General features: G+C 66.4%; 213 protein-coding genes, 1 tRNA gene and 2 pseudogenes (2 of these 216 cut by a window edge). 129 read left to right on the forward strand and 87 right to left on the reverse strand.

The window, feature by feature from the left end:
* Positions 1-200 carry the 5' end (the start) of an efflux RND transporter periplasmic adaptor subunit gene (locus tag MC375_RS01200; protein ID WP_242101455.1) on the reverse strand. It extends 919 nt beyond the left edge of the window, so the window shows 200 of its 1,119 coding nt (coding positions 1-200); the start codon lies at positions 198-200; its stop codon lies beyond the left edge, outside the window.
* 87 nt (positions 201-287) lie between these two features.
* On the opposite strand from MC375_RS01200, the gene MC375_RS01205 reads away from it, so the two are divergent.
* The 3 genes from MC375_RS01205 (at position 288) to MC375_RS01215 (ending at position 3,201) form a co-directional block, all read left to right on the forward strand.
* Complete coding sequence (locus MC375_RS01205; RefSeq protein ID WP_242101456.1) at positions 288-950, forward strand: TetR/AcrR family transcriptional regulator; 663 nt, start codon at positions 288-290, stop codon at positions 948-950.
* A gap of 178 nt (positions 951-1,128) precedes the next feature.
* Positions 1,129-1,788, forward strand: coding sequence for a protein-L-isoaspartate O-methyltransferase (locus MC375_RS01210; protein WP_242101457.1), 660 nt, complete (start codon positions 1,129-1,131; stop codon positions 1,786-1,788).
* Positions 1,789-1,797: 9 nt separating this feature from the next.
* On the forward strand, positions 1,798-3,201 hold the full coding sequence (locus tag MC375_RS01215; RefSeq protein WP_242101458.1) for a TolC family outer membrane protein: 1,404 nt from the start codon (positions 1,798-1,800) through the stop codon (positions 3,199-3,201).
* An 18-nt stretch (positions 3,202-3,219) separates the two neighbouring features.
* Here MC375_RS01215 and waaA read toward each other — a convergent pair whose 3' ends face one another.
* Positions 3,220-4,545: a lipid IV(A) 3-deoxy-D-manno-octulosonic acid transferase gene (gene waaA / locus MC375_RS01220; protein WP_242101459.1), complete on the reverse strand. Its 1,326-nt coding sequence runs from the start codon at positions 4,543-4,545 to the stop codon at positions 3,220-3,222.
* 129 nt (positions 4,546-4,674) lie between these two features.
* On the opposite strand from waaA, the gene lpxL reads away from it, so the two are divergent.
* On the forward strand, positions 4,675-5,595 hold the full coding sequence (gene lpxL, locus MC375_RS01225) for an LpxL/LpxP family Kdo(2)-lipid IV(A) lauroyl/palmitoleoyl acyltransferase (protein WP_242101460.1): 921 nt from the start codon (positions 4,675-4,677) through the stop codon (positions 5,593-5,595).
* A gap of 604 nt (positions 5,596-6,199) precedes the next feature.
* On the opposite strand, the gene MC375_RS01230 is transcribed toward lpxL, so the two are convergent.
* From MC375_RS01230 to MC375_RS01255, 6 genes are all read right to left on the reverse strand, one after another.
* Positions 6,200-7,510, reverse strand: coding sequence for an O-antigen ligase (locus MC375_RS01230; protein WP_242101461.1), 1,311 nt, complete (start codon positions 7,508-7,510; stop codon positions 6,200-6,202).
* Positions 7,485-8,615, reverse strand: coding sequence for a glycosyltransferase (locus tag MC375_RS01235; protein WP_242101462.1), 1,131 nt, complete (start codon positions 8,613-8,615; stop codon positions 7,485-7,487). Before MC375_RS01235 ends, MC375_RS01230 begins: the two co-directional genes overlap by 26 nt.
* Before the next feature lie 15 nt (positions 8,616-8,630).
* On the reverse strand, positions 8,631-8,828 hold the full coding sequence (locus MC375_RS01240) for a zinc-finger domain-containing protein (RefSeq protein ID WP_242101463.1): 198 nt from the start codon (positions 8,826-8,828) through the stop codon (positions 8,631-8,633).
* 91 nt (positions 8,829-8,919) lie between these two features.
* Positions 8,920-9,630, reverse strand: coding sequence for a pirin family protein (locus MC375_RS01245; protein ID WP_242101464.1), 711 nt, complete (start codon positions 9,628-9,630; stop codon positions 8,920-8,922).
* Between the two features lie 97 nt (positions 9,631-9,727).
* Positions 9,728-10,297, reverse strand: coding sequence for a YceI family protein (locus tag MC375_RS01250; RefSeq protein ID WP_242102920.1), 570 nt, complete (start codon positions 10,295-10,297; stop codon positions 9,728-9,730).
* Positions 10,298-10,335: 38 nt separating this feature from the next.
* Positions 10,336-10,950, reverse strand: coding sequence for a malonic semialdehyde reductase (locus MC375_RS01255; protein ID WP_242101465.1), 615 nt, complete (start codon positions 10,948-10,950; stop codon positions 10,336-10,338).
* Between the two features lie 100 nt (positions 10,951-11,050).
* Between MC375_RS01255 and MC375_RS01260 the strand changes: the two genes are divergently transcribed.
* A complete protein-coding gene (locus MC375_RS01260; RefSeq protein WP_242101466.1) occupies positions 11,051-12,028 on the forward strand; it encodes a mitochondrial fission ELM1 family protein in 978 nt (325 codons plus the stop codon).
* Between the two features lie 49 nt (positions 12,029-12,077).
* Here the strand turns inward: MC375_RS01260 and glnE are convergent, their stop codons facing one another.
* The 8 genes from glnE to groES form a co-directional block, all read right to left on the reverse strand.
* Positions 12,078-14,864 (reverse strand): bifunctional [glutamate--ammonia ligase]-adenylyl-L-tyrosine phosphorylase/[glutamate--ammonia-ligase] adenylyltransferase, encoded by a 2,787-nt coding sequence (gene glnE, locus MC375_RS01265; RefSeq protein WP_242101467.1) that lies wholly within the window; start codon positions 14,862-14,864, stop codon positions 12,078-12,080.
* 83 nt (positions 14,865-14,947) lie between these two features.
* Positions 14,948-16,402: a S8 family serine peptidase gene (locus MC375_RS01270; RefSeq protein WP_277929264.1), complete on the reverse strand. Its 1,455-nt coding sequence runs from the start codon at positions 16,400-16,402 to the stop codon at positions 14,948-14,950.
* A 254-nt stretch (positions 16,403-16,656) separates the two neighbouring features.
* Positions 16,657-18,237 (reverse strand): NAD(P)/FAD-dependent oxidoreductase, encoded by a 1,581-nt coding sequence (locus tag MC375_RS01275; protein WP_242101468.1) that lies wholly within the window; start codon positions 18,235-18,237, stop codon positions 16,657-16,659.
* Positions 18,238-18,299: 62 nt separating this feature from the next.
* Entirely contained in the window at positions 18,300-19,934 is a 1,635-nt protein-coding gene (locus MC375_RS01280) for an NAD(P)/FAD-dependent oxidoreductase (protein WP_242101469.1), read from the reverse strand.
* Entirely contained in the window at positions 19,931-21,061 is a 1,131-nt protein-coding gene (locus MC375_RS01285; RefSeq protein ID WP_242101470.1) for a UDP-N-acetylglucosamine--N-acetylmuramyl-(pentapeptide) pyrophosphoryl-undecaprenol N-acetylglucosamine transferase, read from the reverse strand. Before MC375_RS01285 ends, MC375_RS01280 begins: the two co-directional genes overlap by 4 nt.
* A 20-nt stretch (positions 21,062-21,081) precedes the next feature.
* Positions 21,082-22,116, reverse strand: coding sequence for a DUF4349 domain-containing protein (locus tag MC375_RS01290; RefSeq protein ID WP_242101471.1), 1,035 nt, complete (start codon positions 22,114-22,116; stop codon positions 21,082-21,084).
* 141 nt (positions 22,117-22,257) lie between these two features.
* On the reverse strand, positions 22,258-23,898 hold the full coding sequence (gene groL / locus MC375_RS01295; protein ID WP_242101472.1) for a chaperonin GroEL: 1,641 nt from the start codon (positions 23,896-23,898) through the stop codon (positions 22,258-22,260).
* A gap of 96 nt (positions 23,899-23,994) precedes the next feature.
* Positions 23,995-24,282 (reverse strand): co-chaperone GroES, encoded by a 288-nt coding sequence (gene groES / locus MC375_RS01300; RefSeq protein ID WP_242101473.1) that lies wholly within the window; start codon positions 24,280-24,282, stop codon positions 23,995-23,997.
* 524 nt (positions 24,283-24,806) lie between these two features.
* Here groES and MC375_RS01305 point away from each other — a divergent pair.
* The 37 genes from MC375_RS01305 (at position 24,807) to MC375_RS01485 (ending at position 60,016) form a co-directional block, all read left to right on the forward strand.
* A complete protein-coding gene (locus MC375_RS01305; protein ID WP_242101474.1) occupies positions 24,807-25,214 on the forward strand; it encodes a helix-turn-helix transcriptional regulator in 408 nt (135 codons plus the stop codon).
* 58 nt (positions 25,215-25,272) lie between these two features.
* The gene (gene cutA, locus MC375_RS01310) at positions 25,273-25,617 is read left to right on the forward strand and encodes a divalent-cation tolerance protein CutA (protein ID WP_242102922.1); all 345 of its coding nucleotides are present in this window, start codon (positions 25,273-25,275) and stop codon (positions 25,615-25,617) included.
* Positions 25,618-25,622: 5 nt separating this feature from the next.
* Positions 25,623-27,974, forward strand: a complete 2,352-nt coding sequence (dsbD, locus tag MC375_RS01315; protein ID WP_242101475.1) for a protein-disulfide reductase DsbD — start codon at positions 25,623-25,625, stop codon at positions 27,972-27,974.
* A gap of 49 nt (positions 27,975-28,023) precedes the next feature.
* Positions 28,024-28,623, forward strand: a complete 600-nt coding sequence (locus tag MC375_RS01320; RefSeq protein WP_242101476.1) for a TlpA disulfide reductase family protein — start codon at positions 28,024-28,026, stop codon at positions 28,621-28,623.
* A gap of 152 nt (positions 28,624-28,775) precedes the next feature.
* The gene (gene aroQ, locus MC375_RS01325) at positions 28,776-29,258 is read left to right on the forward strand and encodes a type II 3-dehydroquinate dehydratase (RefSeq protein ID WP_242102923.1); all 483 of its coding nucleotides are present in this window, start codon (positions 28,776-28,778) and stop codon (positions 29,256-29,258) included.
* A 20-nt stretch (positions 29,259-29,278) separates the two neighbouring features.
* Entirely contained in the window at positions 29,279-29,761 is a 483-nt protein-coding gene (gene accB / locus MC375_RS01330) for an acetyl-CoA carboxylase biotin carboxyl carrier protein (RefSeq protein WP_242101477.1), read from the forward strand.
* A gap of 45 nt (positions 29,762-29,806) precedes the next feature.
* Positions 29,807-31,174, forward strand: coding sequence for an acetyl-CoA carboxylase biotin carboxylase subunit (accC, locus tag MC375_RS01335; protein WP_242101478.1), 1,368 nt, complete (start codon positions 29,807-29,809; stop codon positions 31,172-31,174).
* Between the two features lie 95 nt (positions 31,175-31,269).
* Positions 31,270-32,220, forward strand: coding sequence for a 50S ribosomal protein L11 methyltransferase (gene prmA, locus MC375_RS01340; protein ID WP_242101479.1), 951 nt, complete (start codon positions 31,270-31,272; stop codon positions 32,218-32,220).
* A gap of 5 nt (positions 32,221-32,225) precedes the next feature.
* On the forward strand, positions 32,226-33,806 hold the full coding sequence (locus MC375_RS01345; RefSeq protein ID WP_242101480.1) for a DUF3426 domain-containing protein: 1,581 nt from the start codon (positions 32,226-32,228) through the stop codon (positions 33,804-33,806).
* Between the two features lie 107 nt (positions 33,807-33,913).
* Positions 33,914-34,177 (forward strand): DNA-binding transcriptional regulator Fis, encoded by a 264-nt coding sequence (fis, locus tag MC375_RS01350; protein ID WP_242101481.1) that lies wholly within the window; start codon positions 33,914-33,916, stop codon positions 34,175-34,177.
* Between the two features lie 87 nt (positions 34,178-34,264).
* Positions 34,265-35,851: a bifunctional phosphoribosylaminoimidazolecarboxamide formyltransferase/IMP cyclohydrolase gene (gene purH / locus MC375_RS01355; protein ID WP_242101482.1), complete on the forward strand. Its 1,587-nt coding sequence runs from the start codon at positions 34,265-34,267 to the stop codon at positions 35,849-35,851.
* Positions 35,852-35,870: 19 nt separating this feature from the next.
* Entirely contained in the window at positions 35,871-36,371 is a 501-nt protein-coding gene (locus tag MC375_RS01360; RefSeq protein WP_242101483.1) for an N-acetyltransferase, read from the forward strand.
* Positions 36,364-36,888 carry a GNAT family N-acetyltransferase gene (locus tag MC375_RS01365; protein ID WP_242101484.1) on the forward strand — a complete coding sequence of 175 codons (525 nt, stop codon included), beginning with the start codon at positions 36,364-36,366 and terminating at the stop codon, positions 36,886-36,888. Before MC375_RS01360 ends, MC375_RS01365 begins: the two co-directional genes overlap by 8 nt.
* Positions 36,885-38,180, forward strand: a complete 1,296-nt coding sequence (gene purD / locus MC375_RS01370) for a phosphoribosylamine--glycine ligase (RefSeq protein ID WP_242101485.1) — start codon at positions 36,885-36,887, stop codon at positions 38,178-38,180. Before MC375_RS01365 ends, purD begins: the two co-directional genes overlap by 4 nt.
* A 300-nt stretch (positions 38,181-38,480) precedes the next feature.
* A complete protein-coding gene (locus MC375_RS01375) occupies positions 38,481-39,311 on the forward strand; it encodes an alpha/beta hydrolase (protein ID WP_242101486.1) in 831 nt (276 codons plus the stop codon).
* 299 nt (positions 39,312-39,610) lie between these two features.
* Entirely contained in the window at positions 39,611-40,447 is an 837-nt protein-coding gene (locus MC375_RS01380; RefSeq protein ID WP_242101487.1) for a universal stress protein, read from the forward strand.
* Positions 40,448-40,991: 544 nt separating this feature from the next.
* The gene (locus MC375_RS01385) at positions 40,992-41,612 is read left to right on the forward strand and encodes a sigma-70 family RNA polymerase sigma factor (RefSeq protein WP_242101488.1); all 621 of its coding nucleotides are present in this window, start codon (positions 40,992-40,994) and stop codon (positions 41,610-41,612) included.
* The gene (locus tag MC375_RS01390) at positions 41,605-42,267 is read left to right on the forward strand and encodes an NrsF family protein (RefSeq protein WP_242101489.1); all 663 of its coding nucleotides are present in this window, start codon (positions 41,605-41,607) and stop codon (positions 42,265-42,267) included. Before MC375_RS01385 ends, MC375_RS01390 begins: the two co-directional genes overlap by 8 nt.
* 157 nt (positions 42,268-42,424) lie before the next feature.
* Positions 42,425-44,566, forward strand: a complete 2,142-nt coding sequence (locus MC375_RS01395) for a bifunctional TVP38/TMEM64 family protein/FAD-dependent oxidoreductase (protein WP_242101490.1) — start codon at positions 42,425-42,427, stop codon at positions 44,564-44,566.
* A 4-nt stretch (positions 44,567-44,570) separates the two neighbouring features.
* The gene (locus MC375_RS01400) at positions 44,571-45,665 is read left to right on the forward strand and encodes an inorganic phosphate transporter (RefSeq protein WP_242101491.1); all 1,095 of its coding nucleotides are present in this window, start codon (positions 44,571-44,573) and stop codon (positions 45,663-45,665) included.
* A 15-nt stretch (positions 45,666-45,680) separates the two neighbouring features.
* Positions 45,681-46,724, forward strand: a complete 1,044-nt coding sequence (locus MC375_RS01405) for a methyltransferase domain-containing protein (protein WP_242101492.1) — start codon at positions 45,681-45,683, stop codon at positions 46,722-46,724.
* Between the two features lie 5 nt (positions 46,725-46,729).
* Positions 46,730-47,401 (forward strand): glycosyltransferase, encoded by a 672-nt coding sequence (locus tag MC375_RS01410; protein ID WP_242101493.1) that lies wholly within the window; start codon positions 46,730-46,732, stop codon positions 47,399-47,401.
* Positions 47,398-48,087 carry a DUF2064 domain-containing protein gene (locus MC375_RS01415; protein WP_242101494.1) on the forward strand — a complete coding sequence of 230 codons (690 nt, stop codon included), beginning with the start codon at positions 47,398-47,400 and terminating at the stop codon, positions 48,085-48,087. Before MC375_RS01410 ends, MC375_RS01415 begins: the two co-directional genes overlap by 4 nt.
* Complete coding sequence (locus tag MC375_RS01420) at positions 48,084-48,908, forward strand: sterol desaturase family protein (protein WP_242101495.1); 825 nt, start codon at positions 48,084-48,086, stop codon at positions 48,906-48,908. The genes MC375_RS01415 and MC375_RS01420 overlap by 4 nt, the downstream gene beginning before the upstream one ends.
* Positions 48,909-48,914: 6 nt before the next feature.
* The gene (gene arsS, locus MC375_RS01425; RefSeq protein ID WP_242101496.1) at positions 48,915-49,871 is read left to right on the forward strand and encodes an arsenosugar biosynthesis radical SAM (seleno)protein ArsS; all 957 of its coding nucleotides are present in this window, start codon (positions 48,915-48,917) and stop codon (positions 49,869-49,871) included.
* Positions 49,872-49,879: 8 nt separating this feature from the next.
* Positions 49,880-50,410 (forward strand): arsenate reductase ArsC, encoded by a 531-nt coding sequence (locus MC375_RS01430; RefSeq protein WP_242101497.1) that lies wholly within the window; start codon positions 49,880-49,882, stop codon positions 50,408-50,410.
* Between the two features lie 14 nt (positions 50,411-50,424).
* Positions 50,425-50,838, forward strand: coding sequence for a MauE/DoxX family redox-associated membrane protein (locus MC375_RS01435; protein ID WP_242101498.1), 414 nt, complete (start codon positions 50,425-50,427; stop codon positions 50,836-50,838).
* A gap of 172 nt (positions 50,839-51,010) precedes the next feature.
* Complete coding sequence (msrB, locus tag MC375_RS01440; protein ID WP_242101499.1) at positions 51,011-51,556, forward strand: peptide-methionine (R)-S-oxide reductase MsrB; 546 nt, start codon at positions 51,011-51,013, stop codon at positions 51,554-51,556.
* Positions 51,557-51,558: 2 nt separating this feature from the next.
* Positions 51,559-52,224, forward strand: coding sequence for a peptide-methionine (S)-S-oxide reductase MsrA (gene msrA, locus MC375_RS01445; RefSeq protein WP_242101500.1), 666 nt, complete (start codon positions 51,559-51,561; stop codon positions 52,222-52,224).
* Between the two features lie 96 nt (positions 52,225-52,320).
* Complete coding sequence (locus tag MC375_RS01450; protein WP_242101501.1) at positions 52,321-53,034, forward strand: DUF1499 domain-containing protein; 714 nt, start codon at positions 52,321-52,323, stop codon at positions 53,032-53,034.
* A gap of 81 nt (positions 53,035-53,115) precedes the next feature.
* Complete coding sequence (locus MC375_RS01455; RefSeq protein WP_242101502.1) at positions 53,116-53,940, forward strand: AraC family transcriptional regulator; 825 nt, start codon at positions 53,116-53,118, stop codon at positions 53,938-53,940.
* Between the two features lie 98 nt (positions 53,941-54,038).
* Positions 54,039-54,176 (forward strand): hypothetical protein, encoded by a 138-nt coding sequence (locus MC375_RS01460; protein WP_242101503.1) that lies wholly within the window; start codon positions 54,039-54,041, stop codon positions 54,174-54,176.
* A complete protein-coding gene (locus MC375_RS01465) occupies positions 54,173-55,228 on the forward strand; it encodes a saccharopine dehydrogenase NADP-binding domain-containing protein (RefSeq protein ID WP_242101504.1) in 1,056 nt (351 codons plus the stop codon). The genes MC375_RS01460 and MC375_RS01465 overlap by 4 nt, the downstream gene beginning before the upstream one ends.
* A 103-nt stretch (positions 55,229-55,331) precedes the next feature.
* A complete protein-coding gene (locus MC375_RS01470; protein ID WP_242101505.1) occupies positions 55,332-56,051 on the forward strand; it encodes a class I SAM-dependent methyltransferase in 720 nt (239 codons plus the stop codon).
* Positions 56,052-56,336: 285 nt separating this feature from the next.
* On the forward strand, positions 56,337-57,389 hold the full coding sequence (locus MC375_RS01475) for a sensor domain-containing diguanylate cyclase (RefSeq protein WP_242101506.1): 1,053 nt from the start codon (positions 56,337-56,339) through the stop codon (positions 57,387-57,389).
* A 191-nt stretch (positions 57,390-57,580) separates the two neighbouring features.
* Positions 57,581-58,570, forward strand: a complete 990-nt coding sequence (locus tag MC375_RS01480) for a CorA family divalent cation transporter (protein ID WP_242101507.1) — start codon at positions 57,581-57,583, stop codon at positions 58,568-58,570.
* A gap of 171 nt (positions 58,571-58,741) precedes the next feature.
* The gene (locus tag MC375_RS01485) at positions 58,742-60,016 is read left to right on the forward strand and encodes a low temperature requirement protein A (RefSeq protein ID WP_242101508.1); all 1,275 of its coding nucleotides are present in this window, start codon (positions 58,742-58,744) and stop codon (positions 60,014-60,016) included.
* 115 nt (positions 60,017-60,131) lie between these two features.
* On the opposite strand, the gene MC375_RS01490 is transcribed toward MC375_RS01485, so the two are convergent.
* The gene (locus tag MC375_RS01490) at positions 60,132-60,554 is read right to left on the reverse strand and encodes a DoxX family protein (RefSeq protein WP_242101509.1); all 423 of its coding nucleotides are present in this window, start codon (positions 60,552-60,554) and stop codon (positions 60,132-60,134) included.
* 29 nt (positions 60,555-60,583) lie between these two features.
* Positions 60,584-61,189: an isochorismatase family protein gene (locus MC375_RS01495; RefSeq protein WP_242101510.1), complete on the reverse strand. Its 606-nt coding sequence runs from the start codon at positions 61,187-61,189 to the stop codon at positions 60,584-60,586.
* A gap of 125 nt (positions 61,190-61,314) precedes the next feature.
* Here MC375_RS01495 and MC375_RS01500 point away from each other — a divergent pair, with 125 nt between their 5' ends.
* The gene (locus MC375_RS01500; RefSeq protein ID WP_242101511.1) at positions 61,315-62,178 is read left to right on the forward strand and encodes a LysR family transcriptional regulator; all 864 of its coding nucleotides are present in this window, start codon (positions 61,315-61,317) and stop codon (positions 62,176-62,178) included.
* A gap of 93 nt (positions 62,179-62,271) precedes the next feature.
* Here the strand turns inward: MC375_RS01500 and MC375_RS01505 are convergent, their stop codons facing one another.
* Together MC375_RS01505 and MC375_RS01510 are read right to left on the reverse strand one after the other, a co-directional pair.
* Positions 62,272-63,321 carry an ATP-binding protein gene (locus MC375_RS01505; protein WP_242101512.1) on the reverse strand — a complete coding sequence of 350 codons (1,050 nt, stop codon included), beginning with the start codon at positions 63,319-63,321 and terminating at the stop codon, positions 62,272-62,274.
* Between the two features lies 1 nt (position 63,322).
* Positions 63,323-64,018 (reverse strand): response regulator transcription factor, encoded by a 696-nt coding sequence (locus tag MC375_RS01510; protein WP_242101513.1) that lies wholly within the window; start codon positions 64,016-64,018, stop codon positions 63,323-63,325.
* Between the two features lie 132 nt (positions 64,019-64,150).
* On the opposite strand from MC375_RS01510, the gene MC375_RS01515 reads away from it, so the two are divergent.
* The 6 genes from MC375_RS01515 (at position 64,151) to bamA (ending at position 74,451) form a co-directional block, all read left to right on the forward strand.
* Complete coding sequence (locus tag MC375_RS01515; RefSeq protein WP_242101514.1) at positions 64,151-65,596, forward strand: efflux transporter outer membrane subunit; 1,446 nt, start codon at positions 64,151-64,153, stop codon at positions 65,594-65,596.
* Positions 65,597-65,599: 3 nt separating this feature from the next.
* Entirely contained in the window at positions 65,600-66,709 is a 1,110-nt protein-coding gene (locus MC375_RS01520; RefSeq protein WP_242101515.1) for an efflux RND transporter periplasmic adaptor subunit, read from the forward strand.
* A complete protein-coding gene (locus MC375_RS01525) occupies positions 66,706-69,795 on the forward strand; it encodes an efflux RND transporter permease subunit (protein WP_242101516.1) in 3,090 nt (1,029 codons plus the stop codon). Before MC375_RS01520 ends, MC375_RS01525 begins: the two co-directional genes overlap by 4 nt.
* Positions 69,796-70,530: 735 nt before the next feature.
* The gene (locus MC375_RS01530; RefSeq protein ID WP_242101517.1) at positions 70,531-70,923 is read left to right on the forward strand and encodes a hypothetical protein; all 393 of its coding nucleotides are present in this window, start codon (positions 70,531-70,533) and stop codon (positions 70,921-70,923) included.
* A gap of 124 nt (positions 70,924-71,047) precedes the next feature.
* Entirely contained in the window at positions 71,048-72,124 is a 1,077-nt protein-coding gene (locus MC375_RS01535) for a hypothetical protein (RefSeq protein ID WP_242101518.1), read from the forward strand.
* The gene (gene bamA, locus MC375_RS01540; protein WP_242102924.1) at positions 72,124-74,451 is read left to right on the forward strand and encodes an outer membrane protein assembly factor BamA; all 2,328 of its coding nucleotides are present in this window, start codon (positions 72,124-72,126) and stop codon (positions 74,449-74,451) included. The genes MC375_RS01535 and bamA overlap by 1 nt, the downstream gene beginning before the upstream one ends.
* 267 nt (positions 74,452-74,718) lie before the next feature.
* Here the strand turns inward: bamA and chrA are convergent, their stop codons facing one another.
* The gene (gene chrA, locus MC375_RS01545) at positions 74,719-76,113 is read right to left on the reverse strand and encodes a chromate efflux transporter (RefSeq protein WP_242101519.1); all 1,395 of its coding nucleotides are present in this window, start codon (positions 76,111-76,113) and stop codon (positions 74,719-74,721) included.
* 190 nt (positions 76,114-76,303) lie between these two features.
* Between chrA and MC375_RS01550 the strand changes: the two genes are divergently transcribed.
* Entirely contained in the window at positions 76,304-76,513 is a 210-nt protein-coding gene (locus MC375_RS01550) for a hypothetical protein (protein WP_242101520.1), read from the forward strand.
* A gap of 518 nt (positions 76,514-77,031) precedes the next feature.
* Here MC375_RS01550 and MC375_RS01555 read toward each other — a convergent pair.
* The 3 genes from MC375_RS01555 to MC375_RS01565 all read right to left on the reverse strand — a co-directional run bounded on the left by MC375_RS01555 (position 77,032) and on the right by MC375_RS01565 (position 85,290).
* Positions 77,032-77,499, reverse strand: a complete 468-nt coding sequence (locus MC375_RS01555) for a DUF4019 domain-containing protein (RefSeq protein ID WP_242101521.1) — start codon at positions 77,497-77,499, stop codon at positions 77,032-77,034.
* A gap of 57 nt (positions 77,500-77,556) precedes the next feature.
* On the reverse strand, positions 77,557-78,372 hold the full coding sequence (locus tag MC375_RS01560) for an OmpA family protein (RefSeq protein ID WP_242101522.1): 816 nt from the start codon (positions 78,370-78,372) through the stop codon (positions 77,557-77,559).
* 165 nt (positions 78,373-78,537) lie between these two features.
* A complete protein-coding gene (locus tag MC375_RS01565; protein ID WP_242101523.1) occupies positions 78,538-85,290 on the reverse strand; it encodes a YadA-like family protein in 6,753 nt (2,250 codons plus the stop codon).
* Between the two features lie 223 nt (positions 85,291-85,513).
* On the opposite strand from MC375_RS01565, the gene MC375_RS01570 reads away from it, so the two are divergent.
* Positions 85,514-85,684 (forward strand): hypothetical protein, encoded by a 171-nt coding sequence (locus tag MC375_RS01570; protein ID WP_242101524.1) that lies wholly within the window; start codon positions 85,514-85,516, stop codon positions 85,682-85,684.
* 751 nt (positions 85,685-86,435) lie between these two features.
* Here MC375_RS01570 and MC375_RS01575 read toward each other — a convergent pair.
* From MC375_RS01575 to MC375_RS01585, 3 genes are all read right to left on the reverse strand, one after another.
* Positions 86,436-86,819, reverse strand: a complete 384-nt coding sequence (locus MC375_RS01575; protein ID WP_242101525.1) for a hypothetical protein — start codon at positions 86,817-86,819, stop codon at positions 86,436-86,438.
* Positions 86,820-87,101: 282 nt separating this feature from the next.
* Complete coding sequence (locus tag MC375_RS01580) at positions 87,102-87,821, reverse strand: response regulator (RefSeq protein WP_242102925.1); 720 nt, start codon at positions 87,819-87,821, stop codon at positions 87,102-87,104.
* Between the two features lie 8 nt (positions 87,822-87,829).
* On the reverse strand, positions 87,830-89,329 hold the full coding sequence (locus MC375_RS01585) for an ATP-binding protein (protein WP_242101526.1): 1,500 nt from the start codon (positions 89,327-89,329) through the stop codon (positions 87,830-87,832).
* 241 nt (positions 89,330-89,570) lie between these two features.
* On the opposite strand from MC375_RS01585, the gene MC375_RS01590 reads away from it, so the two are divergent.
* The 3 genes from MC375_RS01590 (at position 89,571) to MC375_RS01600 (ending at position 92,186) form a co-directional block, all read left to right on the forward strand.
* A complete protein-coding gene (locus MC375_RS01590; RefSeq protein ID WP_345779240.1) occupies positions 89,571-91,481 on the forward strand; it encodes a potassium transporter Kup in 1,911 nt (636 codons plus the stop codon).
* A gap of 217 nt (positions 91,482-91,698) precedes the next feature.
* A complete protein-coding gene (locus MC375_RS01595; protein ID WP_242101527.1) occupies positions 91,699-91,881 on the forward strand; it encodes a hypothetical protein in 183 nt (60 codons plus the stop codon).
* Positions 91,878-92,186, forward strand: coding sequence for a hypothetical protein (locus MC375_RS01600; RefSeq protein WP_242101528.1), 309 nt, complete (start codon positions 91,878-91,880; stop codon positions 92,184-92,186). The genes MC375_RS01595 and MC375_RS01600 overlap by 4 nt, the downstream gene beginning before the upstream one ends.
* A 128-nt stretch (positions 92,187-92,314) precedes the next feature.
* Here MC375_RS01600 and MC375_RS01605 read toward each other — a convergent pair whose 3' ends face one another.
* Both MC375_RS01605 and MC375_RS01610 read right to left on the reverse strand, forming a co-directional pair.
* Entirely contained in the window at positions 92,315-93,175 is an 861-nt protein-coding gene (locus MC375_RS01605) for an MBL fold metallo-hydrolase (RefSeq protein ID WP_242101529.1), read from the reverse strand.
* Positions 93,172-93,996 carry an MBL fold metallo-hydrolase gene (locus MC375_RS01610; protein ID WP_242101530.1) on the reverse strand — a complete coding sequence of 275 codons (825 nt, stop codon included), beginning with the start codon at positions 93,994-93,996 and terminating at the stop codon, positions 93,172-93,174. Before MC375_RS01610 ends, MC375_RS01605 begins: the two co-directional genes overlap by 4 nt.
* Before the next feature lie 134 nt (positions 93,997-94,130).
* Between MC375_RS01610 and gcvA the strand changes: the two genes are divergently transcribed.
* On the forward strand, positions 94,131-95,075 hold the full coding sequence (gene gcvA, locus MC375_RS01615) for a transcriptional regulator GcvA (RefSeq protein WP_242101531.1): 945 nt from the start codon (positions 94,131-94,133) through the stop codon (positions 95,073-95,075).
* A 27-nt stretch (positions 95,076-95,102) separates the two neighbouring features.
* Here gcvA and MC375_RS01620 read toward each other — a convergent pair whose 3' ends face one another.
* Positions 95,103-96,398: an MFS transporter gene (locus tag MC375_RS01620; RefSeq protein WP_242101532.1), complete on the reverse strand. Its 1,296-nt coding sequence runs from the start codon at positions 96,396-96,398 to the stop codon at positions 95,103-95,105.
* A gap of 6 nt (positions 96,399-96,404) precedes the next feature.
* Between MC375_RS01620 and MC375_RS01625 the strand changes: the two genes are divergently transcribed.
* Positions 96,405-97,475 carry a DMT family transporter gene (locus tag MC375_RS01625; protein WP_242101533.1) on the forward strand — a complete coding sequence of 357 codons (1,071 nt, stop codon included), beginning with the start codon at positions 96,405-96,407 and terminating at the stop codon, positions 97,473-97,475.
* A 34-nt stretch (positions 97,476-97,509) separates the two neighbouring features.
* Here MC375_RS01625 and MC375_RS01630 read toward each other — a convergent pair whose 3' ends face one another.
* The 6 genes from MC375_RS01630 to MC375_RS01655 form a co-directional block, all read right to left on the reverse strand.
* Positions 97,510-98,511 (reverse strand): alpha/beta hydrolase-fold protein, encoded by a 1,002-nt coding sequence (locus MC375_RS01630; RefSeq protein WP_242101534.1) that lies wholly within the window; start codon positions 98,509-98,511, stop codon positions 97,510-97,512.
* 4 nt (positions 98,512-98,515) lie between these two features.
* Entirely contained in the window at positions 98,516-100,585 is a 2,070-nt protein-coding gene (locus MC375_RS01635; protein WP_242101535.1) for a beta-galactosidase, read from the reverse strand.
* Positions 100,582-102,519 carry a glycoside hydrolase family 97 protein gene (locus MC375_RS01640; protein ID WP_242101536.1) on the reverse strand — a complete coding sequence of 646 codons (1,938 nt, stop codon included), beginning with the start codon at positions 102,517-102,519 and terminating at the stop codon, positions 100,582-100,584. The genes MC375_RS01635 and MC375_RS01640 overlap by 4 nt, the downstream gene beginning before the upstream one ends.
* 20 nt (positions 102,520-102,539) lie before the next feature.
* Positions 102,540-105,509 carry a TIM-barrel domain-containing protein gene (locus MC375_RS01645; protein ID WP_242101537.1) on the reverse strand — a complete coding sequence of 990 codons (2,970 nt, stop codon included), beginning with the start codon at positions 105,507-105,509 and terminating at the stop codon, positions 102,540-102,542.
* A 124-nt stretch (positions 105,510-105,633) separates the two neighbouring features.
* The gene (locus MC375_RS01650) at positions 105,634-107,676 is read right to left on the reverse strand and encodes a glycoside hydrolase family 9 protein (protein ID WP_242101538.1); all 2,043 of its coding nucleotides are present in this window, start codon (positions 107,674-107,676) and stop codon (positions 105,634-105,636) included.
* A gap of 307 nt (positions 107,677-107,983) precedes the next feature.
* The gene (locus MC375_RS01655) at positions 107,984-108,202 is read right to left on the reverse strand and encodes a hypothetical protein (RefSeq protein ID WP_242101539.1); all 219 of its coding nucleotides are present in this window, start codon (positions 108,200-108,202) and stop codon (positions 107,984-107,986) included.
* Between the two features lie 32 nt (positions 108,203-108,234).
* Between MC375_RS01655 and MC375_RS01660 the strand changes: the two genes are divergently transcribed.
* Positions 108,235-110,679 (forward strand): glycoside hydrolase family 2 TIM barrel-domain containing protein, encoded by a 2,445-nt coding sequence (locus MC375_RS01660; RefSeq protein ID WP_242101540.1) that lies wholly within the window; start codon positions 108,235-108,237, stop codon positions 110,677-110,679.
* A gap of 221 nt (positions 110,680-110,900) precedes the next feature.
* Here the strand turns inward: MC375_RS01660 and MC375_RS01665 are convergent, their stop codons facing one another.
* The 4 genes from MC375_RS01665 to MC375_RS01680 form a co-directional block, all read right to left on the reverse strand.
* Positions 110,901-112,058, reverse strand: coding sequence for a Gfo/Idh/MocA family oxidoreductase (locus MC375_RS01665; RefSeq protein WP_242101541.1), 1,158 nt, complete (start codon positions 112,056-112,058; stop codon positions 110,901-110,903).
* Positions 112,055-113,107 carry a sugar phosphate isomerase/epimerase gene (locus MC375_RS01670; protein ID WP_242101542.1) on the reverse strand — a complete coding sequence of 351 codons (1,053 nt, stop codon included), beginning with the start codon at positions 113,105-113,107 and terminating at the stop codon, positions 112,055-112,057. The genes MC375_RS01665 and MC375_RS01670 overlap by 4 nt, the downstream gene beginning before the upstream one ends.
* A 133-nt stretch (positions 113,108-113,240) precedes the next feature.
* Positions 113,241-114,425 carry an MFS transporter gene (locus MC375_RS01675; RefSeq protein WP_242101543.1) on the reverse strand — a complete coding sequence of 395 codons (1,185 nt, stop codon included), beginning with the start codon at positions 114,423-114,425 and terminating at the stop codon, positions 113,241-113,243.
* A gap of 79 nt (positions 114,426-114,504) precedes the next feature.
* The gene (locus MC375_RS01680) at positions 114,505-115,239 is read right to left on the reverse strand and encodes a DUF1080 domain-containing protein (protein ID WP_242101544.1); all 735 of its coding nucleotides are present in this window, start codon (positions 115,237-115,239) and stop codon (positions 114,505-114,507) included.
* A 326-nt stretch (positions 115,240-115,565) separates the two neighbouring features.
* Between MC375_RS01680 and MC375_RS01685 the strand changes: the two genes are divergently transcribed.
* The gene (locus tag MC375_RS01685) at positions 115,566-117,254 is read left to right on the forward strand and encodes a GMC family oxidoreductase (RefSeq protein ID WP_242102927.1); all 1,689 of its coding nucleotides are present in this window, start codon (positions 115,566-115,568) and stop codon (positions 117,252-117,254) included.
* Complete coding sequence (locus tag MC375_RS01690) at positions 117,251-117,886, forward strand: gluconate 2-dehydrogenase subunit 3 family protein (RefSeq protein ID WP_242101545.1); 636 nt, start codon at positions 117,251-117,253, stop codon at positions 117,884-117,886. Before MC375_RS01685 ends, MC375_RS01690 begins: the two co-directional genes overlap by 4 nt.
* 352 nt (positions 117,887-118,238) lie before the next feature.
* Here the strand turns inward: MC375_RS01690 and MC375_RS01695 are convergent, their stop codons facing one another.
* The 4 genes from MC375_RS01695 to MC375_RS01710 all read right to left on the reverse strand — a co-directional run bounded on the left by MC375_RS01695 (position 118,239) and on the right by MC375_RS01710 (position 121,103).
* Positions 118,239-118,715, reverse strand: a complete 477-nt coding sequence (locus MC375_RS01695) for a heme-binding protein (protein ID WP_242101546.1) — start codon at positions 118,713-118,715, stop codon at positions 118,239-118,241.
* Between the two features lie 320 nt (positions 118,716-119,035).
* The gene (locus MC375_RS01700; protein ID WP_242101547.1) at positions 119,036-119,440 is read right to left on the reverse strand and encodes a hypothetical protein; all 405 of its coding nucleotides are present in this window, start codon (positions 119,438-119,440) and stop codon (positions 119,036-119,038) included.
* A 331-nt stretch (positions 119,441-119,771) separates the two neighbouring features.
* Complete coding sequence (locus MC375_RS01705; RefSeq protein WP_242101548.1) at positions 119,772-120,311, reverse strand: dihydrofolate reductase family protein; 540 nt, start codon at positions 120,309-120,311, stop codon at positions 119,772-119,774.
* A 513-nt stretch (positions 120,312-120,824) separates the two neighbouring features.
* A complete protein-coding gene (locus tag MC375_RS01710) occupies positions 120,825-121,103 on the reverse strand; it encodes a hypothetical protein (RefSeq protein ID WP_242101549.1) in 279 nt (92 codons plus the stop codon).
* Between the two features lie 207 nt (positions 121,104-121,310).
* On the opposite strand from MC375_RS01710, the gene MC375_RS01715 reads away from it, so the two are divergent.
* A complete protein-coding gene (locus MC375_RS01715) occupies positions 121,311-121,574 on the forward strand; it encodes a DUF6522 family protein (RefSeq protein ID WP_242101550.1) in 264 nt (87 codons plus the stop codon).
* Positions 121,575-121,731: 157 nt separating this feature from the next.
* Here MC375_RS01715 and MC375_RS01720 read toward each other — a convergent pair whose 3' ends face one another.
* Both MC375_RS01720 and MC375_RS01725 read right to left on the reverse strand, forming a co-directional pair.
* Positions 121,732-122,175 (reverse strand): hypothetical protein, encoded by a 444-nt coding sequence (locus MC375_RS01720; RefSeq protein WP_242101551.1) that lies wholly within the window; start codon positions 122,173-122,175, stop codon positions 121,732-121,734.
* A 165-nt stretch (positions 122,176-122,340) separates the two neighbouring features.
* A complete protein-coding gene (locus tag MC375_RS01725) occupies positions 122,341-122,841 on the reverse strand; it encodes a hypothetical protein (RefSeq protein WP_242101552.1) in 501 nt (166 codons plus the stop codon).
* Between the two features lie 101 nt (positions 122,842-122,942).
* Here MC375_RS01725 and MC375_RS01730 point away from each other — a divergent pair, with 101 nt between their 5' ends.
* Complete coding sequence (locus tag MC375_RS01730; protein ID WP_242101553.1) at positions 122,943-124,532, forward strand: PLP-dependent aminotransferase family protein; 1,590 nt, start codon at positions 122,943-122,945, stop codon at positions 124,530-124,532.
* 181 nt (positions 124,533-124,713) lie between these two features.
* Here the strand turns inward: MC375_RS01730 and MC375_RS01735 are convergent, their stop codons facing one another.
* From MC375_RS01735 to MC375_RS01755, 5 genes are all read right to left on the reverse strand, one after another.
* Positions 124,714-125,157, reverse strand: coding sequence for a hypothetical protein (locus MC375_RS01735; protein ID WP_242101554.1), 444 nt, complete (start codon positions 125,155-125,157; stop codon positions 124,714-124,716).
* A gap of 35 nt (positions 125,158-125,192) precedes the next feature.
* A complete protein-coding gene (locus MC375_RS01740; protein ID WP_242101555.1) occupies positions 125,193-125,702 on the reverse strand; it encodes an HIT family protein in 510 nt (169 codons plus the stop codon).
* A 620-nt stretch (positions 125,703-126,322) separates the two neighbouring features.
* On the reverse strand, positions 126,323-126,637 hold the full coding sequence (locus MC375_RS01745) for a hypothetical protein (protein ID WP_242101556.1): 315 nt from the start codon (positions 126,635-126,637) through the stop codon (positions 126,323-126,325).
* A gap of 304 nt (positions 126,638-126,941) precedes the next feature.
* Positions 126,942-127,337, reverse strand: a complete 396-nt coding sequence (locus MC375_RS01750; RefSeq protein WP_242101557.1) for an SseB family protein — start codon at positions 127,335-127,337, stop codon at positions 126,942-126,944.
* Between the two features lie 66 nt (positions 127,338-127,403).
* Complete coding sequence (locus tag MC375_RS01755) at positions 127,404-127,676, reverse strand: hypothetical protein (RefSeq protein ID WP_242101558.1); 273 nt, start codon at positions 127,674-127,676, stop codon at positions 127,404-127,406.
* Between the two features lie 567 nt (positions 127,677-128,243).
* Between MC375_RS01755 and MC375_RS01760 the strand changes: the two genes are divergently transcribed.
* Entirely contained in the window at positions 128,244-129,038 is a 795-nt protein-coding gene (locus tag MC375_RS01760) for an alpha/beta hydrolase (RefSeq protein WP_242101559.1), read from the forward strand.
* A gap of 193 nt (positions 129,039-129,231) precedes the next feature.
* Here MC375_RS01760 and MC375_RS01765 read toward each other — a convergent pair whose 3' ends face one another.
* The 6 genes from MC375_RS01765 to MC375_RS01790 all read right to left on the reverse strand — a co-directional run bounded on the left by MC375_RS01765 (position 129,232) and on the right by MC375_RS01790 (position 134,103).
* Positions 129,232-129,777 (reverse strand): hypothetical protein, encoded by a 546-nt coding sequence (locus tag MC375_RS01765; protein ID WP_242101560.1) that lies wholly within the window; start codon positions 129,775-129,777, stop codon positions 129,232-129,234.
* 28 nt (positions 129,778-129,805) lie between these two features.
* Positions 129,806-130,963 carry a peptidoglycan-binding protein gene (locus MC375_RS01770; RefSeq protein ID WP_242101561.1) on the reverse strand — a complete coding sequence of 386 codons (1,158 nt, stop codon included), beginning with the start codon at positions 130,961-130,963 and terminating at the stop codon, positions 129,806-129,808.
* 183 nt (positions 130,964-131,146) lie between these two features.
* Positions 131,147-131,662, reverse strand: coding sequence for a hypothetical protein (locus MC375_RS01775; protein ID WP_242101562.1), 516 nt, complete (start codon positions 131,660-131,662; stop codon positions 131,147-131,149).
* Positions 131,663-131,689: 27 nt separating this feature from the next.
* Entirely contained in the window at positions 131,690-132,052 is a 363-nt protein-coding gene (locus MC375_RS01780) for a DUF4189 domain-containing protein (protein WP_242101563.1), read from the reverse strand.
* Between the two features lie 144 nt (positions 132,053-132,196).
* On the reverse strand, positions 132,197-133,267 hold the full coding sequence (locus MC375_RS01785; RefSeq protein ID WP_242101564.1) for a type IV secretion system protein: 1,071 nt from the start codon (positions 133,265-133,267) through the stop codon (positions 132,197-132,199).
* Between the two features lie 83 nt (positions 133,268-133,350).
* Positions 133,351-134,103, reverse strand: a complete 753-nt coding sequence (locus MC375_RS01790; protein WP_242101565.1) for a hypothetical protein — start codon at positions 134,101-134,103, stop codon at positions 133,351-133,353.
* A gap of 151 nt (positions 134,104-134,254) precedes the next feature.
* On the opposite strand from MC375_RS01790, the gene MC375_RS01795 reads away from it, so the two are divergent.
* Both MC375_RS01795 and MC375_RS01800 read left to right on the forward strand, forming a co-directional pair.
* Positions 134,255-134,671, forward strand: coding sequence for a helix-turn-helix transcriptional regulator (locus MC375_RS01795; RefSeq protein ID WP_242101566.1), 417 nt, complete (start codon positions 134,255-134,257; stop codon positions 134,669-134,671).
* 374 nt (positions 134,672-135,045) lie between these two features.
* Positions 135,046-136,227, forward strand: coding sequence for a DNA methyltransferase (locus MC375_RS01800; RefSeq protein WP_242101567.1), 1,182 nt, complete (start codon positions 135,046-135,048; stop codon positions 136,225-136,227).
* Between the two features lie 2 nt (positions 136,228-136,229).
* Here the strand turns inward: MC375_RS01800 and MC375_RS01805 are convergent, their stop codons facing one another.
* Genes MC375_RS01805 through MC375_RS01815 form a run of 3 tightly spaced genes read right to left on the reverse strand, consistent with a single transcriptional unit; the run spans position 136,230 to position 139,537 of the window.
* Positions 136,230-138,062, reverse strand: a complete 1,833-nt coding sequence (locus tag MC375_RS01805) for a hypothetical protein (RefSeq protein ID WP_242101568.1) — start codon at positions 138,060-138,062, stop codon at positions 136,230-136,232.
* 8 nt (positions 138,063-138,070) lie between these two features.
* Positions 138,071-139,168 carry a hypothetical protein gene (locus tag MC375_RS01810; RefSeq protein ID WP_242101569.1) on the reverse strand — a complete coding sequence of 366 codons (1,098 nt, stop codon included), beginning with the start codon at positions 139,166-139,168 and terminating at the stop codon, positions 138,071-138,073.
* 9 nt (positions 139,169-139,177) lie between these two features.
* A complete protein-coding gene (locus tag MC375_RS01815) occupies positions 139,178-139,537 on the reverse strand; it encodes a hypothetical protein (protein ID WP_242101570.1) in 360 nt (119 codons plus the stop codon).
* A 532-nt stretch (positions 139,538-140,069) separates the two neighbouring features.
* Here MC375_RS01815 and MC375_RS01820 point away from each other — a divergent pair.
* From MC375_RS01820 to MC375_RS01885, 14 genes are all read left to right on the forward strand, one after another.
* Positions 140,070-140,597: a hypothetical protein gene (locus MC375_RS01820; RefSeq protein WP_242101571.1), complete on the forward strand. Its 528-nt coding sequence runs from the start codon at positions 140,070-140,072 to the stop codon at positions 140,595-140,597.
* A gap of 47 nt (positions 140,598-140,644) precedes the next feature.
* Positions 140,645-141,145 (forward strand): hypothetical protein, encoded by a 501-nt coding sequence (locus MC375_RS01825; protein WP_242101572.1) that lies wholly within the window; start codon positions 140,645-140,647, stop codon positions 141,143-141,145.
* A 71-nt stretch (positions 141,146-141,216) separates the two neighbouring features.
* Positions 141,217-141,543, forward strand: a complete 327-nt coding sequence (locus MC375_RS01830; protein ID WP_242101573.1) for a hypothetical protein — start codon at positions 141,217-141,219, stop codon at positions 141,541-141,543.
* Between the two features lie 200 nt (positions 141,544-141,743).
* Positions 141,744-142,847: a serine hydrolase domain-containing protein gene (locus tag MC375_RS01835; RefSeq protein WP_277929323.1), complete on the forward strand. Its 1,104-nt coding sequence runs from the start codon at positions 141,744-141,746 to the stop codon at positions 142,845-142,847.
* Positions 142,848-143,181: 334 nt separating this feature from the next.
* Entirely contained in the window at positions 143,182-143,523 is a 342-nt protein-coding gene (locus MC375_RS01840) for a VOC family protein (RefSeq protein ID WP_242101575.1), read from the forward strand.
* Between the two features lie 68 nt (positions 143,524-143,591).
* A complete protein-coding gene (locus MC375_RS01845) occupies positions 143,592-143,894 on the forward strand; it encodes a hypothetical protein (RefSeq protein WP_242101576.1) in 303 nt (100 codons plus the stop codon).
* Between the two features lie 64 nt (positions 143,895-143,958).
* Positions 143,959-144,309, forward strand: a complete 351-nt coding sequence (locus tag MC375_RS01850; RefSeq protein WP_242101577.1) for a hypothetical protein — start codon at positions 143,959-143,961, stop codon at positions 144,307-144,309.
* 65 nt (positions 144,310-144,374) lie between these two features.
* On the forward strand, positions 144,375-144,782 hold the full coding sequence (locus MC375_RS01855; protein ID WP_242101578.1) for a hypothetical protein: 408 nt from the start codon (positions 144,375-144,377) through the stop codon (positions 144,780-144,782).
* A gap of 77 nt (positions 144,783-144,859) precedes the next feature.
* Positions 144,860-145,081 carry a PF20097 family protein gene (locus tag MC375_RS01860; protein ID WP_242101579.1) on the forward strand — a complete coding sequence of 74 codons (222 nt, stop codon included), beginning with the start codon at positions 144,860-144,862 and terminating at the stop codon, positions 145,079-145,081.
* A 136-nt stretch (positions 145,082-145,217) separates the two neighbouring features.
* Complete coding sequence (locus MC375_RS01865; RefSeq protein WP_242101580.1) at positions 145,218-145,499, forward strand: hypothetical protein; 282 nt, start codon at positions 145,218-145,220, stop codon at positions 145,497-145,499.
* A 69-nt stretch (positions 145,500-145,568) separates the two neighbouring features.
* Positions 145,569-145,946, forward strand: a complete 378-nt coding sequence (locus MC375_RS01870; RefSeq protein ID WP_242101581.1) for a DoxX family protein — start codon at positions 145,569-145,571, stop codon at positions 145,944-145,946.
* Positions 145,947-146,041: 95 nt separating this feature from the next.
* The gene (locus MC375_RS01875; protein WP_242101582.1) at positions 146,042-146,590 is read left to right on the forward strand and encodes an AAA family ATPase; all 549 of its coding nucleotides are present in this window, start codon (positions 146,042-146,044) and stop codon (positions 146,588-146,590) included.
* Between the two features lie 93 nt (positions 146,591-146,683).
* On the forward strand, positions 146,684-147,019 hold the full coding sequence (locus MC375_RS01880) for an antibiotic biosynthesis monooxygenase family protein (protein WP_242101583.1): 336 nt from the start codon (positions 146,684-146,686) through the stop codon (positions 147,017-147,019).
* Complete coding sequence (locus tag MC375_RS01885; RefSeq protein WP_242101584.1) at positions 147,012-147,542, forward strand: GNAT family N-acetyltransferase; 531 nt, start codon at positions 147,012-147,014, stop codon at positions 147,540-147,542. The genes MC375_RS01880 and MC375_RS01885 overlap by 8 nt, the downstream gene beginning before the upstream one ends.
* Positions 147,543-147,953: 411 nt before the next feature.
* On the opposite strand, the gene MC375_RS01890 is transcribed toward MC375_RS01885, so the two are convergent.
* Positions 147,954-148,889, reverse strand: a complete 936-nt coding sequence (locus MC375_RS01890) for a DMT family transporter (protein ID WP_242101585.1) — start codon at positions 148,887-148,889, stop codon at positions 147,954-147,956.
* A gap of 107 nt (positions 148,890-148,996) precedes the next feature.
* Here MC375_RS01890 and MC375_RS01895 point away from each other — a divergent pair, with 107 nt between their 5' ends.
* The 6 genes from MC375_RS01895 to MC375_RS01920 all read left to right on the forward strand — a co-directional run bounded on the left by MC375_RS01895 (position 148,997) and on the right by MC375_RS01920 (position 153,717).
* Complete coding sequence (locus MC375_RS01895; protein WP_242101586.1) at positions 148,997-150,421, forward strand: PLP-dependent aminotransferase family protein; 1,425 nt, start codon at positions 148,997-148,999, stop codon at positions 150,419-150,421.
* A gap of 252 nt (positions 150,422-150,673) precedes the next feature.
* A complete protein-coding gene (locus MC375_RS01900; protein ID WP_242101587.1) occupies positions 150,674-150,922 on the forward strand; it encodes a hypothetical protein in 249 nt (82 codons plus the stop codon).
* 33 nt (positions 150,923-150,955) lie between these two features.
* Positions 150,956-151,339: a VOC family protein gene (locus tag MC375_RS01905; protein ID WP_242101588.1), complete on the forward strand. Its 384-nt coding sequence runs from the start codon at positions 150,956-150,958 to the stop codon at positions 151,337-151,339.
* A 95-nt stretch (positions 151,340-151,434) separates the two neighbouring features.
* Positions 151,435-152,151, forward strand: coding sequence for a DUF4386 domain-containing protein (locus MC375_RS01910; RefSeq protein ID WP_242101589.1), 717 nt, complete (start codon positions 151,435-151,437; stop codon positions 152,149-152,151).
* Positions 152,152-152,236: 85 nt separating this feature from the next.
* A complete protein-coding gene (locus MC375_RS01915) occupies positions 152,237-152,737 on the forward strand; it encodes a nuclear transport factor 2 family protein (RefSeq protein ID WP_242101590.1) in 501 nt (166 codons plus the stop codon).
* Positions 152,738-153,261: 524 nt separating this feature from the next.
* Positions 153,262-153,717, forward strand: a complete 456-nt coding sequence (locus tag MC375_RS01920) for an SgcJ/EcaC family oxidoreductase (RefSeq protein WP_242101591.1) — start codon at positions 153,262-153,264, stop codon at positions 153,715-153,717.
* A 105-nt stretch (positions 153,718-153,822) separates the two neighbouring features.
* On the opposite strand, the gene MC375_RS01925 is transcribed toward MC375_RS01920, so the two are convergent.
* Positions 153,823-155,445, reverse strand: a complete 1,623-nt coding sequence (locus MC375_RS01925; RefSeq protein ID WP_242101592.1) for a hypothetical protein — start codon at positions 155,443-155,445, stop codon at positions 153,823-153,825.
* Positions 155,446-155,748: 303 nt separating this feature from the next.
* Here MC375_RS01925 and MC375_RS01930 point away from each other — a divergent pair, with 303 nt between their 5' ends.
* The 5 genes from MC375_RS01930 (at position 155,749) to MC375_RS01950 (ending at position 158,469) form a co-directional block, all read left to right on the forward strand.
* On the forward strand, positions 155,749-156,450 hold the full coding sequence (locus MC375_RS01930) for an aspartate/glutamate racemase family protein (RefSeq protein ID WP_242101593.1): 702 nt from the start codon (positions 155,749-155,751) through the stop codon (positions 156,448-156,450).
* A 56-nt stretch (positions 156,451-156,506) separates the two neighbouring features.
* On the forward strand, positions 156,507-156,857 hold the full coding sequence (locus MC375_RS01935) for a DUF2185 domain-containing protein (protein ID WP_242101594.1): 351 nt from the start codon (positions 156,507-156,509) through the stop codon (positions 156,855-156,857).
* 63 nt (positions 156,858-156,920) lie between these two features.
* The gene (locus MC375_RS01940; RefSeq protein WP_242101595.1) at positions 156,921-157,334 is read left to right on the forward strand and encodes a DUF5329 domain-containing protein; all 414 of its coding nucleotides are present in this window, start codon (positions 156,921-156,923) and stop codon (positions 157,332-157,334) included.
* A 40-nt stretch (positions 157,335-157,374) separates the two neighbouring features.
* Positions 157,375-157,833: a hypothetical protein gene (locus tag MC375_RS01945; RefSeq protein WP_242101596.1), complete on the forward strand. Its 459-nt coding sequence runs from the start codon at positions 157,375-157,377 to the stop codon at positions 157,831-157,833.
* Between the two features lie 240 nt (positions 157,834-158,073).
* A complete protein-coding gene (locus tag MC375_RS01950; RefSeq protein ID WP_242101597.1) occupies positions 158,074-158,469 on the forward strand; it encodes a hypothetical protein in 396 nt (131 codons plus the stop codon).
* Positions 158,470-158,691: 222 nt separating this feature from the next.
* Here MC375_RS01950 and MC375_RS01955 read toward each other — a convergent pair whose 3' ends face one another.
* The gene (locus MC375_RS01955) at positions 158,692-159,477 is read right to left on the reverse strand and encodes a TetR/AcrR family transcriptional regulator (RefSeq protein ID WP_242101598.1); all 786 of its coding nucleotides are present in this window, start codon (positions 159,475-159,477) and stop codon (positions 158,692-158,694) included.
* Here MC375_RS01955 and MC375_RS01960 point away from each other — a divergent pair.
* The 11 genes and pseudogenes from MC375_RS01960 (at position 159,476) to MC375_RS02010 (ending at position 169,647) form a co-directional block, all read left to right on the forward strand.
* Positions 159,476-159,853: a hypothetical protein gene (locus MC375_RS01960; RefSeq protein WP_242101599.1), complete on the forward strand. Its 378-nt coding sequence runs from the start codon at positions 159,476-159,478 to the stop codon at positions 159,851-159,853. The two genes, MC375_RS01955 and MC375_RS01960, sit on opposite strands and share 2 nt — an antisense overlap.
* A gap of 57 nt (positions 159,854-159,910) precedes the next feature.
* A complete protein-coding gene (locus MC375_RS01965) occupies positions 159,911-160,825 on the forward strand; it encodes an alpha/beta fold hydrolase (RefSeq protein WP_242101600.1) in 915 nt (304 codons plus the stop codon).
* A 144-nt stretch (positions 160,826-160,969) separates the two neighbouring features.
* A pseudogene (cysK, locus tag MC375_RS01970) lies at positions 160,970-161,953 on the forward strand (cysteine synthase A); the annotation flags it as partial.
* 192 nt (positions 161,954-162,145) lie between these two features.
* Positions 162,146-162,481, forward strand: coding sequence for a glutaredoxin domain-containing protein (locus MC375_RS01975; RefSeq protein ID WP_242102928.1), 336 nt, complete (start codon positions 162,146-162,148; stop codon positions 162,479-162,481).
* A 209-nt stretch (positions 162,482-162,690) separates the two neighbouring features.
* Positions 162,691-165,510, forward strand: a complete 2,820-nt coding sequence (locus MC375_RS01980; RefSeq protein ID WP_242101601.1) for a reprolysin-like metallopeptidase — start codon at positions 162,691-162,693, stop codon at positions 165,508-165,510.
* A 206-nt stretch (positions 165,511-165,716) separates the two neighbouring features.
* Complete coding sequence (locus MC375_RS01985) at positions 165,717-166,025, forward strand: EthD family reductase (protein WP_242101602.1); 309 nt, start codon at positions 165,717-165,719, stop codon at positions 166,023-166,025.
* Positions 166,026-166,143: 118 nt separating this feature from the next.
* Complete coding sequence (locus tag MC375_RS01990; RefSeq protein WP_242101603.1) at positions 166,144-166,554, forward strand: RidA family protein; 411 nt, start codon at positions 166,144-166,146, stop codon at positions 166,552-166,554.
* 65 nt (positions 166,555-166,619) lie between these two features.
* A complete protein-coding gene (locus MC375_RS01995; RefSeq protein ID WP_242101604.1) occupies positions 166,620-167,066 on the forward strand; it encodes a hypothetical protein in 447 nt (148 codons plus the stop codon).
* A gap of 87 nt (positions 167,067-167,153) precedes the next feature.
* Positions 167,154-167,594: a tetratricopeptide repeat protein gene (locus MC375_RS02000; RefSeq protein ID WP_242101605.1), complete on the forward strand. Its 441-nt coding sequence runs from the start codon at positions 167,154-167,156 to the stop codon at positions 167,592-167,594.
* Positions 167,595-167,672: 78 nt separating this feature from the next.
* Entirely contained in the window at positions 167,673-168,101 is a 429-nt protein-coding gene (locus MC375_RS02005) for a GNAT family N-acetyltransferase (RefSeq protein ID WP_242101606.1), read from the forward strand.
* Between the two features lie 10 nt (positions 168,102-168,111).
* On the forward strand, positions 168,112-169,647 hold the full coding sequence (locus MC375_RS02010) for a beta-lactamase family protein (protein WP_242101607.1): 1,536 nt from the start codon (positions 168,112-168,114) through the stop codon (positions 169,645-169,647).
* A 50-nt stretch (positions 169,648-169,697) separates the two neighbouring features.
* On the opposite strand, the gene MC375_RS02015 is transcribed toward MC375_RS02010, so the two are convergent.
* The 14 genes from MC375_RS02015 to MC375_RS02080 all read right to left on the reverse strand — a co-directional run bounded on the left by MC375_RS02015 (position 169,698) and on the right by MC375_RS02080 (position 188,402).
* Positions 169,698-170,864, reverse strand: a complete 1,167-nt coding sequence (locus MC375_RS02015) for a redoxin domain-containing protein (protein WP_242101608.1) — start codon at positions 170,862-170,864, stop codon at positions 169,698-169,700.
* A gap of 5 nt (positions 170,865-170,869) precedes the next feature.
* Complete coding sequence (locus tag MC375_RS02020) at positions 170,870-173,386, reverse strand: TonB-dependent receptor (RefSeq protein WP_242101609.1); 2,517 nt, start codon at positions 173,384-173,386, stop codon at positions 170,870-170,872.
* Between the two features lie 350 nt (positions 173,387-173,736).
* Complete coding sequence (locus MC375_RS02025) at positions 173,737-174,852, reverse strand: FecR domain-containing protein (protein ID WP_242101610.1); 1,116 nt, start codon at positions 174,850-174,852, stop codon at positions 173,737-173,739.
* The gene (locus MC375_RS02030; protein WP_242101611.1) at positions 174,849-175,433 is read right to left on the reverse strand and encodes a sigma-70 family RNA polymerase sigma factor; all 585 of its coding nucleotides are present in this window, start codon (positions 175,431-175,433) and stop codon (positions 174,849-174,851) included. The genes MC375_RS02025 and MC375_RS02030 overlap by 4 nt, the downstream gene beginning before the upstream one ends.
* A gap of 220 nt (positions 175,434-175,653) precedes the next feature.
* The gene (locus tag MC375_RS02035; protein ID WP_242101612.1) at positions 175,654-176,856 is read right to left on the reverse strand and encodes an MFS transporter; all 1,203 of its coding nucleotides are present in this window, start codon (positions 176,854-176,856) and stop codon (positions 175,654-175,656) included.
* Complete coding sequence (locus MC375_RS02040) at positions 176,853-178,334, reverse strand: FAD-dependent oxidoreductase (RefSeq protein ID WP_242101613.1); 1,482 nt, start codon at positions 178,332-178,334, stop codon at positions 176,853-176,855. Before MC375_RS02040 ends, MC375_RS02035 begins: the two co-directional genes overlap by 4 nt.
* A 10-nt stretch (positions 178,335-178,344) precedes the next feature.
* Positions 178,345-178,938: an arsinothricin resistance N-acetyltransferase ArsN1 family A gene (locus tag MC375_RS02045; RefSeq protein ID WP_242101614.1), complete on the reverse strand. Its 594-nt coding sequence runs from the start codon at positions 178,936-178,938 to the stop codon at positions 178,345-178,347.
* Positions 178,929-179,465, reverse strand: coding sequence for a MarR family transcriptional regulator (locus tag MC375_RS02050; RefSeq protein ID WP_242101615.1), 537 nt, complete (start codon positions 179,463-179,465; stop codon positions 178,929-178,931). The genes MC375_RS02045 and MC375_RS02050 overlap by 10 nt, the downstream gene beginning before the upstream one ends.
* A gap of 112 nt (positions 179,466-179,577) precedes the next feature.
* Positions 179,578-180,693 carry a DUF2891 domain-containing protein gene (locus MC375_RS02055; RefSeq protein WP_242101616.1) on the reverse strand — a complete coding sequence of 372 codons (1,116 nt, stop codon included), beginning with the start codon at positions 180,691-180,693 and terminating at the stop codon, positions 179,578-179,580.
* 198 nt (positions 180,694-180,891) lie between these two features.
* Positions 180,892-182,184, reverse strand: coding sequence for a vanadium-dependent haloperoxidase (locus tag MC375_RS02060; protein WP_242101617.1), 1,293 nt, complete (start codon positions 182,182-182,184; stop codon positions 180,892-180,894).
* Between the two features lie 351 nt (positions 182,185-182,535).
* On the reverse strand, positions 182,536-183,699 hold the full coding sequence (locus tag MC375_RS17660; protein ID WP_277929270.1) for a M23 family metallopeptidase: 1,164 nt from the start codon (positions 183,697-183,699) through the stop codon (positions 182,536-182,538).
* A 174-nt stretch (positions 183,700-183,873) separates the two neighbouring features.
* Complete coding sequence (locus MC375_RS02070) at positions 183,874-185,823, reverse strand: EAL domain-containing protein (protein ID WP_242101618.1); 1,950 nt, start codon at positions 185,821-185,823, stop codon at positions 183,874-183,876.
* Positions 185,820-186,275 carry a YfiR family protein gene (locus MC375_RS02075; protein WP_242101619.1) on the reverse strand — a complete coding sequence of 152 codons (456 nt, stop codon included), beginning with the start codon at positions 186,273-186,275 and terminating at the stop codon, positions 185,820-185,822. Before MC375_RS02075 ends, MC375_RS02070 begins: the two co-directional genes overlap by 4 nt.
* Before the next feature lie 45 nt (positions 186,276-186,320).
* Positions 186,321-188,402, reverse strand: a complete 2,082-nt coding sequence (locus MC375_RS02080; protein ID WP_242101620.1) for a TonB-dependent receptor — start codon at positions 188,400-188,402, stop codon at positions 186,321-186,323.
* A 454-nt stretch (positions 188,403-188,856) separates the two neighbouring features.
* Here MC375_RS02080 and MC375_RS02085 point away from each other — a divergent pair, with 454 nt between their 5' ends.
* Positions 188,857-190,773: an MFS transporter gene (locus MC375_RS02085; protein WP_242101621.1), complete on the forward strand. Its 1,917-nt coding sequence runs from the start codon at positions 188,857-188,859 to the stop codon at positions 190,771-190,773.
* A gap of 125 nt (positions 190,774-190,898) precedes the next feature.
* Here MC375_RS02085 and nudC read toward each other — a convergent pair whose 3' ends face one another.
* The 3 genes from nudC to MC375_RS02100 form a co-directional block, all read right to left on the reverse strand.
* Entirely contained in the window at positions 190,899-191,792 is an 894-nt protein-coding gene (gene nudC / locus MC375_RS02090) for an NAD(+) diphosphatase (protein ID WP_242101622.1), read from the reverse strand.
* Between the two features lie 25 nt (positions 191,793-191,817).
* Entirely contained in the window at positions 191,818-192,204 is a 387-nt protein-coding gene (gene erpA / locus MC375_RS02095; protein WP_242101623.1) for an iron-sulfur cluster insertion protein ErpA, read from the reverse strand.
* 92 nt (positions 192,205-192,296) lie between these two features.
* On the reverse strand, positions 192,297-193,025 hold the full coding sequence (locus MC375_RS02100; RefSeq protein WP_242101624.1) for a DUF6776 family protein: 729 nt from the start codon (positions 193,023-193,025) through the stop codon (positions 192,297-192,299).
* A gap of 99 nt (positions 193,026-193,124) precedes the next feature.
* Between MC375_RS02100 and MC375_RS02105 the strand changes: the two genes are divergently transcribed.
* The 3 genes from MC375_RS02105 to MC375_RS02115 all read left to right on the forward strand — a co-directional run bounded on the left by MC375_RS02105 (position 193,125) and on the right by MC375_RS02115 (position 197,991).
* Complete coding sequence (locus MC375_RS02105; RefSeq protein ID WP_242101625.1) at positions 193,125-193,712, forward strand: DUF4126 domain-containing protein; 588 nt, start codon at positions 193,125-193,127, stop codon at positions 193,710-193,712.
* A gap of 95 nt (positions 193,713-193,807) precedes the next feature.
* A complete protein-coding gene (locus MC375_RS02110; protein ID WP_242101626.1) occupies positions 193,808-195,466 on the forward strand; it encodes an EAL domain-containing protein in 1,659 nt (552 codons plus the stop codon).
* A gap of 116 nt (positions 195,467-195,582) precedes the next feature.
* Positions 195,583-197,991: a hybrid sensor histidine kinase/response regulator gene (locus MC375_RS02115; RefSeq protein WP_242101627.1), complete on the forward strand. Its 2,409-nt coding sequence runs from the start codon at positions 195,583-195,585 to the stop codon at positions 197,989-197,991.
* A gap of 11 nt (positions 197,992-198,002) precedes the next feature.
* Here the strand turns inward: MC375_RS02115 and bfr are convergent, their stop codons facing one another.
* From bfr to MC375_RS02130, 3 genes and pseudogenes are all read right to left on the reverse strand, one after another.
* Positions 198,003-198,473: a bacterioferritin gene (bfr, locus tag MC375_RS02120; RefSeq protein ID WP_242101628.1), complete on the reverse strand. Its 471-nt coding sequence runs from the start codon at positions 198,471-198,473 to the stop codon at positions 198,003-198,005.
* A gap of 120 nt (positions 198,474-198,593) precedes the next feature.
* Positions 198,594-198,803, reverse strand: a complete 210-nt coding sequence (locus MC375_RS02125; RefSeq protein WP_242102930.1) for a bacterioferritin-associated ferredoxin — start codon at positions 198,801-198,803, stop codon at positions 198,594-198,596.
* A gap of 210 nt (positions 198,804-199,013) precedes the next feature.
* A pseudogene (locus MC375_RS02130) lies at positions 199,014-199,526 on the reverse strand (RNA pyrophosphohydrolase); the annotation flags it as partial.
* Positions 199,527-199,667: 141 nt separating this feature from the next.
* Here MC375_RS02130 and MC375_RS02135 point away from each other — a divergent pair.
* The 13 genes from MC375_RS02135 to MC375_RS02195 all read left to right on the forward strand — a co-directional run bounded on the left by MC375_RS02135 (position 199,668) and on the right by MC375_RS02195 (position 213,277).
* Positions 199,668-199,744 (forward strand) — tRNA-Met (locus tag MC375_RS02135).
* Positions 199,745-199,957: 213 nt separating this feature from the next.
* On the forward strand, positions 199,958-201,361 hold the full coding sequence (hemN, locus tag MC375_RS02140) for an oxygen-independent coproporphyrinogen III oxidase (protein ID WP_242101629.1): 1,404 nt from the start codon (positions 199,958-199,960) through the stop codon (positions 201,359-201,361).
* 19 nt (positions 201,362-201,380) lie between these two features.
* Positions 201,381-202,133, forward strand: coding sequence for a helix-turn-helix domain-containing protein (locus tag MC375_RS02145; RefSeq protein ID WP_242101630.1), 753 nt, complete (start codon positions 201,381-201,383; stop codon positions 202,131-202,133).
* A 194-nt stretch (positions 202,134-202,327) separates the two neighbouring features.
* Complete coding sequence (locus MC375_RS02150; RefSeq protein ID WP_242101631.1) at positions 202,328-204,655, forward strand: nitric-oxide reductase large subunit; 2,328 nt, start codon at positions 202,328-202,330, stop codon at positions 204,653-204,655.
* A gap of 57 nt (positions 204,656-204,712) precedes the next feature.
* Positions 204,713-204,952 (forward strand): hypothetical protein, encoded by a 240-nt coding sequence (locus MC375_RS02155; RefSeq protein WP_242101632.1) that lies wholly within the window; start codon positions 204,713-204,715, stop codon positions 204,950-204,952.
* 3 nt (positions 204,953-204,955) lie between these two features.
* Positions 204,956-206,167: an NnrS family protein gene (locus tag MC375_RS02160; RefSeq protein WP_242101633.1), complete on the forward strand. Its 1,212-nt coding sequence runs from the start codon at positions 204,956-204,958 to the stop codon at positions 206,165-206,167.
* A complete protein-coding gene (locus MC375_RS02165; protein ID WP_242101634.1) occupies positions 206,164-206,565 on the forward strand; it encodes a SirB2 family protein in 402 nt (133 codons plus the stop codon). The genes MC375_RS02160 and MC375_RS02165 overlap by 4 nt, the downstream gene beginning before the upstream one ends.
* A gap of 387 nt (positions 206,566-206,952) precedes the next feature.
* Positions 206,953-208,887 (forward strand): pyridoxal-dependent decarboxylase, encoded by a 1,935-nt coding sequence (locus tag MC375_RS02170; protein WP_242101635.1) that lies wholly within the window; start codon positions 206,953-206,955, stop codon positions 208,885-208,887.
* Between the two features lie 56 nt (positions 208,888-208,943).
* On the forward strand, positions 208,944-209,993 hold the full coding sequence (locus MC375_RS02175) for a PLP-dependent cysteine synthase family protein (RefSeq protein WP_242102931.1): 1,050 nt from the start codon (positions 208,944-208,946) through the stop codon (positions 209,991-209,993).
* Positions 209,994-210,214: 221 nt separating this feature from the next.
* Positions 210,215-210,367 carry a hypothetical protein gene (locus MC375_RS02180; RefSeq protein WP_242101636.1) on the forward strand — a complete coding sequence of 51 codons (153 nt, stop codon included), beginning with the start codon at positions 210,215-210,217 and terminating at the stop codon, positions 210,365-210,367.
* A 17-nt stretch (positions 210,368-210,384) separates the two neighbouring features.
* Complete coding sequence (gene nirK, locus MC375_RS02185; protein WP_242101637.1) at positions 210,385-211,914, forward strand: copper-containing nitrite reductase; 1,530 nt, start codon at positions 210,385-210,387, stop codon at positions 211,912-211,914.
* Positions 211,915-211,916: 2 nt separating this feature from the next.
* The gene (locus MC375_RS02190; RefSeq protein ID WP_242101638.1) at positions 211,917-212,693 is read left to right on the forward strand and encodes a formylglycine-generating enzyme family protein; all 777 of its coding nucleotides are present in this window, start codon (positions 211,917-211,919) and stop codon (positions 212,691-212,693) included.
* Entirely contained in the window at positions 212,690-213,277 is a 588-nt protein-coding gene (locus tag MC375_RS02195; protein WP_242101639.1) for an SCO family protein, read from the forward strand. The genes MC375_RS02190 and MC375_RS02195 overlap by 4 nt, the downstream gene beginning before the upstream one ends.
* A 17-nt stretch (positions 213,278-213,294) precedes the next feature.
* On the opposite strand, the gene MC375_RS02200 is transcribed toward MC375_RS02195, so the two are convergent.
* Positions 213,295-214,530 (reverse strand): DUF4010 domain-containing protein, encoded by a 1,236-nt coding sequence (locus MC375_RS02200; RefSeq protein WP_242101640.1) that lies wholly within the window; start codon positions 214,528-214,530, stop codon positions 213,295-213,297.
* Positions 214,531-214,676: 146 nt separating this feature from the next.
* On the opposite strand from MC375_RS02200, the gene ccoN reads away from it, so the two are divergent.
* Genes ccoN through MC375_RS02250 form a run of 10 tightly spaced genes read left to right on the forward strand, consistent with a single transcriptional unit; the run spans position 214,677 to position 223,759 of the window.
* Positions 214,677-216,176 carry a cytochrome-c oxidase, cbb3-type subunit I gene (ccoN, locus tag MC375_RS02205; protein WP_277929272.1) on the forward strand — a complete coding sequence of 500 codons (1,500 nt, stop codon included), beginning with the start codon at positions 214,677-214,679 and terminating at the stop codon, positions 216,174-216,176.
* Positions 216,177-216,185: 9 nt separating this feature from the next.
* Complete coding sequence (gene ccoO, locus MC375_RS02210; protein ID WP_242101641.1) at positions 216,186-216,818, forward strand: cytochrome-c oxidase, cbb3-type subunit II; 633 nt, start codon at positions 216,186-216,188, stop codon at positions 216,816-216,818.
* A gap of 3 nt (positions 216,819-216,821) precedes the next feature.
* A complete protein-coding gene (locus MC375_RS02215) occupies positions 216,822-216,962 on the forward strand; it encodes a cbb3-type cytochrome c oxidase subunit 3 (RefSeq protein WP_242101642.1) in 141 nt (46 codons plus the stop codon).
* A complete protein-coding gene (gene ccoP / locus MC375_RS02220) occupies positions 216,962-217,909 on the forward strand; it encodes a cytochrome-c oxidase, cbb3-type subunit III (RefSeq protein ID WP_242101643.1) in 948 nt (315 codons plus the stop codon). The genes MC375_RS02215 and ccoP overlap by 1 nt, the downstream gene beginning before the upstream one ends.
* Before the next feature lie 16 nt (positions 217,910-217,925).
* Positions 217,926-218,249: a hypothetical protein gene (locus MC375_RS02225; protein ID WP_242101644.1), complete on the forward strand. Its 324-nt coding sequence runs from the start codon at positions 217,926-217,928 to the stop codon at positions 218,247-218,249.
* Positions 218,250-218,280: 31 nt separating this feature from the next.
* On the forward strand, positions 218,281-219,834 hold the full coding sequence (locus tag MC375_RS02230; RefSeq protein WP_242101645.1) for a 4Fe-4S dicluster domain-containing protein: 1,554 nt from the start codon (positions 218,281-218,283) through the stop codon (positions 219,832-219,834).
* Entirely contained in the window at positions 219,831-220,388 is a 558-nt protein-coding gene (locus tag MC375_RS02235) for a FixH family protein (RefSeq protein ID WP_242101646.1), read from the forward strand. Before MC375_RS02230 ends, MC375_RS02235 begins: the two co-directional genes overlap by 4 nt.
* A 2-nt stretch (positions 220,389-220,390) precedes the next feature.
* Positions 220,391-222,871: a heavy metal translocating P-type ATPase gene (locus tag MC375_RS02240; RefSeq protein ID WP_242101647.1), complete on the forward strand. Its 2,481-nt coding sequence runs from the start codon at positions 220,391-220,393 to the stop codon at positions 222,869-222,871.
* Complete coding sequence (ccoS, locus tag MC375_RS02245; protein WP_242101648.1) at positions 222,868-223,047, forward strand: cbb3-type cytochrome oxidase assembly protein CcoS; 180 nt, start codon at positions 222,868-222,870, stop codon at positions 223,045-223,047. Before MC375_RS02240 ends, ccoS begins: the two co-directional genes overlap by 4 nt.
* Positions 223,037-223,759 carry a sulfite exporter TauE/SafE family protein gene (locus MC375_RS02250; RefSeq protein ID WP_242101649.1) on the forward strand — a complete coding sequence of 241 codons (723 nt, stop codon included), beginning with the start codon at positions 223,037-223,039 and terminating at the stop codon, positions 223,757-223,759. Before ccoS ends, MC375_RS02250 begins: the two co-directional genes overlap by 11 nt.
* Positions 223,760-223,808: 49 nt before the next feature.
* Here the strand turns inward: MC375_RS02250 and fnr are convergent, their stop codons facing one another.
* Complete coding sequence (fnr, locus tag MC375_RS02255) at positions 223,809-224,570, reverse strand: fumarate/nitrate reduction transcriptional regulator Fnr (protein ID WP_242101650.1); 762 nt, start codon at positions 224,568-224,570, stop codon at positions 223,809-223,811.
* Between the two features lie 181 nt (positions 224,571-224,751).
* Between fnr and queD the strand changes: the two genes are divergently transcribed.
* Together queD and MC375_RS02265 are read left to right on the forward strand one after the other, a co-directional pair.
* On the forward strand, positions 224,752-225,117 hold the full coding sequence (queD, locus tag MC375_RS02260) for a 6-carboxytetrahydropterin synthase QueD (protein ID WP_242101651.1): 366 nt from the start codon (positions 224,752-224,754) through the stop codon (positions 225,115-225,117).
* Between the two features lie 131 nt (positions 225,118-225,248).
* Positions 225,249-225,674 (forward strand): phasin family protein, encoded by a 426-nt coding sequence (locus MC375_RS02265; protein ID WP_242101652.1) that lies wholly within the window; start codon positions 225,249-225,251, stop codon positions 225,672-225,674.
* A gap of 119 nt (positions 225,675-225,793) precedes the next feature.
* On the opposite strand, the gene MC375_RS02270 is transcribed toward MC375_RS02265, so the two are convergent.
* The gene (locus MC375_RS02270) at positions 225,794-226,231 is read right to left on the reverse strand and encodes a nuclear transport factor 2 family protein (protein WP_242101653.1); all 438 of its coding nucleotides are present in this window, start codon (positions 226,229-226,231) and stop codon (positions 225,794-225,796) included.
* Positions 226,228-228,327, reverse strand: partial view of a multidrug efflux RND transporter permease subunit gene (locus MC375_RS02275; RefSeq protein WP_242101654.1) — the 3' portion only. 1,038 nt of this gene lie beyond the right edge of the window; the window shows 2,100 of its 3,138 coding nt (coding positions 1,039-3,138); its start codon lies off the right edge, out of view; it ends in the stop codon at positions 226,228-226,230. Before MC375_RS02275 ends, MC375_RS02270 begins: the two co-directional genes overlap by 4 nt.

Genomic DNA, 228,327 nt, shown 5'->3' on the forward strand with positions numbered 1-228,327 from the left:
ACCAGGTTGCCGCCGACGCGAAAGGACAGCGCGCTCTCCTCGCGTGCCCGCACTTCGCCCGCGTAGGCGATGGTGGCCGCATCGGTCCCGCCTTGCGGGCGCGCGACCAGCACCGGCCGGGGGCCAGGATCGGCCGCATCATCATTGCCGCATCCTGCCAGCACACCGAGCAGCAGCGTCGCGGCGGCTAGCGTTCCCATTCGAATGTGCGTGCGCATGCTGCCAGCTCATTAATAAACTGACGGGTATACTATAAATATCAAACCGATTGGTCTAGTATTTGTCGCATGACCCTGCCTGCCGCCATCGCCAAGACCGCCAAGGGCAAGCCCGGCGCCCCCGGCCGCCCCAAGGATCTGAGCAAGGGCGCGGCGATCCTGGAGGCTGCGAAGCGACTGTTCCTGGAACAGGGCTATGAGGGGGTGAGCATGGATCAGATCGCGGCCGATGCCGGGGTATCCAAGCTCACGGTCTACAGCCACTTCGGCGACAAGGAGGCGTTGTTCGGCGAAGCCGTCAAGGCCTACTGCGAACAGCAGCTGCCGAGCGCGCTGTTCACCGACTGCGCCGGGCTGCCGGTGCGCGACTGCCTGCTCGAGATCGGCCATGCCTTCGTGGCCATGGTGATGTCGCCCGGGGCCGTAGCCGGTCACCGGATCATGTGCACTCCGCAGATGGCCGCTTCCCCCGTGCCGCAGATGTTCTGGGACGCGGGGCCTAGACGCGTGCAGAAGAATTTCGCCGAATTGCTGGCCCACAAGGTCGAAGCCGGAGAGCTGGCGATCGACGACGTGGCCCGGGCGGCTTCGCAGTTCTTCGTCCTGCTCAAGGGCGATCTGCATGCGCAGCAGGTATTCGGCTGCGGCGCCGCCGCGGGCGATGCGCGGACGCTGCAGCGCCATGTCGCCGAAACGGTCGACATGTTCCTGCGCGCCTATGCGGTGCGTTGAGCAGCGGCGCCCCGGGCGGTGACTTCCGGCAGGCTGACTTTTGGCACTCAGTGCTGGTGTGCTAGTACAGCCATGCTGTCGCCGCGGATCGTGCCCGTACCCGGCGAAGACCGCACCCGTTCGAACGCAAGGGCCGGCCGCTAGAATTGCCCCCCTTGCGATCCCTGAAGAGCCCCGAATGAACGCCGCCCTGGACTTCGCCAAAGCCCGCGAACTGATGGTCGAACAGCAAGTGCGTCCCTGGGACGTGCTGGACGTACGCGTGCTCGACGTGCTGGCCGCGCTCCCGCGCGAAGCCTTCGTGCCACCGGCCTACCGCGACCTGGCGTACTCCGACATGGAATTGCCGCTGGCCCACGGCGAACGCAGCCACAAGCCGGTATTCGAAGGTCGCGCGCTGCAGGCCCTGGCGCTGGAACCGGGCGATTCGGTGCTCGAGATCGGCACCGGCTGCGGCTACCTGACCGCCTGCCTGGCGCGGCTGTCGCGCGAGGTGACCAGCCTGGAACGCCATGCCGACCTCGCCGACGCGGCGCGCGCCGCACTCGATGCGCAGCGCATCGCCAATGTCCGGGTCGAAACCGCCGATGCATTCGCCTGGGACAGCGAGCGCCGCTTCGACGCGATCTGTGTCGGCGGCGCCGTCGACAGCATCCCGGGCCGCTTCGTGCAATGGCTCAAGCCCGACGGCCGGATGTTCGTCGTGCGCGGACGCCGCCCGGCGATGGAAGCGGTGCTGCTGCGCAACCAGGTCAACGCTCCGCGCATCGATTCGTTGTTCGAAACCGATCTGCCCTACCTGGCCGGCGCCGCGCCGGCGCCCGAATTCAAGCTCTAAGGACTCCCCATGATCCGTCGCCCGCTCGTGTTCGCCCTCGCCCTGGCCATGCTGCCTGCCAGCGCCTTCGCCGAAGACCTGCTGCAGACCTACGAGCTGGCGCGCACCGGCGACCCGCAGCTTTCCGCCGCGGAATCCGATCGCCTGGCCACCAAGGAAGGCGCGGTGCAGGCGCGCGCGGCGATGCTGCCGCAGATCAACGGCAGCGCGACGCTGAGCCGTTCGTTTCCGGTCGATCAGTCGGTCTCCGTCGACCACGACAACAATCCGGTTACTCCGGACCAGGTCATCGACATCGAGGGCTCGACCTCGCGCACCTTCGGCGTGAACGCCGACCAGATGGTGTTCGACTTCGGGCGCATCAACACCCTGCGCAGCGAGCGCGCGGTCAGCCGCTCGGCCGACTTCCAGCTCGAATCCGCCGGCGACGACCTGGTGACCCGCACCTCGCAGGCCTATTTCAACGTGCTCGTGGCCATCGAAACCCTGGCGGCGGCCGAGGCGCAGGAGACCGCGCTGAAGAAGCAGTTCGACTTCGCCGACAAGCGCCTGGAAGTGGGCCTGGCGCCGATCACCGACGTGCACGAGGCGCGCGCCCAGTACGACGCCGCGCGGGCGAGCACGATCGTCACCCGCAATGCACTCGAGGACGCGTACCAGGCGCTGACCGAGATCACCGGCCAGCCGATCGCCAACCTCAAGGCGCTGCCCCAGGACTTCCAGCCCAGCCTGCCCAGCAGCCAGGGCGTGGACGAGTGGATCGCCGCGGCGATCGAGAACAATCCCGATCTCAAGGCGCAGGAGTACCTGCTGCAATCGTCCGAGGCCAACATCCAGACCGCGCGCGCCGGCCACCTGCCGACGCTCTATCTCGGTGCCGACTACTCCGACTCCAAGACCATCAGCGGCAACGAGTTCAGCACCGATGGTTCGGACGGCACCCGCGGCGGCACCCTGGGCCTGACCCTGAGCGTGCCGATCTTCTCCGGTGGGGCCACCTCGTCGCGCGTCCGCCAGGCGATCGCCCAGCGCGACGTCACCCAGGACCAGCTCGAGCAGACCCGGCGCGCGCTGGTGCGCAATACGCGAAATTCCTACCAGACCCTGGTCGCCGGCATCAGCGAAGTCGAGGCGCGCCGCTCCGCGGTGACCTCGGCCCGCGCCGCCTACGAGGCCTCGCAGGTGGGACTGGAAGTGGGCACGCGCACCGTGCTCGACGTGCTGGTCAACCAGCAGACCCTGTTCAACGCCGAGCGCGAATACGCGCTGGCGCGCTACAACTTCCTGCAGAACCGGCTGTTGCTGGAACAGGCTGCCGGTTCGCTGGATGTCGAGGACGTGCAGGACGTCAACCGGTTGCTGACCGTGGATGCAAGCACGCGCGATCTCAACGGCGCAGCCACCACGCAGTAGTAACCGGGACGGAGCCCATCAAGCGCGCTTGATTGGCTCCGTCCCTTCCCCCGGCAGGTCCTGCGCGATCGCCGCCAGCGTGCGCTGCAGCGCGCCGCGACCCTGTTCCACCAGCGCCCTGCCCGCGGCTGTCATCGCTACGCGCGCTGAATCGTCTTCCAGCAGGGCTTCGATGCACGCGGCCACTGCTTCGCCATCCTCGCCGACGCACAGCGCGTTGACGGCAGTCATCTGCCGCGCGATCTCGCTGAAATTATGGAGGTGCGGTCCGGTGACCACGGCGCAGCCGGCAGCGGCAGGCTCGAGCAGGTTGTGCCCGCCGATCGGCTGCAGGCTGCCACCGACGAAGGCCACCTGTGCGCAGTGGTAAAAGACGCTCAGCTCGCCGAGCGTGTCGATCACGAACACATCGTCATCCGCACCGGGCGTATGGGTGAGGGTGCGCGTGGCGACCTGCCAGCCCGAGTCGATCGCCTGCTGGATGACCGGGCGGAAGCGTTCGGGATGGCGCGGGGCCCACAGCAGCAACAGGTCAGGCCAGTGCCGGCGCAGCCGGCGATGGATCGCCATCACCGAAGCCTCTTCCTCGGCATGGGTGCTGGCCGCGATCCACACCTTGCGGCCGCCGATGCGGCGGCAGATCTCGCGCGCGGTGTCGCCGACATTCGCGGCGTCCAGGATGTCGTACTTGAGGTTGCCGGTGACTAGCGGAGGCAGCGCGCCCAGGCGCTGGAAACGTTCGGCATCGCCCTGCGACTGAGCCAGGACCGCGCGCAGCGTGCGCAGTGCGCGACCCAGCAGTGCACGCAGGAAGCGGTAGCCGCGCAGCGAGCGTTCGGAAAGGCGGCCATTGACGATGTAGGCCGGAATGCCCTGGTCGCGCAGGCCGAACAACAGGTTCGGCCACAGTTCGGTTTCCATGATCAGCGCGATCCGCGGCCGGTAGTGCGCCAGGAAACGCTGCACCATGCCCGGCAGGTCGTAGGGCAGGTAGACGTGCTCGACCCGATCGCCCCAGAGCGCGCGCACCCGCGCCGATCCGGTGGGGGTGATGGTAGTGACCAGCAGCCGGCGTCGCGTCCGGCTGTTTGGAAGGACGCTGTCGAGCAGCGCGTTGACCAGCGGCGCAGCGGCGTTGACTTCGCCCACCGACACCGCGTGCACCCAGACCGTCTCCGGATGTGGCGCATCGCGATAGGCCGCGTAGCGTTCGTTCCAGCGCTGGAAATAATCCGTCTGGCGGAAGCCACGCCAGATCAGGTGATACACCGTCACCGGCACCAGCACGTACAGCGCGGCCGAATACAGGCCGCGCAGCGTCCGCTCGGTCAGCGTGGCCTGCATACGGACAAGGATAGCGGAGCGTCCTGCACAGGGTTGCGGCGCCGGTCCGGACCTGGCCGACGCATCAGGCTCGATCGGAGCGCGACTGCGCTGCACGGGCGCAGACCGCCCGGCGGCTAGAATTCCGCAATGCCGCCTGAGCCGTCATCCTCCCGTCCGCCCGTATCCCCGCGCGACTGGCCCACCTGGATCGGAATTGGCGCCATGGCGCTGCTCGCACGCGTGCCCTGGCCACTGCAGCGCGCGATGGGGCGCGCCCTGGGCGATGCGTTGCGGCTCGTTCTGGCGCAGCGGCGGCGCATCGCCGCGCGCAATCTCGAGCTGTGCTTTCCCGAAGAGGATGCAACTGAACGCGCCCGGTTGCTGCGCGCGCACTTCGCAGCGTTGGGCATCGGTGTGTTCGAGTTCGCGCGCGCGTGGTGGGGCTCGGTAGGCCCGCTGCGACGCGGGATCGAAGTCGAAGGCCTGGAGCATATCCAGGCCGCACGCGAAGGCGGGCGCGGCGTCATCGTGGTCTCCGGCCACTTCACCACCCTGGAGGTCTGCGGCCGGCTGATGTGCGACTACGTGCCGCTGGCCGGGATGTACCGTCCGCATGCGCAACCGGCCATGGAATGGGCGGTGCGCCGTGGCCGGGCGCGCTACGCAGCCGTCATGTTCCCCAAGCAGGACGTGCGCGGCGCGGTCCGGCATCTCAAGCGTGGCGGCCTGCTGTGGTACGCGCCGGACCAGGATCCGAGCCGCGGCGACGCGGTCTTCGTCCCGTTCTTCGGCCAGCCCGCGCACAGCCTGACATCGACCCATGCCCTGGCGCGGATGTCCGGCGCGGCGGTGCTGCTGTTCCAGCATGCGCGTCGTGCGGACGGAAGCTATGCGCTCAGGCTGTCGCCGATGCTTGCGGATTTCCCCTCCACCGATGCCACTGCCGACACCGCGCGGGTCATGGCGGGTATCGAAACCATGGCGCGGGCCGCACCCGAGCAGTACCTGTGGATCCACCGGCGCTTCAAGCGCACGCCGGACGGGCAGTCGCCATACGGGCGCAGCTAGGCCCTATCCAGGTTCTCGAATCCGCCTTTCGAGCCTAGAGCTTTCGCCTGAAGGCGACCTACTTTCTTTGCTGGTGCACTGCGCCGAAGGCGCGAACGGCGAAGCCGGCCCGAAGGGCGAGCACCGCAGGTGCGAGTAAAGAAAGTAGGCAAAGAAAGCACCTTCCTCGACAGATCGCTCAAGGCGTATGGGTGGCGAAGCAATTTTCGGACTCGGCATCCCTGCCTCGATCCGAAAACGGCGGCCATCCATGGCCGCCGCCCCTCCGGGGTTTCCGGGGCTGGTGGCTTCTGCAGGTCTGCGAAAGTCAAAGGCGTGGGTAAGCCGAATTGCCAGATGATCTGCTGCCGACAGGTCGACCTCCGTCTTTGACCTTCTCGACACTGCACATGCAATCCGCATCCGGACACCCGGAGGGCGGCCGGCATGGATGCCGGCCGTTTTCGGACCGAGCCATGGATGGCGAGTCCGAAAATGGCGACGGCACCGCATCTCCCCTGAGCGGGGTTGATTTCACGAGCAGGTGCTTTCTTTGGTTACTTTCTTTGCACCAGCAAAGAAAGTAACTCGCCGCTAGGCGAAAGCTCTGCTACTAAGAGTGAAACTATCGCTCTCGCGCCAGCAGGCTGCCCGCATACAACGCAGCCAGCATCAGAGTCAGCCCGCCCCAGAACGTGGAATAGAACGCCAGATGGGTGTTGAACGGAAACACCGTCACCACCAGTGCCAGCATCGCCGGTCGCGCCCGTTCGCGGGCCGCGGCGCTCGCATAGCGCCAGGCGCGCCAGGCCATGGCGGCGCCGGCCAGCCACAGCAACAGCCCGATCGCCCCGGTTTCGCTCAGGATCTCCAGCAGGATCTGGTGGGCGTGCAGCGCCGGACCCGAGCCCCAGGCCGCCGGCATTTCAGGCTCCGGGTCGCAGGCGCCGAACTGCTCGCGAAAGCCGCGCGCACCTACACCGTTGAGCGGGTGCTGGCGCGCCATGCACGTGGCCGCGCCCCAGATGCGCGCCCGCCCGGAGAGCGCCACGTCGACGCCTTCCTGATCGGCGGTCACCGCCTGGGTGGTGCGTTCGATGCGGTCGCGGACCTGCGGCGAGAACACCACCAATGCCGCCATCACGACCGCGCCGAAAGCGAACACCCCCAGCAGCTTCTTCCATCCCAGCAGGCGCCAGCCGGAAAGCAGCAGAACCAGGCCGTAGGTGATCCATGACGCGCGCGAACCGGCCATCAGCACGACCAAGCCCACCGCCGCTGACGCGACGATCCAGCCGATGGCGCCGAAGCGACGCGCCGCCGCGTACAGCGCGAACGGCGCCAGGCTGGCCAGCACCAAGCCGAGCTTGAGGTTGCACGGCCCGAGCACGCCGCTGAGGCGGTCCTGGGCCAGGTTCTGCACCGGACACATGCCATGCCCGCTAATCGCGTGCTTGATGCGGTCGATGCCGGAGAACAGCGGGCTGGCGCCGAACCCGGCCTGCAGCAGCGCATCGATCGTCCATATGCCCACGATCACGCCCAGGCCCACGAATGTGATCCGGCGCGCCCGGTCGCCTGCAACCGCGGCAGCCACCAGCCACAGGAACGGCAGGTAGCGCAGGTCCACCAGCGATTCCTTGAGCGCGCGCGCTTGATCCGCTGCATCCACCGCCGAGAACAGTTCCGGCAGCCAGTAGGCGAAGAACAGCACACTGGTCAAGGCCCACGCCGGTCCGCTGAGCAGCTGCATTCCGCCACGAAAACGCGCGAGCAGCAGCTTCACGATTGCCGCCAGCGCACCGAGCACCATCACGCCTTCGGCATAGCCGGGGGCAGGCCACAACGCAACGAAGGCGAGTACCCACCACGGCGCCCAGCGCCAGCCGTGCGCTTGCGCGTGCGTGGGATCAGGATTGGCTGTGAGCGTCGACAAGTTCGCGATACACCGCAAGCGTGGCCTGCTGCATCGCCTGCAGCGTGTAAGGCATGGTAGCCGGAGGCGCCGGCGGTTGCGCGAGCAGATGCCGCGCGCGGTCCGCCAGCGCTGTGGCGTCGAACGCAGCGACGGCGCCCTGCGGCTGCAGCTCGCGCAACAGCTCGCCCACCCCGCCATGGTCCCAGCCCAGTACCGGTCGGCCCACCGACAGCGCTTCGATCACCGTGCGCCCGAAGGCTTCGGGTTTGCGCGAGAGCTGCAGCACCAGGTCGCTGGCGGCATAGGCCTGGGCCATCTCCGCACTCGGCGCGGTGATCGCAACCATACCGGAAACACCCCTCCTCAACGCCTCCCTTTCGAGTTCGGCCACGTACGCTGCGCGGTCCGGATCGCGCGCGCCGGGCATCCACAGGCGGGCATCGAGTCCGCCTTCTCGCAGCGCCTGCAGCAGCGCCAGCGCATCGGCATGACCCTTGAGCCGGGTGCCGCGTCCGGCCAGCAACAGCAGCGGACCGTCACCGCCAAGCTGGGGAATCTGTGCCGCCAGCTGCGCGCGTGCGCCAGGATCCCGCGGCGCCGCGCGCGGAAACGCTGCAGGATCGATTCCGCGCGCGATTACCCGCAAGCGGCGCGGATCGGTCGCCGGATAATGGCGCCCGACATAGTCGCGGACCGTGTTCGAAACGCAGATCACGCGCTCGCCGCGGGTCATGATGGCGCTGTAGCGCGAGGGCGAATTGAGCCCGTGCACCGTGGTGACGAAGTGCGGGCGATGCCCGGACGGTATGCCCTGCAGCGCGCGCCAGCCGATCCAGGCCGGCAGGCGCGAGCGCGCGTGGACGACATCGGCGGCCGAGTCGCGCAGGAGCCGACGCAGCATGGGGACGCGGCGCAAGGTCAGCAGCGATTTGCGTCCGATATCGAGTTCCACGTGTTCCGCGCCAAGCTCATGCAGCTGCGGCACGAGCCGGCCACCGGCCGACACGACCACGGCGCGATGCCCGGCGCCCACCAGCGCCGCGGCGATTTCGAGGGCGGAACGCTCGACCCCGCCGGTCTCCAGCGCGGGCAGCAGCTGCACGACGGTCAGCGGACGCGTCATGCCGCGGGCCGGGCTTCAGTCGACCAGGACGAAGTGCGCGCCGCAGTAGGGGCAGTCGGACTGGCCGCCCTCGTTCTCGATCGCCAGGTACACCCGCGGATGCGAATTCCACAGCGCCATCGACGGCAGCGGGCAGCTCAGCGGCAGATCGCTGCGATGCACCTCGTACTGCTTCTGCGCATTGGCCTGGGTCGGGGTCTGGCTGGCGGTCATGGGCGGCGCCTGGATCGGATGCGCGCAGTTTAGCGCGCGCCGTAAACCACACAGCAGTGCTGCCGGACCAGATCGCGCCGAAGCGGCGCTGCTACAAGGGCAGGTCGAACAACAGGATGTCGGCGTCCGGTCCGGCCACGCCCTGCAGCGTGAGCCCCGCCGCTTCGTTCACGAAGCCCAGCGCATCGCCCGCCTGCAGCCGCCGGCCGTCGACGTCGACCTCACCCTGCGCGACGTGCAGCCAGTAGCGCCGTTCGGGATCGATCACCGCGGCGACCCGGTCGCCGGCACCCAGCTGCACGCCGCGCAGCCAGGCCTGCTGCCGGATCGCGATGCTGCCATCGCCGCCGTCGGGCGAGGCCAGGGTCACCCAGCGTCCGCGCCTGTCCCTCGCATCGAATGCGCGTTGGTCGTAGTCCGGCGCAGCGTTGACCCGATCGGGCTGGATCCAGATCTGCAGGAAGTGGACCGGCTCGGATTGCGAGGCGTTGAACTCGCTGTGCTCGATGCCATGGCCCGCACTCATCCATTGCAGCTCGCCCGGGTGCAGCACCCCCTTGCCGCCGTGGCTGTCCTCGTGCGCGAGCGCACCGGACAGCACATAGCTGAGGATCTCCATATTGGCGTGGCTGTGCGGCGGAAAACCCGCCCCCGGCGCGACCCGGTCCTCATTGATGACGCGCAGCGGACCGAAACCCATCCATTGCGGGTCGTGATAGTGGCCGAACGAGAATGTGTGCCGGCTGTCGAGCCAGCCGGCACTCACCTGTCCGCGCTGCGCAGATCTGCGTTCGATGATCATGGACTTCATCTTGGGAGCGGCCCTGGCCGCGATGCGCCTGATCTTCTACCCGGCGCGGGCGGCATTCACGGCCAGGGCCGCTCCCTCATAAATGGTCTTATTCGGCCTTCGGCACCATCGCCTCGGTGGTGATGCGCAGCGCCACTTCGTCGCTGACGTTGGGTGCGTACTTGCCCAGACCGAAATCGCTGCGCTTGACCGTGGCGGTGGCATCGAAACCGATCGCCGCGCGCTTGCCCATCGGGTGCTCGGCCGCATTGTTCAGGGTGACATCCAGCACCACCGGCTTGGTGATGCCCTTGACGGTGAGATCGCCGGTCACCTTCAGCTTGCCCTCGCCGGCGGCTTCGACCGCAGTGCTCTTGAACGTGGCGTCCGGGTACTGCGCCGCGTCGAACCAGTCCGCGCTGGTCAGGTGATCGTAGAAGTCCTCGGCCAGTGCGCTGAGGCCCTTCAGCGGCAGAGTGACCTGCACGCTCGAGGCGCCCACATTCTCCGCGTCGTAGACGATCGTGCCATCGGCCTGGCCGAAGTTGACGGTGGGACGCGAGAAGCCGAAATGGGTCCAGGAAGCGAGGACATTGGTGTGGTTGGGATCGATCTTGTAGCTGACCGGAGCCGCGAACGCGACGCCCGTGAAGGCGAACAGGGCGGTGACGAGCAACAACTTGCGCACGGAAACTCTCCTTGTGGACAGGGAATGGGTCACTCGATGCGGCAGGCTTCGTCGAAGCCCAGCCGCGGCGAGCGCGGGAAGATGCTGGCCGGGTCGCCCTTGCCGAGGTTGACCAGGAAATTGGAGCGGATCGACGTGCCCTGGAAAAAGGCCGCGTCCACTTTGGCATTGTCGAACCCGGACATCGGGCCGCAGTCCAGGCCCAGCGCACGCGCCGCCAGGATCAGGTAGGCCCCCTGCAGACTGCCGTTGCGCAGGGCGATGGTGGTCAGCGCATCCTCCGGCTTGGTGTCGAACCAGCTCTTGGCGTCGGTATGCGGGAACAGCAGCGGCAGCTTGTCGTAGAAGCGGAGGTCGTAGGCGACGATCGCGGTGACCGGCGCGGCCATGGTCTTGGCGTAATTGCCTTCATCCAGCGCGGGGCCGAGCCGCTGCTTGGCCTCCTGCGAGCGCACGAACACGAAGCGCGCGGGCGTGGAATTGGCCGTGCTCGGGCCGAACTTCAGCAAATCGTAAAGCCGGTGCAGAGTGGCGTCGTCGATCTCGCCCGAGAACGCGTTGTAGGTACGCGCCTGCAGGAAGAGTTGATCGAGAGCCGGCTGATCGAGGGTGGGTTTGTCGGGCACGGTGGAGGCCTGGGTCATCCGGTTCTCGAAGGACGGCCGCGATTGCGGCGAAGTGGCGCAGTGTAAAGTTCCGCCGGTGAAGCGAACGCTGCGGCTTCGCAACGGATTGGCTACATAAGTGGAACGACCTCCGACAGGCCTGGCGCATTCCCCACGCGCATGGACGGTAAGCGACGGCCATGCCGGCAATGTGCGGCAGGCGCAGGCTCTGGTGCATGCGCTCGGGATCGCAGCCGAACGCGACATCGTGCTGCAGCCCGGATGGCTGGCGCAGCGGCTGGCGCCGCGCCGCTGGCCCGGGGCCACGCGGGCCTTCGGCCCTGCATTCGCGTCTGCATTGCAAGCGGCGCCGCAGCTGGCCGTCGGCTGTGGACGCCAGGCCGCGTTGGCCACACGCCTGCTGCGGCAGCGTGGCACGCGCGCAGTGCAGATCCTCGACCCGCGCATCCGGCCCACACACTGGGACCTAGTGGTCGTACCGGAGCACGACGGGCTGCGGGGCGACAACGTCGTCACCCTGCTCGGCAGCCTGCACCCGGTGGACGATGCCTGGCTGGCGCAGGCGCGCGCACGCTTTGCAGCAGCGTTCGCCCAGCTGCCGGCTCCACGCACCGCGGTGCTGGTCGGCGGCGCCAGCCGGCACGCACGACTCGATGCTGCGGCGCTTCCGATCCTGCTCTCGCAGCTGGATCGCGCCCTGGCGCGCGACGGCGGCAGCCTCTTGCTCACCGCATCGCGGCGCACGAATCCGGCGCTGTTCGACGCACTGCGGGAGTTCGCCTCCCGCTGGCCCGGGACTTGTTGGCTCGGTGCGGCGGACGGCGAGAATCCCTATCCCGGCCTGCTGGCATATGCGGACCGAATCGTCTGTACCGCCGATTCGGTGAACATGATCAGCGAAGCCTGCGCCACCCGCGCGCCGGTCTTCGTCTTCGATCCCGGCTCGGTCGGCGGCAGGCCGCGCCGATTCCTGGATGCGCTGCTCGCGCGCGGACGCATCCAGCCGGTCGACGCCGCGCTCAAATCATTTCCGGCCGAACCGCTCCGCGAAACCGCGCGTGTGGCCGCCGAAGTACGCCGCAGGCTAAGCCTGTAAGCGCATCGCCCGCTGCGCCGGCGGCGACATCGACCCGGCCATGCCCTCTCTAGCGTGTGCGACTGAAATCCAGCCCTGCACGCCGGACCGCAGCCGCCACCGCCTCGCGCGCGGCCGCGATGGCATCGGTCGGCGCGGTCAACCGCGGGCGGCGATCGAGCGTGCAGCGCAGGCCGGCGTCGGTGAGCACCGCATGCGCCTGGCGCAAGGAATTGGCGGTTTCGACATCCAGCAGCCGCGCCTGGCCCGCGGCGGCCAGCAAGCCAGGCGTCGCGCGCGGTTCGAGCAGAGCCGGTGCGCGCGAGGACTCGGCCAGTACCAGCGCCTGCAGCATGAATTCCAGATCCACCAACCCACCCTCGCCCTGCTTGAGATCGAAGCGCGCGGCATCGGAGCGATCGAGTTCCGCGCGCATCCTCCGGCGCATGTCGCCGACGTCGCGCAAGAGCGCGGCATGGTCGCGCACGCGCCCCAGCACCTGGCCGCGCAGGCGGCTGAAGTCGGCGCTTAGCGACCCATCGCCCGCCACGCAGCGCGCGCGCACCAGGGCCTGGTGTTCCCAGGTCCATGCGCGCTCGCGCTGATACTCGCAATAGCTTGCGAACGTGGACACCAGCAGCCCGTGCGTGCCATCCGGCCGCAGGCGCACGTCGACTTCGTAGAGCTTGCCCGCGCCGGTTTCGCTGCCCAGCAGCGCCACGATCTTCTGCGCCAGCCGCGCGAACCAGCGCGGCGCGTCCAGGGAACGTGCGCCATCCGAATGCGCCGTCGCAGCAGCGTCGTACAGGAAGACCAGGTCGAGATCGGAACCGAAGGCGAGTTCCTCGCCGCCCAGGCTGCCGTAACCGAGCACGGCGAAGCGCGCGCCCTCGATGCGGCCGTGGCTGCGTTCCACTTCCGCGGTCGCCAGCTTGAGCACGATCGCGACCACCGCATCGGCCAGCCATGCCAGCTGCCGCGCGCTGTCGGTGGCCGGCTGGCGGCCGTCGAGCGTAGCCAAGCCGATGCGGAAGCCGAGCGCCTGACGGCGCTCGTTGAGCGCCTGCAGCACGGACTCGACGTCGCCGTGCAGGCCAGCCACGGCTGCCTCGCACTCTTCGCGCAGCCCGTCGCGCCCTGGCAACTCGCCGGACACGCGCGCATCGAGCAGCTCGTCGAGCAGCAGCGGATAGGCGGCGATGCGTTCGGCCAGCAGCGCGCTGCGCGACACCGCATCGACCAGCCGCGTCAAGGCCGCCGGCTGTTCGTCCAGCAGCGCCAGGTAACTGCCACGGCGCAGGATGTTGTGCAGCAGCGCCAGCACCCGGAGCAGCGCCGCATCGGGCTGCGACGCGTCCGCTGCAGCCTGCAGCAGCGCCGGCATGACCCGATCCAGGCGCGCGCGCGCAGCGTCGGAAAGATCGCGCACGCCGGGCGCACGCGCGAAATCGCGCAGCCTGGCGTCCAGGCCGCCGGCGTCGGCGAACCCAGCCGTGGCCAGCGCGTCGCCATCGCCGCCGTTTGGCAGCGCGAACCAGTAGGCGCCGAGCGCGGCCGGTGCGCGGCTGCGGCCGCGCGGCGCCAGCAGGGCCGCAAATTCACCGGCAACGCGCGCCCGATGCAGCTCCAGTTCGCCCTGCAAGGCCTCCCAGTGGACGAAGCCCAGGCCGCGCGCCAGCCGCAGGCGGGTGAGCGCATCGGCAGGCAGCACGTGGGTCTGCTCGTCGCGCAGCACCTGCAGCCGGTTTTCGAGCCGGCGCAAAAAGCGATACGCCGCGGACAGGCTTTCAGCAACGTCGGCGTCGATCTGACGGGCGACGACCAACCCGTGCATTGCCGGCAGCAACCGGCGTTCCTGCAGCGCCGGTTCCCGTCCGCCGCGGATCAGCTGCAGCGCCTGCACCAGGAATTCGATCTCGCGGATCCCGCCCGGTCCGCGCTTGATGTCGTCGGCCAGCTCCCTGCGTGCCACTTCGGCCGCGATCGCCGCCTTCATCGCGCGCAGCCCGTCGAGCGCGCCGAAATCCAGATAGCGCCGGTAGACGAATGGCCGCAGCGTGGCCAGAAAACGTTCGCCGGCGTCGAGATCGCCCGCGACCGGACGCGCCTTCTGCCACGCGTAGCGCTCCCAGTCACGACCTTCGCGCTGGAAGTACTGCTCCATCGCGGCGAAGCTGAGCGCGATCCTGCCGGCATTGCCGAACGGCCGCAGCCGCAGGTCGACGCGATGGCTGAAGCCGTCCGCGGTCACCTCATCGAGCAACCTGGCCAGCTGCTGGCCGATGCGGGCGAAATAGTCTGGTGCCGCCAGGCTTCTGGCACCGTCGGACTCACCATCGCTCTCGTAGGCGTAGACCAGGTCGACGTCTGAGGAAAAATTCAGCTCGCCACCGCCCAGCTTGCCCAGCCCGAACACGACCAGCCGCTGGACTTCGCCTTGCGCGTTGCGGATCACGCCATGGCGCTGGGCGAAGTCGCGATCCAGCGCGTCGAGCGCGAGCTGCAGGCAGGTTTCCGCCAGCTGCGTGCTGCCGGCGAGCGTTGCGTCCACATCGTCGAGTCCGCGCACGTCGCGCCAGACCAGGCGCGCAGATGCGGCCGCCCGGTAACGGCGCAGCAGCCGCGGCCAGTCCGCACGATTGTCCGGCTCCAGCTGCGGTGCGTCCGGCCATGCGGTGTCGCCGCCTGCCAGTCGCGTCCCCAGCGTGGGTTGGCTGACGAACGTTTCGACTGCGAAATCGCTTGCAAGCGCGACCTGCTCGAATGCCTGCCGATCGACATCGACCGCCACACCCGCGGCTTGCAGCCGCTCCAGCGCCCGCTCGATCACCAGCGCCAATGCGGGCTCGACGTCCATCGCCCGATTCTGGCATGGCCTCCGGAACCGCAAACGAACACGGGCGGCCAGCGCCGCCCGTGCCGTACAACGAAACGCGACGCTTACCGGGTCGCGGCGTCCGCGTCGACCAGGCCCGCACCGAAGCCCTGGCGGCTGCCGACGTTCTGCGCGGTTTCCTTCAGCCAGGAACGCACCTCGCCCGGCGTCCAGTCCGGATGCAGGGCGCGGACCTGGGCGGCCACCGCACTCACGTGCGGCGTGGCCATCGAGGTGCCCGCCATGAAGTAGTACACCGGGACGCCCATGGGTGCGGTCTCGCGGATGCCGGCGTTCAGGATGAAGTACGCCGGATCGCTGCAGTTGCCGGGGCCGCAGTCGCCGCCAGGCGCGGCTACGTCGACAGAAGAGCCGTAGTTGGAATACGACGCAAGGGTGTCCGAACCCGGCGCGGCGACGCTTTCGCCACCCACTGCGATCAGCTGGCTGGTGCCAGTGGCCGACGTGCTCAGCACCGTGGATAGGTCCGAGGGCACGTGCGCCAGCGATCCGTTGAGGTTGTAGGCCGAGTTACCCGCCGATGCCACCAGCAGCGCGCCATTGCGGTTGGCCCACTGCGCGACCCGGTTCCAGGCCAGCCACGAGGCATTGCTGCCCTTGTCGTTGCGCAGTACGTGGCTGCCCAGGCTCATGCTGATCACCGGATAGCCGGCCTGCGTGGCCTGCATGATGGCGCTGAACAGCGGGCCGTCGAACGCGCCGACTCCCTCCACCAGGCCATCGACCGGATCGGTGTAGCGATAGCGGTCGAACACCTTGTACGCGCCGATCTTGGCATCGGGGGAAACGCCCACCACCCGGCCGCCACCGAATTTGGAGGCGATGGTGCCGGCCACGTGGGTGCCGTGGGTTTCATACGAGGCCGCGACGGGCGTGCAGCCGTCGTCCGGCGACCAGTCCGGATGCGCGTCGAAATCGATCAGGGTGGCGTAGACCGGATAGGCCGCCGAACCATCCGGTCCGACGGTGTTGCAGTAGGTGGTAGACACCGACGCATCCACCTGGCCGACGAGATCCGGGTGCGTGCCCATCACGCCGGTGTCCAGGACCGCGACGCGCGGGGTGCTGGCGGTCAGCGGCAGACGATTCCACAGGGCCGGAGCGCCCATGCGGCGCATGTCCCACTGATAGGTGGCGTAGAGATTGTCGGCGGCAGTGGGGGCGCCGTCGATCTGCGCGAGTTCCTGCTTCGCGGTTGCGGGCAACTTGAACACGTGCTCGCTGCCCACCGACAGCACCTTGCCGTCCTTCGCCATGCGCGCGGCGAATGCCGCATCGCCCTGCACGGTGGCGACGCCGACCTGCTGGAACGAACGCGTGACCTTGCCGCCATTCGCGCGGACGCGCAGCGCGGCGTCGGCAGGCAGGGTGCCGGACTTGAAGACCACCACATAGCGATTGGTGGCGGGAGCGGATGGCGTTGCAGCGTCGACCGACGCGGCAGAGAGCAACACGAGCGAACCGATTGCCGCCGCGATGGCGGTTGCGAGTTTGTGCATGCAAGACCCCTGTTGAAGTGCAGCGCGTGACGGGCGTCACGCTGACACGGAGCGTATCGCAATCCACAGATCGCGTTGCGCCACGTACTGCGGCCTTCGGTCCGGCCACGCAAAGAAAAAGCCCGCAACGACCAAGGTCGCTGCGGGCCTGCTCCCTCCCCCACGTCGGGATGCGGGGAGGATTGTGAAAGTATCGTTAGACCTCGTGCACGCTGCAGTGCAAAAAGAAACCAACGAGTACAGAAATCCAGGGTTTACGCAGCTTTGTTGAAAACGATTCCAAGACTCTTCAGCGCCGCTTCGGCGGCGAGTTCGCCCGATTCGCAGCCACCTTCCATGAAACCCTGGGTTTCCAGCGCACAGTGTTCGCCGGCGAAATGCAGGCCGCCGACCGATTCGCCCATGATTCCGCGCAGGCTGCTCCAGTCGCCGGGCCGCAGGCAGGCGTAGCTGCCACGCGCCCAGGGATGGCTGGGCCAGTGCATCCGTACTTCGCGCCCGTTGCCGCGTGCGGCGGCGATGCCGGCAAAGATCGCGTCCAGGCTTCGGGTGGCCGCGTTGGCCTGCTCCCTGGCGCTGCCCTGTCCCAGTTCGACGCCGTGCCGGCCGCCGGTGAAGTTGGTCAGCGCGCCGGCGGTGCCGGCCTGCTTGCGACTGGTGTCCCAGGTGGTCTGGAACGGAAGATCGCTCATCACCGCACCGTTGGCGCCGTGCTCGCGCCAGACGCGGCGTTCGTAGCCGATCATCAGCTTGGCGTTGGTGCCGTAACCGAGCGTGTCGATGGCGCGGCGCTTGGCCGCTGGCAGTTCGGCCGAAATGCGGACATCGCGCAGCAGCGTGAACGGCAGGGCGAGGATCACCTGACGCGCGATCACGTCGCGCGATGCGCCCGCAGTACGGAACGTGAGGCGATAACCCTCGCTCTGCGATGCGACGGCCTCGAGGACATGCCCGGTCTCGATCGCGTCATCGAGCCGCATCGCCAGGCGCTGCGGGACCAGGTCATTGCCGCCGCGCACGTGGAAGCGCTCATCGCTGGCGCCGAAAATCCTGAACGCGTCCTTCTCTTCGGTGCCGATGAAGGTGAGGAAGTTGAGCGCAGACTGCTGGTCGATCTCCAGCCCCATCTCGGTGGTATAGGCCACGTCGAGCAGCTTGCGCAGCCAGCCGGAAACGCCGTTGCGGTCGAACCATTGCGCGATGCTGAGCGCATCCAGCGCGCGGAACGCCGGATTCGCATCGCGATGGTCGTAGCTGCCGTCGCCCGCGGCGGCGAGATCGCGTTCGATCGCCGCGGCGACCGGCACGAAGGCCTCGACGATCTCGCGCTCGCCGATCGCGCGGCCGTCGAAGAACCAGGTGTCGTGGCCGGTATCGCCTTCGAGCAGGTCGTCCAGCGCCAGACCCAGTTCCTGCGCCAATGCGCGGATGCGCACGTGGTCGGTGTCGATCAGCTCGCCGCCGAGCTCGATCACCTGGCCCTCCGGAAAATGGTTGCGCAGGCTGAGCATCCGGCCGCCGACCCGGGTCTGCGCCTCGAACACGCGTACCCGCACGCCCTGCTGGCGCAGGCGCCAGGCCGCGGTCAGCCCGGCAATCCCGGCGCCGACGATGACCACTTCCTCGCCCCGCGCCATCACCGGATTCGGAACCGCGCTGCAGCCCGCGAGCACCAGCGCCGCCCCGCCGCCCTGCAGCAGGCGTCGGCGTTGTGCGTCGAAGCGCACTTCCCTGCCCCGTGCGTAAAACTCGTCGAGCGGTGCATCGTCGTGCAAGGAAGCACGCGCGATGCGCGCCGCGCGCTGCAGCAGGTGGAACAACGGGGTTCGACCCATGGCTGGTTCCCGGCGGAGGTGTTGCTGGAAACGAACGCGGTGCGCGGCCGCGGCGGGACAGCTCAGTCCGGACGCGGCCCCTTGTGCAGGTCCTTGAGGATCTCGCGTGCGGCATTGCGCCCGGGCAGGCCGGTCACCCCGCCGCCCGGATGGGTGCCTGAACCGCACAGATACAGTCCGTCGAGCGCGCCGCGGTAATTGCCCTGGCCCAGCAGCGGCCGCGCGCTGAACATCTGATCCAGGCCGAGTGAACCGTGGAAGATGTCGCCACCAACCAGGCCGAAGCGCCGCTCCAGGTCCAGCGGCGAGAGCGCCTCGTAGCCGAGCACGCTGGCGCGGAAGTTCGGCGCATAGGCATCGACCGTGTCGATCATCAGCTTCGCGACCGTGTCGCGATGCGCATCCCAGCCGCCGTCGACCTCGGGATGTACCTGCTGGCAGAACAGGCTGGCGACGTGCTGTCCGGCCTGGGCGAGGCGCGCATCGACCAGCGTGTCGTCCAGGGTCGAGGAAATCACCACTTCCACGATCGGATTGCGCGCCCATCCAGCGTTGTGCGCCTTCGACTTGGCGTCGAAATAGGCCTGCTCGAAGTACTGCAGCGAGTGACCGATCAGGATCCCGCTCTGGTGGTGCGGCTGCAGCTGCGTGCCAGGCGCGGCGCTGAAGTCCGGCAGCTCCGACAGCGCCACGTTCATGCGGAACGTGCCCGAGCCGCAGCGGTAGCGTTCGAAGCGCTGGGCGATGTCGTCGTCCAGGTGTTCGCGCGCGATGAGCCTGGTGTAGAGCAGCTTGGGGTTGAGGTTGGAGACCACGGTGTTCGCGCGCAGCTCACGGCCGTCCGCCAGCGCGATGCCCACCGCCTTATCGCCTTCTACGATCACGCGCGCGACCTCGGCATCGGTGTCGATGAGCACGCCGCGCACCTCGCACTCCTTGCGCATCGCCGCGGTGATCGCACCCATGCCGCCGATGGCATGGCCCCAGACACCGGCCTTGCCGTTGACTTCACCAAATACGTGGTGCAGCAGCACATAGGCGCTTCCCGGCGTGTACGGGCTGGCGAAGTTGCCCACCACCGAATCCCAGCCGAGCACCGCCTTGAGCGGTTCGGATTCGAACCAGCTGTCGAGCAGTTCGCCGGCCGACTTGGTGAACAGATCGAGCAGATCGCGGCGGCCGCGCATGTCCAGGTGCTTGAGCTGCTTCGCCGCGGACAGCGACGCCATCCAGTCGGCCAGCACGAAGCGGTCGGACACGTTCGGCGGCGTGCGCTGCATCAGCTCGCGCAATACCACCACGACACGGTCGAGCATCGCGTTGTATTCCGGCAGGCGCTGCGCATCTCGCTGCGACCACTTGGCCACTTCCGCCTGGGTGTGCCCGCCACCCAGCCGGAACGCGCGACCGTCCGGCAACGGCAGGAAGTTCGCATAGGGTCGCTCGACCACGCGCAGCCCGTGCTCGGCCAGGCGCAGCTCGCGGATCACCTTGGGGTTGAGCAGGCTCACCGTGTAGCTGGCGACCGAGTTGCGAAAGCCCGGGTGAAACTCCTCGGTCACCGCGGCGCCACCGACGATGCCGCGCCGTTCCAGCACGCGCACCTTCAACCCGGCGCCTGCCAGGTAGGCCGCGCAGACCAGGCCGTTGTGGCCACCGCCGATGATCAGCACGTCGCTGCTGCGCGTATCGCTCATGGTTCGGGGTTTCCGTTGGGTTCGAGCATGCGTTCCACCAGATCGGCCAGGTTTGCAGCTGCGTTGGGCTTTGCCATCGCCACGGCGGCGGCGGCGGCCTGGGGCAGCGTGTCAGGTGCTGCAAACAGCGACTCGAGCCGGCCACGCAACCATGCATCGGTGAAGTCGCTCTCCGGCGTCCACCAGCCCACGCCGGCCTGCGCCAAGGTCTCGGCGTTGCGGCGCTGTTCCTCGCGCGACCCGCCATGCGGGATCGGCACGAAGATCGCCGGGCGACCGGCGGTGAGCAGGTCGGCCGCGGTACTGGCGCCGGCACGGGTAATGATCAGGTGCGCCTGCGCCAGCTGTGCGCCCATGTCGTCGAAGAACGGACGGATGTCGGCGGCGATACCGCCATCGCGCAGGCGCGCGGCGAGGACATCGGCATCCTCGCCCTTGTACTGGAGCGACAGCTGTAGGCGACGGCGCAGCGCCTTGGGCAAGGCAAGCAGCGCAGGCGGCACGATCTCTCCGAAGATGCGCGCGCTCTGGCTGCCGCCGACCACGAGCAGCCGCAGCGGCGCATCCGCGTCGAAGCGGGGATACGCGGCGCGCGCCTCCAGGATCGACGCCCGCACCGGGTTGCCGGTCACCGTCACGCGAGTCGAATCGAACCCTTCCGTGCCGGCGATGGAGGGAAACGAGGAAGCCACGGCGCCTGCGAAACGCAGCAGCTGCCGGTTGGCCATGCTCAAGCGCGTGGCCTGTTCGTGCAGAAGCAGCGGCAGGCCCAAGCTCCTGCCGGCCAGCGCCGGCGCGAAGCTGGGATAGCCGCCGAATCCGGCTACCAAGGCCACCTCGCGGCGCTTCATGTCGGCGCGCGCCTGCAACAGCGCGCGCAGGATCGTCGCACCGGCGGCTGCCTTGCCCGCCAGTCCGCCGGCCAGGCTGCGTGCCGGCAGGACCACGTGTTCGATGCCCTGCAGTGCCTGCACGTACTGCGCGCCGCGTTGCTCGGTATACAGCACCACGGCGTGGCCACGCGCCATCAGCTCGCGCGCCAGCGCCTCGGCCGGGAACAGATGGCCTCCGGTGCCGCCGGCGGCGAGGGCGATGGTCGGAGCAGGAAGCGGTTTGTCGGTCGGCATCGGCGGATTGTCGCCGATCATCATCCGCCCGGGTCGGCGGTGCGCCTGCTCACTGCCTCGTTGTACCCCGAGCGACGCGCGCGGCGCAGGCGCCCGATGACCCAGGCGATGACCGCCAGCCCGATCCCGAGCGGCCACAGCCGGGTCGCGAACACCATCGCCGCGAGCAGCGCACGCCAACCCGTGCCGAGCGCTTCGCCCATTTCGGCAAAGAAGCCTGGGCCGCGGTCTCGGAGCAGCGCGGCAGTATCAGGCACCGTGTTTTCGCGTACCTGCGAGGGCTCATGCAGCTCCAGCCGCAGCGTGCTGAAGGCGATCCGGTCTTCCAGCTCGCGCTGCGCGACCGTGGCCTCATCGCGGATCGCAAGCATCTGCTCACGCGCAGCGAGCGCGTCGATCTTTTCTCCGGTCCTGGCCGGCTGCGCGGCCGCGCTGCGGATCGCCTGCTGCAGCTCCTGCGCGCGCGCGAAAGCCAGCTGACGGCGCAGCAGCTCGAACTGCACATCATTGGCTTCGAAGTTGCGCGTATCCAGGAACTGCATCTGCCTGGCGATCACGCGCAGGAACGACTGGGTGCGCTCGCCTGGCACCCGAACCACCAGCGATCCCTGGGTGACGACCTCCGACAACTGCAGGCGCTTGAAATCGCCCAACGGACGTTCAAGCTGGCGGATCGTCTGCGTGCTGATGCTGTTGCGCACCACGAAACCGCCTTCGGCGGCCACGGCATCCTCGATCGCCAGGGTCGAGGCATACACGTCCTGGACCTGGAAGCTGGCATCGGCCGTGCGCACGAAGCGCCGCTGCGGACCGGTCGCGGTATTGGCGCTGGATGCGAGCTGGTCGGCGGCCACTCCCGGCTGCTGCACCTGGGCCACGGCCTTGGCTTCCTCCGCGGCGGCGGTGGCATGCGCAGAGCCCGCCTGGGCACGGCCGGCCGCGGGCATCGCCGCATCGGCGGCAACGGAAGACTCGGTTTGAGGCTGGTCGCTGCAGGCTAACAACGCGGCCAGCAAAGCTGCGGCCAGGAATACACGGGGATCGAGCCGGGCCATGCCACGTTCTCCTTGTGAAGGTGCTCCATCAACGCATCGCCGCAGCCGGCGGGGTTAGGGGGCGCCGTGGGCCGGCCCCAAAAAGGAAGGCCCGCTTGCGCGGGCCTTCCGGTGTTGCGATTGCGGCGTCGACGATCCGGATCAGAAATCCATGCCGCCCATGCCACCCATGCCGCCGCCCTGTGGCATCGCCGGCTCTTCCTTCTTCGGCGCATCGGCCACCATGGCCTCGGTGGTGATCATCAGCCCGGCGATCGAGGCTGCGTTCTGCAGCGCCGAACGCGTGACCTTGGTCGGATCCAGGATGCCGAACGCGATCATGTCGCCGTATTCCCCGGTCTGGGCGTTGTAGCCGAAGTTGTCCTTGCCGTCCTTGACCTTGTTGAGGACGACCGAAGGCTCCTCACCGGCGTTGGTGACGATCTCGCGCAGCGGCGCTTCCATCGCGCGCAGGGCGATGGCGATGCCGTGGTTCTGGTCTTCGTTGGCGCCCTTGAGCTCGCCGATGGCCTGCAGCGCGCGCACCAGCGCAACGCCGCCGCCCGGCACCACGCCTTCTTCCACCGCCGCACGCGTGGCGTGCAGGGCGTCTTCGACGCGCGCCTTCTTTTCCTTCATCTCGATCTCGGTCGAGGCACCGACCTTGATCACCGCCACGCCGCCGGCCAGCTTGGCCACGCGTTCCTGCAGCTTCTCGCGGTCGTAATCGGAAGAGGTCTCCTCGATCTGCGCCTTGATCTGCTTGATCCGGCCTTCGATGCCCGAGCTCTCGCCGGCGCCGTCGATGATGGTGGTGTTTTCCTTGCTGATCTGCACCTTCTTGGCGCGGCCCAGATCCTTGATCGTGGCCTTCTCCAGGGTCAGGCCCACTTCCTCGGAGATCACGGTGCCGCCGGTCAGGATCGCCATGTCCTCGAGCATCGCCTTGCGACGATCGCCGAAGCCCGGCGCCTTGACCGCGCATACCTTGACGATGCCGCGGATGGTGTTGACCACCAGGGTCGCCAGCGCCTCGCCTTCCACTTCCTCGGCGACGATCAGCAGCGGCTTGCCCGACTTGGCCACGCCTTCCAGCACCGGCAGCAGGTCGCGCACGTTCGAGATCTTCTTGTCGTGCAGCAGGATGAAGGGATCATCCAGCTCGGCCGACATCGACTGCTGGTTGTTGATGAAGTACGGCGACAGGTAGCCGCGGTCGAACTGCATGCCCTCGACCACATCCAGCTCGTTCTCCAGGCCCGAACCTTCCTCGACCGTGATCACGCCTTCCTTGCCGACCTTCTTCATCGCGTCGGCGATGATCGTGCCGATCGACTCGTCGCTGTTGGCCGAGATGGTGCCGACCTGGGCGATCGCCTTGTCGTCGGCGGTTGGCTTGCTGATCTTCTTGAGCTGCTCGACGGCGGCGATCACCGCCTTGTCGATGCCGCGCTTGAGGTCCATCGGGTTCATGCCCGCGGCCACGCCCTTCATGCCTTCGCGGATCAGTGCGGCGGCCAGCACGGTGGCGGTGGTGGTGCCGTCACCGGCGTTGTCGGAAGTCTTGGACGCGACTTCCTTCACCATCTGCGCGCCCATGTTCTCGAACTTGTCGGCCAGCTCGATTTCCTTGGCGACGGAGACGCCGTCCTTGGTGATCGTCGGCGCGCCATAGCTCTTCTCGAGCACGACGTTGCGGCCCTTCGGGCCGAGGGTGGCCTTGACGGCATTGGCGAGGATGTTGACGCCGCGCAGCATGCGCGCGCGGGAGTCTTCGCCGAAACGGATTTCTTTGGCAGCCATTGTTGCTAACTCCGAAGTTGTGATTCGTAGGGCGGGTCTTGACCCGCCGTCAGGAAAAGGAGATTGCGAAACGGCGGGCTTGGGCCCGCCCTACGCTCAGCCGACGATGGCGAGGATGTCGTCCTCGCGCACGATCTTGTATTCGACGCCGTCGAGCTTGTAAGCGCTGCCCGAGTACTGGCCGTAGATCACCTTGTCGCCGACCTTGACCTTCGGCGCGCGCACGCTGCCGTTGTCCAGGGCCTTGCCCTCGCCCACCGCGAGCACTTCGCCCTTGGTCGGCTTTTCCTTGGCGTTGTCGGGGATGACGATGCCGCCGGCGGTGACTTCGTCGGCTTCGATGGGCTTGACGACCACGCGGTCGTAGAGCGGCTTGAGATTCATGGCACCCTCTGCAAGTGATTGATTGGACAAAAGAAGAAGCGGAATTTTAGCAGCCGCACAGGGCGACTGCCAGAATTGCCGACACAAAGAACCCGCTAGGCGGGACGCGACTGCATATGGGGCTGCGGTCCTGGCCTTCAAGGGTCGAAATGAAAAAAGCGCGCATGGGGTCCATGCGCGCTTGGGAGATAACGCCTGTTCCTGGCCCGGCTGTCCTGGCCGTGTCCCCCCGAGACCCGACTCCTGTCGAAACCGGTCTCCAACCGGTGTGAATGCAGCATCGCCCGTGCCAATACCAAAGCGAAAGCTGGGGCAGACCCTAGGCAGCGCCTGCTAATGGTGGCCGGGGACCCCGATCGGCCCAATTGCATACCCGCATCGGATCAATACGTCCCCTGGTGACCGAAAGTAGACAATTTGTGCCTACTGTTGCTCACATAGTGACCACCGCTATCATTTGCGGCTAACCGGTCGCGCACGCGTTGTTTACTGTGGCCGCCATGACATTTGGCCAGGGAGTTGGCATGAGCTTGCAAGCCCGGATCCGGATGGCCCGCCGCCATGCGGGCCTGACCCAGACCGCTTTGGCCCTGGCCGTGGGGGTCCAGCGCAGTGCGGTCAGTCACTGGGAGTCACCACAGGGCAAGAATCCACGGATGGCGCACCTGCGTGAAATCGCCACCACCACCGGGACCCAGTTCGAATGGCTGGCCACAGGGCGCGGCCCGATGACCCTGGGCCTCGAAGTCGCGCAGTACTCGGTCGCGGCCGCGGATGCCCTGCTGGTCGACGACCCACTGGAAATGCGCCTGCTGCTGGCGTTTCGCGACGCGCCCAGCCGCGGCCGCATGGCGCTGGTGGAACTGGTGGAAGAGCTGGCGCACCAGCGCCTGGGCCGGAGTCGCGCCGCCAGGACCTCCAAGCCGTCCTAGTGCCGCCGCCGGCCGCGCCCGGTGCTCGGCTACCCTAGCGGGCCCTCGATGCCCGGATCTGCCCGTGCCGGCCCTGCTCTGCCTCAGCACCTGCCCCGACGAAGCTACCGCCCGGCATATCGCCGACACGCTGGTAGGCGAGCAGCTGGCCGCCTGCGTGAACCTGCTGCCTGGCGTGCAATCGGTGTACCGGTGGCAGGGAAAGATCGAGCGTGCCGGCGAAGTGCTCATCCTGGTCAAGACGACCCAACAGCGGTTCGCTAAGCTGCGCGAACGTCTCGTCGCGCTGCATCCGTACGAACTGCCGGAACTGATCGCGGTCGAAATCGCCGACGGATTGCCTGCCTATCTGGACTGGATCGCCGCGGAATCCGCAGCCGGATCCGGATCCCTCTCGAACTGAACACCATGTCCCTGTCGTTGCGCGTCCTGACTTCGTTGCTGTTGCTGCTGTTCGCCGTTCCGGCGCTGGCGATCGACGAGGACGATCTGCTGCCGGTGGACGAGGCCTTTGCGCTGAGTGCGCGCGCCATCGGCCCGGACCGGATCGCCCTGGACTGGACCATCGCCGAGGGGTACTACCTGTACCGGCACCGGATCTCGGCGGGCCCCGCCGACACCACCGGCGAGGCCGCGGCAATTGCCCTCCCGCGCGGCGAGGCGCACACCGATGAATTCTTCGGTCGCGTCGAAACCTTTCGCGGTGCGGTGCGCGGCACGCTCGAGCAGGTCGTGGCACCAGCGGGCAGCATCGCCCTCAAGGTCAAGTACCAGGGCTGCGCCGACCTGGGCATCTGTTATCCGCCGCAGACACGCACCGTGACCGTGGCGCTGCCCGGGCCTTCGCAGCCGTCGAACGCGGGACTGGCCTCATTGGGCCGTGCGCTCACCGGCCAGGGCACGGCGCCTGCTCCCGGGGTGGCCGCAACAGGCACAGACGCCATGCCGCTACCGCCCGAGCAGGCGTTTGGCTTCGAGGCGATCGCCGGCGATGGCAACACCCTGCTGCTGCGCTTCACGCCGGCGAAGGGTTACTACCTGTATCGCGATCGCAGCAGCTTCCGGCTGGAGGGCGCCGACGGCATCGCCACCGTCCGGCCGGGCTGGCCGCGGGGGGTGAGCTACCACGACGAGTATTTCGGCAACGTCATCGTCTACTTCGACCAGATCGACGTGCCGTTGCCGCTGCTGCGCGAACGCACCGATGCGGCCAAGGCGGTGCTGGTCGCAACGTTCCAGGGCTGTCAGACCGGTGGAATCTGCTATCCGCCGATGACGCGGCGGGTGGAGGTGTCGATTCCCGCCGGCAGGCTCCGATCCGATGCCCCGGCAGGAGCGACGTCAGTCGCGAGTTCTTCGCACACAGCGTCCAACGACGCAGGTGCAGAAGTCCCCGCTGTGGGAGATCAACAGTTCGCGACTGACGTCGCTCCTACGAAAGGCGTCGCCGCTACGCCAGGCGAGGCGTCACAGGCCGAGGACCAGCGTCTCGCAGGCGAGCTGTCCGGATCCAATCGCTGGTTCGCATTGCTCGGATTCCTCGGCGCCGGCCTGCTCCTCGCGTTCACCCCATGCGTACTGCCGATGATCCCGATCCTGTCGGGGTTGATCGCCGGGCGTGGCGAGCGCATCGGCGCCCTGCGCGCGTTCTGGCTGTCGTTGATCTACGTGCTCGCGAGCGCGGTGGTGTTCACCATTGCCGGGGTGATCGCCGGGCTGGCCGGCGCCAACCTGCAGGCAGCGTTCCAGACCCCCTGGGTACTGGTGCTGTTCGCGGCGCTGTTCGTGGCGCTGTCGCTGTCGATGTTCGGCCTGTACGAATTGCAGCTGCCCGCCAGCTGGCGCTCGAAGCTGGGTGCGCTGAGCGACCACCAGCGTGGCGGCTCCTGGATGGGCGTGGCCGCGATGGGCGCACTGTCGGCGCTGATCGTCGGGCCCTGCGTGGCCCCGCCGCTGGCCGCGGCCGTGCTGTATATCGGCCAGACCCGCGACCCGGTGTTCGGCGGCGCGGCGTTGTTCATGCTCGCGCTGGGCATGGGCGCCCCGCTGCTGGCTTTCGGCATGGCGGCCGGCCGCGGCCTGCCCACGTCCGGTCCGTGGATGGTGGCGATCCAGCGCGTGTTCGGGTTCGTCTTCGTCGGACTGGCGATCTGGATGCTCTCGCGCATCCTGCCTGCGGCCGCCACCCTGGCGCTGTACGGGCTGCTGGCGCTCGCCTTCGCCGTGTGGGTCCTTTCGCTGGCCACTCCGGCACTGGGCGAGGGCCGGCGCTGGGCCTTGCGATTCGCCGGTGTCGTGTTCGGGCTGGTGGGCGCGGCCGAGCTGTTCGGTGCGATGGCGGGCGGCCACGATCCGCTGCAGCCGCTGGCCGGTGTCGTCGGCGCGCGGGACGAGCGCCAGGCGTTGCCATTCCGCAGCATCAAGTCCCTGTCCGACCTGGACCGGGAAGTGGCCGCGGCGAAAGCCGCAGGCAAGCCACTGCTGTTCGATTTCTATGCGGACTGGTGCGTGGCCTGCAAGGAAATGGAGAAGTACACCTTCCCCACGCCCGAGGTCCATGCGGCGCTCGAGGGCTTCGTCCTGCTCAAGGCCGACGTGACCGCCAACGACGCCACCGACCAGGCGCTGATGCAGCGGCTGGGGATCATCGGCCCGCCGGCGACCCTGTTCTATGTCGATGGCGCGGAACGCCGGGAGCTGCGTCTGTTCGGGTTCGAGGACGCGCAAGCTTTCGCCCGGCGCGTGGAGCGGGCACGATGACCGGACGGTCCGCCGCCGGGCGCGGGCGAAGCGGATGAAATCCGGCACCGTGCGGATCCTGCTGGTGGCCGTGGGCGCAGGCCTGCTCGGGGTCGCCGCCAGCCTGCTCACCACTGGCCCGGGGCCACTGCTCCGGTCCGAAGTCGGGCAACGCGCGCTCCAGGGTGCGCTTTCAGTCACCGCACCGAAGCCGCCGGCGGGTGTCGCGGTCGCCAGACCCGGCACGACGATCCCCACGCTCACGCTGCAGGCGCTCAAGGGCGGGGTCGTTACCCTCCCCGGCGCTTATGCGGGGCGCCCGCTGCTGATCAACTTCTGGGCGAGCTGGTGCGGGCCATGCATCGAGGAGATGCCGGAGCTGCAGCGTTATTTCGCCGAACAGGGAAGCAACGGAGCGCAAGTGGTTGGCATCGCGCTCGACGACAAGGCCGCGGTGGACGCCTTCCTGGAACGGGTCCCGGTGCGCTATCCGATCTTGCTCGACACGGCCGGCCCCACCGACAGCAGCGTGCGCCTGGGCAATCCCAAGGGGGTGCTGCCCTACTCGGTCCTGCTTTCGGCGGACGGAAAGCTGCTGAAGCAGCGGATCGGCCCGTTTGCGCCCGGCGAAATCGACGGCTGGGCTCGGGCCATGGCGCAAACCGAATGAGCGCGATGCGGGCGGGTTCCCGGCGGACTAGAGCACACACTCAAACAAGCGCTTAAAATTCGGAAATGCGGCTGAATTTCGGCGAACTGGACACCATCCCCGCCTTCGTCCAGACTCGCGCCCTTCCGATCCATGGCGGCGGCGCCGGCGAGATGGCACAGATCCTGGTCCTGCATGGCCCCAACCTCAACCTGCTCGGCACCCGCGAGCCGGAGGTCTATGGTCGCCAGACCCTGGCCGAGATCGACGCAATGCTGGCCGCGCGCGCGACGCGCGCCGGCCACGCGCTCAGCAGCGTCCAGGCCAACGCCGAGCACGCCCTGGTCGAGCGGATCCAGAGCGCCCGTGACGACGGCACCGCCTTCATCCTGATCAACCCGGCCGCCTTCACCCACACCTCGGTGGCGATCCGCGATGCCCTGGCGGCGGTCGCGATCCCCTTCATCGAGGTCCACCTGTCCAACCCGCACGCCCGCGAACCCTTCCGCCATACCAGCTACTTCAGCGACCTGGCCGTGGGCGTGGTCTGCGGCTTCGGCGCCAACAGCTATGTGTATGCGCTGGAAGCCGCGCTTGCGCGTCTGGACCAGCACGCCGATGCCGCGCCCGCCGGGCAGGCGCGAACCTCACCCTGACACATCCCAAGAGAGCCCCCATGGATCTGCGCAAGATCAAAAAGCTCATCGACCTGCTCGAGGAATCCAACCTCGCCGAAATCGAGATCAAGGAAGGCGAGGAATCCGTGCGCCTGGCCCGTATCCCGCAGGGCGCCGCCGCCCCCGCGCCGGTGGTGCACCATCTGGCCGCGGCGCCGGCGCCCGCCCCCGCAATGCCGATGCATTCGCCTACCGATGCGGCGACCGGCGGCCTGGGCAAGCCGGCGGCCGAGGCGGGCCTGCCCGAAGGCCATATCGTCCGCGCGCCGATGGTCGGCACCTTCTATGCCTCGCCAGCGCCGGACAAGCCGGCCTTCGTCAGCGTCGGCCAGGCGGTCAAGGCCGGCGAGACGCTGGGGATCATCGAGGCCATGAAAATGTTCAACCCGATCGAGACCGACATCTCCGGCACGGTGCTCGCGATCCAGTGCGAGAGCGGACAGCCGGTCGAATTCGACCAGCCGCTGTTCGTGATCGGATGAGTCCTTCGACTTCGCTTCGCCACGCTCAGGACGAACGGAACTCATATGCTCGATAAAGTCGTCATCGCCAACCGCGGCGAGATCGCGCTGCGCATCCTGCGCGCCTGCCACGCGCTGGGCATCCGCACGGTCGCGGTGCATTCCACCGTGGACCGCAACCTCAAGCATGTCGCGATGGCCGACGAATCGGTCTGCATCGGGCCGGCGCCATCGAGCGAGAGCTACCTCAACATGCCGGCGATCATCGCCGCGGCGGAGGTGACCGACGCGCAGGCGATCCATCCGGGCTATGGGTTCCTGAGCGAGAACGCCGACTTCGCCGAACGCGTGGAGCAGTCGGGCTTCATCTTCATCGGGCCCAAGGCCGAAACCATCCGGCTGATGGGCGACAAGGTCGAAGCGATCCGAGCGATGAAGGAGGCCGGCGTGCCCTGCGTGCCCGGCAGCGGCGGACCGTTGGGCGACGATGCCGCCGCCAACGTCAAGATCGCGCGCGAGATCGGCTATCCGGTGATCGTCAAGGCCGCCGGCGGCGGCGGCGGACGCGGCATGCGCGTGGTCCATACCGAAGCGCACCTGGCCACGGCCATCCAGACCACCAAGACCGAAGCCAAGGCCGCGTTCGGCAATGACATGGTCTACATGGAGAAGTTCCTGGAAAATCCGCGCCACGTGGAGATCCAGGTGCTCGCCGACGGCCAGGGCGGCGCGATCCACCTGGGCGAACGCGACTGCTCGATGCAGCGCCGCCACCAGAAGGTGGTGGAAGAAGCGCCCGCGCCCGGCATCACCGCCGCACAGCGCGCGGAGATCGGCAAGGTCTGCGTGGAGGCGTGCAAGCGCATCGGCTACCGCGGCGCCGGCACGTTCGAATTCCTGTACGAGAACGGCCGCTTCTACTTCATCGAAATGAATACCCGCATCCAGGTGGAGCATCCGGTGACCGAACTGGTGACCGGGATCGACCTGGTGCGCGAGCAGCTGATGATCGCCGCAGGCGAAAAGCTCTCGATCAAGCAGAGCGAGGTAGTGCTGGAAGGCCATGCGATCGAATGCCGCATCAATGCCGAAGACCCGGAGACCTTCCTGCCCTCGCCCGGCCTGATCGCCCACTTCCACGCGCCCGGCGGCCCGGGCGTGCGCGTGGATTCGCATATCTACGAGGGTTACCGGGTCCCGCCCAACTACGATTCTATGATCGGCAAGCTGATCGTGCACGGGCCCGACCGCGACACCGCGATCGCGCGCATGCGGGTGGCGTTGAGCGAGATGGTGGTGGACGGTATCCGCACCAACATCCCCCTGCAGCAGCGGATCATGGCCGACGGCGGCTTCCAGCAGGGCGGGCAGAACATCCACTACCTCGAGAAGCGGCTGGCCGAGCGCAAGGAAAAATCGCTCTCGATCGTCTGACGACGCCCGTCGCCACGGGGCGCGCAGCGCCTGCCAGAGCGTTGCGCGTCAGACTTTGGGTACGTTGCAGCCCCCCGCCTTCCCGCCACGCCGCCATGCCCTTCCTCGAACTCAGCCTCCCGTGCACCGAAGCCGAGCAACCGCGCTACGAGCGCGCGCTGGAGGATGTAGGCGCGCTGTCGGTGACCCTGCAGGATGCGCACCTGGACGCAGCCGACGAACAGGCGATCTTCGAGCCCGGCGTGGGCGAGATCCCGCTGTGGCATGACATGCGCCTGGCGGCGTTGTTCGCCGCCGACACCGATCCGCTGATGCTGCTCGCGGCGCTAGAGAGCTTCGATCCAGAGCTCGACTGGTCGCAGGCGCGCTTCGACACCGTGGCCGACCAGGACTGGGAACGCGCCTGGCTGGACCAGTTCCAGCCGATGCGGTTCGGCGCGCGCACCTGGATCGTGCCCTGGAATCACGACCTGCCGGCCGAGGCCAGTTCGCCCGACACGGCGGTGGTACGGCTCGACCCGGGACTGGCGTTCGGCTCGGGCACCCACCCCACGACCGCGCTCTGCCTGCGCTGGCTCGACGGCCTGGCGCAGTCCGGCGAGCTGCAGGGGCGCGAGGTGCTCGACTTCGGCTGCGGCAGCGGCATCCTCGCGCTGGCGGCGCTCAAGTTGGGTGCGGCGCAGGCCACCGGCGTGGACAACGATCCGCAGGCGCTCATCGCCACGCGCGACAACGCGCAGCGCAATGGCGTCGCGCCCATGCTCCAGGCGCTTCTTCCGGACGACGCGCCACGCGCGCGCTATCCCATCGTCGTCGCCAACATCCTGGCATCTGCGCTCGATGCGCTCGCCGGCACGCTGGCCGAGCGGGTGCAGCTAGGCGGCCGGATCGCGCTGTCGGGCATTCTGCAGGGTCAGGAAGACGAACTGCTCGCGCGCTATGCGCGCTGGTTCGATGCGCTGCAGGTCGAATCCTGCGAGGACTGGGTGCGAATCGACGGAGTCCGCAATGACGTCGGGAGCGCAGCCAGCGGCGTGGTTGAATAGCCGGCATGTTCTCCAATTGTCCCTATTGCGGATTCCTGGTCGCGCTGGATGAGGCCGGCCAACCGCTGTCGCGCTGTCCCAACTGCGCACAGCGGCTGCGCGAAGACGATGCATCGACTGATGCCGCCACCACGCCGACCGCGCACGACGCCGGAACGACGACGTCCGCCCCGGCCGGTCACGTATCCGAACCCACACCGTCCGCATCGGCACCGTCTCCGGTGCTCGAACCTCCGCGCGGCAAAGCAGACGCCGCGGCTGCGGACACGCGCCGTCAACCCGGCGCGGCGGTTGACCTGCAGCCCATCGCCGTAGCGGACGAGACTGCATCGGCACGGCCCGATGCGACGCCCCCTGCCGTCGTGCCGGACGCAGCGGCGTTGGCACGACAGGATGCGGCTCCGGAAGCGATGACCCCGCAGGCGAATGCGGGCGACGATGCAGGCACGATGCAGGCGGCCGGCCCGGCCACATCCGTATCGAAGGTCCGGACGCCCGAGGGCGAAGAGGCAGCCACGCCGCTCGGTGCGAGCGCGGCCGCTGCCGACGACACATCGCCGCAACCGGCACTGCGGGCCGCACGTCCCGAGCCCCCTGCCGTGGCCGCGGCGGCGGACGTTGTACCAGCCGCAGCGGACGTGCAACCCGCGGAACCAGCGCAGGCCGGGGAAACAGGCGGCGCAGCGCCACCGCTTCCGGCACCAGAATCCGGCGCGGAACCGCCATCCGCCACCGCCCCGGAGCCGAATGCGCCGTCTGCGGCGACGATGACCGACGATTCCACCGCAGGGATTGCCGACGAGTCGCCGTCAGCGAGGGCAACGGACACCTCCTCGAACGCGGCCAAAAAGACCTCGACGCCATTACTGGCTGCCGATTCCCTGGCCGCCAAACCCATTGAAGGCGCGCCTCCCGCACCGCCGGACGGCGACGGGCCGGCGGTCTCTAGGAAGGGGGAAGGCGTGGCGATGTCGGCCGCAACGCCCGCGGCGGCGTTTCCCCAACCCGCCGACGCGACCACGACAGCCGCACCGGCCATGCCACCGAAACCAGTCCGGCGCAAACCCGGCACGACCGCTGTACCGAGCTTCGCGCGTGCCAGAGCGGGCGCGGTTGCGGTCGATCGCCGGCGGCTCGCGCTGCGTTGGTCCGCGATCGTCGCGCTGTCGTTGCTGCTGATCCTGCAGCTGGTGCTTTCCGATCGCGCGCGACTGGCCGGCGATGCGCGCTGGCGTGTAGTGCTGACGCAACTATGCGGCGTGTTGCAGTGCACGCTACCGGCCTGGCACGAACCGCGGGCGTTCCGCGTGATCGAACGCGACATCACCCTGCGCAGGCCAGGCGTGCTGCGCGTGAGCGCACGCATCCGCAACGATGCGCGCTGGCCCCAGCCTTGGCCGGCGCTGCAGTTGACGCTGTCCGACGCAAACGGACGCGATGTCGCCACCCGGGTCTTTACCCCGAGCGAATACCTGGGCGGCGCGCCAACGCAATCCGAGCTCGGCAGCGGACAGAGTGCGGCACTCTCGATGGAGATCGTCGAGCCCGGTCCACAGGCGGTCGCATTCACCTTCGATTTTCACTAACCACCGCACGCATCGCGGCGTGCGCGGCGATGGCAAGCGCGCAGGCGGCGCGCTAGACTGTGCCCCCGCCGGCAACCCGGCGGTGTTCGTTCCTCCGGGGGGCCGCGTTGAACGCCGACCGCATCGACAGCAAGATTTCGCGCACGCCGCTGCGCGAGCACGTCGCGAATTCGGTGCGTCGCTACATCGGCGACCTCAACGGCAGCGGTACCGACAACCTCTATGAGATCGCCCTGCGCGAACTCGAGATCCCGCTGTTTGCAGAAGTGCTCGAACACTGCGACGGCAACCAGAGCCGCGCTGCGGCCATGCTCGGCATCCACCGCGCCACGCTGCGCAAGAAGCTCAAGGAATACGGTCTGTCTTCGTAGACGCCGACCTCCATATCGGCTTGTGCGGGGATCGCTCGCGGCGCCGCGTCACCTATAATTCCGCGACCTCTCGCTGCCCCGCTCCTCATGCCGCAAATCCCCGCCTCCGGCGACCCGGTGAAGATCCGCCGCGCCCTGCTGTCCGTGTCCGACAAGAACGGGCTGATCGAATTCGCCAGGGCGCTGGCCGCGCGCGGCGTGGAACTGCTGTCCACCGGCGGTACGGCGAAGGCGCTACGCGAGGCCGGCCTGGCGGTTCGGGATGTCAGCGAAGCCACCGGTTTCCCGGAAATGATGGATGGCCGGGTCAAGACGCTGCACCCGGTAGTGCACGGCGGTCTGCTGGGCCGCGCCGGCATCGACGAAGACGTGATGGCGCAGCACGGGATCGAGAACATCGACCTGCTCGTGCTCAATCTGTATCCCTTTGTCGCGGTATCGATGGACCCGGCGAGCAGCTTCGACCAGGTCATCGAGAACATCGACATCGGCGGTCCGGCGATGCTGCGCTCGGCGGCGAAGAATTTCGCACGTGTCGCGGTGGCGACCGATCCATCGCAGTACGCCGGCATCGTCGCCGAGTTGCAGGCCAACGACGGCGCGCTGTCGGCGCGCACCCGTTTCGACCTGTCGGTGGCCGCGTTCAACAACGTCGCCTACTACGACGCCTGCATCAGCAACTATCTGTCCTCGTTGCAGGAGGACGGCAAGCAGACGCTGTTCCCGGCGCAGAACAACAGCAACTTCGTCAAGGTGATGGATCTGCGCTACGGCGAGAACCCCCACCAGCAGGGTGCGTTCTACCGCGACCTGTGGCCGGTGCCGGGCACGCTGGCCACCTTCACCCAGCTGCAGGGCAAGGAGCTGAGCTTCAACAACCTGGCCGACGCCGACGCGGCCTGGGAGTGCGTGCGCCAGTTCCAGCGCGCGGCCTGCGTGATCGTCAAGCACGCCAATCCCTGCGGCGTGGCCGAAGGCGCGGCCTGCGGCGACGCGTACGAACTAGCCTATGCCACCGATCCGACCAGCGCCTTCGGCGGCATCATCGCCTTCAATACGAAACTGGACGCGGCCACCGCGAAGACGATCCTGGACCGCCAGTTCGTGGAGGTCCTGATCGCGCCCGAGTACGACGACGGCGCGCTGGAGATCGCCAGGAAGAAGGCCAATGTGCGGGTGCTGCGCATCCCCCACGGCGAGGGCCGCAACAACATCGACGTCAGGCGCGTGGGGTCCGGGCTGCTGATGCAGACCAGCGATATCCGCGAAGTCGCCCGCGAAGAACTGAAGGTGGTCACGCGGCTTGCGCCCACCCCCGCGCAGCTCGACGACCTGCTGTTCGCCTGGCGGGTGGCCAAATACGTCAAGTCCAATGCGATCGTCTACGCGAAGGATCATCGCACCATCGGCATCGGCGCCGGCCAGATGAGCCGCGTCATCTCTGCGAAGATCGCGGCACTCAAGGCCGAAGAAGCGGGCCTGGTCGTTCCCGGCTCGGTCATGGCCAGCGACGCATTCTTTCCGTTCCGCGACGGCATCGATGCCGCCGCTGCTGCGGGAATCAAGGCGGTGATCCAGCCGGGCGGATCGATGCGCGACAACGAGGTGATCGCCGCCGCCGACGAACATGGCCTGGCCATGGTCTTCACCGGCGTGCGCCACTTCCGGCATTAGGCAAGGGCCAGGCGACACCATGTGGATCCGCAGCGAAACCGGAGCCGACCACGCCGCGATCCGCGCCGTCGTGGACGCCGCGTTCGCGCAAGCGCCCTATGCGTCCGGTACCGAATCGCGCATCGTCGAAGCGCTGCGGCGCGAAGACGCGTTGAGCATTTCGCTGGTGGCCGACATCGACGGCCGCGTCGCAGGCCATGTGGCCATCTCGCCCGTCTCCATCGCAGGCACAACCGGCTGGCACGGCCTTGGCCCGGTCGCGGTCGCCCCGGCCGAGCAGGGACATGGCATCGGTTCCGCATTGGTGCAGGCAGCGCTCTCCGAATTGCGCACTGCCGGCAGTCTGGGCTGCGTAGTGCTCGGCGAACCCGGCTATTACGCCCGCTTCGGCTTCGATGCGGTCGAAGGGCTGTCGTACCCCGATGCGCCGCCGGGATACTTCATGGCGCTTGTGTTTGGCGAAACCGTGCCGCGCGGCGTCGTGTCCTATCACCCCGCATTCTCCCTTGCCAATGGCTGACCTCGTCCTTCGCGCAGCCCTGCCCGGCGACTTCGCGCGCATCGTCGCGCTCAACGACGCCGAAGTGACCGCCACCAGCGCGATGGACGTGGCGCGCCTGGGCCTGCTCGATGCGCTCGCCGCGTACCACAGGGTCGTCGAGCTGGAAGGCCTGGTCGTCGCGTTCCTGCTCGCGATGGACGATGGCGCGGCCTACGACAACGACAATTTCCGCTGGTTCGCCGCCCGCTATCCGCGCTTTCTCTATGTCGACCGGATCGTGGTCGACGCCGGCCACGCCGGCCTCGGCCTCGGCAGCCGGCTGTATCGCGACCTGTTCGAGCACGCGCGCCGTGCCGGCATCGGCACGGTCGTGTGCGAATACAATCTCGAGCCGCCCAATCCCGCGTCGGCGGCCTTCCACGCACGCTTCGGCTTCAATGAGGTCGGCACACGCCGGCTCGCCGATGGCAGCAAGCGCGTCTCGATGCAGGCCGCAAGCGTCCCGCCCCACGGATCGACAGGAACACTGCCATGAAACTGCTGGTCATCGGCTCGGGCGGTCGTGAACATGCGCTGGCCTGGAAGCTGGCGCAGTCGCCGCGGGTGACCGAAGTGCTGGTCGCGCCCGGCAACGCCGGGACCGCGCGCGAGGACAAGTGCCGCAACATCGACATCAAGGCCACCGACATCGATGGCTTGCTGGACCTGGCCCGGCGCGAAGAGGTGGCCCTGACCGTGGTCGGGCCCGAGCAACCCCTGGTGGTCGGCGTGGTCGACATGTTCCGCGCCGCTGGGCACCGCATTTTCGGCCCGACCGCGGCGGCCGCGCAGCTGGAAGGCAGCAAGGCGTTCGCGAAGGATTTCCTGGCGCGGCACGGGATCCCCACCGCGTTCTATGCCGTGCACACGGATGTCGACCAGGCGCTCGCCTACGTTCGCGACAAGGGCGCGCCGATCGTAATCAAGGCCGACGGCCTGGCCGCGGGCAAGGGCGTGATCGTGGCGACCACACTGGCCGAGGCCGAAGCGGCGGTGCGCGACATGCTCGAGGGCAATGCCTTCGGCGAGGCCGGCGCGCGGGTGGTGATCGAGGAGTTTCTCGAAGGCGAGGAAGCCAGCTTCATCTCCATGGTCGACGGCCGTACTGCGCTGCCGATGGCGACCAGCCAGGACCACAAGCGCGTCGGCGACGGCGACACCGGACCCAACACCGGCGGCATGGGCGCGTATTCGCCCGCACCGGTGGTCACGCCCGAGGTACATGCACGGGTACTGCGCGAAGTGGTGGAACCCACCGTGCGCGGCATGGCCGCCGACGGCGTGCCGTTCACCGGGTTCCTGTATGCGGGGCTGATGATTGACGCCAGCGGCGCGCCCAAGGTGATCGAATTCAACGTGCGCTTCGGCGATCCGGAAACGCAGCCGGTCATGCTGCGCCTGCGCAGCGACCTGGTGGAACTGGTGGAAGCTGCGATCGACGGCGCGCTGGCGGGGACCGAAGCGCACTGGGATCCGCGCCCTTCGCTGGGTGTGGTGATGGCGGCCGAAGGTTATCCCGGCACTCCGCGCATCGGCGATGCGATCAACAGCCTCGACGTGCCCGACGTGGACGACACCAAGGTGTTCCACGCGGGCACCCGGCTCGAAGACGGCGGTGCGGTCACCGCCGGCGGTCGCGTACTGTGCGTGTGCGCGCTCGGCAACAGCGTCGAGGACGCCCAACGCAAGGCCTATGCCGAAGTTTCGGGCATTTCCTGGCACGGCGAATTCCACCGCCATGACATCGGCTGGCGGGCGATCGAACGCGAGCGCAGATCGGCTACATAAGCCGTCGCCCACGGACGACCGGGCCTTGGACATTCGCTTTCGCCGATCGTGGGCGACAAGCGGATCGAGCACCGGAACCACGGGACAGGACTGGGGCGCGAACCAATGCGCTGGTGATTGGCGTCGGCGCATCCGGCCAGATGCCCTCGGGCGTCAGGATTCGAGGTCGTTGTCGAACGGACGCCGTTCCGCTGCACGTGTCCGACAGGGCGCACTAATATGAAGCGCCGACCCGGGCGCAGGATCTTCGATCGTTCGCGCGCGCCCGGTGTTGCCCCTGCCCCCCACGGAGAACTGGCTATGAGCACGATCACCACCCAAGACGGCGTCGATATCTTCTACAAGGACTGGGGCCCCAGGACCGCCCAGCCGATCGTCTTCCACCACGGCTGGCCGCTCTCGAGCGACGACTGGGATACCCAGATGCTGTTTTTCCTCGAGCAGGGCTACCGGGTCATCGCCCACGACCGGCGCGGGCATGGGCGCTCCAGCCAGGTCAGCGATGGTCACGACGTGGATCACTACGCTGCCGACGCCGCGGCCGTCATGGAACATCTCGACCTGCGCAACGCAGTGCATATCGGCCATTCCACGGGCGGTGGCGAGGTCGCGCGGTACGTCGCGCGCCATGGCAAGGGTCGTGTTGCCAAGGCGGTCCTGATCAGTGCCGTGCCGCCGATCATGGTCAAGACCGATGCCAACCCCGGTGGTCTGCCGATCGAGGTGTTCGATGGCCTGCGGGCCGCGCTCGCCGCCAATCGCGCGCAGTTCTTCCGCGATCTTCCCAGCGGCCCCTTCTACGGCTTCAACCGTCCTGGTGCCAAGGTCGACGAGGGCGTCATCGCCAACTGGTGGCGGCAAGGCATGAACGGAAGCGCGAAGGCGCATTACGAGGGCATCAAGGCCTTCTCCGAAACCGACTTCACCGAGGACCTCAAGGCGATCGACGTGCCCACCCTGGTCATGCACGGCGATGACGACCAGATCGTGCCCATCGCCGATTCCAGCCTGCTTTCGGTCAAGCTGCTGAAGAACGGCACGCTCAAGGTCTACGAAGGCTATTCCCACGGCATGTGCACCACCAATGCCGACGTGATCAACCCGGACCTGCTCGCCTTCATCAAGAGCTGAGTCTGCCCGCGCATGCCCGGCGCGAAGCCCTGGGAGGGTGCTTCGCAAGCAGTACGCGGGGCAAGGCGTGCGGCGCCCGCAGCGGCGGCGGTCCTGGAGTGATATCTGGAGACGGTCGCCGGAGCCAGGGCGGTCGCCGCTCGCCTGCCCGACTCGCTGCGCGGCCCGCACGCCGGTGCAATGGCGCGACGCGCAGGAAGCAAAGGGGCGGTCACCAACGACCCGAAGGATTGATCTGGGTCAATCCCCCGCACGCTCGATCTGGCGACAGTGGCGCATCTGTCCGTGAGGAAGATCGCATGCCTCCCAAAGACCTCGTGGTGTTCATCGAGCCGCACCGCGGTGACAGCCAACGCCTCGCATACGCCGTGGCGCTGGCCAAGCGCTGGCAGGCGCACCTGATCGCAACGTTCGTCACCCAGCCGCTGGCGCTCAACCCGCACGCGGCGTTTGCGGTCGGAGCCGCACTGTCCACCATGCTGGCCGACTATCGGGACGACGCGGCGGCCGCACAGGCCAGAGCGCGTTCCGAGTTCGATCATCTGGTGGGGCAGCGCAGCTTTACCGGCGAATGGCGCGTGTCCGATGACGAGACCGGTGAGGCCTTGATGCTGCACGCGCGGCACGCAAGCCTCGCCATCCTAGGTCCGCCCGCCCGCCGGAACACGCAGACGACGGCGCTTGGCCTCGCTGAGCGCATGATTTTTGCTTCGGGACGTCCCTGCCTGCTGGTGCCCGATTCATGGTCGCCCGAGCGGATCGCCAGCCGCATCGTCGTGGGCTGGAACGGGGGTCGCGAAGCCACCCGCGCCATCGCCGATGCGATGCCGCTGCTGATCGCGGCCGAAGCGGTACACCTGGTCGTCGTGCCCGACACCCGGATCCAGGCGCTGTACGGAGAGGACCCGGGCGCGGACATGGCCGCGCACCTGGCACGGCAGGGCGCGTCCGTGGTGCTCGAACAACGCCGGGGCGAAGACGCCGGCGCGGTGCTGCTGGAGCGCTGCGAGGCGATCGACGCCGACATGCTGGTGGTTGGCGCGATGGGCCGATCGCGGATCAGCGAATTCATCCTCGGCGGCGCGACACGCACCATCCTGGAGCGGGCCGGCCTGCCGGTGCTGCTCTCGCGCTAAGCACCCCGGTCCCGGATCTTTGCCGCAGGCACGGGACGAGGCTGCACACCCAGCCTGGCCAGCTGTCTCCGTGGGTAGTTGCGGCCTGAAAAGACAACGGGCTATTGATCTGCCGGCCTGCTACGGGCCGTTCGCAAAGCCATGCGCCCCAGGCATCTTCTCAATCAACCAGTCAGTACTCCGAGGCGCTGTCGTCCCGCGGTCGGCAGCTGCGTCCGTTTTTCTTTCGGCTTGATGTAACCATTCGTCCCCTCGCGCGAAGTCTCCTGATGCGAGCGGCGCCCGGACTGCCATACGCGGTTCGTCGGCCTCGCTACTACCCATTCCCAGGAGAACTTCCATGACGACCCGTTTCCGGTCCGCGGTTCCCGCCTTGGCCCTCGTTGCTGCGCCGGGTTTGGCCCGGCGTCCGGTCGGGGTGTCGCTGGACCATCTGGTTGCGCGTCGTGTGCGTGCCTAGGCACGCGCGCGCTTGGTGATCGCATCGGACCGTCGCATCATGGCCGAGATCCTTCCCTTCCCGAAACCGGAGCAGGCGACTCCCATGCCCCTGCGCAGCGTATCGGCTACCCCCGCGGGCCCGTCCGGGCAGACGCGGGACAGCGGGGAAGCCTGGGGCGCGTGGATGGTCAGCGCCCAGGACGGCGATCGCGACGCGTACCACGCGCTGCTGGTCGGGATCACGCCCTACCTGCGCGCCATCGCCCAGCGCTACCTCGGTCGCGGCGACGATGCGGAAGATGCGGTGCAGGAAATCCTGCTGGTCGTGCATGACATCCGCCACACCTACGAGCGCGGGCGTCCGTTCAAGCCGTGGCTGAGCACGATCGCGACGCGCCGCTGCATCGACCTGCTGCGGCGCCGCGCGCGCCGGTTCCAACACGAATTCACCACGGACGAGGATCTGGATCATCTGCAGGAAGCCGCGTCGACGCCGGACGAAACCACCGCGCGCCTGCACGACGCGCGCAGCGTGCGCGATGCGGTCGCCGGCCTGTCGCCGAAACAGCAGGAAGCGATCCGCCTCGTGCACCTGGGCGAGATGTCGCTGGGCGAGGCTTCGGCGCAGAGCCGGCAGAGCGTCGGATCCTTGAAAGTGGCTTGCCATCGGGCGCTGAAGACGTTGCAGCGGACCCTCGGCAGCAAGGGGCAGGACCATGACTGATACCAACATCCTGATCGAACAGCTGGCAGCGCGCGCCAAACCCGTGCGGCCGCTCGCGTCGCCGATGCGGCGCACGGCGTTGTGGATCGCGATGGCGAGTGCCATCGTCGCGCTGATCGCCGCCGCCATCGGCCTGCGTCCGGGGCTGGCCGCCGAGCTCGCCGCCGCGCCGGCGCTGATCGAATGGGTCGCCAGCGTGCTGACCGGGATTCTCGCCGCCTATGCCGTGTTCCAGATCAGCGTGCCTGGCCGTTCGCCGGCCTGGGCCTGGCTGCCGGTACCGACCCTGCTGTTGTGGCTCAGCGGGCTGGGCTGGGGCTGCCTGCGGGATCTCGCCCGCATCGGCAGCGACGCCTTCCTCTTCCAGCTCAGCAGCTGGCATTGCGCCCTGGCGATCACCATGACCGGCGTGCCGCTGGGCCTGGTGCTGCTGCTGATGGTGCGCCATGCCGGCGTGGTCCGGCCCAGGGCGACCGCGATGCTGGCGGCGCTGAGCGCCGCGGCGCTGTCGGCCGCGGGCGTCACCCTCATTCACGGCCACGAGAGCGCACTGATGGTGCTGGTCTGGCATCTGGGCGCAGTGGCGCTGCTGTCGCTGCTGTGCCTGCTGTTCGGCCGCCCGCTGTTCTCGTGGATCGGGCACGCGCGGCGCTGAGCTTTTTTTCCGGTGCCCGAGAGAAGGGCCGAGTAGGTCGTCTCTCCAGCGAACGCTGGAGTCCACACCGACCTTGTTCATGAAATCGCCACATCGGAACGGATTCCAGCGCTTGCTGGAATAACGAGATTCCGTCCACTTCCTACGAAGGAAACGCATGTCCCGCTCCAGAACCCGCCTGATCCTCGCCGTCGTGCTGGTCCTTGCCGCCCTGACCCTGTGGCGCAGCGGGCTGCTGGGCGAACTCAGCCTGGAAGCCTTCAAAGCGCGGCAGGACGCGTTGCAGGCATGGACGGCGGCGCATCCGTCGCTGGCGGCCGGCGGGTTCCTCGCGCTGTACGTCGTGGTCACCGGCCTGTCGCTCCCGGGCGCGGCCGTGCTCACGCTCGCCGCGGGCGCGCTGTTCGGCCTGCTCGAAGGCACGCTGCTGGCCTCGTTCGCCAGCTCGATCGGCGCGACGCTGGCCTTCCTCGCCTCGCGCTTCGTGTTCCGCGACGCGCTGCGCGACAAGTACGGCGAGCGCCTGCGCACCTTCGACGAGGGCATCGCGCGCAACGGCGCGTACTACCTGTTCACCCTGCGCCTGGTGCCGGTGTTCCCGTTCTTCGTGATCAACCTGCTGGCGGGGTTGACGGCGCTGAAGACGCGCACCTTCTACTGGGTCAGCCAGGTCGGCATGCTGCCCGGCACCATCGCCTACGTGTACGCCGGCACCCAGCTCGCGCGCATCCGCGAGCCGGCCGACATTCTGTCGCCGGGACTGATCGGCGCGTTCGCGCTGCTGGGCTTCCTGCCGCTGATCATGCGCGGGCTCACGCGCTGGCTGGCGGCGCGGCGCGTATACCGCGGGCACACGCGCCCGCGCCGCTTCGACTACAACCTGATCGTCATCGGCGCCGGCTCGGCCGGGCTGGTGTCGGCCTACATCGCCGCGACCGCGCGCGCCAAGGTGGCGTTGATCGAGCGCGACCGCATGGGCGGCGATTGCCTCAACACCGGCTGCGTGCCGTCGAAGGCGCTGTTGCGCAGCGCGCGGCTGATGGCCGATGCGCGCAACGCCGGGCGCTACGGCATCGCCAGGGTCGATGTCCAGATGGACTTCGCCCAGGTCATGGCGCGCGTGCACGAGGTCATCCGCAAGATCGAGCCGCACGACTCGGTGGAGCGCTATACGAAGCTCGGCGTCGAGGTCATCACCGGCGAGGCGCGGATCGTGTCGCCGTGGGAAGTCGAAGTCGGCGGCAAGCGCCTGAGCGCGCGCAGCCTGGTCATCGCCACGGGCGCGCGGCCGTTGGTGCCCGCCATCCCCGGCCTCGACGGTGTTGCGTACCTGACTTCGGAAAACCTGTGGGAGCTGCGTTCGTTGCCCAAGCGCCTGCTCGTGCTCGGCGGCGGCCCGATCGGCTGTGAGCTGAGCCAGGCCTTCGCGCGCCTGGGCAGCGAGGTGACCCAGGTGGAAATGGCGCCGCGCCTGCTGCCGCGCGAGGACGCCGACGCCGCGGCCGAGGTCGCGTCGCGCTTCCGCGCCGAAGGCGTACGGGTGATGACCGGCTGCAAGGCGCTGCGGGTCGAGCGCGACCGCGAGGGCGATTGCCTGGTCTGCGCGAAAGACGGCGAGGAAGTCGCCCTGCCCTTCGACCGCCTGCTGCTCGCGCTGGGCCGCAAGGCGAACGTGGAAGGCTTCGGCCTGCAGGAGCTCGGCGTCGAGATCCGGAAGAACGGCACGGTGGAAGCCGATCCGTTCCTGCAGACCAGCTTCCCCAACATCCTGGTGGCCGGCGATGTCACCGGCCCCTACCAGTTCACCCACGTCTGCGCACACCAGGCGTGGTACGCCTCGATCAACGCGCTGCTGTCACCGCTGTGGCGCTTCAAGGCCGACTACCGCGTGATCCCGTGGGCGACGTTCACCGATCCGGAAGTGGCGCGCGTGGGCCTGTCGGAAGACGAGGCCAGGGCGCAGGGCATCGCAGTGGAAGTGACCAGATACGGACTGGACGATCTCGACCGCGCGATCGCCGATTCGGCGGACCACGGCTTCGTCAAGGTGCTCACGCCGCCGGGCAAGGATCGCATCCTCGGCGCGACCATCGTCGGCGAACACGCCGGCGACCTGCTCGCCGAGTTCGTGCTGGCGATGAAGCACGGCCTGGGCCTCAACAAGCTGCTCGGCACGATCCACATCTATCCCACCCTCAGCGAGGCCAACAAGTACGCCGCCGGCGCGTGGAAGCGCGTGAACGCGCCGCAGGGCCTGCTGCAGTTCGCCGCGCGTTACTTCGCGTGGCGACGGGGCTGATCGCATGGCACTGATCCTGCTCGTGCTGGTCACCCTGGTGCTCGCCGCCGCCAACGGCGCGAACGACAACATCAAGGGCGCGGCGACCCTCGTCGGCTCAGGGATCGTGGGTCATCGCGGCGCCATCGCGTTCGCCACGCTCGCCACCGCGGTGGGCGGCGTGGCGTCGATCTACCTGGCCAATGGCCTGCTGATGGCGTTCAGCGGCAAGGACATCGTGCCGGATGAGATCACCGCCTCGCTCCCGTTCCTGCTGGCGGTCGCGAGCGGTGCGGCGATGACCGTGTGGCTGGCGACGTGGACCGGCATGCCCGTCTCCACCACCCACGCCCTGCTCGGCGGCTTGCTGGGCGCCGGTGTCGCCGTGGTGCCACAACAGGTCGGCTGGGTAGTCGCCACGAAGGCGATGCTGCTACCGCTGCTGATTTCGCCGCTGCTGGCCTTGCTGCTGGCGCTGGTGCTGGTGCCGGCGGTGCGACACCTGCGGGCGCGGCCGGCGCAAAACGATCCCTGCGTGTGCGCCGACATCCAGATGGTGACCGACAGCCCGGCGCTGGCCGCCGCGCGCACCACGATCACCTTCGCCACCGCGGGCGCTAGGGCATGCGCGCCAGCGCCCGGCCGGGCGATCGCCTCGCTTCCGGTTCGTGTGTGGCTGGACCGCGCGCACCTGGGCAGCGCGGCTACGGTCAGTTTCGCGCGCGGTTTGAACGACACGCCGAAGATCGCGGCGCTGATGGTCGCTGGCGGCGGCGGACTGGGGATCGGGACGGCCTCGCTCACCGTGGTGACGGCCATGGCGCTGGGCGGCCTGCTGGCGTCGCGCCGGGTGTCAGACACGCTCGCGCATAAGGTGACCCGGATGGATGCCGGCGAAGGCCTCGGCGGCAACCTGGTCACGACCGCCCTGGTCATGGGCGCATCGCGCTTCGGCCTGCCCGTATCGACCACGCACGTGAGCACCGGCGCGCTGTTCGGCATCGCCGCGGGCAACGGCAGCGGCCACGCCGAGGTGATCCGCCGGATCCTGCTGGCCTGGTGCGTCACATTGCCGCTTGCGAGCGTGCTCGCCTTCGGCTTCGGACTCCTTCTGCGTTGATTTCCTGGTGACCCAATGAACCTGCACACCACTCACGACGATGTCCGCCATTACTACGGCGACGTGCTCCAGTCCACGCGCGACCTGCGCACCGGCGCCTGCTGTCCGGCGGAGTCCATGCCGGCGGCCCTGCGTGCACTGCTCGAGGATGTGCATTCGGAAGTGAAGGACCGTTTCTACGGCTGCGGCTCGCCGCTGCCGCCGGCGCTGGAAGGCCGGACCGTGCTCGACCTGGGCTGCGGCACCGGGCGCGACGTCTACCTGCTGTCGCGCCTGGTCGGCGAATCGGGCCGGGTCATCGGCGTCGACATGACGCCGGAACAACTGCAGGTCGCCACCCGCCACCAGGCGTGGCACGCGCAGCGCTACGGCCATGCGCAATCCAACGTGCGCTTCGTCGAGGGCTACATCGAGCGGCTCGCGGACTGCGGCATCGCCGACGCCAGCGTCGACGTGGTCGTGTCCAACTGCGTGCTCAACCTGTCGCCCGAGAAGGAACATGTATTCGCGGAGATCTTCCGCGTGCTCAAGCCCGGCGGCGAACTGTATTTCTCCGATGTGTTCGCCGACCGCCGCATCCCCGACGCGTTGCGCAGCGATCCGGTCCTGCTGGGCGAATGCCTGGCCGGAGCGCTGTACGTCGAGGACTTCCGCCGCATGCTCGATCGACTGGGTTGCGCCGACGCGCGCTGCGTCAGCCAGTCGCCGATCCCGCTGCTCGACCCGCAGATCGAGGCCCGGATCGGCATGGTCGGATTCCGCTCGATGACGATGCGCGCGTTCCGCCTGCCGCTGGAGGATCGCTGCGAGGATTACGGCCAGCTCGCCACCTATCGCGGCAGCATCGCGGGCCTGCCGCACGCCTTCGTGCTCGACGATCACCATCGCTTCGAGACTGGCAGGCCGATGCTTGTGTGCGGCAACACCTTCGACATGCTGGCGCTGTCGCGCTACGGCGCGCACTTCGACCTGCAGGGCGACCAGCGCGTCCATTTCGGCCTGTTCGACTGCGGCACCCCACCCACGACCGCGACGGCACCTGCCGGCGCCTGCTGCTGAAGTCCATGCGCCCGAGTCTCGCCATCGTTATCCCCGCCGGTCCCGGCGATCGCACCTGGGAGGGCTTGCTGCCGCAGCTGGCCGCTGCGCGGGCGCGCGAGGTCATGCTCGTGCTGGCGCAAGGCGATGACGAGGTCATGGACGCGTTGCCGGCGAACGTCACCCTGCTCCGCTCCGCCGCCGGTCGCGCGCGCCAGCTCAACGCCGGCGCAACCCGGACCGACGCCGACTGGTTGTGGTTCCTGCATGCAGATTCACGGATCGTTGCTTCGACCCTAGACGCCTTGCATCGCTTTGTCGACGCCGATGAAACCGCTATCGGCTACTTCGACCTGCGCTTCCTGCACGATGGTCCGCGCCTGATGTTCCTCAACGCGTTGGGAGCGCATATGCGCAGCCGCCTGCTCGGGCTGCCGTTCGGCGACCAAGGCCTGCTGATGCCGCGGCGCGTGTACGACGCCATCGGCGGCTTCGACGAGCATGTCGGCGCAGGCGAGGACCACGCTGCGATCTGGGCGGCACGCGCGCTCGACATTCCGCTGCGCGCGTTGCGCGCGCCGGTCTACACCAGTGCGCGCAAGTACGCGCAACGCGGCTGGTGGGCCACCACGCGCGACCACGTGCGCGCGACTGCGCAGCAGGCGCGGCGTTTCTCCCGTCCGGAGCAGGTGTCATGAGCTGCGGCATTGCCATCTTCGTCAAGACGCCGTCGCTGTCGCCGGTGAAGACGCGGCTGTGGCCGGGGATCGGGCGTCGTCGCGCGGAGGCGCTGTACCTGTCGTCGGCACAAGCCGTGGCCTCGGTGGCGATGCAGACGCGCGACCAGGGCGGTATCGAGCCGTACTGGGCGGTGGCGGAAGACGCCGCGCTTCCTGTCGAGGCATGGACCGACCTGCCGCAGCTGCCGCAAGGCATCGGTTCCCTGGGCGAGCGCATGGCGCAGGTCTACGCGCGGCTGCGTCAAGCCCATCACGCGGCGATCCTGATCGGCGCCGATGCGCCGCAGCTGACCGCGCACGCACTGCAGCGGGCGGCAGTTTGGTTGTCCGGCGTCGAGTCGCGCCTGGCGATCGGCCGCGCCGCCGACGGCGGCTTCTGGCTGTTCGGCGGCAACGCGTCGCTGCACGACGACGCGTGGACCGGCGTGCGCTACAGCGCGCCGGATACCGCGGCGCAGTTCATGCACGCCATGCACGGAACCGGCGCCTGGCTCGAACTGGAAACGCTGCACGACCTCGACACCGTGGACGACCTCCCCCACGTGCGCACCGGCCTGGCGGCACTCGCCGCGCCGACCCCGGCGCAACTGCGGCTGATAGGCGAACTCGAGGCGCTGTCCGACATCGCGGAGGCCAGCACATGAACGCCTGGTGGCTCGCGCATGCCGGCCCCACCAGGTTGCTGGTCGTCGCCGCCCTGCTGCTGGCGCTGCTGTTGTGTCAGCGCGCGTGGCCCACGCGCGGCGAAGCGCCGGTACGCGGGCGGCGCTGGCGCAACCTCGGCCTGGCGGCGGTGTCGACGCTGCTTGTCTACCTGATCCTGCCGCTCACCGCGGTGACGTTCGCCTGGCAGATGACGAGTCGCGGCATCGGCCTGCTGGCCATGGTCGATATGCCCGCGGCGCTGGAATTCGCGGTCGCGATCGTGGCCCTGGATCTGGCGATCTACTGGCAGCACCGCTGGTTCCACGTGGTGCCGCCGCTGTGGCGCATCCATCGCGTCCATCACAGCGACCTGCAGTTCGAGGTGACGCTGGGCCTGCGCTTCCACCCGGCGGAGATACTGCTGTCGATGCTCTACAAGTTTGCCGTCATCGCCGCGCTCGGGCCGTCCGTGGCTGCGGTGGCGGTGTACGAAATCCTGCTCGCCGGGTTCGCGCTGCTGACCCACGCCGACATCGCCATCCCGCATGCCTGGGACCGGCAGCTGCGGCGCGTGCTGGTGACGCCGGACTGGCACCGCGTGCACCACTCGGTGCACCGGGACGAGACCGACAGCAACTACGGCAACATCCTCTCGCTGTGGGACCGACTGTTCTGCTCGCGCGTCGAACAGCCGCGCGACGGCCACCGCGGCATGACGATCGGCCTCGACCAGTTCCGCGACTCGCAGGAGCAGACGCTGATCGCGCTGCTGCGGCAGCCGCTGGCCCGCGACACCCGCCTTCCCGCCCACCGGCAATAGACCCCCATGCACGACACCTGGCCCCTGCTGAAAGACAGCGACTTCCCCGAGATCGAGCGCGGCGCGGTCACCACGCTGCAGCTCAACCTCGGCTACCGCTGCAACCTGAGCTGCATCCACTGCCACGTCAACGCGGGCCCGCGCCGGACCGAGGCCATGGACCAGGCCACGATGCAGCTGGCGCTCACCGTGGCCGAACGCCTGCAGGTCCAGAACCTCGACCTCACCGGCGGCTCGCCGGAAATGAACCCGCGGTTCCGCTGGCTGGTCGAGCAGGCGAAATCCGCGGGCCTGCACGTGATGGACCGGCTCAACCCGACCATCATGGAAGAGCCCGGCTACGACTGGGTCGGCGGCTTCCTCGCACGCCATAAAGTCGAAGTCGTCGCATCGCTGCCCTGCTACAGCCAGGACAACGTCGATGAGCAACGCGGCGACGGCGTATTCGAAAGTTCGATCCGCGCGCTGCGGACACTCAACGCGCTCGGCTACGGCCAGCCCGGCAGCCCGCTGCAGCTCAACCTGGTCTACAACCCCAACGGCGCATTCCTGCCGCCGGCCCAGGACGCGCTGGAGCGCGACTACCACCGCCTGCTCGGCGAGAATTTCGGCATCGTCTTCCACCGCCTGTACGCGCTGGCGAACATGCCGATCCAGCGCTTCGGTTCCTGGCTGCTGTCCAAGGGCCAGTTCCAGGGCTACATGGACACGCTGCGCAACGCGCATCGCGAGGAAAACCTGGCGTCGGTCATGTGTCGCTCGACCCTGAGCGTGGGCTACGACGGCCAGCTCTACGACTGCGACTTCAACCAGATGTTCAAGCTGCCGCTGGCCGGGCGCGAGCAACCGACCCACCTGCGCGACCTGCTCGACCACGACATGCCGCGCCGGATTGCTGTCGCAGGGCACTGCTACGGCTGCACCGCCGGCCAGGGCTCCAGCTGCGGAGGCGCACTCACATGAATGCCGCAATGCCGACGTCGAACCGCACGTGGCGCGTACTGTTCCTGTGCACGCACAACTCGGCGCGCAGCATCCTGGCCGAAGCGCTGGCCACACACCTCGGACAAGGGCGGCTGCAGGGCTACAGCGCCGGCAGCCAGCCCTCGGGCACGGTCAATCCGCACGCGCTGGCCACCCTGCAACGCCTCGGCTACCGCGTCGACGGTCTGCGCAGCAAGTCCTGGGAGGAGTTCATCGGACCCGATGCGGTGCCCATGGACCTGGTCATCACCGTCTGCGACAACGCGGCGCACGAGATCTGTCCGGTCTGGCCGGGAAATCCGGTGCCGACGCACTGGGCCTGCCCGGATCCTTCTTCCACCCGTGGCGGCGCGCATGCAACCGCGCGCGCCTTCCAGCAAACCGCACAGCTGATCGCCGATCGCATCCAGCGCCTGCTCGTGCTGCCGCTGGATGCGATGGACGCCGCAGCGATCGGCATCGCGCTGGCCGCAATCGCCCAGGACACCCGGCCGGCCGCGCTCGAACCCGTCACCTGACCTGGAGAAACCCGATGTCTTCGCCAACCCGAAAGCTCGAAATTTCGCTGCTCGCGCTGCGCGTGAGCGTGGCCGCGGTGATGCTGGTCTGGGCCGTGGACAAGCTGGTGCGGCCGGAACATTCCAGCAGCGTGTTCGACGGCTTCTACGGCATGCCCGGCGTCGGCGAGGGCATCGTCGTCGGCCTGGGTGTCGTGCAGTTGTTGCTGGTGCTGGCGTTCCTGGCGGGTGTCGCCCGCACCTGGACCTATGGTGCGATCCTGCTGCTGCACGCCGCGTCCACCTTCGTGTCCTGGCGCCAGTACCTGGCGCCGTACGAGGGCCCCAACATCCTGTTCTTCGCCGCCTGGCCGATGCTCGCGGCGTGCCTGACCTTGTTCCTGTTGCGCGACCAGGATCGCCTGTGGGTGGCCGGCAAGCCGGCATGACGCCGTCATCGCCAGATCGCGCAAACCGTCGCCCGGCACGCACGCGCCATTCGCACCCCGGGGCTTCTGTAGGAGCGCCTCTTAGGCGCGACCGGACCCTGATGCACGCACAAGGCGTCGCGCCTAAGAGGCGCTCCTACAAAGTTCCTCTTCTTGTAGTCGGAGTCTTCCCATGAACCGTCGTAATGCATTGCACACCCTCACCGCGCTGGCCGCGCTCCCGTGGCTACCGGCCTGCTCGCGCGCTCCCGACACCGGCGCAGCGGCAGCCGCGCCCGACGCGAAGACTGCATCGTCGAAGATCGCGCGCCTGAACAAGCCCGCCGCAGCCTGGCGCGACCAGGTCAGCCCGGCCGCCTACCGCGTGCTGTTCGAAGAGGACACCGAGCCATCCTTCAGCAGTCCGCTGGACAAGGAGAAGCGCGACGGCACCTTCGTCTGCGCTGCCTGCCACCTGCCCCTGTTCGACAGCGCGCACAAGTTCGACAGCGGAACCGGCTGGCCCAGCTTCACCCAGCCGATCGCCGGCCATATCGGCACCAAGAAGGATTTCAAGCTCATCCTGCCGCGCACCGAATACCACTGCGCACGCTGCGGCGGGCACCAGGGCCATGTCTTCGACGACGGCCCACCGCCGCGCGGTGAGCGCTGGTGCAACAACGGCGTGGCACTCGTGTTCGTGCCCAGGGGCCAGCCGCTTCCCGCCTTGAGGAGCTGAGCATGACCATCTTCCGACATCGCATGTCTGGCGTGATCGCCGCGATCGGTGGCTTGCTGATGCTGGCCATCATGCTCGGCGCCGGCGCGCAGACGACTGCACGTCCATCCACGAGCGGGTCGTCTGCGAAGACCGCCGTGGCGATCTTCGCCGGCGGCTGCTTCTGGTGCATGGAGCCGCCGTTCGACAAGCTGCCCGGGGTGAAGTCGACCACCTCCGGCTACATCGGTGGCCACGTCGCCAATCCCACTTATGAGCAGGTGTCGGCTGGCCGCACCGGCCACGCCGAGGCGGTGCTGGTGCGCTACGACCCGACCCGCGTCAGCTACCAGAAGCTGCTGGACGTGTTCTGGCGCAACATCGATCCACTCGCTGTCGACCGCCAGTTCTGCGACGTCGGCGACCAGTACCGCAGCGCGATCTTCACCACGGCCGCCGAACAGCAGCGCCTGGCCGATGCAAGCAAGCGCAAGCTGGAGGCCTCCGGCCGCTTCAAGCTGCCGATCGCGACGCAGGTCGTTCCAGCGTCGAAGTTCTATCAGGCCGAGGCCTATCACCAGGACTACTACCGTCGCAATCCCGTCCGTTACAAGTTCTACCGCTACAACTGCGGCCGCGACCAGCGGCTTGAACAGCTCTGGGGGCCCACTGCGAATGCTTCGTCATAGGCATCGTCGTTCCACCTGCGAAGCAAAGCATCATCGACACAGTGCGACACCCGACCGAGCCCGCACTGCCCGCCATCCCATCCAAGAGGCATCGCCATGAAACCTGCACACATCGCTTTCCTGCTCAGTCTGATTGCGGCCGTGCTGCTGCTGGCCGCCGGCCCGGGCACGCGCCTGGAACTGTGGGAATTCCGTACCGGTTTCGCCCTGATGCGGTGGGCCGCGTTCGCCGGACTGGCCGCGGCCGCGCTGGCGATCGTAATGCTGCTGGTGCCGCGCACGCGTCGTACAGGGTCGGCGTCGTTGCTGGCAGCGCTGGTGCTGGGCCTGGGTGTCGCCTTCGTGCCGTGGAACGGCATGCGCCAGGCACGCGCGGTGCCGCCGATCCACGACATCAGCACCGACACGGAGCGTCCACCGGAATTCGTTGCCGTGCTGCCGCTGCGCGCCGATGCGCCCAATCCGGCCGCATACGGCGGTGCGGAGGTGGCGCAGGCCCAGCGCGAGGGCTATCCCGATCTGGGTCCGCTGCGCATGGACCTGCCACCACCGGAAGCGTTCGCAAAAGCGGAGCAGGTGGCGCGCGACATGGGCTGGGAGATCGTGGCCGCGGATCCGGCCACCGGGCGCATCGAAGCCACCGACACCACCCTGTGGTTCGGCTTCAAGGACGACATCGTGATCCGTGTGGAAGCCGACGGCGAGGGCAGCCGCGTCGACATGCGCTCGGTCTCGCGCGTGGGCAAGAGCGACGTGGGCACCAACGCCAAGCGCATCCGCGCCTACCTGCAGGCGCTCGGCTCCCGTTAGGCGAGCCTGCGGGGGCGACGGCGCATCTGGCCGTCGCCGTATGCGCTACCCTTCCCGCTCGCTTCAGCGCGCGACCCGTTCATGTCGGATCTCGAAGTCGAAATGCTGCTCGACACCGCCGCCGTCGCGGTGCGACATGTGCGCTGCGCGGGCACCTGCCGGCATCGCAGCGCCGAGGAATGCGTTTCGGCGACGCACCTGGTGTTCCCCTACCGCGGCACCTACCTGCGCCATGTCGGCAGCGACCAGGCGGTGGCCGATGCCAACCACGTGCTGCTGTTCAACGCGGGCGAGGGTTACCAGGTCAGCCATCCGGTAAGCGGCGGCGACACCAGCCTGGTGCTGGTCCTGTCCGAGTCGCTGCTGCGCGAACTGGCGCCGGCAGCGCTGCTGCACAAGCGCGATGCGCTCGGCTTCCGCATGCAGAGCCTGCGCATCGATCCGCGCGCGCAGGCGCTGGTGGCGCTGCTGCGGCACGGCCTGCAGAGCGGCAACATCGAGCCGCTGGAAGCCGAGAGCCTGCTGCTGATCCTCGCCAGCCGCAGCCTGGGCCCGCGTACCGCACGCGCCTCCGGCGCCACCCCGGCCAAGCGCCGGCTGGTGGACCGGGTCAAGCTGCTGATGGCGAGCGACCTGGGTCGGCGCTGGACGCTAGCGGAGATCGCCGCCGACATCGGCGGTTCGCCGGTGTACCTCACCCAGGCTTTCCAGCAGGTCGAGGGCATGCCGCTGTATCGCTACCAGCTGCAGCTGCGCCTGGCCCGCGCGCTCGACCTGCTCGCCGGCGCCGAGGACCTGTCCGCGCTCGCCCTGGATCTGGGCTTCTCCAGCCACAGCCACTTCAGCGCGGCGTTCAAGCGCAGCTACGGGCGCTCGCCCGACGCCTTCAGGCAGTCGTTGTCCTAGGGCGCGCGCCCGAGATCGCTAAAGAATTCGACAGCGACGCCGGCCGCCGGCTGGTCTCATGTGCGTGCCCGGATGGCGGGCGTCCACAGGAGAGTGTCATGGCCAAACAGACCTGCGCGGTATGCGATTACGAGCTGGACGAGAATGCGATCAAGGTGACGATCGGCGGGCGCACCGTCGAGGTGTGCTGCGAGGAATGCGCACAGAAGCTGCGCGAGGCGGAAGCGCAATCGTGACGGCCGCCGCCCACGGAGCGGGTGCACCGGTGACGGCGAACCGCGCCGTCACCGTCTTCGGTGCCTACGGGCACACCGGCCGCTTCGTTGTGGCCGAACTGCTCCGGCGCGGCTGGACGCCGATCCTGTCCGGTCGGGATCCGGACAAGTTGGCGGCGCTCGGCGCCGAACATCCGACGCTGGAACTGCGCATTGCGTCGATCGACGATGCGGCCTCGCTCGATCGCGCCCTGGACGGCGCGGTCGCGGTGATCAACTGCGCCGGACCGTTCCTGGACACGGCCACGCCGGTGATCGAAGCGGCGTTGCGCGCGCGCGTCCATTACCTGGATCCGGCCGCCGAGCAGCGCGCGGTGCTGGACGTATTCGAGCAGCAGACACCAGCCGCGCGCAACGCGGGCGTCGCGGTGCTGCCGGGCATGGCGTTCTACGGCGGCCTGGCCGACCTGCTGGCCACGGCTGCCATGGACGGATGGCCGCAGGCCGATGCGATCGACATCGGCGTGGCGCTCGACAGCTGGCATCCCACCGCGGGCACACGCCTGACCGGGCAGCGCAACCATTACCGGCGCCTGGTGGTGTCGGATGGAAAGCTCGAGCCCCTGGCCGATCCCGCGCCCACGCGCGACTGGAACTTCCCTGCCCCGTTCGACACGCAGCCGATGGTGGCGCTGCCGCTGTCGGAGACGATTACGATCTCGCGCCATCTGCGCGTGCGCGAGCTGCACTCGTACATGAACCTGGCGCCGCTGCAGGAATTGCGCAATCCGGATACGCCCGCGCCCGTGGCCAGCGATGCGCAGGGGCGATCGGCCCAGCGCTTCATGATGGAAGCGGTGGTCCGCAACGGCACGGAACTGCGCAGCGCGGTCGCCAGCGGACGCGACATCTACGCGGTCACCGCGCCGCTGATCGTGGAAGCGATGGAACGCATCGTCGCAGGACGCGCCCACCTGTCCGGCGTCATCACCGCAGGCGCGGCCTTCGATGCGCGCGACTTCCTCGCAACGCTGGCGCCCGAGCATCTGCAGCTCGACTGCGTCGATGTTTGATGCTGCGGAGGGGCATCGACCGACGTGCCCAACCCCACGAGGCGCTTCGGACAGGTAACCTGACGCCCGTTCGCCCCACGATGAAGGCATCACGGTCCCGCCCATGCATGCCGAGCACGACCTGCTGCAGCGCAACCGAAGTTTCTACGATGGATTGTGGAGCGGCGCGCGCCTGAGCGAGCCGCAGCGTTTCAACACCTGGCCGCTGGTCAGCCGGCTGACCGCGGGTGCCATGCAGCGGCTCGAAGTGGCGCCTGGCCTGCGACCACGGTTTCCGCTGCAGGGCACCCAGTTCGTGGAGATCAGCGCGCCGGCGTTGCGGCGCCTGCAGGCCGGCGGGGCGAATGCCGTGCAGGGCCAGGTGACCGCGCTGCCGTTCTCGGATGCGGCGTTCGATGCCGTTTGCGCCATGGACATCATCGAGCACGTCGTCGACGACGATGGCGTGCTTGCCGAGCTTGCGCGGGTGGCAAAGCCCGGCGCGGCCGTGCTGCTGTCGGCGCCGCTGCATCCGGCCAGCTGGACCGCGTTCGACGACTTCGTCGGCCACTACCGCCGTTACGAGCCGGAGCCGCTGCTGGCGAAGATCCGCGCGCACGGGCTCACTCTCGAGCAGAGCGCGATCTACGGCATGCAACCGAAGGCCTCGTGGATGCTCGATCTGGGCATGTGGTTCCTCACCCATCGGCGCCAGCAGGCGATGTGGTGGTACAACTGGACGCTGCCCCTGTTCGCGCGCTTCCAGAAACCACTGGCACTGGTTCCGGGCATGGTCGGTACCGCACAGGTGGACGAGGTGCTGCTGGTCTGCCGCAGGGATTGACTGCCGGCCCGACTGAGGACATCTGGGCCTTGTGGATGCCAGGCCCCCGGATGAGCGGGTCAACCCGGAGAATCGCCCACGGCGGTGCGAAAGCGCCACGGCCCTGGCAGTGATCGGGTTCGACTAATGTCGCCTTGGATACCGCAAGGCTTGCTGGTGCAATGGCCGGGTGTCGACGCGAATGCTGTCGCTTGGCGAAAACCGGACTCGGGATCTTCTCCGTCTCGGTCCCGGGCAAACCCGGAACAATCGCTAGAATTGGCTTCTGCTTCGATGGACTGACGCATGCCCCACTACTCCACCGCAGAGGAGTTCCGCACTCGGGGTTTGCGTTTCGTGCGGCGCATCCATCGCATGCGCATGGTCGGAACGGTCCTGTGCGCGCTGCCCATCGCCTCGGTGCTCCAGGAGCGGGCCGCGGGCGAACCGTTCTGGGTCTTGCTGGTCCTGAACGCCTTTGTCTGGCCGCAGGTCGCCGACTGGCTGTGCCGCAGATCGCGGGATCCGGTAGCAACCGAATTCCGCTGTCTGATGCTCGACTCCGCCTTCGGCGGCGCCTGGATCGCAGCGATGGCCGTCAGCGCAGCGCCGGCCGCCGTGTTCGTCACCATGCTGATCGCCGACAAGATCGCCGCAGGGGGCTGGGGGCTGTTGTGGCGCTCCAGCATCGCGTTGGGGCTGGGCTTCGCCATCGCATGGGCTGCGCTGGGGTTTCCCTTCGAGCCTGAAGTCTCGCAACGGACCCTGCTGGCGTGCGTGCCTTTCCTGTTCGTCTACGCCGTGGCGCTGAGCGTGCTGACCCACCGCCTTGGCCGCAGGATCGCAAAGCAGAACCGGGAACTCGAGCACCTCACCCGTACCGATCCGATCATGCAACTGCCCAATCGGCCCTACTTCGAGACCAGGGCGTTCAACGAACTCTCCCGCTTCAAGCGCAGTGGCCACCTCGCAACCCTGCTGCTCATCGATATCGATCATTTCAAGGCGATCAACGACTGCTACGGCCACGGCATGGGCGATGTGGTGCTCAAACGCGTGGCCGAGCTGCTCCGCTCCAGCGTCCGCGACATCGATCTTCCCGCGCGCTACGGCGGCGACGAGTTCGCCATGCTGCTGGTGGACACCGACGCCAACCAGGCCATGCAGGCGGCAGAGCGTCTGCGCATCCGGATCAGCGAGCTCGTATTCGAAGCCGAGCCTGGCTTGCACTGTTCATCGAGTATCGGGCTGGCCGAGCTGAGCAAGGATCACGACAAGCTGGACCAGTGGATCCAGGCCGCCGACGCTGCGCTCTATCGCGCCAAGGCGGCGGGGCGCAACCGTGTCGCCACCGCTTGACCCCGGGCTTGCGGGTGCTCGCGAGCGCGCTTTGACAGCAATCGCCCGCTGTGCCGGACATGATCAGTACCGAGTAGGTGGACGAGGTCCTGCCGGACCACCGAGAGACGTCCACCCGCATGCCGGCCTTTGCTCCGCGTTCACGACCCGGCGACCAGATTGGCGCCCTGCCCTGGTTTGGCGGGATCGCGATGACAACAGCAACGAATCCAAACGGCGTGCGTGCCCGGCTCTATCGCAGCGACGACCGGGACGAGGACGTGGATCTGTCAGCCCTGGCGAAGCTGTCGCCGGCCAAGGATGAACTGCTCTGGGTGGACCTGCAGGACCCTGCCGAAGACTGCCTGCGCGAGGTGTGCGCAAGCCTGGGCATGCACCCCGATGCGGTCGAGGATTTCAGCGGCCCGAGCACGATGCCGGGCCTGGGCAAGTCGGCCGATCAGTTCTGGCTGCGGGTAGTCCCGGTGACCGACGACGATGGCCTCAACTCGCAGGGCCCGCTGCTGCTGATCGCGGCGGGCACCAACTGGGTGGTGAGCGTGCACCGCGAGCCGATCGGCTTCATCGATGAGCTGCGCAAGCGCGAACGGATGGATTCCGATCTGGGCGGCCTGAGCGCGGAGAGCTTCGTGGCCGCGCTGCTGGACTGGCATCTGTCGACCTACTTCGCCGCGTTTGCCGAGTTCGAGATCGCGGTGGAACGCATGGAGGTCGGGATCCTGTCCGATCACCCGCGCGACTGCCTGCCCGAACTGCGGCGCCTGCGCAAGGCTGCATCGCGCCTGCGCCGCATGCTGGCGCCGCACCGGGCGGTGTTCGGTGCGCTATCGCGTCCCGACTTCAGGCCCGTGGACGACGGCGTCGCTGCGCGCCATTTCGCATCGCTGGATACGCGTTACGAGCGCGCGATGGACATGGTCGAGAACGCCCGCGAACTGGTCATCGGCAGCTTCGAGCTGCTGACCAGCCGGACCGGAATCGACACCAACCAGTCCATGCGCACGCTGACCTTCGTCACCGTGGTCACCGGCGTGCTGGCGGTGATCGCCGGCGTGCTGGGGATGAACTTCGATGCCAGCTTCTTCGACACCAGGGATGTCGGCTTTGCCGTCGCCGCCGGGGTGATGCTGGTCCTGGCCGGCATCGCCCTGTGGTTCGGGCGTCGCCGCGCCTGGTTCTGAGCGAACGGAAGCGGGCGAACGCAACTTCGACGCGAGCGGTCGCATGCAAGCGGCGCTCCTGCATGGCGCCGCGACCAGTCTGCCTCGCAAAGCTCCGATCGCTTCGATCCGTGGCCGCACGATGCGTATCATGCCGCGGAGCTTTCCGCCTGCGCAGCGATGAGGGGCCAAATGAGCACATCCACACCGGATGCCGACGATCTGCACCATCACGCACGGCGAATGGGCGGTCGCGACCCCCACGAAGCGCACCGCAGCGCGACGCCGCTGGAACTGCTGTTCGACCTGACCTTCGTCATCAGCTTCGGCTTCGCTGCGTCGCGCTTCGCGCATGCCCTGGCCGAGGGCCACTACGCCGTGGCCCTGCTGGGATTCGCCTTCGCCAGCTTCGCCATCTGCTGGGCATGGATCAATTTTTCCTGGTTCTCGTCGGCCTACGACACCGACGACTGGCTGTTCCGGCTGCTGACGATGGCGCAGATGGCCGGCGTGCTGGTGCTGGCCATCGGCCTGCCGCGCATGTTCGCCTCGCTCGAGGACAACGATGGACGGGTCGACAACACAGTGATGGTGCTGGGTTACGTGATCATGCGCATCGCACTGGTGCTGCAGTGGCTGCGCGCGGCGAAGCAGGATCCGGCGCGCAGGCGCGTGTGCCTGACCTACGCCGTGGCCATCGTGCTGGCGCAGATCGGCTGGACGGCCACGCTGTTCGTCGACCTGCCCGCCGCAGCGATGTTCGTGTTCATCTGCACCCTGGTGCTGACCGAACTGGCCGGGCCAGTGCTGGCCGAGCGCAAGGACGGCGGCACGCCCTGGCATGCGCACCACATCGTGGAGCGTCATGGCCTGTTCGCGATCATCGCCCTGGGCGAAGGCGTGGTGGGCACGGTCGCTACGCTGTCTGCGGTGGTGGACACGCAAGGCTGGACACTGGACACGGCCTTGGTGTGCGCGGCCGGCGTGGGGCTCACGTTCGGAATGTGGTGGATCTACTACATCCTGCCTTCGGCGCATGTGCTGCGCGAACACCGCGAACGTTCGTTCGTGTGGGGGTATTCGCAAATGGCGATCGTCACCGCCATCGTCGCCACCGGCGCCGGCCTGCACGTGGCGGCGTATTACCTGGAGCACAAGGCGCATATCAGCGCCTTCGCGGTACTGCTCACCACTGCCATTCCGGTGAGCGTTTTCATCGGCTCGATCTATGCGCTGTATTACTACCTGGTGCGTCGCTTCGACCCGTTCCACCTGTGGCTGCTGCTGCTCACCGCAGCAGTGGTGGCCGCCGCCGTCGTGGCCGCGCTGGCCGGCGTGCGCATGTCCGTGTGCCTGTGCATCCTGACCCTGGCGCCGGTGGTGACCGTGGTGGGTTACGAGGTGCGCGGCCATCGGCACGAGGCGGAATCGCTGGCGCGCGGCGAAGCCGGCCACCCAGCTCTCTGAATCTGTCTACGCGCGCCATAAGCGCCGGTGCCCGTGAGGACCGAATGATCGAGAGCCCGGACCGGCGACCGATCCGATTGAGGGAACGGGGGCAATCGGTCGAAAAGGAGCCTTCCTAACGGCCGTCGAGTCGGGTCGCACGCAAACGGCGCAGTGTCGCGACCATGCGGGCGCGGTGCAGCCAGGCAACCGTCGCCGTGATCAGGAACAACACGACGGCAGGGACGGCACTGCCCCCGGTGACGAAGAGGTGCGTCATGACCGCAAAGACCATGGTGACGGCAAGCAGCAAGCCACCGAACGCGGCAGTCGCCGGAACCAGCAGAGCAATGGCGCCGACGACTTCGACCAGGCCGGTGACCAGACGGAACCATTGGCCGATGCCGATCTGGTCGAAGACCGCCACCATCATCGGCACGCCTGCAAGCTTCGCGCCGCCAGCGGCAAGAAATGCGGCTGCGGCGAGAATTCGCAGCCCCCAGGAAACGTACGTGAGCACTCGGCTGTGCTCGACCGTCAGGGGAACATTCGTGTTCATTTCAGGACCTTCGTATGGGAGCTCGCCGCTCAGGCGGACAGCTTTTGTGCTTCGGGCAGGTACCACTTGACGATCTCCCGCGCCTTGTCGGCGACCGGAGATTTCCAGTCGCGGAAAAGTTCGGTGACCAGGGCGAGGGACGTGTTCGGGATCGCGCCGGCGGCGGTCAGGCGTTCGATCGCCGTGCGATGCGCGAGCTGGGACATACCCCCCACGGCATCCACGACGAACATGGCCTCATAGCCATCGCGCATGGCGTCGACCACCGGAAAGGCCAGGCAAATCTCCGTGTACAGGGCCCCGAAGATCAGCCGCTTGCGCCCGGTCTTCTCGACGGCGGCGCGGAATGGCGCGTCTTCCCAGGCGTCCATCGAGCTGCGGTCGATCACCGTGACGCCCGGCAACTCATCCTGGATCGACTTCCGCGTCGGGCCGTTCACGCCCATTTCGACCCCGACGGTACTCAGCACCACGGGAATGTCGAACGCCTTCGCTGCCTTGATCAGCAGACGGACGTTCAACTCGACCTGGTCCGGGGTGGTTTCGGACCGGATGTTCTCGAACATCTCCTTCTGGTAGTCGATCAGGACCAGGGCGACCTGTTCGTAAGTCCAGACACCGGCGGCATGGCTCATGGCAAATCTCCTGCAAGTTCGGTGGGCGCCCGGGACGACGCCGCTCGCAGGAGACTTTGGAGTCCCGGCTTTTAGTACGCTAGCCCCAAGTTGCGTCTTGGTGTGTCGCGGAAACAGGAACGCCCATGGAAATCGAGGACCTGCAAACCTTCGTCGAGGTCGCCGATGCGGGCGGCGTATCCCCCGCCGCCCGCCGGCTTGGCGTGTCGAAGTCGATCGTCAGCCGGCGGCTGGTGCGGCTGGAAGCCGACCTCGGCATCCAGCTGCTCGCCCGGACCACCCGCGGCGCCGCCCTGACCGAGGCAGGCACCGTCTTCCGCGAGCACGCCGCACGGATCTGCACGGAGATGGACATTGCGCGCGAAACGATCCTGCCTGCCGGCGACCTGCGCGGGCTGCTGCGGATCGCAGCGCCACTGACATTCGGCCCGACCCACCTGGCGCCCGTGCTCGCCGAGCTGGCGCTGAGGCACCCGCTCCTGCACGTGCATACGCGCTACACCGATCGCTTCGTCGACATCGTGGCGGAGGGATTCGACTGCGCAATCCGTGTCGGCTACCTCAGCGACTCGAACCTGATCGCGCGTCGCGTGGCGCCGCTCCACGGTAAGCTCGTCGCGAGCCCGGACTATGTCCGGGTACATGGCGCACCCGAGACGCCGGAACAACTCCTTGCGCACCAAGCACTCATGCAGGGCACGGAAAGCTGGCGTTTTACCGATGGCGACAGGACGATCACGGTTCATCCACAGGGCCGGTTCAAGGCGGACAACGGCGTCGCCCTTGCTGCTGCGGCCGTCGCCGGGCTCGGCATCGCCGTGCTTCCGGACTTCCTCGTCGAGGAGCATCTGGCATCCGGCGCGCTGGTCGCGGTGATGACGAACTATCCGGCACCCGCAGGCGGCATCCATGTCGTGCGTCCTCCCGGCCAGCACCCAGCGCGCAAGATCCGCGTGCTTACCGAGCTGCTGATCGCACATTTCAGATGAAGCGAACAGGCAGATATCAAGCGGCAGCTATGGGCGCAGCCACTCTTGTGTGGCATCCGCATCTACCTCACTTGTGGCACCACCAACCGGGCCTCAGGACTCAAGGTGCAACGGGAGCGTGAGCAGCACTTCGAGCCCACCTCCCGCCCGGCGACAGGCCCTGACGTGACCTCCATGCATCTCGATGGCTCGCAGTGCAATAGCAAGTCCCAGACCTGCTCCATGCACGGGCTCGCTGCCTTCCACGCGGATGAATGGCTGGAATATTGCCTCCAGCATGTGCTCCGGAACCCCAGGACCGCGGTCACGCACCGTCGTCTTCAACATGCGGCCGTTATCCGTCACCTGGCACTGAATCTCTACGACGGCATCCTCAGGACTGAACTTGACGGCATTCCTGATCACGTTCTCGAACGCCCGATAGATCAGATCGCCATTGACGTTCGCGACGAACTGACCAGGAGCTTCGATCGTCACCGAGCGCGAGGAGGCGCGCGCTTCGAAATCGGCGTCTTCTGCTATCGCGTGCAGGAGCTCGATGATGTCCACGCGCTCGCGGACCGCTTCGCCCGCTTCCATGCGGTGCAGAGTCAGCAGTTCCTCGATCAGTGCATCGAGCCGTTCGCTCTCGCGCCCGATGCGGCTGATCATCGCGTCGCTCTGGGATGGGTCCTGTCGCAATAGACCGATCGCCGCCTGGATGCGGGTCAGCGGGGAGCGCAGCTCGTGAGAAATGTCGTGGAGCAGTATCCTTCTTGACTCGGTGAGCTGCTGCAGCTGCACCGCCATACGATCGAAATCGTGCGCAAGATCGACGATCTCGTCGCTGCGACGACCCATCAGCGGCCGCACGCGCGTATCGAGACGGCCCTCGGCCATCCGACGCAGCGCCCAACGCAAGTGCTGCAGTGGACGCGACAGATACCAGGCCAGCGCCAGCCCCGTAATAAGAATCGCGATGCCAGCCGACACCAGAGGTGCCAGCGGCAACACGCCGATTCGCTCGATTCCGTCGCGCGGTGGTGGCGGCGCTTGACCTGTCAGATAGAAATAGGTCGCTGCGACCGCGATCGACAGGATCATGCTGATCCACAGCGCAACCACCAGCTTCCAGAACAGCCGTCCGGGTGTCCACCTGAACATGTCAGTCCTCCAGGAGCTGGTAACCCAGCCCCCGCACGCTCTGGATCCAGGGCTGGCCATCCGGCCGGGTGCCCAGCTTCTGACGGATGCTGCTGATATGCACGTCGATGCGACGGTCGAACCGGGCCAAGGGACGGTCAAACGCCTGCAGCGAAATGTCCTGCTTGCTGACCAGTTGCCCGGAATGTCGCGCAAGGACCTCCAGCAGACGGAACTCCGTTCCGGTGAGTTCCAGAGACGCGCCGCGCCAGGTCGCGCGCCGGCTTCCCGGCCATAGCGAGAGATCACCAACCTGCAGCAGACGCTGGGCACTGGCGGCGCCTGCCGGTCCGCGCCCCTCCGCACGCCGCAGGATCGCGCGTATACGCGCCACGAGCTCCCCGGGCGTGCAGGGCTTCGGCACGTAATCGTCGGCGCCCATGTCGAGTCCGACGATACGATCGATGTTGTCGCCCCGGGCGGTGAGCATCAGGATGGGGACCGCACTGACGGCCCGGATGCGGCGCAACGCCTCGATACCCGAAACGCGCGGCATCATGATGTCCAGCACAACGATCGCGTAATCGTTGGAGATCGCCTCCGTGACCCCGGCCTCACCGTCACGGACCGTGGTCACGTCGAATCCCTCCCGCACCAGATACTGCGAGAGCAGAGCGGTGAGGTCGACGTCATCGTCGACAAGCAAGACCTTGACCATGCTGGCAGTATCTACGCACGCTCGACGAAAAACATCCATTTTCGAGAGACTTTACCCAACTTAACCTCACCGAACGGCAGCGAACGGTTTGGGTATCTACGATGCCCCGACACTTCGCTCGGTGTGGTGCGCATGCAGGCATTCGTCCTTCGCAGTGCCGCGGGGATGGCGAGCCTGATTCTGGTGCTCGCCTCTTGCGCGGCCGGTCCCGACTACCGTGAACCGGTTCCTGAGGCGCCGCTTTCCTGGAGCGCAGCTTTACCGCATAACGGCAGCGTTGCCGCCATCAACGAATGGTGGCGCCAGTTCGATGACCCGCTACTGGGCCAGTTGGTGGCGACCGCCGAGGCCGATAGTCCCTCCCTTGCAAAGGCATGGGCGAATATTGAAAAGGCCCGCGCCACACTTACTTCCGCTGAGGCCAGCGGCCTTCCTGCCGTGACTGCGGCAGGTTCCGCCAGCCGTAGCAGGCAGTCCGCGCAAAGCGGTACATCTGCGGCCTCCAACGCTCGCAGTGCTGGAATGGATGCGTCCTGGGAACTCGATCTCTTCGGCAAAGTCCGACGCAGCGCGGAGGCCGCGCAGGCGCGTGTGGATGCCCGCGTGGGCGACTGGCACGAAGCCCGTGTCTCACTGGCCGCAGAAGTCGCCGATACGTACGTTAAGTATCGGGCCTGCGCTCTACTCGCCGAAACATACCAGAGCGAGTTGACATCCATACTGCGGACAGAAAAGGCGATCGCTTCGCTGGTAGAGGCCGGCCTGCGGTCTCCCTCGGAGGGCGCACTCGCCCTCGCAGGTTCCGCCAGCACCCGATCCAGCCTGGTCCTGCAGCGCGCCCAATGCGATCTGCTGGTGAAATCCCTGGTGAGCCTCACCGGCATTGACGAATCCGGTCTGCGCGAACTGATGGCCGCCCCTGGCACGGAACTCCCGCAACCAGGGGCATTGGAAGTCGAAAGCGTTCCGGCGCAGGTCCTGCGACAGCGCCCCGACCTTGCCTCTCTGGAACGGGAACTTGCAGCGACCAGCGCGGAGATCGGTGTGGCGCAGGCCGATCTGTACCCCAGCCTGTCGTTGTCGGGCTCCATCACCGTATCGGCAAGCGATCTGGCTTCTTCCGCGAACTCCTGGTCGTTCGGGCCATCGCTGTCGCTTCCGATCCTCGATGGCGGCAAACGCCGCGCCGCCGTCGACAGCGCCCGCGCCAGCTACACGGCGGCACTGGCCGACTATCGGCAGGGTGTCCGCAATGTGGTTAAGGAAGTCGAACAGGCGTTGGTGAACCTCGATAGCGCTGGCCGCCGGGCTGACGACGCGACCACCGCGGCGCGGGAATACCGTCGCAATTTCGAAGCCACCGAGGCGAGCTGGCGCGCCGGACGCGACAGCCTCCTTACGCTCGAAGAAGCACGACGGACGGCGCTCTCCGCCGAGATCCAGCAGATCACGTTGCGAGGCGACCGCGTCGCCTATTGGATCGCGCTCTACAAGGCATTGGGCGGCGGCTGGCTACCCGGCACGCCGGCCCTCCCGCCGGAGACGATGGCCAGGCAACGAGCCCCCATTGAGGACTGAATCTTGAATCGGAAGCTTCGTATCGGCGCGCTTGTCTCGGTTGTGGCACTCCTGGGCCTGAGCCTCTGGCTGCTGGTGCCCGACAGCCAGCCTGAAGTGGAACCCAGCGCCTCAAGCGCCCTGACCGTCAATGTCGTCGGGCTCGACAAGCAGGCGTGGCCGCAGACAGTGGAAGCCACCGGCCCGATCACCGCATGGCAGGAGGTGATCGTCAGTCCGGAAACCGGCGGACTGCGCATAGCCGACCTTCTGGTCGACGTCGGTGCCAGCGTGAAGCGGGGCCAGGTGCTCGCGCGCCTGGCCGATGACAGCGTCCGCATGGAGCTACGCAAGCAGGAAGCCACGCTCGCACAGGCACGGGTTGCGCTTGAACAGGCAGCATCAAACCTAAAGCGCGCCAAAGTCGTGGGAGACAGCGGCGCCCTGTCCGAGCAACAGCTGGAGGAATACCGGATCAACGAAGCCACGGCACGTGCGTCATTGTCGTCGGCGCAGGCCGACGTGGGCAGCACCCGGCTGAAGCTCGCACAGACCCGCATCCTCGCTCCCGACGACGGCTTCGTCTCGTCCAAGTCGGCGGTGCTTGGCAATGTCGTCAATGCCGGCTCCGAGTTATTCAGGCTCGTGCGCAAGAGCCGGATCGAGTGGCGACCGGAGCTGGACGCGCGCCAGCTGGGTCTGGTGCGCATCGGGCAGTCGGCAGATGTGGTGCTGCCCGGCGGCACGCAGGTGCAGGGCGAGGTTCGGCAAGTGGGGCCGACGCTCAGCGAGAAGACCGGACGCGCCATCGTCTATGTCAGCCTGCCCACGGATAGCGCTGCACGATCGGGCATGTTTGCCAGCGGCACCATAACGCTCGGAACGAAGTCCGCTGCGACGCTGCCGCAGTCGGCCATCGTGCCGCGTGACGGCCGCTCCTACGTCTTTGCAGTCGATGCTCGAGGCAAGGTCAGTAGTCAGGCGGTAGACACCGGGCGCACCCAGGGCGATCGCGTCGAGATCCTTACCCCCATCGAGGAGAAGACACGGATCGTGGCCAGCGGTGGCGCCTTCCTCTCCGAGAATGCGCAGGTCACCGTGGCCGGACAGCGCCAAGCGAAGGCCACGCCGTGAACTTCTCCGCCTGGTCCATCCGCAAACCCGTCCCATCGGTTCTGCTGTTCATCCTGCTGACGGTGCTGGGCCTCATCGGCTTCCAGCGACTGGACATCCAGGATTTCCCGGACATGGACCTGCCCACCATCCAGGTGTCGGCGGCCCTGGAAGGCGCCGCGCCGTCGCAGCTGGAAACCGAGGTGGCACGCAAGATCGAGGACAAGCTGGCGTCGCTCACGCGACTCGACCACATAACGACGACGATCACGGACGGCGCGGTCAGCATCAGCGTCAGCTTCGAGCTCGACAAGGACAGCGAGGAAGCGCTCAGCGAAGTCCGGAACGCGGTGGATAGCGCCCGCGCCGAGCTGCCGAGCAGCATGGCGGCACCCACCGTGTCGAAACTGACCGCGGCCGGCGGATCGCTGCTCACGTACACGGTGGCGTCGAGCCGCCTGGACGAACAGGATCTGTCCTGGTTCGTCGACAACAAGGTGTCCAAGGCCCTGCTCGCAGTCAAGGGCGTCGCTTCGGTAGCGCGTGTGGGAGGCGTCGATCGCGAGGTGCATGTGGATCTCGATCCGACATTGATGGCCGGGCTCGGCGTGACTCCCTCCGACGTTTCGCGTCAGCTCAAGGCGGTGCAGAGGGACAGCTCCGGTGGCCAGGGCACGGTAGGTGGGCAGCGGCAGTCGACACGCACGATAGGCACGGTAGGCACCGCCGCCGAAGTTTCGGCCATCGCCATACCGCTCAGCGACGGACGCTATGTGCGCCTGGACCAGGTCGCCCGTATTACCGACGATCACGCCGAACGCAGCACTCTGGCTTTCCGCGACGGAAAGCCCGTTATCGGCTTCCAGGTTACCCGCTCGCGCGGTTATTCCGACGTCGGCGTAAGCCGCGATGTGCGGATGGCCATGAAGACCTTCGCCAAGGATCATCCGGAAGTAAGCATCGCCGAAGCCAGCAACACTGTCGAACCGATCGAGGAAAGCTACCAGGACTCGATGATGCTCCTGATCGAGGGCGCCATCCTTGCCATCGTCGTGGTCTGGTGGTTCCTGCGGGATTGGCGCACCACCCTCATCTCCGCAACCGCGCTTCCGCTGTCGATCATTCCCACCTTCCTTTTCATGGCGCTTGCGGGCTACTCGCTCAACACGATCACGTTGCTGTCGCTGTCGCTGGTAATCGGCATCCTCGTGGATGATGCGATCGTCGAAGTCGAGAACATCGAGCGACATCTTCGGATGGGCAAGACGCCCTACCAGGCCGCAATGGAGGCGGCCGACGAGATCGGACTTGCCGTCATCGCCACGACGTTCACCCTGGTTGCAGTGTTCCTTCCTACGGCCTTCATGGGTGGCATCCCGGGGCTGATATTCCGCCAATTCGGGGTGACCGCATCCGTCGCTGTACTGGCGTCGCTGCTGGTCGCGCGTCTGTTGACGCCCATGATGGCAGCGTACTTGCTCAAGCCGGCGAAGCCCGGTGACGATGCCGCGATCGATGGTTCGATCATGACGCGGTATCTCCAATGGGTACGCACGGCCCTGGCGAGGCGTCGGACTGCGGTGATCGGCGCGGCCGCGTTCTTCGTTCTTGGGTTGGCCGTATTACCGATGTTGCCCACGGGCTTCATTCCGAACAAGGATCAGGCCCAGTCCCAGGTGACACTGACGCTGCCGCCGGGGAGCACGCTCGAGAGCACTGCGGCGACGAGCCAGCGGGCCGCTAGGTTGTTGCGGTCGTTGCCGGAAGTGCGCAGCGTCTTCGTCGCCGCGGGTACGGCCACGAGTGGCGGCGGCTTGTCCGCCAGCGCCACAAGCGACGTCACCAGCGCAACGCTGACGGTCGACCTCGTACCTCGTGATGAACGAGATCTCAAGCAGTCGGAGATCGAGGCGAGAATGCGCGATCTGTTGCGCGCCCTGCCTGGAACCCGCATTGCGGTAGGCAGCGGCGCGAGCGGCGAGACGCTGGGCATCACGCTAGCCAGCGATGACCCATTGGTGTTGGCCACGACGGCGATGAAGGTCGAAGCCGAACTGCGCACGCTCAAGGGAATCGGAAACGTGACCTCCAGTGCTGCCCTGCAGCGCCCGGAGATCCAGATCTCTCCGGATGATGCCCGAGCCGCTTCGCTGGGGGTTACTTCCGAAGCTCTGGGCGATGCGGTGCGCCTGGCGACCTACGGCGACTATTCGACCACCCTGCCGAAGCTCAACCTGCCCGAGCGCCAGATTCCGATTCGTGTTCGCATGGATCCAGCCATCCGGGACGACCTCGGTTCGGTGTCGCAGCTTCGTGTGCAGGGCAGCCAAGGCACTGTCAGCCTGGGATCCGTCGCCAACGTCTCGATGGGGAGCGGTCCGTCGCAGATCGCGCGCTTGGATCGCTCGCGCAATGTCGTGCTCAGCGTCGAACTGAACGGTCGCTCGGTGGGTGAGGTGGAAAGGGAGGCCATGCGGCTGCCGACTCTCAATGCCCTGCCCAGCGGCGTCCATCTGGTCGAGCAGGGGGAGCTGCAGCGAATGAGCGAACTCTTCGAGAGTTTCGGGGTCGCGATGGCGATCGGTATCTTCTGCATCTATGCCGTATTGGTGCTGTTGTTCCACGACTTCCTGCAGCCGGCCACGATCCTCTGCGCGCTACCTCTGGCGCTGGCGGGCGCGCTGTTTTCGCTTTGGCTCACAAGCCAGTCGTTCTCGATGCCCGCCGTAATCGGAGTACTGATGTTGATGGGTATCGTGACCAAGAACTCCATTCTGCTGGTCGAGTACGCAATCATGGCCAGACGCGAGCGCGGGATGGGTCGCATGGAGGCGCTCATCGACGCCTGTCACAAGCGCGCCCGCCCCATTGTCATGACGACGATCGCAATGGGGGCCGGCATGCTGCCGAACGCGCTGGGCTTGGGTGCCGAGCCAAGCTTCCGGCAGCCCATGGCGATCGTAGTCATTGGCGGACTGATCACTTCGACCATGCTCAGTCTGCTCGTGATCCCAGTGGTGTTCACATACGTCGACGACGCATTGGAGTGGGCCCGCTTGAAGCTCGGCCGTCGACGCACTCCACAGCCCAGCCCGGTCGGGTCGTAATCGGTTCGATCCGGTTCGAGGGCCACACCCGCAGTCCACGCCGAATTCATCCGGGAGAGATCGCATCTGCGCGCAGGTATTGCGCCGTCGCCACCGACACCACGGGACCAGAAGCGCAGACCGCTCGATTGCCGTGCAGACACTTCCGCTCGCCGACAGGTCAGTTTCCTGTACCGCAGCTGTCGGCTGATAGATCTTTACCTACGCTTACCCAACTGGACCGAAGCACACCGCACTTGACGCTGCTTTCGGCGACGCTTTGGCCCCTCCTCCCAGATGCATCGTTTGATGATCACGGCCTCCAAGTCACGGATCGCGGCGCCAGCCATCGACAGCCCGGCCGCCAGGGCGGGCGGGCATCCTCGAGCCAACAGGACGATCTGGCATCCACGCACCTACCCGAGGAATGAGGCCCGCACCGTACCCGCGACCCTGCTCTTGTTATGTCTTGTCGTCGCGCTGCTTCCGGCACCAGGGCTCGCAGACACGGAGCCGAGCGACCTACCCGCGGTAGTTGTGCACGCGGCGGGTTACAGCGGCCGATGGACTCCGGATAACGCCGCTAACGCAAAAATAGCAAAGACACTGCGCAAGCAGATGCGTGCGCGCATGGCGAAGCTGGGGCCGCCAGCTAGCCCGCCTGGCGGCGGCCCGAGCGCAGGCGGAGGCATGCCTGGTGGCGGCATGCCCGGTGGCGGCATGCCCGGTGGTGGTCCGAAAGGACCGCCGCCCGACATGCCCGAGATGCCGGCGCCAAACGCGGTGGGCCTGCTACGTCCGGAAATGGATTTCGCCGCGCCCCTCGAGGGAGATCTCTTCATCCTCCGGGACGAAGGAATGATCGCGATGGGCAAGGACCTGGACCATGCCGTGATCCTGCCTTACAACCGCGGCGCGGTGGATCTCGGCGATGACGGCCTCACGGCACTCGCGATGCTGTCATCGGGTGGTCTCGTCGTCGAGTTCCATACGAATGATGGCGTCGCTGTCACTCACACCTACTCGCTGGAGTCCGACGGCACGCAGCTGCGCATACGCACGCACATAGCTGGAGGCCGGATACCCATACCCGGCGGCCTGGATATGGAACGTGTCTACAACCGCGTGCAGACCACGATACCGCCTTAGCACCGCGCCGCAGATTCTGCTCCGCCAACAACTCCTGCAGCGCCACCGCATGCCGACACGCATCCGGTCGCGCGTTCGCCGGCTACTACCCAGCAGCCGGCGCCATTCTTGCCAGAGCCTTACCATGAGCAACCCCACTCCGCTTCATCGCGGCACCTTTGCCACCGGGTTTCCCGGGCGACCAGGATCCGACTCTCGCCCCATCCAGCCCAGCAGGCTGTTTTACAACGCAACCCGACACGATGCGGACGAGGCAGCGCTGCAGGCGTGGTGGCAGACATTCGACGATGCGGTGCTGGATCGCTTCGTCGAGGCGTGCCTCAAACAGAATGCCGAGCTGTCCCTGGCGGCATTGCGCGTTGCCCAGGCATGCGCCGGACTCACCGGGACGTTGGAGGAGATGGCGACGCATCCGGAGTGCCTCCAGGCCTGGACGCTGTTCCATACCCTGCGTGTCCGCCTCGTGGCGGCCACCGTGCGCACGTATTTCGACATTCTGGCATCGCAAGAACGACTGCTTTGCGTCGACATCGCCATTCACCATCAGAGCGCATTGCTGCAATGGGGACGCGTTCCCGTGGTAGATCGCGCTTGCGATGGGGTGCATTCGGCACAGGCCGCCAGTCTGCCCGAACTGCATCTGCATCGGGTGCGCTTACAGGGCGACCGCGATGCAGCGGCGGCCGGGCTCGCCTGGCTGGTCGGCGAGCCTTTGGACCTCGTTCTGGCTCGGGTTGATGGGCGGTTGTTGCCGTCGGCGACATCGACCATGCCGGCATCCGGCGGACCCGACGCACTGCAATTACGTCGCCCAGATCTGCTGGCAATCGCACTACAACCCCCGCGGCCGGAAAACCAGGATGAGCATCGGGTCCGGGCCAACGCGATTCGCCGAGAGCAGGCATTCGATTGGGCGGTTTGTGAAGTCGAACGCGCGCTAGCCGCACTGACATCGGCGATCGGGGAATCGAGCCCGGCACGCGCCGCGGCGCTTTCCGCGAGCAGCCGGGCGAACGCCCTAGTGCAGAAGATGCGTGCGGGACAAATAGATCATGAAGCGCTGCTCGAGGCCAACTGCATTCATCACGGCCATTGCGATCGCGAGATCGAAGTGCGCGCGCGCGGCTATCGCGCGTTGGTCAACTTGTACGAAGCATTGGGCGCCGGCTGGCCCGCCCCCATCGAGAGCAGTGAGGCATGATGCGGCCGGCATCGTCTCGGCCGCCCCGCAGGCTTCTCCTCGCCGCCGTGATGTACTCGTTCCTCAGCGTCGCGCATGCGCAGGAAGCGCCGCACGTCGTCTCCGATATCCGCGTCGATGGCCTGCGTCGCATCGCGATGGGCACCGTCCTGACCTATCTCCCCATCGAACGCGGCGACACTCTCGATTCGACCAAGGCCGCCGCAGCGATCCGGGCGCTCTACAAGACCGGATTCTTCGAGGACATCCGCCTGGATCGCCAGGGCGACATCCTCGTGATTACAGTGCAGGAACGCCCGGCGATCAACACGCTGAAGGTAACCGGCAACAAGGACATCAAGACCGAGGACCTGATGAAGGGTCTGAAGGAAGTCGGCATGGCCGAGGGCGATACCTTCGACCGCTTCGTCCTCGACAAGATGCACCAGGAACTCTTGCGACAGTATCAGGACCGCGGCAAGTACAACGTGGAGATCACGCCGGCCGTGGCGCTGGTGGATCGCAATCGCGTTGACGTCGCGATCGGCATCAAGGAAGGCAAGGCCGCCCGTATCCAGCACATCAATCTCGTAGGCAACGACAAGTTTGCCGACGAAGACATCATCGGCACCTGGGAGTCCAGCGAGCACAACTGGCTGAGTTGGTACCGCCGCGACGATCAGTACTCGCGAGAGAAACTTTCCGGCGATCTCGAAAAGCTTAACAACTACTACCTCGACCGCGGCTACGTCGACTTCAGTATCGACTCGACCCAGGTCTCAATCAGCCCAGGTCGCAGCGATATGTTCATCACTGCCGGCGTCAGCGAGGGCGATCAATATGAGGTCTCCTCGGTGCGGCTGACGGGCGATACCGTGCTCGCCAAGGAGAACTTGCAGAAGCTGGTGCTGGTCAGGGAAGGTCAGATCTTCTCCCGTCGCCTGCTTGAACTGACCTCCGACTCCATCACTGCCACCCTGGGCAACATTGGCTACGCGTTTGCGCAGGTCAATCCGCGTCCAGACGTCAAACGCGATAAGAAGACCGTGTCCATCGATCTTCAGGTCGTCCCAGGCCCGCGGGTCAACGTTCGCCGGATCTCCTTCGAGGGAAACAACCGCACCAACGAAGAGGTTCTCAGGCGGGAGCTTCGCCAGTTCGAAGCGAGCTGGTACTCGCAGGCCGCGATCGACCGCTCGAAGGTCAGGCTGCAGCGCCTTGGGCTTTTTGAATCCGTCGATGTCGAGACCAAACGGCTGCCCGATCGCAACGATCAGGTGGACGTGGTGTACACGGTCAAGGAAACTTCCTCCGGCGAGTTCCAGACTGGCCTGGGATACTCGCAGGACGATGGCCTCACGGCGTCGCTGAGTGTGACCCAACGGAATTTCCTCGGAACCGGCCGCACCTTTGGCCTGAACCTGACACGGAGCGCCTCTTCCGAACGGTATGGCTTCAACGTCGCAGAGCCCTATCTCAACGATCTCGGCGTGGGATTCGGCTATGGGGTCAGCTGGTCGAGGACGCAGTACGACAGCGATGATGAAAGCAGCTACAACTCGCGGCAGGGTTCGATCAGCACGACTGCGACATTCCCGCTATCGGAAGACAACGCTTTCACGCTAGGCCTCGGGTGGGATACCCGAACGTTCTATCTCACCGAAGGCTATTACCCGCCTTCCTATTTCGAATTCCTGGATAACCTGGGGAGCAACCGCGTCGACAGCTGGGCCCTGCGAGCGGGCTGGTCCAGCGACACGCGCAACGACGTGCTCACGCCAACGGGAGGCGTCTATTACGGCGTGTCCAGCGAGATTGCCCTGCCTGGCTCGGACGTTACCTATTACAAGGTCGACCTGGACATTCGCCGATACTGGCGCATGGGCCCTACTCTTCTGCTGACCCGCACGGAGCTGGGGTACGGCGATACATACGGCGACGGCGATCGGATCGGCTATCCCTTCTATCGCGGTTATTACGCCGGCGGTTCCGGCTCGCTGCGTGGCTTCCGCGACAACACCCTGGGGCCTTGCGAGTACGTGACGTACTACGACGAGTGCCGTCCTACTGGCGGGCAGATAAAGATACTGGGAGGATTCGAGTTTTCGGTCCCAACCTTGTTCGGAAAGGCCGCGCACGGAACACAGCTGGCCTGGTTCCTGGACGCTGGCAATGTCTTCGCTGGCACGGACACCATTGATAGCGACGAGATTCGGGCGTCGACGGGTCTTTCCCTGCGCTGGCGCTCGCCCATGGGCCCGATCTCGATCAGCTACGGGTTGCCGATCCGGCAAAAGGAAGATGATGAAATTGAACGGCTGCAGTTCACTTTCGGCAGTCAGTTCTAGGCCTCGCGGCTATTGCTGCGGATCGAATTGACCGTTTAACCCGATGTCGGAACCACGCTCGGTCTTGCACCGACAGTGTCGCGAATGAAGCCGCCGTCAGTGAACCCATCGCTCGAACCGCTCGCCAGCCCCATACATCGCCTGACGAGCTCTGGCAAGTGATTTGACGCACTGCCACTTTCTGGCGGAGTTTTCCTACAGACAGACTGGCGGTCAGCTGATACCACAGCGCTCAACTAATACAGCCAGAAAGCAGATCTTCGTGTGTCATTGCCCGTTTTGAAACCACCAATAGGCGCCGCCAAGCAGCGCACTGGCGAGCAGCGTCCAGCCAAGACCCAGCTTGAATCGCAACATTGCGACCATCGCTGCGATGGACAACAAGGCCGCTCCGGGTTCGATCGAACTTAAAACCGGCACTTCGAGCGAAAGCGGCCCCAGCTGCCGTGTGGCCATGGCACCGAACACCGTATGCAGGGTGAACCAGACCGCGAGGTTGAGCACTACGCCCACCACGGCTGCGGTGATGGCCGACAACGCCGCATGCAATTCGCGGCGTCGGCGCAGCGCTTCGATGTAGGGTGCACCGACGAAGATGAAAAGGAAGCTGGGGACGAACGTGACCCACGTGGTCATTGCCGCACCCAACACGGCGGCCGTCAGAGGATCCAGCACGCCGGGATGGCGGTAGGCGGCCACGAAACCGACGAACTGCAGGACCATGATCAACGGCCCCGGCGTGGTCTCCGCCAGGGCCAGGCCGTCGAGCATCTCGCCCGGGCGCAACCAGCCGAAGTCCTCGACAGCGCGCTGCGCGACATAAGCCAGCACGGCGTATGCGCCGCCGAAGGTCACGACCGCGGCCTGACTGAAGAACATCCCCTCCCGTGCGATGACGTGATCGCGCCCCAGCCACCAGGCCGCGAGCAGGACTGGCGCGAACCAGAGCACCGCCAACACCAGGGTGGTGCGCACGGACCGCGTCCAGGACGGTCGGAGGTGCCTGATGTCACCGCGCGCCAACTGCCGATCGACGATGTAGTGCAGGTCGCCTTCCTCGGTCTTGATCTGTACCACGGGCAACCACGTCGGCAGCCAGCGGTAAACGACCAGCCCCACGATCGCCGCACCGAGCACAATCCATGGGAACGGCACCTGCAGCGCGTAGATCGCCACGAACGCCCCGGCCGCAACGGCCACCAGGAAGCGCGTCTTCAAGGCCCGGCGACCGATGCGCAGGACCGCTTCGACCACCACCGCCAGCACCGCCGCCTTCAGTCCGAAGAACAATGCCGAGACCAGCGGCACCGTGCCGTAGCTGACGTAAAGCCAGCTGAGCAAGCCGAGCACGACGGCGCCCGGAAGCACGAACAGGACACCGGCGATGACACCGCCCCAGGTGCGATGCATCAACCAGCCTATGTACACCGCGAGCTGCTGCGCTTCCGGACCGGGCAGCAACATGCAGTAGTTCAGGGCATGCAGGAAACGCGACTCGCTGATCCAGCGCCGCTCCTCGACCAGCTCGCGATGCATCAGTGCGATCTGCCCGGCGGGACCGCCGAAGCCCAGCAGACCGATCTTCGCCCAGACGCGCAGCGCCAAGGCGAAGCCGACGGTGCGTTCGACCGGGTATTCGACGCCTGTTTCAGGTTCGCTCACAGAGTTGTCCGCACAGGTTGTGTCGTCCAGGCTCAGACGAAAGGCATACGATCAACCACCGTCGGCCCATATCGAAGGCGACACGCCCAACGACCGCCCGCGCGTGATCGTGTCGAGTTGAAGCCATGTGACGCCCCATGCGACACGGAACGTGCAAGCTAGCGCCTCACTTCCTCCCTGGAGTACGCCAATGTTCGTCTCTCTCGGCAATGATACCTACGTCAATGCCGCCCACATCAGCCTCCTGTCCGGTGTGCAAAGAAGCCAACGCGATGCCGGGCACCATCAAATCCGGATACTACTGATGGGCAAGCACGAGCACACCCAGGTGGGCCCGGAAGACGAGATCAAGGCGCTCCACACCCGGATAAAGAACGCCCTCGATCAGCTCGGACCGTAGCGCCGAGCCAGCGCACCGCCTCGCGTCGTATACGAAATCACGCAGAAGGCACCCGGGCTCGGGCCGGTGCTGGGAGCGCTCACGGGTCGGTGGAAGGAATATGGAAGCAGCGTGTTGATGCCGACGGGCTCGCGTGGCCGCAAGAAGGACACCAGATTCTGGAAGGCCGGTACGGGTAGATCCGGCTACCGGGGTCCCGTCCGAGCTACAACCAGATATGCCGCAAGCGCTGCGACGAGCGTTAGGACCGGTTTGCAGTCAAACACCCTTGGATTTGCGCGAGCCCGCGGTCGCGCTGAAGCGGTGCGCCTACACCCGCTTCCGACGAGAAAGAAGGCCCCGCACTGCGGGGCCTTCGCTGCGTGGATTGGAATGGGAGAGGTCGCAATCACACGGCAGAAGCTGGCGCCGGAGCGGGTGCGCCCCGGCGCGGAATACGCGCAAGCGCGCGGCCGCTGACACCGGTATGGAAGTCCGGCCGCAAAAGGCGCTCTCGCTCCGTCGGCTTCGCCTGACAGCTACGGCTGTACCACATATCCGGAGAAACGCCAGGTACCGTCTTCGTCCAGGCGGAACGACACCAGTTCGCGCATCGTGCGCTTACCGGAGAATTCGACCAGGAACTCGACCGATGCGTACAGGCCCGATGGCAACACCTTGCCGTCGCCTGCCTGGCGGCGCACCGAAACCCAGTTGCGGCCGGTCGCTTTGCCCAGCGGCTGGCGCGCTTTGCTTATCCCGGCGATGAACGCGTCGCGGGTCACCGATTTCCTGGTGACGACGGAGGCCTCATCCCATAGCTTCGCCGCCTGTCCGGCATCCATCGCCATGGCGACACGCTGGGCCGCATCGCGAACCGCATTGGGTTCGATCGCTCCGGCGGCTGACTGCGCCGCCGCCTGAGGCGTGGCCGGTGGCTGTTGCGCGGCCGCAAAGCCCGTTGCCAGCAGCAGCAGAATTCCGATTGCAGATACAAACTTTTTCATTCGACTACTCCGATCAAAGTTCTATACCGCGCGTGCACTGAAGCGAGCATCGCGGTGCTATTGGAATCCCATGACGAGCACTTCGACGCGACGGTTGGGCTGGAGGCAGGCCACCAGCTCGCTGTGCGACAGCGAATCGGGGCATTGCTTCACCGGTTCCGATTCCCCTACCCCGTGCGCGCTGAGGCCATCTGCCGCCACGCCATTCTGGATCAGGAACTCGCGCACGGTCTGTGCGCGGCGTTGCGATAACGCCTGGTTGTCCGCATCGCTCCCGATGCGGTCGGTATGCCCCACCACCTGGATGATCGTCGCCCTGGCCTCCTTCAGCTGGCTGGCGATGGCGACGAGCGCCTCGCGGCCCTGCGGCTGGATATCCTCCAGATCGGATCGGCCGAAGGCGAACAGCGCATCTGTAGAGAGCTCGAAGCGCTCCGGTTCGCCGGCCGTCGGAGCATCCGTCTTCAGCATGTCGGCGCATCCGGCCGGCGACCAATGGAAGGCCTGCCCGCGGTAGTCCTTGTCGAAGATCACCTTGTACTGGCAGGTGACGATCTGGGCGCCCTGGCGGAAGTGGAACAGGTAGTCCCACTCACGGGCGGCGTAGCCTTCGCGGAAATGCGGACGTCCGATCAGGTCGTACAACTGGTCCTTGGTGACGCCCGGACCAATCTGGCGCAGGTTGGCCACGTTGGGAAAGGTGCCTTCCTTCAGCACGATCCTGTCGGTGGACGGAAAGACCACCTCATCCGCCTGTGCGTCCGGGGCGATGCCGCGGCTGACATGCCTGGTGCACGCCGTCAGCGCAGTGGCGGCGATGAGGGCGCATAGCGCGAATCGGCCGATCCGTGCGGGGTTGTTTCTGGTGTCCATGTGCTTGTTGTCCCTTGCATGTCGTCTCAGAATTTCGGTGGCTCGCCGGGTGTCTTGGTGACGGCGGTGAATAGAGCATTCCACCGCTCGCCAGTCTGTTCTTCCGTAAAGGTGGAGTAGCAGGCCTCGCCGGGGAGGCTTTGCGTTGGCCTGCACTCCGGAGAACTACCACTGGATCCCGGCGCCCACCGAGAAGCCCCAATCGCGGGTGGTATTGCCGCTGGCCGAAGCCTTGTAGACCCATTGGCCGTTGTCGGTGATGCCCGACAGACCGAAGGCCATGCCGTATTCGCCCTGGTATCCGCCGAAGCCCACCGCCAGCATGCTCTTGCCCGGCAGGTACGCCTGCGGCAGGCCCGCCATGGCCATCGCCGACGATGTCGCACCACGGTAGCCGCGATCCATCGTCCAAATATCGTTGCCCAGCTCGGCGAGGCGGCTGTCGGTGTACTGGTTGGCCTGGTTGATGGCGTGGTTCACGCCCGAGCTCAACTGGTTGACGTTGACCGCATCGGTGCCAGCGATGCCCGGCGCGACGCCGGTGATCGTGCGTCCGCCCATGTTCACTTCGCCGGTCGAGTTGCTGCTGCCCACGTAAGCGGCGTTGTAGCCGGTCTGCGCGCCGACGGTGGTGGACGAGCCGTTGCCGATGGCGACGCTGTTGGCGTGCGTGGCCTGCGAACCGGAACCCAACGCGGCCGAGTTGGCCGCCGAGGCGTTGCTGTTCGCGCCCAACGCGACGCTGTTGCTGCCGCTGGCGGTGGAGTTCACGCCACCGGCCATGGCATTCACGCCGGTGGCGCCATCGTTGTTGTAGTTGCCGCCCTGCACGCCGCCATCGTTGACGCTGTAGTAGTGGGTCGCGGACGCGTTGACCTGGTTCTGCACCGCCTGAAGCTGCGCGACGTTGACCGCATCGCTGGCCTCGGTGCCTGCGGCCACACCCGTGATCTGACGGTACAGGCCGCTGTCGGCATCGCCGACACTGACCGCACCGGAGGTACTGGTGGTAGCTGCAATGGCGGCCGTCTGCGCGTCGGTCGCACCCGCAGGCACATAGCCGGCGACGCCAGCCGTCGTGTCGGAGACAGAATCAGCGCCGAGTGCGACGCCACCCTCCACGGTGGACTGCGAACCCGTACCCATGGCCACCGATCCCGCGCCGGTGGCGGTGCTGTCGGCGCCCATCGCGACGCTGCCCTGGCCGCTGGCCGACGCATTGACGCCGGATGCCACCGCGTTGATCCCGCTGGCGCCATCGTTGTTGTAGTTGCCGCCCTGCACGCCGCCGTCGTTGACGCTGTAGTAGTGCGCCGTGGAGGCATTGACCGTATTGCTCAGGTTCGCGATCGCCTGGTTGGTCGCATACAGCTGCGAACCATTGACGGCATCCGTGCTGTCGGACGAGATGCGACCGGCCGCCACGTTGGTGATGGTGCGCTCGGCGCCGGTGCTGCCCACACTCACGGTTCCCACCGGCGCGGCGCCGGCGAAGGTGTAGGTCGTGCCGCCGATGACGATGCTGGCTGTTCCCACCGCAGCCGCGGTCGAGGCGTTCGAGCCCAGCGCCACGCTGTTCGCATCTCCGGCGGTGGCGCCGAAGCCGATGGCCACGGAAGCATCCCCCGCCGCGGCCGAGTCCACGCCTGTCGCCAGCGAGTTGAGGCCGGTCGCGCCGTCGTTGTTGTAGTTGCCGCCCACCACGCCGTTGTCGTTGACGCTGTAGTAGTGGGTCGCGCTGGCGTCGACCTGGTTGCTGAGGTTCTCGATCGACTGGTGGGCCGCGAACAGCTGCGAGCCGTTGATCGCATCCGTGCTGTCGGCCGAGACGCGACCGGCCGCCAGATTGGTGATGGTGCGTTCGGCGCCTGCCGCGCCCACGCTGACCGTGCTGGTCGGCGCGATGCCGGCATAGTTGTAGGTCACGCCGTCGATCGTGGTGCTGGGGGTCGCCACGGCGGCGGCCGTCACCGAACCCGCACCCAGCGCGACGCTGCCCGGTTCGGTGGCGGTGGAACCGGCGCCCAGGGCCAGCGATTGGATGCCGTTGGACAATGCGTTGGTGCCCAGCGCGATGCCGTCGGCGAAGCTGACTTCCGAATCCTGGCCGATCGCGATACCGCCCGGCGCCGTCTGCTGCACCAGCGCGCCATTGCCCATGCCGATGCCGTTGTCGCCATTCACCGTGGTGTTCGGGCCGATGGCCACCGACTCGGCGCCGATCGCCAGCGAATCGGGCGCGATCGAGTTGGCATGGAAATACATGGTGGGCGTTACCGCAAACGAACTCAGTCCGTTCCTCAACTGGCGCAGCGTCACCGCGTCCTGGTCTTCCGTGCCGTCGGCGACGTTGGTGATCTGGCGATAGGAAGTGTCGGTACCCACCGACACGGCGCCCAACAACGTCTTGTCGGTCGTGTTGTACGGAATCAGGCCGGTGCCGGCAATGATGCCGCCGGACTGCGGCGCGACCACGCGGTCGGATAGGGAACCCGAGCCCAGCGCCACCCCGCCATCCGTGATCACGCTGGCGTTGTTGCCCAATGCCACGCCCTGCGCGCCGGCGGAACTTGCGCCCACGCCGGCCGCCATCGCATTGATGCCGGTTGCGCCGTCATTGTTGTAGTTGCCGCCGATCACGCCGTTATCGTTGACGCTGTAGTAGCGCGTCGTTGCACCGTCCACCAGGTTGGTCACCTGATCCAGATTGACCGCGTCGTCGCCGTCGATCGCAGGGCCTACGTTGGTGATGGTGGTATTGCCAGCATCGATGCCGATGTTGGTGATGCTGGGACCGCCGCTGGTGAAGCTGATGCTGCCGTCATTGATGACGGTGTCGCCAACTGTGATGCTGTTGAAGCTGGGATCGGCGACCACGCCGACGGTCATCGTGCCGCTGGTGTCGTCATAGACCACGGTGGCGTTGCTGCCCGCCGCCACCGTCAACGTCTCATTCGGCGCGATATTGCCGCTGTTGGTACCGTCGGTGATGTTCCAGCCGGCGTTGGCGATGTTGCCTACCGCGGTCAACTGATCCACGTTGACCGCATCGGTCCCCGCCACGCCGGGCGCGACGTTACTGATGACCAGGCCGCCAGCGTTGATGCCGGTGGTAGTGACGCTGGGCCCTCCGGCGATGGTCAGGCCATTGGTGTTCAGCACCGTGCCGCCTGCGGTCACGCTGTCGACGGTGATGTCGTCGGCCAGGTCGAAGGTGACGTCGTCGTCGGTCGCGGTCTTGCTGACCACGAGGTTGCCGTCGCTGTTGTTCAGGTCGACGGCTTCGCCTGGCGCCACATTGGTGGCATTGGCGCCCTGCGCGCTGATGTTCCAACCAGCGTTGGCGATGTCGCCCACCGCCGTCAGCTGATCCACGTTGACGGCATCGGTGCCGCTGACCCCGGCGGCGACGTTGGTGATGGTCGTACCGCCAGCGTCGATGCCGGTGTTGGTGATGCTGGGACCGCCACTGGTGAAGCTGATGCTGCCGTCATTGATGACGGTGTCGCCGACCGTGACGGAGTTGAAGCTCGGGTCGGCCACCACGCCAACGGTCAGCGTGCTGGTGGCGTCGTCGTAGACCACCGTGGCGTTGTCGCCTGCGGCCACGGCCAGCGTTTCATCCGGGGCGATGTTGCCGGTGGTGGTGCCGTCGGTGATGTTCCAGCCCGCATTGGCGATGTCGCCAATCGCGTTCAACTGGCTGACATTGACGGCATCGGTATCGGCCACACCGGCCGTCACGCCGCTGATGATGCCGGTACCGCCAGCGTTGATGGTGGTACCGCCGAACACCGGCGAGTCGGCCATCTGCAGGTTGATGGTGCCGGTGACCGGGTCGGTGACCGTCCGCAGGTTGCCGTCGCTGTAGGTGCCGACTGTGCTGGCGCCGCCCTGGATGGCCAAGGTCTGGCCCAGGTCGCGGTGCACGTCGCCGGCGGTGTTGTCGTTGCCGGTGAAGTTCATACCGGCGGTGCTGACGGACGTCAGCTGGTCGACGTTGACCGCATCGGTGCCGGCCACGCCGGGGGCGACATTGCTGATGACCAGGCCGCCGGCGTCGATGCCGGTGGTGGTCACGCTGGGACCGCCGGCGATGGTCAGGCCATTGGTGTTCAGCACCGTGCCGCCTGCGGTCACGCTGTCGACGGTGATGTCGTCGGCCAGGTCGAAGGTAACGTCGTCGTCGGTCGCGGTCTTCGACACGACAATGTTGCCGTCGCTGTTGTTCAGGTCGACCGTTTCATCCGGCGCCACATTGGTCGCGTTGGCACCCTGCGCGCTGAGGTTCCAGCCGGCGTTGGCGGTCGTGGCTACCGTCTCGATCGCCTGGTTGGTCGCATACAGCTGCGAACCGTTGATCGCATCGGTCGAAGTATCGGAAATCCGACCTGCCGCCACGTTGGTGATGGTCCGCTCGGCCCCCACTGCACCGACGCTGACCGTCGAGCTCGGCGCGGTGCCGGCAAAGTTGTAGACCGTGCCGTCGATGGTCGTGCTGGTGGTCGCTACCGCGGTATCGGTCACCGAACCCGAACCCAACGCCACGTCGCCGGCATTGTTGGCCACCGCGGTATCGCCGAAAGCCACTGCGCCCGCGGCCAACGCGCTGCTGGTACTGCCGATCGCCACGCTGCCCTGTCCGATCACCGTGTTCTGGTAGCCGATGCCGACCGCGCCCTGCGCCGCAATGCCCGGCGTGCTCACCGCCTGCCCGCCGCCGCCGACCATATTGGTGTTGCCCATCGCCACCGAACCATTGCCGGTGGCGGTGTTGTCCAGGCCCGACGCAATCGCGCCGTTGCCAGTGGCGGTGTTGGGATCGCCGATGGCCACGGCGCCGTCGCCGTTGGCAACGTTGCCCGAGCCGATGGAGACTGCACGACCACCGGTGGCGACGGAGCCACGGCCGATGGCGACTGCCTCGTCGGCGTCGGCGACGGCATCCGTGCCTATCGCGATGCTGCTCTCACCCGTGGCATTGGCGTGCAGGCCCACAGCTGTGGACGCTATCCCGCCTGCGGTGGCCTGGTAACCCGCTCCGAATGCGAACGTGGCGCTAGCGTTGGTGCCCCCGCCAATGGCGGTGGCCGTGGTGGTGCTTGCATTCGCGCCGTTGCCGTACGCCGTCGCCCAATCACCGATGGCTGTCGCACCCTCGCCGACCGCGGTCCCATAAGAACCTGTCGCGCTGGAATTGCGCCCGATCGCAATGCCGTAGATCCCCGCGGCTCCGGAGTCCGTGCCTATCGCGATGCTGCTCTCACCCGTGGCATTGGCGTGCAGGCCCACGGCCGTGGACGAAACCCCGCCGGCAGTGGCCTGAAAACCCGCTCCCAATGCGAACGTGGCTGTGGCGTTTGTGCCTGCGCCAATGGCGGTGGCCGTGGTGGTACCCGCATTGGCGTTGTTGCCATAAGCCGTCGCCCAATCGCCGATAGCTGTGGCGCCCTCACCAACCGCAGTCCCATAAGACCCTGTGGCGGTGGCATTGCTCCCAATCGCAATGGCGAAAGGCGCCGTCGCGCCGTCGTTGAGATAGTTGGCCTGCTGCGCGCCACCATCGTTCACGCTGAAGTAGTGAACGGGCGTGCTGGCCGCGATGGCCGCGATGGCCTGGTTGGTGGCGAACAACTGCGAACCGTTGATCGCATCGGTCGAGCTGCCGGAAATCCGACCGGCCGCCACGTTGGTGATGGTCCGTTCGGCGCCTACGCTGCCGACGCTGATGGTGCTGGTCGGGTTGATGCCGGCGAAGTTGTAGGTGGTGCCGCCAATGATCGTGCTGGGCGTCGCTACCGCGGTATCGGTCACCGAACCCGAACCCAACGCCACGTCGCCGGCATTGTTGGCCACCGCGGTATCGCCGAAGGCCACGGCGCCTGCCGCCAGCGCACTGCTGGTGCTGCCGATGGCCACGCTGCCCTGTCCGATCACCGTGTTCTGGTAGCCGATGCCGACCGCGCCCTGCGCCGCAATGCCCGGCGTGCTCACCGCCTGCCCGCCGCCGCCGACCATATTGGTGTTGCCCATCGCCACCGAACCATTGCCGGTGGCGGTGTTGTCCAGGCCCGACGCGATAGCGCCGTTGCCGGTGGCGGTATTGGGGTCGCCGATGGCGACCGCGCCGTCGCCGTTGGCGACGTTGCCTGAACCGATGGAGACCGCCCGACCACCGGTGGCGGTGGCATTGGTGCCGATCGCCACCGCTTCGGCCGAGTCTGCGACAGCATTGGCGCCCACTGCGATTGCGTTATCAGCCGCCGCATTGGACTGGATTCCCAATGCAAGTGCATTGATGCCGGTCGCCCGGCTCGCCGTTCCTGCCGCAATGGCGTTGGCTTGCGATGAGGTCACATCCGTGCCGATGGCGATGGCACCCGCCGCAGTGGCGCCCGCCCCTGCAAGCGTGCGCGCGCCAAGATTGATGGAGTTGATCTCCGACGCGATCGATTGGAAGCCGATGGCGATGGCGTTGCGGCCGCCTGCGTTGGCGCTACTGCCCTGCGCAACAGCATCCAGTGCGGAAGCTCTCGCCAGGGTACCGATGGCGATCGCGTTGCCCACGCTGGCATTCGCGTTCACGCCGATCGAAGTGGTTGCGTCGGCCGCGACGCCGATGCCTGCGTTGGTGCCGATGGCGATATTGTCGTCGCCGCTGACCAGGCTGCCGGCCGCAGCGTCCAGGGTGCCATCGTAGGTTACCGTGCCATCGCCTGTGCCGAAGGCGACGTTGCGCGTGCCGGTGACGCCCGAACCCGCGCCGCGCATCACACTGGCAATGCCGCCGCCGATGGCGGTGTTCTGCGCGCCGGTGACCAGCGCCCCGGAGGCAATACCCAATGCGATCGAACCCGCATTGCCGGCCGTCGAGCCCGCACCGGCACCCTGGCCGACCGCAACGGTGCTTGTACCCATGGCGAGCGCTTGCGCGCCGAGCGCAAGTGAACTGTTTCCTACCGCCCGGGCGGCGTTTCCGACGGCGGTGGCTGCGTCGCTGGTTGCCTCCGCCTCATTGCCTATCGCGACGGTGCGCACCGCGGTTGCCTGGGCTAAAAAGCCTCCGGCGAACGCGAAGTTTCCCCCTGCTACGGAGTTGACACCGACTGCGGTGGAGTTTCCTCCCGCAGCATTGGCGGCGGTGCCCAAGGCGCTGGCGCCAGCTCCGGTAGCCCGGGCATTAACTCCCAGCGCGACCGTATTGATGTTGTTTGAAACCGCGCTGCCGCCTATCGCGACCGCACCGCCCGTGCCTGAGGCTGCCGCATTCAAGCCGATCGCCACCGAATATTGCGTCGACGAGACGGATTGACCGCCAATGGCGATGGCATCGGCGCCCGATGCAAGAGCGCCACTGGTGGCATTGCCACCGAGTGCCACCGAACCGACGCCAGTGGCCCGCGTGGCTGTTGCTGGGCCGACACCGCCTCCACCGATTGCTGTCGCGTAGTTGACAGCGGCATTAGCTTGCGAGCCCACCGCAACGCCTCTAAGTCCACCTGCTGTCGACTGCACGCCGACAGCGACAGCTCCCGCGCCGCCGGAGTTGACATCCGTACCGATAGCAATCGACGACTCTCCGGACGCTCCGGTTCCACTGGTGCGTGCACCCACATAAATGGAATTGACGCCAGAGCCAAGGGCTTGGTAGCCGAGAGTCGTGGCATTCAGCCCCGAACTGACGGCCCTAAAACCTATAGCAGTGGCTCCGCCGGCAGTCGCCTGGGACTGAAAACCCACGCACGTCGCGCTGCCGCTGTAGTAGTTGTACGGCGCGGCAGTACAGTCCACCGACTGCGCCTGCGCCGACCCGGCCCATCCCATCCCGCCCATCGCCAGCAGCGAGGCCATGATGGCGACGGACAACGTTCCCGGCGCGCACGATGCCTTCTGCCCGCCTCTGGATACCTTGCCGCGAGGCGCTGCCAACTCGGAGGCGACCACCAACTGGTTGAGCGACCGGCTCCATACCACACTGTAGATCCTGTTCATTACTGCTCCCTGGTTGCAAGCGAGTGCGGTGGTCCGCAGGCCAAGACGACGCTGCGTTGCTTAAGAATTCTTTAGAGAGAAACTTCGTTGACGACCATGACGATGTGCGTGCACATCTGCGGTCGACCGGTGTCATGGTTGTGCATGGCAACGCGTAGCTTCGCGCTGGCATTCGGCACCGCGCATCGGCCATCCGCCCGCGAACCCACGCTCTGGAGCAGTCGTCGATGGCTTGCGCTGGTGCCGCGCGCTTCGGACGCCCTCGTAGGCCATGTCAATCCACTTCCAAGCCGCTGCACCGGCCGTGCCCGGCGCGCTTCAAGCTCGTGATCCATGGCAACGGGTTTCGGCCGCGCGATGCGCTCGACGGCACAATCGCGACCATTGACAGTGACCGCATCCGCTTCGGGCGCCGGCAAATCTCCGGCACCGAAGAAATTCTTTATCTCCATCATTCCCCTTGCCGGCTTCCGTATCCGTTATCGGGCTTGAAGCCTTCCGTGCATTTCTATCCGTTAGGAAATGGAATTACTGTGATTCGAATTGCAATTCGTGCTTTGGAAATTTTTAGAACTTTCTACTTGCAACTGTTGCAACAGTTGGATGCAAACCAGAAAACCACCAGGGCGCACTTCACTGTCTGGATGACGAGAGAATGCGTGAGTTTTGGTGAGTATTGTTGGCAGGAAGCTTCAATGGGCACTGCGACGGCCAGGCTCATTGATGGGTGGCTTTCGTCACAAGCCCTGGCCCGATGAGAGGAACCTCAAGCCGACGCCAGGCTCGGTGGCGATCCAGCGCGGTGCGGCCGCATCGTCGCCCAGCTTCTGACGCAACTTGCCGACCAGGATGCGCAGATAGTGGGTGTCCTCCTGGTGGGTCGGTCCCCAGAGTTCGCGCAGCAGCTGCGGCTGGGTTACCACGCGGCCGGCGTGCTGGACCAGGAACGCGAGCAGTGCGTACTCCTTGCGCGACAGCGCCAGCGGCTCGCCGGCAAGACGAACCTCGCGCCGCGCCAGGTCGACATGGAGCCGGCCGTCGTCGAAGACCGGCGATGCTTCGCCCGCCGCCGCGTGCCAGCGCAGCAGGACGCGAATGCGTGCCATGAGCTCCTGTACGCCGAACGGCTTGGTGACGTAGTCGTTGGCGCCGGCATCGAGCGCTCCGACCTTGTCGGACTCGTTCGAGCGCACGGTCAGCACCAGCACCGGCACCTGCGACCACGCCCGGATGTCGCGCAGCACGGTCAGTCCGTCGCGATCCGGCAGCCCCATGTCCAGGACAACCAGATCCGCGCCGCGCACGGCGAGTGCATCCAGGCCCGCCTGCGCGGTGTCCGCGAGCTCGACTGCGAAGCCCTGCGCGCGCAGGCTGATCTCGAGGAACTTGCGGATCTGCGGCTCGTCGTCGATCACCAGCACACGGGCAGGTGGCGCGGAGGCGAAGCTGGGCTGCATGACTTCGCTCATGACGATGCCGGCGGCACGTTGAGCGGCAAAGTGATGCGCAGGGTGGTACCGCGGCCGTCCATGCCTGGTAATGCTTCGACTTCGCCGCCGTGCGCGCCAACCATGCCGCGACAGATCGCAAGGCCCAGGCCGGTGCCCTGCTGGCCACGATCGCCCCGCTCCACGCTATAGAACATGTCGAAGATGCGCTTGCGTTCCTCCTCGGGAATGCCGGGTCCGCGGTCGCTCACCTCGATCTGCAGATGATCACCGACACGCCGTGCGTCGATGGCAACCGGCTCGTCTGCCGGCGAGAACTTCGCCGCGTTCTCGATCACGTTGAACAGCGCCTGTTCCATCAGCGCGGGGTGGACCCAGACCGGACCAAGCGCCGGGTCGACCCGGACCATGAACTGCGTGGTGGGCTGGTAACGATGCATGCGCCCGACGGCCGAACCGATCAGCTCATCGACACCGATCCAGTCGCGGTGCAGCGTCAACGTGCCATGCCCCAGCCGGGTCATGTCGAGCAGGTTCTGGATGTAGCGATCCAGACGTTCGCCCTCGCTGCGGACGGTTTCGAGCAAATCATGGCGGTCCTCCGCGCCCATCGAATCGCCGTAGCTGTCCAGGCTGCCGGCTGCGCCGATGATCGCCGCCAGGGGCGTGCGCAGGTCGTGGGACACCGACGACAGCAGCGCGCTGCGCAGGCGTTCGGTCTCCGTGGTGAGCCGTGCCGACTGCAGATCGGCCACCAGCCGCGTACGCAGCAGCGCCTGGGCAATGTCATCGGCCATTTCCCGCGCGAGTTGCCGCTGGTTCTCGCTGGGTTGCTGGATGTACGCAGGCAGTTTCAGGCCGATCACACCCAGCGGCCCATCAGGCGCCGGCAAGGGCAGAAACCACCAGCCGTGCTCCACCACCGATTCGATGCTGCGTGACCGTGCGAGTGCGTCGATACGATGCACCACCGGCTGTGCAGGCGGCTCGACGTCATCGGCGTGCAGACCGCGTTCGCCCAGGCGGATCCAGACATATGCGTCCAGATGCTTGCGGAAGACCGCATTGGCGACAGCGACGACCTCTTCCTCGTCCGCGGCCACGGTCAGGCGTTGGCCAAGCTCTTGCCGCGCCAGGGCATCCCGATGCGCCTCGCGCAACGCCTGCACCTGCATCGCCAGGCGCGACGCCAGGCGGCCGGCCAGTAACGCGGCCGCAAGAAAGGCCGCCACGGTCGCAACACCCTGCCGTGCGCCGATGTACAGCGTGTAACGCGGCTCGATGAAAAAGAAGTTGTAGGCGAAGAAGCACAGCAGCGCCGTCAACACCGCAGGTCCGGTGCGGGTCCGCGCGGCGACCAGCAGCACGGCCAGCATGAAGACCAGGGACAGGTCCTCCAGCCCCAGCCAACGCTCGGCAGCAGCGGCCACCAACACCGCAAGCAGTCCCGCCACGGCCGCCAGCAGGTAGCCGGCGGCGGGATTGTCGATGCTTCTGGATGCGTCGTTGACCGGCATGTCGCCTTCCGGGAACCGATTGGCGCCATTGTGCCGGGCTATGCGGATGGCTGTCCCCGTACACGCCGGGCAGGACAAGAATTTACGGGGAATTTACGCCAACCGGGCCTGTCGCGGCTTTTGCGTTTACGCCTGCGTCGCAAACACTGGCGTCCCGAAAACTGCTGTTGGGCGGTCTTTGCGGCCCGACGCCATCGAAGCCTGCCTGCAAGCGTTCGTTCCGCGAGCGCAAGGAACCTTCATGAACACTGCAACCGCACCCTCCGTCGCCCCTGCGAACAGCCACGCCAAGGCCAGCTTCGGCGCCCTGATGCTCGGCGCGATCGGCGTGGTCTTCGGCGACATCGGCACCAGCCCGCTGTACACCATCAAGGAGGCGTTCTCGCCGCACTACGGCCTGACGCCGGATCACGCCACCGTGCTCGGGATCCTGTCGCTGGTGTTCTGGTCGCTGGTGCTGGTGATCACGGTGAAGTACGTGCTGGTGATCATGCGCGCCGACAACGACGGCGAGGGCGGCATCATGGCGCTGACCGCACTGGCACAGCGCACGCTGCCGGGTGGGTCGAAGGGCGCCTACATCATCGGCCTGCTCGGTGTGTTCGGCGTGGCGCTGTTCTTCGGCGACGGCGTGCTGACACCGGCCATCTCGGTGCTGTCCGCGGTCGAAGGGCTGGAGGTCGCGACCCCGGCGCTGCATCGCTGGGTCATGCCCGTCACGATCACGGTGCTGGTCGTGTTGTTCGCCACCCAGCGCTTCGGCACCGGCGTGGTCGGCCGTGCGTTCGGTCCGATCATCGTGGCGTGGTTCCTGGCGCTTGCGGCGATCGGCCTGCACAACATCAGCGGCAATCCGGAAGTGCTGCAGGCGCTCAATCCCTGGTGGGGCGTGCGCTTCTTCCTGGACCATCATTGGGGCGGCATCTTCATCCTCGGCGCGGTGGTGCTGGCGGTGACCGGCGGCGAGACCCTGTATGCCGACATGGGTCACTTCGGCCGTCGCCCGATCACCGCGGCGTGGAATTTTCTGGTGCTGCCGGCGTTGACGATCAACTACCTCGGCCAGGGCGCGTTGCTGCTGGCCAATCCGCAGGCGGTGTCGAACCCGTTCTACATCGGCGTGCCGCAGTGGGCGTTGTATCCCATGGTGGGCCTGGCCACCGCCGCGACCGTGATCGCCTCGCAGGCGGTCATCAGCGGCGCCTACTCGGCCACGCGCCAGGCCATCCAGCTCGGCTACCTGCCGCGCATGGCCATCCGCCATACCTCCCGGGAAACCATGGGCCAGATCTACATCCCGTCGATCAACTGGGTGTTGATGCTGGCGGTGATCGCCACGGTGGTCGGCTTTGGCAATTCCACCGCGCTGGCGACGGCTTACGGCGTCTCGGTGACCGGCACCATGCTGATCACCAGCGTCATGCTGATCGTGGCCATGCGCGCGCGCTCCTCCATGCCCGGCTACGTCTTCTGGCCGTTGGCGACCGCGTTCGTGCTGATCGACGTGGCCTTCCTGTTCGCCAACCTGGTGAAGTTCAAGGACGGCGCCTGGTTCCCGATCGCCCTGGGCATCGTCATCTTCACGCTGCTGCGCACCTGGGGCCGTGGGCGCAAACTGCTCCAGGCGGAGATCCTCAAGGACGGCATCCCGCTCGACACCTTCCTGCCTGGCCTGCTGCTGTCGCCGCCCGCTCGGGTACCGGGCACGGCGGTGTTCCTGACTGCGCAGAAGGGCATCGTGCCCAAAGCGCTGCTGCACAACCTCAAGCACAACAAGGTGCTGCACGAACGCAATGTGCTGCTGACCGTGGAAACCCAATCGATCCCGTTCGTGGCGGCGGGGTCGCACCTGGTCATCGAGACCATCGGCGACGAGTTCTACAAGGCGACCGTGCGCTACGGCTTCATGGAGACGCCCGACGTACCGCTGGCGCTGATGCGATCGGTCGACTGCAGCACGCTGTGCTTCGACCCGATGGAGACCACGTACTTCGCCAGCCGCGAAACCATCGTCGCAAGCCGCCATAGGGGCATGCCGATCTGGCGCGACAAGCTGTTCGGATTCATGCACCGCAACGCAGCACCGGCGACGGACTTCTTCCGGATTCCGACGACGCGGCTGGTGGAGCTGGGTTCGCCCGTGGAGATCTAGGGCTGCAATCGCCTGCCGGCATTCCGGCACGACTGTCCGCCCGTGACTTCGGCGCATTCGACGCCCCTACCGTTGGTCGGAACTAGCGCTGGCCGGTCGGTGTGGGCAGGTGCGTTGCCTGGGATTGAAGTCGCCCTTCCGCCGTTCGCTTGGCGGCGCTCATTCGATCAAGGGTGATGCACAGCGGCGATCCGTGTTCCGCAGCGGAGGGCATGCCATGGGCTCTGGGATCCGCGAGCTGGTGTTCACCGGCCTGCAGCGCGCGTGGCAGGAATGGTTCGTCGAACGCTACCGCCTGTGGGAGGTGCGGGTCGTCGGCGTCGAAGTCGCCCAAGGTCTGCAGCTGCGCCTGATCGCGCACGACCGGTTTCACTCCACGGCCTCCGATCGTTGCCGATGACGCTGCCGGAAGAGCCGCCGTTGCTGACCCTGATCAGCCCGACCGAAGGCATGACGGTGCGCGCCGGCACGCCGTTCCTGCTGCAGGGCAGCCTCACCGACAGCGCGGGTGAACCGCTGGCGGACGCACAGCTGACCTGGTCACTCGGCGACGTACCGGTCGGCCGCGGCTGGACCTGTTGGACCGCCAGCGAACCCGGCATCACCCTGGTGCAACTGTTCGCCTATCTGGGCGATGAACTGGTCGCACGCAAGTACGTGCGCATCACAGTCGAAGGGCACGACAGGGTGGGCGATTGCGACTAGCGCTGGGTTCGCGGCGGCAAGGTCCATCCACATCGACACCGAACGAGCGATTCGAGTTGGAGGCCAGTCGATCACCTGGATCGACGGAGCCATTGCGTGCCAGCAGGAGGCGTCCCGACATCGCCCCTTCATCGCCAGTCCACCCATGCTCCAGGCGCGATCGCCTGGATCTCGATGGATGTTTCGCGCGCAGCCGTGCGCAACCGGCCGATCGCATCCTCGACCTCCACGTACTCCGTCATACCGGATACGCCGTAGTGGATGGGGACCAGTCGGCGTGCGCCCAGGATGGTCGCGGCGGCCACCGCCTGCTCGGGGGTCAGCACACCCGGCTGGCCGCTGATCGGCTTGCGCCAGCCGAAACGCGCGCCGTTGACCGGCAGGAACGCAGCGTCGAATGGGCCGAACTGGCGGCCGATGCGCCACCAGTGCCCGTGCCAGAGCGTGTCCCCGCCATGGAAGATGCGCCGGCCGCCGGCCGACACCACCCAGGACGCCTGCGGGTCGCCGTAGCCATCCGAGGCGGGCACGGGAGTCGCGGTGAAGTCGCCGAGCAGCTGCGGCTCCCATAGCGCACTCGACCGGACCCGGGCACCTGGTGGAACCGGCAGCGGATTCGTCCCCGCCGGGTGCGCCAGGGTGCCGCCCTTGTCCAGCGCGTCCGCCGCGGCCTTCGCGTCGAAGTGGTCCGGGTGCGCATGGGTGATGAGCACATAGGCATCGCCAACGGCGTCGCCGACGGGAATCAGCGGGTCCTTGAGTGCGGCTCCCCACGCGTCCGGATCGACCAGCGGGTCGATGAACAATGTCGCGTTCGGAACCTGCAGACGAATGCCCGCCCACGCCAGTCGCTGGATGCGCAAGCCTTCGCCGGCAGCTGCGAAGACGCGGCGCCCCGGAAGCAACGCCGCGGCCGAGATGCCGGCGCACGCAGTCAGAAATCCCCTGCGCGCCATGCCGCGGCTGGCCATGCTGTCGTTGCCGCTCATGCGTGGCGCTCCCGCGAGGCGACCGCGGCGTCGAGCGAGAAGACCGATTGCGCGACGATGACCTCCAGGTTGTGCTGGTGCCATTCGCGTTCGAAGTCGACCGGTTCCACCTGCGGCGCCAGGCAGGATTCGATGGCAATCGAGGCGATGCGATCGTCGGCCTCACGCGGCGTCGCGTCCGCACGGATCTGGACAACGGCATCCTGCAGCCGGTCCAGGTAATGGCGCGCGTTGTCGAGCGCGGCGGCGGGAAACCGGCCCATGTGTCCGCCGACGATCGTGCGCCTGCCGAATTGCCGCAGCCGGCCGATTGCGCTGCGGATCAGTGCGGGGTCCGCCTTGGAGAGGTAGACGATGTTGCCAACGATGTTGTCGCCGGCGCAGACCAGGTCGGCAGTGGGCACGTCCGCGCTGACGTGGTCCATGGTCTTGCCGGGGTTGTGCACGAAGCGCAGCTCGTGTTGCCCCCAGCGGATCGTCATCGCACTGTCGAACACCACCTGCGGTTCGCGATAGAGCGCATCCACCCGCTGGTTCTGCGAAAGGAAGGTGTGGCGATAATGCCGGTGCGCGAGCGTCAGCGCGTCCGGAAATAGCGACATTCCGGCGATGTGATCGCTCATGAAATGGGTCGCTGCGACGACACGCACCGTCTTGCCCATCTCCTCGCACAGGACGCGGCGCAGCCAATGCGCGTCGTCCACGCTGGCGAGCGCATCGACCAGCAGCGCGTCGCCGCCGTCGAGGAATGCGGTGGCGACCGACTCGTGGTCGTCGCCGACGAACATCAGCACGTTGGAACCCAGCTCTTCGAATCTCACGATGGTCGCCTGTCGTTTGCGTGGTGCCATCGTTGCCAACAGCGCAGAGCGCGACAAACGAGATGTTTTGCGGCCCGCATTAGAAAAACTAACTTGATAGGATGCGGCCCCGGCACCCGCGAGCCCGAGCCATCGTGAAGCCCCGCCATCCCGCCCCGCTCAATGCCCTGCGAGCCTTCGAAGCGGCCGCGCGGTGCTCCAGTTTCCAGGCCGCCGCGGCGCAGTTGTTCGTCACCCCGGCGGCGGTGAGCCACCAGGTGAAACGCCTGGAGGCGTACCTGGGAGTGGAGCTGTTCCAGCGCGGCCATCGCTCGGTCGAGCTGACCACAGAGGGGGAAGCGCTGGCCACGTCCTTGAGCGAACTGTTCGGACAGCTCGACCTGGCCCTGGACCGCGTCACCGCGCCCACGGCTGCGCACCTGCGTGTCAGCACCATGGAGTCCTTTGCCGCGAAATGGCTCGCGCCCAGACTGCACCGCTTCCATCGCGACTGCCCCGAACTCAAGGTCCGCATCGAGACGGGCAACGAACCTGTCGATTTCGTCCGCGGTGGCATCGATGTCGCCATCCGCTATGGGCCCGGCGACTACCCGGGCCTGTGCGTCGAGCGGCTCATGGACGCACCGGTGTTTCCGGTCTGCGCGCCTTCGCTGATGGGCGACGGACTCCCGCCGCTAACGTCACCCAGCGACCTGCAGCACCACACGCTGCTCCATGACGAAAGCGCCGCCGGCCGTTCCGGTGTCCCGGACTGGGGTGCATGGCTGGAAGCCGCTGGCGCAAGCGGGGTGGACGCGACCCGGGGCCCGGTTTTCGCGAGCATCTATCTGGCGCAGGAGGCGGCTGTCGCTGGCCATGGCATCGCGCTGGGCGTCGCCCCGCTGGTCGAAGAGGATCTGCAGCGCGGTCGCCTGGTCAAGCCGTTCGACCATTCGCTCGCCAACGCTTACGCCTTCTGGATCGTTCGCCGGGATGGCACCGACAACCACCAGGCGATCGATGCCTTCCGACGGTGGTTGCGGGAGGAGGCATCCGGGATACGTTCAGGCCAGAGTGTTGCCGCGGCAGCGACGCGATGATCGCCGATGTCCGCAATCGACCACTGGTCACTGATCCAGCTTGACGCGCTGAAACACCGCCAATAGCGTCAAGTCATAGGCAATTTTGAGGACCCCGCATAACAGCAAGGGTGCAGCCAGGTGCCCTGCGGCAAGCATTGCGCCACTCAAAGTGGGGCTCACCGCCGCGGCGAGGCTCCGCGGCACCAGGGTATAGCCGGCAGCGGCCGTTCGTTCTGGTGCAGATACCACGGACATGACGTACGCCGACCGTGTCGGGACGTCCATCTGCGACAGGAGTGCACGCAATAGCAGGAAGCCCAGCGCGAGTTCGAGATCTGGCGCAAGCGCCGCCGCGATGAGCGCCAGACTGGATGGGATGTGAGTGAACACCATCGTATTGAGCAACCCGATCCGCCTGGCGATCCATGGCGCGGCCAGCTGTGAGAGAGCCGCCATCAGGCCGGCCCAGAAGAAAAAGCTTCCCGCCGCAGTCAGTGAAAGATCGAAACGCTTGAAGAGCCACAACGCGAGCAAGGACTGGACAAGCAGCCCGCCCGCAAATGCATCGACCGAGAACAGCATCGCGAGCCTTACAACGACAGGACGCGACTTGCCTAGCCCAACGGCAGGAGGATTCGGTGCCTGACCGGGGCCGGGCAATTTGCGATAGAGCAACCAGATGACGAAGCCTGCGAAGGCATAGATCCCGAACATGATGCGCATCGCAGGCAGCGCTGCCACCCCCACATTCGCCAGCTGCTCCGGCGCCGCCGCGGCGAGTGCCCCGAAGGCCGCGCAAACAGCACCGGTCAGGCTATAGCGGGCAAACAGTCGGGTTCGATCATGTCCTTCCGCGGCATGGGCCAGCCGCGCATGCTCCAGTGGCAAGAACACGCTCACATCGCCAGAACTCGGGTTCAACGTGCCGACGAAGGCCACCACGACCAATGGCCAGAAGTCCGAGAACACGGTAAACGACAACCCTGTCAGCGCCATCAGGATGGCCGCCATGCGCAGCAAGTGGGCGCCATGCAGTCGATGGCCCCATTTGCTTACCAGCAACGTCATCAGCGCGGAGCCGAGCAACGTCGCCGTGCTCAGCAAGCCCACCTCTACCGTGCCCAGTCCGAGAGTCAGCAGATAGGCCGGGAGCAACACCGCTACAAAGCCATCGACGAACGCGCGAATGCCGCGCCCCAGCAGCAGGAGCTTCGCCTCACGATGGGCGACGGATGCGTCCAGAAGAAGACGGCCAGCGAACAGGTTTCGCCATCTTAACGGTCGACCCGAGCGCGCGTGGGCAGGCTCGGCCATAGCACCGGCTGCCTGATCCGGCATCATGACGCCATGCGCTTCCACACCAAATGGACGCCAGGAATCGGTCCGGCCTTGTTGGCGGCATTGCTGTTCGGCGCCAGCACACCTTTGGCCAAGCTCCTGATCGCGCATGTCTCGCCGATCGTGCTCGCGGGCCTGCTCTATGCCGGCTCCGGGTTGGGCTTGGGCCTGTGGCTGCTGCTAAGGCGATTGCGACCCAACAATCCATCCGCGGAGGCCGGGTTGCAACGCCGCGATATTCCATGGCTCGCCGGGGCGGTGTTCACCGGCGGCGTGGTCGGCCCGGTTCTGTTGATGCTCGGTCTTGCGAGTACCCCCGCATCCACCGCCTCCTTGCTGCTCAACCTGGAAAGCGTGCTCACCGCACTGCTGGCCTGGGTCGTGTTTCGCGAGAACGTGGACTTCCGGATCTTCCTCGGCATGGTCGTCATCGTGGCCGGCGGTGTATTGCTTTCGTGGACGCAGGCACCGCGTGCCGGTCTGCCGTGGGGCGCCTTCGCAATCGCTGGCGCCTGCGCCTGCTGGGCGATCGACAACAATCTCACCCGCGCCGTGTCCGGCGGCGACCCGGTCCAGATCGCCGCGATCAAAGGCGGTCTCGCAGGCGTCATCAATATCGCTGTCGCTCTGTGCATGGGGCATCGGCTGCCGGATGCAGCGCTTGTACTGGCCGCAGGAGCCATCGGCCTGGCGGGCTATGGGGTCAGCCTGGTCGCATTCGTTCTGGCATTACGCCACCTGGGCTCGGCCCGCACCGGCGCGTATTTTTCGACCGCACCCTTCGTAGGCGCCGCACTTTCGCTTGTACTCCTGCGCGAAGCGCCTAGCTTCAGCTTCTGGATCGCTGGCGGGCTCATGGCGCTGGGCGTATGGCTGCACATCAGCGAACACCATGAGCACGAGCACACGCACGAGGCGATGGAACACGAGCATCTGCATGCGCACGATGAACATCACCAGCATACGCACGACGTCCCTTCGGACGGCCGCGAGCCCCACTCGCACCCGCACCGGCACGAGCCCATGATCCACTCACATCCGCATTATCCCGATCTGCATCATCGCCACGGACATGGCTAGCCATCGGCTGCATTGGCCAGTCCACTAGCGGCCGCTACGGCCGATGGTCCCGCAGCTCGTGGCGCTCCGCGAAGATCCTCTGCGCGAAGTGGTAGAGATTGTTGGCCCAGCTGTCGCCGTCGTGGCCGTGGTCGTCGACGTTCCAGACATGCGGGATGCCGTGCCGTTTCAGGTACACATGCAGGTCCTGGGAGACGTTGATCAACCCGTCGCGGTTGCCGCATGACAGGTACAACAGCGCGAACCGTTCGCGCATCGCCCCGGGATCGGGCAGCAATTCCGCCGGCGGCCGGGTGTTGGGGGCTGGGGAGAAGGCGCCGACCCAGCCGAACGCATCGGGATGGCCGAGACCGAAGTTCAACGCCTGCCCGCCGCCCATCGAGAGGCCGGCGATCGCCCGATGTTCGCGGTCGGCGTAGGCCGAATACTTCGCTTCGACGGCAGGGATCAGGAATTCCAGCAGGTCGCGTTCGAACCTGGCGAAGCCGGCCGCGTTCTCCGGGGTGAAAACGCGCTCCTGCGGCGGGCTGCGATCGTCCGGCAGTGCGCGGCCGTTGGGCATGACCACGATCATCGGCGCCGCCTTGCCGTCGGCGATGAGGTTGTCCAGGATCGCGTGGGCACGCACATAGCCGCGCCATTCGTCCTGGTTGCCGCCGATGCCGTGCAGCAGGTAGAGCACCGGGTATTTCCGGTCGGCCGAATAGCCCGCCGGCAGATAGACCTGCGCCCGCCGACGCGTACCGGTGACGCCCGACTCGTAGGCCAACTCCACCACTTGCCCCTGCGCAACGCCTGCACGGACGTCCCTGAAACCGGACGGCGCATTGGCGAATGCGCGCACGTCGTCCGGGCCGAGCACGATGGGCCGGGCGAAGTTGGCGCGCGCCCGTTCTGGAGTGACCTGTTCCGCGTCCCGCGCGAACGAAGCGCCGGCGGTGGACAACAGGAGAAAGCAGGTCAGGGCGCCGCCGAGCAGCTTCATGGCGGGGGACGCTTCGTGCCGTGGCCGGTTGCGCATGGCGTTCGTAGTCATTGGATTACTGTTTCTCCAACAGGTCGACACCGAGCGGCTCCAGGCGCAACTTGCCCGACCAGCGCTTTCCGGAAAGCGCGCCGTGCATCGGGCTGTCGAGCGTCACCTCCCTGCTCTCGCTGGTGGTGTTGACGTAGAGAACGCGACCATCGACTTCGCGCGCGTACACGCCTTCAGGCGTCTTCGGCCCCGGCTCGATGCCCAGGCTCGCATACAGCTGCCGATACAGCGGCCTCATGATCTGCGGCTGCGCCGGGGTGGCGACATAGATCGCGCGCCCCTTGCCGAACCGGTTCGCCGAGATCGCCGGCGGCGTGCCGTCCACATTGGAGAACAGCGCGATCGTTTCCGCCGTGGACGGTTCCAGCACCTCGTAGTACGCGATCTTGCTCTCGATAGCCTGGTCGCCCAGCCCGGTCACCGTCGTACCGGTCCTGTAGAACTCGCTGGTATGCAACCCGAAAACATCGGAGAGACGTCCCGGCAACGGCGTGTCGTACCACTGGTTGTGCGCGTTCACCTTGGCGGAGAACGCCGTCATGATCACCGTGCCGCCGTCGGCGACGAACTTCCGCAACGCGTTGGCACCGGCGTCGTCCAGCAGATACAGCCCCGGCACGACGACCAGTCGGTAGCGCGAGAGATCCTCGTGGGCGATGTTGACGACAGCGGCGTCGATGTTGTCCTTCAACAGGGGCTCGAAGGCGTTGTGCGCCTGCTCGAGATAGGGCGTGGTGAGGTACCGGCGCACGCCATCTCCGGGTGCACTGGACGCGATGCGGTTGTCGAAGGAGTACGCGATCGCGATCTTCGGCTGCGTCTGGCGCGGAAAGCCCAATCCCTGCAGCCTGGCGAACTCGCCGGCGATGGTCGCCCATTCCTTCAGCTTCCAGGAAGGCTGGTCGTCATGGTCGATGAGGCCGAACAGCGTCTGCTCCTCGCCGCCGAGGTGGGTATTGAAAGTCCATGCCAGCGCCGTCTGCGCGCCCAGCAGCAGTCCGAAATGCGCCCACATCCGCGACCGCCCCTTGGTCCCGTAGACCCCGGGGCTGCCGGTGGTGAATTCGTTGAACCAGATCGGCGTGTGCAAGCCGCCCTTGATCATCAGCGCATCGAAGGCGGTGCCCACCGGCGGGTCGCCGTAGTACTCGGGGTAGAAACCCATCGCGCCGTAGCTTGCGTACTCGCGCTGGGTCGCCAGGTAATCGAAGCCCTTGCGGCCGGAGCCGTCCCACAGGTTCGAGATGACCGGCTTGTCCGGCACGTTCTTCTTCCGGATCGACTCCAGCTCCCGCAGCACGTCGATGGTGGTGTCGGACCAGTAGCGGCGCAGATCGAGGTAGCGCTCGAACGGGCCGGGGCCTTCGGCGTACGGCAATTGCACTTCGTCCCAGGCGTTGATGCGCCGCGACCAGCGCTGCGTGGCCCAGGCCTTGTTCAATGCCTCGATGCTGCCGTAGCGCTTCTTCAGCCATTCGACGAAGCGTTCGCGGTCGGCCGGCGAATAGGAAAGATAGCCGTTGCCGATCTCGTTGTTGAAACCGATCGCGAACAGGGCCGGGTGCCGGGCGTAGCGGCTGGTCAGCGTGTCGGCCATGCGCGCGAGCAGGCGCCGGTAATCCGGATCGCCGATGTTGTCCATGTAGCGTTCGGCAGCATGCAGGCGCGTGCCCTGCTGCGTGACGATGTCCACGCCCGGATACCGGTGATGCAGCCAGATCGGTGCAGGCTGCCCGGGAATGTCGAGGATCACCTTGATGCCGGCGTCGTGCATCCGGTCCATGATCCAGTCGAAGGTCGCGAAGTCGAACCGGCCCTCGGCGGGCTCGAAGTAGTCCCACGACAGGTCGCCCATCCGAACGACCTTCAAACCCGCCTGGCGCATCAACGCGATGTCGCGCTGGATCTGTTCGCGGCTGCGGTCCACCGGCTGGTAGCAGGTGCCGACGAACAGCTGACCGGAACCCGGCCAGTCGGGATGGCCCTCGGCGCTCTGCGCGAGCGCCGCAGAGCCGCAGAACGGCGCGAAGGCCAGCATCCAAGCGGCGACTGCCTTGCGGAGCTTCGCGTTCACGGCGCGGCGGGCTCCAGGATCGCGGCAGCGCCGCCGGCAGGCGACTGGCGCAACTCGAGCACGTCGCCCGCCGCGACGATGCGCTCGCTGCGTCGCACGTCGTCGGGCGCCTGGCCGTCTTCCCACACCGTCGCGCGGTAGCGGCCCTCGGGCAGGAAGTCCAGCGGCACGCGCGCGCTGCGGGCCTCGTCGGCGGTCATCGCGCCGAGGTACCAGGCCGCGCCCGAGCGCCGCGCCAGCACGATGTCGCGCCCGGGCTCGCCCGCGAGGAATCGGGTTTCGTCCCAGGCGGTGGGTACGCGGCGGATGAATTCGAAGCCGGCCGCGTCGCGATACGCGTCCGGGTCGTCGGCCACCATCTGCAGCGGGCTGTCGTAGACCACGAACATCGCCAGCGCCTGGCCGCGGGTGGTCTGGGTGAACGGCAGCACGTCGCGCACTTCGAAGGTCGCGGGTGTGCGGTTGCGGAAGCCGCCCGGCGTGTAGTCCATCGGACCGTTGAGCATGCGCGTGTAAGGCAGCATCAGGTTGTGGCGCGCAGTGATGAGCGGAGTCCACTTGTTCCACTCGGCACCCATCACCCCTTCCTGGGTGATGAAGTTCGGGTAGGTGCGTTGCAGGCCCGCAGGCATGTAGGCGCCGTGCAGGTTCAGCAACAACTTTCGTTTGGCGGTGGCCGCCGCGATGCGCTCGTGGAAGTCGACCATTTCCTGATCGTCGCGTTCCATGAAGTCGACCTTGATGCCGCGGATGCCCCAGCGCACCCAGGTGTCCAGCACCTCGTCCATGCGCGCGTCCATGTGCTTCCAGTGCGCCCACAGCAGCAGGCTCACGCCCTTGGACTCGGCGTAGCGCACCAGGGCGGGCATGTCCACGCCATCGACCGCGCGGGTCAGGTCGGTCTCCGGCCGCGCCTCGCAGCACGGGCCGCTGCCCCAGGCCCAGCCGGCGTCCAGCAGCGCATAGGGCAGGCCGGCTTCGGCGGCGAAGTCGATGTAGCGGCGGAAGGCGTCCATCTCCGCCGTGGCGCCCTCGCTGGCCCCGGACCACCAGTTCCAGGCCGCCTTGCCGGGCTTGACCCAGCTGAAGTCGCCCTCGGGCGGCGGGTTGAGGTTGCCCACCAGCGACGAGGCGATGAGGTCGCCCGCGCGGTCGGCCATCATCACCACGCGCCAGGCCGTCCTCAGCCCGCCGCGCGAGACATAGGCCGGCCCGTCGCGCCCCGGTACGGCCGACAGGCGCACCTGCATGGCCGCGCCCTGGCGCCATAGGGACGCACCCGTGTAGCCCTGCAGATAGGACTGGGTGATGGCGTAGTGCGTGCGGCCCGAAGCGGTGGCGCAGACCAACGGCACGTCGTAACCCTTGTCGGTGGTGAGTTCCGAGATGCGTTGGCGCTCGAAGGGTTTTTCGTGCGAGCCGACGTACTCGGTGGCCAGGCAGGACGGATCGCCCGCCGGCACGAAGGCGGTGCGCTCGCCGCGCAGGCGCACCGGCGCCGGGGCGTCGATGCGGTAGCGGAACGCGACGCCGTCGTCGTAGGCGCGCACGTCGATGATGAGCCTGCGCGCGGGCGCATCCTTGTCGCGGCCCGTTTCGCGGAACGTCAGCGTGGCGCCGCGGTAGTGGTCGCGCGCCACCGACGCCTTGGTCGCAACCAGCGGGATTTCGCGGTCGACATCGGTATCTTCGCGGCTTTCCAGCGCCAGTGCGCCGAACGCGGGCGCACCGTCGAATTCCAGACCCAGCGGAGAGTCCGCGATCACGGTCTCCCCGCTTCGCAGCACCGAAAACCGGCTAGCGTCGTCCTCGATGCGGATCTCCGCATGGCCGTCCGGCGACGAAACCGTCGCCTGCCCTGCGAAGGCGGAGCCGGCCGCGGCGGCCCAGCACAATGCGGCGAGCGCCGCGAACAGCATCGTCTGCGTCTTCATGTGGGAGTCTTGGTTTTCCATCAGGGTGTGAACTGAAGTTCGACCGCCTCGCCGCCGAAGCGCACGGTCTTCGCCTGCATGTGGCCGCCGGGGCGCGATGGCATCAGCCGCACGTTCAGCGTGCGCTGCGCGGTCATGTCGGGGAAACCGCCTTCGCGCGCGCCGATGCGCAGCGTCCGCCGCGCATCGTCCCAGGCGAGCGCGACGGTGGCGTACTCGCCCTTCTCGTAGCGATAGCTCTCGCCGTCGTCCTCGTAGAGGGTGAAGCGGCCGTCGGCGCCGGGGTAGATGCGGATCTCGTAGGGCGCGTCCGGCTGCTCGTCGACGTACTGGACCACCGGGCCCAATGGCACGATCGAGCCGGCGCGCACGAATAGCGGGAACTCGTCGATCGGGTATTCGCGCGACACGCTGCGGCCGCCGGCATGGCGATCGCCGGTCCAGAAGTCGAACCAGTCGGTTCCCGCCGGCAGCAGCGTGGCCTGTCGCAGGTCGAGCTGCCGCTGGCGCTCGGCAAGCGAGCTGCGTTCGCTCGGCGTGCGCCAGGCCAGCCGCATCACCCGGCCGCCGCCTTTCTGGAAGTAGTCGACGCGCACGCGCACCGCCTGCCCCTTGCGCAGCGCGACACGCGCTCCTGCGAATCGCGCGCCGGCTTCCTTCCAGTCCTCGACGACGAGCTTGTCGTCGAGCCAGACGCGGAAGCCGTCGTCGCCTTCCACGCCGATCTCGTGCTCGCCGTCTTCGGCGGCGACGATCTGGCCTTGCCAGCGCGCCGAGAAGTCCTGCAGCCCGTCCAGGCCGGGCGGCACGCTGCCCAGCGGTGGGTCGGGCCAATGATGTTCGGCCTGCGTGTCGACCGTGCGGCTGGCGAGCTGCTCGAAGTTCATGCCGCGGTAGTACTCGAGTTCGAGGCCCGGCCGACCGTCGGGCGTGCGCAGCTGCGTCGCCGGCACCGTGGGCGGCGGCGGCAGCTCGGCATGGAACATCGCCTTCGTGATCGGCTGCACCAGGAACGCCGGGCCGAACATGTAAGTGTCGTCCACGTCACGCAGTGCCGTTTGGTCCGGGAAGTCCATCGCCAGACCGCGCATCATCGTGTAGCCGTCGTGCGTGCTGGCCCAGGCCAGACTGTAGATGTAGGGCAGCAGGCGGTAGCGCAGCTGGGCGGCGCGGCGGATCGAGCGGTAGACCGCCGGGTCGAGTGCCTTGAACGTCCACGGCTCGCGCTCGATCGTGGTGCCGTGGATCCGATAGATCGGATTGAAGATGCCAAACTGGTTCCAGCGTGCGAACAGTTCCCGGTACGCCGGGTCGCGTTCGCCGCCGGGCGCGTTGACGAAGAAGCCGCCGATATCCTGGGTCCAGTACGGCAGGCCGGCCATCGAGACGTTCAGCCCGCCGGCGATCTGCGCGCGCAGCGCGGCCCAGCTGGCCGTGGTGTCGCCCGACCATGGCATCGCGCCATAGCGTTGCTGCCCGGCCCAGGCCGAACGGGTCAGGGTGAAGACGCGCTTGTCGCCGAGGTCGGCGCTCGCGCGCTGGCCTTCGTAGACGCCGCGCGTCGTCAGCAGACTGTAGACGTTGAGATAGCGCCCGAAATCGCCCATTGCGTTGCGGCCCAGGCGCTCGATGTCGGCCTCCACCTCGGCCGGATCGTGCGCGGCACCGCCCACCTCCACCTCGGTGCCGTCCATCCACAGCGCGTCGACGCCGACATCGAGCAGGCCCTTCTTCAGGTGCTTGAAGTAGATGGCCCGGCCTTCGTCGCTGAAGGCGTCGTAGATGCGCGCCCGCTTGGAAATCCAGTGCAGCGGCTCGAAGCGCAATCCGCTGGCATCGAGCTCGCTCGCCAGCGCGGTGTCGTTGCCGACCGACGGCCAGATCGACACCATCAACCGTGTGTGCAGATCATCGTGCAGCGTGCGCACCATGCCGGCGGGGTCCGGGTAACGCTCGCGGTCCCAGATCATTCCGCTCCAGTTGCCGTCCCACTGGCCGTCCTTCTGCCCGCCCCAGTACTGCCAGTCCTGCACGATGACGTCCAGCGGGAAGCGCTCCTGGCGGAAGCGCCGCACCACTTCCAGCAGGCGCTGCTGTGTGGCATAGCGCTCCTTGCTCATGAAGAGCCCGAACGCGTACTTCGGGAACATCGGCGCGGCGCCGGTGAGATGGCGGTAGCCGGCGATCACCTCGTCCATCGTGTCGCCGGCCACGAGGTAGTAGTCGACCCCTGCAGGCGCATTTTCGGCACGAAAGGCCGTGCCCTGCGGGCCGTCGGAGAACGTCATCTTCGAATACGTGTCCCACAGCAGGCCATAGCGGCGCGTCGACAGCATGAACGGCACGACGATGCCGATGTTGGTCTGCACCATCAGCACGTCGCGGCCGCGGTAGTCCATGTACGGCTCGTTGTACTGGCCCAGGCCGTAGAGCGACTCGTCGGCCGCCAGCGCGAAGCGCTGCTCGATGGCGTACGTCGGGCTTCCGGACGGTTCGGTGCCCGGCGTGAGCACCGGCGCCTCCTGCTCGCGCATCAGCGGCGTTCCGTCGGGCCGCTGGAAGGCGAGCGTGCCGGTGCGCTTGTCGACGACGACGCGCAGCCCGGGGCCGGCGACGGTGAGCGCGTCTGCGGATTCGGCAATGTCCAGTTGCGATGCCTGCGGCGACGCCACCACGACCAGGCTGGGCTGCCGGGTGTAGGTTTCGCCCTTGTGCGCCGAGACGCGCACGACGCCGTCGCCGTAGAAGAGCACGCTCTTCGTGATGCCGTGCACCTGGAACACGACGCCGCCCGCCGTGCGCACCCAGCCGAAGCCCGCATGGGCCTCGACAGGCAGCCGCTGCAGTTGTCCCGCGGCGTCGAGCGCGCTGGGCAGGTCTGCAGCGCTTGCCGTCCCGGCGCCGGCCAGCACGGCACCGACGAGGCTTGCGACGAGCGCGCGGCAAGCGGCCGCGCGGAGGGTTCCCGATACTCCTGAGGCCATGCTCATGCGCGCTCCAGCCCCGTCAGCTTCACGCGACCGCCGCTGCTGCGAACGCCTTCATCCGCACTCCCTCTTGTGCTGCATTTTTTCATCATGTTCTACACGCAGGCTCGAGGACGAGCGCAGCGCCCTACTTCACATACCGCGACAGCAGCCGGATGTAGGCGGTCTGGTAGCCGTTGGAGTTCTCGGTGATCGGCCACGAATTCAGCGGCCAGCCGTCGTTGAAGTCCTTGTACGCCTTCTGCCCCGGTTGCCCGTACGGCGGCGAGGGACGGGTCGTGCCGCACTTGGGCGATATGCCGGGACAGCGCTCGTCCCAGTCGTACTGCGTGCTGTTCGGGCCACCGACGAGAAAACCCGGTGCGGGACCGTACTGCGAGTCGCGCACGCTGTCCCACGCGGTGCCGTCGGCAAACCACGAGTGGAAGAACTGATCCACCGAATTCTCCGCGCCATGGGCGCCCATGTTCGACAGGTACGCCTTGCCCAGCGGATTGACGCCATGCAGGTAGTGCAGGTACGCCGCGCCCGCGTCGGCGATCTCCGCGGGGCTGTGCTGGCTCAGGCCGTACAGCCCCTGGTCGGCGAACATGCCGCCCATCTGCGCCTTTATCCCGTTGCTGCCCCAATGGTAGGAGTCGATGTGGGCGCGGTAGGGATCGCGCTGATCCGCGATCGCGCCCCAGCCGGCATAGTCCGGGCGTTCCCACAGCTCCGTGTAGCGGGCGCGGATATTCTGCGCCACGCTGGACGTCGCACCCGGCAGCGACGCGTAATACAACAGCGGGCGGTTCACGCCGGCGTTGTAGGGCGACAGCCACCACGACTTCATCATCGGCACTTCGGTGTAGTTGCTGTCGACGTAGTTGCGGTAGGTCGCCTCGCCGGTCAACGCGTACAGATAGATCGCCGCCACCAGGCGCAACTGGGCGCGGCCCTCGTCGTTGGTCTCCTGCTGACCCGCGCCCAGGCCGGCGGTGCCGTGGGCGGCATCGTTGTTGTAGAAGAGCACGCCGGGGTTGGCGATGGCCCAATCCCAGGCGCGCTTTGCGCGCAGGGTCAGGTCGGCGGCGTAGGCATCGTAGGCCGGCTGGTCCAGCGAGGCGTAGACCTGGGCGCCATAGGCGTAGGCCGCCGCCGACGCCAGCGTCGCCGACGTACTCGCATTGCCGTACAGGCTCTGTCCGCTGGCGGCGGAAGGCCGGCCGCCCCCATCGGCCGACGCGAGCCCCACGATGGACAGCACCGAGCCATCGCCGTTCTGCATCCGCACCAGCCAGTCCAGGCCCCACTTCACCTCGTCCAGGAGATCGGGGATGCCGTTGCCGGATTCGGGAAGGTTGAAGTCGTCGGTCCACACCGGTTCGTTCTCGGTGTAGGCATGCAGCAACTCGACGACATAGCCTGCCGCCCAGCTGGTGTACTTGTTGAGGTCGCCGGCGTCGTACCAGCCGCCATGCAGATCGCGCTGGGTCGCCGCATCGCCGGCCGCGTTGTAGCGGCGCGCCTGGGTATCCTGCAGCGGGCCCAGGTGGCTCGCGGCATCGGCCCAGTCGGCGCCCGCGTACTGCGCAGGCTTGGCATGGCCGGCGCGCTGGTAGAAGAAGGTGCGCACCGCCTGCACCAGCACCGGCCGGTACACGTTGGCGCCGATCTGGAACCGGGCCGACCGGACCTTGCGGGTCGCGTCGACCACCTCGTAGGTGCCTGGTGCGGTGACCGCGCTGAAGTCGAATTGCCAGGTGCTGTCGCCGGACGAGGCGTCGACGGCGCCGCTCTTCCAGCGCGTGGGCGTACCGCTGAACACCACGGTGTTCGTCGCCGTATCCACCACCTGCAGCTTCGCGCCCGGCGCGTACTGGTCGGCGCTGTCGAAGCCGTTCACCGGGTTGCGCAGCACTGCCACCTTCTTCAGGCCGGGCAGATAGCCGAACTGATCGACCACGATGAACGGACCGTTGCCCACGACGCCGCGCAGCGTCGCTGGAAGCGGGCCTGCCATGCGCGGCGCGGAGGCGGGTGCCGCAGCGAGTCCGGCTTCGGCCTTTTGTGCGGATGCGGATGCGGGCGTCGACGAGGTTCCGCCGCCGGCTCCGCAGGCCGACAGGCCGGCCACCATGCCGCACAGAACGGACCGGGTCACCACGGCCTGCAGGGATCGTTGTCTCATCGCTTGCTCCACTTCAGTTCAGAAGGCACGCACTGCGACCAGAGAGTTCCATGGATCCGCGGGCGGCAGCAGAGTGTGGCCGCCCGTCCCGGCGACAGTGCATCCGCCGGAAGGCGGCAACCTGCCCGATTCTGCAGGCCACATGCGTACGCCACCAATACCTGAAACTTCATTGCTGGGACACGAATCGATATAGGAACGCGGCGACCACCCTCGTCGCTGTCGCCGCCGGCGGGTTACGAGCAAATCCATCGGCTGGATGAGGCATACATCCATATCCGAATGGATATCGACCGCGACGATATTGTTATTTTTGAAGCATCGACATGCCTTGTAGCATCACCCCGTCAAGCATCGCGGCGCGATCGGCGGCTCCGCTGCCCCGCTTCCTTTTCCGAGGGATCACAGCGTCATCCATGACTGCACCCGAGCGCCGCTTCGACGCAGCCGGACGCAATTCAAAGCCATGCAGGGTTTTGGATGGAGCCTTGGTGTTCCGCATGGCGTGTTCGAGGCGCCAGGTCATCGGCCTTTGCAACATCTGACGGGAGAGCCGCCATGAAAACGATTCCGGCCACGAAACGACGCTTCGCGGCCGCGCTGCTCATGGCGCTCGCCGCATCGCCTGCCTGGGCGGAAGTCCGCAGCCTGTCGCAGGACTGGCGCTTCCACGCCGGGCACGCCGCAGGTGCGGAGCGGGCCGCGTTCGATGACAGTTCCTGGCATCGGGTGGTGGTGCCGCACGATTTCTCGATCACGGACAAACCCGACGGCAGGCCACCGTTCGACCGGGATGCCATCGCCGGCCAGGATTCGGGCTATCTGCCGGGCGGCATCGGCTGGTACCGCCGGCACCTGGTGCTCACGCCGGGCGAGGCCGCCCGCGTCGTCCGGCTGAATTTCGAAGCCGTGTACATGGACGCCGACATCTGGGTGAACGGCGAACACCTGAAGAAGCACCGCTACGGTTACACCGCGTTCTCGGTCGATCTGACCGGCAGGATTCGTGCAGGCAACAACACCATCGTCGTGCGCGTCGACCATGCCGACCCGTCTTCGCGCTGGTATGCCGGCTCGGGACTCATCCGGCCGGTCGCCCTGGAGCTGCTCGATCCGGTCCACATCGAGCCCGAGAGCGTCTTCGTCTCCACCCCGGTGGCGAGCGAAGAGCGGGGCGTGGTCTCGGTGCGCGCCGCCATCGCGAACCGATCGGACAAGGCGCAGTCCGCCGAATGGGTGACCCGGGTGGTTGCGGCCAGCGGCGAGACGGTCGCAGAAGGCCGGCAGGCGCATACGGTGCCCGCCGGTGCGCGCGCGGAACAGTCGCAGGAACTCGCCGTGGCCCGGCCGCGCCTGTGGTCTCCGGATTCCCCCGATCTCTACACGCTGGTGCAGCAGATCCGCATCGACGGCGCGACCGTCGACGAGCGGCGCACCCGCTTCGGCATCCGCACGGTCTCCCTGGACGCCGCCAACGGCCTGCGCATCAACGGCCGGCCGGTGCTGCTGCGCGGCGGCAACATCCACCACGACAATTACATGATCGGCGCCGCGGGCGCGCCCGACGCGGACGCACGCAAGGTCGCGCTGATGAAGGCCGCCGGCTATAACGCCATCCGCAGCGCGCACAACCCGGCCAGCCAGGCCACGCTGGATGCGGCTGACGAGTTGGGCATGCTGGTCATCGACGAAGCCTTCGATGCGTGGAACAAGAGCAAGCGCGACAAGGATTACGCGCGCTACTTCAAGACCGACTGGGCACAGGCCATCGACAGCATGGTCGTCAGCGGCCGCAACCATCCCAGCGTGCTGTTCTGGAGCATCGGCAACGAGATCCCCGAAGACGGCACGCCCGAGGGCGTCGAAACCGGCCGCAGGCTCGCCGAGCGCGTGCGCAGGCTCGATCCGACGCGGCCGGTCACCCAGGGCATCAACGCCGATCCGCCCAGGAGCACGCAACAGGCCGCGGTACTGGACGTGGTCGGCTACAACTATCACGCCCACATCTTCGCCGAGGAGCACGAGCGGCTTCCCGAGCTGACCATGTACACCTCCGAATCCCTGCCGCAAGACCTGTTTGCCTACTGGCGCGCCGTCGAAACCAAGCCGTGGGTGATCGGCGACTTTGTCTGGACTGCGGTGGACTATCTGGGCGAATCGGGTATCGGCTGGATGGGTTACAGCCAGGATTGGCAGAAGCTCGGCCCCTACCCCTGGCACCTGGCGTACTGCGGCGAGATCGATGCGACCGGGCGCATGCGCCCGGCGGCCTACTACCGCCAGGTCGTCTGGAAGACCGGCACCACTCCGATCTCCGCGTTCGTCCGCCAGCCCAAGGGCACAGAGGATCTGCCCGACCGCCACCTGTATCCGATCACGCCGCCGCATCTCGACTGGTCGCTGGACGACGTGCATCCCAGCTGGACCTGGCCGGGACAGGAAGGCCGGCGCCAGGAAGTGGTGGTGTATTCCGAATTGCCGGAAGTGGAACTGTTCCTCAACGCAAAGAGCCTGGGCCGCAAGCCGGTCGGCGTGGACAGCGAATACAAGGCCAGCTACCAGGTGCCCTACGCACCCGGACGCCTGCTCGCCGTGGGCTATCGCGACGGGCGCGAGGCCGCGCGCTGGGAACTGCGCACCGCGGGCGCGCCGGCCGTTGCCGATGTGTCGGTGGACCGCTCGCAGCTCAGCGCCAATGGCGAGGACCTGGCCTACATCGCCGTGGAACTGCACGACGCCGACGGCACCCCCATCTATGCCCGCAACGACGATCGACAGGTCCGCGTACGCGTGAGCGGCGCGGGCGCCCTGGCCGGCATCGGCAACGGCAATCCCATCGACGTGTCCAGCTTCCAGTCCGGCGAACGCAAGACCTTCCACGGGCGTGTGGTCGCCGTGGTCCGCGCCGGCACCCAGGCCGGCCCCATCGTGATCGACATCGAGACCGAAGGCCTGCCTTCCCGCCAGCTGCGGCTGAACGCGGTCGCGCCGCGGCCCCACTGAACGGATCGATTCCCGGCCGCGTTATCGCGCGTGCCCGCGCTGTTTCAAACCTCTACCTGGTGATATTCAGCGGGGAATACGGGCGACGACCTTGATCTCGAAGTCGAACCCCGCGAGCCAGTTGGCGCCGATCGCCGTCCAATTCGGATAAGGCGCTTCGGGAAAGACTTCGCTTTTAGAGGATGCCATCGATGCGCAGCAGCGCTGTTGCGGCTCCGCTGCTACGAGGCGACGGGCACCCAGGCCGCGCCTTGTCGCGCGCTGGCCACCGCAGCTTCGATGAAAGCCATGCCGGCGACGCCGTCGTCGATGCCGGGGAAATCGGGATAGTCCGGCGGCGGTTCGCCGGCAACTTCCGCGGCGATCGCGCGGAACGCTTCGCGATACAAATTGGCGAAGGCTTCCAGGTAGCCTTCCGGATGCCCGGCCGGTATGCGCGTGGCGCCTTGTGCGGCCTCGCCGACATAGGCATTGCCGCGGCGCAGGATTTCGCGCGGGCGGTCCGGGTATTTGACGATCAGTTCGTTGGGATGCTCCTGGTGCCATTCGAGCGAAGCTTCGCTGCCGTACACGCGCAGGATCAGGTTGTTTTCTTCGCCCACCGCGATCTGCGAGCTGTGCAGCACGCCGCGCGCGCCGCCTTCGAAGCGCAGCAGCAGGTTGCCGTCATCCTCCAGGCGGCGGCCGGGCACGAAGGTGGTGAGTTCGGCGCACAGTTCGGTGATGCGCAGGCCGGTGACGTAGCGCGCGAGGTTCTCCGCGTGCACGCCGATGTCGCCCAGGCATCCGGCCGCGCCGCTGCGCGCAGGATCGGTGCGCCATGAGGCCTGCTTGTGGCCGCTGCTTTCGATGTCGCGCGCCAGCCAGCCTTGCGAATACTCCACCACCACCTTGCGCAGCGTGCCGAGCGCGCCACCCCGCACCAGCGCGCGCGCCTGCTTTACCATCGCATTGCCGGTGTAGTTGTGGGTCAGCACGAACACCTTGCCGGTGCGCGCGACCGTCTCCCGCAAGGCGCGCGCCTCGGCCAGCGTCAGCGTGACCGGCTTGTCGCAGACGACATTGAAGCCGTGCTCCAGGAACAGCGTCGCGGCCGGGAAATGCTGGTCGTTCGGGGTGACGATGACGACGAAATCCAGCCGCTCGCTTGATGGAAGCGCCGCTTCGGCCACCGCCATGTCCTGATAGCTGCCATACGCACGTTCGGCGGCGACGAACAAATCGGCCGCCGAATCGCGCGAGCGCTGTGGATCGGACGAGAACGCGCCGGCGACGAGTTCGGCCTGCCCGTCCAGTTGCGCGGCGATGCGGTGCACGGCGCCGATGAACGCGCCACGGCCACCACCGATCATGCCGTAGCGCAGCTTGCGTCCGATCACGAAGCCATCCCTCCGCGCCCACGCTCGAAAGCCGCATCGAACGCCACTGCACTCGGTGGGAAATCGAGCTGGCGCACGTACGCCGCCGCCTCCGCCGCGCCATGCACGCGATCCATGCGCGCGTCCTCCCATTCCACCGACAGCGGGCCGCGATAGCCGATGTCGTTCAACGCCACGATGATGTCCTGGAAGCGCACATCGCCACGCCCGACCGAGCGGAAGTCCCAGTTGCGGCGTGCGTCGCCGAAGTCGGTATGGCCGCCGAACACGCCCACGCTGCCATCGCCGCGTCCCCACCAGACGTCTTTCATATGCACGTGGTAGATGCGCTCGCCGAAGGTGCGCAGGAACCGGATGTAGTCCACGCCCTGGTAGGCGAAGTGCGAGGGATCGAAGTTGAAGCCGAAACGCGGGTGGTGGTCGACCGCTTCCAGAGCGCGCTGCGCGCTGGCGATGTCGAACGCGATCTCGGTGGGATGCACTTCCAGCGCGAAGTTCACATCGACCGCATCGAAGGCATCGAGAATCGGCCGCCAACGCCGCGCGAAATCATCGAAGCCTTTCTGCAAATAGTCCTGCGAGGTCGGCGGGAAGGCATAGACCGCGTGCCAGATCGACGAGCCGGTGAAGCCGGTGACCACGGCCGGAAAATCGATCGCCGCAGCACCCGGCCGCGCATCGAAGAATGCGCGCGCGGCTTTGGCCGTGTCGATCATTCGTTTTGCGGCGCGCTGGCGCACGCCTTCCGGATCGCCGTCGCCCCAGACCCCCGGCGGCAGGATCGCGCGGTGGCGCTCGTCGATCAGGTCGCACACCGCCTGCCCGACCAGATGATTGGCGATCGCATGACAGACCAGCCCCTGCGACTGCAGCACGCTCCAACGCTCGTGCACGTAATCCGGTGATGACAGCGCGCGTTCGACGTCGAAGTGATCGCCCCAGCACGCCAGCTCCAGGCCGTCGTAGCCCATGGCCTTGGCTTGCGCTGCAAGTTCGTCGAGCGACAGGTCGGCCCATTGTCCGGTGAACAGCGTGACGGGACGTGGCATTGCGGACTCCTGTTATTGGTGCGGCAATTTGATGGTTTCACACAGGGGGATGGGAATGGGGAATGGGAACGAAAGATGCACCGTTCCCTATTCTCGCTCTCTCACTCCGCTCTTCCATTCCCGCTCCTTCTGCTCATGCACCGACGCGTTCGATGCGATAGCCGCCGCGCGCGCGGTCGACCAGATGGACGATGCCGAAGATCAATGCGATCGCGACCGGTAGCACCGCCCATACCGGCAACACATTCGCGGCGCCGTAGGTGTTGTTGATCCAGCCCATGACCGGGCCTGCGATCGCGGTCGAGAACGCGCCGGCGGCGCCGATCACCGCCAGCGCGAGCGCGCCCCCGCGCGGGAAGCGCTCGGAAGTCAGCCCGAGCATCGTCGGCCACCAGAATGCGGTGCCGATCGCGAGCAATGCCGCGGCGGCGAACGCCACCGGCGGCGTATCGGCGCGACCGAACAGCCACAGCCCTAGCGCCGCGATCGGTGCGGTCACCGCGATCAGCGTTACCGGCGAAAGTCTGTGCGCCAGGCCACCGCCGAACTGCCGCAGCGCGTACATGATGCCGTTGATCCACACCAGCAGCAGCACGCCGGCCTGCAGCGTGCTGTGCATGACCTCGTTGAAGATGTTGCTGACCCATTGCCCCGGGCCGAGTTCGGTGGCCGCGGTCAGCCACATGCAGACGAACACCACCAGGAACAGCGGGCGCTTGAGTTCGCCATACATCGCACCGGTCGACACGCCGGCCGCCTTGCGTTCGGTGTCCGGGAAACTTTGGGCGAAGAACATCACAGCGTAAATCGCCGCGGGCACCAGCATCAGCAGCATCTTGGCCTGCCAGCCGAGGCCGAGCTGGGTGAAGGCGAAGGCGAGCACGCCGCCGACCACGATGCCGCCCGGGAACCAGGCGTGCAGTTTGACCAACCGCGCGGTCTTGTCGTTCCGGTACAGCGTGGCGATGAGTGGATTGATGCCGGCCTCGACGAAGCCGTTGGCGATACCGATGACCACGGTGGCCGCGAACAGCATGGTGAAATCGGTGGCGAACACGGTGAGCAAGACGCCTGCGATATGTCCCACTGCCGCCAGTTTCAGCAGCCGTCCCATTCCCAGCAGATCGCACAGGGTGCCGCCGAACAGGATCGACAGTCCGAAACCCCAGAACGCGGCGCCGCTGATCCAGCCCAACTGGATCTTGTCGAGCCCGAATTCGAGTTCCAACTCGCCCATGATGTCGCCGCGGATGGCGAAGGACATCGCGGTGGCCAACAGGGCGATGCAACTGGCGACGAACAGGCGCTGCGGATTCATGTCGTTTCTCGCGGATGGGGACGAATACCGTCATCCCCGCCTTCGCGGGGACGACGGGCAAAGGCAGGGCATTCCAATTTCATGGCGACACCGGCCGCGCGATGTCGCGGATCCAGATGTTGCGAAACGCCACCGGATCGCCGTGATCCTGCAGCTGCAACGGCAGCTTTGCGGTGTGCTTCTCGTATTTTGGCTGGCCCTGGTAGACCGTCGATCCGCGCAAGGCCACGTCGTGCTGCACCAGCACGCCGTTGTGGAACACCGTCATGCGCGCCGGCGCCAGCACGCGGCCATCGGCGGCGAAGCGCGGCGCGAGGAACAGCACGTCGTAGCTTTGCCACTCGCCCGGCGGCCGGCTGGCGTTGACCAGCGGCGGGTACTGCTTGTACACGGAGGCCGCCTGGCCGTTGACGTAAGTCTTGTTGCGATACGAATCCAGCACCTGCAGCTCGTAGCGCTCCATCAGGAACACGCCGCTGTTGCTGGCACCCTGCCCTTCGCCCTTTGGCTTTGTCTGCGTGCGGAATTCCAGATGCAGTTGCACGTCGCCGAACGCCTCGCGCGTGCGGATGTCGCCGCTGCCCGGTGTCACCACCAGCGCGCCGTCGACCACTTTCCAGCCGATCGGGCCGCCGCCCTTGGCGTTTTCCCATGCGCCGGTATCGGTCCCCGCGAACAGCACCTTCGCATCGCTCGGCACGCCGCCGGCTGGTGCATCGACCTTCGGCGGCACCGGCTGCCACACCTCGGTCAGCGATGGTGACGGCAGCGCAGGGTCCTGGCCGGACGCGGTCGACAGCACGCATGCGAACACCACTGCGAAGCAAGCCTTGCTCGCCAGTCGCCACCGCTTGTTTGTCGAAGATTTCAGAACCATCCCGGTACCCCTTGCGCAGATGCGACGAGCGCAAGCGAGCCACGTTGGAGAAATGCACATCGGGTCAACATGGTATTCCCTAGCTGCTTCGAGACATATCCGATTGGAATATCTGTTTTGGAATCAGGTGCAACGATGTTGCATTGCGACAACGCATTCGCGTCGCCAACGTTTTCAGGTTTACATGATCGGATCGTTGCGATGTTACCGGCTTTTCGCGGTAGAGTTCCGTCGAACGAGCTCAGGGAAGCACACGCATGTCGATCGGCAACAATTCCTTTGACGCAATCGTGGTCGGCACCGGCGTCAGCGGTGGCTGGGCCGCGAAAGAACTGACCGAGAAGGGATTGAAAACCCTCGTGCTCGATCGCGGGCGCATGGTCAAGCATGGCGACTACCCCACCGCGCACGATCAGCTCTGGGAGCTGCCCTATGCCGGCCGGGCCACGCAGACGGATCTCGAGCAGCAGGCGGTCGCGGCGCGCACCGGTTACGCAATCACGCAAGGCACCAAGCACTGGTTCGTCAACGACGTCGATCACCCGTACATCGAGAAGCAACCTTTCGCCTGGGTGCGCGGCTATCACGTCGGCGGCCGCTCGATCATGTGGGGCAGGCAGTCTTACCGCTGGAGCCCGATGGACTTCGAGGCGAATGCGAAGGAAGGCATCGCCGTCGACTGGCCCATCCGCTACGAGGACATCGCGCCGTGGTACGACCACGTCGAGAGTTTCATCGGCGTCAGCGGTCAGGCGGAAGGTTACGAACAACTGCCGGACGGAAAATTCCTGCCGCCGATGGCGATGAATTGCGTCGAGCAGGACCTCAAGCAGGCGCTCGCCGACAAGATGGGGCGGGCGATGACAATCGGCAGGACCGCGAACCTCACCGCGCCGCTCACGCACAGTCACAGTCCCCAGCGCGGCACCTGCCAATATCGCAACCTGTGCAGCCGGGGTTGTCCGTTCGGTGCCTACTTCAGCAGCAACTCCAGCACGCTGCCCGCGGCGGAGAAGACCGGGAACATGACGCTGCGGCCCAATTCGATCGTCTACGAGCTCATCTATGACGAGAAGAAAGGCAGGGCCAGCGGCGTGCGCGTGCTCGATGCGGAAACCGGCGAGCAGATGGAGTTCCACGCCAAGGTGATCTTCCTGTGCGCGTCCACGTTCGGTTCCACGCACATCCTGATGAATTCCGTCTCCAGCAGGTTTCCCGACGGTTTCGGCAACGACAGCGGCGAGCTCGGCTGCAACATCATGGATCACCACCTCGGGGTCGGCGCCCATGCGATGGTCGATGGCTACGAGGACCGGTACTACAGCGGCAACCGGCCCAACGGCATCTACATTCCGCGCTTCGTCAATATCGGCAAGGACAAGCGCGACTACCTGCGCGGCTTCGGTTACCAGGGCAGCGCGTACCGGTCGGGATGGACCAGGCTGCTCAAGGACGACACGTTCGGCGCGGACCTGAAGGCCAAGGCCGCCGAGCCCGGGCCGTGGGGCATGGGGCTGGGCGGTTTCGGCGAAACCCTGCCGTATCACGACAATCGCGTCACGCTCGATCGCACGCGCAAGGACAAGCATGGCCTACCCGTGCTCGCCATCGATGCCGTGATGCGCGAGAACGAACTGAAGATGCGCAAGGACATGGCGGCCGAGGCGGCGACGATGCTGGAGGCCGCGGGATTCAAGGATGTCCGCAGCGGCGACGGCGGCGACGAGCTGGGGCTCGGTATCCACGAGATGGGCACCGCGCGCATGGGCCGCGACCCGGAAACGTCCGTGCTCAACGCCTGGAACCAGGTGCATGCCTGCAAGAACGTGTATGTCACCGATGGCTCGTGCATGACATCGGCGGCCTGCCAGAACCCGTCGCTCACGTACATGGCGTTGACCGCTCGCGCCGCGGATCACGCTGTCCAGGAACTGAAACGGATGAACCTATGAAGACCGACATCGACATGAACCGCCGCGAGGCGATACGGCGCGTTGCCTTGCTGATGGGAGGCGCCGTTTCGGCGCCGGCCATCCTGGGCGTGCTCGCTGGCTGCAAGGCCGAGCCGGATACGGGTGTGGCATGGAAGCCGGTGTTCCTCACCGCGGCGCAGGCTGCGGTGGTGGCGGAAGTCGCGGAGATCATGATTCCGCGCACCGACACGCCGGGCGCAACGGATGTCGGCATCGCGCCGTTCATCGACAAGATGATGAAGGACACCTATTCGAAGGATGAGCAGCAGCGCTTCGTCGCCGGGCTCGCGGATTTCGAGGCACGGGCGAAGCGCGAACGCGGGCGCGCCTTCCTCGAGCTGGAGCCTGCGCAACGCGCGGCGCAGGTGAAACAGGTGCATGACCCGGCCGTCGAAGCAGATCGGGAATCGACCGTTCCGCTCGAAAAGCGGCGTCGTCCTTTCATCCTTACGATGAAGGAACTCACCTTGCTCGGCTACTTCACCTCCGAACCCGGCGCCACGCAGGTGTTGCAGTACCGCCCTGTTCCCGGTGCGTATCAAGCGTGCATTCCGCTGGCGCAGGCGGGGAACGGCAAGACGTGGGCCACGGAGACGAGCTACCGGTTCTGATCCACCCATTGAAGCCCCTCTCCCATCGGGAGAGGGGTGGGGAGCAAGGTGGAACTGCTCAACCTTGCCGGCTGCATGGACAGCAGCGCGAGCAGTTACAAGCACTACGACGTCGCGTCCGAGCCAGAAAGCTGCGTGCACGCGAAAGGCTCGAAGCCCGCGATGTAACACCCGCAATGTTCACAGAGTGCTGACTCGCGGTGGCAATGCCGTGGGGGCAAGTTGCCGCACCGCTCGCGATGCCAGTCTTGGAATGCAGGCAACGGTATATCGCATCGGCATCGAACTGCGCGTTCAGTGGCGCGACGCAATGATCCGGTTGTTTCCGCCTCGCACAGACCTGCGTCGACAGCTAATCCGACTCCGGTTTCGGCGGCGAAACCAGCAGACCCGCCGCCTCCGCCGCCCGGGTTCCACATTCGGTATCGAACTCCGACGACGCACCGGAAACGCCAACCCCACCGATCGCCGTGCCGTCACGGGTAAAGAGCGGCACGCCGCCTTCCATGGTGGCGATCATCGGTGCGGCCGGCGTGTTCCATGTGGCGGTGTCGCGCGTCGAACTGCGGTAGACCGCCGCGGAACGTCCCTTCCACTGCGCCAAAGCAGCGGCAGCCGGCGAGGCGCCATGGTTGGAGAAGCTCACCAGATCGCCACCGTCGTCGAAAACCGCGACAGCGACCGCATGCCCGGCCTGTCCGGCGTTGGCCATGCAATGGTCGCGGATGGCGTCGGCTGTCTTGAAGTCGAGGAACGGCCGCATGGTCTGCGCCTGCGCTCCCGCGCTTGCCAACAAGACGGCCATGGCAACGTGGCCGGCGAAAACCATCGATGTCATCCTGCTCTCCTGTTGTTGGTCCGGGTGATACCCGCTTTCGGCCAGGACCGGTCTCTCCAATGCCTGCAATCCGCAACACTCGAGACCCTGATCGATCAGGGTAAACAGAAATGGACCGCGCTGCACAAGATGATCGAGCAACACTTGAAGTGAAGGTGACTCTTGCGCATCGCACCTTCATGGATCGCCTGCGAATCCCAACGCGACGGCGCTGGCTATCCCCCGACGCTCAGCCGCCCTGTCGGGTGCAGGCGAGGAATGGCCGCGGCGTGATGCGGATCGACCTCCGAGCCACCCTTTGCTTCCAGGGCTCACTGCCGAGGGGTCGACTTCGACCGGTAGTCCGTGCCCTCCGGAGCCCAGAAAAGGGCGCCGGACTTTGAAATCTCCAGGTGGTCCGACAGGCCCCGCTCCCGAAGCTCGCGGCGCAGCCCTTCAATGCCGTCATGGGTCTGGATGATGTAACCCTCGGAGAGAACATCCCCGTAATGCTTCTGGGTGTTTTGACGGGCCAGTTCGACGATGTCCTCGGCCGTCCCGCCGATCGACCAGACGTGTACGTCCTCGTCAGTGGCGTAGGTCCTGATGCGCCATGCGCCGCTGTCCGTTGCCACAAATTGCACCGTGTCGAAGACCTCGTCGGTCGCAGCTTCTTCTGAGTTTTCGAGGTAGCTGCTTCGTACGGCGAGAAAGAAGATGACGAGGACGGTTTTCATGAATGCTATCGCCTGGCTTGGGCCGAGCCGCGATGCGGCTTCCGCGTATGGAAATAGTTGGGTGCTGGCTTACAGGCTCCGGATATCCTCGACGAGTTCAACGAAATCCGTGCCGGTGAACGAGTGACCGCGGCCATCGAACGTGCGGGCCACCGCGCCAGGGTCTTTCGCGACCCATTGCGCCAGGTGCGAGAACGGCACCCGATCGTCGTTCCGGCTTCACCAGGCGAACGATGCCGATCAGGGTCTTGCGGACGCTCCGGTACGGGGTTGCCTCCGCAGCCTTCCAAAGAGAAAGCTCCGCAACGCGGGGGGCCAATCTTCGACTGCGTCACCTGCGTCGGTAGATCAGCAAGACGACACCGGAGCTCATCGACGACGTGCTGACGAGCTCCAGGTTTGCCTTGACTCCGTCGGCAAACATACGCCGTCCTTCTCCGAGCACCAGCGGGTAGACCAGGATGTGGTATTCGTCAACGAGGTCGCGCTGGACCAACGCCTGCACGAGCGTGCGGCTTCCGTGCACGAGCAGGCTCCCGCCATGACGCTCCTTGAGCCGACGCAGCTCCGCATCCAGCTGGTTGCCGCCCGCAATGACGTGCGAGTTGTTCCAGTGAGCGCGTGGCAACGTGTTCGATACCACGTACTTGGGCGTCTCGTTCAACCGGTCCGCATAATGCCCGGAGCGCGAAGGCCAGGCCTCGGAGAAGATCTCATAGGTGCTGCGTCCCAGCAGCTGCGCGTCGGCGGTGCGCAACTCCTCGTCCTTGAAGCGCTCGATGTCATTGTTCCAGTACGGGATCGACCACTTTTCCGGCGCTTCGACGACGCCGTCCATGGTCGTGAAAGAGGTGACAACGATCTTGCTCATGGTCCAATCCGGTGGGGTTTATGACGGCGACGCTCAGGCAACGATGGACCGGCGCGCCAGATCACGGCGACGCACGGAGCCGGGGAACTCGCTACCCGATCTGCAACGCAAGCGCCGCCCCAACGCGGCTACGCCCGACAGGGCAAGCGCGTGGGGCTCATGGTGGTGCTGAAAGTCGCTGCATGAGGACAATCCTAGGTACCGGACCGCGTCGCAGACAACGCGAAATTTCCCGCTATCGATAAGGTGTGTTTATGTCAAAGCCACTGCCACCTGCTCGCGAGCAGGTCTCGCGCGACGCGGTGTACCGCGCAACCGGGCGCGTGCGTTGAAGATCGCTCCTGGACCCGACCTGACATGGGCGTTCTGTGGGCAATCCCGATATTGCCGCCGCTCGTCCACAAGCTTCCGGACCAAACGAAGGCCCCGCGTTGCGGGGCCTTCTCTGCGTGGGATTGCATCAGGGGGAGTGTCCGCAATCACACGACAGGCGATGCGCCCGCGCGGTGGCGTCTAGACGACTTCCCTGGTCCCAAAAGGTGGAAGCTCGAGCGTGCCGTAACGGCTGAGGGTCTGGTCCATCAATGTCAGCGCCAGGTCTTCGGACACCTTGGCGAAGGCGTGCGCTTCGCACTGGGACAGCAGATGCGTCCGGATCTCCGCTGGAATGAGCTGGGAGGGCACCGTGCCTTCGAACTGCAGCGGGCCGTGCTGGTTCCCGGCTTCGGTGGGTTCCATGTCCGCGGGCACGATCAGCCAGCAGGCCGGGCTGGAATACAGGGAAATACGCATTGGGGCCAACCGGAAAAGGCAGCGAGCTGCACGGAGGCCCGAAGAAGCACGGTAAAGGGTGAAGATTCGCCGAGTGCGCTCCCACTGTGCGCCATCTGTCGTGATCTGCGCGTTAGATGCGCCTACCGTTGGTCGGAACGCGTCGTGCCGGGCCGTCTCCTGACCCAGGTCATGGCATCTCGCGCGCAGCCGTCGCACGCTTGCACCATGACCCCATCACCCACCATCCCGATCCGCCTGAGCGACGAGCCGCACGCAGCCTCCGTCGAGATCGACGGCACCCGCGTCGCCCGCGGCCTCGGCCTGGAGGAGGCCGCGTTCCGCCAGCTCATGGCCGAGCGCAAGATCGCCCTGCTCTGCGAGCGCGGCACCGGCGAGGACAGCGGCCTGTGGCGCGCCACCTTCTACTACGGCGAGCGCCGCCTGCGGCTGGTGGTCGATGCGCAGGGGAACGTGCTGACGCAGGGGTGAGCACACGGCATGCGCGCGCATGCAAGCCCCTTCCCCCGCGTTCGGGGAAGGTTGGCGTGATGGATTGCCACGCGCCCCTACACAAGCTTCCAGCCAAAAAAGAAGGCCCCGCACTGCGGGGCCTTCGCTGCGTGGACTGCGAACGGGATAGGCCGCATCAAGGCAGGCACACCTCGCCGGTGACCTTGGTGGTGATGACCCCGCCCTCGCGTGTTCCGCTGACGAAGAAATATCCGGTGGCGCCGGCGAACTCGCCGGTTCCCTCGACGATCTTCTGGTGCGCGGTCACGGCCCCCGGCGGCACGATCCCGGCCTCGCGCATCAACAGGTTACCGGTGGGCGTGCGGTATTCGAACGGGCCCGCGTAGGGCGTGGCGTCCGGTGCGCCCGAGGGCGCCGTGCCGCCGCTGTTGGCGCGGAAATGGGTCGTCCCGCGCAGGCCATGATTGCCATCGACAATACCCAGGTAGCAATAGCTCAGCCCGGGATTGCAGCCCTCGGTGGAATACATCTCGACGAGGTCGGCGTGGATGGCCTTGCATTCATTGGCGTGCGCTGTGGATGCGGCAAGTGCAAGGCAGGCGAACAGCACGGTCTTCATGGCGAATCTCCTGTGATTGGCGGAACTGCGGGTGCCGGTGCACGCTAGTCGCGCGAACCGTGCAACTGCAGCGCCAATCACAGCTCCGGGTGCGGAGCCACTCGCCTTGCCGCGAGAACATCCTTGCCACCATGTGGGGCCACTGAGCCCGCGGCCGGCACGGGATCAGTCGTGGCGCGCCGCCCTCGCGAACACGGCGCAAGGAATGCCGACCAGTACGACATAGGCGGCGAAGCACGCGACCTGCCAGTCGAGCGGCTGAAGCGTGGCGAGCGGACGCGACCCAGTGAGCAAAGGCACCAGGACCACGAACATCAGCCCATACATGCAGGCGCCATACAGCGCCCCATAGCGCAGCGGTTGCTGCAGCAGCACCGGCAGGCGCCGCGCCGCAAGCGCATACCCGGCCGCCATCGCCGTCATCAGCGCATAGTGCAGCGCGGCGCCGACCAGCACGCTGGCCCAACCGCCGGCGAGCGCCGTCTCGCGTCCGAGGATCCAGCCCGCGATCACCTGCAGGATCCGGCTGGGCGACACGCCGTGGAAGATCCAGTAGAAGCTCGAGAACGCCAGTTCCAGCGTGCCGGCGCTCAACCCCGCCAGCAGCACCCAGGGCACGACGGATCGCGTGGTGTCCGCCGCAAGCGGCAGGTGCAAGGTTTTCATGCGCATCTCCCTCGTGGATTGGCTCCATCAGGCGCCGCGCGATTGGCTCTGGCAAGGTCCACTGCGCTGCCATGCAATGGGGCCAATCGAGGAGTGGACCCATGCATCTTCTACTGGACGGACGCGGCCCGCTGCATGCGCAGCTGACCCGGGCACTGAAATCGACCCTGTTCACGGGGAGCGCGCGCACCGGCGAGCGGCTCCCGGCCACACGGTCGCTCGCGCGTGAGCTGGGCGTGTCGCGCAATACGGTACTCGCGGCGTACGAGCAGCTGCGCGCCGAGGGCCTGGTCGACGGTCGCGTCGGCTCCGGCAGCTATGTCGCCTCGCCGCCGCAGGCGTCGCGGCCGGCCATCGCGAGCGAGGGCCCGGGATCTCCGGCGCAGTCGGCTTACGCGCGGCGCATGCGCGCCTTTCACGACAACGCCCGGCTGGCCAGCGCGTTGGATCAGCAGGTCCGCCACCGCTTCCAGTACGGCATGCCGCTGACCAACCCGGCGCTGACCAACCTGTGGGCACGCGAGCTCTCGCGCGCGGCCCTGTACACGCGGCCCGCGTATCCGCCGGTGCAGGGCCTGCCGGCGCTGCGCGAGGCGGTGTGCGACTACCTCGCGCGCCGCCGTGGGGTGCAGGCGATGCCCGAGGATGTGCTGATCGTCGCCGGCACCCAGCAGGCGATCGCGTTGACCAGCCGCGTCCTGCTGGACGCCGGGGACTCGGTCGCGATCGAAGACCCGCAATATTTCGCCACGCGCCGGGTGCTGCAGATCCACGGCGCAACCCTGTGCGCGGTACCGGTGGACGGCGATGGCCTGGTCGTGAACGCCTTGCCCGCGCGCGCGCCGCGGCTGGTATGCGTCACGCCTTCCCACCAGTTTCCCAGCGGTGCGGTGATGTCGCTCCCGCGGCGACTGGACCTGCTCGACTATGCCCGGCGTCAATCGTGCTGGATCTTCGAGGACGACTACGACGGCGAATTCCGGTACAACGGCCAGCCACTGGCGGCGCTGCGCTCCCTGGACGACACCGGTCGCGTGATCTACGTCGGCAGCTTCTCCAAGACGCTGTTCCCGGCGCTGCGGCTGGGCTATCTGGTCATGCCGCCCGGTTTGCGCCAGGACTTCATCGCGGCGAAATGGGCCGAAGACTTCGGCTCACCGGCGATCGAGCAGGCAGCCCTGGCCAACTTCATCGCCGGTGGCGGCTTCGAGCGTCATCTGCGCCGTTCGGCCAAGACCCTCGCCGAGCGGCGTGCCGTATTGATGCGGGGGCTGGAAGGCTGCAGCCGCGGCCGTCTGGAAATCGCCGATTCGAATGCCGGCATGCATGTCGCGGTGTGGCTGCGCGACAAATCGCGCGCCCAGGGCGAGGCGTTGATCGCCTACGCCCGCACCCAGGGACTGGGCCTGAATCCGATCGCCCCGTCCTACCTGATGCCGCCCGATCGGGCCGGACTGCTCATGGGATTCGGGGCCATGTCGCCGAGCGAAATCGAGCAGGGCATCGAGGTCTTCGCGCGCTGCCTGGATCACGCCTACGGCGAACCCGAGCGTGCGCACCCTTCCGCGCAAGAAAACGGCCCCGCAGCGCAGGGACGTCCCGTGCATGGATCACGGGAATGGCATGAACGCACGATCGCGCAGCGGGCGGTGGCACAGCCGCGGCCCAGGCGGCGCGCGGCGGCCGGTTGAAGCGTTTCGGGAGCAGCCAGGCCCGTAGGTCGGGGCTACGCCCCCGACATCCAGGCCTCCGCCACACCAACGCCGGGGACGTAGCCCGGCCTACCAATACACAGCGCTGGAACGTCGCCCGCGACCACTTCCTGCGTTGCCGCGCGCTGCGCCGTGCCCGACAGGTTGGGATGGGGGCAGATCACGTGGAAGGATCTGCATGCTCTTGCGCATCGATTTCCGGAGCCACGCTCTTGAAACCCTTCGGGTGCAGGACAACCGAACCCAGTGTCTCGATGTCGGAGAGGCGCTGCGGAACATTGCGCTCAAAAGTCATGAACCGCCCGTCGTGAAGGACGAGCGACGTTGTCCTGGCCCGCCCTCCTGACAGGTAGGTGATATTTGCCAGGCAATACTCATACCCTGGATATGGCAGCCTCGGTATCTCGTCTCCACGCTTGTAATAGGCAGCGACCAGCCGGCCAGGATTCTGCCTTTGTACTTTGCGGACCGACCTGAGCTGGCGCGCCAGGATGTCCCGTTCCTGGGCGGGCAAAGCATCCATCAGCAACGAGAGCAAACGCGTTTCCGCCTCGTTGAAGCCGCGAGTGCCGCCGAAAAGGAACTCCGAGATCTTCGCAAACATGTCATGCCTCTTGGAGGTCTGGCGCCCGAACCTGGCTACTCCGGCAGATTCGACCGAATCAGGTCCGCGGTTTCGGCAAGTTGCCTGGCAGAAACCTGAACCCGCTCCCGGCGCTGCGCATCGCCGCTTGGATCGTGTGGAGTCCCCCTTTTGCGTCCGGCGGCATCGAATGTTGCCAGTTGCGGCGGACCGATACCCCAATCGCTGCCCTTCTGCCGGGGCACGACATGGAAATGGAAGTGCGGGGTTTCCTGACCACTAAAGACCCCGTTGTTCTGGAACGTAAGTATCCCGAGGGGTTTGTAAGTCCTGGCGAGCGCCTCTGCGATTCTCTTGGCCGAGACCATTATCTCCGCGCATTCCTGCTGGGAAAGGTCGAGCAGCGTCGCGACATGCCGGCGCGTGATGACGCAGCATTGGCCAACCTCGAACTGCCACGGATTGATCACGGTGAGCGTATGTTCGCTCTCGTCGATGACCTTCCATCGTTCTTCGCGAGCTGCCACACACAGGTCGCACGGATCTCTTACGGGAAGTTCGAACATTTGCCTCTGCCCTCTCAAATCAAGCTGGTTTCCCCAAGCGGCCTAACGCCTGACAGCCGACCCGCGAGCGGCTTCGGCTTGAATGAATTGTTCGCCGACAGACTAGGGAACAATGCCGAACCCGGCTGGTGCGCTGCTGGGGCGAACGACCGAGCAGTGATACATATCCATATAGATGGTTGTGGTCTGAGCACCACAACTCACCTCGTAAGCGTCAATCCAGTGGTAGTCAGGCTCGCCCGCCGCCAGTGGCTTCATTTCCATGTTGTTACGGAGCAGCCTTTCTTGCGCTCCTTGACTCATGTTGGTGGGGATTGCCGTCCTAGGGCCAACGCTGCCGGAACGGTCAAATTTGGGATGCTCGCCGGACGGACAGATAAGCCTGGCCAAATAATGTCGCTCCCCGTCGGGGCGACACACCTCTACGGGCTGACTCCGAGTGAGGCCATAGCTGTTCGATGCAGGCGGCGGGGCCTCCGGGCTCGGTACGCCTGAAGTGGCACAGCCTGCGAGAAAGGCGGAAGCGGCAAGCAGTTTCCATGAGTGGCGCATATGTGTCCTCTGTCGTCTAACGCCTCAATTTAGCCGCGCCGCGTAGCGGCGTCGGCTTGGACGAATTGTCAGCCGCCAGCAGCGCGAGCATCGAACATGAACTTCGCGCCATCGATTAGGGGCATGTACTGCTCTTTGCTTGACAGGCGCAGATCGGCCCAGAATGTGATCTCGCGTGCGCCAGCTGGCATTTTGGCAAGTGGAGCGTACACGCCGAACTCGAAATTGTCGGGGTTTTCGGCGAGCACGAACTGCTGGGCCGAGCGGAGCCTGCTGGCGCCACTGGGACTGAGTGCGAGCGTATATGTGGATACGGCCATATCCCGCGAGAACAGCCCGGTAGAGCGGGTTTCACGTGCTGTCTGTAGCAGTGAAAGCGTCATCTCATGTCGCTGCGACCTGCCATTGGGCGCCCTGAGCGACAGGGTAAGCCGACTGGCGTCCATGTTGAGATGAAACCCGGCTGGGACCGAAACCCTCACTCGCACTTCGCCCGGGTCAATCTGCGTCAACGCTCGAGGCTTCAGGGACGAAAGCCTGATTGCCGTGGACAAGGGAATCGAAGCGCATCCGGGCAGCGCCAGTGCAGCAGCGACCAGGATGGTTGCAAGTAGGCGCATAACTTTTCCTGGCAGCCAACACCTGTATTAAGCAAAGCCGCGAAGCGGCTTCGGCTTGAACGATTTGTCAAGTTGCGGGTGTTGTGCTGCCAGCAACCGCTTGAACATCCGACGGCGACATTACGAATGAGTACTTGTAGCCAGGATTGACCGCCAGACCAAATGGCGGGCGGGTAATGCTCAATGCCCAAAGAAAGTCCGTGAGTAGCACGTTGGAGTATGCGGGTTCATTCTTGACCCATGGACCCGCCTTCTCGACAGTGGTGAAGGTGGCCAGCACCGCGAACCCCGCGGGAGAGTTCAGCGTGAGAGGCCGGAAATCTTTGGGAAGCGAGCCGTTCTCCAATCCTTTATTCAAAGGGATCGCAATCCTGGATTGGCGTAGCGCCTCAATCAGACCAGCACGACCTTCAGGATTGTCCGTGACCGACTGGATCAGTTGTTCCAACTGGCTTGCGTCCATGCCTTCCTCCGCAACCTGGCGCCTAAATTAAGCCGACCCGCGAAACGGTTCGGCTTGAGTGAATTGTCAGGCATCAAGCCGGCACCAGAAAGCCAGCGTGTACCTGCCAAGCTCGATTGACTCCCAATCTGCGGACTCGTGGATCGGCATGTCAAGGCTGATTGTCTTGAGGTCGAAGTGAGCCGGAAAGTTGGCCAGCACAATGTTGGCCGCATCCGAGCCCAGCCTATGGGTGGCCTGGAACAAGGCGAAATTACTCACCAACTCCGCGACGCCGATGCGGAGCTCACCGCGGTCGAGCAATTCGTCTCCGTCAAAGAACGCTAGATCGACGCGCATTGATCATTCTATTCACGGAGAACAGGGGCTCAAGACCAAGAAAGGGACTCTGCCCCGCCTCTCTTCCTCCAGCTGCCACAAAGAGGCCCCGCAATGCGGGACCTTTCCGTGCATGGATCGCGGGAACGGAGTAAAGCGCGATCACGCAGCGGGCGGTGGGACGGGCGCGGGCTGGCGGCGCGCGGCGCCTGGTTGAAGCATTGCGAGAGCAGCCAGGCCCGCCCCTGTAGGAGCGCCACTTTGGCGCGACCGAAACCTCGGCCAGAAAAGGGTCGCGCCGAAGCGGCGCTCCTACAAATGCCCGACAAGAAAGGCCCCGCAACGCGCCGCCTTCACTGCATGACCAGGCCCTTTCCCCGCTTGCGGCGCGCTGCGCCGGGCCGCACAGGTTGGGATGGCGGCGGCCGGCCGGCGGGGGAGACTTGCCAGCGATCAGCACGCGCCCATACGCACGATCAACTTTTCAGGACGATCCATAACCAATCGTCCAGCCATCCCCGGCACAGTGACCTCACCGGCCGGTTCGCCTCAACGCACGGCCACCACCCCAGACCCGAGGACACCACGATGAACCAGCTGATCCCCTCCCTCCTGGCCGCCGCCATGGCCACCACCCTCGGCACCCAGGCGCAGGCCGCACAGCCCGCTGCCGATGCCGGTACCGATCCCGTGAAAAATATCGTGCTGGTGCACGGCGCCTTCGCCGACGGCAGCGGCTGGCGCGGCGTGTACGACGCACTCACCGCACGCGGCTACCGCGTGAGCATCGTCCAGAACCCGCTGACCTCGCTGGCCGACGACGTGGCCGCCACCCGCCGCGTGCTCGACCGCCAGGACGGCCCGGCGATCCTGGTCGGCCATTCCTGGGGCGGCACGGTGATCACCGAAGCGGGCGTGCACGACAAGGTCGCCGGCCTGGTCTACGTGTCCGCGCTCGCCCCCGACGCCGGCGAGACCACCGCGCAGCAGTACGCCGGCTTCGCCGCCACGCCCGAGTTCGTGATCGACGTGCACCCCGACGGCATCGGCTTTCTCAACGGACCGAAGTTCAAGGCCGGCTTCGCGCACGACGCCAGCGACGCCGACGCCGCCTTCCTGCGCGACTCGCAGGTGCCCATCACCATGGCCGAGTTCGAGACCCCGGTGAAGCACGCGGCCTGGCGCAGCAAGCCCAGCTGGGCGGTGATCGCCACCGAAGACCGGGCCTTCGACCAGGCGATGCTGGTGCACATGGCGCAGCGCATTGGCGCGCAGACCAGCTACGTGAAGGCCAGCCATGCGCTGTACTTCACCCAGCCCAAGGCCGTGGCGGATGTGATCGAGCAGGCGGCGAAAGGCGCACAGGCCGCGCGGTCGAAGTAGCCCCATGTAGGAGCGCCACTCTGGCGCGACCGAACCTCGGCCAGAAAAACCGCCGCGCCGAAGCGGCGCTCCTACACAAGCCAAAAAAGAAGGCCCCGCAGTGCGGGGCCTTCACTGCATGGGATTGCGTAAGGGGGCTTCCGCAATCGCGCAGCAGACGAGTCCTGATTGATGTCCTTCCTGTGATCGCCGCTCAAACCACCACCGCACACACCCGCGGAAATCCGCGGCTTGCGTCCACGGCTGCGGCCAGTGCGTGGTAGGCGCACGCATTGGCCCACTGCATGCCGAAGACCAGCAGCAGCGGCGCGAAGGTCAGGCCAACGGCGGGCACGCGCACCAGCAGGTCCACGATGGCGGGCAGGCACAGGGCAACCACGGTCAATGGCCAGGTGAGCAAGGCCACGCGCGCCGACCGCAGTACCGCGCGCCGCAGCGCCTGTATGTCCGGTCTGCGCACATGCCGCCAGCGCAAGCGGACACGCCGCCATGCCTGGAACACCAGGCGGGTACCGGTGCACGCCACCATCGCTTCGCACAACGCAACCCCCACGGCCGCGCACCTGGCGGCGGTGAGCACGCCGTCGTGCCGCCACTGCAAGCCCAGCACGGCCAGAGCGATCGCCAGCAGCAGCGCCAGAAAGACCAGACCGGCCTCGGTCTGAATCCTCCTGGCCGCTGCCTGCCAGTTCATGCCGCGGCCGCCTCCGCTTCCATGCGGAATGAACATGCGTTCCATGAGCGCTCCTTCCGGTGGGTGCGCAGCGTTAGTGCGCCACGTGCAGCTGCCGGGCATGCTCCTGCGCCTGCTGCCCCTGCTGCGACTGCTGGGCCATGTAGTCGCTCATGCGTTGCAGCGAAGGCGTGGGCGCTAGCAGATCCACCTGCAAGCGGAAGCCCGGCGTGGTCCCGGCCACGTGCACGTCCGTACCCGACACCGCCATGCGCCCCAGCTTGTCCGCGCTGGTGATGCCGTTCTCCAACGCCTGCAGGGTGATGTTCGCTGCCACCCGCGGATCGGTATCCCTGGGCAATTGCCAGGCGATGGCGGAGTACAGGCCGTGCTGCGGATGCGTCACTTCCGAAACCAGCGGGCGCCGCGCCGCTTCGATCAGTGCCGTGCGCGTATCCCGACCCACCTGCCCGTCCACCGGTTGCAGCCCGTGCATCCGCTGGAACGCACGCACCGCGTGATCGGTGTCGGGGCCGAAGTCGTGGTCGGTGGCCAATGGCTTGCCGTCGCGCGCGGTGTAGCCCAGCTGGGACAAGGTGAGCTGCAAGCCCCAGACCTCGGAGCCGTGCGACCCGAGCTTGAGCACATCGCCCGCGGCATGCGCATGCCCGGTGCGCGCGGGCGCTGCCGCTTCAGGCGCCTGTGGCACATCTTTGCCCGGCGCAGTGTTGGTGGTGATCACGCCTTTGTCCAAGTCGCTGAAGTAGCGCTTGAACTGGTCGAGGTGCGCTTCGTTGAAATCGATATGCGTATGCAGGCCCACTTTTACTCCGGGTGGGGCCTGCCTGCCCTGCTGGCCCAACGGTTCGCCGTAGCCGATCCTGTCGCCGTCGTGCACATGGATCGGTTGCATGTGCCGAACCCGTGCGACCAGGTGCGCGTCTTTCCCAGGGCCGTCGTAGATCTCCACCGTGCCCCAGCGATCCATCGCAGCACTGCGGCGCACATACCCCTGGGCTGGAGACGGCACATCTACCAGGGCGGTGCCGTTCGCCTGCAAGATGAAATCCTTGCTGATCATCCTCTCGCCGCCCGGGCCGTAGACAAACTCCTCACGTGTCCCATCGATCTGCCCGTAGTGCCGTCGACTGCTCTCCTTCCATGTCGGGTGATGCTTCTCCAGGTCCTCGTAGCTGTGCACCTCCTGCCGCCCTGCCCCGACGCTTTCCGAAACCTTGTACCTGCCATCCATGAGACCTTCTCCTTTGAATTACTGCGCACTAAGGAAGCTTTGAACAATTGCACCCCGCCCAATGTGGGAGCGGCCTTGGCCGCGATTGCTCCTCAGCGATGTGCAAAAAATCAAGAGCAATCGCGGCCAAGGCCGCTCCCACGGTTCCACGTTTGCGCGGGACAACAATTGTTCGGGCTTCCCCTAAGTTGATGCATCCACCGCGCCGGCCAGTTCCCAACAGCCGGCCCCACGCTTGAAAGTGAACGCGACGGCGTACGCGCCACTGCCCTGGCTATGCGCGGACACCACGTACGCGTCCTGCGCCTTTCGTTCCACCTCCCACACAACGCCCTGCCGTTCCAGTTCGTCCGCAGTCAACATCACGGGGAACGTCACCTCGCCCGCAGCCAGCTGCATGGTCGTCGGGTCGGCCTCCAGGTTCTGCGGGTCGTACAACGTGAGCGCATACGGATCCCGGGTGTAGGCGCGCTGCACGGCCACGTCGCGCATGAACGCCTGGAGGAACTGATCGAACTCCTGCGAAGGACACGCCACCGCAGCCGCAACCGGCACCGATGCAGCCGGCTCGGCCGGGGCCGCGCCCGGCGCATCGGCCGCAGGCGCAGACGCCTTGCACGCGGCCAGCAACCACGCAACCAGCACGGCGATGAGCAGCCGTTGCGAAGAGGAATTCCGATGCTTGGCGAAGAGATCCATATCGCTTCCTGCGGAGGTGTGCACGGCCTACTGCACCAGTTCGGCCATGCTGCACGCCGAATAGTAGACGTGACAATTGGTGTCCGCCTCTTCGCAGCTCGCAAGCGCAAGGCGGGTTGCCAGCTCGATCGTGGGCGCGCCCTGCGACATGTACAGCTTGTCGCCTGTCACCATCACCGCGCACTGGTTGTAATACGCCAGGTCGAGCTTGCACTTGGTCCCGCCTTCCGCGCGGCACTGCGCCAATGCCAGCTTCTTGGCCTGCCGCTTGCTGCGCATGCCGGACACCGCGCCAAGCGCCGCCTTGGCCCCATCGGTTGCAATCGCGCCCCATCGCGTTTCCCAGTGCGGGCCGGCCGGTTGCGCGGGCTGGCCGTAGCCCGCCGGCATGGGCCCGCATGAGCTCATATTCGTGCCGGAATAAGGAATCATCCCCGGCGGGCAGCCACCTTCCGCGCCTGCGGCCCCCGCGGCCAGCAGCAACACGGCCGCCAGTAGACAACGCATCGATGGCATGCAACACCTCCGCACCGGTTAGCTCCGTGTCCTGATCTGGTCGGGCTGGGACGGCTCCGAATTCGTCATCGTCCGCAAGCCTGCAAACACGCCCGGGTCTCGAGCGGTGGCAGGCATTGAGGGATTGGTCGACGCCGATGGCAGCCCATACGACCCGGGCGGCTGCCCCTGCGGCCCGGGGTTGCTGGCTGCGCCGCCGGCAAAGGCCGAGAAATGCATGAAGTGGCCCATCGTGCCGGCAAAAAACGCCGCCGCCACCGGCGGCACCGTCACGATCGCCGTGGTCAGCAGCAGCCCAATGCCACCCTGCTGCAGCGCCAGGCTGGACAGCCCTTCCACGTCGGCGCCGGGGATCACGCCCATCACCGCCTTGCTGGCCCACATGGCCACCGCCACCTTGGCCGCCAGCTTCATGGTCATAGCCGTGACCACGCTCAGCATGGCCATGCTGAACAAGGTGCCGATGCCGTAGAGCAACCACTTGCGGAACAGTTCCTTGGTCTGGTCGAACAGCAGACACAGGATGAACAGCGGCCCCAGCCCCACGAACATGGCCACAAAAAACTGGAACAGGATCAGCATGGCGCCCGCCGCCATCGGCGGGCCGCCCGTGCCGAAGCCGGCAAACATCAGCGCCCGCGATTTCTGCTCGCGCGCCTCGTCGTTGCCGTCCAGCACCTGCACCGCGTCAATGGCGCCCAGCGCCAACTGCATGTAGGCCAGGTTCTGGTCGATGCTGTCGGCCGCGGTCTTGTCCTGTTCCCCGGTGAACAGCGCGTGGATCTCGCGGTCCAGGTCCTGGGTGAAGAACCCATGCAGGTCGGTGCCCAACAGCGACATGCCGGTGGCCGTGCCCACGATCAGCGTCACCTGCAACCCGCGCACCACCAGGGCCATCAGCGGCTCGCGGTACTGGCCGGTCAGGATGCGGTAGCCGATCCACAGCACCCACAGGCTCACCAGCACCAGGGCCATGCCGCTGGCCCAGGTCATCATGCGGCCCATCAGGTCCAGCCCAAAGGTGTCGATCTCGCCCTTCAGGTAACCGTAGATCAGCGCGAAAAACGCAAAATCTCCGATGCCGCCCATCCTTAGGTCCTCCCCTCTCCTGCGTCCATGTGCGCAGCGCACACCAGTTGTCGGGCCCGTCCCTGGGCCCGCCCGTGGGCCTGTCAGTGCGACAGCGCGGTCTTCAGCGTTGCCGCATGTACCAGCTTGCCCAGGATGGGGTTGCCGGTGTCCTTGTTGCCACCCAACGCCCGCTTGGCCAGGCGCCCGTGGTCCTGCTGCAACGTGGCGATGTAGGTGTCGAACGCCTTGTTGCGCGCCATCCAGTAGTCGCGGTCCATTTCCATGCGCGCCACGAAGCGATTGGTCTCGTTGTCGTTAGCGGCCAGGTCGCCCTGGCGGTTGCCCACGGCGGCGCGCTGGGCTTCGATGCCGTGCTGGTAATCGCGCTGGTGCTGCAGCATGCGTTTGAGCATGCGCACCGTTTCGTTGTAGCGCTGGTTCTCGGCCCGCACCATGCGGATGCACAGCACGCGCTGCTGCTGCAGGATGTCGCTGTTCATGGCCGGGGCCACCGCCCGGAACATCTCCTCGATGCCGCCCGCCACCCCGCCCGGCCCCGGGCAGGCCTGCTCCACCCCGTGGTTGGCATCGCGCTCGGGGAAGTTGTCGGCCATGCGTTCCATGCGCAGGTTCAGGCTTTTCAGCCGGATCAGCTGCTGTTGGTAGTGGTCGTAGGTGTCCTTCCAGCGCTTGGCCGTTTCGATGTACTCGGCCACCGATTTCTCGATCAGCAGCGGGTCTTCGACGATGAATTGGGCGTGGGCCGATGTCGAGAACAGGCAGGCCGCTACGAGTAGCAGTCCTATCGGCGAAGCGGTCCGGCGCGGTGAGGTGTGGCAAATCCAAGCCTTCATGGCGATCTCCTTCCTTGATCCTTCCTTTGCTCCGGGACCTTGCGCATCCTCGGCCCGTCAGCGATTCTACCCTCTATCTGGGAGATAGAGTCTGCCATACTATGGATGGGTTCGCCATGCTGTGCAAGTCCCCGCCTGAACCCGCACCGCATTGCCAACCCCAACCGCCCGCGCGCTGTTCGCTGCGCGCCTCAAGCAAGCACGAGAACTGCGTGGCCTCAGCCAACGCGCGCTCGGCGTTCGCCTGGGGTTGGGGCCGGAAAAGGGGTCTTCGCGCATCAACCGCTACGAGCACCAGGTGACGGCCGTCGGCTTCGACAACCTGGAACGGCTGGCCGCAGAGCTGCAGGTACCGGTGGCCTACCTACTGGCCGAGAACGAGGCCATGGCCGAGGCAATCCTCGCCTTCAGCCGTTCGCCGGCCGCCCGACGCCGCAAGCTGGCCCGGGCCATAGCCGGCCTGGCTGCCAACCCGCAGCTGCTGGATGCCGTGGCCGCGGTCTACGATCTGCCGGACGGCGATCGAACCGCTGTGCTCGAAGCCTTGAGCAAGCCCCAGAAGCGTTGAACATCCGCTGGTGGCCTGCGCAGCCCACAGCGATCAAGAAAAAAGTGCCCACCTCCCTGGCTGAACACGAACAGGGACTGAGGTGGTTAAGCGACGCTACTTGCCTGCTTTAATTGCTTCCGTCCACCTCCGTCCCTTCTAATCGGTTCGCAAGGCGCTCAGTTTTGACCGGCCGGCGGAAATCTGCTTCCGCGCCTGAGGGTGCCGGCATCTGAAGGTGAGAACAAGACAAGCAATTGCTTCAAACCCGATGTCGCGGTCCCTGCGACAGCTCAAGAGCAGGGTTTGCCCGATCTGGGAGACTGATCAGCCACCTTGTTCCCTGTCCGATAACGGCCAGGTAGACTTGCTACCGAAAGACCATCCGGAATTTCATGACTCAGCCTGCGTCCACTCTGCACCCAGAAATTTTTGAGCGGCTGTCTGGAGCGGCACAAGATCAATCGCGGGTCTCGGGCCTTACGCACGGCTTCTACAGATATCCTGCAAGGTTCTCGCCCAAGTTTGCGGCTACGGCGATTGAACAATTATCGGAGCCTGGGGACCTAGTTCTTGACCCATATATGGGTGGCGGAACTGTAATTGTTGAAGCAGCCGCCCGCGGAAGGCTAGCGGTTGGAAACGACATCAATTCCTTGTCAACGTTTCTTGCGAAAGCCAAGACGACCCGGCTGACGGTTGCTGAGATTGAAGCAGTTACCTACTGGGCGTTGGAGGTAGTTCCTGGCTTGAACTATCGGGCCTCTAGTGCTCAATCTCTCGATGCACTCGCCTCAGAAAAGACCAAGAATTTGTCTCTGCCGCGAGGCCGGTTCATAAAGAAGGTTCTCGCGACAGCGCTTGCTTCTATTGACGAACTACCGTCGGTAAATGCAGCGGAGTTCGTTCGATGCGCGGTGCTAAATGTTTCTCAATGGGCATTAGATGGCCGCAAGACACATACTTCCGTTGAAGAGTTCCGACGCAAGCTGTCGAAAACAACCATTGAAATGATTCAAGGGATTAAAGAATTTTCATCCACAGTATCGCAGCACAAGCGCTTGCCAAAGATTATCTTGTCTAACGGGAACGCAAATGCAATTGACTTACTTCCTATTTTTGCAAAACAGGGGCGTCGAGCAAAACTGATAGTGACGAGCCCGCCTTATCCAGGGGTGCACGTCTTATATCACCGCTGGCAGGTGGACGGGCGCCGGGAAACGCCGGCTCCGTATTGGATCACGCAACGGACAGATGGCCAGGGTTCTTCATACTATTGTTTCGGTGATAGACGAAGTCACGAGAGTGGTGCTTATTTCGATACAGCCTTCGAAACCCTGAGGTCCATTCGCCGAGTCATCGCCGATGACGGACTGATGGTTCAACTTATCGCTTTCTCGAATCCAAAAAAGCAGTTGCCTCGCTACCTTGAAGTTATGCAGCTCGCCGGCTTCAGCGAGTCGTTGCAGTTGGAGGCACGCATCTGGCGCGAGGTTCCAAACAGGAAATGGCACGCCCATGCACGTGGTGTCACCAACTCTGCGCGAGAAGTGCTGCTGGTACACACTCCAGCCTAGCTTTAGGTAAGCCTCGTTAGCAGAAGCAGGGTGCTGGCGACGCGCCGGATTTCCTCTCGCATTTCATCTTCCGTGAATCGGTTCCCCTCTTCCGTCTCCTCGACCTTTCCCTTCTGGAGTCTCACGCTAAATGTGTGCATTTGCCAGAGGTGATAGGCGACATGCGACGTATAACGCGTGGTGCGCTCGAGAATTGTTGCCTCTGCGAGATGACGTGCAGTCAGTTCTTCACGAAACTCTGCGAAAAGACTGTAGTCCTGATTAATCAGCAAGACGAGCGGTTCATTCATTGTTGGTGCTTGAAATGCTCCTGGATCACTGTGGCTCCATTCCGCAGAGTTCCAGCACGTGGGGCTCGACCATTCCTCCTTGGTCACATAGATCAGTTTGTACGGAGGACTGCGCTGCGATCCGCCTTCCAGCTTCTTCTCTATCCGACGAGGGCTGGGAGGATCCACCACCTCCACCTCAAAGTTGGCCGTGAGCGTCGTCCCCGGCCCAACGGCATTCACAACACCGGCGATTCGCTCACCCGCGGCTACACCTTCAGGAGCGCGAAGCAAGAGTTCGAACTTGCCGCCCGCTGGGACGGTAAAAGACGATTGCCCGACGTCGTGTCCCGACAGGATGACTGCCTCCAATCGCCAGGCGGCTGCCTCATCACTTACAAGCTCATCTTTCCCGTTCCAGCGCAGCCTTACATGAAGATCGGGGCCGCCGGCTACCATTTGCATTGGCTGCCGACTAGTAATCCGCAAGTTCGTTGGCACGTCTAGCAGCACGGGTTGCGGCTTCGGCCCCCTTTCATCGGGCCCCTTTGACGCCGTGATGATAATTGGTCGCTCCACAATTCTAGGTTCGGCGAAGCCGTTAGCGATGGCTACCACCTTCAGTGTCGCGTGAATGGGGAACTGATCCTCATCCAAGTCCTCGGGTTCGACGAACGTCAGTCCGACCTCAGCAGCACATGCCTCTTTGTGAATAGCGACCTCCAGCTCCGGAACTAGCGGATTGGTCGTGACTTGTATTTTTTCCAGTGCTGCAGTATCCGGCTTCAGCTCGAATCGAAGATCGCGTCGATCGCCCGCCTTCAGACGGAGAGTGGACAGGTCAGGGGAAATCGCCAAGAAGGGACCTTCCGCCGCCTCGCCAACGTCTGCTATCCCTTCCACAACCATATGAATCGCTTGAGGCAACGCTCCTCCAGCGGCATCCTCTCTGGTCGATGCCCCCGCCTGGAAGTGCCCGTGCGCCTGCCTCGGCGAGGCCGCGTGGTGGGACTCGATCAACTGGTCCAGGGCGGCCTTCACTACCTCGTCACCACTCTTCAAACTGGAGAGTTCCTGCTCAGCCTCCTCTTCCAGCCTGATGAGATCGGGATCGCCTTTGAGCGTATCGATAACACGGCGAGTAATTGCATGAAGCACCTCACCATCGTAGAACTGGTGGCGACTGCCTTGCATCAGCTTCGCAATGGATTCCGGCAGTAGCCCGTCGATGTCCACAATGACGATCATCCGATTGCGGAGATACTTCAGTTCCAGATCCCGAATAATGAACGTGTTGTCCCAGGCGTGTTGCCGTTGTCCATTGACAAGGAATACGCAGCAATACTTGCCGCGTTTTGGCGACTCCAAGTAGCCATCAATCGGGCGCTTTACGCCGCCCTCTTCGATGATTTCGCCAGGCTCGATGTCGAGCACTTCTTGATCATCTGGCCTCGGCAACAACTGAACCTTGTTATTCAGAACCACGACACGAATCGCGATCGCACCAAAGCTTTCGTCCACCTCTGTGCTAACCGACTTGTCTAAGCTAACGGCGGATGCAGTCACGAAAACTCCTAGCGAGTCGTTACTTGCTGGGGCGGAAATGTCTTGTCCAGTGAAACTGCCGCAGTCGAATTCCGAAGCTTCACGTTAGAGAGGCGGTAAGCATTCCCCCACATTGGGTCGGCAGTGTCTCGGCCGGCGTAAAGCTCGTACGGCAACATTGGGTTGAAGAGAACATGATTCAGCGCGGGAAAGAGGTTTCGCGTCACAGACGAACCTCCGACGCCTTGAAAGTCGCACCCGATGTGCGCAAAGCGGGTTCCATGGGCCATTCCAACGGCATCGGCAGCCGCTGCCTCGAATGCGAGTACCCGTCCATCCGGCGCGCCAGCCAAGTAGGCAAAGTAATCGTCACGGCGGCCCCTGGGGAACACCTGCTTAATTACTGACCACCCAAGTCCATCCTTACGGTCTCCTAGCGCCTCGGGTGCTCTACGGGACAATACCCATGAATATCGGCTAATCGAGAAGGCTGAGGATCCACCTTGCCCAAACAAGCCGATCATGTAGGGTTTGTCGCCTTTCGTCGTAGATCCAAGCGACAGGAGAGTTCGATGGACCATATCGGCAGACTGCCCGATCCCGTCGTCCTCAATCATGATGGTGAACGATGGTTGTCCTTTGATTCTTACGGTCGAGAGCTTCAGTCGTAGGCCGCGGGCGATCTCACGCGCAATACCCCAAAGCCTCGCCCGTTCAGCCTTGTCTTCAATCTTCGGAATCTGATCAAGCGCAGGTAATCCAAAGTACCTACCAACGGCTGCCCTCGGGCTCTCTGGCGGGGCCGCGTGACTGTTGAGATTGAGCTCACGAGTGCGGTGAAGTTCGATCAAAGCTTCCATGCCATTGACGATGCGTTCGGCGAGCGGGTTCACCGGATGATTGGCAAGCTTAATGCGGCCGGCGTTCCCTCGATCTCCGCCCACGGGCATCCAGTGAAGATGTCCCGGGTTCCACGTATCTGCCGCCCTTGTTGCATCGAAGGAGCTATCGTTCTCAGACACGATCGGCAACGTCGCCAACAACGCTTCCATATCCGTCGTTGTGGTCACGGCAATAACTCGACGGAGCAATTCTTCACTGGCCAAACCATCGATGGCTTGCGACATGGTAGTCCTCTATCCGTCGATCAGGTCATTACACGCATGTTCGACATTTGTAGCAAAGTCTTTCGGTTTTGGAATCGAATATCCCTTTCGGCCGTGCTGTTCCAGTAGACCTATAGCTCTCCACCAAGCGACGATAAGATAGACCTGGTAATCGGGCACGGTGGTCTCGCCATCCGGCCCGGTATACGGTAGCAACGCACTAATCTGAAAAATGCGTCCGTCAACGCCTTTCTTCCTAACCGCGTCGGCAACCATTACTACTGCTCGAAGCGGCGCCTTGTGCTCATACTCGGCTTTCTCGCGCTTTGACCAGCCGACCTTCACTAAGTTGTCCCCGTGTCGTTCAAATCGCGGATAGTTTGTGGCCATGCTCTTCTTTTGAACTGCCCTCTTCTCAGGCAGAGAAGCAGGCAGGGCGCTGGGTTCCGCGATTCCCGCAACAGTTCTGGCCCACGACGTTAGCTTCAGGACCGCGTCGTAGTCTCCTGCGCTAGCTGCCTGCCCCAACAAGGAGCGGAGTTCAGATTCGCACTTGGCCAGAACCGCTCGAGCCTTGCTAACAGTCATATAGCCTATAATATAGGTATAATATAGCGTGTCAAGGCGAGGGCGAGCGCCCATCTGTCGATGGCTGGCAGCGGGCATGAACCGCTGATCAAGCGTTTTCCTATGCCATGCGTCTAATAGGCGTTAGGCCCATCTAAGAGAGTGCAATGAGTTCGATAGAGATAGCCAAGGAGATAATTGCGAGTAGCGGGAACTCGTTCCACTCGCGTGTAGCTCAATGGCTCCAAGAGAATGAATGGCACGTTCTAATCAGCCCTTATTACATGGACCAGTCTCAAAACAAGGCGCGCGAACTCTCTTCGCGGGTCGCCTTAATCCTGGCGTTAGCGCCCACATGAATCATCTCGAGCAGCTGGTAGCAGAGTGGTACGAGTATCGCGGGTACTTTGTCCGTCGTAACGTGCAAGTTGGGAAACGCGACAAAGGTGGCTACGACTGCGAACTTGATGTAGTGGCGTTCCATCCGGAGAAGCAGCATTTGGTTCACGTAGAACCGTCCATGGATGCCCACACCTGGGCCAAACGTGAGGAACGATTCGCCAAAAAATTCTTGGCTGGCCGCAACCATATCCCCGCGCTGTTCAAGGGCATCGTGCTTCCATCAGAGATCGAGCAAATCGCTCTACTCGGCTTTGCCAGCAACACCAATGTCAAGTCACTGGCCGGTGGTCGCATCATGACCACCGCTGAGCTGTTCGCTGAGATCGTTACGGGCATTTCGGGGAAGCGTGTAGCAAAAGCAGCGGTTCCGGAGCAGTATCCGCTACTACGCACCATCCAGTTTGCATGTGAGCATCGGCATGCGGCGGGTTGGAGCTCTAGCAACCCATTCAAGACTGACCCACTTTGCGGCTCGGCTTAACTCAGGCGTTAGCCGTCCAAAGCAGCACTCATTCACGGGGGGAAATCATGAAAATCCAAGACGAGCACTTGTATCACGGCGCCGCACTTATTCAGATCGCTGAGGATCACAGATTTACTGCCATCAATGGGCTAAAGGTTGGGGCGAAAGTTGTCAATTCTGCGTACAAAGTAAATGATTCGATTGCTGTGTACTTCAAGTATGCGGTTAATCCGCACGGCAAGTACAAAGAATATGTATTTACATTTAAGAGTGATCAAATTCAGCAAATTCGTAAAATCGCCACGGCTCACGAATCCACTTACATCGCCCTTGTCTGCGTTGGAGCGCGTGAAGTCTGCACAATCTCAGCAGACCAACTAGCCGATTTGATCGCAGCGCGCCAGAAAGCCAATGGTGGCCAGGAAGATCAATACACTCTTCTCGTTACTGCAGACCCAGGTAAGAGTTTGCGTGCTTACGTCAATCAACCAGGAAAGAAGGCCACTATTCTTGGCAAACCACTTGTTGTAGGACGCAACGCGTTTCCTAACAGCCTGTTTGGATAACAATTCATTTAGGCCAAAGCTGCTTCGCGGCTCGGCTTAATTCGAGCTTTAGATCAACAAATGGGGAATTTATGGCTACTCGCAAAAAGACAAAGAAGGCTCCAAGGGATCCCTCTAAGCCGAAGGGTGCACCACGCAACAAGAAGAATGTTCTGGAGCTTGCGTCCGGAAAGATCGCAATTTATGCAACGCCACGTATCTCCCACGCAATGGAGGAAGTCGTTGGGGACATGACGCTGTACAACGGCGTGCGTATGCTCCAAGTCATTGAAGCTGCCTACATACAAGGCCGGAAGGACGGCGCCCGTTCGGTGTTCGATGACATGGAAAAGAGGATCAAGGAATCTCAGAAGCTGATCCCCCACAAGAATCCAGGAAAGCCTAAGAGGAAGGCATAGTTGATCCAACGTCATTCAAGCCGAACCCGCTTCGCGGCACGGCTTAATTTAGGCGTTAGACACCAATGGGAGTTCGCATGTGCTTCAACAAAGTGCTCACAAACATCGCGGCCGCCGCAGTTTTACTGCTTTCCGGAAGGGTTGCGGCCGCAGACCAGGCGCCATCGTCGGCCGCCAATGCGGGCAGTGCTCTCGACACCATGGTCGAGCAGCGGATGAAGGAAGCCGGGATCGTGGGCCTGGCGGCGGCCATCATCGTGGACAGGAAGGTGGTCTGGACGCAGGGATACGGGTTTGCCGACAAGGCGCGCGCGGCGCCCTTTACGCCAGACACGGTCATGAACATCGGATCGATCAGCAAGACGTTCACCGGCGCGGCCCTGATGCGCGCGGTGCAGGAAGGGAAGCTCTCCCTGGACGATGACATCAATCGCTACCTGCCGTTCAAGGTGGTCAATCCGTTTTTCCCGACCGAACGCATCACCTTGCGGCAGCTGGCCACGCATACCTCGGGCATCACGGACCGGCAGCCGGTCTACGAAGCTGCCTACCATTACGGTGGCGACTCGCCGGAGCCGTTGGGGCAGTTCCTGCAGGACTACCTTGCATCCGGCGGCAAGACCTATTCGAAAGACAATTTCCTCAACGCCAAACCGGGTACGCAGCGCGAGTATTCGAACATCGCTGCCGGGCTGGCTGGCTACATCGTCGAACTCGCCGTGGGCGAGAAGTTGAACACGTATACGAAGCGGCACATCTTCGAGCCCCTGCGGATGCAGAACACGGGCTGGTTTCTCTCCGAGATTCCAGAGGCGAAGCACTCGAAGCTGTACGTTGCGCAAGGCCTCACCATCCCCATCCAACTCTACGGGCTGACGACCTATCCCGATGGTGGGGTGCGCACGTCGGTCGCCGACCTGTCGAAGTTCTTCATTGCCTTGCTCAATGACGGCGAGTTCGAGGGGGCGAGAATCCTGGAGCAGCAGCATGGCGCCGAAATGCTCAGGTTCCAGTACACCGGTCCGAACAAGCCGGAGAACGTGAACGTGAGCGGCGAGGATTCGGTGAACTCCGGCATCTTCTGGGCGACGAAGTTCGACGTCACCAGGATCGGGCATAACGGCAGCGATCCCGGCGTGATGGCCATGATGCTCTCCGACCTTGACAGGGAAGTCGGCGTGATTCTCCTCGCGAACACCTCGCTGTCCGAACAGGACGGCAGGTATTACGGCGAGATCTTCGATGGGCTGTGGAAGCGGGCGGTGGCATTGAGGGATGGGGAACAACCCGCCACGGGTGAGTGATGGCATAGCCACCTAAGGCGTGTGATGCATGGGCGACGGGCCGCCCAGGTAATGACTGGATTGCGCAAACACCGAAGAGGCCTTTGCCGTGCGCGCCCTCCCCGAATGCGTGCGGGTTGCAGGATGCGGCATAGGGTTGAATGCGGCGGGCGGCGGGCTTGCCGGGGCGGGCTGGCCATCGCGTTTCAGTGCAGCCCGGGCGTTGGAGGGGTGACTTGCCTGGCGAGGGCTGGCGTCCCGTATGTGGCGCTGCGACACCTTCAAGCTGATGCATACTCCGCGCACCGCCTCGCGAAACGGGGCGAACAGGCGTTAGGCCTGGTGAGGACCTTTTATGCCGCTGACACTTCTTCTGCACTGTCGCGATCTTGAAGAGACCCGCGAGTTCTATCAGTCAGCCCTTGGCTTCAATGTGTTTGACTCAGCCGAAGGGACGCTCACGGCCGAGAAGCAAGGCGGCAGGCTCATCTTCACGCGTCGTGACCTGTGGGAGGGTTCGCCTGGCTTCTCTGGCACCATCTATTTCACTATCACGGATGCGGACAGTTACTTTGCGTCCGTCCAAGGCAAAGTAGCTGTGGCTTGGCCCATCCAGGACATGTCGTACGGCTCCAGAGAGTTTGGCATCAAGGACTGCAATGGCTATCACTTGGCGTTCCAGCAGCAGCAGGCCTAACAGTTCATTCAAGCCGAAACTGCTTCACGGGTCGGCTTAATTCAGGCGCTAGGCCTCAGGAAGAGCCCATGAAGATCAGGTGGATCGTTGTCGCACTCGTCTGGATAGCTACCTTCTATTCAATATTTGCTTGTCCGTACGACTTGCACGGCTCTTCCATGTGCTCGCCTTTTGCCCGTTCCGCGAGCTACTTTGGCTTGGTATTCGCATTCCCCGGTCTTCTACTCGCCGCCACGGTTTCTAGTGTCTTTGATCCCCATGGCAACCCATCAACCATGATGATTGTGCTTGGCGTCGGCGCTTGGTTACTCGTTGTTTCCAGCATCATCCTCTACGCGGCGCGGCGCATCGCTCAACCGAGCAATCGCTGAGGCCCAACAATTCATCCAGCCGGCGCCTCTCGCGGCGCGGCTCAAGTCAGGCGTTATGCCGCTAATGAAACTTCATCCCTCTGAAGCAGCTTTCCTGAAGGATCTCGCGGAGTCACGGGCCTCATGGGCTCGCACCGCTTCTGACAGCTTGGCTAACGCTGATCTTGCCTGGAGCGATCATCCGGAGGCTTGGGCAAAGCTATCCAGCCTCCTCAATACCCAGGAGGCCCGGGCGGCGTTCACGACTGCGGTGTCTGAGTTGCTTTCCGGACTCACCCACTCAGCGCTCGTTACCCTTGACGGCGGTTCCGCGCTGGCGGAAACCACGCTGCTTACAATCAGCGACAAGGATGGCCATGAGTTCAAGGATTTCCTTCATGAGTTCTGGCCGGAGGTCGACGGTGACGCGGCCTGACAATTCCTTCAAGCCGAAGCGCTTCGCGGCTCGGCTTAATTCAGGCGCTAGGCGGCTATCAGACAATGTCGTTACTTGAGGCCTTTGCTCTTGCTGTCGTTGTGCTTGCGGGCCTGTACCTGCTTGCCTTAGGGGGTGCATCGCTGTTCGCGCCAACGCGAGCCAGTCGGTTCTTGCTCGGATTCGCCAGTTCTGCACCTGTGCACTTCACGGAGTTGTTTCTGCGCTTTGTCGCTGGTGCAGCGCTTGTACTCCATGCCCCACGCATGGCGCTATCTGGCGCCTTCAATCTCTTCGGTTGGGTGCTGCTTGTCACTACCGCATGCCTGCTGCTGATTCCCTGGCGGTGGCATCATCGTTTCGCTCAGCGGGCCGTACCCCTTTTCACGCGCTACATTGCGTTGCTTGGCTTGGTTTCCTTGGCTATGGGTGGTCTCATTCTTGCGGCGGTGGCACTTGGCCGCGCCGCCTGACAATTCATTCAAGCCGATCCACTTCTGGGCCCAGCTAAATCCCGGCCCCAGGCCGCTCACCACAGATCGAGCTACCCATGGACAAATGCATTCGATGTGACGGCCAGCTCGAGAAGGGCTTCCTGATCGACAAGGGCGACAGCGACATCACCAGGCAGGCCAAGTGGGCTAGCGGCGAGCCCAACACATCGTTCTGGAAGCTGTCCGCGGTTCAATCCGGCAGCAAGACGCTGCCTGTGATCACGTACCGTTGCAGGAGTTGCGGCCGCCTGGAGTCGTTTGCGAACCCAGCGGCCTAGCGATTCATTCAAGCGAATCCACTTTAGTCGACGGGGCGGGCGGCGGCAGCCAGCCATTGGCTAATGCATACTCCTTCCAACGCCCCGTTTGTGGGTTGAACAGGCGCTAGGCGCCATGTCGAAACTGGAGGTTGCTATGGACTCTGACCTCGACGATAAAAGCCGCGAGGAGCTGCTCGCTGAGCTGGTCAAATTGCGCAATGCCGTGCGAGCGCACCGCGATAGCTCAGGCCACAATCTGTGCTGGCACCATCCCGACTTGTGGAATCTCCTGCCGGAGAAATCCAGTGTCAATCCCATTGTTCCGGAGTGGCCAGTATTTCTCCGCGGCTGTCTCAAATATCGTCAATCGCTGGATGAGCAACTACCGGATGCTCCGCGCTCCGACAAGGAGTTTTCCGGGCGTGATGGCGCCTGACAAATCATTCAATCCGGACCCGCTTCGCGGATCGGTTCAATTCAGGCAATAGAGCGCACGGGAGTCACCATGCACACTGAGGCCCAAGCAATCCTGTGGTTCATTGGCCGCCTGCTACTGGGCGGCCTGTTCGTTGTTGGCGGTACCCACCACTTCTTCACCCTGCCTGCCATCACTCAAGCACTCGCGGCCCGTGGCGTGCCTGCGGCAAAGCTCGTTCTGGTAGCGGGCTCGGTGTTCCAGATCCTGGCTGGCTTGGCGCTGATCTCCGGCTTCTATCCAGTGTGGGCCGCCCTGGGCCTGGTTGTCTTTACCATTGCGGCCTCTGTGTTGCTGGTGAACTTTTGGGACATGGAAGGCCCAGCACGTGCTGGTGCGATCACCACGTGGCAGTCCAACCTCGCCATCATCGGTGGGTTGCTGGTCGCGGCAGCCCACTCGCTGTAGTCATGCGGGCGCGCTCCAACCACTCATTCGGGCCGCAGCCGGTGCGCGGAGCGGATTGGCTCAGGCATTAGGCCCCAGAGGAAGAAGACCGCACCTTGAACAACCCGCGCTTTTACGTGATCACCGGCGCTTCCGGAGCCGGCAAGTCCACCCTGTTGAAGGCGCTTGGCGATCTGGGCTACTCCGTCGTCCCCGAGGTCGCCCTCACTCTCGTGCAGGAGCAAGAGCAGTGTGGAGGGGACCTCTTCCCATGGACCAATCTTCAAGCGTTCATGGACGAAGTCGTTGTGAGAAACGTCAAGGCCTACGACGCGGCTCAGGCGTTGCCGCCGCCCGTGTTCTTCGATCGCGCAATCCCCGAATGCCTGGGGCACATGCGGCTGCTTGGTCTGGAACTGAAGGCCGCGCATGAAGCGGCATCGGGGCAGCGCCGTTATGCCAACACGGTGTTTGTGGCAGAACCCTGGCCGGAGATCTATGTCTGCGATCGCTGGCGCCGTGCGCCATTCGACCGCGCGGCGCGCTCGTTCGAGCCGACCGTGGCTGCTTACGCTGAAGCAGGCTATGACACCTGTGTTGTCCCCAGGGTGCCGGTCGAAGAGCGGGTTGCATTCGTTCTCCGGCAGCTTGAAGCTGGCGCCTGACAGTTCTTCCAAGCCGAGCCCGCTTCGCGGCACGGCTTAACTCAGGCGCCAGGCGCCACGAGTTCCCTGCCACGCATGACCGGGCCAAAGGCTATGAGCAACGTCCATCCTGTTTTTTGCGCCATCTACCGCTGGCGCCTGCATCCGGGGGCCGAGCAGGCGTTCATGCGGGCCTGGTCGCGGATTACCCAGTTGCTGGTGACCGAGCGGGGCTCATTGGGCTCACGCCTGCATCGTGGCCCGGACGACATCTGGTACAGCTACACCCAGTGGCCATCGGCCGAGGCGAAGGCGGAAGGTCTGGCGCGGCCATCGGTGGATGCCGAGGCCTGGCAGCAGCTGCGCGCTGCGATTGCCGAGACCTTGCCGGAGCTGGTGCTTGAGCCGGTGTATGACTTTCTGGTGCCGCTGCCGCGGCGTGATGGCTGACATGCTGGCTATCCATAAATATCGCCATAGCGACTTGCCGGCCAAGCGGAGTGACGAGCTGAGGCTGCTTGCGAACAATGAATTCGATCAGTTTCCAATCGTTCGCCAGACCGTTTGGACCACTCCGGACTGGTCGTTTCTCGGCATGGACGAGCACAATCTTGCATGCTTCTACAACCTTGTGGAGCGCGTCGTCCGTTTTGACGACCAGCCGGTTGAGATCGTCGGGCTCAACAATCTTGTCACGGCTCCGGGTTACAAGAGCCGCGGCTTGGCGTCTGAGTTGCTCAGGAGCACCGAAGCAGAGTGGTTCACAACGTTGAAAGCCAGGTATGGCTTGCTACTCTGCGCCGACCATCTGATTCCATTTTATGCGCGGCTGGGTTGGCAGCGCGTTTCATCGGAGGTTCGCTACTCTCAGCCCGAAAGAAAGCATGTATGGACGGCCAACTGCATGGTGCTCAGCCCAGCACGAGAGCGCGTCGAGCCACATGTGATCGACCTTTGCGGTTTGCCGTGGTAGCGACGCGGCCTGACAGTGCATTCAAGCCAACGCCTGCGGCGTGGCCACCCCACTTCTGAAGGGTCAGGTTCATTTACCTAGAGCAGAAGTGTTTCTGACACCGCCATTTATGACTTTCTGGTTGCGCTGCGGCGCCGTGACGCCTGACGAGGCATAACGGGCGCTGGCCCTTCGACTTCGCGCCTTCGGCGCTACGCTCAGGGCGAACGGGGCTGGGGTGTGTGGCGCTGCAGTGGCGCTGGTGGGCGTGTGCATGCGCACCGGGTGCGTGCGGCTTGCGGGATCGGGCATGGCGTAAGGGCATTCGCGGCCGAGGCCGCTCCCACGGGGGCGATGTGTGGATAGGGGCGAAGATCGCCCCCACCCCAACCCTCCCCCGCAAGCGAGAGAGGGTGACAGGCATTGCTGCGGTCAGCGCGAGGCGGCGTGCTCCGGCTCGCCGCATTCGATAGCCGCCGCTGCATCGCTGCGCGTGCGCAGCAGACGCCATTTCAGGTTGACGCCGAGCGTGCCGAGCACGATCAGGGCCAGGCCCGCGCCCTGCAGCAGGCCCAGCGCCTGGCCATAGAGCAGGTAGTCGAGCAGCAGGGCCACGCCCGGATACACGAACGCGATGACCGCCAGCGTGCCCACCGGCAGGCGTGGATAGGCCGAGTACATCAGCACGTAGCACACGCCGCTGTGGATCAGCCCCAGCCCGGCCAGCCACCACCAGTGCGCGCCGGGGACCGCGGCGGCGGCGATGTCGGCGAACGGCGCCAGCAGCACGATGCCGACCACACACTGCACCAGCACCACCGCCAGCGGGCGTTGCCGGCTGATGCGGCGCGACATCATCAGCGACGCGCCGGCCAGCAGGGCGGCGCCGAAGGTCAGGGCGATGCCGAACAGATAGCCGGCATCGGCCTCGCGCCACAAGCGCTGCGGATCTGCCGAGAGCAGCACGCCGACGAAGGCCAGCGCCGACCATGCGATGTCCACGGCGCGCGTGCGCTCACCGTAGAACAGCGCGGCGAACGCCAGCATGGCGAACGGGAAGAAGTGGTAGACCATCGTGGCCACGCCGATGGACGAGCGCTCCATGCCGGCGAACAGCAGCACCCAGTTCAGCACCAGCAGCACGCCGCTGATCGCCGCCGCACGCAGCAGCGCGACATCGCGCCACAGGTCCTGCAGCAGGCCGCGCGACCAGCCCCAGGCCAGCAGGAATAGGCTGCCGAACACGCAGCGGAAGAACACCGCCGTCACCGGGTCCTGGCCGCTCTCGTGCACGAACACGCCGACCGAGCCAATCAGGACTTCGGCCAGCAGCAGCTGGATCAGGGCGGTGCGGGTTTCGCCAGGCATGGAGTGGTGCGCCGGGGAGTAAGGGAGCGTGTAGCGTGGACCTGCGCAGCCGACCAGTACAGTTTCAGATACCATCGAATTTGACCAGTACAGATGTGGAGGCCGGCATGTCGACGCAAACGCTGTACGAACGCGTCGCCACGCACCTGGGCGAGCAGATCCGCCGCGGCGTGCTGCGCGCGGGCGAGCGCATGCCCTCGCTGCGCCAGCTGGGCCGCGACCAGGGCGTGAGCGTTTCCACCGCGGTCGAGGTCTACGCGCAGCTGGAACGCCAGGGCCTGCTGGAAGCGCGCCCGCGCTCGGGCTATTTCATCCGCGCGATGCCGGCACCCGGTGCGGTGGGAGCCCGCGCGCCCGCGCGACTGGCGCGCACGCCGCAGCCGGTGCGCCAGCCGGAACTGCTGTGCGTGCCCGAGGAACTCACGCGCAAGGCGCGCATGGCCTTGCATTCGGCCACGCCGGCGCCGGCGCTGCTGCCGGGTGCGGCGTTGCACAGCGCGCTGCAGCGGGTCATGCGCCGCGATCCGGACGCGGCGGTGCGTTACGCCGCGGCCGAAGGCGTGGCCGACCTGCGCCTGCGCATCGCCGAGCGTTACGCGCGCGTGGGCGTGGACGTGGACCCGGAGGAAGTGGTGATCACCGCCGGCGCGATGGAAGCCATCAGCCTGGCGCTGCGCGTGGTGACTTCCCCCGGGGATGTGGTGCTGCTGGAAACGCCGACCTACCACGGGCTACTGCAGGCGGTGGCGGCGCTGGGCCTGCGGGTGCTGGAAGTGCCGACCGATGCCGAGTCGGGCATCGACGTGGCCTGCCTGGAGAAGCAGCTGGCGCGCCAGCCGGTGCGCGCCGCGATCCTGGTGCCCAACTTCAACAACCCGGCCGGCAGCCTGACCGGCGACGCCGGCAAGCGCGCGATCGTCGCGGCCTGCACCGCGCACGGTGTCACCTTGATCGAGGACGACCTGTATGCCGAGCTCGCCTTTTCCGGCGAACGCCCGCCGCCGCTGCGGCGCTTCGACACGCGCGGCCAGGTCATCACCTGCGGCTCGTATTCGAAGATGCTCGCGCCGGGCCTGCGCGTGGGCTGGGCGCTGGGCGGGCGCTGGACGCAGCAGCTGCTGCACGCGAAAGGCTTCTCCACCGTGGCCACCGCAACGCTGCCGCAGCTGGCCATCGCCGATTACCTGGCGCGGCACGGGCTGGATCCTCACCTGCGCCGCCTGCGCCGCGCGCTGGCCGACAACGCACAGCGCAGCCGCGATGCGATCCTGCGCCACTGGCCGGCCGGCACCTGCGTAGGTGATCCAGGCGGCGGCCTGTCGCTATGGGTGCAACTGCCGCAGGAACTGGACGCGCGGAGCCTGTACGAAGCGGGGCTAGCGCGCGGCATCGGCAGCCTGCCCGGGGATCTGTTCTCGCTGCGCGGCGACCACCGCCACCACCTGCGCCTGAGCTTTGGCGTGCCATGGAGCGACGCGGTGGACGACGCACTGCGGACGCTGGGAAAGCTGGCTTCGACGGCGGCGCGGTGAGATGCCGCAGCGCAAGGCCGTGGTGGCGGCCTGGAAGAGAGGGCCCTTCGACTTCGCGCCTGCGGCGCTACGCTCAGGGCGAACGGGGTCTGAGGTATCCGTGGGGGCCAGGCGCAGCGCCGGAAATGGAGCGGGGATTTGTCGTGCGGTGGCTGGCGGCTCGCATGCGACACCGCCGGCGTATCGCTGTTGCATACTCGCCCGACACCGCGCCCAATGGCGCCAGGTCGTACAACCTGGTTCGGAGGGACCATGAAGAACGCTGCTGCCGCCACATCTCGCCGGGCACTGACGGTCTTTCTGCTCGCCATCGCAGGGTCGGTCACCGGACTTCTTGCGGGGCCTCGTATCGTGGCGGCATTTCAGGGTTCGCCCGCGTGGATGCTCCCTGCCATTCTCTGCGCTTCGGTGCTGCTCGCACTGGTCGCCACGTACATGGCGTTCAATTTCGCCACCAGAAGCAAGCGGCATCCGCCGTCTGGACAGGATGGCGTGGTCTGACAACGCGTCGGGCGTTAGGCCAGGAGGATTGCGATGCTGACCAACGTCATTCTCGGCACCAACGATCTGGACAGGGCGGAGGTCTTCTACGACGCCCTGCTGGCGCTCTTTGGCGCCAGGCAGGTCATGAAGAACGACCGGTCCATTCTCTGGAAGCCGGGCGATGGCGGCAGCGGCATTGCGGTGTGCACGCCGCATGACGGGCAACCGGCAACCCATGGCAATGGCACGATGGTTGGCCTCAGAGCCGGGTCCCTGGGGGAGCTGACCCGCATTTACGAGACCGCCCTTCGCCTGGGTGGCTCTTGCGACGGCGCGCCGGGCGAGCGAAAGCCCGGAGTGCACGCTGCGTACTTCCGCGATCCGGACAAGAACAAGTTCGGGGTCTTTTTCGTCCAGCCGACTCCTGGCAATTAGTTCAAGCCGAGACCGCTCCGCGGCTTGGTTCGATTCACGCGTCAGACCGCACTTCCAAGTCGTATCGCATTCGAATACTTCGAGGAGACCTAGAAATGACGATCACCAGTCCGGAAGCGGATCAGATCAGGGCGGCCAGGCTCGCTGGCGCCATGTACCTCATCACTATGGGCACCGGGATCTTTGGCCAATCGTTCGTCCGGGGCTCCCTGCTGGTGCGTGGCGACGCCACGCAGACCGCGCTGAACATCATCGAGTCCGAGCGCTTGTTCCGCGTCGGCATCGCTACCGATCTGATCACGTTCACCGGTGTCGTGGTGCTGATCTGGGCCCTCTACGTCCTGCTCAGACCCGCCGGCAAGAACCTCGCCTTGCTGGCTGTGCTATTCCGGCTGGTCGAGGTAGCGGTCCACTATGTTGCGGTCCTTTTCAGCCTGAGCGCCCTCGTGCTTCTCAGCGGAGCCGACTATTTGGCGCCACTCGGCGAGGATCAACTGCACGCCCTGGCACGGGTTGCCCTCAACACTCAAGGCGCCGGATTGAACCTTGGATTCGTACTTCTTGGCCTGGGGTCGGCTGCCTTCGCCTACCTGTTCCTCAGATCGCGCTATGTGCCGAAAATCCTGGCGGGCTGGGGCGTGTTTGCGTCGTTGCTGCTGAGCGCATCGGCGATCGCTGTGATTCTTTTCCCCGCCGTCGGGCGATTTGTACTGGCCGCCATGGTTCCCATGTTCATCTATGAGGTGACACTCGGCTTCTGGCTGCTGCTGAAGGGAGCAAAGATCAGGCCCGACTCTACGAGCGCGGCCTGACAATTCATTTGAGCCGAAGCCGCTTCGCGAGCCGGCCTAACTCAGGGGTCATGCACTGCATCCACCACTTCGCAGGAGCCGAAACATGAAGTCATTCCAATGTTTGATTATCGCGGCTGCTTTGTTACTGGTTGCACGCACTGGATACGCTCAGGAATCGCCCGTTGTCGCTCCTGATCCGGAGCTTGCAGGGACCTTCGCCGAGTACGCCAAGGCAGCTGAGCTGTTCTATGACGGCAAGCCCGATGCGGTGAAAAAGCTCTGGTCACACGGAGACGACGTGACGCTCTCCGGGGCGGCAGGCGGTCAGACAGCGAAAGGCTGGAAGAACGTCAGCGAACGGCTTGACTGGGCCAGCTCCCAGTTCTCCAGGGGATCAAAAGCAGTCGAGTTGATTCAGCAGACGGTGAGCGGCGACTTTGCCTATGTCGTCCAGTACGAGCACATTCTCTTCTATCCTCCCGGGCAGTCGAAGCAGTCCAAAAGAGACTATCGGGTGACCACGATCTTCAGACGTGAGCCGGAGGGTTGGCGCGTCACGCACCGTCATGCGGATACCCTCTTGAAACGAGAGGCCATCAAATAGCCGGCGCAGGTGGCACCTGACCATTCATTCAAGCCTAAGCCGCTTCGCGGCTCGGCTTGATGCAGGCGTCAGGGCTCAGGGAACGCTTCGCACCACTGCGCTTTTGCTGACGGCTCTGGCGCTACCCGTCGTAGCAGGAGGTGCGGCCTTCTTTGAGGGTGGAACGGTCGCCCTTCGACTTCGCGCCTTGGGCGCTACGCTCAGGACCAACGGGTTCTGAAGTGTCTGTTGGGGCTACGGCTGCAGCTGCGGTGCTACTGGTCCGTCCGTGCATGCGCGCCCCCAAAAATGCGTGCGGCTGCCGGATACGGCATACGGCGCCGGAAGCGGCGGGTGTATGGCCGGAGCGGGTTGGCCACCGCGTTTCAGGGTAGTCCATGAGTTGGAGTGTGGATCTGACGGCGCCGCCGCCAATCCATGGCTGATGCATACCCCGAGCGCACGCTGCCCAATGGATCGAATAGACGTTAGGCACGAAAAGCCAGCTCTCTTTCAGCCACCAACTCAAAGCAAGGAGTTTGAACATGACGCGACACCAGATTACCGCAGCCGCGGTTGCAGCATTCTTATTTGCACCGCCCTGCTTCGCTCAGAGTGTCACGCCAGAAGGCATTGCCGAACAGTTCGCTCAGGCATGGAATGCTCACGACAAGGCGGCGTTCGATAAGATCTTTACTGATGACGTGCACTTCATCCCGACATACGACTTGGTGAGTGAGGGCCGAGAAAACGTAGTCACTGGCATCTATGGGGCACACGAAAGTTGGGCTAAGGACACGACCCTCACCACCAGCAAAATATCGGTCCAGCAGCTACCCGGAGACGCCGCTGTGGTGCACTTCAACGTGTTGGTGAATCCACCCGCTGGCGTCGATGCGCCTGCCCTTGAAAGAACGCTGCTATTGGTTGTCGCCAAGCAGCAGGACGGCTGGAAAATAGCTGCGGGCCAGCTTACAAAACCCAATTGTCCGGGCGAGTAACGGATAAGCTCCGCAGCGAGGCTTGACTCTGGCGTCAGGTCAGGCCGCACGCAATTCCGATCGCGCGGCAGCAGGGCGCGATCAACTCACTGAAACTCCGCCCAATCAGTGCTTCGCAACGAAGGCTCTGGCCTGATCGATTTCACTGCGTGCTGCATCCGGACTGGCCTGTGCCAGCAGCCGTGCGTAATACGCCCTGGCCTTGGGAAGATCGCCGGCACGCTCCGCGGCGCGGGCAGCGCCGTAGGTATTGCGGAAGCGATTGGGGTCGTTCTGCAGCGACTGCTCGAAGGCCGCTAGCGCCATGGTGGGCTGGTCCAGTTCCAGCAGCAGTTCGCCGAGCATTTCGCGCACGGGGATGACCCTGCCAGGCATCATGATGTGCTCTTCGGTCTTGTCCTCGAGCTCGGCGGTTTCGCGCATGCGCTCGAGCGCGTCGTTGTTGCGTCCCTCCGCCTTCGCGATCCACGCCGAGATCGCGCCTGCCTGGATCTCTGCCTGGCTGGCCCAGTAGTCCTTCTTCTGCGCGACCATGGCGTCGCGCAGTGCGGCCAGGCGCGTGAGTTCTGTCTTGGCTGTGGTTGTATCGCCACTTCGGGCCGCGCCCAGGCCCCGCGCATAGGCGTTCACGGCCTCGCCTTCCGGAAAGAGGCTCCAGTTGAACTGCTCGCGCACCGGGTGCAACGCAAGCTGCGACGCCGCGACCCAGTCGCCACGCTCCAGCGCGTAGCGTGCCGGGATCGCCGCGCCTGCGTACGCGATCTGGCGGGCTTCCTGGTCCGGCTTGCGGCCGGAGTTGACGACATCCACCCACTTGCGTGCTTCGGCATCGCGGGCGAGCTGCAGGTAGGCGTACACCATGTAGTCCATGGCGTGGTAGATATCGCGATCGGAATCCGATGCCGCATGCGAGCGCAGGTTGGTGCCGATCGAGTCCCGCCACTGGCCGATCCGGGAGAAGATGTGCGAGGGCATGTGCAGCGCGTGCGGCGAGTCCGGCGCAATCGCGGCGTAACGCCGTGCGGCATCCAGCCCACGATCGGCGATGGCAGGGAAGTCGTAGGCGTGGATGATGAAGTGCGCGATGCCGGGATGGTTCGGCTGCGCGGCTAGCAGTGCTTCCAGGATCTTCGCGCTCCTGAGCTGTTGCGCATAGGTCTGGTCGTTGCGGTCCGCGGTGACCTGCAGCCATTGGGCGTAGAGGATGGCGGCCTCGGAATCCTCCGGGTAGCGCCGGTGAAGCTGCTCGAGCGCCTTCTCGTACGCAACCGCCCTGGTCGCGAACGGAACGGTGCCGTGGTCCTTGAACACCACCTCCACGGCGGCGATGTAGTCGCGCTCGCGCTGGGTCTTGCCGCCGAGCTGCTTGGCCCGCTCCACGGCCGCCCACCCCTGCTGCTCCTGTTTGGGCGTGGGCGGCGATCCAAGCGCGTTGTCCAGGCTCGCCACAGCTTTGACCCAATGGGCCATGGCGCAGCTCGGATCCGCGGCCAGGACCTCCGCGACGGCGGCGTCGATCTTCTCCCAGTAGAAGGAATACAGCAGCGAGGCCGCGGTGTTGAACTTCGCCTGCGCGGCGGGTGTGCAGGAGACCGGAAAGCGGACGTCTCCCAGGACCGCCGGCGCTGGATGGTGATCGTGGTCCTGCGCTCCGGCGCCCGACGCGCAGCAGATCCCGATGGCGACGAGGTAAGCGACAACGGCTGGAGCCAGGCCCCGGATGTCCATCTCGAAGTCTCTTCGCGGAAGGTGTCAAACGGCCCAACGCCGAACCCGGGAACTGTCGGACAACGCCACCGAGGATCGGCGCCCGCTCCTGCCGACCGCTTGGGTCGAGAGCAGGCATGCGCGCGTGCCCGAATGCGGGCGGGTTGTGGGTACGGCATGAGGCCGAGTAACTGCGATTGTCCCACCGGCGGATGGCGCCCCGTGCGCGGCACTGCCGGCCCATGGCTGATGCATACTCCGCGCAACACCGCGCCCAATGGGGCGAGTGGCGTCAGGCGTCACCGATTGCAACGAAGAGGCCGCATGAAAACCATAGGCATGATCGGAGGGATGAGCTGGGAGTCGACCGCGCTCTACTATCAGATCATCAACAGAACGGTTCAGGAACATCTGGGCGGCCTGCATTCCGCGAAGATCGTGTTGTACAGCTTCGACTTCCATGAGATCGAGCAGCTGCAGCACAAGGGCGACTGGGACACATGCGGCAGGGAGCTCGCCCGTGTCGCGACATCGCTCGAAGCTGCCGGCGCGGACCTACTGGTCCTTTGCACGAACACCATGCACCTGGTTGCGCCTGCCATCGAATCGGCTGCAAGCATTCCCCTGTTGCACATCGCCGATCCAACCGCACTGCGGATCAAACACTCGGGACTCTCGAGGGTGGGCCTGCTCGGCACCCGCTTCACGATGGAGCAGGCGTTCTACAGGGACCGGATGACCGAAAAACACGGGATTGAGGTGATCACGCCTGACAAGCAGGCACGAGACACGGTTCATCGCATCATTTACGACGAACTGTGCAAGGGCAGGATCCTGCCCGAGTCGCGCGCGGCCTACCGAAGCATCATGGCGGACCTGGCGGACCAGGGCGCCCAAGGAATCATTCTGGGATGCACGGAGATCACCATGCTCGTCGATGCAAGTGATGCGCGAGTCCCGCTTTTCGACACGACGGCAATCCACGCACAGGAAGCAGCGCTTGAGTCATGCCGGGGCGACACCTAGCAAATCACTCAAGCCGTTGCTGCTTTGCGGCCGGCTCAACCCAGGTATCAGCGCTCATGACCAAGCAGTTCAAGCTCTCCGCAGACCAGATCAAACCGATCGCCGAGGGCTATGGCGGGTGCATCGCCACCGACAAGATCACGGTCGAGGGCTACCCCGTTCGATTCATGTATCGGGAAGCACCGGACAACGAGCTCGATAGCGGCTGGCGCTTCATGTCCGGGTTTGAGGACGACGCATACATGGATGACCCGGACAACCTGGCCATCTACGACGTCAACACGATTGCCAACTACGACCCGAGCATTGTCCCGTTGCTTGAGGCCCCGGAGGGCAGCGCCTTCGAGAAGACGCCCGAGTCGGAGAGATTCCTGCCGGTCGCGGACTGGGCACCGGATGAGTCCTGACAGTTCATCCAGGGGAAGCCGCTTCGGGGCCCGGTTCAGTTCAGGCGTTGGCGCCGGAATGAGATGAGGTCGATCCTGTTGCTGCTGTTGGTGCTCATGTCTGGGGCTGCGATGGCCCAGCAGTCGCTGCCGCCGTCGGCCAGTCGCGAGATAGAACAGCTCTTTCTTGCGCTCGAACAATCCCATTGTCAGTTCTATCGGAACGGATCCTGGCATGCCGCCGAAGAGGCGAGTGTCCACCTGCGTCGCAAGTACAACTACCTTGTCAAGAAGGGCCTCGCCTCATCGGCCGAGGTTTTCATCGATCGTGCCGCGTCGAAGAGCAGCATGTCCGGCAAACCCTATTTGGTTAAGTGCGGCAGCGCCACGCCGGTTGAGAGCAAGCAGTGGTTTACCGGCAAGTTGCGCGAGGTGCGGGCTCGCCGTACCGGTGCCGACAATTCATTCAAGTGGATGCCGTTTCGCGGGTCGGCCTAATCCAGGCGTCAGGACCCGCGCGAGGCCTATCGGAGGAAACATGGTCGAAATGCTTTTTCCTCGGATCGCCGACAATCGGTACCCCGGTCGGCGCCTTGGCCTGTGGCTGTTCGGACTCATGCCGCTGAAGATCGCCATGGGCTTGAACGTCATGGTCAATGCACCGGAAGTCGCGCAAACGGCCGATGGCGTACCGGTGAGCTCTTTCGGTGCAGCTGCCGCAGCAGCCTTTTCATTTGTCTTTGCAGCGTGGGGCCTTGGTCAGCTCGTGCTCGGCTTGGCCAGTCTCGTGGTACTGCTGCGATACCGCAGCCTGGTCCCACTTGCGTTCCTGTTGCTGCTCATCGAGCAGTCCGGGCGCATGTCGCTTCGGCTTCTCTGGCCGGTCCAGCGCATTGACGCGCCGGGCTCCACGATCAATCTCGTGCTTGTCGCACTCCTGGCGCTGGGCTTCATTCTGTCGATCTGGCGGCCTCGTCAAGCATCGGGCGGGGTCTGACCATTCATTCAAGCCGACGCCGCTTCGCGGGTCGGACTAATTAGGACGTCAAGGCTCATGGAAAATTTCGCAACCATTATGCTTTTGCTGACGGCTCTGGCGCTGCCCGTCGTCTTGTTTCTGCTGTTCCGCCCGCTGGCTCCAGCCTTTCCATTGCGGTTGCCTACGGGTGGGCATGTCCCCTGGCCCTGGTGTTGGTCACCTGGCTTGTCTGGCATTTCGTGACGCGGCGTAAGCGCGATGACCATTCGTCCAAGCAGCCACCGCTTCGCGGCGCGGCGTGATTCAGGCACAGCGATCGTGACGCGTCCCGCCTGCCTGTTGGCCGCAGCGATCGTTTTTGGCGGCTGCGCATCTGCATCGCCGCCGGAGGCCTGCCCCATTTCAGGCGAGTTCGAGCATTGGCGGGCCGACTATTGTCTCTTCATGACCGAAACCGACGACATCATCGCCGCTGATCCCTGCCTGGAGCGCGAATCGAGGATTCGGTTCCGGAATTCCTGCAAGGGCAAGCTCCACTACAAGCGCGCCTTGTGCGAGCTTGTCATTGATGCTGGCCAGCGGTCCGGCTCCATCGAAAGTTGTGTCGAAGACCCATTGTTCGTGGGCCCGACAGTCCGCAACGGCGGCGTTTGAGGGCTGTCCGTGCAATGAAGCGGACCCGCCTGGCGCTCGGATTGATGCAGGCGTAGGGCTCAGATGGAGGGCCTCGTGATGATGGATGTCACGTGCTCGACCGACCACCGGGCTGCCGGGTTGTCAGATGCCACGGTTGAGCCATGGCCATTCATTCGAGCCGCCCACCGCGCGCAGTGCGCTACGCGACAGGTTGCCAGCCGGCGAGATTCGTCGTTGCCCTCACCGCGGCGAGGTTCGACCGAGGCGGTCTATCGCATCCAGGCAAGCCTCCTTGACCATCTTGCGGATTGCCTTATCGGGTCTGCTAGCCGCAAGCATTCGGTAGGCTGGATAGCTCGTCAGCATGAACATCAACGCTATCGCATCGCGCTTATCGGTAGCCGACGCGCGCTCCAGGGGCATACGGCCGACAAGGCGCGTCAGTACATCTCGGCGCAATTCGTTGCGAGCGAGCAGAACTGCCCCGAACTCCGGGTCTAGCCCGATCGCGTCAAACAGTCGGCCCAGTGCCGAATCGCTGGCCCAAAAATCGCAGAAGACATCGACCAGACCCTTGAGCGCCTCGATTGGATCCTCAGCTGCGAGGACCTTGGGCAGCCGGGTCAGCCCACCGGTGCGGGCGATTTCATCGAAAACCGCCTCCAGCAGCCCGCGGCGCGATCCGAATTGGTTGTAGACCGTCAGGCGTGTAACGCCTGCCGCCTTGGCCACGGCATCTAGCGAGAATCGTGCGATGTCCTGCTCACGCAGGAACTTGGTTGCGCAACGCACGACCTCGCCCCGCTTTTCCGCTGCGGCAGCCGTGCGTGCGGGACTGGTATAGGGGCGCGGTGTCATCTCTGGTCGCTGGGCACCGGGGTGAGGGCGAATTCCGGATAGCCGCGCGAGCATAGCGGCACTCCGCACCGAACGGTGGTGCTCGACCTTGTTAGGCAGGCTGCGGCGCTGTTGCATCCGCTGCTGATTGGATATACAGTAAGTATATTCAATACGAGATGCGGACATGTATGGCAGCGTGACGATAGTGATGGCCTTCCACGTGCTGGGCGCAGTTTTCTGGGCAGGCAGCAGTTTCGTCGTTGCGCGCTTCGGTGGACTGGACACTCGACGGGTATTTGGCGCCCAGGCCGGGGCCGCCGCCGTGACCATCCTGACCGGTGGATACTTGTGGAACGCCTTCCATCGCGGTGCTTTCGGGAAAGCGGAGCAGGTCTTGGCGATCGGCATCGTGGCCGCAGGCATCGCCCTTGCGCTGCAACTCGCCGCGTTCTTTTATCTGGGCAGAACCAGGGCAACCGGACGCGTGGCGGCATTGCACTACCCGGCAGCGGGTCTACTGGCAATCGCCGTAATCGGAATGGCGATCGCGCGGTTCGTCTAGCAGGTAGGCCGGCCCGCTGTGCCAGCGTCCATGAGCACCACTCCAGGGAACCCCTCCATGCTGCGCGGACCAGACTGGCTCGATCGCGCCGAATTCCCGTTCGTGTCTCGCTTCTGGCCCGGTCGCCACGGCAACCTGCACTACGTCGACGAAGGCCAAGGTGAAACGCTGCTGTTCGTACATGGCAACCCAACCTGGTCTTTCATGTTCCGCAAGCAGATCGCCGCTTTGCGCGACAGATATCGATGCGTTGCAATCGACCACCTTGGATTCGGACTTTCCGACAAGCCAAAAGCCGCGCCCTATGGCCCGCGCCTGCACAGCGAGAATCTGTCGCAGTTCATTTCGGATCTCGACCTGAGGAATCTGACGCTGGTGCTGCACGATTGGGGCGGCCCGATCGGCATGGCCTATGCGTTGGATCACCCGGACAATGTCGCGCGCCTGGTCATAGTAAACACGCACTTCTGGTCGCTTAAGGGCATCCGCGGGGCGGAGATCTTCAGCCGCGTGGTCGGCGGGCCCATTGGGCGCGTGCTCTGCCGCCGTTTCAATGCCTTCCCGAGGTATGTGATGAAGGCGGTCTACGGGCGCTCGGGCACTCTGCCGCCCGAAATCCATCGTCACTACATGGCTCCGTTTCCGACTCCCGACTCGCGCCACGGTCCGTATTGTTTTGCGAAGGCCATCATTGGGGAGAGCGAATGGCTCGCGGGGCTCTGGAGCCGGCGCCACATTCTTCAGACCAAGCCCCTTCAGATCATTTGGGGTATGGAAGACCCCGTTGGTACGCCCGACAAGCTTCGTCGCTGGGAAGCGGCCTTTCCAGATCACCGGACTGCGGTGCTCGATGACTTCGGCCATTTCGTGCCGGAGCAGCTTGGTTCGGACATGGCTCGCATCGTTGCCGCTTTCGTCGAGGAAGTCGGCAGTGAAGTCTGTCCGGATCCACGTCGCCAACGGCGTCGATAGCGGTATTCGGATACCGCGACCCGGGTTGAAGGCATCCGCACCACGCTACCGCCCCGGCGTTGACAGCCCAGATCATTGGGCAGAGTGTGCTGGTTGCGGCGCGGCGATCCTGTCCCGCGCCTGCCGACCGCGGAGGCCACTCCCATGCAAGACAACGGAACCTGCAAGTACGACAACATCCTGGGGACGGTCGGGAATACGCCGATCGTACGGCTGACCAAGCTCGCGCCGCCGCATGTGAACTTGTTCGCCAAGATCGAGGCGTTCAACCCCATGGGCTCGGTCAAGGACCGGCTGGCATTGGGCATCATCGAGGACGCCGAGCGTCGCGGCACGTTGTCGCCAGGGCAGACGGTGATCGAGGCGACCAGCGGCAACACCGGCATCGGTCTGGCGATGGTGTGCGCGGTGAAGGGGTATCCGCTGGTCGTGACCATGGCGGAGAACTTCAGCGTTGAGCGGCGCAGGATGATGCGCTTCCTGGGTGCGAAGGTGGTGCTGACGCCGGCCTCGCTGAAAGGCAGCGGCATGCTGGCCAAGGCGGTGGAGCTGGCGAATGCGCATGGTTGGTTCCTGTGCCGCCAGTTCGACAATGAGGCCAATGCCGACATGCACTCGCGCACGACGGCGCCGGAAATCCTGACCGCCTTCGAAGGCGAACGGCTCGACTACTTCGTCACCGGTTACGGCACCGGCGGCACGTTGAAGGGCGTCGCGCGCGTACTGAAGGCGCAGCGCCCGGACACGAACATCGTGGTCTGCGAGCCGGACAACTCACCGATCCTGGGCAGCGGCATTGCACAGGCGCGCGATGCGGACGGCACGCCGAGCGAGAGTCATCCCAGTTTCCGTCCGCACCTGATGCAGGGCTGGTCCCCCGATTTCATTCCCAAGCTGACCGAGGATGCGGTGGCGATGAAGCTGGTTGATCGCATCCTACCGATCAACGGCGCAGACGCGGTCCGGCTGGCGCGCGAACTCGCGCAGCGCGAAGGCATCTTCGTCGGCATCAGCGCCGGCGCCACGCTCGCGGGTGCATTGCAGGTCTGCGCATCGGCGCCCGACGGTGCAACGGTGTTGTGCATGCTGCCGGACACCGGCGAGCGCTATCTCAGCACGCCGTTGTTCGAAGGCGTCGCCGCGGAAATGTCCGCCGAGGAAATGGAGATCTCGCGCTCGACGCCGGGGGCCCGGTTCGACGCGCCGCCACCGGCGCCACCGGCGACAAAATCGGCGAGCCCTGTCCCTGCGCCTGCGGTCTCGGCCGAGGTGGAAGCGTTCGTCGCCCAGGTGCTCGCCGATCGCGAACAGCCGTTGGTGATGTTTGCGCTGGAATGGTGCGAGTTCTGCTGGTCGCTGCGCAAGCTGTTCGCGCAGTGCGGCATTCCGTATCGATCCGTCGACCTTGACTCGACCGCGTACCAGCGCGACGACCGCGGCGGGCAGATCCGTGCCGTGCTCACCGCGCGCACGGGCAGCAAGACCATCCCGCAGGTCTTCGTTGGTGGCGAGTACATCGGCGGCTGCACGGAGACGCTCGACGCATTCAGGGAAGGCCGACTGCAGGACTTGTTCCGTGACCACGGCGTTGGCTTCGACGAGAACGTGCGGATTGACCCCTACACCTTGTTGCCGGGCTGGTTGCATCCGCGCTGAGCGGTCGTTCCGGCGCGATCTCGGGGACCCTTGTTGCCTAGCGCGGGTCATCGCGTGCGTTTGAAAACGTGACGCGCATTGCAGGTTTCGAATCTCACGGCCTTTCGGCTGTCCGGCAGTGAAATGCGCTGGCGTTGTCCCCGGTGTCGGCGCTACCCCCCGTTGTCGCTGCGCTGCGCCGGCTTCCCCCGATGCCGAGGACCTGAGTCATGACTACCCATTCAACGTTCCGGCGCGGTGCCCGCTGGTGGGCCGCGATCGGCTTGGTTGCGTTGCTGGCATTGGCGGCGCACGCATTCGCGACCTGGATGGCGGGACCTGCGCCCGCGAGCAGGCTGGACGCCGGCGCGGTCGATGCATCGCAGGGCGGCTCGGGCGCGGCGGGAGCGGCTCCCCGCCTGGTGCTGGTGGCGCTGCAGGAGAACGGCGGCGCTTCGCCCGACGGGATGTGGCAGACCCTGCCGGCGGTGCAGCTGCCCGATCGGTTCCCCGCGCCGACGGCCTTCGTGCCGCTGACGCTCAACGAGCAGATGCTGGAAACGCGTCTGCGCGGCACGCCGCGCGAGACCTTCGGGCCGATTCCGCCGCAGACGCAGATCTATCTGCCGCGCGCGAGCGGCGGCTTCGTGCAGATTTCGCTCGCGCAGAGCCAGCTGTTGGAGCCAGGCCTGGCCAGCCAGTACCCGCAGATCAGGACCTATGTGTTCGAGGACGAGCGCGAAGGGTTCACCGGGCATATCACGGTGGGCACGCGCGGCGTGTTCATTTCGGGCCAGACCGACGACGGCATCCTGCGGGTGGAACCGGTGGAAACCGCGGACGGCCGCGTGTACCTGAGCTATCGCGACCAGGACCGCACCGACGGCGCCAACGACTTCCACCAGGATCACGACGATCACGAACCGGTACCGGTGCCGCGCTTCTCGGCCCAGCTGGTGGCGCAGATCCAGGCCAACGCCATGGTGGAAGCCGGCACCCAGCTGCGCATCTACAGGCTGGCGGCTTCGACCACGGGCGAGTTCTTCCAGGCGCGCGACGCGGGCGGCGGGCAGGCGGATGTGCTGTCGTCGATCGTGGCCGACGTGGCCGGCGCCAATGCGGTGTTCGAGCCCGAGGTGAGCGTGCGGCTGGTGGTGGCCGATGCCAGCGAGGACGTGATGTACAGCGACCCGGACACCGACCCCTTCGACAACACCCAGAGCCCGTGCACGCTGCGCGACGCCAACCGCGACAACAACAAGGTGGCGCTGAACGATGCGGACTACGACATCGGCTTCCTGTTCGCCACGCGTGCGGGCGGCGGCGCCAGCGGCTGCGCATGGTTCGTGGTCTGCCTGACCACCGACGACACCCTGCACAAGGGACGCGGCGCGGGGCAGATGGGCAACAACGGCATGAACAGCGCCAGCGGGCTGCTCGCGCATGAGGTCGGGCACCAGCTCGGCGCGCGGCATACCTTCACCGGTTCGGCCGGCAGCTGCACGCTGGTCGAGTTCAATGCCGGCGACAGCGAAAGCGGCTACGAGCCGGGCAGCGGCACCACCCGCATGTCCTACAACGGCAACTGCGGCACCGACGACGTCGATACCTCGGTGGTCGGCGCGGGCTCGTACTTCCATTCGCGCAGCTTCGACGAGATCGTGACCAATGTGTTCTCCGGCGACGGCGCGACCTGCGGCACGCTGGTGAACACCACCAACTCGCCGCCCAGCGTGGATGCGGGCGCGGACTACACGATCCCGCGGCAGACGCCGTTCGAACTCGACGGCTCGGCGACCGATGCCGACGTGCTCACCTACAACTGGGAGCAGTACGACCGCGCAGTGACGCAGCGGCCGATCAATACCGATCCGGGCGATGGACCGATCGTCCGCTCGGTGCCGCCGGGCGCGTCCAGCGCGCGCATCATCCCGAACCTGCAGGACCTGCTCGACGGCATCACCCGCGCCGGCGAGATCCTGCCGCAGGTGGATCGCGAGCTGAACTTCCGCCTGATCGCGCGCGACAACCGCATGGGCGGTGGCGGCGTGGCCTACGACAGCATGCAGATCCAGGTGGTAGGCGACCCGTTCTTCATCCTCTCGCCCAACAGCGGCTCGCTGGCCGCAGGTTGCAGCGTGCCGCTGACCTGGCAGGTGGGCGGCGGCTCGGTGGCGCCGCAGGTGAGCGCGCTGTTCTCCAGCGACGGCGGGCAGAACTTCACCACCCCGCTGGTCGGGCCGACGGCGAACGACGGGGCGTCTTCCTTCGTGGTGCCCTGTTCGCTGGGTTCGGACAACCGGATCAAGCTGCAATCGGTGGACAACATCTTCTTCGACATCAACGATGAGGACCTGACCGTCACCAACACGCCGCCGAGCGTGGAGGTGAGCACCGCTGGCGGTGCGGTCGACAACGCCTGCGAGTTCACCGTGCAGTTCACGGCCACGGCCACCGATACCTGCGGCGTGCTGGCCGGCGATGTCGATGTGGACCTGATCAAGGGCGCCAACAACTTCACCCTGGGCACGCCGACGATCAATGTGCAGCAGGTCTCGTCCACGCAGGTGGATGTGAGCGGCAGCGTGGTGGTGTCCGGCCTGCTCAGCTCGCCGGCGCAGCTCACGGTCAGCGTCACCGCGCAGGACGCGTGCGGTGCATCGACCAACGATACCGCGGTGGCGCAGGTGGTCGACGACACGCCGCCCACGATCGCCGTCAGCCTGGATCCGGACCGGCTGTGGCCGCCCAACCACAAGATGGAACCGGTCTGGGCCACCGTGGTCGCCACCGACAACTGCCCGGTGGTGAACTACGCGCTGACCAGCATCATCAGCGACGAGCCCGACAATGGCGTGGCCGACGGCAATACCGTCGATGACATCCAGAATGCCGCGATCGGCACGCCCGACCTGCAGTTCGACCTGCGCGCCGAGCGTGCGGGCAACGGCGACGGCCGCGTCTACACCGCCACCTACACGGCCGTGGATGGCTCTGGCAACGATGCGCAGGACTCGGCCACGGTCGAGGTGCCGAAGAACAACAACTAGCGCGGTTCGGGGATGGAAAACGCCGCCGCCCCCTTGGGGCGGCGTTTTCTTGTGGGGCTGAAACTGGCGGCCCATGGCTGATGCATACTTCGCGGCAGCCCGGCCCCGTCTCTGTTGGGTGTTGGCATTCTGAGTCGGTATCCCCGCCCCGGCTCTGCAGATGGCGAATCGCAACATCTTGACCAGCAAGAGAAGGAGCGCAGTTCATGGCGACACTTCTGGTTCTGTACAAGAACCCGACCGACCCCGCAGCCTTCGACCGCTACTATTTCTCTACCCACGTTCCGCTTGCCCGGAAAATTCCTGGCCTGCGCCGCTATGAAGTCAGCGCGGGACCTATCACCACGCCGCAAGGCGATGCGCCGTATCACCTGGTGGCAACGCTGAGCTTCGACTCTCTCGACGCGATACGGCAAGCGCTTGGTTCGCCAGAGGGACAGGCCACCGCTGGCGACCTGGGCAACTTCGCGCAGGCGGGTGTCGAGCTGCTGATGTTCGATTCCAAAGAGGCATGACCCCCTGCATGGACTCGCGGACACTTGGCTCGCGCGCAGGCACGCCTGACAATTCTTCCGGCCAAGCCGCTTCGCGAGGGCTCGGTTCGGGCATCAGACCTTAGAGGAACCCTTTCCCGTGCGTACCCTGATTGCTTCCGGCTCCCCGCTCGAGCCGCAGATCGGCTTCTCCCGTGCAGTCCGCGTGGGCAACATGCTGGCGGTCGCAGGCACTGCGCCCATCGCCCCCGATGGATCGGTGGCAGCGCCAGGGGATGTGTACGGCCAGACCAGGCGCTGCCTCGAGATCATTGCCACCGCCATCAGCGATGCCGGCCTGGGTCTGGACGATGTCATCAGGACCCGGATCATGCTCACCGACATCGGGACCTGGCGCGAGGCAGCCAGGGCGCATGGCGAGTCGTTCTCCGAGATCAGGCCCGCCTGCACGTTCGTGGAGGTGGCCCGCTTCATCGACCCAGGCTGGCTTGTGGAGGTAGAGGCCGACTGCGTCGTGCAGGAGCGCGCTGCGCAAGGATCCGAAGTCTGATCGTTCATTCGGGCCGAAGCCGCTTCGGAGCTCGGTGCAATCCAGGCGTTAAGCCCATAGAAGATATGCGCACACTGAAAGCCGGCGCGCTGTATTTCGTCCTGGTCTTTGGGGCTGGGTTCGTGCTGGGCTCCATCCGCGTTCCCTTCCTGGTCCCGCGGCTCGGCGCGCGATTTGCCGAGCTCCTCGAGATGCCGGTCATGCTGGCGGTGGTTTTCATGGCGGCGCGTTACGTCATACGCCGCTACGCCCTGGCAGATCGCCGCACCCGATTGCTGATGGGGACGATCGCCCTTGTGCTTCTGGCATCGGCGGAGTTGTTGCTCGCCTTCCTGATGACTGGGGCCTCGCCGTCTGCGTACGTCGCGTCCCGCGACCCGGTCTCCGGTAGCGCCTTCTTGGCCATGCTCGTCCTGTTCGCCGTTCTGCCAGCCTTGCTGCCATCCGGCGCAGTGTCTGACAATCCGTTCAAGCCGAAGTCGGTTGGCGGCTCGGATTCGTTCAAACGTTAGGTAGCTATGCGACATTACGGCAATCTGCTTTTAGTCCTGGCGCTTGTCCTGAGCCCCTTGACGCCTTTTACCGCCCGGGCTCAGACGATGGAACTGTCCGACGCAATTCACGGCAGAGTGGTGCAACTCTCCAAGGAGGGAGATCAGCGCGCCGAAGGGGGTCACTATCGGGCGGCCGTCGAGAAGTACATCGAGGCATTTGAACTTCTGCCAGAGCCGAAGACCGACTGGGAAGCTTGTACTTGGCTGCTGACCGCGATCGGTGACGCGAATTTCAAATCCAGGAACTATGAGCACGCGCAGGCGGCTCTGACCGACGCCATGGGCTGCCCGGGTGCAATCGGCAACCCCTTCATCCATCTGCGGCTTGGCCAGTCGCAGTTCGAGCTCGGCGATCTGCAACGGGCCAATGAGGAGTTGACCCGCGCCTACATGGGCGCCGGCAAGGATATCTTCGCGGAGGAAGATCCCAAGTATTTCTCACATCTCAAAACGGTGCTTCGGCCGCCTGCCAGTGGCGAGTGGTAGCCATCTGGCGATTCCTTCAAGCCGAAGCCACCTCGCGGCTCAGCGCAACTCAGACGTTAGGCTTCAACAGGTGACCATGTGATCCAGTGGAGCAGTTCAACGGATGCAATCGACTGGTCGGAGCTGTCCGAGATGTATCGGCTCGCTCCTCTCGGCAACAAATCCCCCGATTGGCTGGCAACCGCGTTCTCGAACAGCATGTTCAGGTTTTTTGCGCGGGACAACGGCGCGCTGGTCGCCGCCGGACGCGCCGTTGCCGACGGGGTCGATTGCTCCTACATCTGCGACATCGCCGTCCACCCCTCGCATCAGGGCCAGGGCCTGGGGCGTGATGTCATCCAGCGCCTCATCGCCGCATCCCAGGGGCACAGGAAGATCATCCTCTACGCCGTCCCGGGCAAAGAGGATTTCTATCGCAGATTCGGGTTCCGCCGCATGAGAACGGCCATGGCCATATTCGAGAATGCCGGTCAGGCGGCTGCCAATGGCTATACCGATGAAGCCTGAGCATTCCCCCATGAAGCCCGGCCCCATCTTCTTGATCGGTCTAGTCGCGCAGACGCTGGTGGTCGGACCGGTGGCGGCTGGCTGCGCTGAGGCGCCACCGCCGGCTGGTTCGCGCGAGAGCGCGTTCGTTCGACAAGTCGTCGAGCGTATGCCGTCCTACCTGCACGATTTCAGCGTTCCCGGCGGAGCAGTTGCCGTCATCGAGAATGGCGAGGTGATACTCGCACGAGGCTTTGGCATGGCCGATGCCGCCACCAAGACGCCTGTCAGCGAGCGAACACTGTTCAACATCGGCTCCACGTCCAAGTCCGTGTCGGCCTGGGGCGCCATGCGGCTTGTGAGCGAGCGCAAGCTCACGCTCGACGAGCCAGTCGATGCGCGGCTCAAGCGATGGCACCTGCCGCCGTCCAGCCACGACATCACGGGCGTGACGTTGCGGCGGCTGCTCAGCCATACCGCCGGCCTGTCGGTTTCGGGCTATCGCGGTTGGGGTCCGGACGACCTGATCCCGACGCTCGAACAGTCGCTTTCGGGCAACGCAAACGGCGCGGGAGCGCTCGCTCTGACGGCCACGCCGGGCACCGCCTGGTCGTACTCGGGTGGCGGTTACACACTGATGCAACTGCTCGTCGAGGAGACTGCGCAACGGCCCTTTTCCGACTACATGCGGGACGCGGTGCTCGGTCCGCTGGGCATGACCGAGAGCAGCTTCAGCCTCACGCCACTGGTGCTCGGACGGGCCGCCCGCGCCTACGACGAACTCGGCGAGGAGACGCCCACTCCGAGGTTCGTCGAAGTCGCAGCGGCGGGCATGTATGCGCCCATCGGCGACATGGCGTGCTATGCGCTGGCGACGATCGGCGGCGTCCGGGCCGCCCCCGTGCTGCCGGCAGCCATGCTTGATCAGATGACCTCGGCAGCGCCCGCCACCGATGGCCGCTTTGGCCTGGGCTACGCGATCCAGCCGCACGGCGAGGGATTCCCGGACGGCGTCGAGCGGGTGGGCCATGACGGCGGCAATCGTGGATGGCAGAGCTTCTTCTGGGTGAGCCGCGCCAAACGCGACGGTCTGGTCGTTCTCACCAACGGCTCGAACGGCTGGAACGTCTCAAACCAGCTTGTGGCCGACTGGATGGAATGGAAGACAGGCACGCGGCTGCCGATCCCATCCTCGATCGCCGCGACCATCCTGAGGCCGCTCCATGAGGCTGGAGTCGCCGCGGCGATCGCCCGCTACCAGGCACTGAAGGCCGCCGCCCGCAACGGCCATATCTTCAATGCGAACGAGCTCAATCGGCTCGGCTATTCCCTGCTGCACAAAGGGCGGGTGCATGACGCGATCGCCATCTGGGAACTGAACGCCCGTGAGTATCCCGACGACTGGAATGTGCACGACAGCCTGGGCGATGGTTATGCGGCGGCAGGCCCCGGTTATGCAGGCAAGGCGATCGCAAGCTTCCGTCGATCCCTGGACCTGAATCCCGCCAATGCTCACGCGCAGGAGATGATTGCCAGAATCCAGCGAGGCGAATCAATCGGGCTCTAGGGGAAGCAAGCGACGCGCGTGGCCAGCGCGACCCGGACATCCAGCGAGGATCAGGGGGATCGATCGCCACCTGCCGCCCTGTACCCGGCAAGTGTCTTCTCCATGTCGGCCATCATCTCTGCCGAAACGTCCTTCCTGCCGCGGGCGATGGACATGGCCCGCTGCTGTGCTTCGATCGCTTGCTTCCCCCGGCCGAGCTGTTGCTGCACCCGGGCCAGCGCCAGCAGATCGAACATCGCGTTGAAGTCGTCGCCCTGTCCGGCGACGGCGGCTTCCAGGTAGGTGGCGGCCGTTTCGTACGCGCCACGCGACAGACCCGGTCGATAGGCGATCACGCTGCCCACGGTGCTCGCCATGCCCAGGGACATCTCACGGCTTTCGGCGGCTGCATGCGCCTTGCGTGCAAACGCCAGCGCTTCGGCCTCGTCGAGGTGGAGCATCGCGGTGAATCGATCTCCGAATACCCGGCCCTCCCGTTCTGGATCCTGCGCGACGAGCCTGTCTGCCTCCACGAGCACGGCCCGATAATCCTTGCGTTCCATCGCCTCATCCAGCGGTTTCATCAGCTCCTTGTCCGCCAGGTATAGCTTCATCTGCTCGCCGAGTTCGCGCTGCAGTTGGCGTGCCGCCGCGAGGTCGCTGGCTCCTGCGACGGCCTGTTCCACGGCGCGCTCGAATCCCAACGAAGCCTCCGGATCGATCGGTATGCCGACATAGGCCAGCCTGCCATCGCGACCGATGATGAACGCCGTGGGGATGGCATACATGCCGGCAGTGCGCATCCAGGACGTGAACATCGGCTTGCGCACCGGATCGTCCATCGCGACGGTGTAGTCCATATCCCGTCCCCGGCCCTGGACGAACTGTGTCACCGCGGCAACGCTCGCCTCGCCGCGCTCGGATTGGCGCACGTTGATCCCGATGACCGTCAGCTTGCCCTGGTAACGACGCGCCACATCGCTCAGCAGCGGCATCGACTGCCGGGACGCGCCACACCAAGTGGCAAAGAATGCGACCACGTACACGTGGTCCCGCTCGAAGGCCTCGACCGGGTCGCCCTTGATCCAGGCCATGGGCACCAGCGGCGGCGGGGTATCGCCGATGGCGAATGTCGGTGCATCGGCGGCGTCGACATCGGCCGCAGCGGAGGGTCCCGGCACGAGCCAAACCAGGCAGGCGGTGAGGGAAAGGATGGCCAAGGCTTTCATGATGCGCATGTCGTTCACCACCGCTTGGCGATCTGCATGGAAACCGTGCGGCCCAGCGGGCTCGCGTTGGCCGCGTCGTAGTGCGAACCCAGGCCGCTGAATCCCACGTAGGGCGGCGGCTCGTCGAACAGATTGGTCACGATCAGCGACAACGACAGCCCGTCGATGAGCGTGTTCCCCTTCGGCGCGAACGCATAGCTCACGACCCCGTCCACGGTGGTGTACGAGTCGACTGGTCGATCGACGGCGCCAGAGGTATCGATGTAGGAGTGCGTGTAGTTGACGTTGAGGTTGGCCGATAGCTCCCGACGCACCCAGGCCAGGCTGCCGCGCATGCGCCATTCGGGCGGATTGGCGAAAGTCCCCGCGAGGTCGTACGGTGGTGCGCCCGGCGACACGCGATTGAGCATCTCGCGGATGTGGTTCGCGTTGAGCCCGAGTTCGAAGCGGTTGTCGCCACGTTTGAACCGGTAGTCGATGTTCACGTCGTAGCCGCTGACATCGACGCGCTCGGCGTTGGTGAACAGGTACCGGTACACCGCAAACACCTCGCCCAATGGGTCGGGACCGAACATCCCGTCCGTGTAATCGTCGAACACCGCGCCGTCGGCGACATACGCCTCGACCAGCGCCCGCACTTCTTCGGGCGAGTCGTAGTAATCGATGAACTGCTGCAGTTCCGGATTGCCCAGCGCGCCCATGTCCAGAGGCGGCAGCACGATGCGGTCGGAATAGGAAATATCGTAGTAGGTCAGACCCATATTCAGGCCGGGCGCGAACTCCGGCTTCCAGTCCAGGCCCACCGTCCAGTTCTCCGACTCCTCCGGCTTCAGGTCGTCCGAGCCGGCCAGAGTCACCACTGGCACGAAGTCGGTGCCGTCCGCGTTGAAATAGGGCGCGACATCGAGCGCGAAGACGCCCAGGTCGCTGAAGCGCATCTCCTCGCCCACGGACGGTGCGCGGAACGAGGTGCTGTAGCTCGATCGCAGGGTGAGCGACGTCGTGGGCGACCAGGACAGCCCCACGCGCGGGTTGGTCGAACTGCCGAAGTCGGAATAGTCGTCCCGCCGCACGGCAAAGGTCATGTCGAGCGCATGGATGCCGGGCACGGCATTGGCGTCGCCCACGATCGGCACATACAGCTCCGCGAACAGCGAGTTGCTCCGCCTGCTGATGTTCTGTTCGAGGTTGTTCCGATCGATCGTGCGCCGGTATTTCTCGTCCTTGTACGAGGCGCCCATCGCCAGCTTCGCCGCCCCACCCGGCAGCTTGAACACGGGACCGCTGGCGCGCACTTCGCCGCCGCGCTGCTGCTGGGTCCGGTGCTGGTTGAAGACGCTGTCCAGATCGCCTTCGAGGGTGTAGGACACCTGCCGGTTCTTGGAGTCCTCGTCGCTGACGAACCCGTCCACGGTGAACAGCCAGTCGTGCGGCACCCGGTACTCCAGGCTGACCAGCGCGTTGCGCCGGATCGGCTTGGCGAAGTTCTCGGTGTAGTCCCAGTCGGTGGAAACCAGCTTCCGCTCCGCATGCGAGTACTGCACGTCCGTACTGAGCGTCAGCGCGTCGCCAAGGTCCTGACTGGCGGACAGCACCATGCTCTTCAGGGTGTTGGACGGAAAGATCGACGTCGGGTCGTCGACGTCCTCCGTGGCCTCGCGCTGGTCGGCCATCAGCTCGCCCTGGCGCAGGTACTCGGCGCTCAGCATCAGGCGGCCGCTGTCCCAGCGCTTGCCGAAGCTGTGCGAGAGCCGTAACTCCTCACGCCCGCCATCGGTGGTACCGCCATAGGTCAGCCGGGTCTCGGCCGTGTCGTAGTCCTGCTTGAGGATGATATTGACCACGCCCGCGACGGCATCGGCGCCATAGATGGCCGACGCGCCGTCGGTCAGGATCTCGATGCGCTCGATCGCATCGATCGGAATCAGCGAGACGTCGGTGAAGGTGCCCGCCGACGTGGCCGCGATGCGCCGCCCGTTGATCAGCACCAGGGTTGCCGTCGTCCCCAGGCCACGCAGGTTCACGCCGGACCCCGCCGTTGCATTGAACCCGCGCTGGCCTCCGATGCTCATGTTGACATCGGCCACCGCGCCTGCCTGGCCACCGCGGAAGTTCTGCGGCAGCGCCTGCAGCACCTGTTCGGTTCCGGAATAGCCGCTGCGCCGGATGTCCTCGGCATCGATGACTATCAAAGGTGTCCCCGGCGGCACCACGTCGCGGATGTTCGTTCCGGTGACGATCATGGTTTCCAGGTCCGTCACTTCGGGGGGCGCCTCCGATGCGTGCGTGGCACGCCTGGTCCGCGTGGGCGGAGCCGACGGTTTCTTCTCCGCCTTGATCAGGGTGATGATGCTCGGGCTGAGGAACCGGTAGCTCAGGCCCGTCCCCTCCAGCAGCCGGCGCAGCCGCGCCTCGGGTGCCAAGCCGGCCGGCGCACCCGGGCTCTGCACGCCATCCACCAGTTGCGAGGCGTAGACGAACTTGAGGCCCGTCTGTGCCGTGTACTGCGCCAACGCATCTTTCAGGGGCATTCGACCGATGGCGACGGCCGGCGCGGTGGCGGGGGTTTGTGCGCGCACAGAAGCAGGCACCGGGCCGCTCAGCGCGACAAGGGCCACTGCGCAATGCAAACTCAGAGTTCGAACACGCATGTAAGGGTTCCGTCCGGTGCTGATGGCGCGGGCATCGCGACGGCCGTTCCCCGGCGAGCCGTGCCCACTGAAGAAGTAAAGAGTCTGCGGCGAGCAGATCGGGTACCGCGCCGCAGCAGGCGTTTCGCGCCCGGGTATTCGATGACCGGGTTCAACGAGCCCATGGCTTCTTCGTGCACGCTGCGGCGCGTTGAATCGGTCGGCGCGGTGAGACCTGCCGCGGCGCGGTATCAACGACGCTCGGTCGTGCGGCGCCGCACGATCACACCGTCTGCGGTGGTGTCGGCGCGCAGCCCGGGCAGGCTGTCGAGGAAGGCCCGGAAGGTGACCTCGTCGTGGATGCCGAACGTACCGGACACCTTGAGCTCACCGATGGCGTCCTCGCCGATGCGCACCTGCACTTTGCTATAGCGGTTGAACTCGGCCACGACTGCGGCCAGCGGCTCGTCCTCGAACACGATTTCCTCGCGCGTCCACGCCACCGCCTTGCTCGTGTCGACCCCGCTCTGCGCGGCGACAGTACCGGACGCGGAGAGATGCGCCCGCTGGCCGGAGCGCAGGTCGGCGAGCGGCCTCTGCGCACGGGCGGGTTGGGACGCTTCCGGCAGGTCCCAGACATTGACCCGCCCTTCCACTACGGTCACCGTTGTCTCGCCCGCCTGGCGATAGACATCGAAGACGGTCCCGACATCCTCGATCAGATACGGGCCGGCGCGCACTTCGAACGGGCGCGCCGGTTGTTGCGCGATGTCGAACAGGGCTTGGCCATGCGCGACCTCGACCCGCCGTTTCGAGCGGTCGAAACGGATCGTTACCGCGGATTCGGAGTTCAGCCGCAGCCGGGTCCCGTCCGGCAGCCGCCAATCGCCCTGTTGGCCGTGCGCCGTTGCGTAACTGCGCACCTCCGTACGCCACATCGACCAGGTCAGCACCCCGCCGACGATGGCAAGTGCCAGCATGGCGGCGATGCCGGCGCCCCAGGCGAATGCGCGGCGGCGCGGTCGTCGGTGCGCAGTGCGCCGCGTGGCGGCAACCCCCGCCCGACCGGCAGAGGCCGGAGACCCGCCGGCGGCTTCGAACTCCACCACGTTGTCCTCGGGCCCCAGCTGAGCGAGCAGATCTTCCAGCGCAACCGGATCCTGCTTCGCGGCACCGGCTGCGTAACCGGCGATCGCCGCCACTTCCAGGTATTCGGCGACGTGCTGCGGGGAGGCCTGCAACCACCGCATGAAGGCATGCGCCTGGGCCGGCGCGAGGGCGCCCTCGCGGTTGGCTACGAACCACTGCGCGGCCTCGAGCGCAATCTGGGCGTTCATGCCCTGCAGCGGGATGCCGGACTCGTTCATCGGTGCTCCGCCAGATCGCGGCGACACAGGGCAAGTGCCTTGACCACATACTTCTTGACCATGTGGGTGGACACGCCCAGGCGCTTGGCAATATCGGCATAGCTCAGGCGGTCGCGATACTGCATCAGCATGACGGCCCGGTGTCGCGGAGGCAGGCGCCGCAGCGCTTCCGCCAATCGCCGTTCCCGGTGTTCGCGCTCCAGAAGGTCCTCGGCCCTGTCTTCGCGCGTTTCGAGTTCGGGAAAGACCTCGGTCACGTCTACATGCCGGGCACGACTGCGGTGCAGGACCGCCTCCTCTTTCACCAGGTTGGCGGCAACCGTGAAAAGGTAGGCTTCGGGATCGGCGATCGTGGTCGCTTCGCCACGGTCGGTGTGCAGGATCCGCAGATAGACCTCCTGGACCAGGTCCCGGGCATCCGCGGGTTGGGCCAGGCGCTTGCGGAAATAGCCCAGCAGCCATCCCTCGCGACGCGCGAATACCTGCGTCCACAGGTGCTGGCGAGACCCTGGCTCCGGCGTCGACGGCCCCGGTGTCGTGGTCTCAAGGCCAGGATCTGCGGATGGCTTGGCGCGGTCCATATCCAGACTATAGAGCCGGCTCGGGGACGATCGGGTACCCGAAAGCGGCCTTTGCCGCACCCATGAACCCAATACCCGCGACAACGACGCAGCATTGGTTGTGCGAGATCAAAGGGGTGAGGAACGTCAATTCCTCCATGCACGGTGGCTACCCCTGGTTTGGCCGCCATCCACGACGACCAGGGACATACGCTGTATTTCGGCGAGCCGCTGCAGCGGCTCACGTTCGTCCGGTGCCAGGCAGCCGGCTCTGCGCTGCGGATGTCGGCAGTCGACGTGCCAGCGGCAGGGTGAGGGCAAGCAGCCCACCGATACCGGCCAGCACGAACGACGTGCCCACCAGCCATGCCGCCCCCGCCGCCGCGACCGGAGCCGCAGCGCGGGCGAAGCCCTGCACACGCGCTACCTCTCCGTTCCAGCGTCCGGAATCGGCGACGCCATACAGCGTTTGCACCAGCCAGGGCCGTGCCGGTGTTTGCAGGCCCGCGCCCAACCCAAACACTGCAACGCCTGCCGCCACCCATTCCGGCGAGCGTGCAAAGACGACACCTAGCAACCCGATTGCCTGCAACGCGATGGGAGGCATCTTCATGGCGCCCGGTGAAACCCGCCCGCGGCCGCGCAGCAACCACATCCGTCCGGGCACTTGCGCCAGGCCCAGGGCTGCCAGCACGAACGCCGCGACCGGTGCCGACGCGCCACGTTCGATCAGTAGCGGAATCAGCAGCGTGGTCAACGCCATGCTGGCCAGTGTCCCGGACGCGAAGATGGCCACCAGCGTTGCCAGGTACGGCGGCCACGGGAGACGGGCCGATTCTTCCTTCCGTTCGGCAACGTGAGCAGCCGGTAGCGCGGGCACGACGTATCGCTCCATCGTCCAGGCGATCAGCATCACCACACCGACGCAAGCCAGCACCGCGATGCGCCAGCTCCATCGCTCGACGATTGCAGCCAGCAATGGCAGGAAGACCGTGCTCGCCAGGCCGCCCAGTACGGTGACCGCGGCAAGTGCCTTCAACCGGTGGCCTTCGTCGGTCACTGCCCGGATCACCAGCGCGAAGGCCGGTTCGTACAACAGCATCGCCATGGCGATGCCGATGCTGAGCCAGCCCAGATAGAGCATGGCTGCGCCCTGCGCAAGCGCGACGAGCAACAAGCCCAGGATGGCGAGCCCGACACCGAGCCGCGTCAGGTTTGCCGCGTGTCCGGCATCGAGCCATCGCCCGATGGCCGGCGCTGCAGCGGCCATCGCACCCAATCCGACCGAGAACGCGCCTGCCACGGCCATGCGCGAGAGGCCGAGACTGGTTTCCATAGGCATCAACAGCACCGAGAAGCTGTAGTACAGCACGCCCCATAGCACGCACTGACACAGGCCGAGCAGCCAGATGGCGCGACGCAACGCCACCGGCATTGAGTTCATCGACAGCACGCCACCGGGCGAGGTGCCTCAATCACGGCAGGCTTCGAACCACAGCCGCAGCCCGATTTGCCTTCGGCCTTGGCATCCGCGTCGCGAACGCAGCAGGCGTCGACGTTTGCTGGTGCGGGGCCGCCGCAGCATTCACCGGTCTTACCTGTCGCCTCTGCCGCTACATTCTCTTCGTTGGCAGGCACCGGGCCGCAACATGCGGCTCCGGCTTGCGCGCCATCTTCCTCCGCGAACTGGGTGATGCACACGCCCGTTTCGGGCAGCACCAGCTCCACGCGTCGGGCGGCTTCCCAGTCCCCGGCGACCGCAGCCACCACCGAACGCACCTGCTCGTAGCCGGTCAGCAGCAGAAAGGTCGGTGCACGTCCGTAGCTCTTCATGCCGACGATATAGACACCCGCGTCCGGATGCTTGAGCTCCTCCGCACCATGCGGCCGCACGCTGCCGCAGCTATGCTGGTTGGGGTCAATCAACGGCGCCAGCGCCATGGGCGCTTGGGTGCCATGATCCAACGCTATCCGAAGCTCCGAGAGCAGGTCCAGGTTCGGACGGAAGCCGGTCGCGGCAACGATCTCGTCGACCGGTCGAAGCGCCGTCCCTTCGGCATGAGCCACAATGCCCTCGGCCGTTTGCTCAAGACGCTCCAGATGGAAATTGGTCGCCACCGCCAGCACGCCATCGTCTACCAGTTTTCCAATGGCGAGCCCGAGTCGGCCCCGCTCTTTTAGCTGATCGTGTTCACCACCACCCAACACTCGACCCAAGGAAGAACGGCGAATCGCCCACTGGATCCGCATCCCAGGTTCCTGACCCGATAGACGCGCGAGGTCGAGAAGCGCGTTGAAGGCGGAGTGGCCACCGCCAATAACCAGAACGCGCTTGCCCGCATAACGCTCTCGATGCTGACCCAGCACATCGGGAATGCCATAGAAGATGTGCTCCTGTACGGCACGCTCGCCCAGTGCTGGAACGCCGGAAGCACCTGCCGGATTGGGCGTATCGATCGTGCCTGATGCATCGATCACGGCCTGTGCGATCACTTCATGCTCGCCGACAGCGTCCACGTAGCGGACGACGAAGGGCACATCATTTCGCAGACTGTCTTTCATGCGATCGCGGCGTTGCTTGGCAACATCGGTCACCCGCACGCCGGTACGCACGTGGGGCTGAATCTCTGGCAGAGCGGCCAGCGGCCTTAGATAGCGCTCGACTACTTCGCTTCCGGTCGGGAACTGCGTCAGATCAGGCGACGTCCAGCCGTGGCGCCGCAACAGCGCTCCGGCCGCCCGGTCGATGTTGAATTCCCAGGGAGAAAACATGCGCACGTGCGCCCAGCGCAGCATGCCCGCGCCAACGGTAGCGCCGGCCTCCAACACCAGCGGCGTCAGTCCGCGCTCGAGGAGGTGGGCGGCAGCGGCCAGGCCGACCGGGCCGGCGCCGATCACGACGACAGGAAGCACTGTGTTCATGCAGGTTCTCTCAAATAACGGCCGCGGCTTCGACCGCAGGCTGGATTTCAGGAATGTTCTCGGCGATCAGGCGCTCGACGATGACGACATCGAGCCATCGCCCTTCGAGTTGGCCATGCTTTTCGTAGACGCCGACTTCGCGGAAGCCGACGGAGCGGCACAGCGCGCGGCTGGCGGTGTTGAACGGGAAAATGCGCGAGAGCAGCTTCCAGTAGCCCCGATCGCGGGCGACATCGATGAGCGCCAGCATCAGCCGACGGCCAACGCCGCGTCCGCGAGCGGCTGCATCCAGATACACGGAGAACTCGCCGATGCCGGCGTAACAGTCGCGGGGACGATATCCGCTGAGGCCCGCCCAGCCGATCACGGCGTCGGTGTCGTCCGTGGCCACCAGGAGCGGAAACCGCGCCAGGTCGGCCAGGCGTTGTTCGATGTCGCCTGTGGTTCGAGGTGCGGTTTCGAAGGTTGAGGAGCGTTCGGCAATGCCCTGGTTGTAGATGCCTGCGATCGCAGAGGCATCGGCGGTACGGGCGGGTCGAATCTGCGACATCGGCATCTCCTTGTTGTTAGTAGCAACTAATTGGACAAAAAAACTCAGCCGCACTTGCCGCTCTCATCTGTACCGCACGCCGGCGCACAGCTGCCGACGCTGACGCCTGAGACGAAACGGGATTGCGCGGCACGCGCCAGGCGCTGGATGAGTTCGGTCGCCCCTGCTCGAACCCGCGGGTCCAGGTCGCGCAGCAGATCGAGCTGTTGTTCGATCAGTTCGCCGTTGATTTTTTCGTACAGCTTCCGTCCTTCCCGGGTGATGCGCAGGGACACGGCGCGCGCGTCCTCCGGATCCGGCAGTCGCTCTACATAGCCCTTGCGCACCAGGGCATCGACGACACGGGTCGTGGTGCTTTTGTCCAGCCGCAAGGCCTCGGCCAGCGCCTGGCTGCGGCTCGGCCCGCGCTCTGCCAGCACTTCCAGCGCATAGCACTGGGTCACGGACACGTCGTAGCAGCAGATCTTGTCCCGGTCGCGGAACTGGTAAATCCGCACCAGGTTCGAGACCGCCGCGTGCAGCGTTTCGGCGTCCTGCCGGAGGGCGCTGTTGGAGATCGGCTTTGAGCCCGGATTGGCCATCGTCCAGCCTGGCGATAACGTTGTTAGTGACAACTATATGCGCTGGCGCGGGCGTGTCAACTCCTCAGGCGCTGGGCGCTGAGGACGGAGTTGGCGCGCGGCCGCCCCAGCCTTACTCCCTCCCCGCCTGGCTGGTCAGATACACCGCAAACGTCCCCAGCCAGTGACCGCCTTCGTAGTGTTCTCCGGTCACTGCCGGCAGCGCGGTCGCGCGGTGGCTTGCCGCGGCGGCAAGCAGTGCTGGCACGCGTTTGTCGGCCGGCTTCAGCCCATGGGCGATTCCTTCGAGCATCCACGCACGACTCAGGTTGAGCCCGTCGATGTGCGCCAGCTTGGGATCGGTGCGGTCGGTCACCACGCCAGGCGGCAACCATTCGTTACCGCCTGTCGACGGAATTCCGGGCAGGAAGGCCTGGAGCCATTTCGCAAAATCGTCGGCTGCGAGCACGCGCCGCATGAAGTCCGCCTCGGCCAGGCATGGCGACAGGAAGTCCTGGCCCGAGGGCTCGTAACCGAGGGGACAGTCACGATCGCCGCGATAGAAGCGCGCCGCGGCATCCGTGAGCAGCGCGGTCATCCCGGCATCGCCGGCGACGCGCGCCCAATCCCAGATCAGGCCGAAGGAGAGCGCGGTCTGGTCGTGCTCGCCGATGCGAATGGGATAGTGCAGCTTGGGCAGCCAGTCCTTCAGCTTGGACGCGGCGAGCGATTCCAGCGGTGACAGCGCGGCCGCCCACTGTTTCGCCTGCGGATCGTTCCATCCGCGCAATTCTGCCGACAGCTGCAGCAGCCACGCGAGCCCGTACGGACGCTCGAACGATGCGCGCTTCTCGTGCCCGAGGTATTCGACTTCACCGGCGATGTTCTGCGGCGTCAGGCTCAGCGCGAGCGCGGCACGCGCTTCTTTCGCGAACGGCGCCTCCGGGAAGCGGCGCAACAGCCGCACGAGCAGCCAATGCCCGTGCACGGCGGAATGCCAGTCGTAGCAGCCGTAGAACGCCGGCGTGAGCGCGCGCGGCGGCCGCACATCGGCATCGCCCTGCATGACGTGGGAAATCTTGTTGGGATATTCCTGGTGCAGGCAGGCGAGCGCGAGCTGCGCGAAGCGGGCCGCGGCGGCCTCATCGAGCGCGTCTGGCGAACCCGGGCCGGCGGGACGCGCCGCCTGGGCAGTCGAGCCCAGGAACAGGCTCGCACTGAGCATGCTGATCCAGAACGATCGGCGCACGATGACTACTCCCGCTCCGGCCAGCATTCCCGCTGCAATGACGGGAGCTTATGCAAGCCGCCCCGGTCCAACAAGCCGCCGTGCGGCCGCACGCATGGGATCGACGCGGACGAACGATCGCCTCGCGTCGATGCACGCTGCACGCTTGAGGCATGCGGTGCGGTCGCACACCGCGACCGCACCGCCGTCGCTTGCCGACTACAGCGGCCGCAGCTGGGTGTTGTAAACGTACCGCCCGACGTTCTGGCCCAGGTGCAACGAGGCCAGGCAGCCGCTGCGGAAATGCATGCCGCCGTAGACGCGGGCCATGGCCGATTCGGCCGCGGCCTGCGACAGGGTGTCGTAATGGCGGGCCGGAGTGCCGAAGGTGAAGGGCACGTTGTCGGTGCCGAAGAACGAGCGCAACACCTGGGTCGAACTGGCGATGGTGCTGGGCAGGCCGCAGGGATAATCCGGGTACGGCGGGGTGGTGACGTAGGCGTTCCAGTCGGGGTCGGCCGTGGTCGCGGGATTGCCGTCGCTCGCCGCTGCGCGGATCGCGGTGTACGGGCGCCAGAAGTTGTAGCGGAACTTCGCCTTGAACACCACGATCAGGCCGTCGTTCACGGCAATGTTCACGAGCGCGAACAGGCGCGCGTTCTGCCACAGGCTGAGATTGCGCCCGGCGACGATGGTGCGGGTGTAGCCGTTGACGTTTGCGCCGCCGAGCACGCCCCAGTGCATGGCGATGAGGCTTTCCTCGGAGTCCGGTGCGGCGGCGCGCACGAGCGCCGAGCCGAGCGCCTTCACTTCGTTGAAGTCGCGCGTATAGGTCGGGCTGGTCAGGGTCTGCAACGCGCTGCGTCCGGGCGTGAACTGCCACGAGCTGCTCAACGCGAATGGGGCGAGGTTGCCCCAGTTTCCGAACTGCGGATACGGCGCGGGCGCAGGCGGCAGGGGCAGCGTCGGCTGGTAGACGCCCGGCGCGGGCGCCAGCGTGTACGGAAGATGCGGCATCTCCGACCCGTCGCCGACGCGCCGGTCGATGATCGCCTGGCCCGCCGTGGTGCCGACGGCGATGCCGGCATCGATGCAGGCCGGATATGCGGCGGGGCAGGACAAACCAGCGAGATAGCTGGCGTAGAGGCCTTCGACGATGGCGTCCTGCGCGGGCGGCAGGGTCTCGACCAGCACGGTGCGCGCGGCGGCGGCGATCGCGGCCTCCTTCGAGGCATTGGGGTTGGCGGCGCCGATCGGGTTGTAGCTGCGGTAGCGCGGCTGGATCGCGTTGAGGGCATCGTGAATGGCGACATGGGTCATGGCGAACACGCGGTACTGCTGCGGTGGCGCGCCCGCGCCGGCGATGACGCCATTGGCGATGGCATTCCAGTCGGTGACGGCGTCGGCGGACGCAGTGACCGGCAGCAGGGAGGCGATGGCGCCTGCCAGCAGCCAGCGCAACGGGAACGGACGCGGGGGCGTCCTGGTCCGGGACAGGGGATGCGGTTTCATGGAAGTGTTTCCTAGAGCGCGGTGATAGGTGCATCGCGGCAATGACGGGCGCGACGGCCGGCCCCGCGTCGCTGCGGACGCCAGGCCACCACGATCGGCGCGAACGCTCGCCCGGGATGCAGTTCCATTGCGGAAGCTGCTCAATCAGCGGAGCCGGGCAGCAGGGGGACGGCCGTTGACGTGGCACCAGTGACAACGCACTCACCGACGCCGGCGGCCATGGGAGATGGAAGGTCCGGAGGTGTTCCGACGAACGGCGCATCGGCGCCCCGCCAGCCTGCCGCCGGCGCGCCGGGCGCGATGCCGCGATACGCGCGCGTCCGCGAACGGGCGTAGGCACAACCGCCGCGTTCAGTCCCCCGCGATCACTACGTCGCCGTTCTGCAGTGGTCGCGGCCCGTCGGAGTTCGCGACCTCGATCCGCTCGAAGGCGGGAATCAGCGCCGCGCAGAGCAGGACGTTAGGGCGGTCGCAGACCTGGAAGTGGAGATGCGGCTCGGTGGAGTTGCCGGAGGAACCCAGCTGGCCGATTACCTGGCCTGCAGTCAACTTGTCGCCGGGCTTTACCCGGACGCTGCCGGGTTTGAGGTGCGCGTAGACCGAATATTCGCTGCCGCCGTGGTCCAGCACCACCGATTCACCGGCCATGCCGACGTCGCCTTCTGCCATGTTCGTGGCCTGTTGCGCGCCGACGCGGCCGAAATAGGCCTGCATGCTTTCACCGGGCTCGCGCAGCAGCGGCGCAAGCTCCTTCGCGCCGGTGATGACCGAGCTCACCACGCCATCGGCCGCGGCCACCACGTCGGCACCGTAGGCATGGAACTGGGTGTTCTGCCTGCCGCCGTCGCGATAGGTGCGGCCGTCGGCACCGGCCTTGACGATGTCCAGTGCGAATTCCTCCGGCACGCCCCAGCGGTGGGTGCCGTGGAAGCTCGCGCCTGCGATGGTCCACGGACCGCCGGCGAGCGGCCAGCGGAAGACGGTGCGCGAGGTGGCCGGATCGATGCGCAGCGACGCGGCCGCCTCGGGCGCGTTGGAAAGCGCACGCACGCGCAGTGCGTCGCGCGTGCCCTTCCAGGCGAACACCTGCTGCATGACCAGCAAGGCTTCGCCCGGCGCCAGCGTGGCGCTTGCCGCGAGCTTGCGTTGCTGCAGCAGGCGGCCGTCGCAGAACTGGAAGGCAAGCATTTCGACCATGCCCTGGTCCTGCAGGCCCTTGCCAGACTGCGCGGCGGCGGTCAGCGTGGCCGCATCCAGGCTGCGGCGATCGACGACCGCGCCGTCGCGTAGCAGCTCGATCTCCAGCGCACGCAGGGTCACCGGCGTATCGCCCACATTGACGATCGCGGCGTTCTGCAGCAGCAGGCTCTGCACGCCGCGCAGGCTGTCCAGCGGATAGGTCCGCACCGTCTGTTCCGGACAGAAGCGGATCTCAAGCCCGGCCGCCCGGGCAGCGGCCAGCGGCGCGAGGCCGAGCAGCAGGGCAATGATCAGCAACGCATATCGGCTGTACATATGGCACCTCGTTGGGAACCCGGTCGCCCTACGCGCACGTGGCGCGTCCGCGCATTGCTTGGCTGAGTCGGATGGTTCGACACCGGACGGTAGTCGAACCAACGCGGGCCCACATGTGCTGCCGGCCAGGTGCAATGGAACGCCGGGATACCCGGCCGGGGATTGCCGGCCGGATCAGGCCTTGTGGGGCACCGGCACCAGTCCGTTGTCGAGACGCCGCTGCCGCGCGCGCGTCGGGGAGGCATGGTTGGCATCCGCGGCCTCCGCTTCGACGCGTGCAAGCAGGAACGCGGTCATCTCCTCGCTCACCAGTGGCTTCGACAGCAGATGGCCCTGCACCACGTCACAGCCGGCGCGGCGCAGGAAGTCGAGCTGATATTCGTTCTCGACGCCTTCCGCGACAACGCTCAGGCCCAGGCTGTGCGCCATGGCGAGGATCGCGGTGGTGATCGCCTCGCCGTCGCCGGGGATCGCGCGCACGAAGCTCATGTCGATCTTGAGTTTCCCGATCGGCAGCCGCTGCAGGTAGGCGAGCGACGAATACCCCGTGCCGAAGTCGTCGATCGCCAGCCGGATGCCCTTGTCGCGGATCCTGCGCATGAAGCGGATGTTGCGATCGGTGTCGTCGAACAGCAGGCTTTCGGTGATCTCCAGCTCAAGCTGCTCGGGCGAGCCTCCGGTACGCTCCAGCGTCGTGGCGATGAAGTCGACGAAATCCTCATCGCGCGCCTGGCGCGCGGACACGTTCACCGCCATGCGCAGGCCCTCGATCCCCTGCTCCCGCCACAGCTGCGCCTGCCGCGCGGCCCGACGGATCACCCAGCGGCCGAGCGGGACGATGAGCCCGCTCTCCTCGGCGATCGAAACGATTTCCGACGCGGGAACCCAGCCGAGTTCTGGATGCGGCCACCGCACCAGGGCCTCGACTCCGACCACGTGCAGGGAATGCGGTTCGGCCTGCGGCTGGTAGTGCAGACGCAGTTCGTTCTGCTCGATCGCCTTGCGCAGGTCGATCTGGATCCGGTGGCGACGCTGCATCTCGTCGTTCATCTCGCCGCGGAACAGTTCGAAGCTGTTCTTGCCGTTGCGCTTGGCGCGGTACATCGCCGCGTCGGCATTGCTGGTCAGCACTTTCAGATCGCGGGCATCGTCGGGATACATGCCGATGCCGCAGCTGACGCTGGCGTGGATCTCCTGGCTGCCGAGCTGGAACGGCTGGCGGAACGCGGCCAGGATGCGCTCGGCGACCGCCAGCACCTCCATCGACGACGACACCGGAAACAGCGTGATCGCGAATTCGTCGCCGCCGATGCGGAAGATCGCGTCGCTGCGGCGCAGCATGTCGAACAGGCGCTGCGCGACCTGCTTGAGCAGGTCGTCGCCGAAATGATGGCCGAGGGTGTCGTTGACGGCTTTGAAATTGTCCAGATCGAGCATCAGCAGCGCCATCCGCGCCTCCGGCTCGTCGTGCAGCCGTTTCGCCATCAGCCGCAGGTGTTCGTTGAACGCATTGCGGTTCAACTGCCCGGTGACCGGATCGAAATGCGCGAGTTCGTCCAGGCGCGCCTCCGCGGTGCGGACCTCGCGGCGCATCCGCTGCACCAGCGGATAGCTGATCGCCAGTGCGCCGGCGCCCGCCAGCACGAACAGGCCCGCGAACGCGAGCAGGCCGCGATAAAGACGATCGTAGCTGGACCGCATGACCACGTGACCGACGGTGCGCCCTTCCAGAACCACCGGATCGGCGATGACGAAGCCGTTGAAGCCGCCTTGATAGCCGGTGCGCGGCAACGCGCGCAGCGCGCGCTGGTCGCCGCGACGGTATTCCGCCAGGCGCTGTCCATCGTTGGTGAAGAGCGCCGCGGCCTCGAGGTCGGGCAGCGGCCGGAGTGCGTTCAGCGTTTCGGTGCCGGCGTCGGCGTCTTCGAACATCAGCACCGCCGCGCTGTTGAGTCCGAGGACATGGGCCTGCGCGCGCATGTCCTCGATCAGCTCCCGCCGGATGGAGAAGAATTGCAGCGTCAGCAGCAGCGCCCCTGCGACCGCCAGCGCCGCGATGACGGTGGCGAAATTGGCGATCACCGCGGTGCGCCCGATCCGCGTGTTGCCCTTCCGGAGGTTCATTGCACGCGCCTCGCAACCCGCAGCAGCTTGGAACTCAACGACAGTCGCCGCGCCTTTGCGCGGGTGACGTCGACATCGAAACGGATGCGGTCGCCTTCGCGCAACAGCTTGATCACGGCGTCGGCGCAGGCGCTGGGCGGCCCGTCGCACACGGTCAGCGCGCCCGCGGCGGCGGCCTCCTCTGGTAGGACGCGCGAATACAGGACGACATGGCAGCGGTCGGCTTGTCCGGCCGAACCGGTCACGGCGATCTGGTGGCCGGCGACGGTCTTGTTCTGCAGCCGCCGCAATGCCTCCAGCTGACGTTCGTCCGGGGGCGCGCAGATCAGCAGCTTCTGCCCTTCGACGAGCGTGTCCGACGGCCATTCTGTGAACAACGCGAAGTTGTAGACGAAGGCTGCTTTGAGCTCCGCTTCCGACACCTGTGCGTGGCTGGTCAGGGCGGCGGCCAACGCTGCCGCCGTAGTCAAGACGATGAGCACTCGACGCAGCACCGGTCAGAAGCCGTAGGTCGCGCGCAACAGGAAGGTGCGGCCATCCTGCTCGATCGCGTTCTGCACGAACGACGGTCCCGCGGGATCCGCGTAGCGCTCGTCGAACAGGTTGTAGACGCTGCCCTGCAACTCCAGGCCCGGCACCGGCAGGCGCCAGGTCAGGGTGAGGTTGGCCAGGGTGTAGGCATCGACCGGCCCGTACTCGGCATCGCGCGACCCGAGGTAACGCGCTTCCAGCCCTGCCAGCAGCCGGTCGTCCGCGAGCGGAACGATCAGGTTCAGCGCGGCCGCGTGCCGCGGCGAATTGATCGGCGTTTCGCTGCCGCCATCCTTGACGCGCGCATAGCCGTAGCTGGCGCGAAGCGACGCGCCGCCGCGCCAACGATGGTCGCCGCTCAGCTCGATGCCGGTGGCGTTCGCGCGGTCGAAGTTCTCGAAGATCAGTGGACCGCTGTCCTGCTGATTCGCGACGACCTGGGTAATCAGGCCGGAAATGCGATAGCGGTAGACCGACGCCTGCCATTGCGTCCGCGCGCCGAGCTGCTGCGACCACACGATCTCGCTCGAACGGATGCGCTCGGGCCCCAGCGCCGGATTGGCCAGCTGCGAGCCGTCTGCTTCGACGTCTCCGCTGTGGTAGTAGAGCTCGTAGGCATTTGGCGAGCGGTACGCGCTACCGTGGATCAGCTTGAGCGTGGCGTCCGGCGACCAGCGCTGGATCAGCGCGACGCGCGGGCTGAAGTTGCCGCCGCTGACCGAGTCGTGGTCGAAGCGGACTCCGGCGTTGAGCAGCAGGTCCTCGCGCAACGCAACCTCGTCCTGGATCAGCACGCCGGCCCGCAGCGCGTGGCGCTCGTCGGCAAGGTAGCTCGCGTAGGGCGACTCGTCGTAGCTGTACTGGTCGCGCTTCCTGTCGAACTGCGCGTCGACCCCGAACACCAGCTTGTGGCCGGCGAGCGCGGTGGTCACCGCATGCGCGCCGACGCCGATCCAGCGCGCCCGGCCGATGTCCCGGCTCAGGCCGTCGGTGGGTGCGCCGTAGGCGAACGCACCGCGGTAATCGTAGGCACCGAACAGCACGTGCGCCGCGGTTTCGGTGGTCGCGCTCGGCCGCGCGCGATAGTGCGCGCCGAGCAGGCTCCATTCGTCGCTCTCGCGCGAACGGGGATCGTTGAACGACTGCAGATAGGCCGCGGTCGGCGTGCCCTTCTCGCGGCTGGAGTGGACCAGCGACAGGCCGAATGCGCCGCGTTCGGCCTTGAGGAACAACCGGCGCACGCGCTCGTGGTCGAGGCCCACGGCGACGCCGTTGTTGGTTTCGGGCGTGTCGAATTCCGGGAAGTAGAGGTCGTCGCCGTCGACGTCGATCGCGCTGGCCGCGATCAGCAGGTCGCCGCCAGCACCGCTGAGACCATAGCGCGCCGAAAACCCGCGACGGCCGTTGCTACCGGCTTCCACCGCCGCCTGCGCGCCGCGATGGTCGTCGCCGCGCCTGGTGATCACGTTGATCACCCCGAAAAAGGCGTTGGATCCGAACACCGACGAGCCCGGGCCCGGGACGTACTCGATCCGCTCGATCAGCTCGATGCCCACCGGAAACTCGAGCCCCGCCGTGGCCTGCTCGTAGATCGGTTCGTTGAGCCGGTGGCCATCGACCAGGAGCAGGAAGCGGCTGCCGTAGTCGCCCGGGCGCAGGAATCCGCGCGCGCCCAGATAGGTGTAGCCGCGGTCGTAGCTGCTGAACAGACCCGGCAGGCTGCCAAGCGCATCGGCCAGGGTGCGCCAGCCGAAGGCGCGGATCTCTTCGGCGGTGATCACCCGCACCGCCGAGGGCGCATCGCTCGCGCTCTGCTCGAAACGCGACGCCGTGGACACGCGCACGTCCAGCAGCTGCTCGAGCGACAGATCGGCCAGGTCTGCGCCGACCGGCGATACGTCAGTCGCCGCGCTTCCCGCCTGCGCCTGCTCCGGGGCGCCGGCGGTCGCCGCGCCCGCCACGGCCAGCAGCATCGCCAGGGCCGCGCGCCGCGGCCAGCGGCCGCGGATGCAGATTCCCGCGATCGATTGATGTGCCCCTGAATGCATGGATCCGACGCCCTTCGACACGATGGCTGCCTGGTCCGTCGGAAGTGCCGCTGTCCGTCGGCCTGTCGGGCGCCTTCGCCGTGCCCGCAGGAGTCGCAACCCGTCACGGACGTGCGCGCACCATTTTCGATTTGTAACAGGCAAGCAGGATCCATGCCACGCTCGACCAGGCCGCCGCGCAATTTCAGCCGATGGCTGGGTGGAAGCGACGCACCGGTCTTCAGGTTCGCGGCCAGCCAAGCGCGGCGCGCCGACGTCGTCGTGACTTCGCGTTGGAATCGCAGGCCCCGATCCCGGACCGAGGCCGAGGACAGCTGCGACCGATCGAGCGCCGTACCGGGAATGGCAGTGCACAACGCCACGAAGTGGCGCTCCATCCGCGTGATTTTGCCCGCCAGCAGCGAAGCGTCCCCGCAACGCCTCTGCTAGGCTCGCGGCGCACATGGGAGGGGCGATGACGCAGGCCACGCACGGGCATTCGCAATTCGAGCTGCTGGGACAGCGCCGCTTCGCACCCTATTTCGTGGTCCAGCTGCTGGGCGCGTTCAACGACAACGTGTTCCGCCAGGCGATCATCGGCCTGCTGGGCTACATGGCCATCGACCAGGCGCAGCGCGGGCTGTACACCCAGCTGGCGCCGGCGATCTTCATCCTGCCCTACTTCCTGTTTTCCGCGCATGCCGGGCAGATCGCGGAGAAGCTGGAGAAATCGCGGCTGATCCGGATCACCACCGCGATGGAGATCGCGATCATGTCGCTGGCGGCGGTGGGCTTCCTGCTGCAGAACATGACCGTGCTGCTGGTGGCGCTGTTCGCCACCGGCGTGCAGAGCACGCTGTTCGGACCGGTGAAGTATTCGATCCTGCCGGCGGTGCTGCGGCCCGAGGAGCTGACCGGCGGCAATGGGCTGGTGGAGATGGGCACGTCGATCTCGATCCTGGTCGGCATGCTGTTCGGCGGGCTGATCTTCGCCGTGGCTGGCACGCATGGGCCGGTGGTGGCGGGCGTGTCGGTGGTGGCGCTGGCGGTCACTGGCAACCTGGTGAGCCGGATGATCCCGGCGGTGGCGGCGGGCGCGCCGGAGCTGCGCATCCGCTGGAACCCGGTGCCCGAATCGCTGGCGGTGTGGCGGCTGACCCGCCGGCAGCTTGCGGTGCGCAATGCGGTGCTGGGCGTGAGCTGGTTCTGGTTCACCGGCACGGTGCTGACCGGCAACCTGCCGGTCTATGCCGAGCAATACCTGGGCGGCACGCCGACGCTGTACGTGTTCGCGCTGGCGGTGTTCTCGGTGGGCGTGGGCGTCGGTTCGCTGCTGTGCGAGAAGCTATCCGGGCGGGTGGTGGAAATCGGCCTGGTACCGCTGGGCGCGTTCGGCATGAGCGCCTTCATCCTGGACCTGTACTTCGCGCAGCCGGTGGCCTCGACGATGCGAGGGCTGGACGTGTCGGGCTTCCTCGGGCAGCCGGGCAGCTGGCGGATCGTGATGGACCTGGCGGGGATTGGCCTGTTCTCCGGCTTCTTCGTGGTGCCGCTGTTCGCGCTGATCCAGAGCCGCACGCCGGGCAGCGAGCTCTCGCGGGTGATCGCGGGCATGAACATCCAGAACGCGGTGTTCATCGTGCTGGCCGCGGTGGGCGGGATCGCGCTGCAGCGCGTGCTGGGCTGGACCATCCCGCAGCTGTTCCTGGCGCTGGCGGTGGCGAGCGTGCTGGTGGCGGTGTGGATCTTCACGATCGTGCCCGAATTCCTGATGCGCTTCCTGAGCTGGCTGCTGGTGCGCACCCTGTACCGGCTGCGCGTGCGTGGGGTCGAAGCGAACGTGCCGGACGAAGGCCCCGCCCTGATCGTGTGCAACCACGTCAGCTACATGGACGCGCTGATCCTGGCGGCGAGCATCCCGCGGCCGGTGCGGTTCGTCATGTATTACCGGATCTTCAACATTCCGGTGATGTCGTGGATCTTCCGCACGGCCAGGGCGATCCCGATCGCATCGCCGAAGGAAGACCCGGAGCTGATGCAGCGCGCGTTCGATGAAGTCGACGCGGCGTTGGCCGAGGGCGAGATCGTGTGCATCTTCCCCGAGGGCAGGCTGACCCGGGACGGGGACATCGCGCCGTTCAAGTCGGGTGTGGAGCGCATCCTGCAGCGACGCCCGGTGCCGGTGGTGCCGATGGCACTGCGTGGCATGTGGGCCAGCATGTGGAGCCGACGCCACGCGTTCGATGAAACCAGCCGCCTGGGCCGCATGCGCGTGCCGCGCCGGTTCCGCGCGCATATCGACGCGGTGGCCGCGCCGCCGGTCGACGGAAGCCTCGCGACCGCGGAATTGCTCGAGGCCAAGGTGCGGGTGTTGCGGGGGAATGCGGCCTAGGTCGAGGTTGCGCCTCAAACCGTGCGGCGTGGGCGTCGGCCGCGTAGGGCCGACCTACGGTGGCGGTGCGTTGCGCGCGTAGGTCGAGCCTACGTCCCCGACGCAGAACGCCAGCGGATACGCGATTAGCCGGCGTACCAGGTTTCGATCAGCCAGCGGGAGATGGAGATCGACGGCGAGAGCTTCAGGCCGTCCTCGCCGGTTTCGCCGCGCATCGCCTGGCCGATCTGCTCGCGGGTGAACCAGCGGGCGTCCTCGAGTTCGTCGCCGATGCGGGGCACGTCGGGTTCTGCATCGGCCACGAAACCGAGCATCAGCGAACCGGGGAATGGCCACGGCTGCGAGGCCAGGTAGCGCGCGCTGCGCACGCGCACGCCCGATTCCTCCAGCACCTCACGCGCGACCGCCTGTTCCAGCGATTCGCCCGGTTCGACGAAGCCGGCCAGGGTGGAGTAGCGCTGCGGTGGCCATGGCGCCTGGCGCCCGAGCAGCAGGCGTTCGCCGTCGGTGACCGCGACGATGATCGCCGGGTCGGTGCGCGGGTAATGCTCGCTGCCACAGCGCGTGCAGCGGCCCTGCCAGCCGCCGCGCTGGAATGCGAGTTCGCCGCCACAGGCGCCGCAGTAGCGGTTGCGCGCGCGCCAGTGCAGCATCGCCCGCGCCTGCGCGAACAAGGTGGCCTGCCAGGCCGGCCAGTGCGCGGCGGCGCTGCGCAGATCGACGATGGCGGGGGCGGTGTCGTCGACCGCTTCGGCCGGCAGCGCGAACCACGCCTCGTCGCCGCGCAGGCCGAGGAAGATCGCAACGCCTGGTCCGCCGCCGACCTCGGCGCCACGCGGTGCGTGCAGGGCGTGGTCGGAGCCGGCCAGACTGCGACCGTCGGTATCGATCAGGATCACGCGCGCGTCCGGCCACAAGCCGGACAGGGCCGCAGCATCGTCGCGCAGCGCATCGCTGCGCTCGAGCGGTTCGGCGACGAAGGCGAAGGGAGCGACGGTCATGCCGCGATTATCGGGCATGCCCGGAAATGGGCGCCGCGACCGGTCAGACCGTGAACGAGGAGCCGCAGCCGCAGGTCGACTTGGCGTTGGGATTGCGGATCACGAACTGCGCGCCGTGCAGGCTTTCGGTGTAGTCGACGGCCGCGCCCATCAGGTACTGCAGGCTCAGCGGGTCGACCAGCAGGGTGACCTCGTCGGTGACGATGGCCAGGTCGTCCTCGCCCTGCTGCTCATCGAACTCGAAGCCGTACTGGAAGCCCGAACAGCCGCCGCCCTGGATGTAGACCCGCAGCTTGAGCGCTGCATTGCCTTCCTCGGCGATCAGCTCGCGCACCTTCGCCGCCGCCGCGGGGGTGAAATCCAGCGGGCGCTGCAGCGAAAGATAGTCCGGCGCCGATGCGGGGGGTGCGGCCTGGTTGAGCGTACTCATGCGCCAAGGATGGGGGGTGCCGCGATCGAATCCAAGTGCCGCGCCGCAGCGCGCTGGGAGACCCGCCGACGACTCAACGCGCTCAACCCCGCCTACTGCTGCCCCGGCGCCTGCGCCCCGGTCGCGTCCGCCCAGGTGAACGAGCGCTCCACCGCCGTCCCGCCCTTCGGCTGGAGCCGAACGATCACCCGTACCGGCTTGAATCCGGGCGGCAGCAGGACATCGCCTTCCACCCGCTGAAAATACTTGAACGAGTAGTCCACGCCCGGCGCGTCGGGCTGCTGGCGCAGCGAACTCCAGTCGAGCTGCTGCATGCGGCCATCGCGCGTGCCTTCCACGGACAGCGTCGCCCGGCCCTGGTTGATCGCGCCGCGGTTGAGGTTCTGGGTCAGGGTGGCGACGAAGTGCCAGGCCTGCGCATCCTGCGGTTTGAGGCTGAGTGCGTGCACCGTCAACCCGCGCCGCTGGCCGGTGGCACCGACGAAGCGTTCGTAGAAGGCCACATCGGCACGCAGGCCGGCGATTTCCTCGTCGCGCTCGGCCAGCGTGCCCTGCAGCGCGGTGTTCGCGTTGCGACTGATCTGGTCGGAGCGGGTGAGGTTGGCGACGTTCTGCTCCAGCGCGGCAATGCGCTCGCGCTGCTCCTCGAGTTGCGCGGACGCATCCCCGGGCGCGGGCGCGAACACCTTCCACAGGCCCCAGGCGCCGAAGACCAGCGCCAGCAGGAAGACCGCGATGACGGTGTAGGCCAGGCCATGGCCCTGGTGGCGCTCCGGTGCCGGCTTGCCCACGGCTTCCGGTGGCGGCGAAGGCTCGTTCATCTTCGAACGTATAGCGAGCCGGTCGCGCATGCGTCAAGCCGGCCATCCGGTTAGAGTCCCCGCGTGCGGCCGGTCCGGCCGGGTTGTGGAGAGGGCGCCATGTCCGAGGCCCATCTGTTCGCGATTGGCGTACTGCTGGCGTGGCTGGCGGGAATCCGGGTCTATCTGACGGTGTTCGGCGTGGGCCTGGCCGGCGCGCTCGGCTGGCTGGAGCTGCCCCAGGCACTGGAAGTGGCGCAATCGCCGTGGGTGCTGGGCGTCTCCGGCGCGCTGGCGGTCGCCGAATTCTTCGCCGACAAGATCCCGGGCGTGGATTCGGGCTGGGACCTGCTGCATACGCTGCTGCGCGTTCCTGCGGGCGCATTCCTGGCCGCGGCGACGCTCTCTCCGGACACCGGCGGTGACCTCAGCGCGGGCATGCTGGCGACCGGGGCCGGCGTCGCGCTGACCAGCCACCTGCTCAAGGCCGGTTCGCGCGCGCTGCTCAACACCTCGCCAGAGCCGGTGAGCAACTGGACCGCCTCGATTACCGAAGACGTCGCGGTGGTGGGCGGACTGGCCCTGGCCTTCACCTATCCGTGGATCGCGCTGGCGATCGTGGTCGGGCTGAGCGTGGGCTTCGCGCTGTTCGTGTGGTGGCTCTGGCGCAAGTTGTTCCGACGCGCGCCGCGGGCGCAGGCCGGCTGATCTTCACCTGGCCTGCATGCCGTGACGACCGGCCGCCCGTATCATCCTTTCCCGTTATGCCTCGAACACAGGACGAACGCGGACAGGGGAATGGGATGACGGTGGAGGAGTACACGTCCGGCGCAGCGATCGAGCCGGGTGGCCCCGATGCCGAAGATCCCTACCGCGTGCTCATCGTCGAGGACGACCGTAGCCAGGCGCTGTTCGCCGAGAGCGTGCTGCACGGTGCGGGCATACGCACCTTGTGGGTGGCCAAAGCCGATGAGCTGATTCCGGCCCTCGACGCCTTCGCACCGGACCTGGTGCTGATGGATCTGCACCTTCCGGATTCCAACGGCACCCAGCTGACCGCGGCCATTCGCGGCCAACCGGAGCATGCGCATCTTCCGATCGTGTTCCTGACCGGCGATCCGGACCCGGAAACCGAATTCCGCGCGCTCGATTGCGGCGCCGACGATTTCCTGAGCAAGCCGATCCGTCCGCGCCATTTGATCTCCGCCGTACTGAACCGGGTCAAGCGTGCGCGGGCCGCACGCCCCACCAAGGGCGACGGCCGCGATCCGTTGACCGGACTGTCGCGCCGCGACCGGATCCTGCCGCGACTTGCGCAGGCGCCCGGCGCCCTGCTGGTGGAAGTGCAGCACCTGGCCGCGCTGCAGCAGCGCCTGGGCTATACCGGCAGCGAGAACGCGCTGCGCGCAGCGGGCAAGCTGCTGGCCGCACTGGCGCCCGAGGCCGCACGCCTCAACGACGCCAGCTTCCTGGTCCTGAGCGATGAGGGGGGCCAGGACGCGCTGGCCGGGTTCGCGCGACGGATCCGCGACGGCCTGTCGCAACCGATCGAGCATGAAGGCCTGCCGCTGCGCCTGCGCGCCGCGGTCGGCTATGTGGCCCAGGCCGATTCGGGCGACGATCCGATCGACGCGCTGGAGCAGGCCCTGCGCCGTGCACGCAGCGAAGCTGCCGGCATCGCCGGCTTCCAGCCGCGCGAGGGGGTGATCGTCGAACCCGGACACGCCTCGGCGCTGCGCGATGCGCTGGAACACGACCGGTTCGAACTGGCCTTCCAGCCGATCGCTGCGGTGGCCGGCGGAGACGAGGCGCAGTTCCAGGTCCTGCTGCGTCTGCGCGACGACCACGGCGAGATGCTCACCGCGGGCCAGATCATCGCCCGCGCCGAGGCGGCGGAGCTGCTGGGCGCAGTCGATCGCTGGGTGATCGAACACGCGCTCGCGCTGCTCGCGCGGCCCGACGGACCCAAATGCCTGTTCGTGTCGCAATCCCCGCAGGCGATCGCCGAGGATCCGCATGGCGAATGGCTGCGCCAGGCATTGAGCGACCGTGGCGTCGACCCGGGCGCGCTGATCATCGACCTGCGCCTGGACGATGCGCTGGTGCATGCGCTGGCGGTGGCCGAATTCTGCGAGCACCTCGCGCCGCACGGCGTGCGCTTCTGCCTGGGCCATTACGTGCATGGCGACGAAGCCGCGGCGCTGCTGCAACGCCTGCCGCTGGCCTATGTCCGGCTGGCGCCGCGCTATTCGCAGCTCGATGCCGATCCGGCCCTGCCCAGCGAATTGCACGCCCTGGTCGCCGCCGCACATGCCGCGGGCCTGCGCGTGATCGGCTCGCGGGTCGAAAGCCCGTCCGCGGCGGCCACCCTGTGGATGAGCGGCATCGACTACATCCAGGGCAATCTGGTACAAGGCGCAGGCAAGGATCTCGACTTCGACTTCCACCACTCGGTGTTGTAGCGGTGGGGTCCGGGCCGATGATGATCGTGGGGGACGATCATGTGGAGACACCCGGAAACGCGAAGCGCAATGCGGATGCGACGTCGATGACGTCAACACGCACGAGCGCGCCATCGATGCCACGCACGCCGGCGCCCGTCGCACGGCCGGGGTGGCAACCATGGCTCGCCTTCGCCGCGGCCTGCGGCGTGGGCGCGGCACTCCTGCTCGAACACAGCGGCCCCGCGGGGCCCTGGCAGCAGGCGGCGCTGTGGCTGGCCGGCGGCACCCTGCTGTGCCTGGCAGCCTATCTGGCGGTGTTGCAACGGCGCGAACGCGACAGCGTGACGCGCGCGCGGCATGGCGAAGCCACCGTGTCCGCGCTGCAGCGCGAGATCGACCGGCATACCGAGCTGGAGAACCAGCTGCTGCAGGCCAAGCAGGTGGCCGAAGCCGCGGCGATGGCGAAAGGCGAATTCCTGGCCACCATGAGCCACGAAATCCGCACCCCGCTCAACGGCGTGCTGCCGATGCTCGACCTGCTGCTGCACGCCCAGCTCGCGCCCGACCACAAGGAACTGGTGCGCACCGCCTTCGCGTCCTCGCAGCAGCTGCTGCGGATCGTCGACGACATCCTGGACTACTCCAAGCTGGAAGCCGAACGCCTGGTACTGGAGAGCACCGCCTTCAACCTGCGCGAACTGCTCGACACCGTGCTGGAGATGATGGAGCGTCCGGCCGAGGCCAAGGGCCTGCGCCTGCACCTGCAGATCGATTCGAACGTGCGCCTGCCGGTGCGCGCCGATCCGGTGCGGCTGCGCCAGGTGCTCGCCAATCTGGTCGGCAACGCGATCAAGTTCACCGAGCGCGGCACGGTCACGGTGGCGGTGCGCAAGCTGAGCGAGACCGCGGCGCAGCACCGGCTGCGCTTCGAGGTGCGCGATACCGGCATCGGGATCGAGCCGGCCGCGCAGGCGCGCCTGTTCCAGGCGTTCAGCCAGGCGGACGCCTCGACCACGCGCCTGTACGGCGGCACCGGCCTGGGGCTGGCGATCTGCAAGCGCATCGTGGAACTGATGGACGGGCGGATCGGAGTCGAGTCCGAGCCGCGGCACGGCTCGACGTTCTGGTTCGAGGTCCCGGTGCTCAAGGTGCACGGCGACATCACGGCGCCGGACGCCGCCAGCGCCGGCGAGCGCCTGATGCTGATCAGCAACGATGCGCGCCTGCGCTCGCGCCTGGGCATGCTGCTGCCCAACTGGGGCTTCCGCGTGAGCATGGTGGAAACCACCCAGGAAGCGCTGGACCGCCTGCGTACCGGGGCCAGCAAGGGCAGTCCATGGTCTTACACCGTGGTCCTGGCCGATTTGACGGGCATGCGCAGCACCGCGCTTTCGCTACGCCGCAACCTCGAACGGCAGGCAGTTTTTGGCAACGTGCGCCTGGTGTGCCTGTACGGCGACGACGATGTGCCGGAGGAACTGCGGCGCAACACCACCCTGCTCAGCCGCCAGGCACCCGATCCGGACCTGCGCCAGGCGCTGTTGGCGCGCCCTGCCGCCGGCGCGAGCGAACACATTGCCGTGCCGCAACGTACCGGCGATGCCGCTGCATCGATCCGCAACGCGCGGGTGCTGCTGGTGGAGGACAATCCGGTCAACCTGATGGTCGGACAGCGCCTGTTGGGCGTGCTCGGTGTGAACTGCGACACCGCCGGCAACGGCGAAGCCGCGCTCATGCGGATGTCCGCCTCGCGTTACGACCTGGTGCTGATGGACTGCCAGATGCCGGTGCTCGACGGCTACGCCGCGACCCGGCAGTGGCGGGAGAACGAAGCCGCCGGCGGGCCTGCACGGCGTCTGCCGATCGTGGCCATGACCGCGAACGCGATGGCCGGCGACCGTCAGAAGTGCCTCGATGCCGGGATGGACGACTACCTCGCCAAACCGGTCACCCGGGCCGAACTCGAGCGTTGCCTGCACCGCTGGTGCACCCCGCGGTCCGCGCCCGCCAATGACGCCAACGCCGGCCCGGCGAGCACGCACGTCCGCGGCGCAGGCGCTCCGGGGCTGATGGCCGCGATGCCGCCCGCGCCCACGCCGATCTCATCCGCAGCCCCCCGGGAGCCTCCCGTGACGGCGCCCACATCCTCCCCGGAGGCTTCCGCGATGCCAACGCCCGGCTCGGACAACCCAGCAGATGCGGCGCTGGACGTTGCGGTGCTCGACGAACTACGCGAAGTGCTCGGCAGCGACGTGCGGGCGCTGATCGATGTGTTCCTGGACGATGCCCCGCAGCTCATCGCAGACCTGGAAACCGCGGCGACACGGCCGGATTACCCCCTGCTTTATCAGGCTGCGCATTCGCTCAAGTCATCCAGCGCCAATCTGGGCGCGATGAGCCTGTCGGCCGCCGCGAAACGGATCGAACTGGGCGCGCGCGCCGAGGCGCTGGACCGGCCGGCTGTCGCGGTGACCCTGCTGGCGGGCGAATTCGAGCGCGCGCGCGATGCGCTGCGCGCATACCTGCACAGCGCATTCGCGTAACGACCTGGCGCTCAGTCCTCGAGCTTGGTCTGCAGGTAGTTCTGCTCGCCCAGGCGGGCGATCAGGCCGAGCTGGGTCTCGATCCAGTCGATGTGCTCTTCCTCGGATTCGAGGATCTCGGCGAACAGTTCGCGACTGACGTAATCGCCGACGCCTTCGCAGTACGCGATCGCAGCCTTCAGGTCGGGCACCGCTTCCAGCTCCAGCGCCAGGTCGCATTCGAGCAGCTCGCGCGGGCCTTCGCCGATCCGGAGTTTGCCCAGCGCCTGGAAATTCGGCAGGCCATCGAGAAACAGGATCCGCTCGGCGAGCTTGTCGGCATGCTTCATCTCGTCGATCGATTCCTTGTACTCGTGCTCGGCCAGTTCCTTCAGCCCCCAGTTCTTGAGCATCTTGGCGTGCAGGAAATACTGGTTGATCGCGGTCAGCTCGTTGTAGAGCGCCTTATTGAGGTGCTGGATGACGCCTGCATCGCCTTTCATGTGCGCGGTTCCGTTGCGGCCGATGGCGCGACTCTAGCGAGTGCGCGCGCGCAATGGCGAAACGCGAATCGAATGCATTCGCGTGCAGGCGGATTCAATGGCCACCGGCGCAGCCGGCGGTCAGGCTGCGTGCGAGAGCACCGGCAGGGGCAGCGGCACGGTCCTGGCGCCGTGGACCTGCGCGAGCACTTCGCTCGCCGCATCCAGGCAACTGCCGCAGTTCGCCCCCACGCCGGTGCGCATGGTCAGCTCGGACACGCTGTGGCAGCCGGCTTCGGCGACTTCGCGGATCTGGCGTTCGGTGACGCCGTGGCAGAGGCAGACGTACACGGTGGTGGCAGGCCGGTAGGGAACCCGCCTAGTGTCGCCGTGAATGAGAATGATTGTCAATCACCCGCCTGAATGCCGGTCCGGCGCGGGTACCCGAAGACCGGCTCAGCCCTGATTGGAGTCGGACTGGTTCGGCCCGGACCGGCCCCCCGGGCGCCCGCTCGGGCGCGGCCGTCCATGCGCGCGCCATCGACGCGGGTCCACGCCACGGCGTTCCGGGCCCAGTGGCGGGATCGCCTGGCCGCCCGCGACCTGGCGGGCGAACGGCGCCAGATGCCGCAGCGCGCTCATGTAGACCCCGCGCTTGAACGTGACCACGTGCTCCAGCGGGTACCAGAAATCGACCCAGCGCCAGTGGTCGAACTCCGGCTTCTCGGTCAGGTCCAGGCGCAGGTCGCGCTCCTGGCCGGTGAACTGCAACAGGAACCAGACCTGCTTCTGGCCGATGCACAGCAGCTTCTCGTGGCGCCGGATCGCCCGTTGCGGCAGGCGGTAGCGCAGCCAGCCGGGGGTGACGCCGAGCACGGCCACGTGGTCCGGGAGTAGCCCGGTTTCCTCGCGCAGCTCGCGGTACATGGCCTCCAGCGGGGTCTCGTCGGTATTCATCCCGCCCTGCGGGAACTGCCAACCGTCGCGACGCACGCGCCTGGCCCAGAACACCCGACCATCCGGGTGCATCAACACGATGCCGACATTGGGTCGGTAACCGTCCGGATCGATCACGATGCGGACTCCGAAATCTACTGTGTCCGACTCTGCCACGGCCGGCGCGGGGGGACAAGCCATGCGCCCGTCGATTGACGCAGCCGGAGGCCCAGCGCAGAATGCGCGGCTCGCCGAAGGCCGGAGCCTTCCGCAGCCCACGGCTATGTAGCTCAGCCGGTTAGAGCACAGCACTCATAATGCTGGGGTCGGTGGTTCGAGTCCACCCATAGCCACCACTGCCAGGCGACCTGACCCCGCGGACTTGCGGGGTTCTTTGTGCCTCAAGGCCGCAGTTTCCGATCAGGGTGGCCGCCGCCGGGCCCGCTCGTTCTCGATACGCGCCTCCCGGCCGCCACGCGTCCCGGCTGCGGACACGACGCCTGCTCGGGCACCGGCGCATTTGACGCCAGTCAAGGCGCGACCCGGGAACACGCCCTACCGTGCGGTCCATGGCAACCGACACCACCGGCCTCGATCCCGACCTGCTGCGCCGTTACGACCGGCCGGGTCCGCGCTACACCTCCTACCCCACGGCGCCGCAGTTCCACGCCGGCTTCGGCGAGGCCGCGCTGCGCGAGGCGGCCACCGCGAGCAACGGCGATCCCATCCCGCGCCGGCTGTCGCTGTACGTGCACGTCCCGTTCTGCGCCAGCCCCTGCTTCTACTGCGGCTGCAACCGCATCATCACCCGCGACAAGGCCCGGGGCGAAGCGTATCTGGCCCGGCTCTACCGCGAGATCGCGCTGACCGCGCAACTGTTCGACCGCGATCGGGAAGTGATCCAGCTGCATTTCGGCGGCGGCACGCCCAACTTCCTCACCCCGCAGCAACTGCGCGAGGTCGTGGACACCCTGCGCAGCCATTTCCACTTCTCCAGCGCGCGCGAACGCGATATCTCGATCGAGCTGGACCCGCGCTTCGTCTCGCCCGAGGACATCGCGGTGCTGGCCGACATCGGCTTCAACCGCGCCAGCTTCGGCGTTCAGGATTTCGACCCGGACGTGCAGGCGGCGGTCAACCGCATCCAGAGCGTGGAAGAAACCCGGGCGGTGGTGGATGCCTGTCGCGCCAACCGCTTCCGCTCGGTCAACGTGGATCTGATCTACGGCCTGCCCAAGCAGAACCACGAGGGCTTTGCGCGCACGCTGGACATCGTCACCGACATGCGTCCGGACCGGATCGCGGTGTACAGCTATGCGCACCTGCCGCAGCTGTTCAAGCCGCAGCGACAGATCGTGGCCGAAGACCTGCCGGATGCCGAAACCAAGCTGGGGCTGCTGCAGCTGGCGATCACGAAACTGACCACGGCCGGCTATGTCTACATCGGCATGGATCATTTCGCCCTGCCCGACGACGATCTGGCCACCGCCCAGGCGCGCGGTGGCCTGCACCGCAACTTCATGGGCTACACCACCCACGCCGACAGCGACCTGATCGGGCTCGGCGTGAGTGCGATCAGTCATATCGGCGACAGCTTCAGCCAGAACCCGCGCGACCTGCCGAGCTGGCAGATCGCGCTCGACGAAGGCCGGCTGCCGGTGTTCCGCGGCATGCGCCTGGACGAGGACGACCAGCTGCGCGCCGACCTGATCCAGGCGCTGATGTGCCAGGGCGAGGTGCCGGTGCGTGCGCTGGAGCGGCGCTACGCCATCGACTTCGACGACTACTTCGCCGATGCCATCGCCAAGCTGCAGCCCCTGGCCGAGGACGGCCTGGTACGGCTGGAGCCCGACCGGATCGCGGTCACGTCGCGCGGACGGCTGCTGTTGCGTAACATCGCCATGTGCTTCGACCGATACCTGGACCAGCCTGCAGCCCCTGTCGCCTCGCCGCGCTTCTCGCGCGCGATCTGAGCCGACCCAGGAGCGTTGCTTGAACGACGCGGCGTTCCCGCGGAACGACTCGCGCACGCTGGCCGACGACGGCGACGCCCTGCACTTCTGTTCCACCTGCGCGTTCTCGCAGGCATGCCTGGCCGAAGGCATGGACAAGCGATCGCTGATGGACCTGCATGTGCTGGTCGAACACGTGGGTCCGTTCCATGCGGGCGAACACATCTTCCGTGAAGGCGATCCGTTTGAAGCGATCGCCGCGGTGCGCGCGGGCACGGTCAAGACCTATGTGATCGATCGCGACGGGCGCGAACACGTGCTCGGCTTCCATTTGCCGGGCGAGGTGATCGGCCTGAATGCGATCGATGGCGAGCACTATCCGTGCAATGCGATCGCGCTCGACACGGTGATGCTGTGCCGCTTCTCGTTCCCGAAGATCGCGGTGCTGGCGACACGCCTGCCCGGCCTGCAGCGACAGCTGTTCCGCCTGCTGAGCCGCGACATCGGCCGCGCAGCGCTGCTGGCGGGCGACTGGTCCGCCGACCAGCGCATGGCCGCCTTCCTGATCGGGCTGTCGCGCAGGCTGTCGGCACGCGGCTTCTCTCCCAACCGCTTCCAGCTGACGATGGCGCGCACCGACATCGCCAATTACCTGCGTCTGGCACCGGAAACGGTCAGCCGCGTGTTGCGCCGACTCCAGGAAGACGGACTGCTGCAGGTGGACCGGCGCGAGCTGCAGATCCTGCAGCGCGAGCAGCTCGAGGCGCTGGCGGGGCCGGTTCTACGAGACTGACCTGCGCGACTGACCTACTACGACGGCATGCGTACTTGACGTGAGTCACTGATCCGCACGATTGACCCGCAGCCGCCTTCCTCGACACGGCCGTTTTACACGGCTCGATGCACGGTCGAGGCACGCTTGATTTGCGTCAAGGCACCCGTGTACACGCGGACCGACCATACGCAGGACGCAATAGGAGTACCGACATGAGCAATACCAGGAAGCTTTGGCTTGGCTTGGGAGCCTTGCTCGTCATCTCGTTCGGGGTGCTGCTGTGGGCCGGAGGCGAGATCTTCCGCGCCGCGCCGCCCATGCCCGAACGCGTGGTGAGCGAGAGCGGCCAGCTGGTCTATACCCGTGCCGACATCGAGCGCGGCCGCCAGGTCTGGCAGTCGATGGGCGGCATGCAGCTGGGCTCGATCTGGGGCCACGGCGGCTACGTCGCACCGGACTGGAGCGCGGACTGGCTGCATCGCGAGGCGGTCGGCGTGCTGGACCTGTGGGCGCGCAGCGAAGGCGCACCGACCTATGCGCAACTGCCGGAGGAGCGGCAGGCCGCATTGCGCGGGCGCCTGAAGCAGGTCATGCGGACCAATACCTACGATGCGGACACCGGCACGATCACGCTGCCGCAGGACCGCGTCGCCGCGCTGTCGAACGTGGCCGCGCACTACGAAAGCCTGTTCGGCAACGATCCGGCCACCGCCGAGCTTCGCGAAGCCTACGCGATGAAGAACAACACCGTTCCCGACGCCGACCACCGGCGCGCGCTGACCGGCTTCTTCTGGTGGACGGCATGGGCCGCCGGCACCGAGCGCCCGCACGAAGCGGGCGATGCACTGGTGCCGGACAAGACCGGCGAACCCGACAATCAAGTGACCTACACGAACAACTGGCCCAGCGAGCCGCTGATCGGCAACACGCCGCCGGCGCCGCTGTGGCTGTGGTCGGCCTTCAGCGTGCTGTTCCTGCTCGCGGGCATCGCCCTGCTGGGTTGGCATCACGCGCGTGCGCATGCCGCCGGCGAGCCACCGCACCAGATCCCGGCGAGCGACCCGATGGCCACCCTGCGGGTGACGCCGTCGATGCGCGCCACCGCGAAATACTTCTGGGTGGTGCTGGCGCTGTTCCTGGTGCAGATCCTGCTGGGCGCGATCACCGCGCACTACCAGGTCGAAGGCCAGAAGGCCTACGGCTTCATGCTCTCCGACGTGCTGCCCTACTCGATCACGCGCACCTGGCATACCCAGCTGGCGGTGCTGTGGATCGCGGTGGCATGGCTGGGCACGGGCCTGTACATCGCACCGGCCATGTCCGGGCACGAACCGAAGTTCCAGCGGCTCGGCGTCAATTTCCTGTGGGTCTGCCTGCTGGTGATCGTGGTCGGCTCGTTCGCCGGACAGTGGCTGGCGGTGATGCAGAAGCTCGGCCTGGAACACAACTTCTGGTTCGGGCACCAGGGCTGGGAATACGCCGACATGGGCCGGTTCTGGCAATGGTTCCTGTTCATCGGTTTGTTGCTGTGGCTGACCCTGGTCGGCCGCGCGCTGTGGCCGGTTCTGCGCGGTCCGCAGACCGATACCAAGACGATCGTCGGCCTGCTGTTCCTGTCCACGGTATGCATCGGCCTGTTCTTCGCCGCCGCGCTGATGTGGGGCGAGCACACCCACATCTCCGAGGTCGAGTATTGGCGCTGGTGGCTGGTGCACCTGTGGGTGGAGGGCTTCTTCGAGGTGTTCGCAACCGCGGTGATGGCATTGATCTTCACCCGCCTGGGGCTGATCGAAACCAAGACGGCCTCGGTCGCGGTGCTGTTCGCCACGATCGTGTTCATGGCCGGCGGCGTGCTGGGCACGCTGCACCACCTGTATTTCGTCGGCACGCCGACCGCGGTGGTGGCGCTGGGCGCGAGCTTCAGCGCGCTGGAGGTGGTACCGCTGGCCTATATCGGCTTCGAGGCCTATCACACCTACAAGCTTGGCAAGGCCACGCCCTGGATGGTGCGCTACCGCTGGCCGATCCTGTTCTTCATTTCGGTGTCGTTCTGGAACCTGGTCGGCGCGGGCCTGTTCGGCTTCCTGATCAATCCGCCGCTGTCGCTGTACTTCATGCAGGGCCTGAACCTGACCCCGCTGCATGGCCATACCGCGCTGTTCGGCGTGTACGGCATGCTCGGCATCGCGCTGGTGCTGTTCTGCATGCGCGGGTTGCGTGGACAGATGCTGTGGGACACCCGCGCGCTGAAGGTAGCGTTCTGGTCGTTCAACATCGGCCTGGCGATGATGGCGCTGCTGACCCTGCTGCCGCTGGGGACGATGCAGCTGCTGGCCGCGATCGAGCACGGCTACTACTACGCGCGCTCGGCGGAATTCATGCAGAAGCCGATCGTCGACATGCTCATCTGGATGCGCGTGCCGGGCGATACCGTGTTCAGCGTGGGCGCGTTGGCGCTGGGCTGGTTCATGCTGCGGCTGTGGGTGGCGCCCCGGCGCGATCCAGCGCTCGAAGGCCAGACCGAAGGTATCGAACGCTGAACCTGACGACGGCCCGGCGCCGCCGGGCCGCTCCCCACCCCACACGGGCCAAAGACCATGCAATTCACCCTACGTATCCACGGCGAGGCGCCGGACCTCGCGGCGATCTCGCGCGAACTGGCCACGCTCGATCCGGCCGCACTGATCGATATCGACGCACGCGGGCAGGCCGTGCGCATCGCCACCTCCGCAACCGAAGCCGAGCTGCGCAGCAGCCTGCGGCGGGCCGGCATGCCCGCAGCGCCGCACGATCTCACCCAGCTTCCGTCGGAATGCTGCGGCGGTTGCGGCGGCTGACGGGTGGCGTCTTCGGTCTCACCGCGCCTGCTGGCGCAGGCACCGCACCGGCTGATGTTCTTCGTCGGCGCCAGCAACGTGCTGCTGGCGATGCTGTGGTGGGCGGCCTGGCTGGTATCGGTACGGTGGCCGCAGTTCCAGATGCCGCAGCCGCAGCCCTATGCGGGTTGGCTGCATGCGTTCGTGATGCAGTACCAGGTGCTGGCGAGCTTCATCTTCGGTTTCCTGCTGACGGTCTTTCCGCGCTGGATGGGCCTGCCCGAATTCGAGCGCTGGCGCTACGTGCCGGTGGGCCTGGGGCTGTTCGGCGGGCAGCTGGCAACGCTGCTGGGCGCGATGGGTTGGGAGGCCGGCATCACGGTCGGGCTGCTGCTGACCCTGGCCGGATGGATCGCCGTGCTGGCGACGCTCGCACCGCTGCTGTGGCGGGAAACCGGCACCACCTGGCACGCACGCTCGTGCTTCGCGGCGCTGGTGCTGGGCCTGTTCGGGCTGCTCGCCTGGATCGCGTTCGTGCTGGGCGCTGCGCCGATCTGGGCCTTCGCGGCCATCAAGATCGGCAGCTTCGGGCTCCTGCTGCCGGTGTACTTCACCGTCGCGCACCGCATGTTCCCGTTCTTCGCCGGTAGCGCGGTGCCCGGCTACGTGGCATGGAGGCCATTGTGGCTCCTCGCCGGGTTCTGGACGCTGGCCCTGCTGCATCTGGTGCTCGAAATCGCGCACGCCTACACCTGGCTCTGGGTCGCCGACGTCCCACTGTTCGTGCTGCTGTTGACCGTGCTGTGGCGCTGGTGGCCGCGTGGACCGGCGCCGGGCATCCTGACCGTGCTGTTCCTGGGCCTGACCTGGCTACCGCTGGCCTTCGCGCTGTACGCCTTCCAGAGCATCGCCTATCAATTGACGGGCGAGTTCCTGCTCGGGCGCGCGCCGGCGCATGCGCTGTTCGTCGGCTTCTTCGGCAGCATCCTCGTGGCGATGGTCACGCGGGTCACGCAGGGACATTCCGGCCGCAAGCTGGTCATGCCGGCGGCGGCGTGGTTCGCATTCGTCGCGATCCAGCTGGTGGCGGTGATGCGGGTGTTCGCCGAAGTGATGCCGGACGGCATGGCCTGGCAGGCGGCCGCGGCGATCGGCTGGGTGGTGGCGCTGACGCCGTGGCTGATCCGCATCGGGCGGATCTATCTCTCGCCACGCCTGGACGGGAAGCCGGGATGATCGAGTTCTATTCGCAGATCAAGCAGTTCCACATCATCGTCGCGCTGCTCAGCGGCGCTTTGTTCTCCCTGCGCGGCGCGTTTGTGCTGGGCGGCGCACGCTGGCCAATGGCATTGCCGGTGAAGTGGCTCAGCTACGCCATCGACACCGCACTGCTCACGGCGGCGCTGATGCTGCTCACCATCCTGCCCGGCGCGATGTTCGCCAACGGCTGGCTGACGGTGAAGGTGACCCTGATCGTGGTGTACGTGGCGCTGGGTGTGTTCGCGCTGCGGCGGGGTCGTACCCGGCGCATGCGTGCGCTTTGCTATGTGCTGGCGCTCATGGTGTTCGGGACGATCTACAGCATCGCCCGCGCCCATCACCCGATGGGGATCCTGCTGCGCCTGTCCGGCTGAGCGTAGGCGCAGTCCTCCGCGCATCCGCATCCGTCCGTCGACCCGGTGCCGGCCGCACAGCCGGCACCGCTGTCCAGGCCTGCCGCGTCCAGGGCTTCGAGCAGGCGCCCCGCACACTGCGGGCAGCACTCGAGTTCGGTCATTTCCGCCCGCATTGCGCACATCGCCGCGTCTCCTCCAGTTTCGATGCCCTACCGTGCACGCGTCGAGGCGGCACGGCCCTGATCCTGGTCAAGCACGCGGCCGCACAGCGCTCCTGCCCCAAGGCGCGCATCTGACTCAGATCAATGCCCCGGGGCGGCGGGTGCCGGAGCATGGCGGCATTCGGACGCATCGTCCGCAACCGTCGTCCGGAACCGCCATGCGCGCTCCGACGGAGCCACGCACATGAGCACCGGCCAGGTTCCACTCGACCGCCACGCACTCGATGCGTGCTTCCTGGGCCCCTACGGCGAGAACGACACACTGCTGGAAAAGCTGGTGATCGAGTTCCTGCGCGACCACGTCTACTGGCGGCGCAACTTCCATCCCGAGGATCCGCCTGCGATCCCCACCCGCGCCACGCAGCATCCGTCGTACCAGGCGTTCGAGGCGCGCATGCGCCGGGAGCTGCATGCGCTGTCGGCGGCGCTGAAGAAGTCGGTGCCGTTCCACAGCCCGCGCTACATCGGGCACATGGCCTCCGACCTGCTGCTGCCGGGGCTGGTGGCGCAGATGCTGACCCTGCCGTACAACCCGAACAACGTCAGCGAGGACGCCGCGCCCGTCACGGTCGAGATGGAAGTGCGGGCCGGGCTGCAACTGGCACGCATGTTCGGCTACGTCGATGACCCGACCCGCCCGGACTGCGCCTTCGGCCACCTCACCTCCGGCGGCACGCTCGCGAACTACCAGGCGCTGCGGCTGGCGCTGGCGTTGAAGGCGTTTCCGGTCGCACTGCGCGCCGCGCGGGTGCCACTGGAACTGCCGGACGACGACTGGGCGGCGTTCAACCTCGGCCACGACGGCGCGATCGCATTGCTCGATCGCTGGCATGCATGGCTGGGCACCCTCGCACCGCGCGAGCGAAGACTGTGGCAGACCCTCGTGCAGGCCGAACGCCTGGAGCATCTGGGCCTGGTCGACTTCTTCGCCCGCCGCCCCCGGCTGCAAGCCCCCAAGGTGCTGGCCCCGGTCACCGCGCACTACTCCTGGAGCAAGGGCATGAAGCTGCTCGGCCTGGGACGGGCGCAGCTGGAACTGCTACCCGAGTGCGGCATGCGCCTGGATATCGACGCACTGCACGACGCGCTCGAACGCTGCCTGCGCGAGCGCCAGCCCGTGCTGCTGGCGGTCGCCGTGCTCGGCACCACCGAATACGGCACCGTCGATCCGGTCGATGGCGTCGTTGCCGCACGTGCGGCGATGCAGGCGCATGGCCTGGGCTTCGGCGTGCACGTCGACGCCGCCTGGGGCGGATATCTGGCGACGCTGTTCCGCAATCCGGACGGCAGCCTGCGCACGCGCGACGAAGTCGGCGCCGGCTACGCCCGTTTCCCGCAGCCCGAAGTGCATGCCGCCTTCGCCGCACTGGGCGCAACCGACTCGATCACCGTCGATCCGCACAAGCTCGGCTACTTGCCCTACGGGGCCGGCGCGTTCGTTTGTCGCGACCAGCGCGCGATGGCACTGCTGGCCGAGGAAGCCGACTACGTGTTCGACGGCGAGGCGGCGCCCGATTACATGGCGCGCTACCGACGCCTGGGCCAGTTCATCCCGGAAGGTTCCAAATCCGGCGCAGCAGCCGCCGCGGTGTATGTCATGCACCAGGTGCTTCCTCTGGACCATCTGAACTTCGGCCAGTTGCCGCGGCAGACGGTGCTCGCGGCCGAGGCCTTCGCCGATCGCGCGCAGGTGTTCGCCGCGGAGGTCGCGGACGTGGCCCACGCCTGCGTCCCCTTCGCGCCGGACAGCAACCTGGTGTGCCTGGCGCTCAACCCGGCAGGCAATCGCGATGCGGGCGCCGCCAGCGCCTTCGTGCGCCGGCTGCACGAAGAGCTGCGCTGCGATCCACGGCAGCCGCTGCAGCTGAAGGAGTTCTTCGGTTCGATCACCACCCTGCGCGCCGAGGCCATGGGCGAGGACGAGCTGGCGCGGATCGCGACCACGCTCGGTCTCGACCCCAACGGGTTCGACGGGGAGCGTCTGGTGATCCTGCGCCACACGCTGATGAATCCGTACCTGCTCGACGGCGAGAACGGCATCAGCTACGTCGACCGCTATTTCGGGTTCCTGGCGACGCGCGCGCGCGCGCTGCTGGCACCCGCGGTACGCGCGGCGTGAGCGCAACGACGATCGATGCGCCGATCCGCGGCGGCGATGCGGCGCGCGACTGGACGCTGGCGGCGCTGGCCACGTTGCGCCAGGAAGCCGCGCGCTCTGCCGACACCCACCTGCTGCGGCTGGATTTCCCCGGATTCCCCGGCATCGCCTTCTACTTCAAGGACGAAGCCTCGCATCCCACCGGCAGCCTCAAGCATCGTCTCGCGCGGTCGCTGTTCCTGTACGCGCTGTGCAACGGCCGGCTGCATGAAGGCCAGAGGGTGGTCGATGCCTCCTCCGGCAGCACCGCCATCTCCGAAGCCTGGTTCGCGCGCCTGCTCGGCCTGCCGTTCGTGGCGGTGATGCCGGCCTGTACCGCACCGCGCAAGATCGCGGACGTCGAAGCACTGGGCGGCACCTGCGATCTGGTCGGCGATCCCGCCCAGGTGCACGCGCGCGCAGCGTGGCAGGCCGCGCGCGGCGCCTGCCACCTGGACCAGTTCGGCCTGGCCGAGCGCGCCACCGACTGGCGCGGCAACAACAACATCGCCGAATCGATCGTCGGGCAGATGGCGCAGGAGCCCGCCCCGGAACCTGCATGGATCGTCTGCGGAGCGGGCACCGGCGGCACGTCGGCGACGATCGGGCGTTACCTGCGCTACCGCGGGCTGCGCACGCGGCTGTGCGTAGCCGACCCCACCGGCAGCGGCTTCGCCAACGGCTGGCGCACGCGCGATCGCGCTGCAACCGCAACCGGGTGCACGCTGATCGAAGGCATCGGCCGGCCGTGCGTCGAACCCGGATTCGTGTTCGAAGTGGTGGACGCCGTGGTCGAGGTGCCGGACGAACATTCGATCGCCGCGGCATGGCTGCTCGAAGACCTGTTCGGGCGCCGCTACGGCGGATCGTCCGGCACCAACCTGGTCGCATGCCTGCAGCTCGCGGCCGCGATGCGGGCGCGCGGCGAGCATGGCAGCATCGTCAGCCTGCTGTGCGACCGCGGGGAGCGTTACGAGGGCACGTTGTTCGATCCGGCATGGCTGCGCGGGCGTGGGGTCGATCCGTCCGGCGCGCTCCAGCATTTGCGCGCGTGCCTGCGCAGCGGCGAGCCGCCGTTGTCCGCATGAGCAGGTGGGGCGCGGCGGCCGTCCTGACCGGTACCCGCATTGGGGCCCGCCCGTTGGATCCAGGCATGGGCAACCCCGCTGCTCTTGACGCGGATCAACCGCCAGGCGCGCCGGCCGGCTCGTTCGCATGCGGTTGACCCAGATCACGTCGGTCGCGATTGCGGGGGCTCAGACTGCGCGACATTGAAAGTCCGTCCATGCTGCAGCGCCAGGAACCCACAATGAAAGCCGTCACTCCACACCAACGCCTGCTCATCACCGCCGTGCTCGCGGCCGTGCTGGCCGCCGTGATCACCGTGCATGCCGGAACCTCCGGCAGCACTCCTCCACTCGTCGCGGGCGCGCAATCCGCGGGGATGTCCGTCCCGTTCTGAACGCAAGGGAGTTGGCAATGAAAGCTGTGATCGGGAATCCTCGTTCGTTGTTCCTCGCCGCCGCACTTGCTGCGTTGGCCCTTGCCGGTTGCGACCGTCAACCGGGCGAGACGGCCACGGCAGCCACATCGCCGGCTGCCGATTCCGGCGGCTCGCAAAAGGGCGATTTCGGTCCGCCACAGGGCCCGGAGATCAAGGCCGTGGTCACCAGCCCGCCGATGGTCCCACCTGCAACCGGCCGCAAGGCGCCGGCCAAGGTCATCGTCCAGCTCGATGTGGTCGAAAAGGACATGGCGATTTCCGAGGGCGTCACCTACACCTTCTGGACGTTCGGCGGCACGGTGCCGGGCAGTTTTATCCGCGTACGCCAGGGCGACACGGTGGTGTTCCATCTGCGCAACATGCCCGACAGCAAGATGCCCCATAACATCGACCTGCACGGCGTTACCGGCCCGGGCGGCGGCGCGGCATCCAGCTTCACTGCGCCCGGCCACGTCAGCCGCTTCACGTTCAAGGCGCTCAACGCCGGCCTGTACGTCTACCACTGCGCGACCGCGCCGGTCGGCATGCACGTGGCCAACGGCATGTACGGTCTGATCCTGGTCGAGCCGCCGGAAGGCATGCCGCCGGTCGACAAGGAGTACTACGTGATGCAGGGCGACTTCTACACCACGGGCAAGTACCGCGAGAAAGGCCACCAGCCCTTCGACATGGAGAAGGCGATCGAGGAGCACCCGACCTACGTGCTGTTCAACGGCCAGGAAGGCTCGCTGACGGGCGACAAGGCGCTCAAGGCCAAGGTCGGCGAGACGGTGCGCCTGTACGTGGGCAACGGGGGACCGAACCTGGTGTCGAGCTTCCACGTGATCGGCGAGATCTTCGACAAGGTCTGGTTCGAGGGCGGGACGCGCTTCCAGGAGAACGTGCAGACCACCCTGATCCCCGCCGGCGGCGCAGCGATCATGGACTTCCACCTCGAGGTCCCGGGCAGCTATGTGCTGGTCGACCACTCGATCTTCCGCGCCTTCAACAAGGGCGCGCTTGCGATCCTCAAGGCCGACGGCCCGGAGAACAAGGCCATCTACTCGGGCAAGGAGGTCGATGCCGTGTACATCGGCGATCGCGCGCAGCCGAACATGGAGGCGGTGGCGACCGCCGCCGCGGCCGCAAAGACCGGCGACCTGACCGTGGAAGAGCAGATCGACGCCGGCAAGGCGCTGTTCGCCGGCACCTGCTCCACATGCCACCAGCCGGAAGGCCAGGGCATGGAAGGCGTATTCCCGCCGCTGGCCAAGTCGGACTACATCGCCGCCGATCCCAAGCGCGTGCCCAATGCGATCCTGCACGGACTGGTCGGGCCGGTGACGGTCAACGGCAAGGACTACAACTCCAACATGCCGCCGATGAGCCAGCTCACCGACGACGAAGTGGCCAACATCTCCACCTACGTGCTCAACAGCTGGGGCAACCCGGGCGGCCGCGTGACCAAGGAAGAGGCCGCCGCGATCCGCGCGCAGAAGCCGGCCAACGCGTCCGAAGGCCACTAGCCATGCGTGCGGCCTGGCTTGCCCTGCTGATCGCGCTGCCCGTCGCCGGCCTTGCCGGCGACGTGGCCTCGCGTTACGCGGGCCTGCCAGGCGGTCTGTTCCAGTCCGCACTGAGCTACGAGGATGCCAAGGACGGCGTGCGCGTCGCGCCGTTCGCGCTGATGCGCAGGCCGGTGACGAATGCGCAGTTCCTCGCCTTCGTGCGCAGGCATCCGCAATGGCGGCGCGACCGCGTCGCCGGGATCTTCGCCGAGCAGCGCTATCTCTCGCACTGGCAGTCCCCGGTCGAACTGGGCCCCAGGGCGCAGCCGCAACAGCCGGTGGTGTGGGTGAGCTGGTTCGCCGCCAATGCCTATTGCGAATCGCTCGACGCGCGCCTGCCGACGTGGTCGGAATGGGAATACGCAGCCGCGGCGGACGAAACCCGCACCGACGCGCGCCAGGACCCGGCCTGGCGCGCGCGCATCCTGTCCTGGTATTCGCGCCCGTCGAACACCGCGCTGCCGCGCGCCGGACTGCAGGCGCCCAATGCCTATGGCGTGCAGGACCTGCATGGCCTGGTGTGGGAATGGACCGACGACTATTCCTCGCTGCTGGTCTCCGGCGACAACCGCGAGCAGGGCGATCCGGACACCATGAAGTTCTGCGGCGCCGGCGCGCTGTCGATGGACGACCGCGAGAACTACGCCGTCCTGATGCGGGTGGCGATGCTCTCGTCCCTGGAAGCCAGCCATGCGACCGCCAACCTCGGCTTCCGCTGCGCCAGGAGCGCGCCATGAATCTTCGAACCGTGTTGCTGACCGCGTGCGCCGGCATCGCGCTGACGCTGTCCCAGGTCGCACTCCCGGCGGCGCCTGCCGCCCTGCCCGCCGACTCGGTCTACCAGCTGCCGCTCAGGCTCACCGACCAGGCAGGGCGCAGTTACGACTGGTCGACGCGCCGCGGCAAGCCGCAGCTGGTCTCGATGTTCTACACGTCCTGCCAGTACATCTGCCCGTTGATCGTCGAGTCGGGCAAGGCGATGGAAAAGCACCTGACTCCGGCGCAGCAGCGGAATCTGGGCATCCTGTTGCTGAGCATGGATCCCGAGCACGACACGCCCAAGGCGCTGCAGGCCGTGGTCGACAAGCGCCGCCTCGACACCGCGCGCTGGACGCTGGCATCGCCGCCGCCCGGCCAGGTGCGCGCGCTCGCCGGCGTGCTCGGCATCCGCTACCGCCAGCTCGCCGACGGCGAGTTCAACCACACCAGCGCGCTGGTCCTGCTCGATGCCAACGGCCGCATCCTCGCCCGCACCGAGCGGGTCGGAAGCCGGCCCGACCCGGAGTTCCTGGCCGCCGTGCGCAAGGCGACCGGCCCCTAGGGCCTGCGGACCGGCACTCAGCCCCACCGCGCGGCCGCGGCAAAGGCCGCGACCATGCCCAGGATCCCGGGCATGAGCCGCAGTGCGTAGGCGCGTCCCCCGGTGAGAAAGGCCAGTACCAGTTTGCTCACCGAGTTGGCCAGCAGCGCGAGCGCGATGCCGGGCACCGCGGTGTGCGTGTCGATGCGCCCCACCGCGACCAGCTGCGCAGCCGAAGCCGCGGCGGCATGCACGTCGGCCAGGCCGGACGCGGCCAGCGACCATTCCAGACCGGCATCGCCCAACCAGGCCTGCATGGCCGCCGACAGCAGCATCACCGCAGCGACCACGGCGACGAACACCAGCGCATGCCGGGGCTCGAACGCGCGCCCGGCCAGGCTGGTGCCCTGCGCGTCGACCTTGTGCGTCGCCCGCGCGGCCACCAGCGCGAAGCCGACGATCACCGCGCCGGCTGCGGCCAGCGGCAGCCACAGCGCCTGGAGCAGCGGTAGCGACAGGGCGCCGGCGATCACCGCCAGCTGCACGATCGTGCTCACGTTGGACACCACGCCCGCGCCAGCACAGGCGGTCGCGAGTTCCGGGTGTTCGCGCGCGCGCGTGCCCATGCTGGCGATCGTGGCGGTGCTCGAGGCGAAGCCACCCGCCAGTCCCGCCAGCAGCAGGCCGGTGCGTGCGCCGAATGCGCGCAGGGCGACGTGGCCGGCGGCATTGATCGCCATCACGATCACCGCCAGCAGCCACAGCTTGCGCAGGTTGAGCACCTGCCAGGGATCGATCGCGCGGTCCGGCAGCAGCGGCAGCACGATCGCGGCGGCGGCTGCGAGCAGCAGCGCATCGTGCAGTTCCTGTTCGGTCAGCACGGTCCGGGCGAAGCGGTGCACGCGCGACTTGGCCGAGAGCAGCAGCGTCACCGCCACGCCCAGCCCCGCGGCGAGCGCGACTTCGCGCATCGCCAGCACGCCCAGCAGGAACACCACCAGCATCGCCACTTCGGTGGTCAGCCCCGGGTCCCGCGCCCGGCTGGCGCGATAGCTGGCCAGCGCGGCCAGGGCCGTGAACGCGCCCGCCACCGCGATGCCGACCCCGCCCACGCGCTCGGCCACCGCACCGGCGAGCGCGATCAGACCGAAGGTGCGTACACCTGCAGCCCCGCGCGTAACGCCCTCACCCTTGCGCCGCTCGCGTTCGATCCCGACCAGCAGGCCGATGCCCAGCGCGGCGGCCAGGCCGAAGAAGCTGTCGATGTCCGCCATGGCGGCAGCTTCGGCGACACGTCCAGGCAGCGCAAGCCACGATTGAACGGCAGCGCCTGCACTCCCAACGGAGCAGTTTGATCTGGATCAAGAAGCCCCGGGACCCCGCACCCAACACTACGCGGCGTCGAACCGAGCCCTTGCCCATGACTCCCAATGACGCGATTTCATCCGACCGCCTGAGCGGCACGACGCTGGGCGATGCACCACCGCCGGCCTTCGGCGCCTACAACGACAAGGTGGTGTTCCAGTTCACCATCGCCACGGTGGTCTGGGGCATCGTCGGCATGCTGGTGGGCGTGCTGATCGCGGCCCAGCTGTACTGGCCGACGCTGTTCGAGGGCATCCCCTGGCTCAGCTACGGGCGCCTGCGCCCACTGCACACCAATGCGGTGATCTTCGCTTTCGGCGGCAGCGCGCTGTTCGCCACCTCGCTGCACGTGGTCCAGCGCACCTGCCACGTGCGCCTGCTCAGCGACCGGCTCGCGGCATTCGTGTTCTGGGGCTGGCAGGCGGTGATCGTGGCGGCCGCCGTCACCCTGCCGATGGGCCTGACCCAGGGCAAGGAATACGCCGAGCTCGAATGGCCGGTCGACTACCTGATCACGGTCGTCTGGGTTTCCTACGCGGTGCTGTTCTTCGGCACCATCGCCAAGCGCCGGGTCAGGCACATCTACGTCGCCAACTGGTTCTACGGCAGCTACATCATCGCCGTGGCGCTGCTGCACATCGTCAACAACATCGCGATCCCGGCCGGATGGGGCAAGTCGTACCCGGTCTACAGCGGCGCGGTCGATGCGATGGTGCAGTGGTGGTACGGGCACAACGCGGTGGGCTTCTTCCTGACCGCCGGCTTCCTCGGGATGATGTATTACTTCGTGCCCAAGCAGGCAGGGCGCCCGATCTATTCCTACCGCCTGTCGATCGTGCACTTCTGGGCGCTGATCGCGGTGTACATGTGGGCCGGTCCGCACCACCTGCACTACACGGCGCTGCCGGACTGGGTGCAGTCGGTGGGCATGGTGTTCTCGCTGGTGCTGCTGGCACCGTCGTGGGGCGGCGCGCTCAACGGGATCATGACCCTCTCCGGGGTGTGGCACAAACTGCGCACCGACCCGATCCTGAAGTTCCTCATCGTCGCGATCAGCTTCTACATGATCGCCACCTTCGAGGGGCCGATGATGTCGATCAAGACGGTCAACTCGCTCTCCCACTACACCGACTGGACCGTGGGCCACGTGCATGCGGGCGCGCTCGGCTGGGTGGCGATGATCTCGATCGGCTCGATCTACGCGCTGCTGCCGCGCCTGCTGGGCCGCGAAGGCATGTACTCGAGCAAGTGGGTGGACTGGCACTTCTGGATCCACACGCTCGGCGTGGTGTTCTACATCGCCTCGATGTGGATCGCGGGCGTGATGCAGGGCCTGATGTGGCGCGCGACCAATGCCGACGGCACCCTGACCTACAGCTTCGTCGAGTCGCTCAACGCGACCTATCCCTACTACCTGGTGCGCTTCGGCGGCGGCGTGCTGGTGGTCGCCGGCATGCTGCTGATGGCGTGGAACACATGGAAGACCTGCGCCGCGGCGAGGGTGACCCTGGGCCAGGCGGTGCTGCCCCCCGATCTGGCCGATGCGCGTGCCTGAGGAAGCGAGATGAGCGAGAACAAGACCAAGCCGAATCCGCACGAGAAGATCGAGAAGAACGTCGGCCTGATGGCGGGGCTGATCGCGATCGTGGTGGCCTTCGGCGGCCTGGCCGAGATCGTGCCGCTGATGCACCAGGCCGAGGCGATCGAACCGCTGCCCGGGGTGAAGCCCTACCCCGCGCTGCAGCTGGCCGGACGCGATGTCTACGTACGCGAGGGCTGCTACAACTGCCACTCGCAGATGGTGCGCACGCTGCGCTTCGAAACCGAACGCTACGGCCATTACTCGCTGGCGGGCGAATCGGTCTACGACCGTCCGTTCCAGTGGGGCTCCAAGCGCACCGGGCCGGACCTGGCGCGGGTGGGTGGGCGCTACTCCGACGACTGGCACCGCGTGCATCTGATCAATCCGCGCGACGTGGTGCCCGAATCGAACATGCCCTCGTTCCCGTGGCTCGCCGAGAACGGCCTCGACGGTCACCAGGTCACACGGCATATGCGCGCCCTGCAGCGATTGGGCGACCCCTACAGCGACGCCGAAATCGGTCGGGCGGCGCAGGACGTGGCCGGCAAGACCGAACTCGACGCCGTGGTCGCCTATCTGCAGGCGCTCGGCAAACAGGCACCGCGGGGAGACTGAGCCATGGTTTCGGGAATCGTGACGGCCACCTTGCTGGTGGTGTTCATCGCCGGATGGGCCTGGGCGTGGAGCCCGCGCCGGCGCCGCGACTTCGAGGAAGCGGCGCGCCTGCCGCTGGATGACGGCAACGGGGAGGATGCGTGATGAGCGGCGCCTGGTCCTGGTACGTGATCGCGCTGATCGTGCTCAACATCGGCGGCTGCGCATGGCTGCTGTGGTGGACGGCGAAGCGCCGCCCCGGGGATCCGCTCCCGGAAGACACCAGCCATGTGTGGGACGGCGATCTCACCGAATACAACAAGCCGTTGCCCAAGTGGTGGATCAACCTGTTCTGGATCACGATCGTGTTCGGGCTGGCCTACCTGGCCTGGTATCCGGGCTTCGGCGCTTTCGCCGGTTACGGACGCTGGTCGTCGCAGGCCGAACACGACAAGCAGAAGGCCGCCGACGATGCGAAGCTCGAATCCACCTTCGCACCGTACAAGGGCCGGCCGATCGACCAACTGGCCGGCGACCCGGCCGCACTGAAGCTCGGCCGCTCGATCTTCAACAACACCTGTGCGACCTGCCACGGCTCTTCGGCGCAGGGCGCGATCGGCTACCCCAACCTGGCCGACGATATCTGGCACTGGGGCAGCACCCCCGACGCGGTGCTCACCACGGTGCTGGACGGCCGCGAGGGCGTGATGCCCGAATGGGGCACGGTCCTCACCGGCATCGGCGGCGAAAACGCCGTCGACTACGTGGTGGCCTACGTACGTACGCTTTCGCAGCCGCAGGGCTCGCTGCACAACGACTACATGGCTGCGCAGGGCAAGTCGCTGTACGAGGGCGTGTGCGTGGCCTGCCACGGCGTTGAGGGCAAGGGCAACCCGGCCATGGGCGCACCCGACCTGACCGACGACTACTGGATGTACGGGGACAGCAAGGAATCGCTGCACCAGACCGTGGCCACGGGCCGCCGTGGCTCGATGCCCGCGCATCGCGCCCTGCTCGGCGAAACCCGCGCGCGCCTGGCGGCGGCCTATGTCTGGTCGCTGTCGAAGGGCCAGGCTCGCGGCGCTGCGGGCGCGCAGCCGGGTGGCCGATGATGGACGCTGGGCGCGCATGAGCGCATCGATCCCGCCGCGCGTTCCGGAAGCTGGGCCCGTTGCCGCGCCCGGCTTCGACCATCCGCGCCGGCCGCTCGCGCAGCGGCTGGGCGCGATCCTGTGGCCGAGCTTCTTCGCCGCGGGGGTGGCGACCATGGAGTTCTTCGCCTTCGTCGATCCGCTGGCGCTGCGCGACCTGACCTTCCCCACGCTGCCGCTGACGCGCGGGCTGGGCTATACGGTCGGCTTCTTCATGTTCTGGCTGGCGACCGCGTCTTCCAGTCTGTTCACCTGGTGGCTGCTGCGGCCGGCGAGCCGCTTCAACCGCGCGCTGCGCTGAGCGCGGGTTTCGTGCCGAACTGGAAACACCGGTGACCAAGTCCATCGACATCGCATTGGCAGACGAAGCCGGCTCGTTCTACGTCAGCGAACGCAAGGTGTATCCGCGCGACGTGCACGGCCGCTTCGACCGCCTGCGCACGGCGGCGGTGATCTGGCTGCTGGGCATGTTCTACGCGTTTCCGTGGCTGCGCTGGGACGGCCGCCAGGCGGTGCTGTTCGACCTGCCGGCGCGCAAGTTCCACGTCTTCGGCCTGACTTTCTGGCCGCAGGATTTCCCGCTGCTGGCGCTGCTGCTGATCATCGCGGGCGTCTCGCTGTTCTTCTTCACCGCCCTGGCCGGACGGCTGTGGTGCGGCTATGCCTGCCCGCAGACGGTATGGACCGAGACCTTCCTGTGGATGGAACGCTGGACCGAAGGCGACCGCAACGCGCGCATGAAGCTGGACGCCGCGCCATGGTCGGCGCGCAAGCTGCTGCGCAAGGCGGCCAAGCACTCGCTGTGGGCGGTGTTCGCGCTGTGGACCGGCTTCACCTTCGTCGGCTTCTTCACCCCGATCACCGAACTCGGTGCGCGCCTGGTGCCGTTCGCCGGCTCTGGACCCGCGTGGAGCGGCTGGGAGACGTTCTGGGTCCTGTTCTACGCATTTGCGACCTGGGGCAATGCCGGCTTCCTGCGCGAGCAGGTGTGCAAGTACATGTGCCCGTACGCGCGCTTCCAGAGCGCGATGTTCGACCGCAATACCCTGCTGATCGCCTACGACCCGATGCGCGGCGAACCGCGTGGGCCGCGCAGGCGCGGGCTGGGCGATGTGCTGCTGCGCGGGCGTGGCCTGCTCGACAAGATCACCGCTTACGACTACGTGTTCCGCGCGAGCCGTCACCCCAGCGCCGCGGATGCGCGCGCGCACGCCAAGGGCACGATCACCTTCGACCGGACCGAAGCCGAACCGCTGCCGGCCTTCACCAGCGAGCAGCTGGGCGACTGCATCGACTGCACCATCTGCGTGCAGGTGTGTCCGGTCGGCATCGACATCCGAAATGGCCTGCAGTACGAATGCATCGCCTGCGGCGCCTGCGTGGATGCCTGCGACGAGGTGATGGACAAGATGGGCTTCGCCCGCGGACTGGTCCGCTACACCACCCAGAACGCGCTCGACGGGGAACCGACCCGGGTCCTGCGCCCACGCGTCTTCATTTACGGGCTGCTGCTGCTGGCACTGCTGGGCGCGTTCGCCTGGGGCGTGGGCACGCGCACGCCGCTGATCGCCGAGGTCCTGCGCGATCGCAACGCGCTGTACCGCGAGACCGCCGGCGGCATCGAGAACAGCTACACGCTCAAGCTGGTGAACAAGACCGAACGCGCCCAGCGCTATCTGGTCGAGCTGCGCAGCGACGATGCCGGGCTCGCGCTCAAGCCGATGTCCGCGATCACCGTGCCCGCCGGCGATGTCGCTGCCATGCCGCTCATCGTGACCGCGCCAGCCGGCGCCTCGGGCCGACACACCGTGCATTTCGACGTGCGCGCAGCCGATGGCAGCGCCAGCCAGGCGATCGAGAGCAGTTTCTTCGGACCCGTACGATGAGCCCCCGCATCCACCCAACTGCACCCGACTCCGGACCCGACCCCAAACCCGGCAAGCGCCCGGCGTGGCGCGAACCCATGGTCTGGCTGGTGGTCGCGATTCCGGTCGCGGCGATCGCCGCCACGATCACCATGCTGGTGGTGGCCTCGCGATCCTCGGGCACCAACGATGTCGTCGACGACACGGTCCGGCGCACCGCCCAGGTGCAGGTGGCCGACCTCGGGCCCGATGCCGTGGCGCGGCAGATGCGGCTGAGCGCGATCGTGCGCGCCGATACCCGCGGCACGGGCGCCGTCGAGGTGCTGCCGGTGCAGGGCGGTTTCGATCGCAGCGCCACCCTCGCGCTCACCCTGCACCATCCGTCGCAGGCCGGCCTCGACCGCAGCTTCGTGCTTGCGCCTACCGCCACCGGCTGGCGCGCGCAGGGCGCCGTGGACCTGTCGCACGACTGGAACATCCAGGTTGCGCCGTCCGACCGTCGCTGGCGACTGCAGGGGCGCTGGACGGCCCGGCAACGGGCGGCCTATCTGCAGCCTGCGATCGCCGGGAACTGAACGTGGCCACGATCTCCGCAACCGGAAGCCTGCTCGATGCGCGCGGCGCCGCGCTCGCCGCGCGGGTCTGCTTCCACTGCGGCGAGCCGCTGCCCCCCGCTGCGGCGCACGCACGCATCGACGGTGCCGAACGCGCCTTCTGTTGCGACGGCTGCGCCGCGGCGGCGCTATGGATCCGCGATGCGCAGCTGGGCGACTACTACCGCCTGCGCAGCGAACCGGGCATGCGCGTGTCCGCCGACGATGCCGGCCTTGAACTGTGGGATCGCGAGGAAATACTGGCCGCGCATGCGCGCGCGATCCCCGGCGGGTGCGAGCTGACCCTGCTTGCCGACGGCATGCGCTGCGCCGCCTGCGCCTGGCTCATCGATCGCGCGCTGGCGCGCGAACCCGGCGTGCTCGAAGCCAGCGCGAACGCGGTCACGGGGCGCATCCGCATCGCCTGGGATCCGGCGCGCACGCGACTGTCCGCGCCGCTGCGCCGGCTGATCGCGCTCGGTTACCAGCCGTACCTCGCCACCGGCGAGGCGCGCGAGCGCGCACGCCGCAGCGAGCGCAATCGCTGGCTGCTGCGCCTGGGAGTCGCGGGGCTGGGCGCGGTGCAGGCGATGATGTTCGCCGAGGCCCTGGTCTGGGGCGGGGCGTCCGCTGATCCGGCCGCGAACATGTCGCTGGCGATGCGCGACTTCCTGCGCTGGGTCACCTTCCTCGTGTCGACGCCGGTCGTGTTCTATGCGGGATGGCCATTCCTCGCTGGCGCGGCGCGCGAGCTTCGCCAGCGGCGCCTGGGCATGGACACGCTGATCGCCAGCTCCACCCTGCTCGCCTACTTCGCCAGCCTGATCGAAACGCTGCGTGGCGGTCCGCAGGTCTGGTACGACGCGGCGGTGATGTTCGTGTTCCTGCTGCTCGCCGCGCGCATGCTCGAGCAGCGGGTGCGTGGCATCGCCACCGCCCAGGTGGATGCCCTCGCCCGTGCGCGCCCCGTCTTCGCCACGCGCGAGCGCGCCGACGGCAGCCGCGAACAGGTGCCGCTGGAAATGCTTGCCGAAGGCGACATCGCCCGCATCGCGTCCGGCGAATCGGTACCGGCCGACGGCGTGCTGCTGGACTGCGAGGCCTGGTTCGAGGAAGCCCTGCTGACCGGCGAATCGCACGCGGTGCACAAGCGCGCCGGGGCGCCGGTATTCGCCGGGACGGTGTGCCGCGACCGGCCTGCCCGCATCCAGGTTAGCGCCACCGGCAGCGCCACCCGGCTATCGCAGCTCGCGCGCCTGGTCGAACAGGCGCAGGCGCATCGCCCACCGCTGGCGCGGGCGGCGGACAGGATCGCGGCGTGGTTCGTGTTCGGGCTGATGCTGGCGGCCGTGGCGACCTATCTGGCATGGCGCGCCTACGATCCGTCGCGCGCGTTCGAAGTGACCCTGGCCCTGCTGGTGATCAGCTGCCCGTGCGCGCTGTCGCTGGCGATCCCCGCTGCGCTGGCCGCGGCCAACGGTGCGCTCGCCCGCCTGGGCGTGCTGCCGGTGCGTGCCGATGCGCTGGACCGGCTCGCGCGCGCCACCGATGTCGTCTTCGACAAGACCGGCACCCTGGGGGACGGCCGTCCGCAGATCGCGGAAATCGAGTCGTTCGGCGCCCTGCGGCGCGACCAGGCGCTGCGTATCGCAGCGGCGCTGGAGCGCGACAACCGGCATCCGCTGGCGCGGACGTTCCTCGACGCGGACGGCGCGGCGCATGGCCTGGTCGCCAGCGAGGTCGTTGCCGTTGCCGGTCGCGGCATCGAAGGCCGGGTCGATGGCATCCACTGGCGCATCGGCGCGGCGGGATTCGCCTGCGCTCGCCAGGACGATGGCGCGATCTGGCTCGGAGATGGCCACCAGGCGGCCGCCCGTTTCGTGGTGCGCGAGCGCGAGCGCGGCGACGCCCGCGCGGCGCTGGCCGCCCTGCGCGGCGAAGGCCTCGAGCTGCACCTGTCCAGCGGCGACGGACACGCGGCCGTTGCCCGGATGGCCGCGCGCCTGGGCATCGACGCCGCGCACGCGCGGCAGACGCCCGAGACCAAGCTGGCCTACGTACGTGAGCTGCAGCGTCAGGGACGCGTGGTGGCGATGGTCGGCGATGGCATCAACGATGCGCCCGTGCTCGCGGGCGCGGATGTATCGATCGCCATGGGCGAAGGCGCGGCGCTGGCCCAAGGCACCGCCGATCTGGTTCTGGCGTCGCCCACGCTGGCCCGCATTCCTGCCGCGATCGATCTGGCGCGGCGCACCCGGCAGATCGTGCGCCAGAACCTGGCGTGGGCGCTCGCCTACAACCTACTCGCGCTGCCGCTGGCAGTGGCGGGTCTGGTGACGCCGTGGCTGGCCGCATTGGGCATGACGGCTTCTTCGCTCGTGGTGACGCTCAACGCACTGCGGCTCGCGCGCTCCACACACTCCGACACCGTACCCACTGCCGCCCCTGCCCAGGTGCGCGCATGAATATTCTCCTGCTGCTAGTGCCGCTGAGCGTGCTGCTGCTGGCCGTGGCCGTGTGGGCATTCGCCTGGGCGGTGCGGCGCGGGCAGTTCGACGACCTCGATACGCCGGCGATCGATATCCTCGCCGACGACCGCGCGCCAACGCCGCCAGCCGCGGAGCACGCCGATGCCGATTGACTGGCTGGTGATCGGTGGCGCCCTGCTCAGCGGGCTGCTCGGTGGCGCGCACTGCGCGGCGATGTGTGGCGGCATCGCCACCGGCCTGTCGCTGCAGCAGCGCGGCGGCTGGTGGATGGCGCTGCAGCCCAATCTCGGCCGCATTGCCGGCTACGTCCTGGCCGGAGTCGCGGTGGGCGGGATCGGCCATGGCCTGCTCGATCTGGCCAGCCTGCCGCCGCTCACTACCGCGCTGCGCGCCGCGGTGGGCGCGGTGCTGATCGTGGCGGCGTTGCGCCTGCTCGATCGCCGCGGCCGGCTGTCCTTCCTCGGCGCCTCCGGCGGACGTCTCTGGCAGTGGCTGCGGCCACTGCAGCGACGTTTCCTGCCGGCCGATAACGCGGGCAAGCGCATCGCGCTGGGTGTGCTGTGGGGCTGGATGCCGTGCGGGCTCAGTACCACCCTGCTCGCAGCGGCCTGGCTGCAGGCCAGTGCGCTGCATGGCGGACTGACGATGGCCGCGTTCGGGTTGGGCACGCTGCCGGTGATGCTGCCGCTCACCTGGGCCGGGGCGCGCGTGGGACAACGATTGCAGCGCGGTGGCTGGCGTACCGCAATGGGCCTGTGCGTGCTGTTCGCCGGCGTGCTGACCCTGGCCGCACCGCTGCTGATGCAGACGCCCGCGCTGCACGGCGTGCTCGCGGCACTGGGCTGCCGTAGCCTGCCGGCATAAAGACCTCGAACAATCCGTTCGTCCCGCGTTTGCGGGGCCTGTCGCTGGCTCAGGCGCGCCCGCGGCGCCTGGGTTCGTCGTGCTCGGCGCTGTGCGCCCGTCGATCGAGCTCTTCCGGACCGATGATGTCGATCCGGCGGCCGACGACTTCGATCACCCCGTCCTCCTGCAGCCGGGTGAAACCGCGGCTCACCGTTTCCAGCGCCAGGCCGAGGTAACGCGCGATGTCCTCGCGGCTCATGGGCAGCTTGAACCGCGTGGGCGACAGGCCAATGTTGCGATATCGCTCCGACAGCCCGTGCAGGAACAGGGCGATGCGCTCGCCGGCCTGACGGCGCACCAGCATGCCCAGGTGGTCGTGGTCGCGCCCCACGCTCTGGCCGATGATGCGCAGCAATTGCTGCTGCAGACCGGGCAACTGCGTCGCCACTGCGGCGAGCTGCTCGAAGGGCACCTCGCACACGTTGGCCGCGGTCAGCGCTACCGCCTCGCAGCGATGGGTACCTGCGGCCAGCGCGTCCAGGCCGACGAGTTCCCCGGCGAGATGGAAACCGATGATCTGCTCATCGCCCTCCTCGCTGATGCTGACGGTCTTGAACGCGCCATCGCGGGCCACGTACACCGCGCTCAGTGGGTCGCCGAGCCGGTAAAGCCGTTCACCCGGGGCCACCGGCCGGCGTCGGCGGACGATGTCGTCGAGCTTCCTCAGCTCGTCCTGGCTGATGCCCGCCGGCAGGCACAGCTGCTGCAGCGAGCAATGCGCGCAGCCACGCCGGAGCGCTGCAAGATCGAGAACGGGAGCGTCCGGCATGCCGATATGGTGCCATGGCCGGTCGCGCAGAGCGGAACCACGGTCGTCGGCCCATGCTCGCCCATGCGCCTGGTCGTTTCGGCCGCGTGTACCATGCAGCGCCTCATCTGCTCCGGTTCGCCGTCCTGGACGGGCGCCGGAGTTCAAGTTTCGCGGTTGCACGGCGCCGCCCGGGTCGTCCATGGACATCTTCAAGATCTTCACCATCGAAGCCGCACACCGGCTGCCCAACGTGCCCGAAGGGCATAAGTGCGCGCGCCTGCACGGGCATTCGTTCCGGATCGAACTGCATGTCGCCGGCGAGCTGGACCCGCACACCGGCTGGGTGATGGACTTCGCCGACGTCAAAACCGCCTTCGAGCCGCTGTATCGCCAACTCGACCATCACTACCTCAACGACATCCCGGGCCTGGACAATCCCACCAGCGAGCGCCTGGCGGTGTGGATCTGGGAGCGGCTGAAGCCAGCCCTGCCCGGGCTGGACGAGGTGGTGGTGCACGAGACCTGCACCGCCGGCTGCCGTTACCGCGGCCCAGGGCGCGTTTAACCGGCTGAATCCCAACGGCTTCTGAATCCGCCGACGAACGGTCGCGGATAATGTTGCACCGCAACATAGACCCCGGTATGCTGCACCGCACAAAACCGGCATTCCCTGCCGGGCACCGCAGAGGACCCGCCATGTACCAGTTCGACAACACCGCTTTCAGCGGCGCGCAGTCGCAGTTCAACGCCGCCACCCGCCAGTTCGCCGACGTCGCCGGCCAGATCAACCGCCTGGCCCTGGAAAACGCCGAGAAGGCGTTCGGCCTGCAGCTGGCCACGTTCGAAGAGAACATCGCCGCCGGTTTCGCCTTCTGGAGCGAAGTAGCTGAAGTGCGCGATTTCGACGGCCTCAAGGCCGTTTGGCCGAAGGGCGTGCAGGTTGCGCGCGAGAGCGTCGAGCGCAGCGTCAGCGCCGGCCAGGAAGTGTTCGGCCGCACCGTGAAGACCAACGAGGCCATCGGCCAGATCGCCAAGGGCCAGTTCGAGGCCGCCACCGCCAAGGCTTCGGCCGAAGTGGAAAAGGCGACCCAGACGGCCACCAAGAAGGCTACCCGCCGCTAAGCCGCACCGGCACCCGGCCTACGGGTGTCTGCAAGCAGATCGCGCGCTTCTCTCTCCCGCGCGCACAAGGAACCCGGCAGCCCCCTGCCGGGTTTTTTGTTGCCTGACGCGGGCGTTGGTCAGGCGCCGTCGCGCGTCAGGATCGCCTGCAGCGTCTCGTGTGCGATGGGTGCGGACGTGTGCTCGTGGAAGATCTCCCACTCGCCGGCCTGCCGGCGCAGCGCCAGGGTGATGCGGTTATCCAGCGTGCGCAGCGTCTGCCCTGCGGCCGACACCGCGGTGTAGGTCAGGGTCGCGTGGCCGATGGCGAGCGCATCGGCAACACTGGCCTGCAGGGCGCTCCAGGTGACGACTACCTGTTCGTCGCCGAGCGAATCGAACCAGCTGCCGGCCATGTCGCGCCAGGCCTCGATGCCGTGCAGCGACCATGCGCCCCACATGTCGAAGACCCGCACGTCCTCGGCGTACAGCGCGGCGAACGCATCGACGTCCTTGTCCCGCACGGCCTGCGCATAGCGTGCGAGCACGGTTTCGACCGGGCCATCGGCCGCACTCACGCGGTATCGGCCTCCAGTCGCGGCGGTTCGTCCAGCTTGTCGCCCAGGATGCGCCGCACCACCACATAGAACACCGGAATCAGCAGCAGCCCCAGGAAGGTCGCGAACAGCATGCCGCCGATCACGCCGGTGCCGATCGCGTGGCGGGCATTGGCGCCGGCGCCGCTGGAGATCGCCAGCGGGAACACGCCCATGATGAAGGCGAACGATGTCATCAGGATCGGCCGGAAGCGCAACTTGGCTGCCTCGATCACCGCGTCGCGCAACGGCTTGCCCAGTTGCCGTTCGGCGATGGCGAACTCCACGATCAGGATCGCGTTCTTGGCCGCCAGGCCGATCACCGTGATCAGGCCGATCTTGAAATAGATGTCGTTGGGCAAGCCGCGCAGCAGCGACAGCGCCACCGCGCCGAGCACCCCCAGCGGCACCACCAGCAGCACCGCGACCGGCACCGACCAGCTCTCGTACAGCGCCGCCAGGCACAGGAACACCACCAGGATCGACAGCACCATCAGCATCGGTGCCTGGCTGCCGGACAGGATTTCCTGGTAGGACTGCCCGGTCCAGTCGTAGCCGAAGCCGTCGGGCAGGTCGTTCTCGACGATCTGCGCGATCGCATCCATCGCCTCGCCCGAACTGCGGCCGGGTGCGGGCTGGCCGTTGATGTTGACCGCCGAGTAGCCGTTGTAGCGGGCCAGCGACGGCGGCGCGCTGATCCAGCTGCCCGTGACCACGTTGGACAGCGGGATCATCGCCGCATTGCCGTCGGCGGCGGTGGCCGTGCTCGGGGTATAGAAGCGCGACAGCGATTCGGGTCCGGTGCGGAACGGGGCGTCGGCGCGCATGTTGACCCGCTTGACCCGGCCTTCGTCGACGAAATCGTTGACGTAGACCGAAGCCAGCATCAGCTGGATCGCGTTGTAGATATCGCCCACCGACAGGCCCATGGCCTGCGCCTGCACCCGGTCGACCTCGAGCTTGAACTGCGGTGCATCGGCCAGGGTGTTGGGGCGTACCTGGGCCAGCGCCGGATTGCGACCAGCCGCGCCGAGCAGTTCGCCCATCGCCTGGCCCAGGGCCTGCCGGCCCCGCCCGGTGCGGTCCTGCAAGTACATGTCGAACCCGCCGAACTGGCTCAGCCCGCGCACCGTGGGCAGGTTGACCACGAAGATCTGCGCGTCGCGGATGCCCTGCAACGCGCCGTTGGCCTGCTGGATGAACTCGGTCGCGGTGTTCTCGCGCTCGTCCCAGTCCTTGAGCCGGACGAAGGCCATGCCCACGTTCTCGCCCTGGCCGACGAAGCTGAAGCCGACGACCTGCATCATGCTGTCATAGCCTTCGATCTTCTCCATCCTGCCGCGCACCTGCTCGAACACGCGCTGGGTGCGCTGCAGCGTGGCACCGGGCGGCAGCTGCACGATCGTGAGCGCATAACCCTGGTCCTCTTCCGGCAGGAAGCTGCCAGGCATGCGCATGAACAGGAAGCCGCACAGTACCGCCAGCACCGCGAATACCAGCATCCAGCGCGGCGCATGGCTGACCGCGCTGCCGATGTGGCCGACATAGGTCCTGACGGTGCGATCGTAGACCTTGTTGAAGGCCCGGAAGACGATGTTGCGTGAGGCGTGATGGCCGCTGGGCTTGAGCATGCTCGCGCACAGCGCCGGGGTGAATCCCAGCGCGAGGAAGGCCGAGAAGCCCATCGCCATCGCGATGGTCACCGCGAACTGCTTGTAGATCGCGCCGGCGCTGCCGCCCTGGAACGCGCTGGGGATGAACACCGCCGCCAGCACCACCGTGATCGCCACCACCGCGCCGGTGATCTGGCCCATGGCCTTGCGCGTGGCTTCCTTGGGCGAGAGTCCCTCCTCGGTCATGATCCGTTCGACGTTCTCGATCACCACGATCGCATCGTCCACCACGATGCCGATCGCCAGCACCATGCCGAACAGGCTGAGCTGGTTGATGCTGAAACCGAACGCGTACATGCCCAGGAAGGTGCCCATCAGCGCGACCGGGATCACCAGGGTCGGGATGATGGTGGCGCGCAGGTTCTGCAGGAAGATCAGCATCACCAGGAACACCAGCGCGATCGC

Source organism: Lysobacter sp. M2-1 (assembly GCF_022662495.1).
Lineage (GTDB): Bacteria > Pseudomonadota > Gammaproteobacteria > Xanthomonadales > Xanthomonadaceae > JAKPBU01.

What these genes read in the sequence shown, in the direction of transcription:
- MC375_RS01205 (WP_242101456.1), top strand. Translation starts at nt 288, where the DNA reads ATGACCCTGCCTGCCGCCATCGCCAAGACCGCCAAGGGCAAGCCCGGC.
- MC375_RS01210 (WP_242101457.1), top strand. Translation starts at nt 1,129, where the DNA reads ATGAACGCCGCCCTGGACTTCGCCAAAGCCCGCGAACTGATGGTCGAA.
- MC375_RS01215 (WP_242101458.1), top strand. Translation starts at nt 1,798, where the DNA reads ATGATCCGTCGCCCGCTCGTGTTCGCCCTCGCCCTGGCCATGCTGCCT.
- waaA (WP_242101459.1), bottom strand. Translation starts at nt 4,545, where the DNA reads ATGCAGGCCACGCTGACCGAGCGGACGCTGCGCGGCCTGTATTCGGCC.
- lpxL (WP_242101460.1), top strand. Translation starts at nt 4,675, where the DNA reads ATGCCGCCTGAGCCGTCATCCTCCCGTCCGCCCGTATCCCCGCGCGAC.
- MC375_RS01235 (WP_242101462.1), bottom strand. Translation starts at nt 8,615, where the DNA reads ATGACGCGTCCGCTGACCGTCGTGCAGCTGCTGCCCGCGCTGGAGACC.
- MC375_RS01240 (WP_242101463.1), bottom strand. Translation starts at nt 8,828, where the DNA reads ATGACCGCCAGCCAGACCCCGACCCAGGCCAATGCGCAGAAGCAGTAC.
- MC375_RS01245 (WP_242101464.1), bottom strand. Translation starts at nt 9,630, where the DNA reads ATGATCATCGAACGCAGATCTGCGCAGCGCGGACAGGTGAGTGCCGGC.
- MC375_RS01255 (WP_242101465.1), bottom strand. Translation starts at nt 10,950, where the DNA reads ATGACCCAGGCCTCCACCGTGCCCGACAAACCCACCCTCGATCAGCCG.
- glnE (WP_242101467.1), bottom strand. Translation starts at nt 14,864, where the DNA reads ATGGACGTCGAGCCCGCATTGGCGCTGGTGATCGAGCGGGCGCTGGAG.
- MC375_RS01270 (WP_277929264.1), bottom strand. Translation starts at nt 16,402, where the DNA reads ATGCACAAACTCGCAACCGCCATCGCGGCGGCAATCGGTTCGCTCGTG.
- MC375_RS01275 (WP_242101468.1), bottom strand. Translation starts at nt 18,237, where the DNA reads ATGGGTCGAACCCCGTTGTTCCACCTGCTGCAGCGCGCGGCGCGCATC.
- MC375_RS01280 (WP_242101469.1), bottom strand. Translation starts at nt 19,934, where the DNA reads ATGAGCGATACGCGCAGCAGCGACGTGCTGATCATCGGCGGTGGCCAC.
- MC375_RS01285 (WP_242101470.1), bottom strand. Translation starts at nt 21,061, where the DNA reads ATGCCGACCGACAAACCGCTTCCTGCTCCGACCATCGCCCTCGCCGCC.
- MC375_RS01290 (WP_242101471.1), bottom strand. Translation starts at nt 22,116, where the DNA reads ATGGCCCGGCTCGATCCCCGTGTATTCCTGGCCGCAGCTTTGCTGGCC.
- groL (WP_242101472.1), bottom strand. Translation starts at nt 23,898, where the DNA reads ATGGCTGCCAAAGAAATCCGTTTCGGCGAAGACTCCCGCGCGCGCATG.
- groES (WP_242101473.1), bottom strand. Translation starts at nt 24,282, where the DNA reads ATGAATCTCAAGCCGCTCTACGACCGCGTGGTCGTCAAGCCCATCGAA.
- MC375_RS01305 (WP_242101474.1), top strand. Translation starts at nt 24,807, where the DNA reads ATGAGCTTGCAAGCCCGGATCCGGATGGCCCGCCGCCATGCGGGCCTG.
- dsbD (WP_242101475.1), top strand. Translation starts at nt 25,623, where the DNA reads ATGTCCCTGTCGTTGCGCGTCCTGACTTCGTTGCTGTTGCTGCTGTTC.
- aroQ (WP_242102923.1), top strand. Translation starts at nt 28,776, where the DNA reads ATGGCACAGATCCTGGTCCTGCATGGCCCCAACCTCAACCTGCTCGGC.
- accB (WP_242101477.1), top strand. Translation starts at nt 29,279, where the DNA reads ATGGATCTGCGCAAGATCAAAAAGCTCATCGACCTGCTCGAGGAATCC.
- accC (WP_242101478.1), top strand. Translation starts at nt 29,807, where the DNA reads ATGCTCGATAAAGTCGTCATCGCCAACCGCGGCGAGATCGCGCTGCGC.
- prmA (WP_242101479.1), top strand. Translation starts at nt 31,270, where the DNA reads ATGCCCTTCCTCGAACTCAGCCTCCCGTGCACCGAAGCCGAGCAACCG.
- MC375_RS01345 (WP_242101480.1), top strand. Translation starts at nt 32,226, where the DNA reads ATGTTCTCCAATTGTCCCTATTGCGGATTCCTGGTCGCGCTGGATGAG.
- purH (WP_242101482.1), top strand. Translation starts at nt 34,265, where the DNA reads ATGCCGCAAATCCCCGCCTCCGGCGACCCGGTGAAGATCCGCCGCGCC.
- MC375_RS01360 (WP_242101483.1), top strand. Translation starts at nt 35,871, where the DNA reads ATGTGGATCCGCAGCGAAACCGGAGCCGACCACGCCGCGATCCGCGCC.
- MC375_RS01365 (WP_242101484.1), top strand. Translation starts at nt 36,364, where the DNA reads ATGGCTGACCTCGTCCTTCGCGCAGCCCTGCCCGGCGACTTCGCGCGC.
- purD (WP_242101485.1), top strand. Translation starts at nt 36,885, where the DNA reads ATGAAACTGCTGGTCATCGGCTCGGGCGGTCGTGAACATGCGCTGGCC.
- MC375_RS01375 (WP_242101486.1), top strand. Translation starts at nt 38,481, where the DNA reads ATGAGCACGATCACCACCCAAGACGGCGTCGATATCTTCTACAAGGAC.
- MC375_RS01380 (WP_242101487.1), top strand. Translation starts at nt 39,611, where the DNA reads ATGCCTCCCAAAGACCTCGTGGTGTTCATCGAGCCGCACCGCGGTGAC.
- MC375_RS01385 (WP_242101488.1), top strand. Translation starts at nt 40,992, where the DNA reads ATGCCCCTGCGCAGCGTATCGGCTACCCCCGCGGGCCCGTCCGGGCAG.
- MC375_RS01390 (WP_242101489.1), top strand. Translation starts at nt 41,605, where the DNA reads ATGACTGATACCAACATCCTGATCGAACAGCTGGCAGCGCGCGCCAAA.
- MC375_RS01395 (WP_242101490.1), top strand. Translation starts at nt 42,425, where the DNA reads ATGTCCCGCTCCAGAACCCGCCTGATCCTCGCCGTCGTGCTGGTCCTT.
- MC375_RS01400 (WP_242101491.1), top strand. Translation starts at nt 44,571, where the DNA reads ATGGCACTGATCCTGCTCGTGCTGGTCACCCTGGTGCTCGCCGCCGCC.
- MC375_RS01405 (WP_242101492.1), top strand. Translation starts at nt 45,681, where the DNA reads ATGAACCTGCACACCACTCACGACGATGTCCGCCATTACTACGGCGAC.
- MC375_RS01410 (WP_242101493.1), top strand. Translation starts at nt 46,730, where the DNA reads ATGCGCCCGAGTCTCGCCATCGTTATCCCCGCCGGTCCCGGCGATCGC.
- MC375_RS01415 (WP_242101494.1), top strand. Translation starts at nt 47,398, where the DNA reads ATGAGCTGCGGCATTGCCATCTTCGTCAAGACGCCGTCGCTGTCGCCG.
- MC375_RS01420 (WP_242101495.1), top strand. Translation starts at nt 48,084, where the DNA reads ATGAACGCCTGGTGGCTCGCGCATGCCGGCCCCACCAGGTTGCTGGTC.
- arsS (WP_242101496.1), top strand. Translation starts at nt 48,915, where the DNA reads ATGCACGACACCTGGCCCCTGCTGAAAGACAGCGACTTCCCCGAGATC.
- MC375_RS01430 (WP_242101497.1), top strand. Translation starts at nt 49,880, where the DNA reads ATGCCGACGTCGAACCGCACGTGGCGCGTACTGTTCCTGTGCACGCAC.
- MC375_RS01435 (WP_242101498.1), top strand. Translation starts at nt 50,425, where the DNA reads ATGTCTTCGCCAACCCGAAAGCTCGAAATTTCGCTGCTCGCGCTGCGC.
- msrB (WP_242101499.1), top strand. Translation starts at nt 51,011, where the DNA reads ATGAACCGTCGTAATGCATTGCACACCCTCACCGCGCTGGCCGCGCTC.
- msrA (WP_242101500.1), top strand. Translation starts at nt 51,559, where the DNA reads ATGACCATCTTCCGACATCGCATGTCTGGCGTGATCGCCGCGATCGGT.
- MC375_RS01450 (WP_242101501.1), top strand. Translation starts at nt 52,321, where the DNA reads ATGAAACCTGCACACATCGCTTTCCTGCTCAGTCTGATTGCGGCCGTG.
- MC375_RS01455 (WP_242101502.1), top strand. Translation starts at nt 53,116, where the DNA reads ATGTCGGATCTCGAAGTCGAAATGCTGCTCGACACCGCCGCCGTCGCG.
- MC375_RS01460 (WP_242101503.1), top strand. Translation starts at nt 54,039, where the DNA reads ATGGCCAAACAGACCTGCGCGGTATGCGATTACGAGCTGGACGAGAAT.
- MC375_RS01470 (WP_242101505.1), top strand. Translation starts at nt 55,332, where the DNA reads ATGCATGCCGAGCACGACCTGCTGCAGCGCAACCGAAGTTTCTACGAT.
- MC375_RS01475 (WP_242101506.1), top strand. Translation starts at nt 56,337, where the DNA reads ATGCCCCACTACTCCACCGCAGAGGAGTTCCGCACTCGGGGTTTGCGT.
- MC375_RS01480 (WP_242101507.1), top strand. Translation starts at nt 57,581, where the DNA reads ATGACAACAGCAACGAATCCAAACGGCGTGCGTGCCCGGCTCTATCGC.
- MC375_RS01485 (WP_242101508.1), top strand. Translation starts at nt 58,742, where the DNA reads ATGAGCACATCCACACCGGATGCCGACGATCTGCACCATCACGCACGG.
- MC375_RS01490 (WP_242101509.1), bottom strand. Translation starts at nt 60,554, where the DNA reads ATGAACACGAATGTTCCCCTGACGGTCGAGCACAGCCGAGTGCTCACG.
- MC375_RS01495 (WP_242101510.1), bottom strand. Translation starts at nt 61,189, where the DNA reads ATGAGCCATGCCGCCGGTGTCTGGACTTACGAACAGGTCGCCCTGGTC.
- MC375_RS01500 (WP_242101511.1), top strand. Translation starts at nt 61,315, where the DNA reads ATGGAAATCGAGGACCTGCAAACCTTCGTCGAGGTCGCCGATGCGGGC.
- MC375_RS01505 (WP_242101512.1), bottom strand. Translation starts at nt 63,321, where the DNA reads ATGTTCAGGTGGACACCCGGACGGCTGTTCTGGAAGCTGGTGGTTGCG.
- MC375_RS01510 (WP_242101513.1), bottom strand. Translation starts at nt 64,018, where the DNA reads ATGGTCAAGGTCTTGCTTGTCGACGATGACGTCGACCTCACCGCTCTG.
- MC375_RS01515 (WP_242101514.1), top strand. Translation starts at nt 64,151, where the DNA reads ATGCAGGCATTCGTCCTTCGCAGTGCCGCGGGGATGGCGAGCCTGATT.
- MC375_RS01530 (WP_242101517.1), top strand. Translation starts at nt 70,531, where the DNA reads ATGCCCGAGATGCCGGCGCCAAACGCGGTGGGCCTGCTACGTCCGGAA.
- MC375_RS01535 (WP_242101518.1), top strand. Translation starts at nt 71,048, where the DNA reads ATGAGCAACCCCACTCCGCTTCATCGCGGCACCTTTGCCACCGGGTTT.
- bamA (WP_242102924.1), top strand. Translation starts at nt 72,124, where the DNA reads ATGCGGCCGGCATCGTCTCGGCCGCCCCGCAGGCTTCTCCTCGCCGCC.
- MC375_RS01550 (WP_242101520.1), top strand. Translation starts at nt 76,304, where the DNA reads ATGTTCGTCTCTCTCGGCAATGATACCTACGTCAATGCCGCCCACATC.
- MC375_RS01555 (WP_242101521.1), bottom strand. Translation starts at nt 77,499, where the DNA reads ATGAAAAAGTTTGTATCTGCAATCGGAATTCTGCTGCTGCTGGCAACG.
- MC375_RS01560 (WP_242101522.1), bottom strand. Translation starts at nt 78,372, where the DNA reads ATGGACACCAGAAACAACCCCGCACGGATCGGCCGATTCGCGCTATGC.
- MC375_RS01565 (WP_242101523.1), bottom strand. Translation starts at nt 85,290, where the DNA reads ATGGGTACAAGCACCGTTGCGGTCGGCCAGGGTGCCGGTGCGGGCTCG.
- MC375_RS01575 (WP_242101525.1), bottom strand. Translation starts at nt 86,819, where the DNA reads ATGATGGAGATAAAGAATTTCTTCGGTGCCGGAGATTTGCCGGCGCCC.
- MC375_RS01580 (WP_242102925.1), bottom strand. Translation starts at nt 87,821, where the DNA reads ATGCAGCCCAGCTTCGCCTCCGCGCCACCTGCCCGTGTGCTGGTGATC.
- MC375_RS01585 (WP_242101526.1), bottom strand. Translation starts at nt 89,329, where the DNA reads ATGCCGGTCAACGACGCATCCAGAAGCATCGACAATCCCGCCGCCGGC.
- MC375_RS01590 (WP_345779240.1), top strand. Translation starts at nt 89,571, where the DNA reads ATGAACACTGCAACCGCACCCTCCGTCGCCCCTGCGAACAGCCACGCC.
- MC375_RS01595 (WP_242101527.1), top strand. Translation starts at nt 91,699, where the DNA reads ATGGGCTCTGGGATCCGCGAGCTGGTGTTCACCGGCCTGCAGCGCGCG.
- MC375_RS01600 (WP_242101528.1), top strand. Translation starts at nt 91,878, where the DNA reads ATGACGCTGCCGGAAGAGCCGCCGTTGCTGACCCTGATCAGCCCGACC.
- MC375_RS01605 (WP_242101529.1), bottom strand. Translation starts at nt 93,175, where the DNA reads ATGAGCGGCAACGACAGCATGGCCAGCCGCGGCATGGCGCGCAGGGGA.
- MC375_RS01620 (WP_242101532.1), bottom strand. Translation starts at nt 96,398, where the DNA reads ATGATGCCGGATCAGGCAGCCGGTGCTATGGCCGAGCCTGCCCACGCG.
- MC375_RS01625 (WP_242101533.1), top strand. Translation starts at nt 96,405, where the DNA reads ATGCGCTTCCACACCAAATGGACGCCAGGAATCGGTCCGGCCTTGTTG.
- MC375_RS01630 (WP_242101534.1), bottom strand. Translation starts at nt 98,511, where the DNA reads ATGACTACGAACGCCATGCGCAACCGGCCACGGCACGAAGCGTCCCCC.
- MC375_RS01640 (WP_242101536.1), bottom strand. Translation starts at nt 102,519, where the DNA reads ATGAAGACGCAGACGATGCTGTTCGCGGCGCTCGCCGCATTGTGCTGG.
- MC375_RS01645 (WP_242101537.1), bottom strand. Translation starts at nt 105,509, where the DNA reads ATGAGCATGGCCTCAGGAGTATCGGGAACCCTCCGCGCGGCCGCTTGC.
- MC375_RS01650 (WP_242101538.1), bottom strand. Translation starts at nt 107,676, where the DNA reads ATGAGACAACGATCCCTGCAGGCCGTGGTGACCCGGTCCGTTCTGTGC.
- MC375_RS01655 (WP_242101539.1), bottom strand. Translation starts at nt 108,202, where the DNA reads ATGACCTGGCGCCTCGAACACGCCATGCGGAACACCAAGGCTCCATCC.
- MC375_RS01660 (WP_242101540.1), top strand. Translation starts at nt 108,235, where the DNA reads ATGAAAACGATTCCGGCCACGAAACGACGCTTCGCGGCCGCGCTGCTC.
- MC375_RS01670 (WP_242101542.1), bottom strand. Translation starts at nt 113,107, where the DNA reads ATGCCACGTCCCGTCACGCTGTTCACCGGACAATGGGCCGACCTGTCG.
- MC375_RS01675 (WP_242101543.1), bottom strand. Translation starts at nt 114,425, where the DNA reads ATGAATCCGCAGCGCCTGTTCGTCGCCAGTTGCATCGCCCTGTTGGCC.
- MC375_RS01690 (WP_242101545.1), top strand. Translation starts at nt 117,251, where the DNA reads ATGAAGACCGACATCGACATGAACCGCCGCGAGGCGATACGGCGCGTT.
- MC375_RS01695 (WP_242101546.1), bottom strand. Translation starts at nt 118,715, where the DNA reads ATGGTTTTCGCCGGCCACGTTGCCATGGCCGTCTTGTTGGCAAGCGCG.
- MC375_RS01700 (WP_242101547.1), bottom strand. Translation starts at nt 119,440, where the DNA reads ATGAAAACCGTCCTCGTCATCTTCTTTCTCGCCGTACGAAGCAGCTAC.
- MC375_RS01705 (WP_242101548.1), bottom strand. Translation starts at nt 120,311, where the DNA reads ATGAGCAAGATCGTTGTCACCTCTTTCACGACCATGGACGGCGTCGTC.
- MC375_RS01710 (WP_242101549.1), bottom strand. Translation starts at nt 121,103, where the DNA reads ATGCGTATTTCCCTGTATTCCAGCCCGGCCTGCTGGCTGATCGTGCCC.
- MC375_RS01715 (WP_242101550.1), top strand. Translation starts at nt 121,311, where the DNA reads ATGACCCCATCACCCACCATCCCGATCCGCCTGAGCGACGAGCCGCAC.
- MC375_RS01720 (WP_242101551.1), bottom strand. Translation starts at nt 122,175, where the DNA reads ATGAAGACCGTGCTGTTCGCCTGCCTTGCACTTGCCGCATCCACAGCG.
- MC375_RS01725 (WP_242101552.1), bottom strand. Translation starts at nt 122,841, where the DNA reads ATGAAAACCTTGCACCTGCCGCTTGCGGCGGACACCACGCGATCCGTC.
- MC375_RS01730 (WP_242101553.1), top strand. Translation starts at nt 122,943, where the DNA reads ATGCATCTTCTACTGGACGGACGCGGCCCGCTGCATGCGCAGCTGACC.
- MC375_RS01735 (WP_242101554.1), bottom strand. Translation starts at nt 125,157, where the DNA reads ATGTTTGCGAAGATCTCGGAGTTCCTTTTCGGCGGCACTCGCGGCTTC.
- MC375_RS01740 (WP_242101555.1), bottom strand. Translation starts at nt 125,702, where the DNA reads ATGTTCGAACTTCCCGTAAGAGATCCGTGCGACCTGTGTGTGGCAGCT.
- MC375_RS01745 (WP_242101556.1), bottom strand. Translation starts at nt 126,637, where the DNA reads ATGACGCTTTCACTGCTACAGACAGCACGTGAAACCCGCTCTACCGGG.
- MC375_RS01750 (WP_242101557.1), bottom strand. Translation starts at nt 127,337, where the DNA reads ATGGACGCAAGCCAGTTGGAACAACTGATCCAGTCGGTCACGGACAAT.
- MC375_RS01755 (WP_242101558.1), bottom strand. Translation starts at nt 127,676, where the DNA reads ATGCGCGTCGATCTAGCGTTCTTTGACGGAGACGAATTGCTCGACCGC.
- MC375_RS01760 (WP_242101559.1), top strand. Translation starts at nt 128,244, where the DNA reads ATGAACCAGCTGATCCCCTCCCTCCTGGCCGCCGCCATGGCCACCACC.
- MC375_RS01765 (WP_242101560.1), bottom strand. Translation starts at nt 129,777, where the DNA reads ATGGAACGCATGTTCATTCCGCATGGAAGCGGAGGCGGCCGCGGCATG.
- MC375_RS01770 (WP_242101561.1), bottom strand. Translation starts at nt 130,963, where the DNA reads ATGGATGGCAGGTACAAGGTTTCGGAAAGCGTCGGGGCAGGGCGGCAG.
- MC375_RS01775 (WP_242101562.1), bottom strand. Translation starts at nt 131,662, where the DNA reads ATGGATCTCTTCGCCAAGCATCGGAATTCCTCTTCGCAACGGCTGCTC.
- MC375_RS01780 (WP_242101563.1), bottom strand. Translation starts at nt 132,052, where the DNA reads ATGCCGGCGGGCTACGGCCAGCCCGCGCAACCGGCCGGCCCGCACTGG.
- MC375_RS01785 (WP_242101564.1), bottom strand. Translation starts at nt 133,267, where the DNA reads ATGGGCGGCATCGGAGATTTTGCGTTTTTCGCGCTGATCTACGGTTAC.
- MC375_RS01790 (WP_242101565.1), bottom strand. Translation starts at nt 134,103, where the DNA reads ATGAAGGCTTGGATTTGCCACACCTCACCGCGCCGGACCGCTTCGCCG.
- MC375_RS01800 (WP_242101567.1), top strand. Translation starts at nt 135,046, where the DNA reads ATGACTCAGCCTGCGTCCACTCTGCACCCAGAAATTTTTGAGCGGCTG.
- MC375_RS01810 (WP_242101569.1), bottom strand. Translation starts at nt 139,168, where the DNA reads ATGTCGCAAGCCATCGATGGTTTGGCCAGTGAAGAATTGCTCCGTCGA.
- MC375_RS01815 (WP_242101570.1), bottom strand. Translation starts at nt 139,537, where the DNA reads ATGGCCACAAACTATCCGCGATTTGAACGACACGGGGACAACTTAGTG.
- MC375_RS01820 (WP_242101571.1), top strand. Translation starts at nt 140,070, where the DNA reads ATGAATCATCTCGAGCAGCTGGTAGCAGAGTGGTACGAGTATCGCGGG.
- MC375_RS01825 (WP_242101572.1), top strand. Translation starts at nt 140,645, where the DNA reads ATGAAAATCCAAGACGAGCACTTGTATCACGGCGCCGCACTTATTCAG.
- MC375_RS01830 (WP_242101573.1), top strand. Translation starts at nt 141,217, where the DNA reads ATGGCTACTCGCAAAAAGACAAAGAAGGCTCCAAGGGATCCCTCTAAG.
- MC375_RS01835 (WP_277929323.1), top strand. Translation starts at nt 141,744, where the DNA reads ATGGTCGAGCAGCGGATGAAGGAAGCCGGGATCGTGGGCCTGGCGGCG.
- MC375_RS01840 (WP_242101575.1), top strand. Translation starts at nt 143,182, where the DNA reads ATGCCGCTGACACTTCTTCTGCACTGTCGCGATCTTGAAGAGACCCGC.
- MC375_RS01845 (WP_242101576.1), top strand. Translation starts at nt 143,592, where the DNA reads ATGAAGATCAGGTGGATCGTTGTCGCACTCGTCTGGATAGCTACCTTC.
- MC375_RS01850 (WP_242101577.1), top strand. Translation starts at nt 143,959, where the DNA reads ATGAAACTTCATCCCTCTGAAGCAGCTTTCCTGAAGGATCTCGCGGAG.
- MC375_RS01855 (WP_242101578.1), top strand. Translation starts at nt 144,375, where the DNA reads ATGTCGTTACTTGAGGCCTTTGCTCTTGCTGTCGTTGTGCTTGCGGGC.
- MC375_RS01860 (WP_242101579.1), top strand. Translation starts at nt 144,860, where the DNA reads ATGGACAAATGCATTCGATGTGACGGCCAGCTCGAGAAGGGCTTCCTG.
- MC375_RS01865 (WP_242101580.1), top strand. Translation starts at nt 145,218, where the DNA reads ATGGACTCTGACCTCGACGATAAAAGCCGCGAGGAGCTGCTCGCTGAG.
- MC375_RS01870 (WP_242101581.1), top strand. Translation starts at nt 145,569, where the DNA reads ATGCACACTGAGGCCCAAGCAATCCTGTGGTTCATTGGCCGCCTGCTA.
- MC375_RS01880 (WP_242101583.1), top strand. Translation starts at nt 146,684, where the DNA reads ATGAGCAACGTCCATCCTGTTTTTTGCGCCATCTACCGCTGGCGCCTG.
- MC375_RS01885 (WP_242101584.1), top strand. Translation starts at nt 147,012, where the DNA reads ATGGCTGACATGCTGGCTATCCATAAATATCGCCATAGCGACTTGCCG.
- MC375_RS01890 (WP_242101585.1), bottom strand. Translation starts at nt 148,889, where the DNA reads ATGCCTGGCGAAACCCGCACCGCCCTGATCCAGCTGCTGCTGGCCGAA.
- MC375_RS01895 (WP_242101586.1), top strand. Translation starts at nt 148,997, where the DNA reads ATGTCGACGCAAACGCTGTACGAACGCGTCGCCACGCACCTGGGCGAG.
- MC375_RS01900 (WP_242101587.1), top strand. Translation starts at nt 150,674, where the DNA reads ATGAAGAACGCTGCTGCCGCCACATCTCGCCGGGCACTGACGGTCTTT.
- MC375_RS01905 (WP_242101588.1), top strand. Translation starts at nt 150,956, where the DNA reads ATGCTGACCAACGTCATTCTCGGCACCAACGATCTGGACAGGGCGGAG.
- MC375_RS01910 (WP_242101589.1), top strand. Translation starts at nt 151,435, where the DNA reads ATGACGATCACCAGTCCGGAAGCGGATCAGATCAGGGCGGCCAGGCTC.
- MC375_RS01915 (WP_242101590.1), top strand. Translation starts at nt 152,237, where the DNA reads ATGAAGTCATTCCAATGTTTGATTATCGCGGCTGCTTTGTTACTGGTT.
- MC375_RS01920 (WP_242101591.1), top strand. Translation starts at nt 153,262, where the DNA reads ATGACGCGACACCAGATTACCGCAGCCGCGGTTGCAGCATTCTTATTT.
- MC375_RS01925 (WP_242101592.1), bottom strand. Translation starts at nt 155,445, where the DNA reads ATGGACATCCGGGGCCTGGCTCCAGCCGTTGTCGCTTACCTCGTCGCC.
- MC375_RS01930 (WP_242101593.1), top strand. Translation starts at nt 155,749, where the DNA reads ATGAAAACCATAGGCATGATCGGAGGGATGAGCTGGGAGTCGACCGCG.
- MC375_RS01935 (WP_242101594.1), top strand. Translation starts at nt 156,507, where the DNA reads ATGACCAAGCAGTTCAAGCTCTCCGCAGACCAGATCAAACCGATCGCC.
- MC375_RS01940 (WP_242101595.1), top strand. Translation starts at nt 156,921, where the DNA reads ATGAGGTCGATCCTGTTGCTGCTGTTGGTGCTCATGTCTGGGGCTGCG.
- MC375_RS01945 (WP_242101596.1), top strand. Translation starts at nt 157,375, where the DNA reads ATGGTCGAAATGCTTTTTCCTCGGATCGCCGACAATCGGTACCCCGGT.
- MC375_RS01950 (WP_242101597.1), top strand. Translation starts at nt 158,074, where the DNA reads ATGACCATTCGTCCAAGCAGCCACCGCTTCGCGGCGCGGCGTGATTCA.
- MC375_RS01960 (WP_242101599.1), top strand. Translation starts at nt 159,476, where the DNA reads ATGTATGGCAGCGTGACGATAGTGATGGCCTTCCACGTGCTGGGCGCA.
- MC375_RS01955 (WP_242101598.1), bottom strand. Translation starts at nt 159,477, where the DNA reads ATGTCCGCATCTCGTATTGAATATACTTACTGTATATCCAATCAGCAG.
- MC375_RS01965 (WP_242101600.1), top strand. Translation starts at nt 159,911, where the DNA reads ATGCTGCGCGGACCAGACTGGCTCGATCGCGCCGAATTCCCGTTCGTG.
- MC375_RS01975 (WP_242102928.1), top strand. Translation starts at nt 162,146, where the DNA reads ATGTTTGCGCTGGAATGGTGCGAGTTCTGCTGGTCGCTGCGCAAGCTG.
- MC375_RS01980 (WP_242101601.1), top strand. Translation starts at nt 162,691, where the DNA reads ATGACTACCCATTCAACGTTCCGGCGCGGTGCCCGCTGGTGGGCCGCG.
- MC375_RS01985 (WP_242101602.1), top strand. Translation starts at nt 165,717, where the DNA reads ATGGCGACACTTCTGGTTCTGTACAAGAACCCGACCGACCCCGCAGCC.
- MC375_RS01995 (WP_242101604.1), top strand. Translation starts at nt 166,620, where the DNA reads ATGCGCACACTGAAAGCCGGCGCGCTGTATTTCGTCCTGGTCTTTGGG.
- MC375_RS02000 (WP_242101605.1), top strand. Translation starts at nt 167,154, where the DNA reads ATGGAACTGTCCGACGCAATTCACGGCAGAGTGGTGCAACTCTCCAAG.
- MC375_RS02010 (WP_242101607.1), top strand. Translation starts at nt 168,112, where the DNA reads ATGAAGCCCGGCCCCATCTTCTTGATCGGTCTAGTCGCGCAGACGCTG.
- MC375_RS02015 (WP_242101608.1), bottom strand. Translation starts at nt 170,864, where the DNA reads ATGCGCATCATGAAAGCCTTGGCCATCCTTTCCCTCACCGCCTGCCTG.
- MC375_RS02020 (WP_242101609.1), bottom strand. Translation starts at nt 173,386, where the DNA reads ATGCCCCTGAAAGATGCGTTGGCGCAGTACACGGCACAGACGGGCCTC.
- MC375_RS02025 (WP_242101610.1), bottom strand. Translation starts at nt 174,852, where the DNA reads ATGAACGAGTCCGGCATCCCGCTGCAGGGCATGAACGCCCAGATTGCG.
- MC375_RS02030 (WP_242101611.1), bottom strand. Translation starts at nt 175,433, where the DNA reads ATGGACCGCGCCAAGCCATCCGCAGATCCTGGCCTTGAGACCACGACA.
- MC375_RS02035 (WP_242101612.1), bottom strand. Translation starts at nt 176,856, where the DNA reads ATGAACTCAATGCCGGTGGCGTTGCGTCGCGCCATCTGGCTGCTCGGC.
- MC375_RS02040 (WP_242101613.1), bottom strand. Translation starts at nt 178,334, where the DNA reads ATGAACACAGTGCTTCCTGTCGTCGTGATCGGCGCCGGCCCGGTCGGC.
- MC375_RS02050 (WP_242101615.1), bottom strand. Translation starts at nt 179,465, where the DNA reads ATGGCCAATCCGGGCTCAAAGCCGATCTCCAACAGCGCCCTCCGGCAG.
- MC375_RS02060 (WP_242101617.1), bottom strand. Translation starts at nt 182,184, where the DNA reads ATGAAACCGCATCCCCTGTCCCGGACCAGGACGCCCCCGCGTCCGTTC.
- MC375_RS17660 (WP_277929270.1), bottom strand. Translation starts at nt 183,699, where the DNA reads ATGTACAGCCGATATGCGTTGCTGATCATTGCCCTGCTGCTCGGCCTC.
- MC375_RS02070 (WP_242101618.1), bottom strand. Translation starts at nt 185,823, where the DNA reads ATGAACCTCCGGAAGGGCAACACGCGGATCGGGCGCACCGCGGTGATC.
- MC375_RS02080 (WP_242101620.1), bottom strand. Translation starts at nt 188,402, where the DNA reads ATGCATTCAGGGGCACATCAATCGATCGCGGGAATCTGCATCCGCGGC.
- MC375_RS02085 (WP_242101621.1), top strand. Translation starts at nt 188,857, where the DNA reads ATGACGCAGGCCACGCACGGGCATTCGCAATTCGAGCTGCTGGGACAG.
- nudC (WP_242101622.1), bottom strand. Translation starts at nt 191,792, where the DNA reads ATGCCCGATAATCGCGGCATGACCGTCGCTCCCTTCGCCTTCGTCGCC.
- erpA (WP_242101623.1), bottom strand. Translation starts at nt 192,204, where the DNA reads ATGAGTACGCTCAACCAGGCCGCACCCCCCGCATCGGCGCCGGACTAT.
- MC375_RS02100 (WP_242101624.1), bottom strand. Translation starts at nt 193,025, where the DNA reads ATGAACGAGCCTTCGCCGCCACCGGAAGCCGTGGGCAAGCCGGCACCG.
- MC375_RS02105 (WP_242101625.1), top strand. Translation starts at nt 193,125, where the DNA reads ATGTCCGAGGCCCATCTGTTCGCGATTGGCGTACTGCTGGCGTGGCTG.
- MC375_RS02110 (WP_242101626.1), top strand. Translation starts at nt 193,808, where the DNA reads ATGACGGTGGAGGAGTACACGTCCGGCGCAGCGATCGAGCCGGGTGGC.
- MC375_RS02115 (WP_242101627.1), top strand. Translation starts at nt 195,583, where the DNA reads ATGCCACGCACGCCGGCGCCCGTCGCACGGCCGGGGTGGCAACCATGG.
- bfr (WP_242101628.1), bottom strand. Translation starts at nt 198,473, where the DNA reads ATGAAAGGCGATGCAGGCGTCATCCAGCACCTCAATAAGGCGCTCTAC.
- hemN (WP_242101629.1), top strand. Translation starts at nt 199,958, where the DNA reads ATGGCAACCGACACCACCGGCCTCGATCCCGACCTGCTGCGCCGTTAC.
- MC375_RS02150 (WP_242101631.1), top strand. Translation starts at nt 202,328, where the DNA reads ATGAGCAATACCAGGAAGCTTTGGCTTGGCTTGGGAGCCTTGCTCGTC.
- MC375_RS02155 (WP_242101632.1), top strand. Translation starts at nt 204,713, where the DNA reads ATGCAATTCACCCTACGTATCCACGGCGAGGCGCCGGACCTCGCGGCG.
- MC375_RS02165 (WP_242101634.1), top strand. Translation starts at nt 206,164, where the DNA reads ATGATCGAGTTCTATTCGCAGATCAAGCAGTTCCACATCATCGTCGCG.
- MC375_RS02170 (WP_242101635.1), top strand. Translation starts at nt 206,953, where the DNA reads ATGAGCACCGGCCAGGTTCCACTCGACCGCCACGCACTCGATGCGTGC.
- MC375_RS02180 (WP_242101636.1), top strand. Translation starts at nt 210,215, where the DNA reads ATGAAAGCCGTCACTCCACACCAACGCCTGCTCATCACCGCCGTGCTC.
- nirK (WP_242101637.1), top strand. Translation starts at nt 210,385, where the DNA reads ATGAAAGCTGTGATCGGGAATCCTCGTTCGTTGTTCCTCGCCGCCGCA.
- MC375_RS02190 (WP_242101638.1), top strand. Translation starts at nt 211,917, where the DNA reads ATGCGTGCGGCCTGGCTTGCCCTGCTGATCGCGCTGCCCGTCGCCGGC.
- MC375_RS02195 (WP_242101639.1), top strand. Translation starts at nt 212,690, where the DNA reads ATGAATCTTCGAACCGTGTTGCTGACCGCGTGCGCCGGCATCGCGCTG.
- MC375_RS02200 (WP_242101640.1), bottom strand. Translation starts at nt 214,530, where the DNA reads ATGGCGGACATCGACAGCTTCTTCGGCCTGGCCGCCGCGCTGGGCATC.
- ccoN (WP_277929272.1), top strand. Translation starts at nt 214,677, where the DNA reads ATGACTCCCAATGACGCGATTTCATCCGACCGCCTGAGCGGCACGACG.
- ccoO (WP_242101641.1), top strand. Translation starts at nt 216,186, where the DNA reads ATGAGCGAGAACAAGACCAAGCCGAATCCGCACGAGAAGATCGAGAAG.
- MC375_RS02215 (WP_242101642.1), top strand. Translation starts at nt 216,822, where the DNA reads ATGGTTTCGGGAATCGTGACGGCCACCTTGCTGGTGGTGTTCATCGCC.
- ccoP (WP_242101643.1), top strand. Translation starts at nt 216,962, where the DNA reads ATGAGCGGCGCCTGGTCCTGGTACGTGATCGCGCTGATCGTGCTCAAC.
- MC375_RS02225 (WP_242101644.1), top strand. Translation starts at nt 217,926, where the DNA reads ATGAGCGCATCGATCCCGCCGCGCGTTCCGGAAGCTGGGCCCGTTGCC.
- MC375_RS02235 (WP_242101646.1), top strand. Translation starts at nt 219,831, where the DNA reads ATGAGCCCCCGCATCCACCCAACTGCACCCGACTCCGGACCCGACCCC.
- ccoS (WP_242101648.1), top strand. Translation starts at nt 222,868, where the DNA reads ATGAATATTCTCCTGCTGCTAGTGCCGCTGAGCGTGCTGCTGCTGGCC.
- MC375_RS02250 (WP_242101649.1), top strand. Translation starts at nt 223,037, where the DNA reads ATGCCGATTGACTGGCTGGTGATCGGTGGCGCCCTGCTCAGCGGGCTG.
- fnr (WP_242101650.1), bottom strand. Translation starts at nt 224,570, where the DNA reads ATGCCGGACGCTCCCGTTCTCGATCTTGCAGCGCTCCGGCGTGGCTGC.
- queD (WP_242101651.1), top strand. Translation starts at nt 224,752, where the DNA reads ATGGACATCTTCAAGATCTTCACCATCGAAGCCGCACACCGGCTGCCC.
- MC375_RS02265 (WP_242101652.1), top strand. Translation starts at nt 225,249, where the DNA reads ATGTACCAGTTCGACAACACCGCTTTCAGCGGCGCGCAGTCGCAGTTC.